This window comes from Aquirufa sp. ROCK2-A2, assembly GCF_054558485.1.
In genome coordinates this window covers 172,512-403,197 of sequence record NZ_JBPXKA010000001.1, presented here as the reverse complement: position 1 = coordinate 403,197, position 230,686 = coordinate 172,512, and the positions used below count along the sequence as shown (strand labels likewise).

General features: G+C 36.7%; 182 protein-coding genes, 3 tRNA genes and 1 riboswitch (2 of these 186 only partly in view). Of the genes, 93 read left to right on the top strand and 92 right to left on the bottom strand.

Going from position 1 to position 230,686, the window contains the following annotated elements; translation table 11 throughout:
* The 4 genes in view from lpcA to V7S76_RS01735 are tightly spaced (at most 20 nt apart) and all read right to left on the bottom strand, a layout consistent with a single transcriptional unit that may run on beyond the window.
* Nucleotides 1–151 carry the start of a D-sedoheptulose 7-phosphate isomerase gene (lpcA, locus tag V7S76_RS01750; protein WP_459508277.1) on the bottom strand. It extends 428 nt beyond the left edge of the window, so 151 of the gene's 579 nt are visible here — the first part of the coding sequence; it begins with the start codon at nucleotides 149–151; its stop codon lies off the left edge, out of view.
* 20 nt (nucleotides 152–171) lie between these two features.
* Nucleotides 172–936: a TPM domain-containing protein gene (locus tag V7S76_RS01745; protein ID WP_459508276.1), complete on the bottom strand. Its 765-nt coding sequence runs from the start codon at nucleotides 934–936 to the stop codon at nucleotides 172–174.
* A 5-nt stretch (nucleotides 937–941) separates the two neighbouring features.
* Complete coding sequence (locus tag V7S76_RS01740) at nucleotides 942–1,367, bottom strand: TPM domain-containing protein (protein ID WP_459508275.1); 426 nt, start codon at nucleotides 1,365–1,367, stop codon at nucleotides 942–944.
* Nucleotides 1,367–1,960, bottom strand: coding sequence for a LemA family protein (locus V7S76_RS01735; protein WP_459508274.1), 594 nt, complete (start codon nucleotides 1,958–1,960; stop codon nucleotides 1,367–1,369). Before V7S76_RS01735 ends, V7S76_RS01740 begins: the two co-directional genes overlap by 1 nt.
* Before the next feature lie 138 nt (nucleotides 1,961–2,098).
* On the opposite strand from V7S76_RS01735, the gene V7S76_RS01730 reads away from it, so the two are divergent.
* Nucleotides 2,099–4,165: a S9 family peptidase gene (locus V7S76_RS01730; RefSeq protein WP_459508273.1), complete on the top strand. Its 2,067-nt coding sequence runs from the start codon at nucleotides 2,099–2,101 to the stop codon at nucleotides 4,163–4,165.
* A gap of 4 nt (nucleotides 4,166–4,169) precedes the next feature.
* Here V7S76_RS01730 and lptC read toward each other — a convergent pair whose 3' ends face one another.
* Together lptC and V7S76_RS01720 are read right to left on the bottom strand one after the other, a co-directional pair.
* Nucleotides 4,170–4,712, bottom strand: coding sequence for an LPS export ABC transporter periplasmic protein LptC (gene lptC, locus V7S76_RS01725; RefSeq protein ID WP_459508272.1), 543 nt, complete (start codon nucleotides 4,710–4,712; stop codon nucleotides 4,170–4,172).
* Nucleotides 4,713–4,720: 8 nt separating this feature from the next.
* Nucleotides 4,721–6,034 carry a hypothetical protein gene (locus tag V7S76_RS01720; RefSeq protein ID WP_459508271.1) on the bottom strand — a complete coding sequence of 438 codons (1,314 nt, stop codon included), beginning with the start codon at nucleotides 6,032–6,034 and terminating at the stop codon, nucleotides 4,721–4,723.
* A gap of 102 nt (nucleotides 6,035–6,136) precedes the next feature.
* Here V7S76_RS01720 and V7S76_RS01715 point away from each other — a divergent pair, with 102 nt between their 5' ends.
* Nucleotides 6,137–7,225: a mechanosensitive ion channel family protein gene (locus tag V7S76_RS01715; protein ID WP_459508270.1), complete on the top strand. Its 1,089-nt coding sequence runs from the start codon at nucleotides 6,137–6,139 to the stop codon at nucleotides 7,223–7,225.
* Between the two features lie 119 nt (nucleotides 7,226–7,344).
* Here the strand turns inward: V7S76_RS01715 and V7S76_RS01710 are convergent, their stop codons facing one another.
* The 9 genes from V7S76_RS01710 to V7S76_RS01670 form a co-directional block, all read right to left on the bottom strand.
* Nucleotides 7,345–8,484 carry a 2-isopropylmalate synthase gene (locus V7S76_RS01710; protein WP_459508269.1) on the bottom strand — a complete coding sequence of 380 codons (1,140 nt, stop codon included), beginning with the start codon at nucleotides 8,482–8,484 and terminating at the stop codon, nucleotides 7,345–7,347.
* A 216-nt stretch (nucleotides 8,485–8,700) separates the two neighbouring features.
* Complete coding sequence (gene ilvA / locus V7S76_RS01705; RefSeq protein ID WP_459508268.1) at nucleotides 8,701–9,705, bottom strand: threonine ammonia-lyase IlvA; 1,005 nt, start codon at nucleotides 9,703–9,705, stop codon at nucleotides 8,701–8,703.
* Between the two features lie 68 nt (nucleotides 9,706–9,773).
* Nucleotides 9,774–10,817 carry a ketol-acid reductoisomerase gene (gene ilvC / locus V7S76_RS01700; protein WP_459508267.1) on the bottom strand — a complete coding sequence of 348 codons (1,044 nt, stop codon included), beginning with the start codon at nucleotides 10,815–10,817 and terminating at the stop codon, nucleotides 9,774–9,776.
* A gap of 56 nt (nucleotides 10,818–10,873) precedes the next feature.
* Nucleotides 10,874–11,407, bottom strand: coding sequence for an acetolactate synthase small subunit (gene ilvN / locus V7S76_RS01695; RefSeq protein ID WP_459508266.1), 534 nt, complete (start codon nucleotides 11,405–11,407; stop codon nucleotides 10,874–10,876).
* A gap of 7 nt (nucleotides 11,408–11,414) precedes the next feature.
* Nucleotides 11,415–13,157: a biosynthetic-type acetolactate synthase large subunit gene (ilvB, locus tag V7S76_RS01690; protein ID WP_459508265.1), complete on the bottom strand. Its 1,743-nt coding sequence runs from the start codon at nucleotides 13,155–13,157 to the stop codon at nucleotides 11,415–11,417.
* A gap of 85 nt (nucleotides 13,158–13,242) precedes the next feature.
* On the bottom strand, nucleotides 13,243–14,919 hold the full coding sequence (ilvD, locus tag V7S76_RS01685; protein WP_459508264.1) for a dihydroxy-acid dehydratase: 1,677 nt from the start codon (nucleotides 14,917–14,919) through the stop codon (nucleotides 13,243–13,245).
* A gap of 132 nt (nucleotides 14,920–15,051) precedes the next feature.
* On the bottom strand, nucleotides 15,052–16,800 hold the full coding sequence (locus V7S76_RS01680) for an ABC transporter ATP-binding protein (RefSeq protein ID WP_459508263.1): 1,749 nt from the start codon (nucleotides 16,798–16,800) through the stop codon (nucleotides 15,052–15,054).
* Between the two features lie 40 nt (nucleotides 16,801–16,840).
* Nucleotides 16,841–18,043, bottom strand: a complete 1,203-nt coding sequence (gene lhgO, locus V7S76_RS01675; protein WP_459508262.1) for an L-2-hydroxyglutarate oxidase — start codon at nucleotides 18,041–18,043, stop codon at nucleotides 16,841–16,843.
* A 107-nt stretch (nucleotides 18,044–18,150) separates the two neighbouring features.
* Nucleotides 18,151–19,743: a carboxylesterase/lipase family protein gene (locus V7S76_RS01670; protein ID WP_459508261.1), complete on the bottom strand. Its 1,593-nt coding sequence runs from the start codon at nucleotides 19,741–19,743 to the stop codon at nucleotides 18,151–18,153.
* A gap of 121 nt (nucleotides 19,744–19,864) precedes the next feature.
* Between V7S76_RS01670 and V7S76_RS01665 the strand changes: the two genes are divergently transcribed.
* From V7S76_RS01665 to V7S76_RS01650, 4 genes are all read left to right on the top strand, one after another.
* Nucleotides 19,865–21,361 (top strand): DUF1593 domain-containing protein, encoded by a 1,497-nt coding sequence (locus tag V7S76_RS01665; protein WP_459508260.1) that lies wholly within the window; start codon nucleotides 19,865–19,867, stop codon nucleotides 21,359–21,361.
* Nucleotides 21,362–21,382: 21 nt separating this feature from the next.
* Nucleotides 21,383–22,579, top strand: coding sequence for an anhydro-N-acetylmuramic acid kinase (locus V7S76_RS01660; protein WP_459508259.1), 1,197 nt, complete (start codon nucleotides 21,383–21,385; stop codon nucleotides 22,577–22,579).
* A 9-nt stretch (nucleotides 22,580–22,588) separates the two neighbouring features.
* Entirely contained in the window at nucleotides 22,589–23,305 is a 717-nt protein-coding gene (locus V7S76_RS01655; RefSeq protein WP_459508258.1) for an RluA family pseudouridine synthase, read from the top strand.
* A gap of 11 nt (nucleotides 23,306–23,316) precedes the next feature.
* A tRNA-Arg gene (locus V7S76_RS01650) sits at nucleotides 23,317–23,388 on the top strand.
* A 15-nt stretch (nucleotides 23,389–23,403) separates the two neighbouring features.
* On the opposite strand, the gene V7S76_RS01645 is transcribed toward V7S76_RS01650, so the two are convergent.
* Nucleotides 23,404–25,119, bottom strand: coding sequence for an InlB B-repeat-containing protein (locus tag V7S76_RS01645; protein WP_459508257.1), 1,716 nt, complete (start codon nucleotides 25,117–25,119; stop codon nucleotides 23,404–23,406).
* 33 nt (nucleotides 25,120–25,152) lie between these two features.
* Nucleotides 25,153–26,001 carry a 3-keto-disaccharide hydrolase gene (locus V7S76_RS01640; protein WP_459508256.1) on the bottom strand — a complete coding sequence of 283 codons (849 nt, stop codon included), beginning with the start codon at nucleotides 25,999–26,001 and terminating at the stop codon, nucleotides 25,153–25,155.
* 384 nt (nucleotides 26,002–26,385) lie between these two features.
* On the opposite strand from V7S76_RS01640, the gene glmS reads away from it, so the two are divergent.
* The 5 genes from glmS to V7S76_RS01615 all read left to right on the top strand — a co-directional run bounded on the left by glmS (nucleotide 26,386) and on the right by V7S76_RS01615 (nucleotide 31,694).
* Complete coding sequence (gene glmS, locus V7S76_RS01635; protein WP_459508255.1) at nucleotides 26,386–28,221, top strand: glutamine--fructose-6-phosphate transaminase (isomerizing); 1,836 nt, start codon at nucleotides 26,386–26,388, stop codon at nucleotides 28,219–28,221.
* A gap of 234 nt (nucleotides 28,222–28,455) precedes the next feature.
* The gene (locus V7S76_RS01630; protein ID WP_459508254.1) at nucleotides 28,456–29,463 is read left to right on the top strand and encodes a glycosyltransferase family 10 domain-containing protein; all 1,008 of its coding nucleotides are present in this window, start codon (nucleotides 28,456–28,458) and stop codon (nucleotides 29,461–29,463) included.
* Between the two features lie 190 nt (nucleotides 29,464–29,653).
* A complete protein-coding gene (locus V7S76_RS01625) occupies nucleotides 29,654–30,703 on the top strand; it encodes an alkane 1-monooxygenase (protein WP_459508253.1) in 1,050 nt (349 codons plus the stop codon).
* A 30-nt stretch (nucleotides 30,704–30,733) separates the two neighbouring features.
* Complete coding sequence (locus V7S76_RS01620; protein WP_459508252.1) at nucleotides 30,734–31,360, top strand: flavin reductase family protein; 627 nt, start codon at nucleotides 30,734–30,736, stop codon at nucleotides 31,358–31,360.
* Between the two features lie 10 nt (nucleotides 31,361–31,370).
* On the top strand, nucleotides 31,371–31,694 hold the full coding sequence (locus V7S76_RS01615; RefSeq protein ID WP_459508251.1) for an MmcQ/YjbR family DNA-binding protein: 324 nt from the start codon (nucleotides 31,371–31,373) through the stop codon (nucleotides 31,692–31,694).
* A 2-nt stretch (nucleotides 31,695–31,696) separates the two neighbouring features.
* Here the strand turns inward: V7S76_RS01615 and V7S76_RS01610 are convergent, their stop codons facing one another.
* On the bottom strand, nucleotides 31,697–32,620 hold the full coding sequence (locus V7S76_RS01610; protein ID WP_459508250.1) for a sugar phosphate isomerase/epimerase family protein: 924 nt from the start codon (nucleotides 32,618–32,620) through the stop codon (nucleotides 31,697–31,699).
* A 104-nt stretch (nucleotides 32,621–32,724) separates the two neighbouring features.
* On the opposite strand from V7S76_RS01610, the gene V7S76_RS01605 reads away from it, so the two are divergent.
* Genes V7S76_RS01605 through V7S76_RS01590 form a run of 4 tightly spaced genes read left to right on the top strand, consistent with a single transcriptional unit; the run spans nucleotide 32,725 to nucleotide 37,305 of the window.
* A complete protein-coding gene (locus V7S76_RS01605) occupies nucleotides 32,725–33,663 on the top strand; it encodes a phytanoyl-CoA dioxygenase family protein (protein ID WP_459508249.1) in 939 nt (312 codons plus the stop codon).
* A gap of 20 nt (nucleotides 33,664–33,683) precedes the next feature.
* Nucleotides 33,684–34,766 (top strand): glycoside hydrolase family 130 protein, encoded by a 1,083-nt coding sequence (locus V7S76_RS01600; protein WP_459508248.1) that lies wholly within the window; start codon nucleotides 33,684–33,686, stop codon nucleotides 34,764–34,766.
* Between the two features lie 5 nt (nucleotides 34,767–34,771).
* Nucleotides 34,772–35,161 (top strand): SMU1112c/YaeR family gloxylase I-like metalloprotein, encoded by a 390-nt coding sequence (gene gloA2, locus V7S76_RS01595; protein WP_459508247.1) that lies wholly within the window; start codon nucleotides 34,772–34,774, stop codon nucleotides 35,159–35,161.
* Nucleotides 35,158–37,305, top strand: a complete 2,148-nt coding sequence (locus V7S76_RS01590) for a DUF4954 family protein (RefSeq protein ID WP_459508246.1) — start codon at nucleotides 35,158–35,160, stop codon at nucleotides 37,303–37,305. Before gloA2 ends, V7S76_RS01590 begins: the two co-directional genes overlap by 4 nt.
* A gap of 331 nt (nucleotides 37,306–37,636) precedes the next feature.
* Here the strand turns inward: V7S76_RS01590 and V7S76_RS01585 are convergent, their stop codons facing one another.
* Nucleotides 37,637–39,238 carry a M28 family peptidase gene (locus V7S76_RS01585; RefSeq protein ID WP_459508245.1) on the bottom strand — a complete coding sequence of 534 codons (1,602 nt, stop codon included), beginning with the start codon at nucleotides 39,236–39,238 and terminating at the stop codon, nucleotides 37,637–37,639.
* A 103-nt stretch (nucleotides 39,239–39,341) separates the two neighbouring features.
* Here V7S76_RS01585 and gcvP point away from each other — a divergent pair, with 103 nt between their 5' ends.
* The 3 genes from gcvP (at nucleotide 39,342) to V7S76_RS01570 (ending at nucleotide 46,069) form a co-directional block, all read left to right on the top strand.
* Nucleotides 39,342–42,218: an aminomethyl-transferring glycine dehydrogenase gene (gene gcvP, locus V7S76_RS01580; protein ID WP_459508244.1), complete on the top strand. Its 2,877-nt coding sequence runs from the start codon at nucleotides 39,342–39,344 to the stop codon at nucleotides 42,216–42,218.
* Between the two features lie 250 nt (nucleotides 42,219–42,468).
* On the top strand, nucleotides 42,469–44,874 hold the full coding sequence (locus V7S76_RS01575) for a 3-hydroxyacyl-CoA dehydrogenase/enoyl-CoA hydratase family protein (protein WP_459508243.1): 2,406 nt from the start codon (nucleotides 42,469–42,471) through the stop codon (nucleotides 44,872–44,874).
* A 19-nt stretch (nucleotides 44,875–44,893) separates the two neighbouring features.
* A complete protein-coding gene (locus tag V7S76_RS01570; protein ID WP_459508242.1) occupies nucleotides 44,894–46,069 on the top strand; it encodes an acetyl-CoA C-acyltransferase in 1,176 nt (391 codons plus the stop codon).
* Nucleotides 46,070–46,163: 94 nt separating this feature from the next.
* On the opposite strand, the gene V7S76_RS01565 is transcribed toward V7S76_RS01570, so the two are convergent.
* The gene (locus V7S76_RS01565; protein ID WP_459508241.1) at nucleotides 46,164–46,622 is read right to left on the bottom strand and encodes an RES family NAD+ phosphorylase; all 459 of its coding nucleotides are present in this window, start codon (nucleotides 46,620–46,622) and stop codon (nucleotides 46,164–46,166) included.
* Nucleotides 46,623–47,111, bottom strand: coding sequence for a type II RES/Xre toxin-antitoxin system antitoxin (gene parS / locus V7S76_RS01560; RefSeq protein WP_459508604.1), 489 nt, complete (start codon nucleotides 47,109–47,111; stop codon nucleotides 46,623–46,625).
* A 164-nt stretch (nucleotides 47,112–47,275) separates the two neighbouring features.
* On the opposite strand from parS, the gene V7S76_RS01555 reads away from it, so the two are divergent.
* From V7S76_RS01555 to V7S76_RS01530, 6 genes are all read left to right on the top strand, one after another.
* Nucleotides 47,276–47,860: a 5-formyltetrahydrofolate cyclo-ligase gene (locus tag V7S76_RS01555; RefSeq protein WP_459508240.1), complete on the top strand. Its 585-nt coding sequence runs from the start codon at nucleotides 47,276–47,278 to the stop codon at nucleotides 47,858–47,860.
* 66 nt (nucleotides 47,861–47,926) lie between these two features.
* A complete protein-coding gene (locus V7S76_RS01550; protein ID WP_459508239.1) occupies nucleotides 47,927–48,433 on the top strand; it encodes a hypothetical protein in 507 nt (168 codons plus the stop codon).
* Between the two features lie 14 nt (nucleotides 48,434–48,447).
* A complete protein-coding gene (locus tag V7S76_RS01545) occupies nucleotides 48,448–49,440 on the top strand; it encodes an aspartate-semialdehyde dehydrogenase (RefSeq protein ID WP_459508238.1) in 993 nt (330 codons plus the stop codon).
* 31 nt (nucleotides 49,441–49,471) lie between these two features.
* Nucleotides 49,472–50,188, top strand: a complete 717-nt coding sequence (locus tag V7S76_RS01540; RefSeq protein WP_459508237.1) for a pyridoxine 5'-phosphate synthase — start codon at nucleotides 49,472–49,474, stop codon at nucleotides 50,186–50,188.
* A gap of 65 nt (nucleotides 50,189–50,253) precedes the next feature.
* Nucleotides 50,254–50,610, top strand: a complete 357-nt coding sequence (locus V7S76_RS01535) for a hypothetical protein (RefSeq protein ID WP_459508236.1) — start codon at nucleotides 50,254–50,256, stop codon at nucleotides 50,608–50,610.
* Nucleotides 50,611–50,677: 67 nt separating this feature from the next.
* Nucleotides 50,678–52,021 carry a hypothetical protein gene (locus tag V7S76_RS01530; protein WP_459508235.1) on the top strand — a complete coding sequence of 448 codons (1,344 nt, stop codon included), beginning with the start codon at nucleotides 50,678–50,680 and terminating at the stop codon, nucleotides 52,019–52,021.
* Nucleotides 52,022–52,026: 5 nt separating this feature from the next.
* On the opposite strand, the gene V7S76_RS01525 is transcribed toward V7S76_RS01530, so the two are convergent.
* The 12 genes from V7S76_RS01525 to V7S76_RS01470 form a co-directional block, all read right to left on the bottom strand.
* Nucleotides 52,027–52,944, bottom strand: a complete 918-nt coding sequence (locus V7S76_RS01525) for a substrate-binding domain-containing protein (RefSeq protein WP_459508234.1) — start codon at nucleotides 52,942–52,944, stop codon at nucleotides 52,027–52,029.
* Nucleotides 52,944–53,894 (bottom strand): ABC transporter permease, encoded by a 951-nt coding sequence (locus tag V7S76_RS01520; protein ID WP_459508233.1) that lies wholly within the window; start codon nucleotides 53,892–53,894, stop codon nucleotides 52,944–52,946. The genes V7S76_RS01525 and V7S76_RS01520 overlap by 1 nt, the downstream gene beginning before the upstream one ends.
* A gap of 1 nt (nucleotide 53,895) precedes the next feature.
* Entirely contained in the window at nucleotides 53,896–55,395 is a 1,500-nt protein-coding gene (locus V7S76_RS01515) for a sugar ABC transporter ATP-binding protein (RefSeq protein ID WP_459508232.1), read from the bottom strand.
* 10 nt (nucleotides 55,396–55,405) lie between these two features.
* Nucleotides 55,406–56,563, bottom strand: coding sequence for a Gfo/Idh/MocA family protein (locus V7S76_RS01510; protein WP_459508231.1), 1,158 nt, complete (start codon nucleotides 56,561–56,563; stop codon nucleotides 55,406–55,408).
* 22 nt (nucleotides 56,564–56,585) lie between these two features.
* Nucleotides 56,586–57,617 (bottom strand): sugar phosphate isomerase/epimerase family protein, encoded by a 1,032-nt coding sequence (locus V7S76_RS01505; protein WP_459508230.1) that lies wholly within the window; start codon nucleotides 57,615–57,617, stop codon nucleotides 56,586–56,588.
* Nucleotides 57,618–57,640: 23 nt separating this feature from the next.
* Nucleotides 57,641–58,849 (bottom strand): class I mannose-6-phosphate isomerase, encoded by a 1,209-nt coding sequence (locus V7S76_RS01500; RefSeq protein ID WP_459508229.1) that lies wholly within the window; start codon nucleotides 58,847–58,849, stop codon nucleotides 57,641–57,643.
* A 12-nt stretch (nucleotides 58,850–58,861) separates the two neighbouring features.
* The gene (locus tag V7S76_RS01495) at nucleotides 58,862–59,929 is read right to left on the bottom strand and encodes an aldose 1-epimerase family protein (protein ID WP_459508228.1); all 1,068 of its coding nucleotides are present in this window, start codon (nucleotides 59,927–59,929) and stop codon (nucleotides 58,862–58,864) included.
* A 24-nt stretch (nucleotides 59,930–59,953) separates the two neighbouring features.
* Nucleotides 59,954–62,683 carry a c-type cytochrome gene (locus V7S76_RS01490; RefSeq protein WP_459508227.1) on the bottom strand — a complete coding sequence of 910 codons (2,730 nt, stop codon included), beginning with the start codon at nucleotides 62,681–62,683 and terminating at the stop codon, nucleotides 59,954–59,956.
* A 19-nt stretch (nucleotides 62,684–62,702) separates the two neighbouring features.
* Nucleotides 62,703–63,485, bottom strand: a complete 783-nt coding sequence (locus V7S76_RS01485; RefSeq protein WP_459508226.1) for a 3-keto-disaccharide hydrolase — start codon at nucleotides 63,483–63,485, stop codon at nucleotides 62,703–62,705.
* A 67-nt stretch (nucleotides 63,486–63,552) separates the two neighbouring features.
* The gene (locus tag V7S76_RS01480) at nucleotides 63,553–64,746 is read right to left on the bottom strand and encodes an FG-GAP repeat domain-containing protein (RefSeq protein WP_459508224.1); all 1,194 of its coding nucleotides are present in this window, start codon (nucleotides 64,744–64,746) and stop codon (nucleotides 63,553–63,555) included.
* A 69-nt stretch (nucleotides 64,747–64,815) separates the two neighbouring features.
* Nucleotides 64,816–66,327: a RagB/SusD family nutrient uptake outer membrane protein gene (locus tag V7S76_RS01475; protein WP_459508223.1), complete on the bottom strand. Its 1,512-nt coding sequence runs from the start codon at nucleotides 66,325–66,327 to the stop codon at nucleotides 64,816–64,818.
* Nucleotides 66,328–66,362: 35 nt separating this feature from the next.
* Nucleotides 66,363–69,467 (bottom strand): SusC/RagA family TonB-linked outer membrane protein, encoded by a 3,105-nt coding sequence (locus tag V7S76_RS01470; protein WP_459508222.1) that lies wholly within the window; start codon nucleotides 69,465–69,467, stop codon nucleotides 66,363–66,365.
* 272 nt (nucleotides 69,468–69,739) lie between these two features.
* Between V7S76_RS01470 and V7S76_RS01465 the strand changes: the two genes are divergently transcribed.
* A complete protein-coding gene (locus V7S76_RS01465; RefSeq protein WP_459508221.1) occupies nucleotides 69,740–70,903 on the top strand; it encodes a CPBP family glutamic-type intramembrane protease in 1,164 nt (387 codons plus the stop codon).
* 147 nt (nucleotides 70,904–71,050) lie between these two features.
* Here the strand turns inward: V7S76_RS01465 and V7S76_RS01460 are convergent, their stop codons facing one another.
* From V7S76_RS01460 to V7S76_RS01440, 5 genes are read right to left on the bottom strand one after another with little or no spacing between them, the layout of a single operon-like run.
* Nucleotides 71,051–72,394: a PhoPQ-activated pathogenicity-related family protein gene (locus V7S76_RS01460; protein ID WP_459508220.1), complete on the bottom strand. Its 1,344-nt coding sequence runs from the start codon at nucleotides 72,392–72,394 to the stop codon at nucleotides 71,051–71,053.
* 3 nt (nucleotides 72,395–72,397) lie between these two features.
* Nucleotides 72,398–73,234, bottom strand: a complete 837-nt coding sequence (locus V7S76_RS01455; protein ID WP_459508219.1) for a sugar phosphate isomerase/epimerase family protein — start codon at nucleotides 73,232–73,234, stop codon at nucleotides 72,398–72,400.
* Between the two features lie 15 nt (nucleotides 73,235–73,249).
* Nucleotides 73,250–74,071, bottom strand: coding sequence for a ThuA domain-containing protein (locus tag V7S76_RS01450; RefSeq protein ID WP_459508603.1), 822 nt, complete (start codon nucleotides 74,069–74,071; stop codon nucleotides 73,250–73,252).
* Nucleotides 74,072–74,128: 57 nt separating this feature from the next.
* Nucleotides 74,129–77,284, bottom strand: coding sequence for a PVC-type heme-binding CxxCH protein (locus V7S76_RS01445; protein WP_459508218.1), 3,156 nt, complete (start codon nucleotides 77,282–77,284; stop codon nucleotides 74,129–74,131).
* Nucleotides 77,285–77,341: 57 nt separating this feature from the next.
* Entirely contained in the window at nucleotides 77,342–80,335 is a 2,994-nt protein-coding gene (locus V7S76_RS01440; RefSeq protein ID WP_459508217.1) for a PVC-type heme-binding CxxCH protein, read from the bottom strand.
* Nucleotides 80,336–80,458: 123 nt separating this feature from the next.
* Between V7S76_RS01440 and V7S76_RS01435 the strand changes: the two genes are divergently transcribed.
* From V7S76_RS01435 to V7S76_RS01420, 4 genes are all read left to right on the top strand, one after another.
* Nucleotides 80,459–81,472, top strand: a complete 1,014-nt coding sequence (locus tag V7S76_RS01435) for a sialidase family protein (protein WP_459508216.1) — start codon at nucleotides 80,459–80,461, stop codon at nucleotides 81,470–81,472.
* Between the two features lies 1 nt (nucleotide 81,473).
* A complete protein-coding gene (locus tag V7S76_RS01430; protein WP_459508215.1) occupies nucleotides 81,474–82,982 on the top strand; it encodes a sodium:solute symporter family protein in 1,509 nt (502 codons plus the stop codon).
* On the top strand, nucleotides 82,983–83,927 hold the full coding sequence (locus V7S76_RS01425) for a dihydrodipicolinate synthase family protein (protein WP_459508214.1): 945 nt from the start codon (nucleotides 82,983–82,985) through the stop codon (nucleotides 83,925–83,927).
* An 85-nt stretch (nucleotides 83,928–84,012) separates the two neighbouring features.
* Nucleotides 84,013–85,263 carry a photosystem II biosynthesis protein gene (locus tag V7S76_RS01420; RefSeq protein WP_459508213.1) on the top strand — a complete coding sequence of 417 codons (1,251 nt, stop codon included), beginning with the start codon at nucleotides 84,013–84,015 and terminating at the stop codon, nucleotides 85,261–85,263.
* Between the two features lie 267 nt (nucleotides 85,264–85,530).
* Here V7S76_RS01420 and V7S76_RS01415 read toward each other — a convergent pair whose 3' ends face one another.
* Complete coding sequence (locus V7S76_RS01415; protein WP_459508212.1) at nucleotides 85,531–86,394, bottom strand: AraC family transcriptional regulator; 864 nt, start codon at nucleotides 86,392–86,394, stop codon at nucleotides 85,531–85,533.
* Nucleotides 86,395–86,556: 162 nt separating this feature from the next.
* Between V7S76_RS01415 and V7S76_RS01410 the strand changes: the two genes are divergently transcribed.
* The 7 genes from V7S76_RS01410 to V7S76_RS01380 all read left to right on the top strand — a co-directional run bounded on the left by V7S76_RS01410 (nucleotide 86,557) and on the right by V7S76_RS01380 (nucleotide 98,353).
* Complete coding sequence (locus V7S76_RS01410; RefSeq protein WP_459508211.1) at nucleotides 86,557–89,952, top strand: SusC/RagA family TonB-linked outer membrane protein; 3,396 nt, start codon at nucleotides 86,557–86,559, stop codon at nucleotides 89,950–89,952.
* Nucleotides 89,953–89,979: 27 nt separating this feature from the next.
* Nucleotides 89,980–91,620: a SusD/RagB family nutrient-binding outer membrane lipoprotein gene (locus V7S76_RS01405; protein WP_459508210.1), complete on the top strand. Its 1,641-nt coding sequence runs from the start codon at nucleotides 89,980–89,982 to the stop codon at nucleotides 91,618–91,620.
* A complete protein-coding gene (locus tag V7S76_RS01400; RefSeq protein WP_459508209.1) occupies nucleotides 91,620–92,891 on the top strand; it encodes a hypothetical protein in 1,272 nt (423 codons plus the stop codon). Before V7S76_RS01405 ends, V7S76_RS01400 begins: the two co-directional genes overlap by 1 nt.
* A gap of 23 nt (nucleotides 92,892–92,914) precedes the next feature.
* On the top strand, nucleotides 92,915–93,997 hold the full coding sequence (locus V7S76_RS01395) for a polysaccharide deacetylase family protein (RefSeq protein WP_459508208.1): 1,083 nt from the start codon (nucleotides 92,915–92,917) through the stop codon (nucleotides 93,995–93,997).
* Complete coding sequence (locus tag V7S76_RS01390; RefSeq protein ID WP_459508207.1) at nucleotides 93,998–95,167, top strand: sialidase family protein; 1,170 nt, start codon at nucleotides 93,998–94,000, stop codon at nucleotides 95,165–95,167.
* Between the two features lie 29 nt (nucleotides 95,168–95,196).
* Nucleotides 95,197–97,434 (top strand): hypothetical protein, encoded by a 2,238-nt coding sequence (locus V7S76_RS01385; protein WP_459508206.1) that lies wholly within the window; start codon nucleotides 95,197–95,199, stop codon nucleotides 97,432–97,434.
* A 127-nt stretch (nucleotides 97,435–97,561) separates the two neighbouring features.
* Nucleotides 97,562–98,353, top strand: coding sequence for a glycerophosphodiester phosphodiesterase (locus V7S76_RS01380; protein ID WP_459508205.1), 792 nt, complete (start codon nucleotides 97,562–97,564; stop codon nucleotides 98,351–98,353).
* A gap of 475 nt (nucleotides 98,354–98,828) precedes the next feature.
* Here V7S76_RS01380 and V7S76_RS01375 read toward each other — a convergent pair whose 3' ends face one another.
* Nucleotides 98,829–99,674 carry a helix-turn-helix transcriptional regulator gene (locus V7S76_RS01375; RefSeq protein ID WP_459508204.1) on the bottom strand — a complete coding sequence of 282 codons (846 nt, stop codon included), beginning with the start codon at nucleotides 99,672–99,674 and terminating at the stop codon, nucleotides 98,829–98,831.
* 173 nt (nucleotides 99,675–99,847) lie between these two features.
* On the opposite strand from V7S76_RS01375, the gene V7S76_RS01370 reads away from it, so the two are divergent.
* Together V7S76_RS01370 and V7S76_RS01365 are read left to right on the top strand one after the other, a co-directional pair.
* Nucleotides 99,848–100,804, top strand: coding sequence for a phytanoyl-CoA dioxygenase family protein (locus V7S76_RS01370; RefSeq protein WP_459508203.1), 957 nt, complete (start codon nucleotides 99,848–99,850; stop codon nucleotides 100,802–100,804).
* Nucleotides 100,805–100,877: 73 nt separating this feature from the next.
* On the top strand, nucleotides 100,878–101,654 hold the full coding sequence (locus V7S76_RS01365) for a 3-keto-disaccharide hydrolase (RefSeq protein ID WP_459508202.1): 777 nt from the start codon (nucleotides 100,878–100,880) through the stop codon (nucleotides 101,652–101,654).
* On the opposite strand, the gene V7S76_RS01360 is transcribed toward V7S76_RS01365, so the two are convergent.
* The 3 genes from V7S76_RS01360 to V7S76_RS01350 all read right to left on the bottom strand — a co-directional run bounded on the left by V7S76_RS01360 (nucleotide 101,655) and on the right by V7S76_RS01350 (nucleotide 105,836).
* Entirely contained in the window at nucleotides 101,655–103,058 is a 1,404-nt protein-coding gene (locus V7S76_RS01360; RefSeq protein WP_459508201.1) for an FG-GAP repeat domain-containing protein, read from the bottom strand.
* A 17-nt stretch (nucleotides 103,059–103,075) separates the two neighbouring features.
* Nucleotides 103,076–104,464: an FG-GAP repeat domain-containing protein gene (locus V7S76_RS01355; RefSeq protein WP_459508200.1), complete on the bottom strand. Its 1,389-nt coding sequence runs from the start codon at nucleotides 104,462–104,464 to the stop codon at nucleotides 103,076–103,078.
* Between the two features lie 535 nt (nucleotides 104,465–104,999).
* A complete protein-coding gene (locus V7S76_RS01350; RefSeq protein ID WP_459508199.1) occupies nucleotides 105,000–105,836 on the bottom strand; it encodes an alpha/beta fold hydrolase in 837 nt (278 codons plus the stop codon).
* Nucleotides 105,837–105,910: 74 nt separating this feature from the next.
* Between V7S76_RS01350 and V7S76_RS01345 the strand changes: the two genes are divergently transcribed.
* Nucleotides 105,911–107,113: a helix-turn-helix domain-containing protein gene (locus V7S76_RS01345; RefSeq protein WP_459508198.1), complete on the top strand. Its 1,203-nt coding sequence runs from the start codon at nucleotides 105,911–105,913 to the stop codon at nucleotides 107,111–107,113.
* Nucleotides 107,114–107,276: 163 nt separating this feature from the next.
* Here the strand turns inward: V7S76_RS01345 and V7S76_RS01340 are convergent, their stop codons facing one another.
* Nucleotides 107,277–107,765, bottom strand: coding sequence for an ester cyclase (locus V7S76_RS01340; RefSeq protein WP_459508197.1), 489 nt, complete (start codon nucleotides 107,763–107,765; stop codon nucleotides 107,277–107,279).
* A gap of 174 nt (nucleotides 107,766–107,939) precedes the next feature.
* Between V7S76_RS01340 and V7S76_RS01335 the strand changes: the two genes are divergently transcribed.
* A complete protein-coding gene (locus tag V7S76_RS01335) occupies nucleotides 107,940–108,848 on the top strand; it encodes a nuclear transport factor 2-like protein (RefSeq protein WP_459508196.1) in 909 nt (302 codons plus the stop codon).
* A gap of 36 nt (nucleotides 108,849–108,884) precedes the next feature.
* Nucleotides 108,885–109,307 (top strand): hypothetical protein, encoded by a 423-nt coding sequence (locus V7S76_RS01330; RefSeq protein WP_459508195.1) that lies wholly within the window; start codon nucleotides 108,885–108,887, stop codon nucleotides 109,305–109,307.
* Nucleotides 109,308–109,484: 177 nt separating this feature from the next.
* Here V7S76_RS01330 and V7S76_RS01325 read toward each other — a convergent pair whose 3' ends face one another.
* On the bottom strand, nucleotides 109,485–110,579 hold the full coding sequence (locus V7S76_RS01325) for a tetratricopeptide repeat protein (RefSeq protein ID WP_459508194.1): 1,095 nt from the start codon (nucleotides 110,577–110,579) through the stop codon (nucleotides 109,485–109,487).
* Nucleotides 110,580–110,672: 93 nt separating this feature from the next.
* Between V7S76_RS01325 and V7S76_RS01320 the strand changes: the two genes are divergently transcribed.
* Genes V7S76_RS01320 through V7S76_RS01295 form a run of 6 tightly spaced genes read left to right on the top strand, consistent with a single transcriptional unit; the run spans nucleotide 110,673 to nucleotide 117,039 of the window.
* Entirely contained in the window at nucleotides 110,673–111,917 is a 1,245-nt protein-coding gene (locus V7S76_RS01320; protein ID WP_459508193.1) for a M16 family metallopeptidase, read from the top strand.
* 24 nt (nucleotides 111,918–111,941) lie between these two features.
* Complete coding sequence (gene ispF, locus V7S76_RS01315; protein ID WP_459508192.1) at nucleotides 111,942–112,421, top strand: 2-C-methyl-D-erythritol 2,4-cyclodiphosphate synthase; 480 nt, start codon at nucleotides 111,942–111,944, stop codon at nucleotides 112,419–112,421.
* A 3-nt stretch (nucleotides 112,422–112,424) separates the two neighbouring features.
* Nucleotides 112,425–114,674 (top strand): RelA/SpoT family protein, encoded by a 2,250-nt coding sequence (locus V7S76_RS01310; protein ID WP_459508191.1) that lies wholly within the window; start codon nucleotides 112,425–112,427, stop codon nucleotides 114,672–114,674.
* Nucleotides 114,675–114,723: 49 nt separating this feature from the next.
* Nucleotides 114,724–115,209, top strand: a complete 486-nt coding sequence (locus V7S76_RS01305; RefSeq protein ID WP_459508190.1) for a Fur family transcriptional regulator — start codon at nucleotides 114,724–114,726, stop codon at nucleotides 115,207–115,209.
* A 20-nt stretch (nucleotides 115,210–115,229) separates the two neighbouring features.
* Nucleotides 115,230–116,513, top strand: a complete 1,284-nt coding sequence (locus V7S76_RS01300) for an adenylosuccinate synthase (RefSeq protein WP_459508189.1) — start codon at nucleotides 115,230–115,232, stop codon at nucleotides 116,511–116,513.
* A gap of 1 nt (nucleotide 116,514) precedes the next feature.
* Nucleotides 116,515–117,039, top strand: a complete 525-nt coding sequence (locus V7S76_RS01295) for a hypothetical protein (RefSeq protein ID WP_459508188.1) — start codon at nucleotides 116,515–116,517, stop codon at nucleotides 117,037–117,039.
* A gap of 264 nt (nucleotides 117,040–117,303) precedes the next feature.
* Here V7S76_RS01295 and V7S76_RS01290 read toward each other — a convergent pair whose 3' ends face one another.
* The gene (locus tag V7S76_RS01290) at nucleotides 117,304–117,903 is read right to left on the bottom strand and encodes an RNA polymerase sigma factor (protein WP_459508602.1); all 600 of its coding nucleotides are present in this window, start codon (nucleotides 117,901–117,903) and stop codon (nucleotides 117,304–117,306) included.
* A gap of 237 nt (nucleotides 117,904–118,140) precedes the next feature.
* Between V7S76_RS01290 and V7S76_RS01285 the strand changes: the two genes are divergently transcribed.
* Nucleotides 118,141–118,761, top strand: coding sequence for a hypothetical protein (locus V7S76_RS01285; RefSeq protein WP_459508187.1), 621 nt, complete (start codon nucleotides 118,141–118,143; stop codon nucleotides 118,759–118,761).
* 66 nt (nucleotides 118,762–118,827) lie between these two features.
* On the opposite strand, the gene V7S76_RS01280 is transcribed toward V7S76_RS01285, so the two are convergent.
* Nucleotides 118,828–120,582, bottom strand: coding sequence for a phospho-sugar mutase (locus tag V7S76_RS01280; protein ID WP_459508186.1), 1,755 nt, complete (start codon nucleotides 120,580–120,582; stop codon nucleotides 118,828–118,830).
* A 177-nt stretch (nucleotides 120,583–120,759) separates the two neighbouring features.
* On the opposite strand from V7S76_RS01280, the gene V7S76_RS01275 reads away from it, so the two are divergent.
* Nucleotides 120,760–121,497, top strand: a complete 738-nt coding sequence (locus tag V7S76_RS01275; protein ID WP_459508185.1) for a class I SAM-dependent methyltransferase — start codon at nucleotides 120,760–120,762, stop codon at nucleotides 121,495–121,497.
* 119 nt (nucleotides 121,498–121,616) lie between these two features.
* Complete coding sequence (locus V7S76_RS01270; protein WP_459508184.1) at nucleotides 121,617–123,323, top strand: hypothetical protein; 1,707 nt, start codon at nucleotides 121,617–121,619, stop codon at nucleotides 123,321–123,323.
* Here the strand turns inward: V7S76_RS01270 and dapF are convergent.
* Both dapF and V7S76_RS01260 read right to left on the bottom strand, forming a co-directional pair.
* Nucleotides 123,310–124,089, bottom strand: coding sequence for a diaminopimelate epimerase (gene dapF / locus V7S76_RS01265; protein ID WP_459508183.1), 780 nt, complete (start codon nucleotides 124,087–124,089; stop codon nucleotides 123,310–123,312). The genes V7S76_RS01270 and dapF overlap by 14 nt on opposite strands.
* 72 nt (nucleotides 124,090–124,161) lie before the next feature.
* Nucleotides 124,162–124,677 carry a DinB family protein gene (locus V7S76_RS01260; protein ID WP_459508182.1) on the bottom strand — a complete coding sequence of 172 codons (516 nt, stop codon included), beginning with the start codon at nucleotides 124,675–124,677 and terminating at the stop codon, nucleotides 124,162–124,164.
* 74 nt (nucleotides 124,678–124,751) lie between these two features.
* Between V7S76_RS01260 and V7S76_RS01255 the strand changes: the two genes are divergently transcribed.
* Nucleotides 124,752–124,828, top strand: a tRNA-Asp gene (locus V7S76_RS01255).
* 291 nt (nucleotides 124,829–125,119) lie between these two features.
* On the opposite strand, the gene V7S76_RS01250 is transcribed toward V7S76_RS01255, so the two are convergent.
* Genes V7S76_RS01250 through V7S76_RS01220 form a run of 7 tightly spaced genes read right to left on the bottom strand, consistent with a single transcriptional unit; the run spans nucleotide 125,120 to nucleotide 131,855 of the window.
* Nucleotides 125,120–126,229, bottom strand: a complete 1,110-nt coding sequence (locus V7S76_RS01250; RefSeq protein ID WP_459508181.1) for an ABC transporter permease — start codon at nucleotides 126,227–126,229, stop codon at nucleotides 125,120–125,122.
* Between the two features lies 1 nt (nucleotide 126,230).
* Nucleotides 126,231–127,328: an ABC transporter permease gene (locus V7S76_RS01245; RefSeq protein ID WP_459508180.1), complete on the bottom strand. Its 1,098-nt coding sequence runs from the start codon at nucleotides 127,326–127,328 to the stop codon at nucleotides 126,231–126,233.
* A gap of 4 nt (nucleotides 127,329–127,332) precedes the next feature.
* Nucleotides 127,333–128,070 (bottom strand): ABC transporter ATP-binding protein, encoded by a 738-nt coding sequence (locus V7S76_RS01240; protein WP_130922354.1) that lies wholly within the window; start codon nucleotides 128,068–128,070, stop codon nucleotides 127,333–127,335.
* Nucleotides 128,054–128,980, bottom strand: coding sequence for an ABC transporter ATP-binding protein (locus tag V7S76_RS01235; protein WP_459508179.1), 927 nt, complete (start codon nucleotides 128,978–128,980; stop codon nucleotides 128,054–128,056). Before V7S76_RS01235 ends, V7S76_RS01240 begins: the two co-directional genes overlap by 17 nt.
* 8 nt (nucleotides 128,981–128,988) lie before the next feature.
* Entirely contained in the window at nucleotides 128,989–129,924 is a 936-nt protein-coding gene (locus V7S76_RS01230) for an HlyD family secretion protein (RefSeq protein WP_459508178.1), read from the bottom strand.
* Nucleotides 129,925–129,933: 9 nt separating this feature from the next.
* On the bottom strand, nucleotides 129,934–131,208 hold the full coding sequence (locus V7S76_RS01225) for a TolC family protein (protein ID WP_459508177.1): 1,275 nt from the start codon (nucleotides 131,206–131,208) through the stop codon (nucleotides 129,934–129,936).
* Between the two features lie 50 nt (nucleotides 131,209–131,258).
* The gene (locus V7S76_RS01220; RefSeq protein WP_130922350.1) at nucleotides 131,259–131,855 is read right to left on the bottom strand and encodes a TetR/AcrR family transcriptional regulator; all 597 of its coding nucleotides are present in this window, start codon (nucleotides 131,853–131,855) and stop codon (nucleotides 131,259–131,261) included.
* 766 nt (nucleotides 131,856–132,621) lie between these two features.
* Between V7S76_RS01220 and V7S76_RS01215 the strand changes: the two genes are divergently transcribed.
* Nucleotides 132,622–133,014 (top strand): GNAT family N-acetyltransferase, encoded by a 393-nt coding sequence (locus tag V7S76_RS01215; RefSeq protein ID WP_459508176.1) that lies wholly within the window; start codon nucleotides 132,622–132,624, stop codon nucleotides 133,012–133,014.
* A gap of 476 nt (nucleotides 133,015–133,490) precedes the next feature.
* Here the strand turns inward: V7S76_RS01215 and V7S76_RS01210 are convergent, their stop codons facing one another.
* Together V7S76_RS01210 and V7S76_RS01205 are read right to left on the bottom strand one after the other, a co-directional pair.
* Nucleotides 133,491–134,474 (bottom strand): aldo/keto reductase, encoded by a 984-nt coding sequence (locus V7S76_RS01210; RefSeq protein WP_459508175.1) that lies wholly within the window; start codon nucleotides 134,472–134,474, stop codon nucleotides 133,491–133,493.
* Nucleotides 134,475–134,485: 11 nt separating this feature from the next.
* Complete coding sequence (locus V7S76_RS01205) at nucleotides 134,486–136,606, bottom strand: carbohydrate binding family 9 domain-containing protein (RefSeq protein ID WP_459508174.1); 2,121 nt, start codon at nucleotides 136,604–136,606, stop codon at nucleotides 134,486–134,488.
* A gap of 286 nt (nucleotides 136,607–136,892) precedes the next feature.
* On the opposite strand from V7S76_RS01205, the gene V7S76_RS01200 reads away from it, so the two are divergent.
* The 7 genes from V7S76_RS01200 (at nucleotide 136,893) to V7S76_RS01170 (ending at nucleotide 145,898) form a co-directional block, all read left to right on the top strand.
* The gene (locus V7S76_RS01200; RefSeq protein WP_459508173.1) at nucleotides 136,893–137,921 is read left to right on the top strand and encodes a sensor histidine kinase; all 1,029 of its coding nucleotides are present in this window, start codon (nucleotides 136,893–136,895) and stop codon (nucleotides 137,919–137,921) included.
* A complete protein-coding gene (locus V7S76_RS01195; RefSeq protein ID WP_459508172.1) occupies nucleotides 137,914–138,594 on the top strand; it encodes a LytR/AlgR family response regulator transcription factor in 681 nt (226 codons plus the stop codon). The genes V7S76_RS01200 and V7S76_RS01195 overlap by 8 nt, the downstream gene beginning before the upstream one ends.
* Before the next feature lie 7 nt (nucleotides 138,595–138,601).
* Nucleotides 138,602–139,057, top strand: coding sequence for a (2Fe-2S)-binding protein (locus tag V7S76_RS01190; protein WP_459508601.1), 456 nt, complete (start codon nucleotides 138,602–138,604; stop codon nucleotides 139,055–139,057).
* Nucleotide 139,058: 1 nt separating this feature from the next.
* Nucleotides 139,059–141,299, top strand: coding sequence for a xanthine dehydrogenase family protein molybdopterin-binding subunit (locus V7S76_RS01185; protein ID WP_459508171.1), 2,241 nt, complete (start codon nucleotides 139,059–139,061; stop codon nucleotides 141,297–141,299).
* Nucleotides 141,300–141,303: 4 nt separating this feature from the next.
* The gene (locus V7S76_RS01180; RefSeq protein WP_459508170.1) at nucleotides 141,304–142,134 is read left to right on the top strand and encodes an SDR family oxidoreductase; all 831 of its coding nucleotides are present in this window, start codon (nucleotides 141,304–141,306) and stop codon (nucleotides 142,132–142,134) included.
* A 128-nt stretch (nucleotides 142,135–142,262) separates the two neighbouring features.
* Nucleotides 142,263–144,356 (top strand): PKD domain-containing protein, encoded by a 2,094-nt coding sequence (locus V7S76_RS01175; protein WP_459508169.1) that lies wholly within the window; start codon nucleotides 142,263–142,265, stop codon nucleotides 144,354–144,356.
* A 21-nt stretch (nucleotides 144,357–144,377) separates the two neighbouring features.
* On the top strand, nucleotides 144,378–145,898 hold the full coding sequence (locus V7S76_RS01170; protein WP_459508168.1) for a glycosyl hydrolase family 79 N-terminal domain-containing protein: 1,521 nt from the start codon (nucleotides 144,378–144,380) through the stop codon (nucleotides 145,896–145,898).
* A 522-nt stretch (nucleotides 145,899–146,420) separates the two neighbouring features.
* On the opposite strand, the gene V7S76_RS01165 is transcribed toward V7S76_RS01170, so the two are convergent.
* A complete protein-coding gene (locus V7S76_RS01165; RefSeq protein ID WP_459508600.1) occupies nucleotides 146,421–146,630 on the bottom strand; it encodes a tyrosine-type recombinase/integrase in 210 nt (69 codons plus the stop codon).
* A gap of 369 nt (nucleotides 146,631–146,999) precedes the next feature.
* Here V7S76_RS01165 and V7S76_RS01160 point away from each other — a divergent pair, with 369 nt between their 5' ends.
* The 8 genes from V7S76_RS01160 (at nucleotide 147,000) to V7S76_RS01125 (ending at nucleotide 160,647) form a co-directional block, all read left to right on the top strand.
* The gene (locus V7S76_RS01160) at nucleotides 147,000–149,705 is read left to right on the top strand and encodes a substrate-binding domain-containing protein (RefSeq protein ID WP_459508167.1); all 2,706 of its coding nucleotides are present in this window, start codon (nucleotides 147,000–147,002) and stop codon (nucleotides 149,703–149,705) included.
* Nucleotides 149,706–149,897: 192 nt separating this feature from the next.
* Nucleotides 149,898–151,214 (top strand): sugar porter family MFS transporter, encoded by a 1,317-nt coding sequence (locus V7S76_RS01155; protein ID WP_459508166.1) that lies wholly within the window; start codon nucleotides 149,898–149,900, stop codon nucleotides 151,212–151,214.
* Nucleotides 151,215–151,218: 4 nt separating this feature from the next.
* Nucleotides 151,219–152,139, top strand: coding sequence for a carbohydrate kinase family protein (locus V7S76_RS01150; RefSeq protein WP_459508165.1), 921 nt, complete (start codon nucleotides 151,219–151,221; stop codon nucleotides 152,137–152,139).
* A gap of 26 nt (nucleotides 152,140–152,165) precedes the next feature.
* Nucleotides 152,166–155,303: a SusC/RagA family TonB-linked outer membrane protein gene (locus tag V7S76_RS01145; RefSeq protein WP_459508164.1), complete on the top strand. Its 3,138-nt coding sequence runs from the start codon at nucleotides 152,166–152,168 to the stop codon at nucleotides 155,301–155,303.
* A 61-nt stretch (nucleotides 155,304–155,364) separates the two neighbouring features.
* Complete coding sequence (locus V7S76_RS01140; RefSeq protein WP_459508163.1) at nucleotides 155,365–157,071, top strand: RagB/SusD family nutrient uptake outer membrane protein; 1,707 nt, start codon at nucleotides 155,365–155,367, stop codon at nucleotides 157,069–157,071.
* A 101-nt stretch (nucleotides 157,072–157,172) separates the two neighbouring features.
* Complete coding sequence (locus V7S76_RS01135; RefSeq protein WP_459508162.1) at nucleotides 157,173–158,630, top strand: glycoside hydrolase family 32 protein; 1,458 nt, start codon at nucleotides 157,173–157,175, stop codon at nucleotides 158,628–158,630.
* Between the two features lie 294 nt (nucleotides 158,631–158,924).
* Nucleotides 158,925–159,074, top strand: a complete 150-nt coding sequence (locus tag V7S76_RS01130; RefSeq protein WP_269007213.1) for a hypothetical protein — start codon at nucleotides 158,925–158,927, stop codon at nucleotides 159,072–159,074.
* 679 nt (nucleotides 159,075–159,753) lie between these two features.
* Complete coding sequence (locus tag V7S76_RS01125) at nucleotides 159,754–160,647, top strand: capsular polysaccharide synthesis protein (RefSeq protein WP_459508161.1); 894 nt, start codon at nucleotides 159,754–159,756, stop codon at nucleotides 160,645–160,647.
* A gap of 208 nt (nucleotides 160,648–160,855) precedes the next feature.
* Here V7S76_RS01125 and V7S76_RS01120 read toward each other — a convergent pair whose 3' ends face one another.
* Nucleotides 160,856–163,033: a B12-binding domain-containing radical SAM protein gene (locus V7S76_RS01120; protein WP_459508599.1), complete on the bottom strand. Its 2,178-nt coding sequence runs from the start codon at nucleotides 163,031–163,033 to the stop codon at nucleotides 160,856–160,858.
* A 338-nt stretch (nucleotides 163,034–163,371) separates the two neighbouring features.
* Here V7S76_RS01120 and V7S76_RS01115 point away from each other — a divergent pair, with 338 nt between their 5' ends.
* On the top strand, nucleotides 163,372–165,708 hold the full coding sequence (locus V7S76_RS01115) for a carboxypeptidase regulatory-like domain-containing protein (RefSeq protein WP_459508160.1): 2,337 nt from the start codon (nucleotides 163,372–163,374) through the stop codon (nucleotides 165,706–165,708).
* Nucleotides 165,709–165,886: 178 nt separating this feature from the next.
* Here V7S76_RS01115 and V7S76_RS01110 read toward each other — a convergent pair whose 3' ends face one another.
* From V7S76_RS01110 to V7S76_RS01070, 9 genes are read right to left on the bottom strand one after another with little or no spacing between them, the layout of a single operon-like run.
* The gene (locus tag V7S76_RS01110; RefSeq protein ID WP_459508159.1) at nucleotides 165,887–166,747 is read right to left on the bottom strand and encodes a hypothetical protein; all 861 of its coding nucleotides are present in this window, start codon (nucleotides 166,745–166,747) and stop codon (nucleotides 165,887–165,889) included.
* On the bottom strand, nucleotides 166,738–168,225 hold the full coding sequence (locus V7S76_RS01105) for a lipopolysaccharide biosynthesis protein (protein WP_459508158.1): 1,488 nt from the start codon (nucleotides 168,223–168,225) through the stop codon (nucleotides 166,738–166,740). The genes V7S76_RS01110 and V7S76_RS01105 overlap by 10 nt, the downstream gene beginning before the upstream one ends.
* A gap of 9 nt (nucleotides 168,226–168,234) precedes the next feature.
* A complete protein-coding gene (locus V7S76_RS01100; protein WP_459508157.1) occupies nucleotides 168,235–168,918 on the bottom strand; it encodes an acylneuraminate cytidylyltransferase family protein in 684 nt (227 codons plus the stop codon).
* Entirely contained in the window at nucleotides 168,915–169,970 is a 1,056-nt protein-coding gene (locus V7S76_RS01095; protein WP_459508156.1) for a nucleotidyltransferase family protein, read from the bottom strand. The genes V7S76_RS01100 and V7S76_RS01095 overlap by 4 nt, the downstream gene beginning before the upstream one ends.
* A 1-nt stretch (nucleotide 169,971) precedes the next feature.
* A complete protein-coding gene (neuC, locus tag V7S76_RS01090; RefSeq protein WP_459508155.1) occupies nucleotides 169,972–171,078 on the bottom strand; it encodes a UDP-N-acetylglucosamine 2-epimerase in 1,107 nt (368 codons plus the stop codon).
* The gene (gene neuB / locus V7S76_RS01085) at nucleotides 171,075–172,091 is read right to left on the bottom strand and encodes an N-acetylneuraminate synthase (RefSeq protein WP_459508153.1); all 1,017 of its coding nucleotides are present in this window, start codon (nucleotides 172,089–172,091) and stop codon (nucleotides 171,075–171,077) included. The genes neuC and neuB overlap by 4 nt, the downstream gene beginning before the upstream one ends.
* Nucleotides 172,092–172,715, bottom strand: coding sequence for an acetyltransferase (locus tag V7S76_RS01080; RefSeq protein ID WP_459508152.1), 624 nt, complete (start codon nucleotides 172,713–172,715; stop codon nucleotides 172,092–172,094).
* Nucleotides 172,716–172,724: 9 nt separating this feature from the next.
* Nucleotides 172,725–173,864 carry a LegC family aminotransferase gene (locus V7S76_RS01075; RefSeq protein WP_459508151.1) on the bottom strand — a complete coding sequence of 380 codons (1,140 nt, stop codon included), beginning with the start codon at nucleotides 173,862–173,864 and terminating at the stop codon, nucleotides 172,725–172,727.
* Nucleotides 173,857–174,855, bottom strand: coding sequence for an NAD-dependent 4,6-dehydratase LegB (locus tag V7S76_RS01070; RefSeq protein WP_459508150.1), 999 nt, complete (start codon nucleotides 174,853–174,855; stop codon nucleotides 173,857–173,859). The genes V7S76_RS01075 and V7S76_RS01070 overlap by 8 nt, the downstream gene beginning before the upstream one ends.
* Nucleotides 174,856–175,013: 158 nt before the next feature.
* On the opposite strand from V7S76_RS01070, the gene V7S76_RS01065 reads away from it, so the two are divergent.
* Genes V7S76_RS01065 through pnuC form a run of 7 tightly spaced genes read left to right on the top strand, consistent with a single transcriptional unit; the run spans nucleotide 175,014 to nucleotide 181,814 of the window.
* Entirely contained in the window at nucleotides 175,014–175,769 is a 756-nt protein-coding gene (locus V7S76_RS01065) for a class I SAM-dependent methyltransferase (RefSeq protein ID WP_459508149.1), read from the top strand.
* Entirely contained in the window at nucleotides 175,766–177,043 is a 1,278-nt protein-coding gene (locus V7S76_RS01060; protein WP_459508148.1) for a glycosyltransferase, read from the top strand. Before V7S76_RS01065 ends, V7S76_RS01060 begins: the two co-directional genes overlap by 4 nt.
* A complete protein-coding gene (locus V7S76_RS01055; protein ID WP_459508147.1) occupies nucleotides 177,036–177,803 on the top strand; it encodes a glycosyltransferase family 2 protein in 768 nt (255 codons plus the stop codon). The genes V7S76_RS01060 and V7S76_RS01055 overlap by 8 nt, the downstream gene beginning before the upstream one ends.
* Before the next feature lie 20 nt (nucleotides 177,804–177,823).
* Entirely contained in the window at nucleotides 177,824–178,591 is a 768-nt protein-coding gene (locus V7S76_RS01050; protein ID WP_459508146.1) for a hypothetical protein, read from the top strand.
* Between the two features lies 1 nt (nucleotide 178,592).
* The gene (locus V7S76_RS01045) at nucleotides 178,593–180,584 is read left to right on the top strand and encodes a TonB-dependent receptor (RefSeq protein WP_459508145.1); all 1,992 of its coding nucleotides are present in this window, start codon (nucleotides 178,593–178,595) and stop codon (nucleotides 180,582–180,584) included.
* 1 nt (nucleotide 180,585) lies between these two features.
* Nucleotides 180,586–181,236, top strand: a complete 651-nt coding sequence (nth, locus tag V7S76_RS01040) for an endonuclease III (RefSeq protein ID WP_459508144.1) — start codon at nucleotides 180,586–180,588, stop codon at nucleotides 181,234–181,236.
* On the top strand, nucleotides 181,233–181,814 hold the full coding sequence (pnuC, locus tag V7S76_RS01035) for a nicotinamide riboside transporter PnuC (RefSeq protein ID WP_459508143.1): 582 nt from the start codon (nucleotides 181,233–181,235) through the stop codon (nucleotides 181,812–181,814). Before nth ends, pnuC begins: the two co-directional genes overlap by 4 nt.
* Nucleotides 181,815–181,973: 159 nt before the next feature.
* Here pnuC and V7S76_RS01030 read toward each other — a convergent pair whose 3' ends face one another.
* The 4 genes from V7S76_RS01030 to prfB all read right to left on the bottom strand — a co-directional run bounded on the left by V7S76_RS01030 (nucleotide 181,974) and on the right by prfB (nucleotide 184,320).
* A complete protein-coding gene (locus V7S76_RS01030; protein ID WP_459508142.1) occupies nucleotides 181,974–182,333 on the bottom strand; it encodes a hypothetical protein in 360 nt (119 codons plus the stop codon).
* Nucleotides 182,326–182,694, bottom strand: coding sequence for a phage holin family protein (locus V7S76_RS01025; protein ID WP_459508141.1), 369 nt, complete (start codon nucleotides 182,692–182,694; stop codon nucleotides 182,326–182,328). The genes V7S76_RS01030 and V7S76_RS01025 overlap by 8 nt, the downstream gene beginning before the upstream one ends.
* Nucleotides 182,695–183,078 carry a TraR/DksA family transcriptional regulator gene (locus V7S76_RS01020; protein WP_459508140.1) on the bottom strand — a complete coding sequence of 128 codons (384 nt, stop codon included), beginning with the start codon at nucleotides 183,076–183,078 and terminating at the stop codon, nucleotides 182,695–182,697.
* Nucleotides 183,079–183,245: 167 nt separating this feature from the next.
* A protein-coding gene (gene prfB / locus V7S76_RS01015) for a peptide chain release factor 2 (RefSeq protein ID WP_459508139.1) occupies nucleotides 183,246–184,320 on the bottom strand; the annotation gives its coding sequence in 2 pieces (ribosomal slippage) (nucleotides 183,246–184,259 and nucleotides 184,261–184,320; 1,074 coding nt in all).
* Between the two features lie 142 nt (nucleotides 184,321–184,462).
* Here prfB and V7S76_RS01010 point away from each other — a divergent pair.
* Both V7S76_RS01010 and lpdA read left to right on the top strand, forming a co-directional pair.
* Nucleotides 184,463–184,822 carry a four helix bundle protein gene (locus tag V7S76_RS01010; protein ID WP_459508138.1) on the top strand — a complete coding sequence of 120 codons (360 nt, stop codon included), beginning with the start codon at nucleotides 184,463–184,465 and terminating at the stop codon, nucleotides 184,820–184,822.
* A 74-nt stretch (nucleotides 184,823–184,896) separates the two neighbouring features.
* Nucleotides 184,897–186,291 (top strand): dihydrolipoyl dehydrogenase, encoded by a 1,395-nt coding sequence (gene lpdA / locus V7S76_RS01005; RefSeq protein WP_459508137.1) that lies wholly within the window; start codon nucleotides 184,897–184,899, stop codon nucleotides 186,289–186,291.
* On the opposite strand, the gene V7S76_RS01000 is transcribed toward lpdA, so the two are convergent.
* Together V7S76_RS01000 and V7S76_RS00995 are read right to left on the bottom strand one after the other, a co-directional pair.
* Nucleotides 186,286–186,912 carry a 3-keto-disaccharide hydrolase gene (locus V7S76_RS01000; RefSeq protein WP_459508136.1) on the bottom strand — a complete coding sequence of 209 codons (627 nt, stop codon included), beginning with the start codon at nucleotides 186,910–186,912 and terminating at the stop codon, nucleotides 186,286–186,288. The two genes, lpdA and V7S76_RS01000, sit on opposite strands and share 6 nt — an antisense overlap.
* 20 nt (nucleotides 186,913–186,932) lie before the next feature.
* A complete protein-coding gene (locus tag V7S76_RS00995; RefSeq protein ID WP_459508135.1) occupies nucleotides 186,933–188,252 on the bottom strand; it encodes a Gfo/Idh/MocA family protein in 1,320 nt (439 codons plus the stop codon).
* 438 nt (nucleotides 188,253–188,690) lie between these two features.
* Here V7S76_RS00995 and V7S76_RS00990 point away from each other — a divergent pair, with 438 nt between their 5' ends.
* Nucleotides 188,691–189,434 carry a hypothetical protein gene (locus tag V7S76_RS00990; protein WP_459508134.1) on the top strand — a complete coding sequence of 248 codons (744 nt, stop codon included), beginning with the start codon at nucleotides 188,691–188,693 and terminating at the stop codon, nucleotides 189,432–189,434.
* Nucleotides 189,435–189,817: 383 nt separating this feature from the next.
* On the opposite strand, the gene V7S76_RS00985 is transcribed toward V7S76_RS00990, so the two are convergent.
* Together V7S76_RS00985 and V7S76_RS00980 are read right to left on the bottom strand one after the other, a co-directional pair.
* Nucleotides 189,818–189,908, bottom strand: a tRNA-Ser gene (locus V7S76_RS00985).
* 170 nt (nucleotides 189,909–190,078) lie between these two features.
* Nucleotides 190,079–191,578, bottom strand: a complete 1,500-nt coding sequence (locus V7S76_RS00980) for a S10 family peptidase (RefSeq protein ID WP_459508133.1) — start codon at nucleotides 191,576–191,578, stop codon at nucleotides 190,079–190,081.
* Nucleotides 191,579–191,691: 113 nt separating this feature from the next.
* Here V7S76_RS00980 and V7S76_RS00975 point away from each other — a divergent pair, with 113 nt between their 5' ends.
* From V7S76_RS00975 to V7S76_RS00965, 3 genes are read left to right on the top strand one after another with little or no spacing between them, the layout of a single operon-like run.
* Nucleotides 191,692–193,782 carry a nitrite reductase gene (locus tag V7S76_RS00975; protein WP_459508132.1) on the top strand — a complete coding sequence of 697 codons (2,091 nt, stop codon included), beginning with the start codon at nucleotides 191,692–191,694 and terminating at the stop codon, nucleotides 193,780–193,782.
* Nucleotide 193,783: 1 nt separating this feature from the next.
* Complete coding sequence (gene cobA, locus V7S76_RS00970) at nucleotides 193,784–194,581, top strand: uroporphyrinogen-III C-methyltransferase (RefSeq protein ID WP_459508131.1); 798 nt, start codon at nucleotides 193,784–193,786, stop codon at nucleotides 194,579–194,581.
* The gene (locus V7S76_RS00965; RefSeq protein ID WP_459508130.1) at nucleotides 194,571–194,957 is read left to right on the top strand and encodes a RidA family protein; all 387 of its coding nucleotides are present in this window, start codon (nucleotides 194,571–194,573) and stop codon (nucleotides 194,955–194,957) included. Before cobA ends, V7S76_RS00965 begins: the two co-directional genes overlap by 11 nt.
* Nucleotides 194,958–194,993: 36 nt before the next feature.
* Here V7S76_RS00965 and V7S76_RS00960 read toward each other — a convergent pair whose 3' ends face one another.
* Both V7S76_RS00960 and moaA read right to left on the bottom strand, forming a co-directional pair.
* Nucleotides 194,994–195,971, bottom strand: a complete 978-nt coding sequence (locus V7S76_RS00960; RefSeq protein WP_459508129.1) for a bifunctional heptose 7-phosphate kinase/heptose 1-phosphate adenyltransferase — start codon at nucleotides 195,969–195,971, stop codon at nucleotides 194,994–194,996.
* A gap of 1 nt (nucleotide 195,972) precedes the next feature.
* On the bottom strand, nucleotides 195,973–196,980 hold the full coding sequence (moaA, locus tag V7S76_RS00955; RefSeq protein ID WP_459508598.1) for a GTP 3',8-cyclase MoaA: 1,008 nt from the start codon (nucleotides 196,978–196,980) through the stop codon (nucleotides 195,973–195,975).
* A gap of 57 nt (nucleotides 196,981–197,037) precedes the next feature.
* Here moaA and V7S76_RS00950 point away from each other — a divergent pair, with 57 nt between their 5' ends.
* From V7S76_RS00950 to V7S76_RS00930, 5 genes are all read left to right on the top strand, one after another.
* The gene (locus V7S76_RS00950) at nucleotides 197,038–197,283 is read left to right on the top strand and encodes a MoaD/ThiS family protein (RefSeq protein WP_459508128.1); all 246 of its coding nucleotides are present in this window, start codon (nucleotides 197,038–197,040) and stop codon (nucleotides 197,281–197,283) included.
* A gap of 66 nt (nucleotides 197,284–197,349) precedes the next feature.
* Nucleotides 197,350–199,242 (top strand): NADH-quinone oxidoreductase subunit 5 family protein, encoded by a 1,893-nt coding sequence (locus V7S76_RS00945; RefSeq protein ID WP_459508127.1) that lies wholly within the window; start codon nucleotides 197,350–197,352, stop codon nucleotides 199,240–199,242.
* A 28-nt stretch (nucleotides 199,243–199,270) separates the two neighbouring features.
* On the top strand, nucleotides 199,271–200,932 hold the full coding sequence (locus V7S76_RS00940; RefSeq protein WP_459508126.1) for a complex I subunit 4 family protein: 1,662 nt from the start codon (nucleotides 199,271–199,273) through the stop codon (nucleotides 200,930–200,932).
* Nucleotides 200,933–200,953: 21 nt separating this feature from the next.
* Entirely contained in the window at nucleotides 200,954–201,850 is an 897-nt protein-coding gene (locus V7S76_RS00935; RefSeq protein WP_459508125.1) for a hydroxypyruvate isomerase family protein, read from the top strand.
* A 157-nt stretch (nucleotides 201,851–202,007) separates the two neighbouring features.
* On the top strand, nucleotides 202,008–208,007 hold the full coding sequence (locus tag V7S76_RS00930) for a T9SS type A sorting domain-containing protein (RefSeq protein WP_459508124.1): 6,000 nt from the start codon (nucleotides 202,008–202,010) through the stop codon (nucleotides 208,005–208,007).
* Between the two features lie 47 nt (nucleotides 208,008–208,054).
* Here the strand turns inward: V7S76_RS00930 and V7S76_RS00925 are convergent, their stop codons facing one another.
* The 8 genes from V7S76_RS00925 to V7S76_RS00890 all read right to left on the bottom strand — a co-directional run bounded on the left by V7S76_RS00925 (nucleotide 208,055) and on the right by V7S76_RS00890 (nucleotide 214,921).
* Nucleotides 208,055–208,828: an SDR family NAD(P)-dependent oxidoreductase gene (locus V7S76_RS00925; protein WP_459508123.1), complete on the bottom strand. Its 774-nt coding sequence runs from the start codon at nucleotides 208,826–208,828 to the stop codon at nucleotides 208,055–208,057.
* Nucleotides 208,829–208,896: 68 nt separating this feature from the next.
* Entirely contained in the window at nucleotides 208,897–210,591 is a 1,695-nt protein-coding gene (locus V7S76_RS00920) for a tetratricopeptide repeat protein (protein WP_459508122.1), read from the bottom strand.
* 149 nt (nucleotides 210,592–210,740) lie between these two features.
* On the bottom strand, nucleotides 210,741–211,679 hold the full coding sequence (locus V7S76_RS00915) for a PstS family phosphate ABC transporter substrate-binding protein (protein WP_459508121.1): 939 nt from the start codon (nucleotides 211,677–211,679) through the stop codon (nucleotides 210,741–210,743).
* Complete coding sequence (locus tag V7S76_RS00910) at nucleotides 211,669–211,932, bottom strand: hypothetical protein (protein ID WP_459508119.1); 264 nt, start codon at nucleotides 211,930–211,932, stop codon at nucleotides 211,669–211,671. The genes V7S76_RS00915 and V7S76_RS00910 overlap by 11 nt, the downstream gene beginning before the upstream one ends.
* 70 nt (nucleotides 211,933–212,002) lie before the next feature.
* On the bottom strand, nucleotides 212,003–212,824 hold the full coding sequence (locus tag V7S76_RS00905) for an energy transducer TonB (protein ID WP_459508118.1): 822 nt from the start codon (nucleotides 212,822–212,824) through the stop codon (nucleotides 212,003–212,005).
* A gap of 41 nt (nucleotides 212,825–212,865) precedes the next feature.
* Nucleotides 212,866–213,384 (bottom strand): ExbD/TolR family protein, encoded by a 519-nt coding sequence (locus V7S76_RS00900; RefSeq protein ID WP_459508117.1) that lies wholly within the window; start codon nucleotides 213,382–213,384, stop codon nucleotides 212,866–212,868.
* A 28-nt stretch (nucleotides 213,385–213,412) separates the two neighbouring features.
* Nucleotides 213,413–214,018, bottom strand: coding sequence for an ExbD/TolR family protein (locus tag V7S76_RS00895; protein WP_459508116.1), 606 nt, complete (start codon nucleotides 214,016–214,018; stop codon nucleotides 213,413–213,415).
* Nucleotides 214,019–214,084: 66 nt separating this feature from the next.
* A complete protein-coding gene (locus V7S76_RS00890; RefSeq protein WP_459508114.1) occupies nucleotides 214,085–214,921 on the bottom strand; it encodes a MotA/TolQ/ExbB proton channel family protein in 837 nt (278 codons plus the stop codon).
* Between the two features lie 352 nt (nucleotides 214,922–215,273).
* On the opposite strand from V7S76_RS00890, the gene V7S76_RS00885 reads away from it, so the two are divergent.
* Nucleotides 215,274–215,603, top strand: a complete 330-nt coding sequence (locus tag V7S76_RS00885; RefSeq protein ID WP_459508113.1) for a DciA family protein — start codon at nucleotides 215,274–215,276, stop codon at nucleotides 215,601–215,603.
* Here V7S76_RS00885 and V7S76_RS00880 read toward each other — a convergent pair whose 3' ends face one another.
* Genes V7S76_RS00880 through V7S76_RS00870 form a run of 3 tightly spaced genes read right to left on the bottom strand, consistent with a single transcriptional unit; the run spans nucleotide 215,604 to nucleotide 218,266 of the window.
* The gene (locus V7S76_RS00880) at nucleotides 215,604–216,758 is read right to left on the bottom strand and encodes a glycosyltransferase family 87 protein (protein ID WP_459508112.1); all 1,155 of its coding nucleotides are present in this window, start codon (nucleotides 216,756–216,758) and stop codon (nucleotides 215,604–215,606) included.
* Nucleotides 216,745–217,533 carry a polysaccharide deacetylase family protein gene (locus V7S76_RS00875; protein ID WP_459508111.1) on the bottom strand — a complete coding sequence of 263 codons (789 nt, stop codon included), beginning with the start codon at nucleotides 217,531–217,533 and terminating at the stop codon, nucleotides 216,745–216,747. The genes V7S76_RS00880 and V7S76_RS00875 overlap by 14 nt, the downstream gene beginning before the upstream one ends.
* A 1-nt stretch (nucleotide 217,534) precedes the next feature.
* Nucleotides 217,535–218,266 carry a glycosyltransferase family 2 protein gene (locus tag V7S76_RS00870; RefSeq protein ID WP_459508110.1) on the bottom strand — a complete coding sequence of 244 codons (732 nt, stop codon included), beginning with the start codon at nucleotides 218,264–218,266 and terminating at the stop codon, nucleotides 217,535–217,537.
* A gap of 102 nt (nucleotides 218,267–218,368) precedes the next feature.
* Between V7S76_RS00870 and V7S76_RS00865 the strand changes: the two genes are divergently transcribed.
* The 4 genes from V7S76_RS00865 (at nucleotide 218,369) to V7S76_RS00850 (ending at nucleotide 222,893) form a co-directional block, all read left to right on the top strand.
* Nucleotides 218,369–219,265, top strand: coding sequence for a S66 peptidase family protein (locus V7S76_RS00865; RefSeq protein WP_459508109.1), 897 nt, complete (start codon nucleotides 218,369–218,371; stop codon nucleotides 219,263–219,265).
* A gap of 44 nt (nucleotides 219,266–219,309) precedes the next feature.
* Nucleotides 219,310–220,848 carry a YifB family Mg chelatase-like AAA ATPase gene (locus tag V7S76_RS00860; protein WP_459508108.1) on the top strand — a complete coding sequence of 513 codons (1,539 nt, stop codon included), beginning with the start codon at nucleotides 219,310–219,312 and terminating at the stop codon, nucleotides 220,846–220,848.
* Nucleotides 220,849–220,872: 24 nt separating this feature from the next.
* On the top strand, nucleotides 220,873–221,886 hold the full coding sequence (locus tag V7S76_RS00855; protein ID WP_459508107.1) for a thioredoxin family protein: 1,014 nt from the start codon (nucleotides 220,873–220,875) through the stop codon (nucleotides 221,884–221,886).
* 113 nt (nucleotides 221,887–221,999) lie between these two features.
* Nucleotides 222,000–222,893, top strand: coding sequence for an AraC family transcriptional regulator (locus V7S76_RS00850; protein WP_459508106.1), 894 nt, complete (start codon nucleotides 222,000–222,002; stop codon nucleotides 222,891–222,893).
* Between the two features lie 5 nt (nucleotides 222,894–222,898).
* On the opposite strand, the gene V7S76_RS00845 is transcribed toward V7S76_RS00850, so the two are convergent.
* The gene (locus tag V7S76_RS00845) at nucleotides 222,899–223,960 is read right to left on the bottom strand and encodes a TerC/Alx family metal homeostasis membrane protein (protein WP_459508105.1); all 1,062 of its coding nucleotides are present in this window, start codon (nucleotides 223,958–223,960) and stop codon (nucleotides 222,899–222,901) included.
* Between the two features lie 58 nt (nucleotides 223,961–224,018).
* Between V7S76_RS00845 and V7S76_RS00840 the strand changes: the two genes are divergently transcribed.
* Nucleotides 224,019–224,756 carry a glycosyltransferase family 2 protein gene (locus V7S76_RS00840; RefSeq protein ID WP_459508104.1) on the top strand — a complete coding sequence of 246 codons (738 nt, stop codon included), beginning with the start codon at nucleotides 224,019–224,021 and terminating at the stop codon, nucleotides 224,754–224,756.
* A gap of 109 nt (nucleotides 224,757–224,865) precedes the next feature.
* Here V7S76_RS00840 and V7S76_RS00835 read toward each other — a convergent pair whose 3' ends face one another.
* Nucleotides 224,866–227,307: a TonB-dependent receptor gene (locus V7S76_RS00835; RefSeq protein ID WP_459508103.1), complete on the bottom strand. Its 2,442-nt coding sequence runs from the start codon at nucleotides 227,305–227,307 to the stop codon at nucleotides 224,866–224,868.
* Nucleotides 227,308–227,399: 92 nt separating this feature from the next.
* Nucleotides 227,400–227,495: riboswitch (TPP riboswitch) on the bottom strand.
* 68 nt (nucleotides 227,496–227,563) lie between these two features.
* On the opposite strand from V7S76_RS00835, the gene mfd reads away from it, so the two are divergent.
* Nucleotides 227,564–230,686: the 5' portion of a transcription-repair coupling factor gene (mfd, locus tag V7S76_RS00830; protein ID WP_459508102.1), read on the top strand. It continues 225 nt past the right edge of the window; only the first 3,123 of its 3,348 coding nucleotides appear in the window; the start codon lies at nucleotides 227,564–227,566; its stop codon lies beyond the right edge, outside the window.

Sequence of the window (230,686 nt, the reverse complement as noted above, 5' to 3'; positions counted from 1 at the left end):
TTCCACAGGAAAAAATTTTATTTCCAGATTTCAATGCATCCACTAAACAATCCGCGGCTAATTCAATTTGTTGAATCTGAACAGGATTAGACAAAAATTCAGCTAATACCTTTTGAGATTCTTCTAAATTTTGTTGAATAATCTGCTTCAAAATATAATATGTTTTGTTAATTAAAAATCTCCCCCAGCACCGCCACCACCAAAACTACCTCCACCAAAACCTCCAAAGGAACTACCTCCACTACCTCCAAAACCGCCGCTAGACGAACCTCCTCCTAAAAAAATCGGAGGAAAAAACATTCCGCCTCCTCCTCTACTTCCAGGGCCACCGCGACCTCTTCCACCTCGATTTTTGAAAGCATTAAAAATGGATAATATGACAAAAAGTAAAAAGAATATTAGGACTGGAGGAATACCCTCTGATTCACCATTGTTTGTTTCATCATTCACAAAACTACCGCTTGCCCTTTGCATCATTTCAGTCGTGGCCAAATCTAAACCCACATAATATTGATCTTGTTGCAAAGCTGGTTTTAAAATTTTATTAATTATTCGTTTACAAATGGCATCCGGTAATACATCTTCAATTCCTCTACCAGTAACAATTCTGATTTTTCGATCTTGTGCCGCTATTAAAATGACAACACCATTATTTTTTTCCTTTTGACCAACACCCCATGTCTTTGCAATTTCCATGGCATAATCATAAGGATCTCTGCCATCCGTGGATGGAACAATCACAATGGCAAATTGCGTAGAAGTACTATCAGCATAACCGCGCAATTTTTGTTCTAATTGACTTTTATCGGCTGCATTTAATTTGGCTGACAAATCCAATACATAGGCATCTGGTTTTGCAGGAATATCTGACTGAGCCTTTAGACTCAATGAACCTAAAAGAAATATGCTAAAAAAAAGAATTTGTATATTTTTCATCCTAATTAAGCGCCAAAGGAAATATCATTTGTCAGCTCATTTATGTCTCCTTTTTGATATGGAAAACTTTCAATCAAAGCCTCTCCCACTCTTTTTACTCCCAAAGCCAAAGCTTTCGAAAAATCATTTTTTCCCAAAATAGGACGCATTTCATCTCGAATGGTTTCCCAAAACTCCAAAGGAACCTTAGCGTCAATTCCCTTATCTCCAATGATAGCAAATTTCCTATCCTTTACGGCTAAATAAAGCAAGATACCATTCTGAAGATCCGTTTTATCCATCTCTAAATGATAAAAGAGCACCTTAGCGCGATCCACTGGGTGCCCTTCACAATGACTCTCTATGTGCACACGAATTTCACCAGAGGTTTTTAATTCCGCTTCTTGAATAGCCAATAAAACTTCCGATTGTTGCTCTTCGCTTAAATGCATTATTTCTTTTCATCAAAATTAACTTCAGGTGCTTTCTCCGATCCAGCTTCCGCTTGGAAAAAACCTTTTTCAGTAAATCCTGAAAATGAAGCAATTAAACTGTTGGGAAAAGTAACTACTTTGGAATTGAAGTCTTTCACCGTGCTGTTAAACACATCTCTTTCCTCTTTAATTCTATTTTCTGTACCTTCTAATTGTGCTTGAAGCTCTGAAAAACTTTCCGTAGCCTTTAATTGAGGGTAATTTTCTGCAACGACCATTAAACGACCTAGAGCGCCACCTAAAGAAGATTGAGCAGCTTGGTATTTATTGACATTTTCTGGACTTAAATCTTTTGCATCTAATTTCATTTGAGTAGCACTTGCACGTGCTTCAATGACAGCTGTAAGCGTTGATTTTTCAAAATTGGCAACTCCTTGTACCGTCTTGACTAAGTTCGGAATTAAATCAGCTCTACGTTGATAGGCACTTTGTACATTCGCCCAAGATGCTTTCACCTCTTGATCACTTGTCGCCATACCATTTCTTGCACCAATGCCCCAGAATATCACCAAAGCAATTACACCTAATACAATCCAAAGTTTTTTGTTCATCGTTTTAATTTTTTAAAATTTTAACATTACAAATGTAGTTATTTCAATGCATGACTTTTGCATTTTTTTATCAAAATGATTTTTGAATGATAAAAGTTCAAATTTAAGGATAAACAATTTTCCTGCTTAAATTGCAGCATGATTCACAACCTTCCCAATCCCCCGAAAGCACAAGAAAAAAATGAATTATTAGAAATTCATCAAGATGTCCGAATGGATCCTTATTATTGGTTAAATAATCCTGAAAACGAAGAGGTCATCCAATATTTGCAAGCAGAAAATACATATACAGAAGAAGTTTTGGCACCCGTGAAAGAACTTCAAGAATCTTTGTTTTTAGAAATGAAAAATAGAATCAAGGAGGATGATTCATCTGTGCCGTATTTCAATGGTAGAGATTGGTATTATAGCAAATATGTAAAAGGAGGTGAATATCCTGTTTATTGTCGGAAGCGTCAACATTTAGAAGCCAATGAAGAAATCTTAATCGATGGTAATACATTAGCGAAAGGGAAAGATTACTTTCATATTGGAGGATTAAATTTAAGTGATGATGATAAAATCCTAGCTTTGGCAACAGATGATGTAAGTAGAAGAAATTATCAAGTTCGTTTTAAAAACCTAGAAACAGGTGAGTTTTACGCAGACATCATTGAAGACACAGAAGGCGGAAGTTATGCTTGGTCAGCGGATGGAAGATATTTTTTTTACCTAAAAAGGGATTCGCAGACCTTGTTAGCATCTAAAGTGTATCGGCATCAATTAGGCACTCCAACAGAAGATGACCAATTAGTTTACGAAGAATCTGACCCGCAGTTCTATATGGGTTTGTATCGATCAAAATCAAAAAAATATATTTTCAGTGTTTCCAGCCAACAAGGTGTGGCTTCTGAATATCGAGTTTTAAATGCGGATCAACCTCTAGAAAATTTCCAAATTTTTCAAGATCGAATTCAAGGATTGGAATATTTTATTGAACATCAAAATGAGCGTTTTGTCATTCGCTGTAACTCGAATGGAGCAAGTAATTTTCAATTACTACAGTGTGCAGAAAACCATCCTTGGGACCTACCCAATTGGAAGCCATTACTTGCACATCAAACGGATATTTTATTGGAAGATTTTGACGTTTTTGAAGATTTCATTGCTATTGAGGAAAAATACAAGGGTCTAAACCAAATTCGAATCCTGTCAAATGCTAACTCCTCTGCTGAACTAATACAAATGCCGGAAGAAGTTTACCAGGTCGGATTGGGCCAAAATGCCTATTTTAAAAGTAAAATCATTCGATACAACTATACAAGTCTGACTAGTCCTAATTCTGTTTTTGATTATGATGTGAATCACAAAACAAGTGTATTACTAAAAGAAGAGATTGTACTAGGAGAATTTAACAAAAGAAATTACCAAAGTGAGCGATTATGGGCAATTGGCCGTGACAATACCCAAATACCCATTTCATTGGTTTATAAAAAGGAATTTAAACCCAATGGAAGGAATCCTTTATTACTGTATGCTTATGGTTCTTATGGGCATAGCATAGACCCTTATTTTTCAAGTAGTCGACTTTCATTATTGGATCGAGGATTTAGTTTCGCAATCGCGCATGTACGAGGTGGTCAAGAAATGGGGCGCCATTGGTATGAGAATGGTAAAATGATGAAAAAGAAAAATACTTTTTATGATTTTATCGACTGTTCTCAATTTTTAATTGATCAAAAATTGGTAGCAAAAGATGCTCTTTTTGCCCAAGGAGGCTCTGCCGGTGGAATGCTGATGGGAGGTATATGCAATATGGCTCCCGAATTATACAAGGGAATCATTGCTGCTGTCCCATTTGTTGATGTTGTAACAACAATGTTAGATGAAAGTATTCCATTGACAACAGGCGAATGGGAAGAATGGGGTAATCCCAAAAATAAGGAACATTATGATTACATGAAATCCTATTCTCCGTATGATAATGTAACAGCAAAGGATTATCCGAATATTTTGGTAACAACCGGCCTGCACGACTCTCAGGTTCAATATTGGGAACCAGCCAAATGGGTTGCCAAGTTAAGAAAGTTGAAAACTGATGAGCATGTTTTGTTATTAGACTGTGACATGAAGGCAGGACACGGCGGAGCTTCTGGCCGATTTAATCGATTCAAAGATATAGCTAAAGAATATGCCTTTTTAATTGGTTTGCAGCAGAATCAATAACATTTTATTGAGGAAGACTTTCGACATTCAGCATCGAATTAGTTACTCTACGCAAGGAATAAGTGGAGAAATCCTGTGCTGCATCCAAACCCACACCGTTAAAAATTTCGGTAGGAGTTTTGATCTGTACAGGCTTTTCAGTGAAAATTCTTTTCTCATCCGGAATCCAAGTAAATTCATCGGTTGTGAGAGTTTCATTTTTTTTAATATTAAAGATTTTCACATGCCCCATCAAACGATACTGATTTTTTTGCCGAAAAAAATGGGCAGAATCGCCTCTGATTTGCGTACTAACATTTCCTAATTTATCATAGAACCACAGTTTCATCTCTTTGGGATAAACTCGATCTTCAGAATATGTAGTAATTTGTGTTTCCGTTACCATTCTTACGACAGATTTAGCAGAATCAGAAAACACCATGTCAATCCCAGTCAGTTCTGACTTAGGACCATTGTAAATAAGATTTTTAGATGCTTTTTCTTCCTGGCAAGAGAAAAAAAATGAAGAAATGATTAACACAAAAATGAGAAACCTGAAATTACTCATTGAACATATTAATTAATTTTTTGCTTGGTAAACCATAAATCACTTAAGGTCAATCCCAGGGTAATTCGATGGTATTGTTCTTCTAAATTATTCTCACTCAAAGTACCTCTTTTACCAAATTGATAGGATACATTCAAATAAGACAAATTTCGTAGTGGTAAAGCAGCTCCTACGCTGAAATTCATATCAACAGCATAAGGTGTCGTTGCAGAAATCGCATAGGGGGTCGTTTGATAACTAAATCCAGCCCGGTAAGTGGTACGTTTCAAATAACTAGATACAGATTCAAAATCGGGTGTATATTCACCACCAATCACCCATTTATTACTAACGGGAAGGGCACGAGCTTGGCCAATGTTGTTTTCCACTTTGGTCCAATCTGTCGAGATATAATCAATACCAATCATCCACTTTGCAATTCGCTCTAGGCTAATTCCGAATTTTTTGGTCACAGGCAAATTTTGAACGAATGGTGTTTTTTTACTTAAAGTATCTGCATTAATAATGTTCAATCCAGTATAATCCAAGATAGCAAATCGCTTAATTTGTGATGCCCCCATGGTTGAATTTAAATCAACGGTTGCACCAACATTCAAATACAAATCTTTTCGGATGGCATGTCGATAGGCAACACCTGCTTTAAAAGTAAAATCAGAATAATCATTTCTATTTTCTAACTGAACTTTGTAGTATTGACCATCGGATAAATTTTGAGTGGATACATTGCGGATAATATTCCCAAATAAATAATCCATTTCTAGTCCAACATACACTTCTTTACTAATTCGAAAACCATTGGAAAAGGATAATTTATTTACATTTCCTACACCTGAAAAGCTATATATCAAACTATCTAAACCCAATAAATTTAAACGACGATACGATTTAGTATCATATTGTACGGAGGAATAAGGACGCAATCCAATGGCAAAAGTCCAACGAGATGAACCAGGTAATGTAATATTAATCGATTGATAATTTCCTCCAAAAACACTTTGTCTTTGACGATAATCTTGTAGATTTTTATATTCTGTATTTACCCCAACCTCAAAACTTGTATATCTATTTCTAGCCAACAAAGCAGGATTTATCACACTCGAATAAATTCCATTGGAATTCGAAACACCAAGACCAGACATCATGATATTACTAGAAGAATGTCCCTCATCCAGCTCGCCCATTCCCACATAGGAATAAGGTGAATTTAAAATGGATTGCGCTTTTAAATCTTGAAGAGAGACCGTAATTGTCACAAAGAAAAGAAATAAAATTCTAGTAAGAACTTTATTGTTTAAACTTGTACTTGGTTGATTGTAAATCATATAAATAATACTTCTCGGAATTCTATTAAGTTTGCAAAGGTCGTAATTTTATTTCACATTCGACTAAGATATTAAGTATATTTGAAGGCAAATCCATCTATTATGCTCAAAGAATCCCTTTCCAATTTATATCTATTAGAAAATTCTGCTTTAGATATTTCAATTTTCTTTATCATCATTCTAATTGGTCTAGCATTTCGAAGATTTTTTTCCAATACATTTTCGAAAATTGTATATCGATTTTTGCCAAATCAGTTAATTCAAATTCAGGATTGCATTCAATTAATTAGAAAACCATTTGAGCTTCTACTGTTCTGGATTTTCTTGTATGTTGCTTCACTTAATTTACATGTTCCCATTCAATGGCACTTTACACCAGTCAAGGATTTTGGATTACTATTTTTAATTAAAAAAATCTATGAAGCATCATTAATCATCACTACAACTTGGGTAATTATACGAATAATGAAGGTCATTATTTTAGTTGCTCAAGAAAAATGGCAGGGTGTTGAGCAAAAATCCAAACAACAATTCATTCCATTTTTAAACGATTTGGCTTTGGTATTTATTATTACAGGAGCTGGATTTGTTTTGTTAGGTAGGATTTTTGAAGTAGATGTGGTGGCTTTAATTACAGGTTTAGGATTGGGAGGATTGGCGTTGGCTTTAGCTGCCCGGGAAACTTTGGAAAATCTTTTTGCTTCTTTTACCATTTTTCTCGACTTGCCTTTTGTTGTTGGCGATAGTATTCAAGTCGGAACCATCACGGGAGATATTGAAAAAATAGGATTTAGAAGTACTAGAATTCGAGGATTAGACGGAAATTTAATATTAATACCTAATCGACTGTTAACATCACAATCGTTGGAAAATCTGAGTGATCGCAATTATCGTCGTGCCAAATATACACTAACATTTGCCTTAAACACCAAGGCAGAGCAAATTGAACAATTATTACCGAGTATTGAACATTTGATTAACCAAGAACCACTTTGTAAGAAAAAACCTGCAAAAATCATTTTCGAAGGTTTTGGAACATATGCCTTCGAAATAAGTATCACCTATTTTGTGCAAACAACCGATTTTGCCAAATTTCAATCGATTAAACAGCAAATCAATCTGGATATCTTGAAATTAATTGAAGCTAATAAGATGAGTTTAGCTAGCAGCGCTACCGCAGTGAATGGATAGAAGAGAGAAAACGGGAAAAGTGGAGAGAGAAAAGAGGAGAGAGAAAAGAGAAAAAACCGACACCCTTACCTATTACCTTTTACCTAATACCTATTACCTAATACCTTTTACCTAAAACCTTACCCCACCAACTCTTTCAAATCCTCATCATGGATCATTTTACGCTCATCGGCCATAATCAAGAAACGAGTATATAAACGATCTAAATCTGGTTTTTCAAACTCAAATCCCAATAAATTCAAACGATGTCTTAAGGCAGCGCGACCTGAACGGGAAGTTAACACGATGGCTGAAGATGAAACACCCACATCCTCCGGATTCATGATTTCATAATTTTGAGCATGCTTTAAAAATCCATCTTGATGAATTCCTGAAGAGTGAGCAAATGCATTTGCTCCCACAATAGCCTTATTGGCTTGCACTGGCATTCCCATCAAATTAGAAACCAAGGTACTTGTTGGATATAAAAATTTAGGATTGATTCCTGTTGAAAAACCCAAATCCTTGTGAACATTCAATATCATTGCAATTTCTTCCAAAGAAGTATTACCAGCTCTTTCCCCAATTCCATTGATGGTAACCTCAACCTGACGTGCGCCTGCTTGAATTCCTGCAATCGTATTGGCAGTGGCTAAGCCCAAATCATTGTGATTGTGCATGGAAATAGTTGCTTGATGAATATTGTCTACATTTTCAAACAAATAAGAAATACGATCATGCATTTGATTAGGCAATAAATAACCCGTTGTATCTGGCAAATTCACTACGGTAGCGCCTGCAGAAATAACCGCTTTGGTTAGTTGTGCCAAAAACGGCAAATCAGCACGACCTGCATCTTCCGCAAAAAACTCAACATCTTCCACAAATGACTTTGCATATTTTACAGCCCAAATCGCTTGTTCAATGATTTGTTCACGGGTGGAATTAAATTTATGTTTAATATGTACATCTGATGCCCCAATTCCGGTATGAATTCTTGGGCGACGAGCAGGCTTCAAAGCTTCCGCAGCTGCATCGATATCTTCTTTCTTAGCACGAGTTAATGCGCAAACGGTTGGTTCTGAAACTGCTTCACAAATGGCTTTCACCGAAGCAAAATCACCTGGTGATGAAATTGGAAAACCTGCCTCAATGATATCGACACCTAATTTTTCAAGTTCCTTTGCAACTTCTACTTTCTCCTCCCTGTTTAATTGACAGCCAGGCACTTGTTCTCCGTCACGTAAAGTTGTATCAAAAATTTGTATACGATTGCTCATTGTTTTGTTTGCTAATTTGAACTGCAAATCTACCTTTTATTACATTATGAAGCAACCAAATGTAAAAAATGAGAAGTTGTAAAATAGATTAATAATCCGCAAATAGAATATTTAATCATTAATTACGAATCAAAAATCTATAATAATTATTAATAATAGAACAAAAATCTAAAATCATCAAAAATGACCGAAAAAAATTTTATCAAATAAATACTATTATTTTTCGTTGAAAGCCCATTTATGTATTTCAGGAAATCGTTTTGAATCAAAATTTCCACCGGATAATACACAAACAATGGTTTTACTCTGTATTTCTTCCTTCAACAATTCCAATCCACAAACACTTAACGCACCTGCCGGTTCTGCCAAAATAGCTTCAAGTTCATATAACCGAAGCATTGTTTGACAAAGATCTTGTTTTTCGACCGTCAAGTGGCGATGAAAATATTTTTGGCATATATCAAATGTCAATTCACCCATTTTTTTAACTGAAGCACCATCCACAAAAGGATCCAATTCGTTTAATTCGGTTACCCTAGAATGCATTAAGCTTAGTTTCATAGAAGGCGCGCCAGCCGGCTCAATACTTATCAAACGAGTCGATGGAGAAACTTCTTTGCTGACCAATGCTGTACCAGCGGCCAATCCACCTCCACCGATTGGCACAAAAATATAGTCGACAAACTGATTCAATTGTTGAAAAATCTCTAAAGCTACAGTAGCTTGACCAGCAATAATATCATAATCATCAAAGGGAGGGATATAGATGGATTGATTTTCTTCACAAAATAATCGGGAAGCTAAAAAAGCTTCATCATAATTATTTCCGATTAATTTTATTCGGACAACTTCTTTTCCAAAAAAGCGAACTGCTTCTACTTTTTGTAGGGGAGTTGATTTAGGCATAAAGATCGTAGCTGAAATACCCAAGGAAGCGCAGGCAAAGGCGACACCTTGAGCATGATTACCTGCAGATGCAGCAACCACCCCTCTTTGTCTAAGTTCCTTTGGAAGATTGGATATTTTATGGTAAGCCCCACGAATTTTATAGGATCGAACCAATTGTAGATCTTCTCGCTTTAGATAAATATTTGCGCCAAATCTTGCTGAAAGTGTTTTAGAAAATTGCAAAGGAGATTCATAAACAATTCCCTTTAATTGTTCCGCGACTAGTTTTATTTGATGAAGATTTGGAATTTCGCTCAGTGTGTTGAATTCCATGCTTCAAAATAACAAAAAAAAAGGCAGTTGCTGAAGTGCAACTGCCTTTGAATTTTTGATTCAAGAAATTAGCTTCTTTCTGGACGAAGGCTACGTACCGCAGCACCAGCTCTCCACATTTCAGATTCACGTAATTCTGTCAATTCCGCTTCTAATTTCACACGGTAATCAGATTGAGAGTTCAAATCAATTGAACGTGCTGCTTCCGCTTGTGTTTTTACTGAGTTATATAATTTTTCAAAAACGGGCTTAGTAGCATCTTTGAAAGGTCTCCACCAATCCAATGCACCACGTTGAGCGGTTGTTGAACAATTTGCATACATCCAATCCATACCATTTTCAGCCACTAATGGCATCAATGATTGTGTTAATTCTTCTACTGTTTCATTGAAAGCTTCAGATGGAGAGTGTCCATTTTCACGCAACACTTCATATTGTGCAGCAAAAATTCCTTGGATAGCACCCATTAAAGTTCCACGCTCACCAGTTAAGTCAGACGTTACTTCTCTGTAGAAATCTGTTTCAAATAAATACCCAGAACCAACACCGATAGCCATAGCGATACATTTTTCACGTGCTTGGCCTGAAGCATCTTGGTAAACGGCAAAAGAAGAGTTCAAACCTTTACCTTCTACGAACAAACGACGAAGAGAAGTACCTGAACCTTTTGGAGCAGCTAGGAAAACGTCAACATCCGCTGGAGGAATGATACCCGTTTTCTCTTTGTAGGTAATACCAAATCCATGTGAGAAATACAATGATTTACCAGCAGTTAAATATTTTTTCACTGTTGGCCACATTTCAATTTGAGCTGCATCTGATAACAAATAGCAAATTATAGTTCCTTTTTCAAGAGCTTCTTCAATTTCAAACAAGTTAACACCTGGTACCCAACCATCAGCGATAGCTTTGTCGAAAGTTTTACCTTTACGTTGTCCAACAATTACATTTAATCCATTGTCTTTCATGTTTAACGCTTGACCTGGACCTTGCACACCATATCCAATAACAGCGATTGTTTGATCTGCTAATACTTGTCTTGCTTTCTCTAATGGAAACTCTTCGCGGGTTACAATATCTTCAACAACCCCTCCGAAATTAATCTTTGCCATATTCTGTTTTTGTTTAATTAATTATTCTTGTTCTTTAATATTTGTATTATACTTATTTAAACGATTTCCCAATTGCCTTCTGGCAAAAATTCAACCAAACCTTTTTCTGTTTTACCAACTGCCACACGACCTGATTTGATATATTCCAAAATTTCCCATTTTTTCAAATATTGATAAAATTCAGAAATTTCAGATTCTGTACCATTTTTTTCCAACACCACATAATCCAAGCCCCAATGGACAATTTTAGCATTCCAATCCAAATTAATGGTTTTTACATCCAGTGGATCTCCACCTAAAGGAGTTGATAACTTAAATAAAGCAATTTCATTGAAAACGATTTCATCATCCAAATAACCAAAAACGGCTAATACATCCGTTATTTTGCGAATTTGACGAACCAATTTTTCAACGAATTCTCTGCTTTCACTTTTGATTACCACTGTAAAACGAGACACACCTCTACGTTCGGTTTCTGAAACGGTTAAACATTCAATATTTATCCTTCTTCGAGTAAATATGATGGTTATTCGATTCAATAAACCTACCGTATTGGTAGTAAAAATAGAAATTGTATAATTTGTTAACATATATATCTTACTGAAGCCTTACTTTGGTTACACAAGCTCCTGCTGGAACCATCGGGAAAACATTTTCTTCTTTTTCACAAATAATCTCCAATAAATAAGGCTCTTCCGAATCCAATAAGGTATTCAAGGAACTACTTAATTCGGCACGATCTTTAACAGTATGACCCTTGATACCAAAACCTTTGGCAATGGTAATAAAATCAGGGTTTTGTAATTCCACAAAAGAATAGCGATTATCAAAAAACAATTGTTGCCATTGACGAACCATACCAAGGAAATTATTATTTAAAATAATAATTTTTACTGGTAATTTACTTTGAGCAATGGTACCCAATTCTTGCAAAGTCATTTGAAAACCTCCATCACCAATAACAGCCACAACCTCTCTTTCCGGAACTGCCACTTTGGCTCCGAATGCTGCAGGTAAGGCAAAACCCATTGTTCCGGCTCCACCACTGGTCACAATCGAATTATTTTTCTTAAATCGATAATATCGGTTGGTGATCATTTGGTGTTGACCAACGTCTGTTACCACAACAGCCTCACCTTTTGTTTTATCCGACAACATCGCAACCGCCTCTCCCATTTTAATAAATGTCCCGTCATGAAACAAATCATTTTTATTGATTGTCTCAAATTCCTCGTCATCGTATTTTTTAAATTCGTTTCTCCATTCTGCATGATTGGCTTCTTTGATTAAAGGAAGCAAAGCTTTCAAAGCCAATTTGGCATCTCCTACTACTGGAGCATCTGCTTTCACATTTTTATCAATTTCGCTCGGATCAACTTCGATATGAACCACTTTTGCTTGTTTGGCATAGGTAGACAAATCACCTGTGATACGGTCATCAAATCGCATACCAATCGCAATAAGTACATCGCAAGAATTGGTTAAAACATTGGCTCCATAGTTACCATGCATGCCTGGCCAACCAACAAAAAGAGGATGATCGGCATCCATGGATGACATTCCTAACAAGGTTGTTGCAACTGGAATACCCGCCTTATTCACTAAATCGTTCAATTCCTTTTCTGCATTGGATATAATAACACCATGCCCTGCTAAAATGTAAGGTCTTTTAGCTGAATTAATCAATTTAGCTGCGGCTTCTAAATGCTCTTTTTTAGGCTCTAATCTTGGTTTATAGGAAATAATCGACGTGCATTTTTCATAAGTAAACGGGATTGTCATGATATCCGTTTGAGCCGTACGAGTAATATCAATTAAAACTGGTCCAGGTCTTCCTGTTTCTGCGATATAAAATGCTTTAGCTATTACCTCCGGAATTTCATTGGCATCTAACACCTGATAATTCCATTTGGTTACTGGCATCGACATACCAATTACATCACATTCTTGAAAGGCATCTGTTCCTAATAAATTTCCTTTTACTTGTCCTACCAGACATACCAAGGGCGTTGAATCCAACATAGCATCGGCAATCGGAGTAATTAAATTAGTAGCTCCCGGACCGGAAGTTACCATACACACACCCGCCTTATTTAACATTCGGGCGTATCCTTGTGCAGCATGACCAGCACCTTGCTCATGACGAACAAGAATGTGCTTTAAACGATCCTGATAATCATATAAAGCATCATAAGTTGGCATAATTGCGCCACCTGGATATCCAAAAATTGTACTTACACCTTGTGCAACCAAAGATTCCATGATTGCTTGCGCACCTGATAAAAACACTTTTTTATCAGCTTGTACAGTTTCTGAAGTGGTGGTTTGGGTCTGTCCCATAAATAATCAAAATTTTTGTTTCAAACTTTAATAAAAGGCTAATTTAAGTTATCCTATTGTAGAAAAAAATCTAAATCTTATTTTTTTACAAATCTGTTACACATCCTAAGTTGGCAGGTCCTACATTTTTGATGTATTTCCTCAACACCCCTGAAGTATGAATAGATGGAATAGGCTTCCAATTTTTACGTCTTTCGGCCAATTCCTCATCCGAAACATGTAAAATTAATTTATTTTCAACGGCATCAATCGTAATCTTGTCTCCATCTTTTACTAAACCAATGGGTCCACCTTCTTGAGCTTCCGGAGTAACGTGACCCACTACGAAACCATGAGATCCTCCTGAAAAACGTCCATCTGTAATCATGGCAACTTTATCTCCTAAACCTGCACCCATCACAGCGGAGGTAGGCTTTAACATCTCGGGCATTCCAGGGCCACCTTTAGGGCCTTCATTGCGAATCACAATCACATGTCCTGGCAAAATTTCACCCTTAGCTATAAAATCGATCACGTCTTCTTCTCTTTCACAAATCTTAGCCGTACCCTCAAAACGCTCCCCTTCTTTACCGGTTATTTTCGCAACCGCTCCATCTGGAGCCAAATTACCATACAACATTTGCAAGTGACCTGTTGCTTTGATCGGATCTGAAAGTGGATGAATGATTTTTTGAGTATTGAAATCTAAATCTGGCGTTCCTGCTAAATTTTCAGCTAAAGTTTTACCAGTGACAGTCATGCAATCGCCATGCATATAGCCTTCTTGTAACAAATATTTCATGACCGCCTGAATGCCACCAATTGCTAAAACATCTTCCATGTAATATTTACCAGAAGGTTTCAAATCAGCTAATAAGGGGGTTCTATCTGAAATATCTTGAATATCCTTCATGGTGAAATCTACGCCTGCTGAATGAGCGATTGCCAAATAATGCAATACCGCGTTGGTTGAACCTCCCAATGCCATCACGATGGTCATAGCATTTTCGAAAGATTTTCTAGTCATGATATCTCTTGGACAAATATTTTTCTCCAAAAGAACTTTCATGGCTGCTCCAATGGCTAAACATTCGGCTTTTTTACCTTCATGTGTAGCTGGATAGGAAGAAGAATTGGGCAAAATTAAACCCATAGCTTCCATAGAAGAAGCCATTGTATTGGCTGTGTACATTCCTCCACATGCACCTGGTCCAGGGATAGAGTTTTGAATTACACCGTCATAATCTTCATCTGAAATAGTACCGGCAAATTTTTGCCCTAAAGCCTCAAATGCCGACACAATATCTAATTTTTTACCTTTGTACTCGCCACTTCGGATGGTACCTCCGTAAACAAGCATGCCCGGTCTATTTAATCTCGCTAATGCCATCATAGCACCAGGCATATTTTTATCGCAACCAACAACGGCAATCACACCGTCATACCATTGTGCTCCTACCACATTTTCAATGGAATCAGCAATGATATCTCTCGAAGGCAATGAATAACTCATCCCATCATTTCCATTGGTCATCCCGTCCGATACTCCAATTGTGTGGAAAATAAGTCCAATCATTCCATTGTCCTGAATTCCCTTTTTCACATGAACGGACAAACCATTCAAGTGCATATTGCAAGGATTTCCTTCGTAACCCGTACTGGCAATACCAATTTGAGGTTTTTGCATATCCTCAGTGGTCAAACCAATGCCATAAAGCATTGCTTTTGCTGCAGGGTTCGTAATTTCTTGCGTTAGGGTTCTGGAAAACTTATTTAAAGCCATAATAAAAAGGTAGAAATTTTTTCAAACAACAAATATACATAATCCTCTTTGTTCAAAACAAAGAATTACCCAATAATCTATGGAAAATCAAGGATTTACAAAATAAAATCCAAGTTTGCCCATATCAGATTTCTAAACATTTTCTCCAACCTGTTGCCTCCACATGGCATAGTATAATCCTTTCTTTTCCAATAAGGTATCATGGGAACCTTGTTCGACAATTCCACCTTTTTCAAGAACGTAAATTCGGGTTGCATGCATGATGGTCGACAAGCGATGGGCAATCAAAATGGAAATATGATCAGATTCATGAGATACCGCACGAATGGTTTCTGATATTTCTTCTTCAGTGAGCGAATCCAATGCCGAAGTGGCTTCATCAAAAACCAATAAATTGGGATTCCTCAAAAGTGCTCTGGCGATACTTAAACGTTGTTTTTCTCCACCTGAAACTTTTACTCCACCCTCCCCAATTAAGGAATCAAGCCCTTTGTCAGCTCTGGCCAACAAGGTTTGGCAAGCGGCTTTTTCCAACACTTCCATGCATTCTGCGTCCGTTGCATTCGGATTCACAAACAATAGATTTTCACGAATAGAACCAGAAAATAATTGAGTATCCTGGGTCACAAAACCAATTTTCTTTCTCAATTGGTCAAAATCAATTTGGTCACCCGCCTCACCATTGTAATACACCTGGCCTTGTTTAGGTCGATATAATCCGACCAATAATTTTACTAAAGTGGATTTACCTGCACCAGAAGGCCCAACAAAAGCAATGGTTTCTCCTCCTTTAACATCAAATGAAATATCATTTAACGCATTTAAATTGGCAGATTGATGTTTAAAGGAAACATGGTCAAATTTCAATTCTTGAATGGATGCTAAAGTCCTAGGATTTTCTGGTTTCTTTTCGGTTGGAATTTCCAAAATTTGTTCAAAATTCTGTAAGGAAACCTCGGCTTCTCGGTAAGTATTCACGACATTCCCAATTTCTTGTAGCGGGTTAAACAAGAAGAAGGAATAAATATTCAAGGAATAAAATTGCCCAATGGTAATCTTACCCTCATAAATTAAATAAATCAACACGACTACCATCAACATGCGCAAAAGATTCACACAAGTCCCTTGAACAAAGGCCATCGAACGAACATACCGAACCTTTTTCAATTCCAACAACAAAATCTTTTCAGTGGTAGCATTTAACTGATTAATTTCTTGCTCAGCCAATCCCAACGATTTCACCAATTCAATATTTCGTAAAGACTCGGTTGTTGATCCAGCCAAACCCGTCGATTCCTTGACAATTTGTATTTGAATCACTTTAATTTTCTTACTCAAAACAGATGATACATAGGCAATCAAAGGTCCTGTTAGCAAAAACAATGGCATGACCATCCAATGCACAGAAAAGGCATAAACAGAAATAAAGACCAAAGCGATGATCGACTGAAATAAAATATTAATCCCAATCGTTATCAACTTTTCAACATCTATTCTTACTTTTTGAAGTTTACCAAGTGTTTCCCCTGATCGTTGATCTTCAAATGTTTCATAAGGCAATTCCAAAGAATGCCTAATTCCATCTGAATATAAATTAGCTCCTACTTTTTGGGTAACCGTATTAATCACATAATCTTGGAAATTTTTGGCTACTCGACTAACAAACGCAACGCCTACCGAGGCTAATGCTAAAGGCCAAATAGCATCAAAAAATTGATCAAATGTATGAGTACCTGCGTGGTAAACACCTGCCACATCATCGATAATTTTCCTGAAAATATAAGGATCCATTAAAGAAAAAATCTGATTGGTGGCAGCTAAGGCTAAAGCTCCAATCACGCGCCAACGATAATGCTTAAGATATTTAAAAAGTATATTCAATTGAATGATGAGTTAAGATTTATAAATGATGAGTTTAGGATTAACTAAATCTAGTTAATGCCATTTCTGAAACTGTTTTACCAATGGATAAAGAGGAAGTAGCAGCAGGGCTAGGTGCATTTAAAATATTGATAATCTTAGCATCTTCAATGATGGAAAAATCGTCTAACAAACCACCACTTCTGTCGCAAGCTTGAGCCCTAACTCCAGCTCCACCTTCTACTAAATCACTGATTTGTATTTCGGGAATCAATTCTTGCAAGGCTTTTGTAAAAGCTTCTTTGGAAAAACTACGATACATTTCTCCTAAACCTGTTTCCCAATATTTGGCAGCTACTTTTTGAAAACCTGGCCAAGTAAGGGTGTTCCAAAGTTCTTTAAAATCGATGGACATCTTTTTGTATCCTTCTTTTCGAAAAGCTAAAACAGCATTTGGACCGGCCTCCACACCTCCTCGCATCATACGAGTAAAGTGAACTCCTAAAAATGGAAAGTTTGGATCAGGTACAGGATAAATCAGATTTTTAACCAAATATTCTTTGTCTGCCCTTAATTTAAAATATTCACCCCTGAAAGGAACAATTCGTACATCCAAAGGTTCTTTTTGCGACATTTGAGCTACTTTATCCGAATACAAACCGGCGCAATTGATGACCAATTTTGTTTCATATACTCCTTTATTCGTTTCAACGATGGAATAGGTTAATCCTTTGGTAATGTTTGTCACTTGTTCACCTAAATGCAATTGGCAACCCTTCGCCTCAATACCAACCGCTAATTTAGCAGCCACTGCACGATAATCCACAATACCTGTTTGAGGAACCCACATCCCCTCTACACCTGTCACATGAGGCTCATGTTCTTTCATTTCTGAAACTGAAAGTTTTTTCAAACCTTCTAAACCATTTTGTTGGCCTCTTTGGTAAAGATTTTCTAATTGGACACGCTGCTCCTGATTAATGGCAACGACAATTTTACCCGTTAATTCGTAAGGAATATTTTGTTCTTGGCAATATTGAATCAATTGATGATATCCTTCGATGCAATTTTTTGCTTTCAAAGAACCTGGCTTATAATAGAGTCCAGAGTGAATGACACCTGAATTATTCCCCGTTTGATGCATGGAAACCATCGTTTCCTTTTCAAACAAAGCAATTTTCAGATCAGGTTTTGATTCTAAAAGTCGATGAGCGGTAGCCAATCCAACAATTCCACCACCTACAATGATTATATCTAAAGCCATACATTTGTGATTAAAATACAAATATACGCTTTCTAAAATTAGTTGTTAGTCATCAGGCAGAAGTATATATTATTTTCAAATCCTGATAACTAACAACAAACAAAGTACTAATTCAAAGAAAATAGTTCTTTATCCAACTGTGGCTTAACAATGCAAGTGGTATCTAAATGCATGGTAGAGGTATTTTTTGCGTTATAAACCGGCCAAGATGGTAATCCTTTATGATTAGGGTTTCCCATTCGAGCAAAATTTATCCATGCTTGACTCATTTTATCAGCTAACACATATGCATCTTTTCCTCCTCCGGTCATTTCTTCGCAACGAGCAATGTTATTAAAACAGAAAGGCAATTCTATGCAATGAACCGCTTTAAATTTACCATCCATTACTGGCGATTGCCAAGTAAATAAGTACATGAATACAGGTGCCGCATTCAAATCTGATTTCAGATTGGCTTGGACCACTGCTCCGGGTCTAAAACGGGTATCGACATCAATTAAATCTGTAGGCCTCGTATCATTGGGATAGGCTTTTTTTACCGCTGCTTTGAAGGCCTCCGCTTTTTCACCATAAGTTCTTTTAATATATGTTTCCACTTCCTCAGCGCTTGCATTTGACATTCCGCCAAACAAGGAAGTCATAAACTCATTTTTAACTGTCCCAATTAATAAAGGAACATCTTTTGACAATTTAAACGCTTCATCTGAAAATAATTGATACGGCAATAAATCACCATCTACGCTAGGTCCCCAACTTAAACCAAATCCTCCAACGGGTTTACCTGCCGCTTTCAATTGAGCTGCTACGGTATTCATGGCTTTTTTCCCAGCAGCTGCCAATTTTTCAAAAGGTACTTTTTGTAAACTATCAATTTGATTGGATGACAGATTTAACTCTTTCAATACTTGGGCAGTAATACTTTGGGTAGTTTCTTTATCCAACATATTAGAGCGAAACGAACCACTTTGGTTAATGGCTTTATGAAAAAGTCCTTTAGCCGAAGGCATTGCCATCAAAGTGTTTACTTTAGCTCCCCCCCCAGATTGTCCGAAAATGGTAACATTAGACGGATCACCTCCGAATTGTGAGATATTTTTTTGAACCCATTCTAAGGCAGATTTCATATCTAGAACCGAATTATTCGCCGAATATTTAAATTTTTCACCATAGGCGGATAAATCTAAATATCCTAAAATATTTAAACGATGATTGATAGATACAACAACTACATCACCCTTTTTTGCCAAATTTTCACCATCATAGGAAGGTAATTCTTGTGAAGAGCCTGAGGTAAAACCTCCTCCGTGAATCCAAAACATAACAGGTCGTTTTTTCCCATCATTGATCCCCGGTGTCCAAACATTCACTCGCATACAATCTTCATTGGTAAAACCCCATGAATGATTAAAAGCAAATTCAGATTCGTCTTGTACTTGGGTTGTAGGATCCAACAAAGGTGCAACTGGACCATAGGTTAATGAACTTCGAACATTGGTCCATGCTTTTGGACGATGCGGTGCTTCAAAACGTGCTGCTTCTGCATAGGGTATTCCTTTGTAAGTAAAAACACCCCCATGAACATATCCTCGTACTTTTCCAGACTCCGTTGCAACCACGGCAACATCTGAACCAGTTGTTATTTGTGCATCTGAAATATTTGCCAAAAAAACCATGGCAAATGCCAATATTAATTTCTTCATTTTGTTAATAGATTTAATTATTGTATAATTTTAATACAATAATAAATTTTTCTTATGAAGTCTCCTAACTATTTTAGAAATTCGGAAATAATTAAAGACCTAAATTGAAATATTCTCTAATATGACCAAATTAATCGTTTTACATCTTTTGATTCTTTTTACCTTTTACCCTTTAATGGCCAAAGAAATTCCAAAGGCAAGAACCATCATTACCACAGATGGGGAAATTGATGATGTGGATACGTTTATCCGTATGTTACTTTATTCAAATGAATTTAAAGTGGAAGGTTTAATTTATTCCAGTTCCATGTGGCATTACAAAGGAGATGATAAAGGCACTTTATTTACTTCTGAAATGGAAATGACGCGCAAAATGTATGGTGCAAAAAAGTCACTAAGATGGCCTGGCGTAGAATGGATTCAAGATTTGTTGAATGCTTATGAAAAAGTATATCCTAATCTAATATTACACGACACAAATTACCCTAGTCCTACCTATTTAAAAAGTTTAGTGAAAGTTGGCAACATCGATTTTGAAGGAGAAATGACCAAAGAAACCGATGGATCTAATTGGATAAAATCCAAATTGATGGATCAAAATAACGAACCCCTATTTTTGCAGGCATGGGGCGGTACAAACACGATAGCTAGGGCCTTGAAGACCATTGAAGAACAATATCAAAATGAGACAAATTGGCCAAAAATAAAAGATCAAATTTCAAAAAAAGCTATTATTTACACGGTCATGGACCAAGATGCGACCTACCTAACATACATTGGGGCACATTGGCCAAATATTAGGGTATTTTATAACTCCACTCAATTCGGCAGTTTTGCTTATCCTTGGAAACGTATTATGCCGCGAAGTGCCCAGCCATTATTCGAAGGCAAATACATGAAGGATCATATAATTTTACAACATGGCCCATTATTAAAAAAGTATTATTCATATGGAGATGGACAAAAACAAGAAGGAGATGATGAACACATTCATGGAGACCCAAACCGATTAACAAATGCTCAATGGGGAAATTTTGAACCCTATGATTTTATTTCGGAAGGGGATTCTCCCGCATTTTTACATTTGGTTGACGTAGGACTTGACAACCTAAATCATCCATCTTATGGTGGATGGGGAGGGCGATTTGTTTCATCTAAAGAAAATCCATTACGTTTTGAGGACGGAGTTGAATCAGCAGATTTTAATCCAGAAATAGGTAAAATGGATATTAATTATGCCCAAACTAGATGGTTAACCGCTTTACAAAGAGATTTTTCCGCACGAGCCGATTGGTGTGTAAAATCCTACTCAAAATCCAATCATGCTCCAGAAATCCAACTAAAAGAAGGAAATCGAATTCAAATGAAATCGGGAACAAAAAAAATAATTCACCCGCTTTATTTAGATCCAGATCATCAAAAAGTTGATATTCACGCATGGGCATATGCGGAACCTGGTAATGGAAAAGCATTAGTTAAAATGATCAAAAATAGCGTTGAAATAAAAATTCCTAAAGAAGCAAAAAAAGGAGAATTATACCATGTTATCCTTGAGGGAACAGATCATGGCATTCCAGCTTTAACAAGATATCGAAGGATTATCATTTCCATCATATAAATAAAAAAGATATATTCGCGAATGAATCCACAGATCGAGAAGCTTTACCAAATTGCTAACAAAGAATCCAAATTGATACTTGGATTAATGTCAGGTACCTCTTTGGATGGATTGGATTTAGCCTTGTGTCGATTTTCTGGATTTGGATCACAGACTAATTTTCAAATAATCCGTCATACCACGGTAGATTATCCTGCAGAAATCAAACAGCAAATCCGTGAAATCTTTGCGAAAGAAACCATACATTTCCCTTCCTTAAGCACATTAAATGCACAAATCGGCATTTTACACGCTGAACTTATTCTCGCCGCATTGGAATCTTGGGGAGTTAATCCGACAGAGGTTGATGCCATTGCCTCTCATGGACAAACGGTCATGCATCGACCAATGCGAGATGGAAGTTTACCCAATTCTACTTTACAAATTGGAGATGGGGACCATATTGCCCATTTAACAGGGATTATGTGTATTTCAGATTTTCGGCAAAAGCATGTAGCAGGTGGCGGTGAGGGAGCCCCTTTGGCCCTTTATGGCGACTATTTTTTGTTTTCAAAAATAGGTCAAAATCGAATTTTATTAAACATCGGGGGTATTGGTAATTTTACATTTTTGCCTGGCAGTGGGGATCCAAAGCAACTCTTCGTGACGGATACTGGGCCAGGAAATACGCTGATTGACGCAGCTGTGAGAAAATATTTCCCAGGATTTTATTATGACAAAGATGCGCGATTAGCCAAACAAGGGGTATTGCATCAAGCGCTTTTAGCTGATTTGTTGGAGTTGTCGTTTTTTTCGGAGTCTTTTCCCAAAAGTACGGGACCAGAATACTTTCATTTAGCGAAAATAGAAAGCCTTATTGAAAGAAATAATTATTCACTTACACCGGTTGATATTCTACGAACATTAAGTGAATTCACAGCAAGGAGTATTGCCAATGCCATTCAAACCTATATTCCTTTTCCGATTTCAGATAACACGCAATTAATCGTCAGTGGTGGTGGAAGTAAAAATCCCTACATCATGGAAAGGATGAGTGAATTGCTTGCCACGATGGAAATTTTGGAAAGCGATGCGTTAGGAGTACCATCTTCCGCCAAAGAAGCTTTGTTATTTGCTGTCTTAGCGAATGAAACATTAAGTGATCCATCTGTTTCCAAAACACGTAGATTAGGCGACTCGCCTTGGCTAACTTTAGGAAAAATTAGCTTTTCGAACTAAATTTGATCCATGAAATGGAAAATTGAGGATCATATCCTTTTTGAAAATAACGATTATTTTGTCATCAATAAACCGTCGGGTATTTCAACCTTAGATGAGCGAAAAGATGAATTTGCTAGTAGCATTTTGCGAATGGCCAAGGAATACTCAAGTGATGCACAAGTGGGTCATCGCTTAGATAAGGAAACAACTGGTGCATTGGTCATTGCGAAAAATCCAGAAGCCTACCGACATATTTCCATGCAATTTGAACACAGAGAAACGGCCAAAAGATACCATGCCGTGGTAGAAGGCATGTTCGATTGGGATGGAATTCTAGTGAATTTACCCATTTTACCTTTGAAGGATGGAAAAGTGGTGATTGACCGTGCAGCAGGAAAACATGCTGAAACGTGGTTTAGAACCTTGCAAGTCTATAAAAATTACACCTTGGTAGAGTGTGTTCCCATTACAGGAAGAATGCATCAAATCAGAATTCACTTATGTTGTTTAAAAGCTCCGATTGTTGCAGATGCGATGTATGGTGCGAAAGACCTTTATTTATCGGATTTGAAAAAGAATTTTCATCTCAAAAAAGAGACCGAAGAGCTCCCATTGATTAAAAGAGTAGCGTTACATGCCCACAGTTTGACATTTAATTTAATGAATGGAAATCCGATCACCGTGGAGGCGCCTTATCCAAAAGATTTCAATGTGCTGGTCAAACAGTTAGAAAAATATTCGTAATTTTAAATTCTGGCCCCATAGTTCAATGGATAGAATGTAGGTTTCCGGTACCTAATATTCAGGTTCGATTCCTGATGGGGCTACAAAAATTTCAAGTATTACTTCGCCAAATACGGAGTAGAATTCTTGAAAAAGTTGGCATCCAGGGCTGTATTCCATTTTTTGGCCGCTTCTTCCAAGCCGGTATAGTTTAAATGAATGGTATCCCAGCGGTACTGTTCACCTTGTAAATCGTTGACAAATCCTCCCCAATTGGTATAAGGAATTTCATTGACCATTCGAGTTTGAGAGTTTAGCACTTTTTGGTACCAAGAAAAAACACTTGGATTTCCACAGCGACAAATCGAAAATTGCAATTTGGAATAATCTAATTTTTTTCGTGTAAAATTAATGTATCTCTGAGCATTCAACACAATTTCATCTTCCGTGTAATCTCTGTCATTTTCACCATGCATGACCAATATACCACGCACTCCACTCTTGGGAATGTATTTGAAAAAACGCTCTTCAAAAATCGAATAAGGATATCTTTTTTTCCAATCAAAAAAAGCATGTTCAAAAAACAATCCTTCACTAGAAAGACCCCATTGAACCGTTGTGGAGCCACCTATACCTGTATTGTAAATTAACACAGGAACATTCAATTTGGTGGCCAATAATTCACCCAATCGACCCCAAAAACTTACATTGGTACTCCAAGGCCAAGTAATCACTGTACTTTTTACTTTATCGTAATTCTTTAAATCATAAGGATCTTGTCCTTCTGCCAGCGAGTGCCCAATGACTCCAAAAATCTCACCCACTTTAAACGAATTCAAAAGTGTATCCAACACAATGGCATTTCCATTATTTAGAACCAAATTAGCTGAATAAACACCGGAGCTAAGTTCGATTTTTGATCCAAATTTCAATGAATCGGTCTTTGTTAAAAAAATCCAATCCGTTTCTTTCCCACCAAATATAGGTTTGAATTTTATGATGGCAGTTGCAAAACTCTTATTTGCCAGAAAATAAATCGGCAAATTTCCTTTATCTGTATTATTTCGTTGGACAAAATCAACTGTTTTGGATGTATCCAATTGTATACGAACTTTCTCTTTAAAACTCAGATTTAAGGAATAATTCTTGTCCATTGGAACCGCCAGGGTTTTTTCATTGGATTGTAAATCGCCCTCCCATTTCTCGAAAATAGAATTTGGTTCACTTGATGCGGTTAACAAAACCTTATTAACACCTGATGATGTTTGAATAGATTCTTTGTAAGTACCCCGTCCAGTCACTTTCACGTTAATTTTGAATGGATTTGTAATGAAATTGGCCGCCAAATCAATTTTCTTTTTTACAAAAAGCTGAATGCTGTTTTGATTGGAAGTCGTATCCCCTGACCAATTCACAAAGTACCATTTTTCCAATGGTTCTGCGGTCAATTTAATCAATGTCCCAGAAGGAAATATCGAATTATTGGCAATTTTGATGACTTCTTCTTTGACAGTACCTTGCCCATTGATGCTCACGTTTAGAGGATATGATTTTTTTTCAAAATTTCCGGTAATTGATTTATCGGCATCCATTACTAAATTAATGGGATTTTCGGTACTCGTAACAGCTCCCGACCAAGATTTGAATAGATATTCTGCATTGGGGGTAGCGAGCACGTTGATGGATTGTCCATTTTCAATCATACTATTTTCCGGACTAATTTTTCCACCGGTTAATGGATTGGCATTCACTACCAACTTCCGCTCAATTATTTCTTTTTGGCAGGAACTAAAAATCAGGATGAAAATAATAGAACTAAAAAATAATCGAATCATATTAAACGTTGAGAGAGATAATTATACTTGTATTTAAAACTTGCACAGTTCAGGTTTAGAATGGATAAAATACGATTGATAATTTTTTGCCTGAGGGTTCATACAGCCCTCTAAATTCAATACTTGAATATCTTTGAATTCGACAGGATGGCTTTCGCTTTGCAAGGAAAAATATCCTGATTTTAATAATTGACCAGATTGACCAAAGATTTTATCTTGTCCACTGACATTACCACCACCAATTTGAGGTTTTTGATAAGATAAAACCATTTGACCATTGGCAAAATGTTGAATCAATGAATCACCTAAAACCACCACCTCTGCTTGTACCCATTGGTCTCCGTGGTAAGTCTCCGATGTAGAATTAATACAATGAGGGGTAAATAATTTTCCATTCATTTCCACATTGGTGCCTGGTGTACATAAATTACAAGTTGTCCTTTTGTCCTTACCGTTTCCTCCCAACAATTGAACTTCGATGGAAACCGGAAAATCTTGCTTCAAACCCATGGATTCTGGCGACTGCCCATGCACCATGATTCCGCTATTTCTAGTCGCCCAACCTGGACCATTGATTGCCTGTTCGCCCACAAACCGATAATTCAATCGGATTTTATAATAGGAATAAGGCGATTTGTAAAACAAATGTCCAAATCGCTCATCAAAGGAGCCGTAGGCATCATATGCCACCGTAATTTTACCATCCTTCACTCGAAATGTATTACCAAAATTTTCTCCAGCTGGATAGTTTCGAATTTTAGGCATCCAACCATCTAAGTTCTTACCATTAAAAATATTTTCCCATTTTTCTTGATTCGCTTTTTGAGCAAAAGTTGGAAATGCGAAGAAGAGACTCAAAAAAAGCACTTTGCTCATTTTCATTGTGTGTAGGTTTAGTTGATATGTTCTATTTTCTAAGCGGTTTTAGCTTACATGGGCAAGAGTTTCTCAAAAGGCTTTTTTATGCACATTCCATACATACTTGACCTCGACCTTTTGTTCACTATTTTTCAATATAGATATTGGAATTGAAATAAAATTACACATTTTTCTAAGGAACTGAAAAATTCTATTCTGATATCCATTTACCCAATTTGAACTTCAAATAATATTTCTTGAAAAAATACAATATTCTAGTCGCAAAATATCAGCAATTTATTACATATTAACTTGTAAAAAAGTCATAATTTAAAGATATTTGCAATTATTTAGATTTCTTACCAAATCTAGCTTTAAAGCAAAAGTTCAAATTAAACTATTATATATATGTGTGGAATTGTCGCTTACATTGGATCTCAATCAGCTTATCCCATTATTTTAAAAGGATTAAAAAGACTTGAATATCGAGGTTACGACAGTTCAGGCATCGCCTTATTTGGAGATAGCGTTGTTACTTATAAGAAAAAAGGGCGAGTTAGCGAGTTAGAAACTTGGAAAGAATCCATCACAAAAACAGCGCATGTAGGCATTGGCCATACCCGTTGGGCTACCCATGGTGAACCATCCGATACCAATGCACACCCACATAAATCCAATAGCGGCAAGATAACCTTGGTGCATAATGGTATCATTGAAAATTACGCATCACTGAAACAAGAACTGATTCAAAAAGGCTATCAATTTGAAAGTCAAACCGACACCGAAGTCCTAGTTAATTTCATTGAAGACATCCAAATCAATAATCAATCAAGTTTAGAGGAAGCCATGCGCATCGCTCTAAAAAGAGTTGTAGGTGCGTATGTGATTATTGTCATGGAAGAAGGTTTTCCTGACCGATTAATTGCTGCTAGAAAAGGAAGTCCATTGGTCATTGGTGTAGGAGACGGAGAACATTTTCTTGCATCTGATGCCTCCCCTATCATTGAATACACCAAACGTGTTATTTATGTAAATGACTATGAATTGGCCATTATTTCAAAAGACGAAATTCAATTAAAGAACTTGGGCAATGAGACTATCACTCCCTACATTCAACAATTGGATATGGAATTAGCTCAAATTGAAAAGGGCGGATTCGACCATTTTATGTTGAAGGAAATCTTTGATCAACCAGAAAGTTTAAAGGATTGTTTGAGAGGTCGTTTGGATTCAAAAAACAAAACATTAACCTTGGCAGGAGTTGAGCAGCATTTATCCGCTTTTTCTCAAGCAAAACGCATTGTGATCGTTGCTTGCGGGACCAGTTGGCATGCAGGCTTGGTAGCCGAATATATGATTGAAACATTGTGCCGAATTCCGGTGGAAGTAGAATATGCATCTGAATTCAGGTATCGAAATCCAGTCATTGGACCAGGAGATGTCATCATTGCTATTTCCCAAAGCGGTGAAACCGCTGATACATTGGTAGCTATTGAAAAGGCCAAAGAACAAGGAGCCTTTATTTTTGGAGTGGTCAATGCAGTTGGATCATCCATTGCCAGACTTTCCCATGCAGGAGCCTATACTCACGCAGGACCTGAAATTGGGGTTGCGAGTACCAAAGCTTTTACAGCACAATTGACTGTATTAGCCATGATGGCTATTAAAATTGGTTTTGAGAAGAAAACCATTTCAGTTAGCGAATATGAACATTATTTGGAAGAACTTGCTTTGATTCCTGAAAAAGTCAAGATAGCCTTATCTACACATGAGTCGATTAAGGAAGTGGCTAAACACTATGCAGAAGCAAGAGATTTCTTGTTTTTAGGTAGAGGATACAATTTCCCTGTGGCACTTGAAGGAGCACTTAAATTAAAGGAAATATCCTACATACATGCGGAAGGTTACCCTGCCGCCGAAATGAAACATGGCCCAATTGCCTTGGTAGATGAAAATTTACCGGTATTGTTCATCGCAACGAAAGACGCTTACTATGAAAAAATTGTTAGTAATATTCAAGAAATAAAAGCACGAAAAGGCAAAGTAATTGCAGTCATCAATTCATCCGATGAGATCATTCGTACCATGGCAGACCATGTGATGGAGGTTCCAGAAACAGATGAATTATTAGCGCCTTTGGTCAGTGTGATACCAACACAATTAATCTCATATTATATCGGTGTACTTAGAGGACTAGATGTGGACAAACCTAGAAATTTAGCAAAATCAGTGACGGTGGAATAATCAAGTGCGGATTTTGGCTTACTAAATCTGGTGATTTAGCCTATATTTTCAACAGTGTAAATGCACATTATTTTTGTATGAGCCGGTATAGTTACGCTATTTATCGTAATTTCGTGTACTGCGCATTTTGAATTAAAATAAAGGTGATTCAATTCTCAATCGACCGTTATTGACAACATTTCTATGTGTTATTAATTTTTTAGCCAGGCAATTGTTCTAAATTTATTTACCTGCATGAAAAAAATAAAAGTCAATATTCTCACATCGTGGGGAGGTCAAATATTTATGAGGCAAATGCCTCCTCAAAACCAATTAGGCTTGTTTGAATTTTTCGAAAATTGCTACGATGATATCATTTGGGATATTGTTGTTGTACAAGAAAGGTTAACTATTGAAACTACCATTAAATGTAAAAAAAATGGATTGATTTTTATTGCAGGAGAACCTCCATTTAGCAAAAGATATTCAAGTCCATTCTTACAACAATTTTCTCATGTAATTTCTTCCCACACTAATATAAGTCATCCTTCACATCATCCATATCAACAATCATTAAATTGGCATTTTGGAGTAAATTCGCTAAATATCGCTTCGTATGACTTTGAAAGACTTTCTAACTTAGAAGAACCCATCAAAAACAAAAAAATTTCTATCATATCGTCAGGAAAAACACATTTCCCTGGTCATATAAAAAGATTTCGTTTTTTTGAAAAGTTACATAAGGAATTCGAAAATGAAATAGACTTTTTTGGGAAAAATATTAATCCAATAGAGGATAAGGCAGAAGGACTATTAAATTACAAGTTTAGTATAGCCATTGAAAATTCACATATTTATAATTATTGGACAGAGAAAATTGCTGATTGTTATCTTGCCTACACAGTTCCAATTTATCACGGATGTAAAAATATAGATACTTATTTCAACCCAAATTCCTATATTGAATTAGACATCAATAAGCCCCAAAAAGCATTTAAAGAAATCGAACATATTTTAGAAAATTCAGATCAACTATACAATGAAAAAAGAGATTCTTTAAAAGAAGCAAGAAGTAAACTCATGAATGAGTATAATATTTTTACCAGTATAATAGCTTTTTATTATTCTCACATCAATAATTTTACCAACGAAGCAAATACATTTAATTTAATGCCTTCTGAATTCTATATAGATCACCATATAAAAAATTCATACCTAAGGTTAAATAGATTTTTAATCAAAAAATATTATCATTTTTTTTAAATTTTACCCTTTTCATTTGCCAATTGGACAAATACAGTTCCAATTCATTCCAAAATGAAGGCTGCAATAGAACTTACAGCAAGTAATCTCACGATTCTAGGATGCTACTATGATATACAACTAATAATTCCACAAATTGAGATAATAAAAAAAGGTACGTCGCGGAATGGTTTTTTTTATATATTTGCCCATGTCTATTTTTCTTCAAAGCCTAAAATACATTACCCCGTTTATCTTGTATGTATGGAGCTATCTGGCATTTACAAACAATGGGCTTTTCTGTTGGATTCCACTTTTTTTCATCTTTTTTCTTGTCCCTATTCTAGAATTATTCATTCAGCCTGATACGAAAAACTTAAATGAAGCGGAGGAACAATTGGCCAAAAACAACCCAATATTTGACCTTATCATTTGGTTAACGGTGCCTGTCCAATTGTTTTCTTTGTACCTATTTTTGCAAAGTTTACAAGGTGAAATTAGCACATTAGACAAAATGGGAAGAATCGTCTCAATGGGATTGATATGCGGAATATTCGGCATTAATGCAGGACATGAATTAGGTCATAGAAAACACCCATTTGAACAACTTTTAGCCAAGGTTCTGTTGTTAACGAGCCTTTACATGCACTTTTTTATTGAACATAATAAAGGACACCACAAAGATGTCGCCACTCCCAATGACCCAAGCACGGCAAAGTTTAAGCAAAATGTTTACGCATTTTGGATTCAAACATTCAAAGGCTCCTACCTTGGTGCATGGCGAATTGCCATCGATGAATCCAAAAAGAAAAACCAAAAATTGCCTTGGCTGAACAATGAAATGTTCTTTTTCGAAATTATTCAATTGATGTTTGTAATCGGTATTTTTTATTTCTTCGGCTTTGCTACTATGATATGTTTTTTAGCCGCCGCATTGATTGGAGCAACGCTATTGGAAACAGTGAATTACATTGAACACTATGGCCTAAATCGAGAAAAAAAGAAAAGCGAATTGTATGAGCGAGTAAAACCTGAACATAGCTGGAATAGCAACCATGTTATAGGCCGATTAATGCTCTTTGAGCTTAGTCGCCACAGCGACCACCATTTTTTAGCTTCCAGAAAATACCAAATATTGAGGCATATGGACACTGCACCCCAAATGCCAACGGGTTATCCGGGCATGATCTTGCTTGCATTGGTTCCTCCACTTTGGTTCAAGGTCATGCATCAAAGAATGGATGCAATTGGCTTTTTATAAATTTATTTTTTCAAAAGTTCATTCAACATAATGCATTTAACAAACGAATCCATAGCGCTTTTAGACAAAAACTACCGAACCAATTTAATTAATGGAATTTCGGGGGCTAAACCTGCTTGTTTGATTGGAACACAAAATGAAAACGGAATCCATAATTTGGCGCTTTTTTCCAACATTGTTCATATTGGAGCCAATCCTGCTTTGATGGGAGTGATATTCCGCCCTATCGGCGAGGAAAGTCATACCTATCATAACATTCAAAAAAGTGGCTATTTCACCATTAATCATATCACAACCGATTTTTATAAAAAAGCGCATTATACCTCGGCGAGGTTCCCCATGGAAATTTCCGAGTTTGATGTATGCCAGCTACATTCAGAATTTTTAGCCAACTTTTCTGCTCCATTTGTTCAAGAAGCATCCATTAAAATAGGTTTAAAATGGAAAGAGGAACTTCCTATTCAATCAAATGGTACAATACTTCTGGTTGGACAAATTGAGGAGTTATTTATACCTGACCATGGTATCGATGCCAACGGAAATATTCAAATGGAAAACATGAATGGTATAAGTGTTAGTGGCTTAGATACTTATTACCAATTGAAGGAAATTGAAAAACTACCATACGCAAAAAAAGACCAATTACCCGAATTTTAATATCCACACTATGTACCTTGATGAAATAGTAGAATTTGCTTTAAGTTTACCAAATGCAGAAGAAACGATGCCTTTTGGTCCGAATCATTTAGTAATGAAAGTGAACAATAAAATGTTGTTATTGCTGGATTTGGAAAGTATGCCCATTCAATTTAATGTCAAATGCCAACCTGAAAAAGCCATTGAATTAAGAGAAGATTTCCCCGAATCCATATTCCCAGGCTGGCACATGAATAAAAAACATTGGAACACGATTTTGGTCAATGCTCAATTAAGTCAACAACAAATCAAAGATTTTATTCTACATTCTTACCAATTGGTCAAGAAAAAATAAACTTATTTCATGGCCTTCCGGAGCAGTTCCACACTTTTTCGCACTCCGATTTTTGGATCTTCTTTTCCTTCAAATTCAATGGAAATGTAGCCTTGATAATTGACTTTTTGAAGGATATCAATGATTCTCGGATAATCTAAATCCAAGGAATACCATTCACCTCCTCCATAATAGGTTTTCGCTTGAACAAAACTTGCCTTTGAAGCAATTTTTTCCAATTTACTGTAAGGATTTTCTAAAAAATTCCCCGTGTCCATCAATAATCCCAACCAAGGAGAATTCACGGTATCATGTATTTTCAACATTCCCTCCGGGGTTGAACCTAGCCCCCAATGGTTTTCCAAGGCCAACAAAACTCCACATTCTTCCGCTTTCGCCAAACATTGTTGAATACCATCTACACACCATTTGTAACCATCCTCTTCCGTGTAACCAGGCAAAATGGGTTCAATTCCTCGATTGGCCATCAATTCATCAAACGATTTAATGGTATTCCACCTTCCTGTATTCAATCGCAAACAAGGAATTCCCATTTTATAGGCTAATTCGATACAATGAAGCGTATGATCTACGTGTTTTTTCAATTCCGCTTTGTCTGGAGTAACAAATCCTTGGTGAATAGACAGACAAGTCAGGGCAATGCCATTTAAAAATGCATGCTTTTTAATTTTTTGTAAATACGCATTTTCTTCACTTTCCATTTGGCGATGCAAGACATCAATTCCTTCTAAACCTAAAGAAGCAGCCTCATCAATGACTTTTTCAATGGGGAATTTATCTCCTTTAAAATGCCAATAGGAGTAGCTAGATACACTTAATTTGATTTTAGGTTGAATTTCTGATTTAGAAATAACCGTATTAGATGCAGGCAATTGACTTGAAAAGGCGCCCAACATGGTACTTTGAATAAAATCTCTTCTTTCCATTTGATAAATAGGTTAAAAACATTGGTAAGTTATCAATAAATTAAATACAAGAAATTGATTAATTTTAAGTTTGAAATAAATACCTCCGAAATATGTTACATTCAATGAATTTACCTTGGGTCGAATCACCTTTCTTTCAACAAATACTTCAATCAAAAAAATTAAGTGCTGAACAAGAACAATTTGCAAAAGATTATTACGAAAACGGATACGTAGTCATTGAAAAAGCATTCACCTCAGAACAAATTGATGCAGTCATTGAAGAGGTAAAAAACAAAGGATTTAATGCAAATTTCCCGATGGATACCCATCGAGATAATCGAAGAGTACAGGATCTTTGGCAATATTCTGAACCAGTACGTGAAATGGCTTGTGATGATCGTATTTTGGAGAAATTGGAATTCTTGTATGAAAAAAAAGTAGTCCCCTTTCAAACCTTGAATTTTTTGGTAGGATCGGAACAAAAAGCACATTCTGATACCTTGCATTTTAGTTCCTTACCTGCTCGGTATATGTGCGGCGTTTGGGTAGCATTGGAAGATATCACAGAAGATAATGGGCCTTTGTACTATTATCCAAAATCGCATCGAACACCAGAATTCAACTTCGCAGACTTTAAAAATACTACGGAAGACACATCTTACGACAATTATGCCGAATATGAAAATTTCATGGAAGCCTACATGGAAGCATCTCCCTTTGAAAAGAAAAAATTCTATGCCAAAAAAGGAGATGCACTAATTTGGTCATCCAATATTATTCATGGTGGTAGTCCGGTGAATGATCCTAATAGTACCAGGCTTTCGCAAGTGACGCATTATTATTTTGAAGATTGCATATATTACACTCCTATGCTTTCCAATATGGTCACCCACGAATTGTTCATACGCCGATTCATCAAAAATATGAAAACAGGCGAAATTCCAAAGCAATCTTTCAATGGCCAAAAAGCTGACTTTTTAAGAACAAGAGGAAATTTATACGTCATCAACAATCACATTAAACTTCCCAAAGCCTTGAGGTATTTAGCTAGTAAGTTATAATAGCTCTTAAACACATCCCCATGATCCTTCGCCAATTAGTTAATCTCTCATTCTGCTGTCTACTCTTGTTCAGTCAATCTACTTATGCACAAAAAGCAAAGCAAGATTGGACCATGATGGATTTCCAAAAATTGGACAGTCAAAATCCTATTTTAAATCCCACACTCACACAAGTTTTTGATTGTCCTATCCAAGGCAAAAAAGTCGCATGGGAAAATAAAAATGTATTGAATCCAACAGCCCTTATCAAAGACGGAAAAGTGCATTTGATCTATCGAGCTCAAGATTCTTTGGGAACTTCCCGGATAGGTCTTGCCATTAGCGAAGATGGAATACATTTCAAAAAAGAAGCAAAACCCATTCTTTTTCCGGAAAATGATGCATTCAAAAAATATGAATGGCCAGGTGGAATAGAGGACCCAAGAGTGGTGGTGACTCAAGAAGGCAACTATTTATTAACCTACACTTCCTATGATGGAAAAACAGCACGTTTATGTTCAGCGATTTCAAGTGATTTGAAAAACTGGACAAAAATGGGCCCTATGCTAAAAGATCCCAAATACATCGACCTTTGGTCGAAATCGGGAGCCATAGTTGTCAAGGAATCCAATCAACAAATGATTGCCACCAAGATCCAAGGAAAATATTGGATGTATTATGGCGATACAAATCTATTTTTGGCAACATCGGACGATTTAATAAATTGGACCGTTTGTGAGGATGGCGAAAACAAAACAGCCATTTCCGTCTTACATCCCAGAAAAGGGCATTTTGATAGTCGCTTGGTTGAACCTGGACCCTATGCCTTGATAAAACCTCAAGGAATTTTGTTGATTTACAATAGTAGCAATTCTGCCAATTATAATGAAAAAAGATTCCCTAAGTTTACTTATAGCGCAGGGGAAGCTCTATTTGATAAAAATATGCCTTATAAATTATTGGACAGAACCCTTCAACCGTTCATTTGGCCAAACAAAATTTATGAACAAATTGGTGAAGTCAATGAGGTTTGTTTTGTAGAAGGATTAGTCCATTTTAACAATAAATGGTTTTTGTATTACGGCACCGCCGACTCAAAAATTGCCGTTGCTATTAAAAAATAATGCCAATGCGTCTACTTTCAGGTGTTCATCACATCGCCATTATTTGTTCTAATTATGAATCATCGAAAAGATTTTATACCCAAATATTGGGACTAGAGATCATTCAAGAGGTGTATCGAAAAGAACGAGATTCCTATAAATTGGATTTGGCTTGCGACGGAAATTACATCATTGAACTCTTTTCATTTCCTAATCCACCCGAAAGAACCAGTCGACCAGAAGCCTGTGGTTTACGACATTTGGCATTTAAGGTAGTTGACATCGAAAAAACAATTGAATACTTATCAAAAAAAGGAGTTGTATGTGAACCTATCAGGATAGATGAATTCACTAATAAACGATTCACTTTTACAGAAGATCCCGATAGTTTACCTATCGAGTTATACGAAATATGAATAGAATTGAAAAAAAGCCCCTCTCTCAATTAGGGTTTGGATTTGTAGGCTCTGCCTACTTACAAGAAGGTCAAACCGAGTTTGATCATCGAAATAAGAACTTGGAATTAGCTGATTACAGACCTTTACAGGAAAGAGAAATCAATATTTTAGAAGCTAATTTAAACGAGGCAGAAAACTGGAAAGATGTTTGGGTAAAAAATGGCTTTAATCCTTATTTGGTTAAAAATTGTCGATTTTTTGGTATTAACCGAATCGGAATTTTAGAAAGTTGTTACTTAGAATTTAAGAATCTACGAATGCCAGTAGGGCTTTACAACAGTACCATTATAAGTTGTGATTTTGGCAATAATGTCGCCATCGATCGGGTTAATTTATTATCTCATTACCAAATAGGTCATGAGGTGATGATTTTGCAAGTGAATGAGTTAGCTACAACCCCTACGGCGAAATTCGGAAATGGAATAGTCAAGGAAGGAGAAGAAGAGCGCATTCGTATATGGATGGAATTGGGCAATGAAAACGGCGGCCGAAAGGTGGTCCCTTTTCAAAATATGTATTTAGCAGATGCGTATTTATGGACGCAAAATAGAGATGATCAAGAGCTGCAAAAGCGATTTTTCCAAATGACTCAAAAGGAATTTTCGAAAGAAAGAGGATTTTATGGCCAAATTGGTGATCGGACAGTCATCAAAAATACGGGGATTATCAAGGATGTCAACATGGGCTCCGACACCTATATCAAAGGTGCGAATAAATTAAAAAACCTTACCATATTTTCCAATGAGGTTTCCTCTACACAAATTGGTGAAGGATGTGAAATTGTCAATGGTATCATCCACGAAGGATGCCGCATTTTTTATGGAGTCAAAGCTGTCCGATTCATATTGGAATCTCATTCTCAATTAAAATATGGCGCGAGGTTGATCAATTCCTATTTGGGCAATAATTCAACGATTTCATGTTGTGAGGTATTAAATGCATTGATTTTTCCTGCTCATGAGCAACATCACAACAACTCGTTTTTGTGTGCAGCGATCATCAAAGGTCAAAGCAACATGGCGGCTGGCGCAACCTTGGGTTCTAATCACAATAGTCGGGGTGCAGATGGTGAACTACAAACAGGAAGAGGCTTTTGGCCTGGACTGTCAGTCAGTCTGAAACACAATTCAAAATTTGCTAGCTTTAATTTGATATCAAAAGGTAATTATCCTGCTGAAATTCATAATCCTCTACCCTTTTCCTTGTTGGGAAATGATGAAAAAACAGGTGGATTATTGATTATTGCGGCTTATTGGTTTCAATACAATTTATATGCTTTAGCCAGAAATGCTTGGAAATTTGGAAATAGAGATCAAAGAATCAAGAAAAACATGCTTTTGGAGTATGATTTTTTGGCACCGGATACTATTTTAGAAATTGTCAATAGCCTTGAATTACTTTGTTATTGGGTGGGTAGCTCTTTGAATGATTCAACAGAAAAATCCAAAAGTCAATTGATGGAATTAGGAAAATCTTGGTTAGAAAATCCAGCCAATGAATATGTTGCTTTGGATGTTTGGGCAAGTGGAATTGAAAATACCAAGCGAAAAACCCGAATTGCCAAAAGTTACAAAGCTTATCATATTTTCAAGGATTTAATCTATTATCATGCCGCCAAAGAATGGATCAAATCTCCCAAAAATAGTCTTTCCATGGAAGAATCTCATTTAAGTGAATGGGATAATTTGGGTGGTCAATTGGTTCAAAAATCAGCCATTGAACAATTAAAATTAGACATCAAGTCGGGCAAAATCCAACATTGGAATCAAGTACACGACTGGTACGAATTACAAGCGAAAAATTACCCTCAAGAGAAATTTGATCAAGCCATGTTGGCGTTACAATTGGTGTCTGGTCAAGCCATAGATACTCCAACATTCAAACAAATTTGGCTTCAAAAAGCAGAAGAGGTTTCCTTGTTTATATGTCAAGGCATTCAAAATTCACGGGCCAAAGATTATGAAGATCCTTTCCGTTTAGCCATGTTTGGAAATGAAGCTGAAATGAATGCTGTTATAGGCGATTGGAATGATAACGAGTTTATCTTGGAAGCTAAAAAAGCTCATGAGGAGTTTTTGAATGAGGTAAGAGATAAGAGGTAATAGGTAATAGGTAAAAGGTAATAGGTAATAGGTAATAGGTAATAGGTAATAAAATTAAGGGTTGAAATTTCCAATTATTAATCTCTTACCTTACCGCTTTTGGCTTTGATACTTCGGCAAGCTCAATAACCTAGATCAGCCTAATAAAAAAAAGTACCAACAAATCGAATTGTTGTAGTGAAAAAGGGAAAGCAAAGGTGATTTATATCTTATTCTTTTTTTTCAAGATGGAATCCTTGATTCGAATTATTGGGTAATAGATAAAAGGTGAAAATATAAAAACCTATTACCTTTTACCTTTTACCTATTACCTTTTACCTATTACCTAAAATTACGGTTTATTCGAATCAACTTTCAAGCGTTGTTCTCTATTGGAAATTTCCCAAGCCATATAAAATACCAAACGAGCGACGCGTTGGCATTGGTCAAATTCAATTTTTTCTACATCATCTGTAGGTTGGTGATAATCGGCGTGAACACCATTGAAAAAGAAAGCCACCGGAATGCCATGCTTAGCGAAATTATAATGGTCTGAACGATAGTAAAAACGATTAGGATCGTTTGGATCATTGAATTTGAAATCCAAATCTAAGCCCACATGTTTTTCATTTTGATCTACCAATACTTGACGCAATTCAGAAGACAATTTATCTGAACCAATTTCATAGATATAATCGGGCTTACCAATGTGATCATCATCTTCACGTCCAGTCATATCAATGTTCAAATCACAAACCGTATTGGCCAAAGGAAATAATGGGTGATTCGAATAATATTCGGAACCTAAAAGTCCTTTTTCTTCACCTGTTACTGTCATAAACAAAATACTTCTTCTTGGCTTATGACCCTCTGAAGCCGCTTTTCCAAAGGCCTCAGCCAATTCTAACACCGTTACTGTTCCAGAACCGTCATCATTGGCTCCGTTATTTATTTGACCATCAATGGAAATTCCAATGTGATCATAGTGAGCGGTAATTACGACTACTTCTTCTTTTTTATCTGTACCTTCCAAATAACCTACTACATTATACGTGTCAACAGGTTTTTCCGTTCTTTCAATGGTCAGATTGACTGAATTGGTTTTAAAAGTCGATTTGATGGATTTTTTTTCCGTACCCAAAGAATTTTTGAAAGCTAATAAATTTTCTTTGGTGGTATTCAATAATTGTGCCGCCATTTCAGTAGAAATCAATAAAACAGGTGATTCACCACTCGGGCTGGTCGTTTCGTCTTTTTGCACCATCCGTTCATTTCCAAATCGCTGCATCATCACCTGGCGTTGACGAACCTGATTACCAAAGGCCACTTCGTCTTTATCCGTAATTAAAATTAAGCCTTTGGAACCCGCAGCTTTCGCTAATTTCAATTTTTCTTTCCAACCATCTCCTTTGCCAAACACGGAAGGATCTTTTGTCCCGGAAAGCACATAATTACCTTGGCTATCTTTCGCTTCTCCTTCAAAGGCTAACACGTATTCACCTTTTAATTTCAATTTATCAAAATCAGAATAAGCGCCTTTTTGAACTCCATAACCAGCAAATACTATATTGGCCTTTGTTCCAGCTGCAACAGGAGCCAATGCCGTCGCTAAAAAATCTTTTAGGTAATCGTATTTCTTACCCTTAATTTCCAAAGAGATGTTGGTCCATGAGCGATTAACTAAATCCACTTTTTGAAAATAACTACCCTGAACTGGAGCTAATCCAAATTTCTTAAAATGATCAGCAATGTATTTGGCCGCTACTAATTGCTCAGCAGAACCTGTATTACGGCCTTTTAAACTATCCGAAGCAATAAAGGTTAAATGTTTTTTTAAATCTTCTGCTTTAATTGTGTAGGCATAAGTCACAGGATTCACTTGTGAAAAAGCCCCAAAAGGAATCAGTTTTACAGCCAAAAAAAGCCCTAAACTGTAGATTGTTTTTAGTTTCATTTTTGTCGAGGAAAATATTTAAGCAACGAAGATAAGAATTGAAAAATAAATCCCATAAAAAGATTATTTTTGTAGCGTTTTTTCAATCATCAACCCTGCCTATATGATTCCTAATTTCAAGTATCGCGAAGATTTTTCATTACGTCATAATAATTCAGATCCGACCGATATTTCAGAAATGTTGAAAACCATTGGTGTCGATAGCTTAGAGACATTAATTCAACAAACTGTTCCAGCCAAAATTCGCCTAAAAAACCCTTTACGCTTACCAAATCCAAAAACGGAGTTTGAGTTTTTGAGAGATTTCAAAGCAATAATGGGCCAAAATAAAATCTTTAAAAGTCATATTGGTTTAGGATATTACGATACCATCGTACCATCGGTCATTTTAAGAAATATCCTAGAAAACCCAGCATGGTACACAGCTTATACGCCCTATCAAGCGGAAATCGCCCAAGGTCGTTTAGAAATGTTGTTGAATTATCAAACATTGATCATCGAATTGACCGGCATGGAATTAGCCAATGCTTCTTTATTGGATGAAGGTACAGCAGCGGCAGAAGCTATGACCATGTTGTACGGTCAGCGTCCTGCTTCCAAATCAAAAGCGGAAGCTTTGTTTGTTTCTGAATTATGCTTACCCCAAACCATTGATGTTTTAAAAACAAGAGCAGAACCTATCGGTATCGAAATAGTAGTGGGGAATCATGAGCTTTTTGATGTTAATGACGAAAAATTCTATGGCTTATTGTTGCAATACCCAGCCAGCAATGGTGAAGTATTTAATTACCAAGCACTCATCTCAAGCGCAAAAGAAAAAGATTTACAAGTCGTAGTGGCCGCAGATTTAATGGCTTTAACGATTCTAACTCCTCCAGGTGAAATGGGAGCTGATGTAGTCGTAGGTTGTTCACAGCGATTTGGAGTTCCGATGGGATTTGGTGGACCACATGCAGCCTTTTTCGCTACCAAAGAAAAATACAAAAGGAATATTCCAGGTCGTATTATCGGTGTATCGGTTGACGCTGAAGGAAATAGAGCCTTGAGAATGGCCCTACAAACTCGTGAACAACATATTCGTAGAGAAAAAGCTACTTCGAATATTTGTACAGCTCAAGTATTGCTTTCCATCATGGCAGCTGCTTATGCCGTTTATCATGGACCAGAAGGTTTGAAAAAAATTGCGACAAAAATTTATGGCTTAACTGAATTGTTAGCCGCTGGATTAAGAAAATTAGATTTTGAGACTGAAAATACCCATCACTTTGATACCCTAACAGTTAAAACAGGGGAATTCACCGATGATATCAGAGAATTTGCCGAAGATGCTGAACGTAATTTTAGGTATTTCAAAAATGATCCTAGTAAATTAAGTATTGCTTTGGATGAAACTAGCAATGAGGAAGATGTGATTGAGATTTTGGCCTTTTTCCAAAGAGCCAAAGGCCAATCCATCGGTGGAGAAGAAATTGAAGTTTCGTGGAAATTACCAAAAGAATTAGTACGTAGCTCTTCTTTCATGACACATCCTGTTTTTCACAAATACCATTCGGAGCATGGGATGTTGCGTTATCTTAAATCCCTGGAAAACAAAGATTTATCCATGGTTCACTCCATGATTTCATTGGGATCTTGCACCATGAAATTGAATGCAACATCAGAAATGATTCCTGTGACTTGGCCAGAATTAGGAAAAATCCACCCATTTGCACCAGGTTTTCAAACCAAAGGTTACCAACGTTTGATCATGGAATTAAATGATTGGCTTTGTGAAGTTACTGGGTTTGCTGCCATGTCAATGCAACCTAATTCGGGTGCGCAAGGAGAATATGCCGGATTGATGGTGATTCGTGCCTATCATGAAAGCCGTGGTGACGCACATAGAAATATTGCTTTGATTCCATCATCCGCACATGGAACAAATCCAGCATCCGCTGTTATGGCCGGTATGAAAGTGGTGGTCTCGCCTTGCGATGCCAATGGAAATATAGATGTAGCTGATTTAAGGGCAAAAGCAGAACAATACAAAGATAACTTGGCTTGTTTGATGGTCACTTATCCAAGTACACATGGAGTATTTGAGGAGTCCATTCAAGAGGTTTGTGCTATGATTCATGAATTTGGTGGACAAGTTTACATGGATGGCGCAAACATGAATGCGCAGGTTGGCTTAACATCCCCAGCAAGGATTGGTGCAGACGTTTGCCATTTGAACTTGCATAAAACTTTCTGTATACCTCACGGTGGTGGTGGCCCTGGCATGGGTCCTATCGGAGTAGCGAAACAATTAGTTCCTTTCTTGCCTGGTCACGTGATGACCGATTCTGTTGCGGCAGATAAACATGGTGCCGTTTCAGCTGCACCCGTAGGTTCGGCTAGTATTTTAGCTATTTCCTACGCTTACATTGCTATGATGGGCGGTGAAGGATTAACCAAAGCGACCGAAACAGCTATTTTAAATGCCAACTATATCAAAGCTCGTTTGGAGAAAGAATTTCCAATCTTATACACAGGTTCAGAAGGAAGATGTGCACATGAGATGATTGTCGATTGCCGTCCATTTAAAATTAGTGCTGGCGTAGAAGCTGAAGATATAGCCAAACGTTTAATGGATTATGGATTCCATGCTCCTACCCTTTCTTTCCCAGTGGCAGGAACCTTGATGATTGAACCTACTGAATCAGAAAATAAAGAGGAATTAGATCGATTTATTGATGCACTTTTGAGCATTCGTGAAGAAATCAGAGAAATCGAAAATGGAGCAGCTGACAAAACTAGTAATGTTTTAAAACATGCCCCACATACACAATCCATTGTTTTATTAGGTGAATGGACTCGACCATACAGTCGAGAAAAAGCAGTATTCCCTTTACCTTATGTAAAAGCCAATAAATTCTGGCCTACCGTTTCTCGTATCGACTCCGCTTATGGAGATCGGAATTTGGTTTGCGCCTGTGAGCCGATAGAAAGCTACGTTTAGAAGAGAGAAGATAGAAGAGAGAAGATAGAAGATAGAAGAGAGAAGAGAGAAGAGAGAAGAGAGGAGAGAGAAGAGAGAAGAGAGGAGAGAGAAGAGAGAAAAGAGGGATGAAAAACATTACATTTTGGATCCATTTTCTCTTTTCTCTCTTCTCTTTTCTCTTTTCTGCGAAAAATAAATATAGTATGCTTGCATAACATTTTATTTTTTAACTAAATTAGCACCTCAATAAAACCTAAACTACCATTCAATGAATCGTTCCGTCAAAAAAGTAGCTATTTTAGGCTCTGGAATCATGGGTTCACGAATAGCTTGCCATTTTGCCAACATAGGCGTGAAGGTATTGCTATTAGATATTGCACCGAAAGAACTTTTACCTGAAGAACAAGCGAAAGGCTTGTCGTTGGATCATCCCCAGGTAAAAAATAGAATCGTCAATTACGCATTTCAACAAACGATAAAGGCAAAGCCTGCTTCTCTCTATTTGAGCAGCTTTGCCGAAAACATTACACTTGGTAATTTTGATGATAACTTAAAAGATATTCAGTCGGTCGACTGGATTATTGAAGTGATTGTCGAAAATTTGGAGATCAAAAAATCATTGTATGACAAAGTTGATCAACTAAGAACTCCAGGTACATTAATCAGTTCAAATACCTCTGGCATTCCCATTCATTTGATGTCGGAGGGTAGAAGTGAGGATTTTCAAAAACATTTTTGCGGTACGCACTTTTTCAATCCGCCTAGGTATTTAAAATTATTAGAAATCATCCCAACTGCTCAAACAGACGCATCGGTGATTGATTTTATTTCACATTATGGGGAAACCTTGTTAGGTAAAACAACCGTTATCTGTAAAGACACACCTGCCTTCATTGCCAATCGTATAGGCGTTTATTCCATGATGCAAACCATGAAAGTGGTGGAAGAATTAGGCCTAACTGTTGAACAGGTAGATAAGTTAACCTCTAAGGTTGTGGGTAGACCAAAATCTGGGACTTTCCGATTGTCAGATGTTGTTGGTTTAGATACAACCGTACATGTGGCTAACAATTTGCAAAAAACCTTACAAAACGACGAAAGCAAAGATATTTTCAAGTTGCCAAGCATGCTCCAAAAATTAATGGAGAACAAATGGTTGGGTGATAAAACAGGTCAGGGTTTTTATAAAAAAGTCAAAGGAGCCAGTGGTAAAAGTGAAATTTTGGCATTGGATCTTCAAACATTTGAATATCGTCCTTCTCAAAAGGTTTCATTTGAAACTTTGGAAAGAACCAAAGCCATCGATTCTTTAAGCAAACGTTTTGATTATTTATTAGCAGGCAAAGACCTTGCTGGTGAATTTTACCGCAAAACATTTTTGGATGGTTTCCAATATGCGTCCAATCGTGTGCCCGAAATCGCTGACGAATTTTACAAAATTGATCAAGCCATTTGTGCAGGATTTGGATGGGAAATGGGGATTTTTGAAACTTGGGATGCTATCGGCGTTCAAAAAGGAATCGATTTAATGCGAGAGAATGGTTTTGAACCAGCTGCATGGGTGTCCGAAATGGTGTCAGGAGGTTCTTCAAGTTTTTACCAGACATCTGGTGGAGTTCGTCAATTTTATGATTTAGGCACAAAAACCTATCAAACAATTCCAGGATCAGAAAAGACCATTGCATTAGCCACATTTAAACCGGATAAAGTAGTTTATCAAAATGATGATGCAACCATCGTAGACATTGGGGATGATATTCTTTGTTTAGAATTTCATTCCAAAATGAACACCATGGGTCAAGGAGTTTTGGAGGGGATTCAAAAAGCCATCGATTTAGCAGAAAAGAATTACCGTGGATTGGTTATTGGTAATGAAGGCATAGAAGCTTTCTCAGCTGGTGCCAATTTAGGAATGCTGTTCATGTATGCTGCCAATCAAGAGTTTGATGAGGTCAATCAAATGATTGCTATTTTCCAAAATACGATGATGCGTGTTCGTTATTCATCTATTCCAGTGGTGGTAGCTCCTCATACACTCGCCTTAGGTGGAGGTTGTGAGATTTGTTTGCACTCAGATAAATTAGTGGCACATGCCGAAACTTACATGGGTTTAGTAGAGGTAGGCGTTGGATTAATTCCAGCCGGTGGTGGAACCAAAGAAATGGCTTTACGAATGGGCGATGCACGTCAAACGGGAGACATCGAATTGAATCGCTTGCAAAATGCCTTCATGAATATTGCCACGGCGAAAGTGAGTACCTCCGCGCATGAAGCAAGGGAAATGAACTACCTAAGATCTTTCGATCGCATCGTTTTGAATAGAAGTCAGGTAATCGCAGAAGCAAAAAAAGAAGCTTTGGCATTAGCAGATGCAGGATATGTTCAAAAACAGCCAAGATCAAATGTTTGGGTGGAAGGAAAACAAGGATTAGCCTTGTTCAAAGCAGGTATTTATGGAATGAAATTAGGAAATTACATTTCAGAGCATGATGCTTTAATCGCGAATAAATTAGCTTATGCTATCTGTGGTGGCGATTTAGATGCCCCTCAATTGGTGTCAGAACAATATTTATTGGATCTAGAAAGAGAAGCATTTTTATCACTTTCAGGTGAGAAAAAGACTTTGGAGAGAATCGGAAGCTTATTAGGTGGTGGAAAACCATTAAGAAATTAATCCTTATAACATTTGACATATGAATGCATACATCATAGCAGGATATAGAACAGCGGTTGCCAAAGCCAACAAAGGTGGTTTTCGTACCATGCGACCTGATACATTAGCGGCAGAAGTAATTAAACATTTGGTTGCCCAAGTTCCTAGTTTAGACCCTAGTCGAGTTGATGACCTCATCGTCGGAAATGCGATTCCAGAAGCAGAACAAGGCATGCAAATGGCCAGATATATTTCATTGCTTTCTTTACCTAAAAATGTTCCAGGATTCATCATTAATCGTTATTGCGGTTCAGGTTTGGAAGCCATAGCTCTGGCTTCGGCAAAAATTGGATCAGGAATGGCGGATTGCATCATTGCTGGAGGGACCGAATCGATGTCGATGTTACCGATGATGGGCCATAAAACCGTATTAAATTACGACATCGCTGCTGAACATCCTGATTATTACATCGGAATGGGATTAACGGCCGAAGAAGTAAGTAAAAAATATGAAATTGGAAGAACGGCACAAGATGAATTTGCTTTTGCTTCCCATCAAAAAGCTTTAGCCGCACAAGCCGCAGGAAAATTTGAAGATGAAATTGTTCCAATCAAAGTTTCGGAGAATTATTTTGATGCAGCTTCAGGGAAGAAAAAATCCAGAGAATATATTATTTCAAAAGATGAAGGACCAAGAGCTGATACAACTTTAGAAGCATTGGGTAAATTAAGACCCGTATTTTCCATGGGTGGAACAGTTACTGCTGGAAATGCTTCACAAACTTCTGATGGGGCAGCCTTTGTATTGGTTGTTTCTGAAAAGTTCTTGAAAGAATTAAATGTTCAACCCATTGCCAGAATGGCTAGTTATGCCACAGCCGGAGTTGAACCTAGTTTAATGGGAATTGGCCCTGTAGAAGCGATTCCGATTGCTTTGAAAAAAGCAGGTTTGGTATTAAATGACATTCAACAAATTGAATTAAACGAAGCCTTCGCAGCACAGTCATTGGCGGTAATTAAAACCTTGGGAATCGATCCAAGTATTGTCAATGTGAATGGAGGAGCAATTGCTTTAGGACATCCACTCGGATGTTCAGGTGCAAAATTATCCATCCAATTGTTCAATGAGATGAAACGTAGAAACCAAAAGTACGGAATGGTGACAGCTTGTGTAGGCGGTGGTCAAGGTGTAGCTGGAATTTACGAATTATTATAGAATACACTTAATCAATAAATAGATGGAAGGCTGCCCGAAAGGGCAGCTTTTTTTGATGTAAATGAAAGAACATTTTTCAATCGTTTGATTTTTTTCAATCAAAAATCCGTTTATCGAACGGGAATTTTTCAATATTAACAATGGTAATTTTGGTAAAATCTGGATGATTCGGATTAATGAGTAGATTAAAATCCCCCTTTACCACAACTGAAGGTAGTTTTAAAACAGCATATGTATTTTGAAAAACAAAGTCGCTTCCAATTTTTTGAGTAGATCTTGGAAAAGGAAATTCTTTCCAATCTTTTGGTAAATCTGATTCCAATAATTGTTGAATACCAATCTCATCGGGTATATCTATGGTCATAATCACAAAATCTTCTGGCAAGGTGGCAAGAGTTAAATGTACGGCAATTTCTGCCATCGCGAGTGACCTATTTTCAGCAGTATAAATCAATTCTGTACCTTTTTGATTCCAACGTGCGCCGTATAGTGCTGCACCTTTTCCTGAAAAAGGAGTAGCAAACTTTTCTCTTGATAGTCTAAATACTTCCATTTATACCAAAATACCATAATTGATCCGTGTTAATTCGCTCATAACTAGCTCCTTTCCATAAGAGTCCTTTAGTAATTCAAGAGGTTTTAAATTTCCTAATGCAAAATTGGGCGTATTTAGCCATAATTTGAATTTATCTATATGACCGAATACATCCAAACCGATTTTGGTTACTTCAGCCATTTCAATTATTTTCTCCGTGTGTATTGGCTTAAAGTGATGGTCAGAGGCTACTCTATATCGTTGTAAAGATTTTGACGAAATGTCCAGAAAATTAGCCCAATCATTTTCAGAAAAAGGTGTATTACTTTGAATCAAATCAAATAGAGAATATGGAATTCCAGCTCTAATAGCAATGATAATCAACATCTTATCCTCTAAAAATTCCTCATAGCTTATCTGTTTACTCATATTAATGTTACTTGATTTAAAAAAAGCAGTTATTTCCTTATCAAGCGGACTTTCATATTTTTCAATTATAGTTGCCATATTTTTCACATTTAGGACATTTGTCTACAAATATAAGACATTTGTACTAGTATTCTAAAACAAACAAATTTACCTACTACCAACCAGAATAGATGATTAAAAACTCAAATTAAAAACCTACTACTTGATAATTTTCATAACCATCTTTTACGTAATTTCGTAACATGCTTAAAGTTGACCTACGAAAACTATTTTTTGAAAAACGAAAAGAATTGACCGAATTTCAATTTCAAGAATTGAACAATTGTCTTTGTAGTAAAGTATCCATCTTTATCCAAAATCTACCAACTAATCAAAAAATAGGCTCTTTTTTACCCATCGCTTCCAAGCATGAGATAGATACCGCTCCTATTCACCAAATAATTCAGGATTTGCATCTAGGTCACCAGCTTTTTTTTCCACGCGTACAAAATGAAAATGAGATGCAATTTTATTGCATAGAATCGGAAAATGACCTAGAAATATCGAAATGGGGTATTCCAGAACCTTTGAAAATAGATGCCCATTCCATCCATCCAACAGAAATCCAAATCATGTTCATTCCATTGTTGGCGTTTGACAAAAATGGTCACCGAGTAGGTTATGGAAAGGGTTTTTATGATCAATATTTAGTCCAATGTTCTTCCAAAATGATTAAAATTGGTCTTTCTCTTTTTGAAGAACCAAGTATCATCGACGATGTAGAATCGACCGATATTGCTTTGGACATCATTATCACTCCCAATCGGATCATCCAAAGGGCGAATTAATAAAAATTTTCCTTTCTACTTCAAACTTTAAGCCCTAATTTTGCAGGCTATCAACCAAAATGAGTTGTGAGAATCAAACAATTAGTGATTATTTTGTTGAGTTTTATTTCTTTTCTGACAAAAGGTCAAGATGATAGTAAGACAAAAATATATCCGATTGAAGAGGTTCGATCCATTTTTGATAGTAGATACGTTTATAAACGTCAAATCATTGATTCCCCGTCTGCCTTGCAAATTCCCTTATTGGATGCCAAGGATCCGGAAGTTAGTTATGAATTTTTGACATTTAAAAAACAAAGAAAAACCATGGGATGGGTGTCTGGCATTTCAACTGCCGTAGCATTGTATTCCTTTTTGAACAAAGACAAAGTCTCTGATGGATTTTACTGGTCTGTATTTGGCGGCACGGCATTATTCAATATTTATTTAGGCACTGCTAGTATGAAACACTTTAACAAGGCCTTAAACCGTTACAATGAATTAGCTAAAACTAATCAACAAGTAACATTAAAAATAAATCCCATTGGTCCTTTGGGTCCGAATTTGGGATTAGCTTGGAATTATCAATTTTAATAGAAGTATAAAAAATGAAAGTTGCAGTAGTTGGCGCCACAGGATTAGTAGGCGGTGAAATTTTAAAAGTATTGGCGGAAAGAAATTTCCCAGTAACTGAATTAATTCCGGTAGCTTCGGAAAGATCCATTGGTAAAAAGGTAAGCTTTAAAGGCAAGGATTACGAGGTGGTTGGATTCGATACAGCCATAGCAATGAAACCCAATGTAGCTATTTTTTCAGCTGGCGGTGGGACTTCTTTAGAAATTGCACCCAAATTTGCAGCGGCTGGAATTACGGTGGTTGATAATTCATCTGCATGGAGAATGGATCCTACTAAAAAATTGGTTGTTCCTGAAATCAATGCGAACACGCTAACAGAAGACGATAAAATCATTGCCAATCCCAATTGCTCTACCATTCAAATGGTCGTGGTAATGAATCCTTTGCACAAAAAATACAAAATTAAACGTGTAGTTGTTTCTACATACCAATCAGTAACAGGAACTGGTAAAGCAGCGGTTGACCAATTATTCGACGAGAGAGCTGGAAAAACGGATTATAACAAAGTTTATCCGCATAAAATCGACTTAAACGTACTTCCACACATTGATGTATTCATGGAAAATGGATATACGAAGGAAGAAATGAAAATGATTTTGGAAACAAAAAAAATCATGATGGACGATAATATTGCTGTAACAGCTACTACCGTTCGTATTCCTACGATTGGTGGACACTCTGAAGCAGTCAACATTGAATTCGAAAATGAATTTGATTTAGCTGAGGTACGTGCCATTTTAGAAGCAGAAGAAGGAATCATCGTTCAAGATGATCCTAAGAATTTTGTCTACCCAATGCCGATCACAGCACATGGGAAAGATGAAGTTTTTGTGGGTAGAATTCGAAGAGATGAAACACAAGCAAAAACCTTAAACTTATGGATTGTCGCCGATAATTTACGCAAAGGAGCAGCTACCAATGCTGTTCAAATTGCTGAATATTTGGCCAATAATAACTTAATTTAATAATCAGGCCGGTTTAACCGGCCTTTTTTATATGACTAGACTAAGTGTAAATATCAACAAAATTGCCACTTTAAGAAATTCCAGAGGAGGCAACAATCCAGATTTAATCACATTTGCTTTGGATTGCGAACGATTTGGAGCAGAAGGAATCACCGTACATCCAAGACCCGATGAACGACATATTCGGTATGCGGATGTTTTTGCATTGAAAGAAAGAATTTCAACAGAGTTTAACATCGAAGGAAACCCTTTGGAAGATAAATTCGTTGAATTGGTTTTGGCGGTAAAGCCAGAACAAGTTACATTGGTCCCTGACGCTTTAGGACAAATTACTTCCAATCATGGTTGGAACACGATCGAGCATCAAGAATTATTGAAAAAATTAATTGCTCCTTTTAAAGAAGCGGGTATTCGAACTTCCATTTTTGTGGATCCTCTATTGGAAATGATTGAGGCAGCGGCAACTACGGGCGCAGATCGAATTGAGTTGTATACAGAACCTTTTGCTGAACTATTTCCAATAGATCCAGTCAAATCGGTTGCTAATTACCGAAAAGCTGCTTTTAGAGCACATCAATTAGGACTTGGTATTAATGCTGGCCACGATTTAAGTTTAGAGAATTTAGCTTATTTCAAATCGCAAGTAAATCCCTTGGATGAAGTTTCTATTGGTCATGCTTTAATGTGTGATGCCTTGTATTATGGAATAGAAAATACGATTCAATTGTATAAAAGACAGTTGATGTAAAGAAGAGAGGAGAGAAGAGAGAAGAAAATAAAAGAGAAGAGAGGTAAAAGTTTAGGAATTAATCTATGAAGTTTTGTGTCAAACACTTTTTGAAAATTCTTTTGATACTAAGTTTAGGGCTTGGGTTAAATGGTATTGCCAAAAGTTCAAAAACTTACACAAAAAATCAGAAATTCCTCCATACAACCTCTGGATCAGCACAAAATCAATTCCTATTGGATATTGAGGAGGAAGAAATCGAAGAGGAGGTTGACCCAAATAAATCTACCCCATCCAATATCATACGTGAGGCATCTACCATTACAAGTAGTGTCACATTGGCATATTCCGAAGATCAATTTGCTAATTACCCGTTTGGCTTTGATATCATTAAAGCAGATAAAATTTCACACTTTTTAGCCTTCCAAAATCTACGTCTGTAGAAAATTTTTCCTTGCATTTTATTTATTTTCTTTTCAAAAGGCATTCAAAGCCAAAATACAACACGCAATGAAAAAATTGATATATATTATTCTATTCCTAAGTATTTCAAGTACCATTTTTGGACAAGCAGACAATGAAGTCTTAAAAATTAAATTAAATGAAAGTGGAAGTCATTATTTCCAAACAACATTTTTAAATCAGGTTTGGGTTCGGGGAACCGAAAATAATCCAGGAACCACCGTTGAAGGAAATCCTGAATCCAGCAGCTTTGATATTGGCTTAAGAAGAACCCGAATTCAGATGTATGGACAATTGACTGACCGCGCATTTATCTATTTTCAATTTGGTCAAAATAATTTTAACGCCCAATACAACTCTACAGGCAATCGGAAAATTGCACCCTTTTTTCATGATGCGTTGGGGGAATACCGTGTTTCAGAAAAAAACCAATTGAAGATTGGAGGAGGTTTAAGCATTATTTCAGGATTATCCAGATTTTCTCAACCGAGTATTGGAACGATAACTAGCATGGATGTTCCTGTTTTTGCCCAAACGACCGTGGATCAAATCGATCAGTTTTCTAGAAAATTAAGCATTTATGCAAGGGGGCAAATTGGACATTGGGATTACCGTTTTATTCTGAGTGACCCCTTCCCTATCAGTTCCAATGGACAAACGCCGCCTGCTCTTTCTAACTTTGCTAATTTTAGTACAAAAGGACGTTCTTTGCAACAACAAGTGTATTTGATTTATCAGTTTTTTGATCACGAAAATCATACAACTCCTTATATGACAGGATCTTATTTAGGCACTAAAAAAATAGTCAATATTGCGGGAGGATTTATTCACCAATCCGATGCCATGTGGTCTAAAACAGCTTTAGGCGATACTTCCTACCAACAAATGATGCATTGGGCGATTGAGAGTTTCGTGGATATTCCTTTAAATAAAGCAACTCACTCTGCCATAAATGCCTATTTAGGTTATTTCAACACCAATTACGGCAACAACTATTTAAGGTACAATGGTGCCATGAATCCAGGAAATGGAACAAATTTAACTTCCACAAATTCCATCACAGGACAAGGACCTACGTATGGAAATTCGTATCCCATGTTTGGAACAGGTCATGTCATATATTCTCAAATTGGCTATTTATTACCTTCTAAAAATGCTAGCATGTCGAATCGATGGATGCCTTACGCTTCAGCTAGTTTAGCATCGTATGATCGCATCAATGGACTATCCGTGAATACGTACAATGTAGGGCTTAATTATTATTTACAAGGAAATAAAGCGAAATTAAGTTTAGATCTACAAAACAGGCCTAGCTATTTCGTGAAAGATAATGAAGTAAAGTCGGGAGAAAGGTTAAATAGCGTAACCTTGCAATTTCAGTTGTTTATATAATCGATTTATTTCCCAATATACACCTGAAAGGGAATCTGAATCGATTTCTCTTTCAGGTTCTTTTTTTGAATCAATTGAATCGCTAATTCCATGGCTTTTTTACCTTGATTTTCAGCATCTTGTATGATCGTAGCATCCAATTTTTTTGCTTTAACTGCCTTCATCGCATCTCCAATACCATCCACACTTACGACCACCACTTTATCCTTCATTTTGGCATCTATCAAAGCCTGCATTGCCCCTAAACCCATTTCATCATTTTGAGCAAAAACGGCGTTGATTTGAGTTCCGTAAGACTGAATCCAGTTTTCCATTAAGGCCATCGATTTCGCTCTATCCCACTCGCCAGTTTGACTCGTCATTAATTTCAAACCAGGATAATTTTTCAATGCCGCCATAGCACCCGCCTCACGATCAATTTGTGCCGCCTGACCCATGTACCCTTGTATCATCAATAAATTCCCTTTCCCATTTAATTTCTTCGCAATGAAATCTATGGCCATTTTCGCCGACTCTTTATCATCCGAACCCACCCAAGCGTCTGGATTTTCTTTGGTGGAAGAATTGACATTCACAATGGGAATGCCAGCTTGTTTCGCTTTTAACACCGCCGGTGAAGATGCGTCAAATTCACATGGGTTCAAAATAATGGCATCCACTTGCTGGCTAATAAAATTTTCCACCTGTTCCACTTGCTTTAAAGCAGATCTTTCAGCGTCAATCACGATTAATTCTACTTGATTCGCCTCCGCATTTTTTTCTAAGGATTGGGCGACTTTTTGAATAAATTCATTTTGCATGCTCAACATAGAAACACCTATGATGAATTTCTTTTTACCCTCCTTTTCCTTTTTTCCACAAGCAAAAGCAAATATTAACGCAGTAACAAGTACTAAGACAAATTTCAAATCCTTTTTCATCATTATTTTTTCATATTTTGGTAAAAGCGATCAATAACAACCGCTAATATAATAATTCCACCCATCACAACTTGTTGCCAATAGGCTGAAACATTCATTAAATCCAATCCATTATTGATTACACCAATAAACAATACACCTAAAAGTGTCCCAATGATACTTCCCTTCCCTCCTCTGGTACTAGTACCTCCAATGATCACCGCTGCAATGGCATCTAATTCAAAACCTAAACCTGCATTCGGCTGACCGGTATTGATTCGAGCAGCCAAGAGAATTCCTCCAATCGCAGCAAAAATACCGCTTAAGGTATACACCCAACATTTAATTCGATCCACTGGAATTCCAGCCACATAGGAGGCGGTTTCATTTCCACCAATTGCTTTGACATAGCGCCCAAAAACGGTCTTATTCAACAAAATGGCGCAAAAGACGAAGGTGATTAATAAGAAAATAATAGGAATTGGAATCGACAAAAAAGAATCATTTCCAATAAAATTAAAAGATTCGGACAAATCGGAAACAGGCCGGCCATCACTGATGATCAAAGCTAAACCTCTGGCTATCGTCATACTACCTAAAGTAACAATAAATGGTGGAACTTTGGACAATACTATAATCCAACCATTAACAGCGCCCATCATGGCTCCAGTCAATAATGCCAAAGGTATCGAAATCCACAAATTTCCTGAATCCGATTTAGCAAACAAAGCCGCCACTACGCCAGCAACTGCTAACATAGAGCCCAATGACAAGTCTATCCCACCAGAAATAATGACAAATGTGACACCAAATGCTAAAATCGCATTTACTGAAACCTGATTAAATATCACCATTAAATTGGTCTCTGTTAAAAATCGAGAAGTTTGTGTACTGATTAAAAAACAAATCACCAATAAGGCTAGGAATATTCCGCCAGATTGACTCTTAAATATGATTTCTTTCCATTTATTCATTTTATTTCATCGCATTTTTCATGATTTCATCGGCTTTTATTTGATCTTTCTCTAACATGGCCGTTTGTTTTCCTTTGGAAATAACCACCACCCGATCGCTTAAATGAATCAGTTCTGGCAAATCAGAAGATATCAAAATAATGGATTTTCCTTCTGAAACCAACTGATTCATCAAAGAATATATTTCAAATTTAGCCTGAACATCGATACCACGTGTTGGTTCATCCAGAATGAAAATATTCGGTTGATGTTGAAGTACTTTTGCAAAAACAACTTTTTGTTGATTTCCGCCACTTAAATTTTCTACTTTTTGTTGTTTATTCAAATGTTTGATGGATAATTGTCGGACATGATTGATGGAAACCTCCTCCTCGTAAGATTCATCAATAAAACCTCCTTTTTGCATGGATTTAATGGAAGACAAACTAATATTTTGGGCAATCGTAAACTCAGGCACAAAACCCATTTCCTTGCGATCCTCACTCACGTAACCAATTCCTGCATGAATGGCGTCTTTGGGTTTTGTGAAGTTCACTTTTTGACCATTCAGCCGAATTTCACCAGCATTTATACGTAATAAACCAGCAATGGCTTTCCCAATTTCGGTTCTTCCTGCTCCTACCAATCCACCAATTCCCACAATTTCGCCTTGGTGAAGATCAAAATGTATGTTCGAAAAATATCCTTGACTTCCCAATTGATCCACTTCCAAAACGACAGGACCGAGTGTACTGGTTCGATTCGGAAAAAACTGATTCATTTCCCTTCCTACCATTTGGAATACCAACTCCTTTTCTGAAAGATCATTTTTCAAATGACTTCCCATTAAATGACCATCTCGCAATATTGAAATTCGATCTGCAAATTTGAATATCTCCTCCATTTTATGGGAAGTAAACAAAATACTCACCCCTTCCTTTTTTAATTTCTGAATCAACTGTTGGAAAATCAGCACTTCTTTGTCGCTCAATGAAGAAGTTGGTTCGTCCATTAAAATCAATTTAGCCTTTTGAGAGATAGCTCGTAAAATTTCCACCAATTGTTGATCAGCAATGGATAAATTTTTAACCTTTTCAGCGGGATTTAAATTAATCTGACAGTCGTTTAGAAGAAGATTCACCTTTGACCTTAGGTTCTTTTTTTGTTCCCAAGGAAAAACTCCCAATTCATTTTCTCGACCTAAATAGATATTTTCTTCCACACTCAGCTCCGGAACGAGCATAATTTCTTGGTGTATCATGGAAATTCCAGATTCCATGATTTGTCGAAGGCCTTGATTAGCTCTTTTTTGACCAAAAAAAATCACCTCTCCAACATTTGGAGAGATGATTCCTAACATCATTTTCATCAAAGTTGATTTCCCTGCACCATTTTCACCGACCAGCGCATGAATTTCACCAGGAAACAATGATAAATCTATATGTTGAAGCACATTTATCCCAGAAAAGCCAACAGAAACGCTTTTTAATTCAAGGATAGGGTTGTCTTCTTTTACTTTCATTCATTAATTCTTAGCAAGGCCAAACTACATTTGTATCCTTCCATTGACGATCTCTTCCTGATTCAATCACTGCTTCACATACCTTTTGAGTTTGTAAGGCTTCTTTGAATGTGGGAGAACAAGGTTCATTTTTCTCAAGCGACAATAAAAAGTCGGCAGCTTGATGAACAAAACTATGTTCATAACCAATGATTAAACCTGGCACCCACCATTTATCCATGTATGGCTGATCTCCATCCGTAACCAAAATCGATTTCCAACCACGAACAATGGAATCATCCGAATGATCAAACATTTCTAAACGATTCAAATCATGTAAATCCCAACGCAAAGAAGCGTGTTCTCCATTGATTTCAAAAGTATAAAGAGCTTTGTGTCCTCGTGCATAACGTGTCGATTCGAACAAACCTAAGGAACCATTATCAAAATGGCAATGGAACAAACACGCGTCATCAATTCCAACTTTTTGTACTTGACCCGTTCCTGAATGAACGCGTTCTTTGACAAACGTTTCCGTCAAAGCTGAAACATCATTGATGCCTCCATTTAACCAAAGTGCGGTATCAATACAGTGGGCTAATAAATCGCCAGTAACTCCAGAACCTGCAGCTTCTACGTCCAAACGCCAAGTTCCCGCGCCTCCTTGTGGCACATCTGGACTAATGGTCCAATCTTGCAAGAAATTAGCTCTATAATGAAAAATACGCCCTAATTTACCTGAATCAATGATTTTCTTAGCTAAAGAAACAGCCGGCAAACGACGGTAGTTATACCAAACCGTATTACGAACTCCTGTTTCTTCAATCACTTTTACCATTTCTTCTCCTTCTGCCAAGGTTCTAGACAAAGGTTTTTCACAAAGGATCATTTTCCCGGCTTTTGCAGCAGCGATGGCAATTTCGGCATGTGTATCATTGGGAGTACAAATATCTACCGCATCAATATCATCTCGAGCGATTAATTTTCTCCAATCCGTTTCATATGATGCATAACCCCACTGAGCAGCAAAAGCCTTCACATTGGCTTCATTTCTAGAGCAAACGGCCTGCATAACAGGCTCATAAGCTAAATTGGGGAAAAAGTTTTTTATTCTATTAAAACCATTTGAATGGGTTCTTCCCATAAATCCGGTTCCGATCAATCCTATTCTTAATTTTTTCTTTTCCATTTCAATCATCATTTACCAATTCCTAAGACCAGCCATGAGCTTCTCTTACTCGAATCATTGTTGCTAAAATATCATTCCACGTTTTTTGTTGAAGCATAACTTCATTAGAGAACATACAACCATCCCAACAAATATGTTTAAAAGCTTGTGTCAATTCACCTTTGGCATCTCTTAACCAATATCCAGCATCTTCCGCTACCACTAATTTCCCATTGGGATCCGTGGCTTGACAGTGACGGCCCGTTTTGTCGTGACTACCAGTCCCGTGAACAGTACCATCATTTTGTGCTACGTGAAAATCAATGGTCCAAGGACGTAAAGCAGCACTAATTTTCTTCAAAGCATCCTTCAGCACTTCGCGATCTTGCCAATCATAATTATCTGGCAAAATACGATGCTCAGGTGCATTGTAACCCATGGTATAAAGAAGAGTATGTGACATATCCGCTTGGAAACCAATATTTTTACGATCAACCGCTTCCAAAGTCTCCACCATGTGTTTCCAAGAATGCATTCCACCCCAACAAATTTCTCCTTCTGCAGCCAAACGCTCACCATAATCCGCCGCTACGTCACAAGCACGTTGAAACGTTTCAACAATCTTTTTAGAATTACCAACGGGATCTTTTGCCCAATCAGAAACACCACTTGCCGAATCAATACGAATGATACCATTCGGACGAATGCCCAATTCACGTAATGTTTGACCTACTTCACAAGATTTGCGAACCATGTCTACAAAATGATCTTGGTCATCTTTACTTCCAATAGCTGGTCCACCCCAAATAGGTGCCACCAAACTTCCAATTTCTAAACCATGTGCTGCAACTTGATCTGCTAATCTTTGTGCTCCGTCCTTTCCTGACTCGATATCATAATGTGGCCCTAAAAGTCCAATATCTACGCCATCAAATTTCGTACCGTTTACCTCTGCGGCAGCAGTCATTTCAAGCATTTGATCAAGGGAAATAATCGGTTCCGAATCTGGACCTTTACCAACAATTCCTGGCCAAGTTGCATTGTGCAATTTTGGATATATATTATCTGGTTTCATATGTATAGGTTTTTAAAATAAACTTAAAATTTCAAATCTGGATTTTTAGGACCAAAATGTTTCAGCATGACGATTGGATCCGTTGAAGAATGATTGGTAATGGTTACGCCTTCATTGGCAGCAGATTCTGTTACAAAGAATTCGTCATTTGTCAATTGTCCATAACGGATTAAAGCTGGCGTTTCTATGTTCCAAACACCCATTTTACCATGACCTTGCATCATGATTAAACCATATGCCGCCGCATCTGTAATTGTTACTGTTTGACCTGGGAAAATGGTTAATTCTTTGGCACTAAAAGCATCTGAACGATAGCAAATCCATTTTTCAGAATAGCCCTTAGCTTCCATTTCCTTTTCATCAGAAACTGGAATAGGTTGCATGAAACGAGTTTCCAATAAATTTGGATTGGTATTTAAATCCCAATCGATTACTTCCATCAATTGATCATAATTTCCTATTTCTTCTTTCGGAGTACCATTCCACAATAACTCTTCTGGAATCACTGCTTCATTCACCAATGATTGGTACATCGCAAAAACATCTGAAGCTTTTTGAGGTTCATAGGTACACATACTACCTGGGGCGTGCAACATTCCCGGAGGAACATCCCATCCTGTACCTGGAATTAATGGAAACGCTTGAGAAAACATCGTAATTTTATTATCACCTTTGGTGAAATTCATCAAACATTCTTTGATTTGCTCTTTGGTAGTACCAGGAGCTATTCCAAAAAACGTATAAGGAAAATCGCCACCATGATTATTCAATTGAGGAGGAAAATAGTAGGCTTCTGGCTTACCCAATTGTCCGATTTTAGCCGCATGTTCATCATTATGGTGAATATGATGAGGCAATGGGCCCATATTATCAAAAAATTTCGAATACATTGGCCATGATTTGTATTCATTCCAAAGGCGATCTCCAATAATTTGAGCTCCTAATTCTTGAATAACATCTACCAATAGCACCTGCTCCTCTTTATCTCCCTCTTGGTAAACCACAGCGCTTAATCCTTCATTCTCACCTGTTAATGGACCATTTTTAGCTGGTGTGGTGGAAGATAACCAACGCTCATCGATCCCGCCACGAACTCCACCTAGCACATAATAATCATCCGGATGTAATTTGATTCTTCGGCCTGGGACACAAAAAGAACGAGGAACCCAAGTAGGTGCCAACCTTAATATTCCTTTCCCTTGCTCAAGGGCTTTTGCTGCTTTATTTTTCATTTCAATATAGGCTTATATATGTTGTAAAAATTCTGTTAATTCTTTGTTGTTTTTTTGTTGATCTAACACATCCAATGTGATATCAAATTTCTTGGATTCATTTGGTGCTAAATAAATCAAACTTCCGTCTTCTCTAGCTGCTTTTTGACCGATGGGTGGATGAGTTCCAGGCTCCACACCGGTTACATATTCATTGACACCAAAATGTTGCCAATTGGTTAAACTAGGCAAAGAACGTTTATCATATACCATGCGAACTCCCAAACCGATTGTCGAATTATACAATCCACAAACTACTCGATGATTAGCATCTTCTTCTGCATCAATAAATGCCACTTCCTCTCCATTCCCCAAATGAATATCCAGTGGGTCAGGACATTTCTTATAATCATTTCCCTTTTTAAAAATCAAAGGTTCATTGATTCCTTCGAAACGATATTTCCACTTTCCCTTCGCTACAATATCCGTTCCAGCATCTATCAAAGGCCATCCAAAATTAAAATGGTATAGCAACATCAATGGTGCTGGGGTATTTCCCTCATTCAACACTTCATCTTGAATCTGAATGAACGGTTCACCTAATCGACCAGAAATGGTTCTTTTTAATGTCAGACAAGGACCAAAAATAACATGTTGGCGAATAATGCCTGTGATACTCATATCCAAATTTCCGGAACGAATGTCAGGTTGAATAATGGATACAATTTCAGCCATTTGATTGCTGATTTTTCCATGCACACCTCGAGAACCAAATTCATCCTCTTCAGGCCCACCCACATGATCCAAACCACAAGTTGTTAAAAGTCCACCCCCAAAAGTTCGTAACCAATGAATTCCTTGGTCAGCAAATGGTTGTGGACTCGTAACTCCCGCATGGCTTATCCATGCTAAACTTTTTTCTTGATAAAAGGCTTCCGCAATATCCATTGCTCGATCAAGAACAATTTTATAGCGCAAACCTGAACCTGTATCCATCCAAGCAACTCGGACTCCCTTGCCCGCACCGTTGTCTAAAACAGAGGTTTCAATTCCTCCGAGTTGCTTGTGATTAGAGATTTTATTTTCCCAAGGATACTTCATTTTATTTCATTAATGATGATTCAATTATTTAGCAGCTTGTTTGGTAAACATGGCATTAGCTTCATTTCCACCCGACATTAAATAAGCCATTAAATCTTTCAATTCTTCTGCACTTAAGCTATTGATTAAGTTAGCAAGCATCGGAGAAACACCTGAGTATTTCACTGAAGTTACATTTTTCTTCAATACTTTTTCAACTTGATCAGGCGCGTATGGATTTTGTGAAACATAGAAGGCCACTTTATCTTGATTAGTAATACGGCCCACCACCGATGTTCCATTTCTCAACATCAATTGGGAAGCAGCATACTGATCGGAAACCACTTTATTTGGATTGATAATTGCTTCTAAGATATCCTTTTTAGAAAAACGAGTTCCTAAATTGGTTAAATCTGGACCTACGTTACCACCACCATCAGAACCAATGGCATGGCAATTTCGACAAGTAGTAGCAGCAAACCAAGATTTACCGTTGGCAAAATTACGATTTGTCAAAGGCTCGTCAAGAAGTGCAACGGCTTCTTCCAATTTCCAGTTTTTACCTGGACCTTTTGGATAATCTAATTTCACTAAATCATTTCCGTTGGCCGTTAATAATTCGGCGCCAGACATTTTATCATATTTAGCTCTTTGTGATTCCGCCACATTTTTTAATGCTAATTTACGAGCACGATCGATGAAACCTACGTAACTACGTCCACCATTGAAATTAAATCCATTGCGGAACCAAGCGAAATAACGATCATGCAAATCAGGAGTCCAATTATTTTTAGCAGCACTTAACATGGTACCTAAATAAGTTGATTGAGCTGGTGGAATTTTTTCCAACATACGTGCAATATCCGTGCCATATTGAGGATTACGTAAAATTAAATCAGCAGAAGAAGTAGCTGTTTCTACACGATAGGCAGCTACAGAAGCTGTATCTTTAGTCTCCATTAATTTCAAGGTTCTAGGTATAATGCCTGGAGCCTCCAATGTAATCAAAATACGGCTTAACGAACGAGTTAAGTTCATTTGTCTTGCTGGGTACATGGCATCAAACTTCGACACAATGGCAGAAGATTGAGACGCATCAGGTAATCCATTGCGCAAAATATTCAATTCAAAAGCACGAATATAATCGATTTGTAAAGCTTCATTAAAAGCCTTATTGTCAATTTTCAATAATGCAGCATTGATGGCAGCTTTATTTTCTGGCTTATCGGCACGAATTAAACCAATTAATGCATTGATAGCAGTCACTGGATCTTTTTCGTTCAATGCTTTTTCTTTCCAAGAATCCACTGGATTATGCTCCAATGCCATTCGCGCTGCATAACGAACAAAACGATCAGGATTATTCAATTCAGGCCAAGCTGTTGCAACAGCAGCTGGATTTGGACCTTGGTGGAATTGTTCCAATTTGCGACGTAATTCATTTAATGGATTAATCGATGCAGCAGGTGCCTTTGCAACTGCCTCCTCAGGACCTGCATAATAAACACGATACATATCCGATTCTAAACGACGACCGCCAATCATGAAATATAATGCACCATCTGGACCCACAACACCATCAGTCAATGGAAGTGGAATTCCTGATAAAAATTCTTCTCTATCCGCTGTATAGGTAGACCCTTGAGGCTTCAATTTAATTAAGTGAGCAATACCAAATGTCCAGTCGAATGCTAATAATGATTTTTTGTATTTGGCAGGGAATTTAGCATCTCGTAAAGACAATAAACTGGTCGGTGAACCTTGTCCAATGTTTAACACTGGAGGTAAATTATCCGGTAAAGAAGGTGACCATTTGCTGTTACCTGTTCTCCATCCAAATTCTGAACCCGAAGTTACGTGACAAATACGGGTTGGACGATACCAAGGCAAACCGAAATCCCACTCCATATCAGCATCATAAGCAAATAAATCGCCTGATTCATTGAAAGCAATATCAAATGCATTACGATAACCCGCACTGATTAATTCAAATTTCTTACCCTCTGGATCAAAATTCAAGACATAGCCTCCTGGTGCATAACGATCATTGGCATGTCCGCGAGGATCTTTGATTAATGGGAATAAATTATCTTCATGCCAATTTTTTGGTAAACGATATGCATCCAAAGCAGGAACATCCGTATGGTTACCATTGATTAAAAACAAGGATTTTTTATCTGGCGAAAGAATAATGGAGTGAGGTCCATGTTCACCTTCTCCTTTGAATTCTTTCATCAGAGTGATTTTATCATATTGATCATCACCATCTAAATCTTGAACACGGTATAAACCACTTCCTCTTGGCGCATAACCTTGAGAAAAACCATTTCTTCCAGTGGCAGCTGGTTGAGGGTTAGCAGGAGTCGCACGTGCATTAACCAATACATATAAACTGTTAAATGCATATAACAAGCCGTGTGCATTACCAATTCCTAAGGTATCAACGCCTTTTCCGAATTTCAATTTTTCAATTTGAGGAGTAACATCTTTTGAACCTATTGCTGGAACTTTCAAACGAAATAATCCACCATATTGATCGGAAGCAATGATTCTTCCTTTGTCATCGAAACACATGGCAACCCATGATCCAATTTTAGCATCAGAAGGGCTATAAATATGTTCAATTTTAAATCCGGGTTGAAGACGGATGTTATCTATTTTGGGATTGGCACCCTCCACGACGGCAGGGCTTACTCGGAAAAGCGAATTGAAATTCGCACTTACCAAAGTAAAAATCGCCCCAAAAACGACGGCAATTTTTAATACTGTTTTCATTTTCAATTTGTTTATAGGTTTATTTTAATTTTTTCAATCGAATGTTTTTGTACTCTACTTTCATGGGTGGTCCCACATGTACTTGCATACCTAACCAACCTGATTTTTTTCCATTGACTGCATCTAAATCGGTTACATCGCTCATCAATACCCCATTTACGAAATGTTGTAAACGATTTCCCTTTGCAATGATATGAATTTCATTCCAATCTTCTGACTTGATGTGTGTTTTAAGTGAATCCGCTGAACCCAAAGAACCCGTTACTTTACGAGCTGTCCAGTTATTTCTTTGAGAATACGTTTTTAAATTATTTTTCAACTCAGGATCCGTTTGCTCGTTGATGGTTGAAATTTCACCACGATAGGCCAAGGTTGTACGCGCTCTTTCTTCGTAATTTTGTCCAGTATATCGGTTAGCTCCATCAATATCAGCTTGATATCCTTTTAACGCGAAAGGCAAATCTGGAGTTAATTCTTCTGAGCGATAATTGACGCCCGTATTTCCCGCTTTGGCAATTTTAAATTCCGCTTTGAATTCAAAATCAGCGGGTTGTTCAGCACGATAAATGAGAAATTGATTTCTTTTCAAAGTTGTTTCTGGAGTAATTTCTCCAACGATGCAACCATTTTCTACTCTCCAATAGGTCGGATCACCGTCCCAATTTTTCAGTGATTTACCATCAAAAATTTGTTTGAAACCCTTTTCACTCGATTTTTTTGATTCTTGTGAATCTTTCTGTTTGAAAGAATTTATCGAGAAGAGTAGACATACTAATCCCAAATAAACTACTACTTTTTTCATGTTAATAGGTTTTAAGTTTAAAATTTAAGTAAAAAAGAATAGAAAAAAAATATTTTATCCGTTCAGTTTACGATTTCTTTTGAAGAAAAACGAAAACGCCTTTTTTATTGGAGATGACGATATCTTTTTTACCATCTTTATTCATATCGATGATTTCAGAATGTATTCCAGCACCTGATTGATCATCTATTTCATGTTTCACCCAAGTTGGATTTTTTCCTGGCATACATTCGAACCAAAGTAATTTTGCTGCTTCCAATTCACCCGGATCTTTTCCATTGTGGGCCATGTATCTTTTACCAACCACAAAATCCAAGACCTTATCATTGGAAAAATCAAAAGCCGCTAGTGAATGAGTTTGAGAAACTTGTTTATCAATCAAAACCGTTTCTACCTTGTTTCCATTTTCGCTCAACAAATGATACCAAATTCCATAGTCATGAGCCGATGAACTAAGCAAATCCATTTGGCCATCAAGATTCACATCTTGCACCAAAATTTGTGCGGAGTCAAACTGCAAATTCAAAGGATGAAAAATCCAATTTTCTTGTTTTACATCTTTGGGAGATTCCCACCAACCATCTTTGATGATCACATCTTTTCGTCCGTCTTTGTTTAAATCGCCAAAGCCTAAACCGTGGGTATATTTATGTACTCCGACATTGGGATTGTTGCTGATGGTGTGTGCTACCCAAACGGTATCATTTTTGATGTGAGGGGCCTCTAGCCAAACAACTTTTTTATTTTTGGAATCGTTACCAATTAAATCTTTTTTTCCATCAAAATTAATATCTTCAAATAAGGGAGATTCATTTCCTAAGGAATTAGTCAACAAATGTGCTTTCCATAAACCAGCTTTATTTTTTGGATTTTCGAACCAAAAAACGGCTTCACCTGGCAAACCAATTTTGATGATATCCACCCAACCATCTGAGTTAACATCTTGTGAAAAATTCAAAAAAGAATTACTGTAACCCTCATCGACTTTGAAAACATGATCAGAAGGGAAAGGCTTTAAACTTCGATCATATCGAATATCACTTGAAAACTGATGTTTTTCCCATTTGGGACCTTGAAACCAAAAGGCTCCAGCGATAACATCTAATTGTCCATCTTTGTTGATATCAGCAACGCTAACTCCTTCAGACAAAAAGACATTGGATAAAATAGTTTTTTGAAAAGGGATGGGCTTCTTTGCTTCCATTACATGAATGAGAACAAATTGCAATAAAAACAAACATAGAACAGGTAGCGTTTTCATGGCAGATGGAGAATTAAATAGCCGTCCCTACATATTGGAACGGCTATTTGTAACACAAAAAAACAATTATTACTTAATATTTGGATTCAAAGCAGCTTCATCAGCAGGCATTGGATAATATTTTTCAATGACTGTAAATGAATTACTTCGTAAAGTGTACCCTTTTTGATAGTAATAAGAGAAAGGATTTGCCTTAATTTCAGCACCACGAGCCGTGATAACCGCTTTGTAGGTGTCAGTACGAACTAAGTCATGCCAACGCTTATTTTCAAAAGCTAATTCTACACGGCGTTCTTTCATTAATGCCTCCCTGAAAGAAGCTTGATCAGTAGCAGTTGTCTCAGCTAACCCTGCACGTTTGCGGACTGCATTCATAAACGCTGCTGCTTCAGCTGTTTTACCTTGCTCATTTAAAGCTTCAGCTAAAAACAATAAAACCTCAGAATAACGATATACTGGCCAATTCATACCATGATTACCATTCAAAGAGTGAGTTTTCATGAATTTCTTGATGATAGGATATGTTTTCCCTTCCCATAAAGTAGAAGAACAAGTAATGTATCCAACTGAAGCATTTTTACGTAAGTCGCCATCTTCATAAGCAGCAATTACATTAGGTGTAGGAATGTTATTTCCTTCTCCCGTTTGTGGCTGTGGATTCGAAGTTCCTGAAAGTGTCTTTAATTCCGACTCTAACATAGGACGTGGTAAGAAGTTGTACATAAATGTTCCATTGTAACCGTTAGAACCTTCTTGAAATTGAACTTCAAAAACGCTTTCAGCATTATTTTTGTTAGCTGTACTTGTAGAGAATACGTTGTTGTAATCAGGAATTAATGAATAACTTCCTTCAGCAACTACTTCTTTCAACAACTTTTCAGCACTTGCCCAATCCTTCTTGATGATGTACAAATTTGCAAGAACTGTTTTAGCTGCACCAGAGGTAGCACGTCCTGCTTCTTGAGTTGCTTTGCTTTTCAATGAACCAGCAGCTCCAGTTAAATCACCGATAATGATTTTTTCCAAATCTGCTGCTGTTCCAAGCGGTGCGGCCGCAGCTTCACGAGCGGTTACCGGAGTTAATTGCAAAGGAGCTTTGTTGAAATAACGATATAATTCAAAATAAGCAAAGCCTCTCATAAATTGAGCTTGACCTTTTAAATTCCCTTTAACCGTCGCATCAATATCTGCTTTGTCAATTAAAGCTAAAATTTGATTGGCACGAGCAATGATTAAGAAATCTTGACGATACTGATTCAATACGTGCGTATTGGTAGTCAAACCATTCGAAACGGGAATAGAGAAATCTGCCAAATCCTCTTGTTGCTCCGTAGCACCAAAAGCTGTATTACGAGCATAATAAGTATTATCCGAGTGCATTTCAGATAATAACCAAGAACGATCGTTGTAGATAGTTCTTAAAGGAACGTAGCAAGCATTGACCGCTTGTTCAAAATCCGATTGTGTTTTAAAGAACGTCACCGAACTTAAATTGGTTTCTGGTGTGATATCCAAGAAACTTTCTGTGCAACCCGCTAAACCCAGGGCTAACAAACAGCTTAATATGATTTTATTTTTCATTGTATCTATCTATATATGTTATATATCTGGCCTAATTAAAAGTTAAAGTTCGCCCCAAGCGTGATAGTACGTGGAACAGGATAACTTGAGAAGTCAATACCTTGACTCAAGTTTCCACCGTCACCTTGTCCATTTCCTTGAGAACTAACCTCTGGATTTTGTCCACCCCAGTAATTAGTAAAGGTATAAGCTTGTTGACATGATGCATACACACGAAGTGACTTATACACTTTTGAAGGTTTAGAGAATGTATATCCTAAAGTAATATTACGAATCGTGAAATAAGAAGCATCTGCAATGAAACGAGAGTTTATCCAGTCACGCTCAATACCCGTTACGTTACCACCACCTACAGTTGTACCATATTTGCCATCACCTGGCTGAGATTCTGATCTCCAACGATTAGCTACTTCTTCCAATAAGTTGAAAGGACCATCTAAGTTAGCAGTAGAGTAAATATGACGAACCAACAATTGGTTTCCATAAGAACCTGAACCAATGATGTTGAAATCCCAATTTTTATAGGTCACGTTGTTGGTGATACCGTAAATAAAATCAGGAAAAGGATTACCCATGATCACACGGTCATCATTGTTACCACCGTTGGTGATAACTCCATCTCCATTAGCATCCCATAATTTAATGGTACCTGGGAAAGAACGACCTGGTACTTTTGGACTGGCATCCACATCCGCTTGATTTTTGTACATCCCTTGAGAGATAAAACCATAGAACTGACCAAATGGTTGACCCACTTTGGTGATATGGAAGGTACCATATACACGGTCAATACCAGGAGCTAAAGCAACCACTACGTTACGGTTGAAAGAAATATTCGCATTGGTTGTCCATTTCACAGCACCTGTGGTATTTTTCGTATTTACTGCAAATTCATGACCCCAGAATTTAATTTCCCCAATGTTGTCATTGAAGTTACCAAAACCTGACTCTTGAGCAATTTGAACAGAATACAATAAATTCGTTGTGTTCTTCAAGTAATAATCATAAGTGAAATTCACACGATCATTCCAAAGATTTAAATCCAAACCTAAGTCAATTTGACGTGTTTTCTCCCATCCTAAATTTGGATTCGCTAATGTTGATACTGCAGCTCCTGGAGCAACTGTATTTCCAAATACACCATTAACTGTATTGTTAATCAAAGCATATTGTGTGTAGTTACCGATGTTATTATTACCAATTTCTCCAATACTACCTCTAATTTTCATGAAAGAAACAGCTGGAATATCTTGCATAAATGGCTCATCCGAAACTACCCAACCTGCACCAATGGATGGGAAAGTTCCCCAACGGTTATTGGCTCCAAAACGAGAAGAACCATCACGACGAATTGCTGCATTTACTAAATACTTACCCTTGTAATTATAAGTAGCACGTGCTAAAAAGGAAGTCAATGCCCATTCTTGAACCCCACTATTGGAAGATCCACGGTTGATATTGATGGCTCCTTGAATAGTTGGTAGACGATCATCCGAATAAGTATCCGCTTGAATCTGAGTGGATTCTTGACGGAAATATTGATTGGTATAACCTCCCAATAATTCCAATTTATGATCATCGTTAAACGTTCTGTTGTAAGTAACAGTATTTTCATTCAACCAAGACAAGTTTTCAAAATTCTGACGAATGGAAACAGCAGTAGTAGGAGTTGGCGTATTTAAAGCTACTGTTGCTGAAGATGGATTAAAGAAGAAAAATTTCGTTCTTAAAATCTCACCATTCATACTTGTTTTGAATTTCAAACCTTTAATCGGCTCGTATTCCATATAACCGTTAGTTAACAAGTTAGTTGTTGTCGTTTCGTTGGTAATCTCACTTGCCGAACGAACCCAGTTCGCATAGGTCCAAATATTACCCGTACTTGCAGGGAATTTATTGAATTTCGTTAATGTAGTTCCATCTGCTTCATATATTGGCATGATTGGCCACGTATGTATAGCATTGAACAAGATACCATTAGAACGATCACCGTCTGTTCTTGGAGTATTGTCATACGTCAATTGAGGAGCAACATTGAAACCAATGGTTACTTTATCCGAAATATCATATGCTGAATTTAAACGCAATGAATATCTTTTATAGTCGGTGTTTAATACAACACCTTTTTGATCTAAAACACCTGCTACCAAAGAAGTTCTTGATTTTTCTTTGTTGGAAGTAATTGACAAATTATAACTAGTGATAGGAGCATTTTTTTGAATCAAAGCATCATACCAGTCGTTGTTTTTACCTTCATATTGAGAAGGATTTTGGAATTCAACAGGTACAGGTTGTTTTGCGTCTTCGTAAAATTCTTTTTTGAATTGAGCAAATTGAACGGCGTTCATCATTTTGATACGTCCTTTCATAGGTACTTGTTGGATACCTGTATAAACGTTAAACGCCACATTGGTTCCACTACCTTTACCTTTTTTTGTTGTTACTAACACAACCCCATTAGCAGCACGAGAACCGTAAAGAGAAGTCGAAGCCGCATCTTTTAACACTGAAATATCTTCAATTTCATCTGGGTTCATCGCTCCAATGGATCCAGTGATTGGAAAACCATCCACTACATACAATGGCTCAGAACCAGCAGAAACAGATAATTGACCACGAATACGAATACTCATCCCCTTACCAGGTTGTCCAGTTGTTTGGTTAATTTGAACACCCGCCAATTGACCTTGTAATTTTTGGCCAATTTGTGTAACCGGTAAATCTTTTAATTCTTTGTAGCCAATGGTTTGTACAGCTCCTGTAATTTCCTTTTTCGATTGAGAACCGTAACCCACAACGACAACTTCGTTCAAAGTTTGGTCGTCAGAAACCAAAGAAACATTCAAAGGCGATTGACCTGTATATGCCACATTCTTAGCAGCATAACCTACCATACTAAAACGAAGATTATCTCCTGATTTAGCATCAATTTTAAAATTACCCGCAGCATCTGTAGATGCACCACGTGTGGTACCTACAATAGAAATGGTTGCACCGATTAGCGGCTCACCCGTTGAACTGCTAACTTTTCCTCGTACACTTTGTTGTGCAAAGGCTGCCGAGGTAAAAAAGAAAACCATGACTATCAGCATAGCGACAATCCGATTTCCCTTTTGGAAATAGTCAAATTTGTTTTTCATAGAAATAGGTTTAAAAGTTATCAATATTTGATAGGTGTCAAGAATTTCTCCTCCTTTCCACGATGTAATTTTATCAAAGGCTTGCAAGTAAACTATCCTTAAATAACATAGGATAGTTAAAGTTTTTCTAAAAAAAATGAAATAGATAATCGTATGGATTTAATTTCAGGATAATCCACGACAGATTTCATAATCAACATAAAATTGTTTTAATTGGAAAATATTCTGGTAAGAATGATGCTGTAATACGTTTAAAACCTATTTAAATAGCCATGAAAACAACTATTTTCCAGTTGAAATACCAACTGATTTTCACCTTATTTATCTTACTTTTCTTTATTTCTGTTAACCTGAAGATAGAATGGCAAGAATTGCTTTTTTCGAGTTTGTATGTAATTATTTTTTTTGGAATCACCTTTCTTGTCGGAGAAGAAATAATCATTCAACGAATACAAAACTTATCCGAAATCAAAAAAGAACGATATCTCATTTTCCCCATTTTCATTCTCTTACTTTTTTATGGGTATTTTTTTCTTCATGGTCAAACTCCTTTTAAAGGCAGCTCAGGTTTACATCTATTTTTATACCTATTTCCTTGTCTTTATTTTTTAGCATTTCCGAAAAAGGAAATTCGTTGGTCGGATTTATGGATGGTTTTCCTTATTTTAATTCCTTCTACTATCATCAAATTTGAAGGAAATTCCAGCTTGCCCTTTGAGGGTTCCGGATTTAGTTCAGTTCAAAAATTCACATTGATCATTGGTACCGTTTACTCCTATCTTTATATTCGAAAACTAAAAGACATAGGATTTCAACTAGTGGGTAATCTTTCCTACCTGAAAACATCTTTGCTTTCTTGGCTCCTATTTGTCGGATTCGTTTATGTCATAGGATTTATCTATGATTTTAATTTATCACAACCATTTGCGCCATTAAGTCTTAGTTTACTCTTTATTTCGATACAGGAATTGGTTCGGATATATTTTGGAACGGCTTTAGTAGAAGAATTATTTTTTAGAGGTTTGATTCAAAATATCTTATTTCAAAAAATGGAATTCGAAAAAACCTGGAAAATTTATTGGAAAATAGGTTTTGGCTTATTTTTAATCATTAGCTTAATAGCAGGATATGCCCTTCAACCCTCCCTATTTTGGTTTCCGGCCATCATTTGTATCTTGTTATTTATGGCAGCCTTTTATGTTGAGCAACGAAATATTGCGCCTGCAGGAACATACACCGCATTGGCCATCACAAGTATTTTCTTTGGTTTAGTGCATTTTCATGCCGGATCCATATTGTTTGTTGGATTAGCAAGTGTAGCAGGTTGGGCTTACGGATATACCTATTTGAAAACCAAAAATGTTTTTTATTCGGCCTTGGTCCACTGCTTAGTCAATGCAAGTGAATTTCTATTTGCTTTGGATCAATTGAAATAAAGAAAAGATATAAGAGAGAAGAGAGAAGAGAGAAGAGAGAAAATAGGAAGAGAGAAAATAGGAAGAGAGAAAACGGGAAAAGAATTAAAGACACCTATTACCTTTTACCTATTACCTTTTACCTATTACCTAAAACCTATTACCTAATTAAAGTACCTTCTCTTTATCCAAAACATAAATTCTTGTAGCAGTTGAATAAACTCCACCGCTCGGATCTTTGTATTTTAAATCCAAATAAAAGGCAGCATATCCTTTTTTAGGATAGTTTTGTTCAATTTTGATTTGGGATAAATCCGTCACCTTAACTTTGTCGCTTAGCCATAAATTATTTCTAAAATCACGATCAGCCGAAGTGGTGTACCATAAAGTAGCTTCGATAAAATCTTGATTTACTCCTTTTACTGATAGTTCAGCAGCATTTTTATTGGCCGCTATGGTCCAAACAGGAAGTGGCATTTCTCTTCCTTGAACAACGTTGGCAAAAAATCCACTCAAGGCTTCAATCGCTTGTTTACCTCCTCCTAAATCATGACCTGCATTGGGAACATAATGAATTAAATTTTGGCCCGGAATTTCATTGTAATAATGCTTGGTTGCATCCACTGTCCAATAAGGATCGTTTGTGCCAATAAAAATCATTTTTGGAATGTTGTATTTAGTGCGATAAGAATAAGGATCAATCATCGTGGTAATTGCTTGGCCATCAGGAGTTCCGGTCCCTTGAGGAATGCCTAATTTAACGTAATCCTCAATTTCAATGCTATATTCTCCATAAGTGGTATATTGATAATTCAATGTAGCAGGCATATTCAACATATCAATCACCATCGGTGCAATGGCTTTCACCCGCTTATCGTCAATGGCAGCAGACAACCAAGTTGTCCAGCCTCTTTTGGAAGCACCCGCCACCACAAAATTATTGACAGAATAAGCGAATTTTCTCTTAGCAAAATCTTGAACCGCATCCATACCTCTAACAGCGGATTTGACCATTGGAAATAACAATGGCCAGGTCACATCCTTATCTTCTTTGTATTTATGTAAAGTAAATGATATGATTTCATCTTCCACCCGGCCATCAAACAAAGGCTGATTGGGAACTTGTTTGATCAAAGAAACAATGGCTTTGTTTTTGGCTGCCAATGCAGACAATGCTGGCCACAAACCATCTTTATTACTCCAATTGGGTTGTTCGTCTTTATTCGAACCACCGGTAATAAAAAACAAAGCATCTTGATATTTACGATCTTTGGGAACAAAAACGGTCAATTGATGTCGCCAAGTAATTCCATGCCATTTTTGAGAAGTTAACAGCAATTGATATGCCATCACATTACCCATCGCTGTTGAATCCTTTACCTCGTATTGAAAATTACTATCACCATTATTGATATAATCTTTTAAGGCTGACTCGGGAGTGCTTTTGGATTTTTGGCCAAATGCAATTAGCCCAATGAAAAGAAAGGATATCGTAAATAATCGAAATTTCATGCTCTATTTATTTAAATGCTTTTGTATATGTTGATAGCTTTTTAAAACCAATTCTGCTTCTGTGGTATAATTTTTTCTCCAAATACATGCTGCCGGCAACAAAGGCGTAAATGCCTCCACAACTAACCAACCTTTATAATCCATTCGCTTCAATCCTTCAAAAACATTGTCCCAGTGTACTTGTCCTTCTCCCAAAGTGGCTCTCGTACTTTCTGACAATTGTATATGCCCCACTTCATCCGCAATTCTTACCATCGCATCTCCTGTATTGAACTCTTCAATATGCGCGTGAAAGGTATCAAACATGATTTTCACATTAGGATGATTGATGGCTTTCACTAAACTATGTAATTGATCCGCTGAACTTACCACGTAATTTTCAAATCGATTCAAATACTCCAAACCCAAAATCACATTTTTTTCTTGGGCATGTGCCGCAACAGCCAACATACTTTCTTTGGACCAATCCAATTCTTGTTGTGTCGGAGCCGCACCTGAAAATACACCCAAAGCAGAGTGATAAGGACCCGATAACCAAGTAGCACCTAAATAGGCTGTCACATCAACCGCTTTTTTCAAAAAGTCAATTCCATTCTGACGAATGGCCGGATCAGCTGAAATGGTATTCATATCTGCACCTAAAAAAGTGACAGTAAAAACAGCTAATCCCAAACGATCAATTTCCTCTTTCCAAGGTTTCCAATAGGCTAAATCTGTGTTAAAAATAGGAATTTCCACTCCTTCATACCCCACTTCTTTGATGTAGGCCAAATGTTGAATAATGGATTCATTCATGTCTGGTCCATAAACCAGGGTATTCATTGCAATCTGATATTTCATGGTATTCGTTTTAATCTATTTTTTTGAACTAACCATTCCTCTGTAAGGAACAATGATATCTAATTTACCGGACCATTTTTGAGGTACTTTCACACCTAATTCCCAATGAATAGCATTGACAACCAATCGCTGAAAAGGTTCAACTGAAAAATCTTCTGGATGTCCCATGGTCGTAAAAAACACTTTGCCTTTGTACTCATTTTCCCAAGTCCAGGCAATGGGTTGATCCTGTGCTGCTTTATCTGGATTCACCGCTTTACCCATGATTAACCAATCGCTGCCTTTTTTGGGATAATCGGGTAAAACACGATACAACCACGAGCGAACATGAAAAGTAGGATCCACTCCTGTCAAAATCGGATGTTTCGATTTTTCAGGGATAATGGTTGCATCTGTACTTGCATTGTGCCCATAATGGGTATGTTGGGCAACACCTCCCCATCCTGGAGGCGCACCAAATGCTCTTTCAGCGAAACCATTGTAAGATTCCAATGGATCTCCTTTAGGATAATTAAACGAGTGGGTACTTGTTCGAAAGCCCATGATAGGTTTACCTGATTTCAAATATGCCTCAATATGTGCCACTTGGTCTGCAGGTAATAATCTCCAGCGTAAAAAGAAAACAGCTAAATCTGCGTCTTTTAAAGATTCTAAACCTGGAATATCCTTTTCTGCATTTTGATCTGGAAAGGATTTTAAAATTTTTGTTCTAAATCCATATTGAGATTCCAATGTCTTGGCCAAAAGTGGCAAGGTCTCCTCACCGCTGTATTCATGGTCTCCGCAAACAAACACAATCAATGGTTTTTTATTGGATTTCTTTTGCGAAAAACCCATTTGAACAAAGACAAAAACCAAACAAAAACTCAACAGTAATCGACAACTATTTTTCATTTATTTTTCTAAGGGATGTAGTTCTAAAATTTCTGAAACATTATAAAAATCTTTTTTGGCCGCAATGGATGCTCTCACTGCTTTTACTTTTTCAGGCTTAATGACGGAGGCTTTATTCCCAAATGCATTACGAACATAAGTCAAAACCGCAGCAATTTCTTTATCGTTCATCAATCCACCATATGGAGTCATCGGTACTTGACCTGGATATTTAACCCCAGATACTTCAATAGGCCCCATCAATCCTTTTAATACTAATTTTATTAATCGATCCTCATTTCCAGTTACCCAATTAGATCCTGCCAAAGGAGGAAAACCAGAAGAGACCAAACCTTTTCCATTGGTTTGGTGACAGGTATTACAATATCCATCTTTGGCGAATAATTTTTGACCTTCTTTGAACATGGCTAAATCATTCCCCAATAAATCCGATTCTACTTTGGCTTCTTTTTTCTTCGCCACGTTTAGACCTGAAGCATGGGCCACCGCAATTTCATGCGGATCTTTCATCCAATCATCCAAAGGATGTTTTTTGGCCAAGGCCAAAATGGGCAAAGCTTTTTCTTTGGGCAACCAAGAAGCGGCAACAAATGACTCCATACGTACTCGGCCATGTTCATCTTCTGCTGCTTTGGCCAATAAATCGGCTTGATTAGCCACTTGATGCCCTGTATATCTCAATACTCGGACAGCTGCAGCTCTAACATGATAATCTTTCGATTTCAATAATTGATTTAACAATGTTTGATCCACTTTGTTCAAGCCCCAGGAAACCCAAAGGCCTTCCAACACATGATGTTCATAATTAGGATCTGATTTATCCAAATTTGCTACCCAAGTCTTTATTTTTGGCAGAACATCCGAGGCATTTCTTCCGCGTAATTCTCTCCTAACTCGGTACCTAGTACGATATTCGGGTAATTTTAAATTATCCAATAATTCGTCTATCGAAGCACCAAAAACCTTAGCTGGTTTTACCAAAGGGCGGGATGGATAGGTAATGCGGTAAACTCTACCATGGGTATGATCTCTTAATGGATCCCTTGCGTTGTGTTGCATGTGTCCAATTAAAATATTGTGCCAATCAATGACAAACAAAGATCCATCGGGTGCAAATTCCATATCTACCGGTCGGAAATTACGATCTTCTCCAACGATTAAATCTTGGCGGTGCTTCGATTTATAACCGGTCCCCTCATCTGTCAGAATATGTTGTTTCATACCCAAAAATCCAATGGTATTATTGATTAAAAAATCGCCTTGAACTTCTTCTGGAAAATGTCTGCTGTAAACAAATTCTAAACCAGATGTTGGACGAACCAAGTGTTTTTCTTCGACCAAGGTAAATGATTTATGACCGGTTTGCCCATACCTATTTTTGGTCGATCCTGGCATCATCCAACGAACATCGGGACCTGATGTTTCGGCAAAGAAGTTTTGCCCCCATTTGTCAAATGCAATTCCCCAAGGATTTGGAATAGACAATTGAGCCACTCTTTCCAAGTGCTTTCTAGCAGGATTATAGCGCATAAATCCTCCATTAGTAGCCCGAACGGTGCCATAAGGAGTTTCCACATTGGTATGTAAAAAGACACCTTCACCCATGTAAATGGCACCTGATTCATCTGTCACAAAGGCCGATATTTCATGATGCGTATCGTGATCATCAAAACCACTTAAAATGACTTCCTTTTTATCTGCATGATCATCACCATTGGTATCTTGTAAGAACACCAAATTGGTTCCTTGAGAAACATAAACTCCATTATGAGCAATTTCCATTCCTACCGGCACGTGTAAACCATCGGCAAAAACAGTTTCCTTATCTGCCTTTCCATCATTATTGATATCTTCCAAAATAATGATTTTATCATTGGGTTTAGCATCACCGGGTTTATAATGTGGATAAGAAGGCATACAAACCACCCATAAACGACCTTTATTATCAAATGTCATTTGAACGGGCTTAGCTAAATCAGGAAACTCTGCTTCCGAAGCAAACAATTCAATTTTATATCCTGGAGCTACTTTTATAGCTTTTAAGGCTTCTTGACCGTACAAATACGTTAAACTTCCATTTTTATCCGGATTAAAATTGGTTTTTACGGGTTCCAATTTTCTTGTTTTGGCATCTGCCGCGACAAGATCAAATGGTTTTCCGTGCAAGGCTGCTTGGATAGCCTTTTCTCTATTATCCGTCATCTGACGAATTTTCTCAATTTCAGCCGGGTAATTATCTGGTCCAAATGGATTGTACCTTCGTCCATACACGTGAACCCCATTGGGTATTTTGAAATCGGTATGCCACATCCAGTTTTTCTCCGCTACCGCAGTGTAAACTGAATTTCTCAAGTTCTCTAATGTCGTATTTCTCTTTCCAAATACTTGGTCCGCTAAGAATAAGGATAATTTTTGATACCCTTTATCATTCAACTGAAATCCGTCGATGGTTAAAGGTTCATCTGATTCTGAGTACCATTTTTGAGAAGCCGTAAAAGCATCTAAGAATAAAACGCCTTCTTTTGCACAAACCTCTTTCATCGCTTGACTATACAATTGAAGATTCACATTTTGGGTTTTCCCATTCGGTAAATCATACAAAGCTGTTAAATCTTCGAAAGCAATTGGAGAAACCAATGCCAAGTTAGGAGCAGAAACTCCATTGTATTTTTGAGCTAAGGTGTGTTGAATAAAAGCCGTTAATTCTGCTTTATAGCTTGCCAATTTTGCTTTGCCTTCGTAGGATTCGCTGTAACCAAAAAATCCAATGACGATATCCGTTTTTAAGCGGGACAACCATTCATCGTGTGTTTCTAAATGACCTTCACTGCCAGAAGGATTGGCGAATTCATCTTGGAATTTACCTGCTCCAGGAAAGGCCCAAGGTTGATTTCTGGCGGAATGTGGACGAAAACCCGGTGTATCACCACCATCACATAAATTACGAACTTGGAGATTATTATCTGGATAACGTAAATGTAACTCCGTTTCAAAATGATCATAATTAATCATTCTAGATCCTAAATTACCTCCTACCAAAGAAATGTGAGCATTCAGTGAGATCGGTAAAAATTTGGGGGAAGCTGGCTGAAAAAAGCTAAGTGAACCCAGTGCTACAACGACACAAACAAAGCCTAGCGTTATTTTATTAAACATTTTAAATAATTTTTATAATTAAATAGGTTTTTGAAAACACAAATTAGCAAGAAAAAATCATTTGCCTTTCATAAAAGCGACTAAATCTGCCATGTCTTGCAATTTTATATTAGCCTCCAATCCATTTGGCATGGCTGAAAGTTTTGCCGAAACACGCGATTTGATTCGATACTTTTCAATGACGGATACAATGCCCCCCATTTGTTTCAAACTAATGGAGTTTTCATTTTCAGAAGTAATGATTCCTGACAATTTATTGCCATCTGTTAATACCAATTCCCAATTGCCATATTTATCCGCAATGGAATTGTTCGGATTAATGATTTCGGTAATAATAGACAAAGCATTTCTACTTTTTAAAGTAGACAAATCGGGGCCAAAAGAAATACCACCTACACCCTGAATTTGGTGGCAAACCGTACAATTGGTTTTGAAAATCTCCTTCCCTCTGGTGGCACTTCCTACCATGTCTGCAGCAGGTAAATAATTTTGCAAAATAGCCTTTCTATCCTCGCTAATTGCTAAAACCTCTCTTGCTAACTTTCGAACAACTGCATCATCGGAATTCATTAATTCCACAATTTGAGGCCATGCCAAATCTGCACGTGGAATATTTTTATTGGCAACTTCCTTCAACAAGGTGGTCATGTAATTCAAATGCACTACCAAATAGTTGATCCAGCCTTTTCTTGAAGGCATTTTCATTTGTTGATAAACTTGATTGATTTGTTTGATTTCTTGATTAGTCAAATGGTCTGGCAAAGCTTTGATACTAGCCATTTGAATGGATTCACTCGGAGCCTTAACGATAAAAGTAACCAATTTTGAGGTGAATGCAGGATCCTTTCGAAGCGTCATTAATGCCAATGCATCTTCTTGAAAAAGAGGATCTTTACTGGCAGTAAACTGAATATCAATTTGTTTGAAAAATAAGGGATCAGTTGGTAGGCCAATTGCTCGAAAAGTGGCTATAATGGACTTACGCATTTTGGTGGAAGGGGAAATCAAAAACGATTTGGCCATCGTACTTTTTTGAATTTCGCTCAAAGAAATTTTCTTTTCGGCATAGTCAGCATAACTGGATAAGCCCTTCAATAAGGCAGCTTGCCACCAATCATTTGAGGTATTAGTATCATTGACAAAAGCCAGAAAATTCAGATCATTTTTTTTCAATAATGCGGCAGCTACATAGGTAAAGAAATTTTCTTTCCCTTCACTTGGCTTTGTACCAAAATTCTGAATAGCACTTTTTAATAAATCCAATTCTGTACCAGAAGAAGCTGCTATGGATGCAACCCCTACCCAATGATCATCGATATCTCTTTTCACAATTTGACTCCTCAAATTCGCTACTTGAGGAAAATGGAAAAAAGCAGAAGAGCAAAGCCATTGGAAACGGACGCGAGCCGAAGGATCATTGGCCGCTTCCATGAGTATTTTAATTAAATTTTGATTTTGCGCTATTTTGGGTTCATTCATCAATAAGTCCGCGGCCTTTAAGGCATTTTCACGAACACCTTCCTGTTTATTTTCAAGCGCATTGGATAAGTCCTTGGCGTTTAATTGATTAAAATCTTTCAAAAGCCAAAGCGCAGGAATACTGGCTTCAGCTTCTTTTTCTTCCAACATTTGGTGTAAAGAATTCGCCACTGTAACATCCTTTCTTTGGTATAATAAACGCTGTGCTGTCTTCCTATACCAGCCATTGTCGGAACGTAAAAGTTCCACCAATTTCTCGGATTTTTCGGAAGAAAGTTTCAATTCATTCATCCAATCAAAACCTTTCGCTCCTTTTTTAGTAATTCGATAGATCCGTCCTTTGGTTTTTCCATTGTATAAGGCTCCACTTTTGTTGACCTCATCCGACATCCATTCAGGATGCTCAATTAATTGACGATAATAATCGACCACATATAAGGCTCCGTCTGGCCCTACATAAAAATTCACTGGCCTAAACCAAGGATCTTTGGAAGCTAAAAATTCCTTTTTTTCAAGTAATCGAGAACCCCTGAAGGTAGCACCATGAGGATTAATCATATCGGCATGTACCAAGTTATGAACCGGTTCTCCCACGAAAGTCACTTGAGAAAAATCCTTTCCAAACGCTCCTCCATCGTACCAAGTAATTCCACAAGAAGAAGTGACAACCCCCACATCTGTCAATAATTGATGATTAGGATTTTCTGAAATCGGATACACCTCACAAGCATCTCCATGATCCGGAATTTTCTCCATTGCCTCAGGTATCACTAAATTAGGATTCATGGTGGTATAACGAGCATCGATCACCTCATGAAAAAGATGATCTGCATTGTCTGTGTAAAAATGATGCCCCCAAGGATCAAAGGTATGGCCATATTGCGTTTCACCCGACATGGATTCCAAACCAAACACATCTGGTTTGAATCTCACATTTCGGCCATTGCCATTTTTGGACAAAAAAGGTGCTTTTTTATTGCTAGGATAGCGAATATCACTTCCTTTATCCCCAAATAAATACTCATAAGCGAAGGAATTAATAGATCCTGAATGCCCAAGGTAAATCCAATTGTCTAAACCGAATTTGGGCGTATTCATGTTATGCTGTGGATTTGACAAAGAAAAACCGGTTAAAACCACTTCCCTTTTGTCTGCCTTATTATCCCCATTCGTATCTTCAAAATAAAGGATATTCGGTGCATCGGCTACGATAATCCCCTTTTTCCATTTCATGATACCCATTGGGAGAGTCAAACTATCGACAAACACAATGGATTGATCCGGCAAACCATCTTTATTGGTATCTATCAATTTACGAACTTGTCCGGTTTTGCTTAAATCCAATGGATAGCCAGGCATTTCTAAGACAAACCAATTTCCATCTTCATCAATTTCCATGGCAACTGGATCTGCAATTAGAGGTTCAGCCGCCACCATTTCGATATCGAAACCTTCCATGATTTGAAAGTCAGACAATGCTTTTTGATGTTCTGTCGAAAGATGAATGGAATTCTTTTTTTCGGGTGTACAGGCATACACAATGAAGAACACTATGACGATTAGATAGCGCATTTTCAGAAGTTTAATAGGTTTATAAAGTGCAAGTTATAAGAAATTTTATCAAATCTTTTTTTCACCAAATAAAAAAAGTCCAACAAAAACACTAAATTGAGCAAATTTTGAACCTATTAAACAATGAAAATACTCTACATACTAGCACTTATGGTGTTGGCAAATGGCGCGTTAGCGCAAATTGAAAAATCCGAATTTATTTATGAAACGGCGCCTTTCCCGTCTTGTCATGCTTCAACCATTGAAGAAACTCCCAGAGGTTTAGTGGCGGCTTGGTTTGGTGGTACCGAAGAAAGAAACAAAGATGTGGGTATTTGGGTGAGTCGATTAGAAAACGGAAAATGGACAGCGCCAATCGAAGTTGCGAATGGTGTTCAAAACAAGGACATTCGTTATCCAACCTGGAATCCGGTATTATTTCAAATGCCACAAGGAGGTGAATTGCTTTTATTTTATAAGGTTGGACCCACGCCGAGAGATTGGTGGGGAATGATGCGCCGTTCCAACGACGGAGGAATAACCTGGTCCAATGCGGAGGTGTTACCCGAAGGAATTTTGGGTCCTATCAAAAATAAACCCGTCATGTTAAAAGATGGAACATTATTATGTCCTACTAGTTCAGAGGATAATGGTTGGAGAGTCCATTTTGAAATGACTAAAGATGGTGGTCGAACTTGGACAAGAACAGAGGCTATCAATGATGGAAAAGAGTTCTCCGCCATTCAACCCAGTGTATTATTTTTAAAAGATGGTCGATTACAAATTCTATGTAGAAGCAAAAATGGAAATGTACTAGAAGCATTTTCAAGTGATCAAGGAAAAACATGGACATCCTTAAAAGCAACTACCTTGCCTAATCCCAATTCTGGAACAGACGCCGTGACTTTAAAAGATGGTCGTCAAGTATTGGTTTATAATCACGTAACCAAAGAATCTAGAGAATGGGGAGGTAATCGTTCTCCTCTGAATGTAGTTATTTCAGAGGATGGTCAAACTTGGAAAGAAATTGCTGTGTTGGAAAATACCCCCAAGGCTGAGTTTTCCTATCCAGCTGTGATTCAAACCAAAGATGGTAAGCTTCACATTACTTATACTTGGAAAAGAGAAAAAATCAAGCACGTTGTAATCAAATTATAAAATGGAATTACCCATCATTGACCTAAGTATCATCGTTATTTACCTAGCTTGTATGATAGGCATAGGTGTGTATTTCTCCAAAAGAAATAGCAGCTCCGAACAATTCACAACGGCCTCTGGACAAATTCCTGGTTGGGCCTTAGGACTTAGCTTTTACGCCACATTTTTGAGTGCCATTACCTTTTTAGGGGATCCGGGTAAATCCTTTGGAAGCAATTGGAATCCATTTGCATTTAGTTTGTCTATTCCTTTTGCAGCTTGGGTTTCGACCAAATATTTTGTTCCATTTTATCGAAACAATGGCGAAATAAGTGCCTATACCCATTTAGAAAAAAGATTTGGCTCTTGGGCAAGAACCTATGCCATGGTTTGTTTCATTATGACCCAATTGGCTAGAATGGGGACGATATTTTATGGGATTGCACTTACCATCAATGCATTAACGGGTATTGACATGCGTCTTATTATCATTGTATCAGGACTTTGTATCATATTTTACACCGTTTTAGGTGGTATGGAAGCGGTTATTTGGACAGAGGTTATTCAGGCCATTTTAAAAACCTGTGGAGCATTGATGATTATTGGAATCATCCTTTATCAAACAGGAATTTCCAAGGTCATTGAAATTGGCATCCGAGATGACAAATTTAGTTTAGGCAGTTTTCAACCTAATTTTAGTATAAGCTCGGTTTGGGTGGTTTTGTTATATGGTTTTTTCATTAACCTCACCAATTTTGGAATTGACCAAAATTACATTCAACGCTATCATACCGCTCAAGATGCAAAAGCTGCCTCCAAAAGTATTTGGTTATGTGTAATGTATTTTGTGCCCGTTTCCTTTTTGTTTTTCTTCATTGGAACAGCCCTTTATACCTTTTACATGGAAAATCCAGCCCTGATATTGGATTTAAAACAACAAGTTGCAACAGAAAAAAATATGGCATTGGATTCGTTAAAACCTTCCGATTATGGGGATAGAGTCTTACCATTTTTCATGAAAACTCAAATTCCAAAGGGATTTTTAGGATTATTAATGGCTGCCTTATTATCGGCTGCCATGAGTACCATGAGTAGTGGAATGAATAGTTCTGCCACTGTTTTTTTGAAAGATATTTATTTACGATATGTCCAAAAGGACTTAGCCGCCGACAAGCAATTAAAGGTCTTACATATAGCCACTATCGTGATGGGGATATTAGGAATCACGTTTGGCATTTGTATGATTGGTGTGAAAAGCTTATTAGATGTTTGGTGGAAGCTGTCGGGAATTTTCGCAGGAGGAATGTTGGGAATATTCTTGATGGGATTTTTAGCCAAAAATGTCGAAAATCTAGCTGCCAAAATTGCTGCCCTATTTGGAGTAGCCATTATCGCTTGGATTTCCTTTAAGGATAGTCTTCCTGAAAATCTACAAAGTCCATTTGATTCCAAAATGACGGTTGTAATTGGAACGATTTCCATCGTCAGCATCGGAATTCTAGTTCAAAAACTCATCAAAAAAACTCGTTAAATGATGCAACAAAAATTACCAAAAGGATTTGTTCCCGTGATGATTAGTTCTTTCCATGAAGATTTATCGTTGGATTTAGAAGGAATTGCCAGATTAACTGAAATGTATATTCAAGCGGGTGCGGTAGGCTTATTCGCCAATTGTTTATCCAGTGAAATGTATGAGTTGAGCCGTGAAGAACGCATAAGTTTAATCGATACTGTTGTAAAAACTGCCAATGGAAGAGTACCCGTAGTGGCAACAGGCACATTGGAGGGCAGTATCGAAGAAATGGCTCAATTTTCGAAAGAAATTTACGCTTTAGGCATTCAAGCTGTGATTATTCTTAATAATCAAATGGTCAAAGAAAATGAATCAGATGCCTTATTTTTAGAGCATATGCATAAGTATATGGATCTAACTCCAGGCATACCTTTTGGCATTTACGAATGTCCCGCGCCTTATAAAAGATTGATTAGTCCAGAGGTTTTAGAAGATTTACTACCTTCCGGCCGCTTGGTTTACCACAAAGATACTTCCTTGGATTTCACCAAAGTTGCTAATCGGATTCGAATGGCACAAGGTTATAATTTCGGACTATATGATGCCTATATGGGACATGCCGTGGCAGTTTTGAAAGCAGGAGCTATGGGATTATCTTGTATTCAAGGCAATTATTTTCCGGAATTGATTGTTTGGTTGTGTGAAAATTTCAATAAAGTTGGCAAGGAGAAGCAAGTTGAAGAAATTCAAAAATTCTTCAATGACAACATGGATGTTATGCATGACGTCTATCCTACCAGTGCTAAATATGCCCTTCAAAAAAGAGGTTTCCAAATAAATTTAGCCACCCGAAGGGCGGTTGGAAAATTAACGGAAAAACAAACCAACAACATTGATCAGCTATTATTGGATTATGAGAAGTTGTCGATGGTTAAGAGTTTGAAAATAGAAGAGAGAAAATGAGAAAAGAGAAAATCGGGGTGTGTTCGCTAAACTGTGTCATTTTTTTCTCTCCTCTCTACGATCTTCTCTTTAAAATACAATAACGATGAATATCAGAGCAATACTTCTTGTTGGAATGTCCTTGGCTACTGCATGGGCCGTTAGGGGACAGTTTGGTCATGAACACGGTGCTGCGTGGGCGGGATCTATTGGTTCAATTTGTATTTTATTGTTGGCTAATCGGAAAGATTGGACTGCAAAAGCCTTTCAAATAATTTTGGCGGGGGCATTAGGCTGGGGAATTGGAGGAGTCATGAGTTATGGTTTAGTGGTAGGTTACGGCCGTTCAACTGATTTTGTCAATGTCTATTATGGATTAGTTTCATTATTTGTCATAGGTGGATTATATGGATTCATGGGTGGAGGCTTATTTGGTTTAGCCATAGGTCATTCAAGTAAAACCCCGGTAAAATGGTCGAAATTGATCGTGGAAATGGTTGTCGGTGCATTAATCTTTTATTTCTTCATCATTCAGCAATTTGAATTTTTGATGACACCACCTAGAGACGAATCTTGGGCGGGAGTATTTGGAATGGTTGCAGCATTAATTTGGTTTATGTTTCGAACCAAAAACGTGCAAGCCTTACGAGTGGCCTTATTTGCAGGATTAGGTGGAGGTTTCGGTTTTGCTTTTGGAAATTTTTTGCAAGTATTAGGAACGGTATCTGCAATCAAATTTAATTTTTGGAATGTCATGGAATATTCCTTGGGGTTTTTCGGTGGAATAGGAATGGCCTATGGAACGTTTACCTCCAAATGGGAAGAATCAAGCAATGATAAAGCTCCGAATCAATGGCCAGCCATTCTAATGCTTACCTTAATAATTCCAGTCATCATGTGGCAACAAAATTTTCGCATGGAACGCTTAACGGAAACAGTAAATAAATTGAATTTTATTGATGCAGAAGCCATTATTTTATCCATTCGTTGGGATAGTTTATTTCTTATTTTAGGAGCAAGTATTTTTTGGATGTACACCTATTCTAAATCTAATAAGATTGAATATCCAACACTGAAACGATTTTTCATTGCCCATTTTGGACTTTATATACTATTAAGTTTATTGATAACTTCGGCTATATTGAGCACCTATCGGATTGAGCAATACCTTTATATCGTCAATTTTGGCATTATCCTATACCTACAAAAAAATACGAAAGTTGAATTTCTTACCAGGGATTTATCTTGGAATAAATATGCCAAGAATCTGATCCTATTATTTTTGATCATTGCCGTTTTAGCATTTATTGCTAGTCATTCCCATGGGGAATTGAAAGGGGCACATAATCGATTTTAAGAAGAAGAGAAGAAAAGAGGAGAGAGAAGATAGGAAAGAATCGTGAAAAGTTGAATACCTTTAAGAAAATCAGATTATTGATAGGAAATATAAGTTTCTAGTTTATAAATCTGATTTACTTTTTTTATGGGGTAATGGGTCCCCTTACCCCCTGCAATTTAGGTGTAATAAAGTTCAGTTGTTTGATAATTTTGAATAGAAAGAAAAAATCCCTCGTTTCTCTTTTCTCTTTTTTCTTTTCTCTTTTTTCTTTTCTCTTTTCTCTTCCTAATTGAATTCCTTCGCAAATTGAAAGGGAGTTTTTTGCGTTACCTTTTTAAAGGCTTTATTGAAATTGGTGAAATTATTAAATCCCGATTCGTAACAGATTTGAGTAACCAATAATTGATTTTCTTTGATCAACTTACAAGCAAATTCCACTCGTATTTCATTCAGAAAATTGGCATAATTTTTACGGGTTTTACTTTTAAAATATCGACAAAAAGAAAGTGGACTAAGATTGACTACTTCTGCGATTTCATCAATAGTGATTTTTCTCCTGAAATTTTTCACAGAATAATTGTAAATCAAATTTAATCGACTCGTTTCTTTTTCATTTGTGGTGGTTTCTAGTAATCCGCTGGATAAAAATTCTTTTTCCTGACTAATGGACAATATATTTAATATTTGAAATAATTGAAGTACTTGATTGTCGTTCTCTTGTTCCAATATCATTTTCATTCTACCAATTATTTGCTGTTTGGTTTGACCGTGAATTTGAATTCCCTTTTTCGACTCTTCCATTAAATTCGCCACAAACCGATTTTCATGTAAATTCATAAATACTTCTCCAAATAATTCTGGACTAAAATGAATCACCAATGCAGATGCCTTCAAATCTTCTTGTCCCTGAAAATAAATATCATCACTTCGCAAATAATGTGGACAATTTGACCCAATAAACAATAAATCACCATCTTCAAAATGCTGAATACTATCACCTACAAATTGAGTACCTGTTCCTTTTTCAATTAATAACAATTCGTTCTCAGGATGGTAATGATACTTGTTAAAAAAGTAACTAACTATGTCACGTCGAACACTAAATGATCGCAATGGTTGATTGGAAACTTTTAGTAATTGAGCCTTCATTGAATTATATAAGTTTTTTTAAAGAAGCGAACACACAAGTATGCCAGAATAGTTATGCTATTTGGTGAATTTATTTAACTTTTCAATTATAAAAATGTATTTTTTTGTTAAGAATTTGAAAGACTATCTAAAAATGTCATTTGTTAACCTAATTTATATAAAATGAGAATACCTTTTTACACAAAAATGCTTCGGCATTGCCTAGTTACGGTTGCATTGATAGTAGGATGCTATTCAGCAACACTCGCTCAGTCTCGACTGATCACTGGAAAGGTCACTTCCAGTTCTGATGGCTCCGAATTACCTGGTGTCAGCATTACCATTAAAGGAACGAACAAAGGAACTTCGAGCAACATTTCTGGCTCTTATTCCATTGAAGTTTCAGGTACAAATCCTGTGCTTGTTTTCTCATTTGTCGGATTTGACAAAAAAGAAGTGAACGTAGGAAATCGCACAGTTCTGGATGTAGCTTTAACAACCAATTCCTCCGAATTGAATGAAGTTGTTGTTACTGCTTTAGGTATCAAACGGGAAGAAAAATCCTTGGGTTATTCCGTAGGAAAAGTTGCCGGAAAAGATCTTAGCCGTGTTGTCAATGAAAACGTATTAAACTCATTAGCAGGTAAAGTGGCTGGGGTTAGTATCAATGCCACAGGTACTACAGGTTCATCTGTTAGTATGATTATTCGTGGTGCCAAGTCTTTGAGCAACGATAATCAACCATTATTTGTGATTGACGGTGTTCCAGTGATCAACTCATTGAACAACGTGAGTCAAATTGGTAATGATAACCGTGTGGATTACGGTAATGCCATTTCAGATTTGAATCCAGAAAACGTAGAAAGTGTTTCTGTCTTAAAAGGACCAAGTGCAGCGGCATTATATGGATCAAGAGCGGGTAATGGTGTTGTTTTGATTACAACTAAAAATGGAGCAAAAGCAAAGAAAATGACGGTTAACATCACATCAAATACGGTGTTTGATAATCCTTACAAATTCTTAAAAATGCACTCCAAATTTGCAACAGGGGTATTACCATTTACTCCTGACAACAATCCTTATCCTGGAGGAATTTTATCCATTGAAGAGGGTTCAGCTGGAGGTATTGGGCCTGAATTGGACAAGGGATATACCGCTATTCAGTGGAATAGTCCAAAAGATGCCAATGGAAAGCCAATTCCTTCAGAATTAAAATCCTATGCAGATAATGTGAAAAACTTTGTAAGAACAGGTATCACGACCACCAATGGCATTTCAGTATCCAATGGCAATGATGTGGCCAATTATCGCTTGACTTATTCCAATATGACTAGTCGCGGTATCGTACCAAATTCCGATTTATTCAAAAACTCTCTATCCATTGCTTCTTCTTTCAAATTGTCGAACAAATTGAAATTGAGCACTAATTTGGATGTAAGTAGAAATAGCTCCAATAACCGTCCAGCAAGTGAAAGGGGATCTAACCCGTTGCAATGGGCTTATGCAGTTTCTCCTCACATTAATATCATGGACTTAAAAAACTACTGGGTTCCAGGCCAAGAAGGTTTACAACAAAAATCTCAAGCTATTGGTAGTTATAATAACCCATGGTTCTTAGCGTATGAGGTAAATAACTCATTTGTGCGTGATCGCGGATTTGGTAATGTAAAATTAGATTATCAATTAACTCCAGAATTGAGTTTGATGGCCCGTTATTCATTAGATACGTATGGAGAAACAAGAGAAACAAAAATTGCAAAATCTTATACCGGTGAAAAAAATGGTGCGTATGGTATCATTAATTTAGACCGCTATGAACGCAACATCGATTTCTTAGCTACATGGGCTAAACCTGTTGGTGATTATTCTTTATCTTTTTCAGTTGGAGGAAACGCCAGAAACTCTAGAACATCGGATGTCAGTAATTCATCAAAAGGTGGTACAGGATTAATTATTCCAGGTCTTTATACTTTACAAAATATTGCCAATACCAATATTAACTACTCAAGTTATCAAACTCAAAAAGTGGTTTATTCAGGTTATGGTATGGCGAATTTAGGTTATAAGGATATGGTTTATTTGGATTTAACAGCACGTAATGATTGGTCAAGTACTTTGCCTGTTGAAAATAGATCTTACTTCTATCCCTCCGCTTCCTTAAGTGTTTTATTGAATGAAATGTTCCAAATCTCAAATCAAAAAATTGATTTACTAAAAATTAGAGCAGGTGTTGCTCAAGTAGGTAATGACACGAACCCGTATGCGTTAATCAATACATTAGGAATTGCTGAAGCATGGGGATCCATTACTCGTTTAGGAAAAAATGGCAACATATTATTACCTGATTTGAAACCAGAAATTTCTACCTCTGTAGACTTAGGAGCAGATTTAACGATGTACAAAAATCGTTTAAGATTTTCAGGAACATATTATACCGTAGAAAACCGAAATCAAATCATTCCAACAACCCTTCCATCTTCGTCAGGTTTTACCTCGAAGAACATCAATGCAGGCTTATTGGTTAGTAAAGGGATCGAGTTAACTTTAGGTGGTACCCCAATAGATAACAATGGTTGGAAATTAGATTTAACCGCTAACTTCTACAAAAACGAAACGACGATTAAAGAATTATCAAGTGGATTAAATTCTTACACACTTTGGACAGATGCCAAAGGAGGAGCTTGGACTTATGTAGGAGATAAGATTGGAGACATTTACGATGCTGAAATTGTCACCGTAAAAGATCAAAATTCGAAATATTTTGGTTACCCAATATTAGATTCTGACGGTTCTTGGCAATCTATTTCTGCGAGTAACACCAGAAACAAAATAGGTAATTTTAATCCAGATTTTATTTTAGGTTTACAAACCTCTTTGAGCTATAAAAACTTTAGTTTGAACATGACCTTTGATTGGAGAAATGGAGGAGATTTTGTTTCACAAACCTATCGTTACAGTGAATCCGATTTGAAATCTCAACGTTTCTTGGATAATTTGATTAATCCAAATGGCTTGACAGGTGATGCCTTACGTAATTACTTGGTAGCCAATCAAGATAAAATGATCCGCATCAATCAAAATGGATACTTCCCAATAGTTGGTGGACCTACCAAGGAATATGGTGGATATCCATTTGAATATGGCGGAAAAGTTTATCCAAATGGCGTATTTAATCCAGGTGTAATCGCTATCTATGATGACAAAGGAAATGTAACAGGTTACGAAGAAAACTTAGGTGGGCCTAATACAAGGATTTTACCATATGGCGACAACTATCCATGGAGCTTTACACGTGCAGCAACGTTTGATGCATCATTCGTAAAATTAAGAGAAATCTCTTTAGGCTATGAATTCCCAAGTGCTTTCGTTAAGAAAATGGGATTACAAGGCGCCAACTTCTCTGTGTATAGTCGTAACATCATTTTATGGACTGCTTCAAAAATTGGTATTGATCCTGAAACTGCTTTCCAACCACAAGCTGGAGCGCAAGCGGGTACTCAGTTCAAACAAGGAATTGAAAGATACAATGTTACACCTTGGGTGATCCCTGTCGGTTTTAAATTAGGTTTAACTTTTTAATCAACAGCACCTTAAAACATTAAAATCATGAAAATTAGACTTATAAAAATCGTCACTTTCACTTTGTTATCAGGAGCTTTTTTCTCTTGTGAAGATTTAACAACCGTGAATATCAATCCCAATGGGGTTCAACCAGATGTGGTTAATCCTAATTTAGTTTTACCAACTGTACTTACAGAAATGTCTAAATCCTATGTCAATTTAGGATATCAAGACATCGCTGGAGTAGTTCAACATACCCAAAAAGATGCTTGGTCATCGGGACATAACGACTATGATTGGGGTGGTTCTCAGAGCTGGTCAGGTTATTATGATATTTTGCGTAACAACGATTTATTGTATAAACGAGCTGTAGATTTAAATTTGGAATTTCATCAAGGAGTCGCTTTGGTAAATAGAGCATTTATGTTTGGTTTAATTACAGATCTGTGGGGTGATGCGCCGTATACCAGTGCCTTGAAAGGGGAGACCGGTGGAGCTGAAAACATCCTACCTGCTTATGACTCACAAGAAGTGATTTATGCAGGTATTATCGCTGATTTAGACAAAGCCAACAAATTACTTTCCAAACAAAAATCAGATTATTCAAGTATTGTGGATAATGTAGATGTTATTTATGGTGGTGATCCAACTAAATGGAGAAAAATGGCCAATTCATTAGCTTTACGTTATTTCATGCGTATTTCGAATAAAAAACCAGATGTAGCGAAAGCGGGAATTGAAAATATTGTAAAAAATGCAGCCAATTATCCCATCATTACTTCTAATCCAGATGATGCAACTATGGGTTTTCCAGGAACAAGTGATGGTACTTCTTGGCCAGCAAATGCGGTGTATGATGTTAGTGGTAGTAATTACCGTCGTATCAAAATGGCAGCCACGTTTGTCAAATATCTTCAAGCAGTGAAAGACCCTCGTTTAGGTGTTTGGGCATCTAAAGTGGAAATCCCTTTGGTAGTGGATGAAACTTTGCCATCTAAAACAGATAAAATAATAGATGGCAAAAGATACTTGTCGCCAGACATCGTGGGTAAATCGATGGTAGATACAAACCCTGATTATGTAGGATTACCCACATCATTTTCACAATTGCCTTCAGCGTATAATATGAATCCAACACCTGGGCAAACATCTTTCAACCCTCACGTATCATTTCTTGCACCTATGTACAAAAATGCTACTGGGGCAATGCTAAAAGCACGATTGATCTCCGCATCAGAGGTAAACTTCATCTTAGCTGAAGCTGCTTTAAAAGGTTGGGCTGTAGGTGATGCGAAAACTTTCTACGAAAATGGTGTTAAAGCATCCTTATCTACTTGGGGTAAAAGTGGAGATGCGTCTAGCTACTTAGCCAATGATGGTGTTTCTTACAAAGGAACAGTTCAACAAGTCATTGAGCAAAAATGGATTGCTAGCTGGACAGCTGCAACAGAAGCTTGGTTCGACTTCCGTCGTACTGGTTTCCCTGAATTAAAAGCAGGTCCTGCAGGAAAACGTCAGGCTTTACCTTTACGATTCTATTACATGCAAGATGAAATTAGAATCAATGCTAAAAATGCATCTTCTGCGATTGATAAATTAGAAGTATCTAATTATTCCCAAGCAGATGGCAAAAATAGTCCATGGTCAAAACCTTGGTTGATACAAGGCACTAATAAACCTTATTAATGAAATTACTTCTAAACCTATTCATACTAGTATTTTGTTTTTTAACTCAAACTGCTGCCCAAGACCTAAAAGTCGGGGCAGCGGTGCGAGTAATTACCCCCAATCCTTTACTTCCTGTTTCAGGAGGCATTGGAAAACCTAAACCCAGTTTAGAGAAAAAAGGTGAACTTTTTGCCCGTGCGATGGTAGTAGAACAAGGCAAAACTCGTTTTGCTATTGTAAACGTAGATAATTTGGGTTGGACTTCCGTTTTAGGAAATAGATCTAGAGCCTTAATCAAAGGAATACCTCCAGAAAACATTTTGATTGGAGCCACACATACCCATAGTGCGCCTGATGCTTACGGTTTTCCAGATGAAACCGGAAAAAACTATGCTGATTTAAAGTATCTCGACTTTTGTGTACAACAAATTGCAGATGCGGTCAATGAGGCCATTAAAAATTTAGAACCTGCCTCTATCAAAATTAATGTCCAAGAAGTCAAAGGGAAAATAGCCTATAACTATTATGCCCCAGCGCTTTATGACCCGAGATGTGGCGTCATTCAAGCCATCTCTGCCAAAGGAAATACCATTGCAACCTTGGTTAATTATGCCGTACATCCTGAAGTTTTAGGAAGTGAACGAGGAATCCTGAGTCCAGACATGATTGGGCCTTTGTACCAAAGAATTGAAGAAAAAGCTGGAGGTATAGCCCTATTTATGAATGGAGCCCAAGGAGGGATGGTGACAGCTGATACTAGACTCGAATATGGCAAAGAGGGCCAAGGTCAAAAAGAAGCCAACACCTGGGAAGAATGCATCCGAATAGGTACACTTCTTGCTGATGAAGCCTTAAGAATTATCAACTCCGCTACTGTTCTAATTAATCCATCGGTATTTTGTACGTCAAAGACCATCGACTTCCCTGTCGACTCGGAAATGATGCGCTATATTTTGTATAATTCCCCTTTGAAATACGAATCTAAAAAACCGAACATAGTGAGCACAAAAATTAATTTGATTAATATTGGACCTGCTCAAATTTTAACCATTCCAGGAGAGGCATTACCCAATGTGGGATATTACCTAAAACGAAATATGCCAACCAAAATGCCTTTCCTTTTTGGCTTAACCAATGACGCTTTCGGGTACATGCTCGCCAAAGTAGATTTCAACAGCTTTAAAAGGTATGAATACGTGAGTCGTACCAGTTTGGGTGAAATGACAGCAGAAATTTACATGGAACAAGCATTGCAGTTAGTTAATTCAAGTCCCAAACCAACCAAATAATTTAATTTAAAGCCTTTTGTAGCATGAAAACTCATCCATTCTTCTTGATTACCCTCTATTTTTTAATTTCGCTAACTTCCACTTTTGCCCAACAATTGGATAAAACCTATGCTGAAAAGCTAGGATTCCCAAAAGGGAAAAAAGTGGTTATTTTTCATGTCGACGATTGTGGAATGTCCTATTCCTCCAACCAAGGAGCCTATAAATCCATAGAAAAAGGAGTGGCAACCTCCTGCAGTATCATGATGCCCTGCCCTTGGGCAGCCAGCTTTGTCCATTATATCCAAAAAAATATTCCAAATTTAGATGCAGGCTTACACCTGACATTAACATCTGAGTGGAATGATTACCGTTGGCCGGCTTTATCAGGTTTTCAACAAGTACCAGGTTTAACAGATGGAGATGCCTGTATGTACCACAGTGTAGAACAAGTAATCAAAAACGCGAGTCCGGACGAAATAGAAAAAGAAATCAGGGCGCAAATTGCCCGCTCGGAAAAATTAGGCTGGAAACCCACTCACTTAGATTCCCACATGGGGACCTTATTTGCCTACCCTCCTTTTTTGGAACGATACATTAAAGTGGGTATTGAAAAAGGAATCCCAGTGATGTTCCCTGGCGGAAATAATAAAATGCTCTTCGAATCTATGAACCTCCCATTGATCAAAAAATTAAAAGCCGAGGGTAAATACGTAGAAGGAATGAAACTGCCTGCTGTGAAATACGGCTTAACAGATATGGGACCAGAAGCGATTAAAATTGGCGAAAAATTATGGGATGCAGGCCTACCGGTGTTGGACGATTTACATACCTACAGTGGCGATTGGAAACCTGAAGGTAGCAATGTTAGCTCTGCAGATTGGGGGAAATACAAAGCGGATCAATGGATTTCAACGCTTGAAAACATGAATCCTGGAGTCGCCATGCTGATTGTTCATAGCAGTGATATTACGGAAGAATTTAAGTTCATTAGCGGATCAGGCGGTTCCCGCTTAGCCGATATGAATTCCATGATGCATCCAGATTTAAAGGCTTATATCGAAAAAGAAGGAATCATTTTAACCACTTTTCGTGAATTATTGGAACGCCGCAAGAAGATCAAATAAATGAAAAAATTACTTGTTGTTCTATTTTTCACATCTTTTTCAAGTTTTGCACAAAATCCTGCGATTCTTGAATCTAGTTTAATTTTCCCAGAACAAAATCTACATGTTCATGGAAATAGTCACGTCCTTTTACCCAATGGCGATTATTTAGCTGTTTGGTTTTATGGCAGTGGAGAAAGAACGGCGGATGATGTTAAATTAATGGGCGCTCGATTAAAAAAAGGAGAAAAAAAATGGTCGGAACCTTTTTTAATGGCTGATACCCCTAACCTCCCCGATTGCAATCCTGTTCTCTTTTTAAACAAAGAAAATAAACTGTTTTTGGTATGGATAGCAGTACAAGCCAATCAATGGGAACAATCCATTTTACGAGTTCGAACGACCAAAAATTATCAAAATTCTGGTGCGCCCATTTGGGAATGGCAAGATAATATATTGTTAAAACCGAACGATAATTTTGCCAAAGAAGTATCCTCTAAATTAAAACAATTACCCGAGCACCCTATTGGTTGGGCGGGCTATGCCCCCAAATATGATCAATTAATTAATAAAGCCAGTGAAGATGCCGTCAAAAGAAGTATCGGATGGATGACCAGAATAAAACCACTTATTTCAGAAACTGGAAGAATTATTTTACCACTTTATTCCGATGGGTATAATTTATCGTTGATGGCCATCTCTGATGACGATGGCAATTCATGGCGACCAAGTTTACCTTTGGTAGGTAGAGGGCCTATACAGCCTGCGATCGTCCAATTAAAAAATGGTAAAATTTTGGCCTATTGTCGAGATAGTGGTGATAATCCTCCAAGAGTGCACATCAGTGAATCATTGGATAATGGTGAAACTTGGACCGCTTCCCTCAAATCTGATATTCCTAATACGGCTAGTGTGGAACTACTACTTTTACAGGATGGTCGGCTTGCTTTTGTTGGAAATGATATCGAGGATGGTCGTTATCAATTAAGTCTTTTTTTATCGAATGATGAAGGGAAAACTTGGAAATGGAAAACGTTTATCGAAAAAGTAGAGCCCAACAAAGGCAGCTTTTCTTATCCATGTTTAAGTCAAAGTCCCAATGGATTATTGCACCTATCTTATTCTTCCCATGTAGGACCCAATCAAAAATCAATCAAATATGTTGTGATTGATCCCAACAAAATAAAATAACATTTAGCTATTTATATTCCAATCTACCTATGAAAACGATTCAACTTTATCTATTTCTATGCCTAGGATTATTGTCCTTTTTTCACCCATCCATGGGACAAAAAAGCCAACAACCTGTTTATCAAGATAAACCCTATTGGCAAGATTATAGTATCAAATATTACTTAAATAAAGATGAATCAAATGTTCTGATAAATGCGGAATCTGACAGAAATGGCAATATTATTTTAATGGGATCCAACGGCACTTTATTGCCACATGATGGCGAATTTTTATTTCCAGGCACATTACTCAAAGACCAAAAGTATAGAACCAGTGCTCCAAAAAGAATCGCTGCGCTTACGAAGTACCAAAACCAATTTATTTTATTGGATGATAAAGCTATTTTAAGTCATGCTTTTGCGGGAAGTATCTACTCGCACCACGAACTGCCCACAGCCAAGCAAGTAGTTGGGGGCAAAGATTTCAGCTTTTTACTAACAGATGGTCACCAAGTTCAACTCAACCAACAGTCAAAAACGCTTTTAACCCTTTCCATTCAAGATGATATGATTCTTGATATGATTTACCAAGCCTCAAGTGATCAATTTTTCCTACTGGGTCGTCAATCCATTTATTGTCTTTCCCCTTCTCAAAAAAGCCTTAAAAAATGTTTTTCGGGCGGCCCTTTTACCGCATTTGACATCGCTGAAAATTCGAACAAATTATATATAGGAACCCCCAATGGTTATTTCATTTTTGACACAAAAACACAAAAACAGTCGGGTGAGATTCAACAAAAATTACCTTGGACAGACATTACGTCGATAAAATCCATTGGAGATAAAATCTGGTTTGGAACGAATAAAGGTGCCTTTGCCATGAAATCGAATGGCAAATTTGATTATTACAATGGAGAAAGATGGTTACCCAGTAACGAAGTGAAACATATCGCTGAAGGTCCCAATCATTCTGTTTTAATTACGACAACTACAGGTTTGGGACAAATTTGTTTCAAAAAAATGACCTTGCATGAAAAGGCTGTTTTTTACGATCAACAAGTCCGTAAAAGGCATATTCGAAATGGATTCAATGCCAATTTGGATCATATTCAAAAAGGAAATGTAAACACGGGTTATTTAGCCGATTCAGATAACGATGGCCTCTGGACTTCCATGTATTTAGGTGGAGAAATTTTCCGATATGCAGTCACAAAGGACCCTGAAGCTTTACAAAATTGTCGAGAATCCTTGGACGCGATGGAACGTTTGTATAAGCTGACTCCTGTTCCTGGATTTCCTGCTCGCTCCTTTGAACGGAGAGGTTTTATTTCTAGTTTATCCGATCCAGAAAGATGGCAACATTCACCAGATCCTGAATGGGATTTTAAATCGACAACCAGCAGTGATGAGGTTATTGGACATATTTTTGCTTTTGGTGCCATGGCAGAATTGGTGGATGATGCCGATTTAAAGAAGCGCTCCATTGTATTGATCGACACCTTGATGTCGCATATTTTAAAAAACAATATGTATTTAATCGATTTTGATGGCAAACCAACCATGTGGGGAAAATGGCATCCGGATTATGTAAATTCCTTTCCAATAAATGTAGGCGACCGAAAACTAAATTCATCTAACATCACCGCGATGTTGCAAACGGCTTATCATTTCACCAAAAAAGAAAAATACAAACAAAAAGCTTTCGAGTTGTTAACCAAATACGGCTACTATGAAAATTTAATGCGTCCATTCAGTATTTTAGGTCAAGCTGATCCTAATGCAGACGAACATGCCAAAAACATGTCAGATAGCTGGAATCATTCGGACGACGAAATGTATTATGTGGGTTACTGGGGGCTTTACCGATATGCGTTTAATGACACCTTGAAAGCAAGTTTCAAAAAATCCATTCTAGATCACTGGCAAATTGAACGACCTGAAAAAGAAGGAGCTTGGAACATTTTTACTGCTTTAACGAAAACAAATCAATTCGATTTGGAGGAAGCCGCTTGGTATTTAAGAGAACATCCGTTGGATTTGATCGATTGGAATATTCAAAATAGTCATAGAAAAGACATTGTCACCATACCTGATAATTTCCGTAAACAAACCACCAAAGAGGTCTTGCCTCCTGATGAAAGACAAGTGCAAAGACATAATGCCAATATGTTCAATTTGGATCGAAATGGCGGAAATGGCCGTTCTGAATATAGTGCAGGCGACATTTGGTTATTGCCTTATTGGATGGGTAGATATTTGGGGGTTATTTCAGCACCGAGGAATTAGGTTATAGGTAAAAGGTAATAGGTAATAGTAGAGTCGACCCTTGCGGTCGACTTAGGTTATTGGTAAAAGCGACCGATACCTGAGTAGAGTCGACCCTTGCGGTAATTCTATGAAATAATTTAAACAAATGAAATACACTTGGATTAATTATTGTTGGATCATTCTTTTAAGCATATCCAGCATTGGTTTTGCACAATCGAACATCCAAATTTCTGCGCACAGAGGAAATTCGGGAGAAGCACCAGAAAATACCTTGGCGACGTTCCAAAAAGTGTTGGAATTGGGAGTAGATTTCATAGAAATCGATGTGAGAACTTCAAAAGATAATCAATTAGTCATTTTACATGATGGGACTTTGAACCGGACAAGCAATGGAATAGGTCCGATAGCTCAGTTGACCTTGTCAGAGATAAAAAAATTAAAGGCCAACAAAGGTTGGGAGCAAGCCTTTCCTGAGGAGCAAATACCAAGCTTAGAAGAAACTGCCCAATTGATCTACCATTGGAATAAAAACCATTCCAAAAAAACCTATATCTATGTAGATTGCAAACAAGTGGCACCTAAGCCTTTGGTTGAAATACTAAAAAAATATGATTTAGCTAATCAGTCCGTTTTTTATGGTTCAGATGATTTTTTGTCGCTGTTGAAACAGGTCTATCCTGCTTCAAAACGGATGCCAAGCTTGGATGCTGAATCAGAAATAAATGCTAAAATTGAACATCTACAACCCTATGCCTTTGATGTATCTTGGTTAATCTTAAATGAACATTTGGTTCAAAAAATCCATGATAAAAAGATAAAAGTATTCACTGATGTATTAGGTCCGCTGGATAATCCAACTAATTACCAAAAAGCGCAAGATTGGAAAATTGATTTGATTCAAACGGATCATGCTAATTTGGTTAGAGGTAATAGGTAATCATGCGAATTAAGGGTTGATATTTCCAATGATTAATCTCTTTCTTTACCGTTTTGGAATTCGATACTTCGACAGGCTCAACAACCGCGTACATCCACTGTTCGTAATCACAAAAACCTTTGTTCTTAAAGCTAATTATATCTCGTTACTTACGGTTAATCCGACGAAAGATTTGAACGAAGCGGTAGGCGGAGCTTTGACAACGCGCATGGGGTATGTGCGTCAGGGTCAAAGAAAATAGCCGAAAGCGTAGTGAAAATCGGTCAGCTTGCTGATTCGTCTTGGATTAACTTGCGACTAATAAGTTTTTTTGTTTCTTTTTTTCTAAAAAAAGAAATGCCTTGGAAAAAGAATTAGCCAATAAATGGCATTTTTAGGTAATAGGTATTAGGTAAAAGGTATTAGGTAATAGGTAATAGGTAAAAGGTAATAGGTATTAGGTAATAGGTATTAGGTAATTCTTAATTCTACATGCTCAAATCTTAATACTTACTTCATACCTCGAAGGCACCTCCCCTGTCCATTTCTTAAATACGCGATTAAAATACGATAAACTTTCAAAGCCAGATGTGAAGCATGTTTCCGTAACTGTTTTATGCTGTAACAATAGCTTTTTGGCATAATTAACACGGTATTGATTGACAAAATCCGTATATGTTAGATGGGTGCTTTTTTTAAAATACCGACAAAATGCGGGAACACTTAAACTAACTTCATCCGATATGGATTGAATATCAATCGGGTTTTGAAAATTTTTCTCGACAAATTGGTAAATGCGATGTGTTCGTTCTTGTTGTTTCAAGACGCTTTGATGGGCAATGGGTCGAACGTTTAATTCTACATATTCATCGCTATCCGCCAAAAATTGAAAAATACTCATTAATTCCATAAACTGATAAAACCGATCCAAACTTTGCATTTTCTTTAAACGTTCACCAGCCATTCGCTTGGTCTCTCCAAAAAACGCTAAACCAGATTTGGCTCTTTCCATCAAATCAAGTACTCGATTTAATTCAGGTATGGCCGATAAGCCTTTTTCAAAATAATGTTCTGGAAATTGAATCACGACAGTTTCTGCCACAGTTTTGACACCAAAATCAAAATTCAAATGAGGAATATGTGGCCCAATTAAAGCTAAATCGCTACCGTAATAAGTAGAAATATGATCACCAATATGTCGTATGCCTTTTTCTGCCTCCACATAGACCAATTCAATTTCAGGATGAAAATGCCAATAGAAAACTTCATTCAATTTCGGAGTTAATAAGATCCGAAATGAACTATTTTCATCCCTTTGAATTTGTTCTAAATTTAATTTCATTGACTAAATATCTAAAAATTATAGATTTTTATCAAATTAAATATCAATGCAGTTCAAATATTCGTCAATATAGAGAAAAATAAGGATAGAAATTCTGTGGAAATTTGTCCCAACAAAAACAAAGAAATTCTTATAAAATTAATATATTAGAAAACCTTCATACAATTTGGACTATGTCAAAAGAAACAATGCTACCCAATAACGCCCATTACGATATTCCCGGAAATCCATCCACTGCCAAAAGTAGTACACTACAATTAAACGATCGTTCCAATGGTGCCCCTCTTCGAGTATTAAGCGAAGATGATTGGGATTTCTGGAAATACAATGGCTACATCATCATCAAAAATGCCGTACCACGGGAACAAGCATTAGCTACAGCCGGTTTTCTTTGGGAATTTGAGGAAAAAAATCCCAATGACCCTACTACTTGGTACACCGCACCAAGGGCTGAGATGAAAATGAAAGAATTGGCCAACACCGGCATGGTGGAATGTTACAACAATCAACATTTGTGGAATAATCGTCAAATGCAACGTGTTTACGATGCCTTTGTAGATATTTGGGGAACGGAAAAATTATGGGTCACCATTGATCGTGCGAATTTGAATTTCCCTATTCGTCCCGGACATGAATACAAAGCCTTTATTCACTGGGATTATGATCCAGAAACCAAACCGGTAAATGTGCAAGGGGTATTGGCATTGGCGGATCAGTTAGATGAAAATATGGGCGGATTTCAATGCATTCCTGAACTTTTCAGAAACTATGACACTTGGAAACTAAGTCAGCCAGCAGACAGAGATCGCTTCAAGCCAGATACAACCGATTTCACTCCCACAAAAGTAAAATTAGAAGCTGGCGATTTATTGATTTTCAATAGCACCCAGCCGCATGGTATTCGAGCAAATAACAGCGATAAGGTACGTTGTGCACAATATATTTCCATGATGCCTGCGGAAGAAGATAATGAAGAATTACGTAATTGGCGCATTAACTCCTGGAAAAACCGCATCGCTCCAGAGGGTTACGCCTTCCCTGGTGACCCAAGAAACTGGGAACAAAGTAAGTATGAAACAGCCGAATTGAATGAGCTAGGAGAGAAAATTTTGGGATTGAAAAAATGGTGAGTTGAAAAATAGACTCAGATTTCTTTTTTAACATAATTATTTTCTAATTTACTGCAATTAAAAAACCTATTACATGAAAAAGATTCTGATTATCACCTTCTTAACATGCTCATTTTTGGCAAATGCCAAACCCAAAAAAGAAAAATGGATTCCATTATTCAATGGGAAAAGTTTAAAAAACTGGACGGTCAAAATCCATCATCATGAAGTTGGTGATAATTTCGGAAATACCTTTCGAGCAGAAGATGGGATGATCAAAGTTCGTTATGATCAATATGACAAATTCAACGAACGTTATGGGCATTTATATTTCAATCAACCTTTTTCGCACTACATTTTACGTTTACAATATCGCTTTACTGGAGTCTGGAGAAAAGACGCACCGAGCTACACCGAAAGAAATTCAGGTGTCATGTTTCACTCGCAAGACCCCAACACCATGCCCAAAGAACAAGACTGGCCGATTTCAGTTGAAATGCAATTCTTAGGAGTGTTGGCAGATGGTAAACCTAGACCCACCGGAAACATGTGCTCTCCAGGAACAGATGTCGTTTATCAAGGCAAAATCGACCCAAGACATTGCATCAATTCCACTTCACCAACCTTTGACAATGAACAATGGATTACGGCGGAATTAATCGTACGTGGCGATTCCTTGGTAACCCATAAAATCAATGGTCAAACCGTTTTGGAATACACCAACCCGCAAATGGGTGGTGGCGTGGCTAATCGTTATAATCCCGCTTTGAAAATTGACGGACAATTATTGAAAAGCGGTTTCATTGCCCTTCAAAGCGAAGGACAAGAAATCGATTTTAGAAATATTGAATTGCTGGATTTATCGAAATAATTATAATTTAAAATTACTGATATCAATCACTTTGAACTGATACCTCCCGGCATCGAGTAAAAAATCATATTGACCGGTAACACCCACAATTTTGAATTTTCCGTTCGACATCATACCTCTAATTTGATGGGTAATATTGGACTTTTCAGCAGGATTTATGACCAAATCTTTGTCGTAAAAGGCAAATGATTTGTTCTTATTATTTAACCAAAAACTATTTTTCAAATTGTAAGATGCCCCCATCCAACCACCAATGAAAATATCTTGCCAGCCATCACCATTAATATCAACGACATCAAAATACCGCTCTCCAACGGCGGTATTGGAAAATATATATTGTGGTCCTGCCGCAAAATTACCTTTGCCATCATTCCACCAAATTTGAATGCCTCCACCTGGATCTCCTTCAAATTCTAGGGCTAAATCCAATAATCCGTCATTGTTAAAATCCACGATTCGGGTTTCAATAGGACTTCTATTTTTCGATTTATCCAAAACAAAAAATCCTGAATCGAACTTCGTTTTCACATATTGAAATTTCTGAATTTGAGCGTTCCACGCAAATATGGCTATTCCTAAAAAGGGTCCGCTTAAAATGATTTCGGGTCGTGCATCGCCTAACACATTACCTACTCCAATGGAAGTCGCTTCCTCCATGTTTGGATAGGTCCCATCTAGGCCAGGGTCAGAAATAATTGTTCGATCCTCCGTAAAACTGCCATCCTTATTTTGAGAATAAAAATACATCCCTACTACACCAGAGTATCTTCCATTTTGACCTCCTAAGCGAGTGGCCACATTATCTTCCAAACCATCACCTGTTAAATCACCTTTGGCACTTGAATAAAAAGTATGATCTTCCGTTCCACTGGCCTTTGTAACCTTTAAGGTCATATTATCTTCTACCTGAATTTTTACACTCGGACCGCCAGGTAAGTTATTGGACCCGTAGGCTTCTGAACCAAATTCAGATAGGAAATAATTCCCCTCTGAACCCATATCGGATGAAACAGGACTGGAAAAATTGGTCAAAGGACCATCATAAATTTTATCCATTTCCCAAATCCCTGATTTATTGACTAAATGAATCAAGGGTACTTTGTTGACCGAAGTGGGATTTAAGACCAAGTGTTCAACACCTTTAAAGTTAAAAACCTTATAATGACAATGATCCAGTCCACCCGACAAACTTCCAATTTGAATCCAAGCATTATTGAATTGCACATCAGGCATTTTGGGATATGAGTTGCTTAGGTCAAAACGATAAGCCACGTATTTAAAAACACTGTCATTTTTAACCACTACAGGAGGTTGAACAAGAGGTGAGTTAGAGGGGCTTAATTCTTCTTTGGAACAAGAGAAAATTAGTAATAGGGTGATGATCAGAATTGAAAATAATTTCATGTAACGCATGGTTTAGATTAAAGTTGAATGCTTATATCAAGAAGTTTAAATCGATTTTCGGTTGGGCTGTTTATGTGCATATCTTCAAATCCGATATAATGGAGTTTGCCTTCCAACATGGCCCCTTTCATAAAACCAGGCTGAATTTTAGGAATTGAAATCGATTTCGAATAGGTTTTATAGGTTCCACTTTCATTCACTAAAATACAATTTTGTAATTGAATGCCTAAACCTGGATCATTACCAACAGTATTAGGTCTAAACAATTTACCATTTTGAAATGGATTCAAGAGAATATCCAAATCGCCATCATTATCTATATCAACTGTTTCAAATTCTCGAAATTGCAATACATCATGGGTGAATTCGATGTTCTGAGAAGGCTTAAAAGTTCCCTTACCATCATTGATCCAAATTTGAACTCCATTATAATTGAACCCTTCTGAAGCGATAGCCAAATCGAAATCTCCATCCTTATCAACATCCACTGGTTTGATGGAAGTTGCACCACGATCTGGATTCTCAAAAACCCCTAATTCGGCGGTAGACTTATAATCGTAAACTTTGGTGTTTGGATTGTAGGCCAAAATCAAAATAGAATGCCGTTTTTCATTTTTAATAGCACCATAAGTCGCTCGAATAATCTCCGACCGACCATCTTTATCTAGATCAAAAAGTAAAACTGCTCCGGCACTAACACTAAAATCCTTCCAACCCGAATACGTTATTAAATTTCTAGCTTCTGAAAAAGTCTTATCAGCATTTTGAGTATAGGCATGTAGATTATTATACCATTGCACTTCCGGCTTTTCTCCCATATTCAAACCCACCACATCAAATAAACCGTCGCCCGTTAAGTCGCCAACACCCACAGAATGATAAAAATTTTTCGATTTGGATACCTTGGTCCATTCTAATTTGTCTCCTTTTGTTTTAACCACAAACAAATCACCAAAAGGACGAGGAACATCCGTTTCATTTCCATGGTTGGCGATGGCATAAGTGCCATTATTATCAACCGCCACATAATTTCGAAACAAATCCATGGCCGCTTCGGGATAATAACCTTCCAAAACCCAAGTTCCCGATTTGTTCATAAAATGTAATGGTGGTGTAGGCGTCAAATCACTGGGATTTGAAATAATATGCTGAGTCCCATTTAAACTATACAAAATGGTACTACTAGTTGCTTGCGACAACTCTGACCCAAAACCATAAGGACTTGTCTTAACATTGGGTATGGTAAAATTAAATTCGGTGATTTGCAATGTATAATTATCCGCATTCACAGGAGTAGGATTAATCACAACTGGATTATTGCTAGCAGGAGTAGAATTAGGTGTAATTTCCTCCTTGTAACAAGAAGCAAATAGAAAAAGGAAAGAGATTAGGTATAAACTACGCACCAATATAATTTTAGAAACTAATTTACAAAAGTATAAAAATTATATTTATAATTTAAAAAGAACAATTTCTACCTATTACCTACCTTATACTTAATAATACGAATTAAGGGTTGAAATTTCCAATTATTAATTCTCTCAACATACCGCTTTTGGCTTCGACTCAGATCGATGGACGCTATTTATTCTTTTTTAGGACTTATAAATGAATTTACGGTTAATCCGACGAAAGATTTGAGCGAAGCGGTAGGCGGAGCTTTGACAATGCGCATGGGCGATGTGCGTCAGGGTCAAAGAAAATAGCCGAGAGCGGAGTGAAAATCAGTCAGCTTGCTGATTCGTCTTGGATTAACTGGCAGCAAATGAGTTTTTTTGTTTCTTTTTTTCTAAAAAAAAGAAATGCCTTAGAAAATGAATTAGCCAATAAATGGCAATGCTATATGGAATGTTGAGTTATTAATGAATATTTTAACCCTTAATTCGCATTAATACCTTTTATCTATTACCTTTTACCTATTACCTTTTACCTTTTAACCTATTACCTTAACTTATCTGCCTTTTCAATAATTCGATAAGGTTGTTTAAAAAAACGAGATACGGTTTGATTAAAAATATCTTTGTAAAAAATAGGTGTCGAATGTCCCGAATTAGGCAAAATCCACAAATAGGATTTGCGGATATTCTCCGCTATTTCCAAGGTGTGTTTGGCCAAAATAACATCATAATCTCCTCCAATGACCAAAGTGGGACATTGAATTTTTGCTAACTCTTCATGACTAATATGCGGCTGGAAATAAAGTAGATTTTGCAATTTTAACGACCGCTTAACGTCCAAACTCTGCGGTAAAACGCTTAAACTATCCATCGTTTTTTTAACATCTTGAACAACCCAAGCGTCAATAGCAATTTCAGCATCTGGAATTAAATTAGCTCCTGTCACAGCTAATTTCTTCACTTTCTTAGGATGTCGACTAGCTAACAACAAACCATTGATTCCACCATCACTCCAACCGATCACATAGGCTGAGTCCAATTTTAAATGATCTAATAAAGATGCAAAATCATCTGCCATCATCTCATATGACAAGGAATCTTGATCATCCAAAGATTTTCCTTGAGCCCGACTATCTGCAACAATGACTTGGTATTTTTGACTAAAAAATGGGATTTGATATTTAAAATTCTCGATGGATCCGCCATTTCCATGTATGATCAAAAGAGGCTCTCCCTTTCCATAAATTTCATAATACAAGTTACACCCACGAATGTTCACATACTTTCCTACCGACTTATTATTTCCATAAGGAATGGGGGAAGTTGATTTTTGAGCAAAAAGAAGAGGAACACAAAAAAAGAAGATAAATAAGATTTTCATACAATCGTTATGGAATAAGAGATGATTAATTAATGCAAGTTAAAGGTGAGAAAAAAAACTAATTTTCTTATATTGTGAGCAAATTATATCACAGTTTGGAAATATTAGCGCCGGTTTTTGGCATTTTTACATCGTTTATATTATTGTATTACCTAAGTTCATTAAATCGATCTAATATATTTTTAGCTCTATTTTTCTTATGTTGCAATCTGGTTGTCTTGGTCTATTTTGGACTACATTACAGTAAATTAGAATTCTGGGAAGGCATTTGTTTTGTACATTTCTTGCCGCTTTCATTTTTGTTGGGTCCGCTTCTATTTCTTTACATCAAACATACCGTTTCGAGTAAAAAAAACTTTCAAATCATTGATAGCATCCATTTATTACCCGCTCTTTTTGTGGCCATCGCCTGTTTACCTTTCACTACATTACCCTTGGATGTAAAGACAAAAATGGCACATGAAATCGTCAACATTACAGAAGACTACCGCTTAAATTTCTATTGGGTTACTTTTGAACAATTACTTTATGCGCGTTCACTGCATGTCATTATTTACGCAATAATTTCATTGATTTACTTTTTCGTTAATAAACGTATACTACTAAATCAGTTTGGTATTTTACCAAACAATCACGTCATCATTCAACGCTGGTTTTTCACGTTGATCTTTCTACAAGTCCTCATTGCAAGCACAAGTTTGGGACATATGATTACCTTGTATTTTGAGCCCTTCCCTATTTTAGGTATTTCCTCGATAGAACTTTTTAGCGAAGAACATTTTTTTAGAATTTGCGGTGGTGGATTTTTTATTCAAAACTTCTTCCTGTTTCTATTTCCAAAAATTTTGTACGGTAATATTTCCTATACACTAACAAACGATGAAGAAACTACCTTCCAGAAAATCAAATCAAGTTTTGCCAAACAAATAAAAAACAATTTTGAATCCGAAAAACTAGGTCCAATAATTGATGCTTATTTAATCGATGAACCATTTATTAAAAAAGAGTTTACCCTCTCGCAAATGTCATTTGATTTAAAAATACCTGAAAGAGCCTTATCAAACTATTTCAACAAAGAACTGAACAAAACCTTTGGAGAATGGAAAAATGATTTAAGAATCAATTATGCTTGTCAACTAATCGACAAAGGTGCAGCTAAAAAAATTACCATTGAAGCCATTTCATCGGAAGTCGGTTTTGTTTCCCGATCCAAATTCATAGATGCGTTTAAATCGAGAAAAGGAGTCACTCCCTCAGCATATATCAAAGAAAAATAAGAGAGAAAATAGGTAAAAGGTAATAGATAAAAGGTATTAGTGTTTAGTTATTAGTTGTTAGTAAAATAATTAGTCTAAATATTTCAGGACAAGACACCTATTACCTATTACCTTTTAACTATTACCTTTTACCTATTACCTATTACCTTTTACCTAAGTTATATTAGTTTCTTGGTATCAAACCCAATTGTTGCATAAATTCTAGGTTATCCATAAAATCTTGCTCCTCAGCAATTTTACCATCTTTCATCTTAGCAATGGTGCAACCAACAACATTGACTGTCTTACCCGTGGCAGGAATGCCAAAAAATGGACCTGTATGTTTCCCTTTGAATTGCCAGTATTTAACCAATTTATCCCCATCTGCAAAAATCTCCTTTACTGTAAATTCGCGTTCCGAAAAACCAGTCACATAATTTTCATAATAAGCTTTCGCATTTGCCTTGCCTTTAACTTCTGGAATCGTGTGCAAAACAGCATCATCCACATAGGCTGAATCCAAAATATTGGTACGACCTTCGTTGATCGCCACTTCCCAAACACGTGAATAATATGCGATATTTTCTTTTCCCAATTTCGCCTGTTGATCAGCTTCATTGCTACATGAAAACAATGAACTAGCCATCAAAACCATCAATAGTAATTTTTTCATAGATAAATATTTTTTGTGAATCCAAATCTATTCAATCCGCACCCCCTAAAGCAAAAAAGGCAAATCACCTTGTACCCAAAAACGTAAATCGGAACAATTTGATTTTCAAATAATAAATTCCAAGCTACCATCTTTCTTACTTGCATCTGTTATATCATTCAATAAAAATCACTCATGAAAAAAATGACCATTTGTCTTGCACTTATCGCAGGATCATTTTCCCTTTCAGCTCAAACAGCTGGAAAAATATTTCAAAAGGAAGATAAAGGAAAAGGCTTTCAATTAGGTTCCGAAAAAAGCGCGAACATCATTTTGGAATCTGTAAAAGCCTACAACTCCAATAGCTCAGAAGCAGAAGCCGTTTTCTATTCAGACGAAATGCAAAAATCGGGCGGCGATTATAATCGCAAATGGCATAAGATGATGAAATCATTGAACAATGTTCCTCTATCCATTTTACCCATTAAAGTTCAAGGCTCAACTGATGAAATTGTCATGTTGCAATCGACAGAAGAACGCGTATTCAATAATGGCTCCAAACAAAAGGTTAACTTATTTGAATTATTCAAATTAAACAAGGAAGGTAAAATCATTGATTTCAATCAATATGTGAATATTCCTGCCGATAATGAATTTGGTAAAACATCTGGTGGAAAATACATCGCCAACAAACCGAACGTAGAGGTAGATGGAAGACCATTTCAATTTTCGAATAGAGGAGAGGTTGCTTCGATGGAAAAATTCGTGAAAGCATACAATGCCATGGATGCAAAAACGGCTGCGGAGGTGATGGCAGATGAAGTAATTATCGAAGATTTTGATGGGAATAAAAGCATCTTGAAAAAAGATATGCTTCCAGCCATGTTTGCTGAATTTAAATCCTTGGATTGGAAACCTTACATGATTCTTCCTTTCAAATTAAAAGATACCGATCCTGTTTCCGGAGCCATGGTATATGCTACTGAAAAACGAGTTCTCAAAGATGGAACCGTTTGGGAGAAAAATTTAGTCGAATTTTTCCGTTTCAATTTGGATGGTAAAATCGATTCAGTTGAACAATTTTCTAGAGGATTAAAAAAGTAATTATAATCAATTTTCACACAATTTAAACTTACAACTATGAAAAAAACAACCCAACTTTGCTTGTTCCTTTTTGCATTATTAGCATTCTCATTTGCTTCAAATGCCCAAACATCTAAAAAAGGATCATTAATTGGTCTTCACTCAGGTACATTAAAATTAGCCCCTAATGTAACCATGAAACAATATGTTGATTTCTTCCACAACTCACTTCAACCACAATTGGAGAAAGAATTTCAGTGCAAACTGATTTTGGTTCAAGGGGTACGTGGTAAAGGTCAAAATCAAATTGGATTTATTTGGCTTTTTGAATCAGATGCGGCAAGAAACAAAGTATACAAATCAGAAGGTGTTTATACCCCATTTGGTCAAAATGCGATGAATAAAGTCCAAAAAACATTAGATGCTTGGAATAAACTAGGCACATCAGAAACTACTTATACAGATTGGTCGGTATTGTAATTTAGTCCAATTATAAGTCTAAAGAATCACCATCTCAAAGGAGAAAATCTAGACTTTCAGGATGCGCGGTCGGTCAATGTGTTTGTAGTATTATATGTTCTAAATAATTTAAGTAAACCTTAAGCTCTTGTGTTAATTCATTTAACACAGGGCTAAGGTTTATAAGAAATTCATACATCAATTCAATTCCTCCAAAGAATTTTTGTATTCCACCACTTCTTTGGCTAATCGTTGGTAATATTTCATTTTCTGATGTTGTCCCCTTTTTTTAGCAATTCTCGCTAATCCTAAATAAGCTAAACCACGAATATCTTTGGTAAATCTTTCCTCAAAAGGGTATTGAAGTGATTTTAGATAATGACCTTCCGCAGCGATCAAATTGTTTTTTTTGTGCTCTTCTTTCCATCCATAAAAAACCGAAGCGGCTCCCAGGTAATAAGGTATTTTGGTGTTTTCCAGTAATTGAATATACTTTTCAGCTTCTTCAAAATTCCCTGTCAATGTTAAAATTTCGGCTCTTTGAAGAATATACCAATGATTATTAGGATGCTTCTGAATTAATATCGTATTGTAAGGAAGGGCTTTAGCTGGTGTACCTTCATACTTATTGTAGATGTACCCCAAATAGAATAAAGATTCATTTTTCACAAATAGTGTTTTCTTAGTGGCCATTTCCAAATAGTTCAATCCTAGTTTTTTATCCCCATCTTGAAAGAAAAACATGAATGGTTTGATGACAGGATGTAAATCGGGATAAGAGATTCTGTAATAATTGTAAATCCCCGAAGAATACAAGAATTCATATTGCTTATCGGTATTTTTTAATCCAATTTTCATGAAGCTATATGCTTTTTTGGCATAATTAACAGCTGCAAAAAACTTTTGATTATCAGCTTCATAGGCGGCTAAGAAGCCCAAGGATGCAGAGCAAAAAAAGGCCGCTTCTAAATCATTGTTATTTTTATCAAAAGCACTTTGTGCCAATTGGTAACACTTTTCCAAATAAGCCAAATAGTTTTTACTTTGAACGGGATGATCTTTTAAAGGGAAATACTGTTGTTCCCACTGCATGGCCAGTAGAAGATAAGGTGCAGGGCTGTTTGGGTATTTATTTTTTACTAGAAGAAAATTTTCGGTACTTTCCTTGAAATCATAATTATACAAATGAATCAAGCCTTCACTGATGAATGTTTTTGTCAAAGGGTCTTGCAATGCTTGTCCAAAACTTAAACTTGGACAGATAAATAAAAATATCAGTAAAAATGGACGCATTCAAGTGTTTTTGAAATGCAAATGTAAGTATTACTGTGGTTTTTGAACCTAATTTTTTACTTTTGTTATAGATCTTTTTTCAAATAATAATACATGATATCTTATCAACAATTTACCCTTTCAAATGGTCTTCAAGTCATTGTTCACGAAGATCATAGTACAACTTTAGCGGTGATGGATGTCATTTATGATGTTGGTAGCAGAGATGAAAATGAAAATCGTACCGGATTTGCCCATCTATTTGAACACTTGATGTTCGGAGGTTCTGAAAACATCCCCGATTATGATACTCCTTTACAAATGGTGGGAGGTGAAAATAATGCCTTTACGACACCGGATTTAACGAATTATTACATATCAGTCCCTTTCCAAAATTTAGAAACCGCTTTTTGGTTGGAATCAGACCGAATGAAACAATTGGCATTTAATCCACAATCTTTGGAGGTTCAAAGAAAGGTGGTCATTGAAGAGTTTAAACAACGTTATTTAAATCAGCCTTATGGAGATATTTGGTTGAAATTTCGTCCTTTCATTTACGAACATCACCCTTACCGTTGGGCAACCATCGGTGCTGATATCAAACACATTGAGGAAGCTACTTTGGAAGATGTAAAAGCATTTTTTGAAAAATATTATGTGCCGAAAAATGCTGTTTTGGTGGTGGCAGGAAGAGTAACCTTGGAACAAGTAAAAACATTGGCTCAAAAATGGTTTGAGCCCATTCCAAGTGGCGAAAAACCCCTTAGAAGTTTACCTCAGGAACCACCCTTCCCTTCTAATAAAAAAATGGAAATAGAAGGAAATGTGCCTTCGAATCGAATTTATAAGGTTTACCAAGTAGTTGGCCGTTATGATGATGGCTATCATGCCATTGATTTATTGTCGGATTTACTTGGCAGAGGCGATTCTTCCTTTTTGTATGAATATTTAGTCCATAATGAACGCATTTTTGATCAAATACAATCCTATTTAATGGGTTCCACCGATCCTGGTTTATTGGTCATTCAAGGTCAAGTTTGCGAAGGAGTTCCTGTGGAACAGGCTGATGCAGCAATAGAAAGAGTCATCAAACAATTCGCTGAAAATGGCATTACTGAAATGGCTTTGCAAAAAGTGAAAAACCAGGCTGAATCAAGTTTAGTTTTCTCAGAAGTAGAAGTGTTGAATAGAGCGATGAATTTGGCCATGGCCGCAAATGCAGGCAATGTGGATTGGGTCAATCAAGAAACAGATAAAATTTTTGCTGTTCAACAATCAGATTTAGAATTTTGGGCTAAAAAATTGTTTTTACAGGATTCTTCTTGCACCTTGTGGTACAAGAAAAGTTCAAATGAATAGAACTACGTTAATTTATATCATTCTATGAAAATAAGGGTAGGACAAGGCTATGATGTACACCAATGGAAAGAAGGCCGTCCATGTTTGTTGGGAGGAATTCTAATTCCATCGGAAAAAGGACCTTGGGGACATTCAGATGCTGATGTTGTTTGCCATGTTTTGTGTGATGCCCTTTTAGGAGCAGCCAATATGCGAAATATCGGGTTTCACTTTTCCGACAAAGATCCTCAGTGGAAAGGTGTTGCCTCTACTTTGTTATTGAATAAAGTCATGGAAATGATTCGTGAAGCAGGATGGGAATTAGGTAATGTGGATGTTACCATTATTTTGGATCAACCAAAATTGAATGCATTTATACCTTCTATGAAAGAAAATTTAAGTCAAGTAATGAAGGTGGATGTAGATCAAATTTCCATCAAAGCAACCACTTCAGAAGGAATGGGCTTTGTTGGAAGAGGAGAAGGAATTGCTGCGATAGCTGTCGCTTTAATACAAAAAGATTAGGAGATGCAAGTAGATTTGGAGAAAGAGCGTTTAGAGATTTTAAAAAGATACCGTAAATTATTGCGGACAGCCAAACCTTTTTTAAAAGATGATGATGCCAAACAAATCAAAATGGCATTTTTATTGTCTGCCGAAGCGCACAAAGATATGCGTCGTAAATCTGGGGAGCCCTATATTTATCATCCATTGGCAGTTGCTCAGATTTGCGTGGAAGAAATCGGTTTGGGAACAACTTCCATCATTTCTGCCTTGTTACATGATGTAGTGGAGGATACCAATTTTACATTGATAGATATCGAGAAAAGATTCGGTAAAAAAATCGCTTCTATCATCGATGGATTAACGAAAATTGCCGGAACCTTTGAATATGGTACTTCTCAGCAAGCAGAAAATTTCCGTAAAATGCTGTTGACCTTATCAGACGATATTCGAGTGATTTTGATTAAGTTGGCTGACCGTTTGCACAACATGCGCACTTTGACCAGCATGGCCAAGGAGAAGCAGTTGAAGATCGCTTCTGAAACGATATATTTGTATGCACCTTTGGCGCATCGATTGGGTTTAAATGCCATTAAAACCGAATTAGAAGATTTAGGTCTCAAGTTTACAGAACCCGAAGCGTATAAAGAAATCTCCAATAAGTTGATGGAAAACAAACGAAACAGAGAAAGTTTCGTGGAACATTTTATCAAACCAATTAAAAAGTCGTTGGATGATTTGACTTTTAATTACACCATAAAAGGTCGACCCAAATCGATTTACTCTATTTATAATAAAATCAAAAAAGGGAATACTGCTTTTGAGAAAATATACGATTTATTTGCCGTTCGAGTGGTTTTGGATGTTCCTTTGGAAAGAGAAAAAGCAGATTGTTGGGAGGTTTATAGTATTGTCACTGATCATTATCGACCCAATCCTAGTCGATTAAAAGACTGGGTTTCTACGCCTAAATCCAACGGATATGAGTCCTTGCATACCACCGTAATGAGCATGCCTTTTGGTATGGATAAAGAAGGTCGTTGGGTGGAGGTACAAATTCGTACCAAGCGAATGGATGAAATCGCTGAAAAAGGAGTTGCAGCGCATTTCAAGTACAAAGGAACGGATACAAGAACAAGTCAGGCATTTGAATCTTGGTTAAGTCAAGTTCGCGAGGCTTTAGAGTCGAATGATAAAAGTCAGTCAGCTGTTGAGTTAGTGGATGATATCAAAAATTCCTTGTACAGTGAGGAGGTTTTTGTGTTTACTCCCAAAGGAAAATTGGTAGTGATGCAATATGGGGCAACTGCCTTGGATTTTGCATTTGAGATTCATACGGAAGTGGGTGCCAAATGCATTGGTGCCAAAGTAGGTGGAAAACTGGTTCCATTGTCGCATAAATTAGTCAATGGAGATCAGATTGAAATTCTAACATCGAACAAACAAAAACCATCGGAAGATTGGCTTCGAATTGTTATTACCACCAAGGCAAAGGCTAGAATCAAAGATTGCATCAAAGAAGAAAACAAATCTCACTTAATCAAAGGGCGCGACATGATTGAGCATCGCCTCAAGATTTTGGGATATCCAGTTCTAACCTTAGAAATCACAAATCAATTGCGGGCTTATTACAATGCCAAAGATGCAAACGATTTATTTTACCGATTTGGGAAAGGATATATTGCGATTGAGCAATTGAAGCATTGGAAATCAGATAAGGAAATGCATGAAAGGAAGCAGGCAGAAAAAGCCATTAAAGCTCCTATTGTTGATAGCAAAACCTTCCGAAAGGAAATGCAAAGTATTCAGAATGATCGAAAAAATTCCGATACATTGTTAATTGGAGAAGACATGGACAAAGTGGATTATACATTAGCTAAATGTTGTAATCCAATTTCTGGAGATGAGGTATTTGGTTTTGTTACGATTAATGAAGGAATAAAAATTCATCGAAGCGCTTGTCCCAACTCTCCTGAATTATTATCACGGCATGGAGACCGGGTGATTAAGGCACAGTGGACGAGTCAAATAGCCATGTCATTTGTGGTTCATTTAGTTATTAGAGGTATAGATCGAGTTGGTTTGATCAATGATGTGACACGTGTTGTATCGGGAGAATTAAAAGTAAATATTACAGGTTTATCCATTGGGGTAAAAGAAGGATTATTTGAAGGTCAATTATCTTTGATGATTCAGGATACGAATCATTTAGATGCTTTGGTTACAGAACTAGAGCTAGTACCTGGAGTAATTGAAGTTGCGAGAGAAGAATAGTAGCTTTTTTCAGATATTTTGCCTTATTTTACGTCGATTTTTCAGTTAAATGTCCGCAAATTTAGATAAGTTCGATTCGGTTAAAAAGATTTTCACAGCCTATTTGGAAAACAAAGGACTGAGGAAAACTCCAGAGAGGTTCGCCATCCTGGAAGAGATCTATCTACGCGATGATCATTTTGATGTGGAGGAGTTATACATCTCCATGAAAAACAAAAAATATCAAGTTTCTCGTGCTACAGTGTACAATACTTTGGATGTATTGGTCGAATGTGATTTGGTCGCTAAGCATCAGTTTGGTAGAAATCAAGCGCAGTTCGAAAAATCGTATGGGCGAAGACAACATGATCATTTAATTTGTACAGATTGTCACAAAGTAACCGAATTTTGTGACCCACGTGTTCAAACAATACAAAGTTTAGTCGGTGAAATGTTACAGTTTAATGTAATGCACCACTCTTTAATATTTTATGGCTCTTGTACGAGAAAGAATTGCGAGCATCGTGCTCAGTTTCAATCGCGTGATCAAGAGTAAAATTTCAAACAATATATTTTATGGCTGTTGATGTATTATTAGGCTTACAATGGGGAGATGAGGGAAAAGGAAAAATTGTGGATGTTTTAGCTCCTCGCTATCAAGTAGTTGCTCGTTTTCAAGGTGGCCCAAATGCTGGCCATACGCTTGAATTTGATGGATTTAAGCACGTTTTACATCAGATTCCATCAGGAATATTTAGACAAGATGTTCAAAATATCATTGGAAACGGAGTGGTTTTGGATCCCATCATTTTCAAAAAAGAAATTGATGGATTAGCGAAATTCAATTTGGATTTGCGAAAAAATTTAGAAATTTCTAAAAAAGCTTCCATTATTTTACCATCTCACCGATTATTGGATGCTTGTTATGAAAAGTCGAAAGGCGATGCTAAAATTGGTTCAACTTTAAAAGGTATTGGACCGACCTATACGGATAAAATATCCCGCCAAGGTTTGCGTGTTGGGGATATGATTTCTCCAGATTTCAAATCGAAATATGATGCATTGGTTGCACGCCATAAAGCAATTTTAGATGTCTATCAATTTGAATATGATTTAGCGGAGGCAGAAAAAGAATTTTTTGCTGCTGTTGAATTCATGAAAGAATTCGCTTTGGTGGATTCAGAATATTCGGTTAACAAAGCCATTACGTTAGGAAAAACCATTTTAGCGGAAGGCGCTCAAGGGTCTTTATTGGACGTTGATTTTGGCTCTTATCCTTTTGTAACTTCCTCCAATACCATTACCGCCGGTGCTTGTACTGGATTAGGTGTAGCTCCAAAAAATATTGGCGAGGTTTTTGGAATTTTCAAGGCTTATGCTACTCGTGTAGGTTCTGGACCCTTTCCGACTGAATTAGAAGATGAGGTTGGAGAAGCGATGCGTCAAGAGGGCCGTGAATTTGGTTCTACGACTGGTCGTCCACGCCGTTGTGGTTGGATTGACCTTCCAGCATTGAAATATGCTATGATGATCAATGGGGTAACTCAATTGATTATGATGAAAGCAGATGTATTGAATATTTTCGATGAAATTCAAGTATGCACTGCCTATCAAATGCCGGATGGATCCATTACGGATCAAATTCCATTTGAGATTACAGATATTAAAGTCACACCAATTTATGAAACATTAAAAGGTTGGCATTGTTCATTGGAAGGTATGAGAAAGTTTGAACAATTACCTGCTGAATTAACGGCGTACATAGCGTTTTTGGAAAAACATTTGGAATTACCTATCAATTTTATTTCAACAGGCCCTGATCGCGAGGCTTGTGTATTAAGAGGTTATTTAGCTGAATAAAATGTCTTTAGGACAAATAAATTTATCGGAGTTATATAAGTTCGATGAACTGTACTGGATTCCAAGTGATAAAGCTGAATCAATGGCTAATCATTTGGAAATCAAAGAGGTATTACCTAAAAACGACATTGAAGTTACCGCCCCAATGGCTGCTGCTGTCGAAATTAATTACCCGGCTATTGCTACTCCTTGGGTAGTGTTAGGGCATATAACTGATCAGGAAAAGCAGATATTGAAACTAGCATTTTCTGCTTCTCCACTTGGATTAACAGATACGGATTGGTCGGTTGTTGATATACAAGAAATTCCTGAAACCTTAACGGACTTTATAGAAAAAACGGAAGCCAAAAAATACGTTTTTTTGGGAAAATTTAATGATCAAGTAAACAGTAAACTACCCAAAGTTGAAATTTTGGTAGTCGCAGATTCTAAGGTACTTATTTTCCCTCGACTTATTTCCAGTTTAAATGATTCCGAAAAGCATTTGAAATTAGCTTTTTGGAATCATTTAAAGGCACTTGTTTAGTAAGAGGGGAATTAGGTAAAAGGTAATAGGTAAAAGGTAATAGGTAATAGGTCTTCTCTTTTCTCTCTTCTCTCTTTTCTCTTTTCTCTTTTCTCTCACCTCCGTGCGTAATTCAAAACTTTTTGAATGGAATTTTCAGAAGGCTCCAAATAGGCTTGATCGAGTTGTTGTTTTAATTCTTCGAAGGAAACAAATTCTGATTGTTCTTCGGTATTTAGACTTTTGTTAAAGCTAATTTTAGGTTCATACAAATTTTTAACAAGGTCATTTGGGGTAGAGTTTTGCGTCATAGGCTAATTCTTGTTTTTGCATCATTTTCCTTAGATTGATTAATGCATATCGCATTCTTCCTAAGGCCGTGTTTATACTTACATTTGTTAATTCTGAAATTTCTTGGAAACTTAATTCCTCATAATGCCTCATCACCAACACTTCTCGTTGCTCATCAGGCAGCTTTTTTATTAATTCACGTATATTAACGATCTGATCTTGTTTTAATTGTATGTCCTCCATAGATTCTTCTGAAAAGTCGAAACTATTGAAAACCTTAGACCCATCTTCAAGAACAATCGTTGGGTATCGTTTGTCTTTTCTGAAATAATCGATCGCTAAATTATGCGCAATACGAATAATCCATGGCATAAATTTACCTTCCTCATTGTATCTCCCACCTTTTAATACATCAATCGCTTTGATATATGTTTCTTGTAAAAGATCTTCCGCTATATAACGATCCTTGACTATTAAATAAATAGTGGTGTAAACTTTCGACTTTGATTTTTTGACAAGCATTTCAAACGCCTTGTCGTCGCCTTGGATGTACGCTGAGATTAACGTTGCATCGTTAACTGGATTTTTAATTATCATAAAAATACAAAATGGTTAACGTAGAGGTTTATCTCATATAATTTCTCCTATAAAGATTTAGGTTGGCGAATTGATTTCGCTTCAAAAGTATAAAAAACTTTTTAGAATCAAAATTCTCCTCTAATTTTTATAAAAAAATTGATAAATATTTTAAACTTTTAATGACAATCTTCTGTTTATTCACTGAAAAATAAATTAGATTTGTCTCATTCTTTCAATTAAACTATGTCCAAAATGAAAAAATTACGTATTGCAGGTGTGTCGATCATGATGATGGTGGCGGGTGCATTTGGAGTTTTTGCTCAAAGTTCTTCCGTTTCAGATTATGCTGGAACTTATCAATTACAAGAAAATCCTTATGTTAAATCAGTTAAATTAACAGTCAATGCTGGCAAATTAGTGATGGCGGCAGAAGGTTTTCCGGATGCAGAATTAGCTGCAGGTAAGCAAGTTGATGAATTTGTATTAGAAAGCATGAACGCAGTGGTTTCCTTTTCAAGAGAAGCCGGTAAAGTAAAATCCATTAAAATTGAAGCGCAAGGTCAAGAATTAAAAGGTGATTTAGTTGCTTCTAAAGCAGGTTTAGATCAATATGTTGGAAGCTTTAAAATGGCAGAAAATGAATATGTGAAGAAATTAATGGTTTCCGTAAAAGAGGGCAAATTAGTCTTAACCTCTGATGCCAATCCAGCCGAAGGTTCTGAATTATCAACTTCTAATGAATCAGATACTTTTAGCGCTAATATCCAAGGTTATTCAGCGGATATTATTTTTTCACGCAATTCAGGAAAAGTTGCTACCATCAAAGTATCCGTTGGTGGTGGTGCGGTTGTATTGACTGGCGAGAGAGAGTAATTTTTTAGTTATTAGTTATTAGACTTGTCCAGTAAAACCTAATAACTAATAACTTATACCTAATATCTATTTCAGTCCCAAATCGTTTTGGATTTCTTTGACTTTAGCTTTCAAAGATTCAAACGTTGTATCGAAATCTTCAGCTGATTTCAAAGGAGTGTTGACTGACACATAAAATTTAATTTTAGGTTCTGTACCTGAAGGTCTTGCAGATACCTTAGAACCATCCGCCAAGATTAATTGAATCACATTGGATGCTTCAATTCCCCTTCCAACAGCTATCGGTGTTGATTTACCAGTAAGTAAATCAGTTTCCACCAATCCTTCATAATCCAATACCTTCAAAGGTTTACTTCCAGCTACCGTAGATGGTACATTAGATCGAAGATTTACCATCATTTGTTGAATTTCTTCTGCGCCAGCTTTTCCCTTTTTTGTTAAGGAAATCAGACCTTCGTAATAGAAATTGTTTTCCACATACATTTCTGCTAGGAAATCAAACAATGATTTGCCTTGGTCTTTGGCATAAGCTGTTAATTCCGCAATCATGGCACAAGAAGCAACAGCATCTTTATCTCTCACCGCATCTCCAATCAAATACCCGTAAGATTCTTCCCCTCCTCCTATAAACTTTTCTTTGCCTTCCAACTCGCGGATTACCTGTGCAATGTATTTGAAACCTGTTAAAGTGTTGTAGCAAGGAACACCTTGTTTGGCGCACATTTTGTCAATTAAATCTGTTGTGACAATGGTTTTTGCTACAAATTCTTTACCGCTTAATCGTCCTAATTTTTTATCAATGTTTAATAAATAATACAAAATCAAACTTGCCATTTGATTACCATTCAATAATTCCCATTCGCCATTCGGACTTTTTACCGCCGCACCCACACGGTCTGCATCTGGATCAGTCGCAATAACTAAATCAGCATCGATGGCCTTAGCTTTATTAAGAGCTAAAGTCATGGCTTCTTTTTCTTCCGGATTTGGATAAACCACCGTTGGAAAATTACCGTTGGGTTCAGCTTGTTCTTCGACAATATGGACAGCTTCAAATCCCAATTTAGCAAGCGCTTGGGGAACTAAAGTAATTCCTGTTCCATGAATAGGAGAGAAAACAATTTTTAAATCTTTTTGACGGGCAATTACTTCAGGTTGACGACAATTATCAGTAATGGTCTCTAAATAAGCTTGATCAATGGATTCATCTAACAAATGCAAAAGCGAATCATTTCCTTTGAATTTAATATCTGCTACAGATTGAATGGCATTAACTTCATTGACGATATTTTTATCATGAGGCGCTACCACTTGAGATCCATCCGACCAGTAGGCTTTGTATCCGTTATATTCCTTTGGATTATGAGAAGCTGTAATGACAAGTCCGGCTTGACATCCTAAATGTCTAACAGTAAAAGATAATTGAGGGGTTGGTCTTAGTGCTGGGAAAAGATACACCTCGATACCATTGGCCGTAAAAATATCCGCTGCAATACGGCAAAATTCAGGGGAATTATTCCTAGAATCGTGGGCAATGGCAACCTTTATGGTTTGATTGGGAAGGCATTTGTTTAAATAGTTAGCAAAACCTTGTGTAGCTGCTCCAACGGTGTATTGGTTCATTCGATTGGAACCAACTCCCATCTCGCCTCGCATCCCTCCTGTTCCAAATTCCAATGACTTATAGAATGAGTCCGTCAATAAGGTATTTTCACCTTTATCTATTAAATCTTGAATACTTTTTTTTGTAGCAGTATCATACTCACCATTTAACCACTTTGTAATATTACTTAGTGCAATAGGGTCCGAAATTCCGATCATCTTTCTTCTGTTTAAATACCCCTAAAGTTAGTAAAATACTCAAATTATTTAATTTAAAATGTGTTGTTTTTAAATTAAATCAGAATAAAAAGGTTTGTAAATTAAATTGTAAATTATTGTCTATTATTAACTAATTTTAGAGAATTTTTTTTCTGCCACAATAAATTTATAATCTCAATGGATAAAGTTTATTATAAATATTATTTTGAATTGGAGCGTAATCATTGGTGGTTTCAGGCTCGTAATAAGATTATTCATTCTCAAATTAATGAAATTTATCAAATTGAAAAAAGGCCACTAAAAATATTAAATGTTGGGGTAGCCACTGGGGCGACTAGCCAATTGTTGAATAATTTCGGTCAAGTGACCTCCATAGAATATGATCAGGATTGCATTGATTTTGTTTCATCAAAAATTAATTTACCTATTGTACAGGGCGATATTTGTGCTTTAGATTTCCCTGATAATAGTTTCGACTTGGTTTGTGCCTTGGATGTTATAGAGCATGTAGAAAATGATCAATTAGCAGCAGATGAATTAACAAGGGTTTGTAGAATTGGGGGAGCCATGGTTATTACTGTTCCTACTTTCAAAAGTTTGTGGGGAGAACACGATGTGATCAACCACCATTTTAGGCGATATCGTTCATCAGAATTGCTTACTTTATTCAAGAAAAACACCCAATTACTGTATAATTCCTACTTTAATTTTTGGTTATTTCTTCCAATTTGGTTCGTTAGAAATTTACCTTTTAAAGTAAGTCGGAAAAATTCAGGTTCAGATTTTGATTTGTTTAAATTCCAATGGATGAATGACTTGTGTTATTACATTTTTGCCTCTGAAATTGTATTTACCTCTTTAAAAATCCGCTTGCCATTTGGGGTTTCTGCTCTAGGGGTATGGATTAAGAAATAAAGTTATATTTACTTTTTACTTGTACATAGAAAAATAATGCTCATATGTTTTTGTCCTATCAGAAAAACAAATTCTTACTTTTAGCTCTAATCCCGGCGCTGATTTTTTACCTATTTTTTTTGAATTTTGGAGTTAATGCCCCCTATGCAGATGATATTAGCGCGGTAAATGCATTGGTCATTAGAATTATTTATAGTGAAGATACGATTTGGAACAAGTTTTTTGTATTGTTTACTCAATGTAATGAGCATCGATTATTTTATTTAGGAGTAATTACGATTCTTCAATTTTATTTGACGGGTGAAATCAATTTTATACTGTTGGATTTTGTCGGGGGATTGGCTACTCTGGGAATTCTGTTTATTTTTTACCGAATTATGGTCAGTTATCAATTCCCCAAGTGGTTGATAATACCGGTTTCCTTGTTGCTATTTAATTTGTCGTATTTCCAAAATATTTTTTGGACAGTTTGTGCTTTACAACACAACTCATTACCATTTTTTGTATTATTGCTGATTTGGGTGTTAAGTTTACCTGCCCATTTTACTAGGTATGTCATAGCACTACTCATTGCACTTTTAGCCGTATTCACCTCTGGGAATGGATTTTTAGTCTTTGTGGCTGTCGTTCCATTATTATTGAAATACGATCGAAAATATCTGTTTTTCTGGCTTTTTACAGGTTTAGCTTGTTTTCTTCTTTACATGACCAATTACGAGCATCCATTTCAAAGAGGTAGCTTATTCGATAATATATTCAAAATTAAAGAGATTTTATTTACATTTTTTGTGTATTTAGGATCATTTTCTTCCGTATTTTTCTTCAACATTACGCCATTCAGAATTTATTTCAGTTTCATGTTAGGGATTATATCCTTTTCAGGTATTTTGTTTATTTATTGGAAAAATAGAACCCAATTATTAAAACAAGAAAATCATTATTTAACCTTTTCAGCCATCTTTTTATTCCTCTTCGCCACGATGGGTTTGTATTCATTGGCTAGGGCAAATGAAGCGATTGAGAGTGTGTTTGAGAGTCGATATGGCATCAATTCAACTCTATACCTAATTACTTTCATACTATTAATTCTGCATCATTCTTCCCTCAAAGGACTGAAAAAATCATTCATTCTCATTTCTTGTACATTGTTTTTCATCAGTTCGTATTTGACAAAATTGGTGGCAGTGGCCAATTTTTCCAATGAGCTAACTTCCGGTGTTTTGACGAATAAAAATTTAAAAAGAGGATATTATTTTTACTTAGATTCAGCAGGCAAGAAAGTAGATTTAACAAAACCAACTGTCAAAAAACTATCCGATTTACCCACTCCTATTGTCAATATTACGGCACTATTACCTGCTTCGGTCAAATATTTCAATGACGTCATTTATTTGTCCAATACATATGAAGGTTTTCAGCCTTTTAACCAACGATTATTGACCATCTATTCGGCTCTGGATTCAACTAAAATGGTAAAGAGGAATACCGAAGAAAAGGTGAACGTATTAAAAATCTGGTCGGAGAAGAATGGTTTTCGATATTCTGGCAATAACATTTCGGCCCGAATAAGTAATGGAGAAGATGGTGTTTATGCTGTTTTGGTAGATACAAGCAACCGAAAATGGGTATTTAATTTGTTCTGGAAGGAGTTAAATCGAAGAAAACAGCTGACAAATTGGGATGCGATTTATGTGAGAAATTTGGATGGAATGATTCCATTCAAATATTTACCCGATGGCAAGTATTTGTTGAAAATCATTCAAATACAAGGTAAAAAAATTCAATTAATTGGTGAGCAGAATAATTTGCTAGTTAAAGGGATATAAGGATTTTCCCTTCGAAAACTCTTTTTGCCGGACCTATCAAGAATATGTCATGAAAGCCCTTTTCTAAGGATCCTTCAAATTGTACAGAAAGCTGTCCGCCCAAGGTTTCGATATAAACAGGACTGGTGTTTCCATGTTTTACATGGCTGACCAATGCCGCAGCAGTAACGCCTGTTCCACAAGAATAGGTTTCATCTTCGACACCCCTTTCATAGGTACGGACAAAAATTTTATGTTCTTCCATGGGTTCCACAAAATTCACATTCGTGCCATTTTGATGTACGAAATCAGCTGAATAGCGTATTTTTGAACCCATTTCTCGCACATTCACTTCTGCAATATGTTGGCAAAATTGAACATAATGCGGAGAACCTGTATGGGTGTAATAATCGTTAGAAAGTTGTTGAATTTCCTTCACATCTTGCATTTGTAAGGAGATTTTTGTTTCATCAATAAAGGCTAAATGGGGGCCATCGACAGCGATGAAAAAAGCTTTTTCTTTTACCAATTCTAAGTCTGCCGCAAAACGAACCAAGCATCTACCACCGTTTCCACACATGGTACCCTCGGTTCCATCCGAATTATAATAGACCATTCGGAAATCATAACCTTCGGCATTTTGCAAAAGCATGAGTCCATCAGCGCCTATTCCAAATCGTCTGTGGCAAAGGTGAGCAATTTCTTTTTGTCCTAAGTGAAACGTATTTTGTCTGTCGTCAAAAATAATAAAATCATTTCCTGTGCCTTGGTATTTGTAGAAATTCATGTGAATGGGATGTAAAGCTTAAAATTAGGGAAATTTTGTGGAATTGGTGGAATTTCATTTAATCGCTATCGATTATTGATATCTTTCTTTTAGGATGTTTAAATGATGTCTTTCGTGGCCAGCAATCATCCAAGCCAGAGCACGAGTACTTACTGGATGGTTGTTTGACAGTCCCATTTTATCCCATTGTTCTTGTGTAAATGATTGAAAAAGGCAAATACTAGCTTGGCGAGTAGCAGCATATTGTTGCAAAAGTTGTTCTGGTTGTTGGCCATCAAATTGGGCTTCTGATAGGTATTCATTTTCGTCAAATCCAAGGAGTGATTGTTTTTCACCCCTACTAATGGCGAGTGCACGATATGAGAAAATCCGCTCTGTATCGATCATGTGTCCAAGTAATTCTTTACGGGTCCATTTTCCTACTTGATAAGCATAATCCCATTGATCTGAAGTCAATGATTCATAAAGTGCTAGTAATTCCTCTGTATTTTTTTTTAGGACATCGAGGAGCTTATCTGTCGGCATAAAATTCAGATATTCAGCGAAATAGCGTGATTTGGGATATTCATGTGGTAAGGGAGGTCTCATTATTTTATTATTTTTTTTAACAAAGGTATTGCAAAGATGGATAAAATGCCTAATTTTGTGCCACAATAAGGCACGGTCCGGTAGTTCAGTTGGTTAGAATACATGCCTGTCACGCATGGGGTCGCGGGTTCGAGTCCCGTCCGGACCGCCAACTACAAATTAAGTCTCTGATTTTCAGGGACTTTTTTTATGCCCGGCGGAAAATGGAGTGTAATAAATTGGATTTCAAGGATTCTCATCCCAAAATACTATTTCCAATTTCTAACATTTCGTCAATATCAAAATCACTTTTTATGTATTTTTGGAGCGTCGACAACTTCTTGTTTCCTATTTTAAATCGTCAAAAAGATCCAATGAATTTTAATAAAAAATATCTTTTTAGATCAACAACTTGTGTACTGGTGAATTAAAGAATTAGAGATTGGAAATAGGTAAATTGTTGTTAGTTAGTCTTCTTAAATCGCCATATCGCTAGAGCGTTTATTCCTATCCCATAAATGAACATTTTGAGGATAAACGGATAAATTTCCGCGAATCCACTTCCTTTTAGAAGTATTAGTCGATTTACTTCAACAAAATATTTCAGAGGATTCAATTGGTTTACCCATTGAGCCCAATCTGGCATCGTTTCAACGGGAGTAAATAATCCACACATCAGAATGAACAGGATGATAAAAAAGAAGGAGGTAAATAAGGCCTGTTGCTGAGTTTCAACCGCAGTTGAAATAAACAATCCCATTCCAAGCGGGACAAAAAGGAATATAGCTAAGAATAACTCGAGTAATCCCAGGCTTCCCACCATTGGGATTTGAAAAATCAGTCGACCGAGGGCAATTCCAGCCCAAAAAATAAAATGTCCGATAAACCAAAAGGGAATTAATTTACCAAGGATAAATTCGTGTTTCTTCAAGGGGGTTACATTGAGTTGTTCAATAGTTCCAATTTCCCTTTCTCGCACCACATTCAACGCACAAATTAAGATAATAATTAAGGTCATTACTTCGGCAACGATACCCGGAAGCATAATGGTTTTATAATTTAAGGTAGGGTTGTACCAAAAATTCGTCACTGGGATAATTTTAGCGCTTCCAGGGACATTTGTATTAGCACGTAATTCACTCATGAAATCTTGAGTTATTGCATTAGCGTAATTTTGCATGATTCCCGCTTTCGAATTATTTAATGCGTTAATTTGAAATTGAACTGCGGGTGGGGAGTTTTGTATTTTACTGTTTTTTTCAAAGTCTTTTGGAATCACTAATACAAGATCAATGGCATCTCGCATGAGTAGATCGTCAGCCTTTTTTTGATTGTCAATTAAGTCGGTTGCTTGAAAGAAATTAGCGCCTGTGAATTTATGAACGAGTTGGGAAGAGCTTGTACTCTGGTCTAAATCCCAAATTCCCAATCGCAAATTTTTGATTTCATAATTTGCTGCAAACGTGAGCAAGATCACCTGAATTACAGGCAAAACGGTCATGAATGGCAGTAATTGCCTATTTCTAAAGATTTGTAAAAACTCCTTTCGGACTAAAACTAGAATATTGCGCATATTATTTGTTTCGTTTCAAGCTTTGGATACTCACTAAAATAAAAACAGCGGTCATTGCAATTAATATGAAAAATGGTTTCCAAATAAGTGTTATGCCTGCCCCTTTAATCATGATGCTTTTAATCAAAACAATAAAGTGAGTGGCTGGTATAATGTTAGAAATTAGTTGTAGTGGTAATGGTAAACTTTCGATGGGAAAAATGAACCCAGAAAGGAGCATTGTGGGCATCATAAGTGACACTAAACTTGCAAACATGGCAGCTTGTTGCGTTTCTACGCGCGTAGAAATGAGAATTCCAAGTGACAACGAGGCTATTGTATAAACAAAGCAAGCTAAAACTAATAAAGCTACTGATCCTACCATGGGTAGTCCGAAAACAAATATTCCCAATAGAATGATTAGAAAACTGTTTAGTAGGGAAAGTATCAAATAAGGAATTACTTTTCCAATGATTATCATGTAGGGACTAATTGGAGAAATGGATAGCAACTCTAAGGTTCCTGTTTCTTTTTCTCGCGCTAAGGTTACCGAGGTTAATAGGGCTGAAATAATCAAAAGAATTAAAGCGATTACCCCAGGAATAAATAAGTAGACGGAGAGTAATCGTTGATTGAATATCATCCGTGTGCTTAATTGGATTCCGCCACTGTTTTCGCGCCCATTTTCGTTATTAAATTCTCCAATGATACCAGATAAATAACTAGTGGTATTGATCGCAGTATTAATATCGCTCGCATCTGCAATTAATTGCACTTGAGCTTTTTTTGCATGATATAAATCCTGCTGAAAGCTCGTTGGGAAAAATAATACAAGTTTGACTATACCTGATTTAAATGCTTTGGGGATGTCTTGAGGTTTTTCTAAGGTTTGTTCTACCACAAAATAGCCGGAACCAATAATCCGATGAATCAGCTTTTCAGAAGTTTGATCTTTCGATTGATTTAAGATTCCGATAGGAATATTTTTAAAATCGTTATTTAGCGCATATCCAAAGATGATGACAAGTGCGATAGGTAAGGCAAAGAGAATCATCATAGTCCGTGTATCGCGGAAAATATGATAGAACTCTTTTTGAACGAAGGCATAGAATTTTTTCATCAAATTATATTTTGTTTGCCGTTCCGCGGGCGAGAAGTTGAAACACTGCATCCATACTATCCACTTGAAAAGAGGTTTTCAATTCGCTAGGAGTTCCTAATGCTTTTATGAGGCCATCTACCATGATGGACACTCGGTCGCAATATTCCGCTTCATCCATGTAGTGCGTCGTAATAAAAATGGTCACCCCATCGTTAGCCGCTTCATAAATTAAGTCCCAAAACTGGCGACGTGTGATAGGGTCGACTCCTCCAGTGGGTTCATCTAAGAAAACCACTTTGGGCTTGTGTATAAGGGCTAAGGCGAACGCTAATTTCTGTTTCCATCCCAACGGAATTGTTTTCACTAATTTGTGAATGACAGACTCTAACTGAAACTTGGAAACGATGCCTTTGGATCGATCCTTTATTTCTTGTCGGCTTAACCCATAAATCCCACCATAAAAATCAATATTTTCTTGAATGGTCAAATCCTCGTAAAGGGAGAATTTTTGACTCATATAGCCTATGTTTTGTTTGACAAGTTCTGCTTGTGTGGCTACATCAAAACCGGCGACACTCGCCTCTCCTGACGTTGGGGTTAAGAGGCCACTAAGCATACGCATTGCGGTGGTTTTTCCAGCACCGTTCGCCCCTAGAAACCCAAAAATTTCACCCTTTTTTACCTCAAAGCTGATGGCATTTGTGGCAATAAAGGAACCAAATTTCTTCGTAAGTTGATCTACTTTAACGACTGTTTCCATTCTCCATGAGGTATATAAATGTGTCTTCTATTGTCGGAGGAATGTTCATTATTTCTGCATCTGAAATGGAACCTGCCAACAAATATTTTTTTATCTCGTTCATTTGAATAGCATTTTCTGAAAAGGCTATATGGAGGTATTCTCCAAAAGCATAACAATAGCTTACCTTTTCCCAGGATCTTAGCCATTCGGTTAATGCATATTTCTTCTGACTTTTAATCGCAAATAGTTGCCATGGAAATTGGCCTGTTATTTTACTTGGCGTATCAATGGATAGTATTTTTCCTCCTTGTAAAAACGCAATTCGGTCGCATAAATTTGCCTCATCCATATAAGGGGTAGATACTAAAATGGTGATTCCCTGTGATTTTATTTCGTGAAGCATTTGCCAAAATTCTTTCCGAGAAACAGCATCCACGCCGGTGGTAGGTTCGTCAAGAATTAAGACTTTTGGTCGATGGATCAGCGCACAACACAAGGCTAATTTCTGTTTCATTCCTCCAGAAAGTGCTCCTGATTTTCGATCTTTAAACGGCTTTAGTTGGTCATAGATCGATTGTATTAAGGAGTAATTTTCCTCAATTGTGGTGTCAAAAGCCCTGGCAAAAAAGGACAAGTTTTCTTCTACACTTAAGTCAGGATACAGGGAAAAACGCCCAGGCATATAACCTATAATTTTTCGAATAGATGCTTTTGAATCATTCGTATCCATTCCCAGTATACTGGCTTTCCCGTCTTCAGCACTAAAAAGGGTGACCAAGATCTTAATCAACGTCGTTTTTCCAGCACCATCTGGCCCTATCAATCCAAATAATTCCCCCTCTTCTACGTCTAAACTTATTTGATCTAAAGCTTGGACTTCAGCATATCTTTTGGATATCGATTCTATATGTATTGCGCTCTTTTTCAATCTGATGCTTAGTTTAAAATAACTTCTGCAGGCATCCCCATTTTTAACCCACCGTCATTCACTACTTTGATCTTAACGGCATAGACAAAATTGACGCGGTCTTGTTTTGTTTGAATAATTTTTGGGGTGAATTCTGATTTTGGACTTACCCACATGACCTTTCCCGTGTACGTTTTGTATGCTCCTGCTGCCTCATCAATACGGACCTTAACGCTCTGATTAAGTTTAACTTGGCTTAATTGATCTCCGGAGAAATAGGCACGTAAAATTAGGTTGGATAAATCTGCGATTTTGTACAATGGTTTACCATAGGATACGATTTCGTTTGCCTCTACAAATTTGGCTGTAACGGTACCATTGATTGGATTTAACACCTTGGATTGATCTAATTGAAGCTGAATTTGGTTGATTTGTTCCTTCAGACCAGCTGCTTCATTGTTAATGGTTTTTGCTTGACTTTTTAAGGCAATTTCTTGGGCTTTCAGTTGGCTTTTTTGCGTGATAATTTGCTTATCTAATTGCGTGATTTGCGCTTGGATATCATCCACCTGCTTAGGTGTTGCAGCTCCATTTGCCAGTAAATTTGAAACTCTGTTTAGTTCATAAGCAAAGGTTTTTCGTTGACTTTCAGAGCTAGCGATTTGATTTTGCAATACGTTTAATTGAGCTTCAATGGCAGGGGATTTGCTTTTGACTGTTCGGATATTTGCCTCAACAATATTTTTTTGTTGAGCTAAAATAGAGGGGTCAATTTCTGCAACGAGTGTGCCCGCTGAAATGACATCTCCCTCCGAAAGTAAGATGGATTTAATTTTGCCATTTGCCTCGGCAGAAACGATCGTTTCTGTAGCTTCAAAATTGCCATAAGCGTCGGCTTCTTTTGTTTGATTGCAGCTTACTAATGAAGCGCAAATTAGAAGGGATAAGTAAATAGATGATTTCATATGATTGATTTATAATGAAGAATTTGAGTCAAATAATAACGTAGCGTCTTGAAGGAAAGCTAGTTTCTGAATTTGGTGTAATAGATAGGATTGTTTAGCTAATTTTTCTGCATTTTTTTCTGTTACGAATTGTGTTGCTGTGATTGTACCCAGATCTAATTCTGAGGCAGCTGTAACGCTGATGCGTTCCCGAATGCTTATCATGGCTTGGTCCATTTCAATCAACTTTTCATAGCGTTTCACTTCCTCTGACATTTTCGTGTATTGCATTGAAAGTTGACGTTCTAAATCGCTTTGGTGTTGAAGAATTAGTTCTTTTTGTAATTGGGAGCTTTTTTGGTTCAGGCGTTTCGTGTAGAAAGAGGAAAGGTCCCAATTTAGTCGTACACCCATCAAATAATAGGACTGAAATTCATTTTTCAACATATTTAAAGCCGGATTTCCATAGCCACCTTGTCCGAATAGGAAGGCTTTAGGGCGTAGCTTCGATTGATTCAGCTCTTCGGTTGTCGCAATTAAAGATTGCTGATTTTGAAGCAGTTTCATTTCATAGGTTTCATAGGAAAGCGGTGTGATCTTTTGAATGTTAGCCGGGATTAGGAATGAGGCTAGGTTGTTTAGTTTCATGCCGGTTAATAGGTTTAACAATTCAACGGCAATCGTTTTTGCAGCACTGATATCTGTGATTTGCTGTTCAATTTTAAGCAATTCAACAGATAAAATATCAAGTTGATTTTTCGTGCGCGCACCAAAGCGAATACCCGTCTCTAATACGCTTTTTCTTGCTAAAATTTCTTCTTTGGCGGTTTCCCAAATCTGCCGATTTTCTTGAGCCAATAAAGCACTAAAATATATTTTTTGTGTTTCTTGAAGGAGATTTCGATTCGCTAACTGAATCCGAGTGAGTGAGTTTTTTGAGCTAAGGTCTTGAAGCATTGTTCTTGTCTTGCTTGCACCTCCATCGTAGATTAATTGATTGATATCAATAAAAGTTTTGTATTGATCTTTATTGATCGGGGTCATACGAAGGTTAGGTATTTCAATGGCTAACCCTGTAACATCTGATTGATAAGTTGTTTGCCCGTTGAGTGACATTTGCGGTAACCATCCTGCTTGAATGACACGCGCGTTTAGCTTACCTAGTTCTTGCTCAATTTCTTTTTGTTTGGTACTGGTCGCTGTTTTTTGAGTCGCTTCTAAGCACATAGCAAGCGTCACATTTTGACCTAGCAAGGGTTTTCCAATGAGTAGAATCGCCCAAAGTGTGTAAATTTTTATTTTCATCGTTTTGACTTTTGTGTCTGACAATATTGTCAGTTTTTAGGTAAATTTTTTTAAGGTTTGATGCTTCTTAAAATTAAGCGAGTGACTTCTGTCTTACGCGTTTCTAAAAGGTCTTTAAATTCTTTTTCATTCGTCTGAGTTACTAACATGATCATTGGTTTAGCCAAAACAGGGAATGCACAAAGTGAAATGATGTGCATAAATAATTGGATGGGCTCAATGGGGGTAATCCGGCCAGCCTTGATTTCGGTATTTACTTGTGTGAGAAATGGTTCAATAGTTGGCTTATCTCCATCGAGTAAATTTTCGACAAATTTTATCCCAAGGCTGTTTAACTCATTAATGATGAACAGGGGCATAAATGGATTTTTCAATCCTAGTTCAATGTAATTTTTAACAAATGATGCTATTTTGTCCTCAAAAGCCAGATCGCTATTCAAGATTTTTAACATCTGCGGAAGAGCTTGACGCATCAATGTTTTAGCAATTTGATGGTAAAGCAGTTTTTTGGATCTGAAATAGTAGTTTAAAACCGTACGCTTAATACCTGCCCGCTCGGCAATTTCTTGCATCGTAGCGTTTTCAAAGCCTTTTTCGACAAAGACTTGAAAGGCTGATACTAAGATTTCTTCTTCTGGGCTTTCCATGCTGACAACTACGTTTGACACAAATGTCAGAAATTGTTTTTATTATTCATAATTTTTCATTTCAACAATCCATTTCCTACAGCTAACATCCCATCTACATCAGCTTCACATTTAATATATTTTTAAAGAGTCGTCAATTTCTTATGACAAGTGATTTTAATGACTTGATGATAGGGAAGACCAGCATCAAAAAGTAATGTTTCCAAAGTTCTTCTTGCAGTTTGAATTACAATCATTTGGTATTTCTTTTTATATTCTCTGATTTTTTACACCCTTTGGTTGACTTCTTTTCTACCGTAATATTCATAGAGGGTATTAATTGACAGATATTTTTAATTTCCTCTAAAATTATTGTTTCACTATATGGTTCAGGGAATATATAGTTGTACTTTTCTCACAATCTTCTTAGTGTATCAAATGCAGGTATTTCACAAATTTCACCTGTTTTATCAGCTCTAAACGAGTAAAGTTGGTCGTTCGATTAATTATGCCATTCATATTTTTGTTACTTTGGAGATGTTTTTTTTACTTTTCACACATTTGTTGAATCTATTTTTAGAATAAACTTAAAAGCAATTTTACTATGGGATTTTTTGACCTAAACAGAGAAAATATTACAAGCCTTAATCCAATAAATTTAAATAATGGAATCCTTGAAATTCATCCTTACAGAGAATCAGAACTTCATAGAGATGATGACGTAGTTAATTACCTTTATGAAATATTTGGAGATATTTAACAAATTCCATTTAACAAAGAAAAATTTGTGGATGATAAAAAGAAAATTTTTACATATTTAGACGTTCTAAATTATGATTTGAAAATACAATTCAATCATTTTATATCAAATATTAAATCAAAAAAAATTATAGGTAAAATTATTATTTGGCCTCTTGTAGAAGAATATATACAATTCGATAGTACGCTCAAAAATACGTGGATAATTGAATTCTATTTGAATAAAAAATTTTGGAACAAAGGAATTATGTCAGGAATTATACCTGCTGTAGCTAGAGATATGCAAAAGCAAGGAATAAATAAGATTGGAGCTGTTGTTGATAAATTAAATTTTGGGTCTATTCGAATTCTCGAAAAGTCAGGATTAAAACGAATAAAGCAATTTGATGATTTGAAAGACTTGTACGTAAGTACAACATAATTTGTCAAAAATTTGATCAATAAAATGGGGGAAAATATAATATTTTTGTTCTACCATTTGTTATTACAAATTTATGTAACTAATTGATTATCAGATAATTTTCGAGTCCCGTCCGGACCGCCAACTACAAATTAAGTCTCTGATTTTCAGGGACTTTTTTTATGCCCGGTGCTAAATGGGGTGCTACAAAAGGGATTTCAACAAAATCACTAGAAGTATAAAATAATGTAGAAGTTAATAGATTTGATAACTCTATCGAACCTATCACCACTAACACAAACAAACATCATTTGATTAACATAGAGCTAATTTGATACCCTTGTTTGGAACTGCCAAAGATCGAACTTCATTTAAAATAAAACGATGTAAATCATAACTCTAATTTACGTCAATGGTATGATGTTTAGGCTGCAAGAACAATTTCATCTTGACCCCAATGAAAATAGAATTATTGAAAGATCACCCAAAGACCTAACCTATTTCCCTACTCTATCTTGCAATTGTTGTGGATAACGTGCACCTTGAACTGTCACTTGTGCTAATATTTTCTCTATTTTTGACAAATCATTCACAGATAAATCAATCGTTGACGCGGTTATATTTTCCTCTAGTCTGTGTAATTTAGTTGTACCCGGAATCGGAACAATCCAAGGCTTTTGAGCGAGCACCCAAGCCAAGGCAATTTGGGCGTTGCTTACTCCTCTTTCTATGGCAAGTGTGTGAATAAGCTGAATTAATGTCTGATTTGCTTCCCGGTTTTCTGTACTAAATCGAGGAACTACATTTCGGAAATCGCTTGGATCAAAAGTGGTATTTGTGTCGATTGCACCAGTTAAATATCCTTTTCCTAATGGACTGAAAGGGACAAATCCTATGCCTAACTCCTCTAGCAATGGGAAAATTACAAGCTCAGGTTCTCGCCACCACAAGGAATATTCGCTCTGCAAAACCGATAAAGGTTGAACTGCATGAGCCTTTCGAATGCTCTCTGCTCCTGCCTCGCTCATTCCAAAATACTTTACTTTGCCAGCTTGAATAAGTTCTTTTACCGTACCTGCTACCTCTTCGATAGGGACTTGTGGATCTACTCGGTGTTGATATAATACATCAATGTATTCCGTTTTAATAAGGCGTAAAGACTGATCTACTACTTGACGTATACGCTCTGGACGACTATCTAGGCCCTTGGTGGCGTCTCCCTCTTTGAACCCAAATTTCGTTGCAATCTGAACCTCAGATCGGAAATCCCGAACAGCTTTACCTACTAGCTCCTCATTAATTCCTTGGCTGTAGGCCTCTGCAGAATCGAAAAATGTTACACCTAGTTCAAATGCGTGACGAATTAAACGAATTGCCTCACGCTCCTCTGTCGCTGGTCCATACCCGAAGGTTAATCCCATACAACCTAATCCCATTTCGGATACTTCTAAACCTAGGTTTCCTAGCTGTCGCTTTTTCATTTTTCAGTATTTTATAAATTTAACCAATATGTTAATTTCAAATTTATCGACCGATATGTTGGCCCAAATTCTTTCGTATAATAATTGTCATTATATACTATGTACAAATCTGATAAGGGAGCAAAGCGGTATTGTAAGCGTGAATTAATACCTAAGTTATTTGTCTGATTGTTAAACTGAATTAATGTCGACCAAAATAGTGATTTAGAAAAGGTTAAATCTACTTTGGGGCTTACTAAAACAATATGTGTCGTCGGATAGGGATGCGGTAATTCAATATAATCATAATTCGTAATCAATGAAATGAGCGCTTTCGGCATAATTCGAACATTGGTTATTCCGCTTAAAGAGACATTGTGGCCATTGAAAAACTGTCCCGCTGTCAAAGTGCCTGTAAAGGTCACTAAGCTTGAATTTTTGGAAGTATAAGCCACATATCCTTGTTGGTAAGTATAGTCCTGATTCCCTGGCAAAGGTTTAGCTCCTGAACGCGTTGGGTCAAAATTTGTGGTTAAATATGTATAATTCCAAATATAACGAAATGATAGTAGGGACTGGTTTTTAAATTCAATATCAGTATTCAGCCAAATTAATTGATCCGTTTTCTTGTAGTCAGCAGAAGGTTTAAAGAACATTAAATTAATCACTCTTGGGGTTACTTTATTAATCACACTACCCTGAGAATAAAAGGTACGAGAAATGCCATTTCCGGATTTAAAAATGTCTGTTCTCGGAATAAAACCCAAATCCGATCGAAAATCCTTATCCACATATACCCAGTCAGTTACAATATTGAAAAATCGAGTATTATAATTGAGAACTCCTTGTGATGACAAATTCCTGCTAAAATCGCCTGGTTGAAAGGATTTATGTAGGTAAAACTTCCCTGTCCAAGTATTATTCGCGGAAGCTAAATTATAATCAAAACCTATCACTCGGTTATATAGACTATTGGGATTTTGGAATTCATATTTACCCAATGTTTCGCGATTCAAAAGAAAAACACCAATATTTGAACGGCTAAATACCTTTCTTTGCAATACAAACATAGCATTATTATTGGATACTACTCGATTCACTATATCCTCTGCCGTTTGTAAATTCAATAATCCAATACGCCAATTCTGATCAAGTTTTCCACTTAAACGAACGCCTCCCAGTATTCGATTTTCGATGTTACGTCCCAAGGTGTCACGTACAATTCCAATGCGACGCGAGAAGAATGGTTTTGCATCATTATACGTACTTCCAAAACTTCCAAATAAGTCATTATTGTCGATGAAAAACTGACGTTTTTCTGGTAAGGATACCTCAAATCTCGTGATATTGGTCACCATGTTATCCACTTCTACATTAGAGAAATCTGGATTAATGGTCACGTCCAGGTTCATACCATTGCCTATCGCAATTTTTGCATCTACACCCAACCCCAAACTTGATGCTTCTGATTGATTAGAAAAATTTCTTCCCGACAATGCGTTTAAATAAGGGATCAAATAAATCGGGGCACGATTTTTTCGCAAAGGTTTTTCAAAAACCATTTCACCTAGAAATGCAAGATTGATTAGTAGTTGATTTTGTGGCACATTTGACCATGCGCTTTGTTCATTAGTTTGTAAATCCCACCGGTAGGTTTGAAACCGCCAACTTTGATCTCCTTCCCTAAATTTCAATGAACTAAAAGGTATAGCTATTTCTAATATATATTCATTACCAATTACTTTACCCTCAGACTGCCATTTAACGTCCCAAGTTGGATTTAATGCGTCTGCTGGGTTACTTCCTCCGCCTGAAATCAAAGCTTCTCTTTGAACGCCAAATGGATTCACACTAAAAAGGTAAGCAGTCGTCCCATCCTTGAACGTATCAAAAATCAATGACACATTATCATTTGTTGAACCACTAAAATCCCTACGAAGAGAGTTAATGATAAAATTTCCTTGTTTACTTTGTGCTCTAATTCCGATATATAAGTGTGAATCGTTATAGAGCAACTTAACTTCAGTTGGATTTTTGGATTTGATAGAATCTGTTGGGAAAAATTGCCAAAAGGATTCAGCCTTGTTAGCATGTCCCCAAATTCCCTCAGACAAAACCCCGTCTAAATCGATTCTCTCTGTTGTGTACTTCACGAAAATAGTGCGAGGATTTGTATCTCTAGGTGCTGAAATGATTGTAAATTGAACGAAGAAAAGAACTAGAAAAACGAAGTATTTATACATTAATTAGGCAGTTGGAATTCACAAAAGTAAGAGCCTATCCCTTTGACATTTTCTTTTTTCGCCGAATTCACTCTTTTTTAGATGAACAACGCTTGTGCTGTAGTTCGTCGAAAAAATGTGCTCTTGGTCGAAGGATAATTACTTTACCTGAAGTCAGTCTATAATTTATGTATATTTGAGAGTTACTTTTTTCTTTATGAATCAAAGAACTAGCGTTGTAAGTTTTAATATTATTTTTTGGAGCGCCCTCTTTTTTTATAAGTGGATAGGTTTTGGCGCACTTACTGAAGAATACACTAAACAATTTGCTTACTCCATTGTCAACATTCCTGTTGCTTTCTTGACTGCTTATGTCAGTATGCATGTGGTCTTTGATCGCATGAACCAAGCCAGCGTAAAATGGCCTTCTTATGCATATTTAGTAGGTATTGGGGTGATTGGAATCTTAATTAAACGACTTTTCAGCCACTATTATTTAGAACCTCATTATCTCAAAGATTTACATCATGGAAGCCTATTTACATTACCCAAAGTCTTGTACGAGCTAGTTAGTCTTTACCTGATGGTAGGTATGTACGGGATGTTTTATTTTATTCGTCGCTGGTATGAACAAAAACAAGTACTCGAGTCATTAAAACAAGAAAAAGTCAAATCTGAACTCGAATTATTAAAATCTCAAGTTCATCCTCATTTTCTGTTCAACATGTTGAACAATATTTATTCTGGGGCCTTAAGCAAAAGCCCTGAGACAGCACAGCAGATTTTGCAGTTATCCAATTTCATAGAATACAATCTATATCATTCGCAAAAGGAATGGGTTCCACTTAATGAAGAATTGGAATATCTAGGTAATTATATCGCACTCCACCAGATTCGTTTAGGAGAAAAACTACAGGTTGAGAAAACCATTTCTGACCATGTTAATCAAGTACAAATTCCGCCTCTTTTGCTTTTGCCATTAATTGAAAACGCGATCAAACATGGGGCGAATAACTCAATTCGAGTAGCTTGGCTTAAGGTTCAAGTAAATGTCGATGCAATAACGAATTCCTGTTTAATTATTATTTCCAATAGTTTTGAACAGGCGGTTTCATCTGAAAATGGAGGAGTAGGACTCTCAAATATCAGACAAAGATTAAAATTCCTATATCCGGACAAACACTTGTTAAACATTGTGGAAAATCCAGGAATTTACGAAGTACACCTTAATTTGATTTATGGTTAAGTGCGTTATTATTGATGATGAATTGCCGGCTCGGTCTTTGCTTGCCAATTTTGTGCAACAATTACCTGATTTTGAGGTCGTTGCCTCCAAGGATAATGCCTTGGATGGATTTGTTTATTTGCAACAAAACAACGTCGATTTGCTATTCTTAGATGTTCAAATGCCGCAAATGACAGGGCTCGAACTAGTGAAATCTTTAAGTAAAAAGCCGCATATTATTTTGACAACGGCTTTTCGAGAATATGCTGTGGATGGATTCGATTTAGGGGTTTTTGATTATTTAGTGAAGCCAATAAGTCAAGAACGATTTCTGAAGTCGGTCGACCGATTTCTCCAACAAAAAGAGGGATATAATGGAGTGCTAGAACCAGTATTGTTGAAAATAGGAAAAGAGACAAGGAAATTTAAGCTAGAAAGCATCTATTATTTCGAAGGTCTTAAAGACTATATCAAGGTATACAGTAAGGAAGGTGTTTTTGTGATATATGAGCGCATGGGAGCCATGGAAATGATGTTACCTTCAGACCATTTCTGCAGGATACACAAATCCTATATTGTGTCTAAACATCACATTACGCATCGTGGGACAAATTATGTGACAATCCAGGGTTTGCACATTCCGATTGGGAGGACCTATCGACAAGAATTTATGGATAAAATCTTAAAAAACTAATGCTATGATTAAAAAGTATTCTTTGCGCATTAATAAAAAAGTCCACCAAGTAGAGGCGGACGAAAACATGCCCCTATTATGGGTGCTACGAGATATTCTCGGCATGGAAGGTACTAAATACGGTTGTGGCGTGGGCTCCTGCGGGGCTTGTACGGTGCATTTAAATGGAAGTGCGGTTCGATCTTGTCAATTGCCGATTTCGGCATTAGCGGGGATGGAAGTCACGACTATCGAAGGCTTATCCGCGAAGGGGGATCACCCGGTACAGAAAGCGTGGATTGCAGAGGACGTTGCACAATGCGGGTATTGTCAATCTGGCCAAATCATGAGCGCAGCTGCACTTTTGAAAAGTACACCAAACCCTACGGAGGAAGATATTGAGAATTTCATGGCTGGCAACATTTGCCGTTGTGGAACCTATACGCGTATCAAAAAAGCCATCCAATTAGTCGCTACGAAATAAGATGAAAAAGACAGACTCAAATCTCAGCAGACGTTCGTTTTTGAAAGTATCATCGCTATCCGGAGGAGGCATGATGCTCGGTATTTCTTGGTTCGCGAGTGCAAAACCCGTGGAATCGCTAGGCGAATTGAACATCGAACCCGTATGGCAAGAGGTGACTAGTTTCATCAAAATTGCTTCGGATAATTCGATTAAAATATTCTCTCCTAACCCAGAATTTGGCCAAAACGTGATGACCTCCTTGCCGATGTTAATCGCAGAGGAATTAGATGTGGATTGGAAGCAAGTCGAGGTGGAACAAGGGAATTACGATCCCAAAGCTTTTCCACGCCAATTTACCGGCGGTAGCCAAGGCATTCGCATGGCTTGGAAGCAATTACGGACGGTGGGTTCGGCAGCGCGTCAAATGATTTTGACGGCGGCAAGCCAGGCCTGGAATTTGCCAGTAACAGAATTGACCACCGCTAACGGAATGGTCACACATGCATTCAGTGGCAAGTCAGAAACCTATGGAGCTTTTGCAGCTGCGGCTGCGAAACTACCGGTGCCTAAGGATATCGTTTTAAAAGGAAACCAATCGTTCCGCTTAATTGGTACTCCACAGAAGAATGTGGTAGCCCCTAAAATCGTACAAGGAAAACCCTTATTTGGGATGGACTACCGCGAAGCAGGCATGTTGTATGCGATGACGGAACGTCCACCGGCTTTTGGGATGCAATTAAAATCCTTTGATGCGACTGCGGCGAAAAAGATGCCAGGTATCGTGGATATTTTCCCGATTAAAGTATATAATGATGACCACAAATTTGCGGGATTTGATACACGTGCTTTTAACGAAGTAATTGCTATTGTTGGCAAATCTACCTGGGATGTGATGAATGCGCGCAAGAAGTTGAAAGCGGTTTGGGAAGTAGCGCCAGAGAAAAAGGAGTTGGGTCAAAATGGCCAAGAAAGAACAATTCCAGCGGGTTTAGAAAGCACGAAAAAGCATTATGCTCAAATGCTCGAAATGGATAAAAAACCAGGCAAAATTGAGCGTAGAGACGGGGATCCAGAAAAGGCTTTTACAGAGGCGAAACACGTCATTGAAAGAACCTATACGGCACCCTTTTTGGCTCATAATATTATGGAACCTACGAATACCTTTGCCCATTTTGTAGGGAACAAAGTGCGATTCGTGGCACCTATTCAGATCCCAGATTTTATGGTTCCATCGATGGTGGCACGTTTAGGCATTCCGAAGGAAAATATTTCGATTGAATTAGCTCGTATGGGTGGCGGTTTCGGTCGTCGTGCTTACGGTCATTATATGATTGAGGCGGCCTTGATTTCGAAGCAAGCTAACGCCCCAATTAAACTAATTTATACGCGTGAGGACGATGTGAGCGGTGGTACTTATCGCCCATTGTATCAATTGACGTATCGCGCGGCATTTGATGAGAATAAGAAGCTGATTGCTTTTCATGCCAAAGGTGGAGGAGTTCCTGAATCTCCTCTGCATGCGAATCGTTTTCCAGCGGGAGCGATTGATAATTACTTAGCCGAAAGCTGGGTGATCCCATCTAACATTACCATTGCAGCTTTCCGCGCACCGCGGTCTAATTTTAATGCAGCTGCGGAACAATCGTTCTTGGATGAGATTTCAGAATACATGGGTAAGGATCCGATTGCCTTCCGTTTGGAATTATTACAACGGGCAAAAGACAATCCGGTAGGAAAAACAAACGATTACGACGCGAGCCGTTACATGGGCGTGTTGGAACTAGTTCGAGAGAAATCGGGCTGGGGGAAACCGGAAAATGCGGGAAAAAAGCGCGGAGTTTCAGCGTATTTCTGCCACAATTCGTATGCAGCGCAGGTCATTGATTTACGCGTGAAAGGCGATCAAGTAACGGTCGACCAAGTAACTACTGCCCTAGATTGCGGCGTAGTTGTGAATCCAGAAGGAGCTAAAAACATGGCGGAAGGTGCGGCAATTGACGGAATCGGAAATGCCTTGTTTGGTCAATTAACGTTAACAGATGGTAAAACAGATCAAAAGAATTTCGATACCTACCGCATGATTCGCCATAATGAGGCACCGAAGAAAATCGACGTACATTTTGTGAAGAATGAGATTGATCCTACGGGATTAGGCGAGCCGCCGTTCCCTCCAGTTTTTGGGGCGGTTGCGAATGCATTGTATCAGGCGACGGGGAAGCGTTTTTACCAACAACCTTTTCAACCTCAATTAAAAGGGTAAAAAAATGATGAAATCGGATGTTTTAGTTGTTATTGGTGTAGGGGGAATTGGGATGGCGATCGCAAGACGTGAGGCCGCTGGTAAAATAGTATTGTTAGCAGATATTGATAAGAAAAAATTAGAAGAAGAGGCTCTTGGATTACGAGCGATGGGTTATGAAGTGGAGACTATTCAAACTGATGTTTCATCCATTGATTCAGTAAATAAATTAGTAGAGAAAGCGGTTTCGTTGGGTAATGTATTGCAATTAGTTAATACAGCTGGCTTGTCCCCTAATATGGCACCTGTTGATAAATTAATTAAAGTTGATTTGTTGGGTACTGCTTATGTATTGGAAGCCTTTGGCAAAGTAATTTCTAGAAATGGATCCGGCATACACATTTCAAGTATGGCCGGTCACATGATTCCTGATTTAGGTTTGGAGGCAAATAAAGCCTTAGCTACTTTGCCAGTTGAAGAATTGAGTGGTTTGCCTATGTTGCAACCAGAAAACATCCCTTCTACTTCTTATGCATATTGCCTATCTAAAAGAGCGAATCAGCTCAGAGTTCAAGCCGAAAGTTTATCTTGGGCTAAAAGGGGCGCAAGGGTAAACTCAATCAGCCCAGGTATTATTTTAACGGCTTTAGCCCAACATGAATTTGATTCCCCTGTAGGCGATACCTATCGAAAAATGATTGAACTTTCCGCTGCCAAAAGAGTAGGAACGGTGGATGAGGTCGCTAATTTGGCTCATTATTTACTCAATCAAGAATCCGGTTTTACGACTGGCAGTGATATGCTTATGGATGGAGGAGTAATTGCGTCTATCAAGCTTGGGTTGATTACATTTTAGTCAAAAGCTCTAGGTTTACCATTATCTAATGCTCAATTGTTTATCTAAGGTCAAATGAGAATCGGTAGTTTTATGCTTTACTAGTAGCTAATTAGTTATTTTTTGAAACGAGTATATTTAAAACCCTCATGAAAACAAGATTAAATACCCTTCTATTTCTAATACTTTTTTTCTCTGTTGCAAAAGCACAAACCTATCCGGCTCTAAGTCAACAATCCGCATCTCATTATGTTATTAAAGACACGTTGTTTAAAGTTCCATTTATTGATATAGACGAGTGGAGAGACAAACCGGTGAGACACCGATATGTTCACGGAGGATTTGAAGGAACCACTGCTCGATTTTCATTTTATTTTCCTCAAAAGGAGCAGTATCAAGGGCGCTTTTTTCAGTATATAACGCCAGTTCCTGATAATGAAAATTTATCACAAGGGGCAAAAGGCGAAGAAGATAAGATAGGTTTTTCGATTGCCAGTGGAGCCTATTTTGTTGAAACGAATGGAGGAGGAAATGGCGTATATGGTAAGAATGTCAATGTAAATGCGTTTCGTGCTAATGCGGCTGCGGCTGCGTTTTCAAAAGTTGTCGCCCAACAAATTTTTGGGGCTCATCGGACCTATGGATATTGTTTTGGAGGAAGTGGTGGTGCTTATCGGACTATTGGTGGTTTTGAAAATTCAGATGTTTGGGATGGAGCTGTACCTTATGTAGTGGGCTCTCCAGTAGCCATACCTAATGTGTTCTCAATAAGAATGCATGCCATGCGTATTTTAAAGGATAAATTTCCAAGCATCATTGATGCGATGGATACGGGTGGAAGTGGTGATCCCTATGCTGGGTTGAATTTGGAAGAAAAAGAGGCCTTATTGGAGGTAACGAAAATGGGATTCCCTCCACAGTCTTGGTTTGGCTATAAATCCATGGGAATTCATGGATTCGCTGCACTTTATCAAGGAATGATGATGGCAGATAGAAATTACTTTACGGACTTTTGGGTTAAGCCTGGTTACTTAGGAAGCAACCCTACGCCATCATTATTACGTGCAAGAATTCAGCATCCGGCAAAAATAAAACGAGCAATTTCTGTCAAAGAAGCCATTTCATTAGGTTTAAGTGTGTGGGCTCAAACGGACCAAAACAGAGGTACGGCAGACGCAGCTTGGCAAAGACTTTTGGAAAAAGAGGATAATTTACCTGTTGCTTTTGAATTAGACCAAACCTTACCCGCTATTGATTTCCTAGGGGGAGACTTATTCATTAAATCTGGAAATGGGAAAGGAAAAAACTTATTTGTATCTCAAATCAAAGGGGACATTGTCATATTCGCTGGAGGCGATGCTAACTTAATTAGAAGTATTCAAATAGGAGATGATGTTCAGGTAGATAATTCCAATTTTTTAGCTGCCCAAACCTACCACAGGCATCAAGTTCCAGGCAAAGGTTATACGGTTTGGAATCAGTTTCTAGATAAAGAGGGCAAGCCTATATATCCTCAAAGACCGATGCAATTAGGACCCTTGTTCACTCGTGGCGCTTCGGGTATTTTGCCTACAGGGAAATTTAAAGGAAAGATGATTTTGCTAGAATCGCTTTACGATCGGGAGGCCTATCCTTGGCAAGCGGATTGGTATGTTTCTCGTGCAAAAGAATTTTTAGGAGATAGCCTTGATAAGAACTTTAGAGTTTGGTACACAGATAAGGCCTTGCACGGGGATGTTTCAGAACAAGAATTCCCTACTAGATCGGTTAGTTACCTAGGGGTTTTGCAACAAGCATTGCGTGATGTAAGTCAATGGGCAGAAAAAGGGGTGGCTCCTCCTACGAGTACTTCATACACCATAGCAGATGGTCAAGTAGTAGTACCTTCAGATGCAACAATTCGAAAAGGAATTCAGGCAAGTGTTCAATTAACGATAACAGGAAAGAAGAAAATAGAGACTAAAAGAGGTCAAATTTTTGTTATGAAAGTAGCTACTCAATTGCCACCAAATGCCGGGAAAATTGTTTCTGTCGAGTGGGATTTAGATGGCTCAGGGAAATTTGCTACGAAAGAAAATAAAGTTGCATTGAACAAAAATGGAGTATTTCAAATAAGCCATTCCTACTCAAAACCAGGTGTATATTTCCCTACTGTTCGTATCGCTTCTGAACGCAATGGTGACGCAAACACTCCGTTTGCGCGTATTCAAAATTTAGATCGCGTACGAGTAATTGTAAAATAAAAAGATCAATTAACTATAGAAATGAACAACTTAAAATGCACGGTTTTTTCTTTCTTCTTTTTAGCGATTAGCCTTCAGGTATTCTCCCAAGAATTACCTGTGGGGAAGCCCATTAATTCTTTGAACCTAACTCAATTGAAAAAATTAGGCCAAGTAGATGAGCGCTATCAATCTTTTAATATTGAAATGTGTGAAGTGATTGGTGGCGACTTTTGGATCCCTTATCATTTAATTGATTCCGTCAGAAAAACCTCTAAAAAAACAGGATTTGCGGCACTTAAATGGACGATTGAGCCGATTAATTTGTACAATAAGAAACTTAGAAATTTAGCCGCAGCGTTGGGCCCATACTATCTTCGCGTGAGTGGAACTTGGGCTAATGCGGTTTATTTTCAAGATAATGACGAGGCTAAAATGACAGCGCCACCAGCTGGGTATAAAAACATTTTGACAAGAAACCAATGGAAGGGAGTGGTGGACTTCAGTAAATCTGTTAATGGCAAAGTTGTTAGCTCCTTTCCAATTAGCGAAGGTATCCGAGATGAAAAAGGCCAATGGACAAGCAAAGCACTGAAACCAATAATGGATTATACCCATTCCTTAGGTGGAGAGATTGTGGCTGCCGAGATGTTTAATGAACCTTCGCATTCATCACATGGAGATGCGCCTAAAGGATATAACGCAGCTAATTTTGCAGCCGACTTTTCCCTATTTAAGGAGGTAGTGAAAAAAGAATATCCCCAACTTACCATTTTAGGACCAGGTTCTACAGGTGAAGGTGGAATCATCCCTTCACAAGATATTTTCGTGGATAATCTTTTATCCGCTCCGCCTAAACCGGTATTTGATGTTTTTACTTATCACTTTTATGGAACGGTATCCAAGAGGTGTGGAGGAAATCAGACTGTTGAAAAAGCCTTAAGTGCAGAATGGTTAAGCAAAACGGAAAAGGGATTGGATTTTTACAAACAAGCTAGAGATAAGTATATGCCGAATGTTCCTATTTGGAACACAGAAACGGCGGAGTCTGCCTGTGGTGGAAATCCGCTCGCTACTACCTATGTAGATACGTTTAGATACTTAGAGCAATTAGGTAGATTAGCCAAAAAAGGTGTTCAGGTTGTCATGCACAATACGCTTGCGAGAAGCGAATATGCCATTTTGGAACAAGATACCTATACTCCAAGACCCAATTATTGGGCTGCACTATTATGGAATAAATTGATGGGAACGCAAGTGTTTGAATCGCCAAAATTAAGTCCAGGAGTAGATGTATTTGTACACGATTTAAAGGGTTCTAATAAAGGAAAAACAGTCCTAGTGCTAAATACTACCTCAGCTGAAACAGAAATTGAAATCCCACAATCAGGAAAAATTTATGTGCTTTCTTCAGATCAATTGACTTCAAAAAACATGAAATGTAACGGGGTCGAACTGAAGCTAAATGCCGATGATACGGTTCCTGAAATTCGTGGTGAGAAACTAAATAAAGGAGTTTTGAAATTAGCGAGCCATAGTATTGCGTTCATTACGTTGAAGTAAAATTAGGTATTGGTTCAGCCGCAATATTGGATGCCAAATTCCAACTATTATGGGTGCACAAATCAAAAAGAGGTGGTAATTTACTTCCTACAATTTAAACGAAGTTTAGATTTTAGAATTTGTGCAGCATTTGTATAGCAAAACACCCAAAAACCACTATTTTGCTTTACAAAAAGACTCAAATATGGTCTTTAAATCAAATAAAGACCTGATTTGTGATAATGTAGGTTTCCGGTACCTGATATGATGGTTCTATTAAATCAAAGACTAAAATAAAACAGGATAGGGGCGGTGCTACAACCGAAGCAGAACGACCTAATTTGATACAATTTCGATACAATTAGATTAACTAATATAATACCTACACTATTATATTTTGACGTTTTTGTCCGATTTGAGTTCAGTCAGAGTTGTTTCATTCCCACCGTCCGGACCGCCAACTTTAAATTAAGTCTCTGATTTTCAGGGACTTTTTTATGCCTGGTGCTAAATGGGGTGCTGCAAAAGGGATTTCAAGGATTCTCATCCCAAAATACTGTTTCCAATTTCTAACATATCGTCAATATCAAAATCACTTTTGATGTATTTTTGGAGCGTCGACAACTTCTTGTGTCCGGTAATTTTCATAATCTTGTGGTACTCCATACCCCTATCAGCAAGTAGCGTTGCCAAAGTTCTTCTTGCGGTATGAATGACAATCATTTGATATTTCTTCGAATACTTTGAGGCAATGTATCTCGCTTCGACCTCATAATCATTTTCCCAATAGGACTTTAGTCGAGTAAGTCTATTATACCTAATATCATCGTTTGGATTTCTAATCTAAAGATGATGAACGTATTCATGAATGATTGTGTCACATAGTTCTTCTATTGAGCTATGTATTAGTACAAAGATTGTTATCCTCTTATTATAATACTGATTATTCCCTGAGTAATTGGTTTTTGCTCAGCTTGAGTTAAGTCAGATTTGTTTCATTCCCATCGTCTCCACCTCCAACTATAATTTAAGACTCCTGATTAAATATACTTTGTAACATTATTCATAGTATTTGTCTATTTTTCGTAAGTATATTTAGGAAGGATTCCCCAATTTTATTGAATGAAGACTTTTATTAATTCGCTTCTTTTAGCTTTTATTATACTGCTTGCTAATTCATGTTCCTTCAAAAAAGAATACAAATACCGTATTGTTTTTTTACAATGCTGCCACGATGATTGGCGAAATGTGATGAATAGTGAAATGAGAAGGGAGTTGGCATTTCATCCAGATATTAAGTTTGAAATCATTGAATCGTATAGTGATACTAAAAAGCAATTAGAACAGATTAAGGAAATTGATAAGCAAAAAATTGACTTATTAATTATTTCTCCCAACGAATCCAAGTCCTTTTCCACCGTTATCGATGAAATATATAAGTCGGGGATTCCTGTAATTTATGTTGATCGAAAAACTGATTCCGAACAATATTCTGCTTTCATTGGAGCAGATAACTATGAAATAGGAAAAACGGCAGGCAAGTTTATCGCTAGTCAGTTTAAAGGTCGAGGGAATGTCATTGAATTAGAATTGGAAATGACCTCTTCACCTGCCATCGAAAGAAATCGTGGATTTAATGAGGCTTTTAACCTTTATCCTGAAATGAATAAAGTGGCGACTCTCGAAGTCAAAAATATCGAATTAGACATAAATAAGAAATTAGCAGGTATATTAAAAAATCACCCTGAAACGAATATTATTTTCGCGCACACTGATTTTTTAGCATTATCTGCCTATCGGACGGCCCAAAAATTAGGGAAAGCAAAAGACTTATTCTTTGTTGGAATTGATGCAATTCCAGTAATAAATGGTATGCAATTGGTTAAAAATGGTACATTAAATGCCACTTTATTGTATCCTACGGGTGGCGCTGAGGTAATCCAAACCGCTGTTAAAATTCTAAATAAACAGGCCTATAATAAAGAAACGAAGCTTTTGACAAATGTGATAACATCGGATAATGTCAATATTATGTTATCCCAAATCCAGAAAATAAAAGAACAACAAGTTGAAATTGAGCGGGAAACATTAAAAATTAATGATTTGAATAAAACCTACTCAACCCAAGGAAACCTTTTATATTTTATAACTGCTTTGCTTACGGTTATGGTTGTTTTAGGGGTTTTTCTATATTTTCTTTTAAATGAAAAACAGCAGTCTAATCGAATTTTAGAAGAGCAGAATTTGGCAATTCTCGAACAAAAAAATGAAATAGAAAAAGTGTCTCTTTTAGCAAAAAAAGCAACAGAAGACAAAATGAGGTTTTACTCCTATATTTCACATGAATTCAAAACACCTTTGAGCCTGATCCTTACTCCGACCGAGGATTTGTTGCAAAGAAAAAGTACCGACTTAAAGGAAATACAATCAACTCTAAAATTGATCAATAAAAATGCCTATCGCCTACTACGCCTCGTTGATCAATTTTTAGAGATGAGAAAGTTGGATGCCGGGAAAATGGAATTGGAAATTGGGCAAAATGATTTAGTTGCTTTCATCAAAGATATAGTACAAGATTTTAATTTAAAGGCAAAACAAAAACAGATTGATCTTCAATTTATTAGTCCTTTTAAAGAGATTCAATTTGGATTTGATCCTGAAAAATTAGATAAGGTCTTATTCAATCTCATTTCTAATGCTTTCAAATACACACCAGATGGGGGTTTGATTCACGTGTCAATTTTAAGAAATATAGATAAAATTGAAATAAACATTGCCGATAATGGGGTCGGTATGACCCCCGAAGAAAAAGCTAATGCTTTTGATTTGTTTTACAGAGGAAACAAAAACATTTCTTTAGGAACGGGTTTAGGCTTGGCTCTTTCACAAGAGTTTGTTGCCTTGCATAAGGGAGAAATCACGATAAATTCAGAAAAAGGCAAAGGGACCACCTTCAGAATTGTACTTCCTATCATGGAGATAAAGTCCCTTTTGTTAGAAAATCCAGTAATAGTTTCTTCTAAGAATATCACTGAATTTGAGGAGGATAGTGCTCTGATGATAGAAAATAATACGCAACTCACGTTTGAGAATACGATAATCTTGATTGAAGACAATCATGATTTGAACCAATTTCTAACCCGAAAATTAGGAAAAAACTATACAGTAGTTGCTACGGATAACGCAGAAGATGGTTGGCAAGAAATTTTAACCTGTATTCCTGACATGATTATTTGTGATGTGATGTTGCCCGGTATGGATGGCTTCGCTTTGACACAGAGGGTAAAATCTGATTTCAGAACCTCTCACATTCCGGTAATTTTATTGACTGCTAAAAGTCAAATTGAAAGTCAAATTGAAGGGACAAAAGCTGGGGCTGATGATTATATTTTAAAACCGTTCAACCAGCAATTATTAGAGGAAAAATTGAAAGGTTTGGTTGAAAATCGAGAACGTATGAGACGCAGATTCTCAACTGAAGTTATTCATCCCAATCAAGTTCAGAAAGGAGAAAGAAGATTTTTAATTGAATTTGAAGCATTAATCGAAAAGAATATTCAAGACAGTTCACTATCAGTCGAGAAATTAAGTCAAGAGTTAGGAATGTCCAGAGTTCAGTTATTTAGAAAAATATCAGCCTTGACAAACCGAAATGTGGCGGATTACATTGCTGATTATAAATTGCGAAAAGCAAAGATTCTCTTAAATGATCATGAAAAAAACATTTCTGAGATTGCTTACGAGTTAGGCTTCAGTACCCCAAGTTATTTTACGACCTTCTTCAAACAAAAGACAGATAAGACGCCAAGTGATTGGCGGAATAGTTAAATGTATCAATTTTGGTATTTCGTGTTACAATCCTTGTATTATGAGATTGATCTCTGTTTAAATATTATATAAAGTGCTGACAATAAAGTACTTAAAAATTGTTACAGAACTGTAAGTATTTGAAAGAATTCTAATATCCTACCCTAAAGTATTGCTCTAATTTTGATTCATTAAAAACGTAACAAGTTTGTAATGAATCAAAATATTAAAATATTTTTCTGGTCGCTCTCAGCTTCTTTGGGCGGTTTTCTTTTTGGCTTCGATACGGCCGTAATTTCTGGTGTTGAACAAACACTTCAAAAACTTTGGGAACTCAATTCCTTAGAACACGGAGTGACCGTTTCCATTGCTTTAATAGGTACTGTTGTAGGCTCTCTAATTGGTGGTATTCTTGCCGATAAATTTGGCAGAAAAAAATCGCTTTTCATTATAGGCATTCTTTATTTGCTTTCTTCTTTAGGTACCGCTTATGCTTTCGATTGGTCGGTATTTTTAATATTCAGATTTATGGGTGGTCTAGGCGTTGGTGTTTCTTCGGTCGTTGCTCCCTTGTATATATCCGAAATCGCTCCAGCTCACAAGCGCGGACGTTTGGTAGCGATGTTTCAGTTCAATATCGTTTTAGGGATTTTAATGGCCTACCTGTCAAATTACTTTTTATCTGGTATAGGTGAAAATGAGTGGCGTTGGATGTTAGGAGTACAAGCCTTCCCTTCACTTATTTTTACCATTACGGTTATGTTAATTCCTGAAAGCCCACGCTGGTTGATTCTTCAAAGAGGAGATGTTTCCGCCGCACGAACTATTCTTCATTCCATTGACAAAGATGCTGCTGAGCAGATCATCGTCTCAATTCAGAAAAATACCACTAAAGTGAAAGTAGTTTTGTTCCAAAAAGCCTATAATCGTCCAATCTTGTTAGCAGTATTATTTGCGGTATTTAACCAAGTTTCTGGTATCAATGCCATTATATATTTCGCTCCTCGCATTTTTGAAATGGGAGGTATTGGTAAAGATTCGGCTTTATTGTCTTCAGCGGGAATTGGGCTAATGAACCTCATTTCTACATTGTTAGGTATTTCGATGATTGATCATTTTGGACGTCGAACCTTAATGAAGGTGGGCTCCGTCGGACTTATTCTTACACTTATTTTGGTTTCTCAGGCATTATTTAGCCAACAACTGAGTTTAAATGTTCCTTTTTATCTTTTCGCGTATATCTCTTTCTTTGGTTTCTCTCAAGGAGCAGTTATTTGGGTGTTTATCTCGGAAATCTATCCTAATGAAGTCCGAGCTAATGGACAAGCCTTAGGCAGTTTTACACATTGGCTAATGGCGAGTTTCATCACTTTTACCTTCCCTTATTTTGCTGAAACCTTTGGGGGTGGGATGGTCTTCGCCTTTTTTGCTTCTATGATGGTTTTACAATTGCTTTTTGTATGGAAACTCATGCCTGAAACTAAAGGAAAGTCACTTGAAAACATGGATAACATAATAATTACGCACTAGAAATATGCAGAGTCATAAAAACAAGATCATTTGCTTTGGCGAAATGCTTTGGGATATGCTTCCTACAGGAAAAATGCCTGGTGGAGCCCCCATGAATGTTGCTATTCAATTGAAAAATATGGGTAATAATGCTGTAATCATTAGTAGAGTTGGAACAGATGATTTAGGGAATGAATTGCTCAGATTTATAAAAGATAATGGGCTATCAACTCAATTTATCCAACACGGGAAAACGCACCTAACCGGTGTTGTGAAAGTGAATATTGAAGATAAAAATAATGTTAGCTATAAAATTGTCAAACCCGTAGCTTGGGATTATATCGGAGTAGAAAATGATGCATTGGAAGCAGTTAAACATTCTGATTGTTTCGTCTTTGGAAGTCTATCAGCCAGGTCAAAGGAAACCTTTAATACACTTAAAAAACTCTTGGAGGTAGCAAAGTTTAAAGTGTTGGACATTAATTTACGCCCACCTTATTATAACAAAGAAACTATCACGTTTTTACTGAAAAAAACAGATTTCCTCAAACTTAATCACATTGAATTAGATGAAATATCAGGCTGGTTTTTTACCAGAGGGACAATTCAAGAAAACCTAAACCATTTGTCCGAATTATTTAACATCGATACGATTTGTGTAACACAGGGTGAAGATGGAGCAATGCTTTTACATCAAAAGGAGTTTTTCCACAGTTCGGGATTTGCGGTTGATGTAGTGGATACAATTGGCAGCGGTGATTCTTTTTTAGCCTCCTTTATCTCGAATTTCTTAAAAAACGTCACCCTAGAAAATGCCCTGATCGAAGCATGTGCAGTGGGAGCTTGTGTGGCCACCCACCATGGAGCTTCTCCTCTTATTTCCAAAGAACAAATTCAGCTTTTAATAAATAATCATTCAGTACGAGTTCCTTTTAGTAAAGTTTAATACATACAATTAAAACAATTCAAATTATGAAAAAAACCCTATTATCTTTTATTGTGATGTTTTTAACATTACAAGCGGCTTATGCCCAACGCCAGGTGACTGGCACGGTCCGAGAAGGCGACAACAATGTGCCTCTCATCGGTGCAAGTGTACTAGTGACTGGTACAAAAATTGGTGCAATCACCGATGTAAATGGCAAGTTTTCAGTTTCAGTTTCTGAAACTGCTTCTACTATTCAAGTAAGTTTTATTGGGTATGAAAAACAGGACGTATCCATTAAGGGAGTCAGCGATGTACAAATTACCTTAGCTTCTGGAAAAGAATTGAGCGAAGTAGTAGTAGTAGGTTACACGTCTCAAAGAAAACAAGACTTGACTGGATCAGTGGTGGTGGTTGATTTGAAACCCATCAAAAATATCAGCTCAGGTAACCCGATGCAATCTTTGCAGGGGCGTGTACCTGGTTTGTACATTGAAAAAGATGGTTCCCCAAATGGTAGTAACTCTCGAATTTTGATTCGTGGAGCCAATACGTTGGGGAATAATGACCCATTGTATATCATTGATGGAATTCCAACGACTCGTCCTGAAGTTTTCCAAAACATGAATCCGTCAAATATTGAATCAGTTCAGGTCTTAAAAGATGCCTCTGCTGCATCTATCTACGGAGCAAGAGCCTCGAATGGGGTTATTATTGTCACCACAAGAAATGGGGCTAATTCAGATGGAAAGATTGAATTTCAATTCAATAGCAGTATTTCTGCGCAATCAGAAAAATCCATGCGTTTTAATATGTTGAACTCTTTGGATAGAGGAAAAGCCTTGTGGCAAGCCTCCGTCAATGATGGACAAGACCCTGCTGCTGGTTATGGTGATATATATTCTTTTGACTGGAATAATAATTTACAAAGTCCAAAATTAAATGGCGTTACCCTTAAACCTTACGTAGGTGGAGACGCCAATACACCAGTAGGTGATACCAATTGGCAAGATGTCATGTACAAAACAGGTATCGTGACAAAAAATGATTTCACTGCATCTTATGGAAATAAAAATTCTTCGTTAGAAATCAATATTGGGCAATTGAAAAATACGGGGATGTTGCGATTTACGAACTACGACCGTTTGAGCGGAAGCATCAACGCTATGACGCGTGCATACAATGACAAATTGAAGTTTGGTGTTAATTTACGCATTGCAAATTCGAATGAAACACTTACTGCAAGAGATTTAGGAGGTGCTTCAACTACTTTTTTAGCTACTACGCTAGTCCCTACCATTCCTGTTTTTCAGAAAGACGGCAAAACCTATGCGGGTGCATCAGGTGGAGGCTATTCGGATAGAAATAACCCATTGCACATGCAAGAACTTGCGAAATGGAACAATGCAAATCGTTTGAGTTCATTTGGAAATATTTTCGTAGAAATTCAGCCGATCAAAAATCTCTTTTTTAAATCGAATTTGGGCGTTGATAACGCGACATACTTAAATAAGGTGATAACGCCTACATTTTCGGAAGGTGCTTTTAACCGTACGACAAATAGCTTAGCTTTTGACCAAAATCATTACATCAGTACTACTTGGTCAAATACATTGCGTTATAATTGGGATTTGAATGCGAAGAATCAGTTCAAATTTTTAGTTGGTACTGAATATATCAAAACAGATTTGGATTTTCAATTCACGAAGAAAGAAGGATTTGCTCTTCAATCAGAAGATTATTTTACGCTAAATGCTGGAACAGGAAACACCACTGTTTCAGGAGGTTCTACAGGAAGTCGTTTATTCTCTCAATTTGCTCGTGTTGATTATAATTTTTCAGATAAATATTTAGCTGCGGTTACAATTCGTCGTGATGGTTCATCTCGTTTTGGTTCAGATAATCAATATGGAATTTTCCCTGCAGCCTCTTTAGGTTGGAGAATTGACCAAGAGAATTTCATGAAGAGTAATAAAATTTTCTCTGAACTCAAGGCAAGAGTCGGCGTAGGTCGTGTAGGTAATCAACAAATTGGTGATTTAGCTCGTTTTGGTTTATTTGATACAAGATACGGAACAACTCAGGCTCAATTAGTGGGTGGTTTTTGGGAACAATATATGAACATCGGTACAGCTTATTCTTTGTCAGGAGCTAATACCGGGACATTGCCTTCAGGATTCGTTCAAACACAAGCGGCCAATTCGGGATTAAAGTGGGAAACTACAGATGAAATTAACGTAGGTCTAGATTATGCTATTTTGAACAATAAAATTTTCGGATCATTTGATTATTTCACGCGTAATACTTCCGGCATTTTGATTACGCCACCAGTAGCGGCAACGCTTGGTGAGGGACAATCAAAAGCAGTTAATGGTGCATCAAAATCAAATAAAGGCTGGGAATTTGTATTAGGATACCGTGGATCAGTAGGAAATGATTTGAAATTCAATCTTGTTTCAAACTTTGCACATTTCAGAGATGAAATTACCGAATTGCCAGAAAATGTTCGTCCAGCTTATGCAGGGAACTTGGTAAATACCATTATTGGACATTCACAATTTGATATTTTCGGTTACAAGACCAATGGACTTTTCCAATCGCAAGCTGAAGTAGATGCGGCTCCTAAACAAATAGGTGCTGGCCCAGGAAGAATTCGATATGTGGATATTAACGGAGATAATAGAATTGATGATTTGGACAGAACTTGGATTGGTACCACTTTACCAGCACTTGAATATGGATTACGATTGGATTTGACCTATAAAAAATTCGATGCCTCTATTTTCGGTTCAGGTGTAGCGGGTAGAGAAGGTTTTGATGTGTATACCGTTTTCAATAATTTAATGAGAAGTAGAGAAAATGTTGGTCCCGGTGTATTTAACGCATGGACACCCCAAAACACAAATACCAATGTGCCTGCTCTAACATTGAAGGATAACAATGGGGAAGGTCGTACATCTGACTATTTCATCGTCAATACTTCGTATTTCAAAATGCGAAACATACAAGTAGGTTATACCCTCACTCCTAAATCTGTATTTTCAAGAATTCGTTTTTATGGAATGGCTGAAAACCTATTTTGGTTAAAAAGCAAGAATTACTTGAGCCCAGATCCAGAGCGTATTGACCTTGACCCTGTGCCGATTCCAAAAACCTTCACTTTCGGAATTAACGCATCTTTTTAAACCTAAATCGAATTAATGAATGACCTCCAAGGGGGTAATAAAACTTAAATTTTTAAAAAAAATGAAAAACATAATAGTTTCAACTATAATCGTTTCGAGCCTATTTTTATTCGGCTCCTGCCAGGATGAACTAAATTATACACCCACAGGTGTATTGTCTTCATCTGATTTGACCTCTCCAGCGGCCATTGATGGTTTGGTGACATCTGCTTATGCGGCCATTGGAAATGGTGATATGATTGGACCCATCTATAGTGACTGGGTATACGGAAGTGTTCGTTCTGACGATGCCTACAAAGGTGGGGGTGGTACGGGTGACGTTGGAGAAATAGATGCCCTAGAACACTATAATCTGACTACTCCCACGCTTGGTGCCTTTGTAACTCGTTCTTGGCAAAACCTTTTCAAGTCAATTTCTAGATGTAATGTCGCCCTTCGTGCCGTAAATACTCTAGATGAAGCCAAATATCCATCTAAAAAAATACGTTTAGCTGAATTGCGTTTTTTAAGAGGGCATAGCTACTTTGTTATGAAAAGATTGTACAAAAACATTCCTATTTTCGATGAAACTATTTCTGATGAAGAGATTCTAAAAGTTTCTAATACGATAACTAATGATGAATCTTGGAATAAAATTGCGGCTGATTTTCAATTTGCTATTGATAATTTACCAACTACACAACAAGAGGTAGCTCGTGCAAATAAGTTAGCAGCTCAAGCTTATTTAGCCAAGGTGCGGTTGTACCAGGCTTATGAGCAAGATGCAACTCATAAAGTTGTAAATATCAATAAAACAAGATTGCAAGAGGTTGTTTCCCTTACACAAGCAGTTATTTCTTCCGGGAAATATAGATTAAGCTCGGACATTGCAGATAATTTCTTGCAGGAAACGGAGAATGGTCCAGAATCCATCTTTGCTATCCAATTTACTGTAAATGATGGAACGACCGCAGGACGTATGAGCTACGAAGATGGATTGAATTATCCGCATGGTGCTCCACAATATGGATGTTGTGGATTTCATGCAGCTAGTCAAAACTTAGTGAATGCACATACAACGGATATTGACGGTTTGCCAAATTTTGAAACATTCAATGAAAGCAATGCAAATCTAAATACTCAAACCGTTGATCCACGCCTTGACCACACCGTTGGAATCGATGGACACCCATATAAATATGATAATTCAAAACCTTTCAACAATAGTTGGGTACGTGATGCAGGTGTATATGGCAATTTTCATACCATGCGTTTTCAACAATTGGCCTCTAGTGGTTCATATTTCAAACTTGGACCATTTATGGGAACTGCAAAAAATTATGATATTCTACGCTTCGATGATGTCTTGTTAATGCAAGCCGAAGCTTACATTCAATTAGGACAACAAGAGAAAGCCTTAGACATCATTAATCAAATCAGAAATAGAGCAGCGGCAAGTACGGGAAGACTAAAAAAAGCAGACGGAACATTTGCTTCCAAGTATAATGTAAAGCCTTATTCATCTACAACCTGGACACAGAATTTTGCTTGGAAAGCATTAATGTGGGAGCGTAGAATTGAATTTGCTACAGAAGGCTCACGTTTTTTTGACTTAGTTCGTTGGGGTATTGCTGAACAAACTCTTAATGGATACATTTCAAAAGAGAAAGTTAGAAGACCGTATTTAGCTACAGCGAAATTTACAGCTGGAAGGGATGAATATCTACCAATTCCACAAGCGGAAATCACTTTTACGAATGGTTTATACAAGCAAAATCCAGGCTTCTAAAACATCTAACAATTTTAGTAGAGGTTAAGAATGATTCAAATGGTAGTAGTTTTTTACTACTACCATTTTTTTCTAATTCATCAATTATAAACTCAAAATCAATGCAAAAATTAGTCACTTTTTTGGCTGTTGTATGCCTGTTAAATGCTTGCATCCCATCTGCAACTTACCGTCCCGCTTACCATTACACTCCGGAGAAAAATTGGGTGAACGACCCCAATGGATTAGTCTATTTGGATGGCGAGTACCATCTTTTTTATCAGTATAATCCAGCGGGAGATAAATGGGGGCACATGAGTTGGGGGCATGCAGTGAGCAAAAACCTTAAAACTTGGGAAGAACTACCGCTTGCCATTCCTGAAACGATGAACGCGGATGGTTCAACTAACATGGTATTTTCAGGAGCGGCCGTTGTGGATAGTCTAAATACGTCGGGCTTTTTTGAGAAAGGTTTTACCAAAGGTATGGTGGCCATATATACTTCTCACTTAAATAAAAATGGAGAAGGTATGGCACAGAGTCAAAGTTTGGCTTATAGTTCTGACAAAGGAAGAACATGGAAATTCTATGATAAGAACCCTGTCTTAGCTATCGGTTTGAAGGATTTCAGAGACCCCAATGTGTTCATGCAGGAAGGAAAGTGGAAAATGATTGTTGCAAAACCACTGGAATTTATGGTGCAGATCTATGAATCTACAAATCTGAAAGAGTGGACATTATTGAGTGAGTTTGGCAAAATGGGTGATGTAGCAAAGATTTGGGAATGTCCATCTCTATTTAAGGTTCCTGTCGAAAATTCAGATAATTCCAAATGGGTAATGCTGGTTTCGAGCGCAGCGGAGGCCACAGAATTTACTGGGATGCAATATTTCGTAGGGGAATTTGATGGAAAATCATTCGTGTCAGACAAACAAGAAGGGGTTTTAAGATTGGATCGAGGGAAAGATTTTTATGCTGCAATCCCCTTTCAAAACCTCCCTTCAAAAGACAAAAATCCAATCATTATGGGTTGGGGTAGCAACTGGAGCTATGCAGGAGATATTCCTTCAGAAGGTAGGAGAGGGATGTTTTCTATGCCACGAAAATTATCTTTGGTCAAAGAAAATGGGCAATTTCGTTTAGTTCAAAAGCCAATCTATTCCAATCGTATCCACTCCAAAGAGTTAATACTGAAAGCGAGTGAATTGACAAAACCGAAAACTTGGGAAATGAAAAATAATTCCTACAAACTAGGCTTAGTTATTGACTTAGGAAATTCCAATGGTTTTGCAATGGAATTGCTAAAAAATGAGGAAGAGAAATGTGTGCTAACTTATAATGCAATGACTCAAAAATTGTTTTTTGACAGAACCAAGTCTGGAAAAATTGACTTTAACAAAAATTTCACAAGTATCGAAACTATGCAGGTGGTTCCCCAAAATGGCGTCCTGAAACTGGATATTTTTGTAGATAATTCAATTGTTGAAGTATTCGCCAATGAAGGTGAAGCCGTATTGACTGATTTGGTTTTCCCCCAAAAAAATGGAGGGAAAATAATCCTTTCTTTGTTAAAAGATTAACAAGGCACCAAGTTTAATTTATTCCATTTGGTTTAATTATTCATTAATTGTTCCCAAATATTCGAATTATTAATTTTCGATTAAAAAGTAATAAAAAAGAATATTCAGGAAAGAATTATTCCCAGTTCGTACCTTAAAAAAATCTGTAGGTTGTTTTGAAATGGTAAATACGGTTCCTTTTTATTTTTTATATAAATGGTTGATCCCGCCTTATGAGGCTACTGGAACTATCATTTATTTTAAAAGGGTTGTCAAATTTTTGAGATCATTTTTATTACTTTAAGGCATTTAATTATGGAAACATTTGCTGCAATTAAACTTGGTCCTAAGCTAAATAAAATTGGTGGTACCCCAAATGAAAGACGTGGTATAAAACCAAAAAGCAAACCCAAGCACCCAACATTGAAACCTCGTATTCATAAATCTGGAGATTCTAAAAAGTAGGTTAGCGTGGTGCTAAAACCGAAGCAGAACGACCTGATTTGATACAATTTCGATACAATTAGACTAACCAATATAATACCAATACTATTATATTTTGACGTTTTTGTCCGATTTGAGTTCAGTCAGATTTGTTTCATTCCCACCGTCCGGACCGCCAAATATAAATTAAGTCTCTGATTTTCAGGGACTTTTTTTATGCCCGGCGGAAAATGGAGTGTAATAAATTGGATTTCCTTGGTATTTCTATAAATACAAAACCACCTAATCATCAATCCCAAAACAAATCGGTTATTATCGATGCTGCGTTCAATGGATTATTTATATTGTTAAATTAACGAATAAAATTACGGGTGAAAAGCTAACTTACCTTCGACATTGGTGTTGGAGGCACTCCATCAGAAATATACTTTATCGCCTAATTTTGCTACCGTTTTACTCATGGATTCCTTCAAAATCCAACAACTTCTGGCGCCTAAATTGGGTTTAAAGAGATGATTTTCGAGAAAGAAACCGAATTTTAAGGGAAATTTTAATACAAAGGAGATTGATCTAAGTGATTATCAAAACAGCCAAAGATTGCACAGAAACAAAAGAATAGGTAAATTAAAACAAAGATCAAACACTCATTTAGGAAAAGTCCTATTCAGTTTAACGATTACAGTAATTTTACTTTAAAAAAATGAAGTCATTAAATAAGAGAATCTGGATGTTTTGGGATAAGGGACAAACTTATTTTCCCAATTTGACTTCTATCGTATTTGAAACTTGGACAAAGCACAATCCCACCTGGGATATAACAGTATTGACATTAGACAACATAGGAAATTATTTGCCTGAACAAAAAAGTTTAATTCTTAACAAGAATATTAAGGTTCAAGCAAAAAGTGATATTATTCGATTGAATATATTAAATAATTTTGGAGGTGTTTGGGTAGATGCAACACTTCTATGTTTTCAACCTTTAGATTCATGGATTACAGATGAGATATTAAGGTCGGGGACTTGGATGTATCATGGTCATGGAGCAAAAATGTGTGGGTTATATGGACCAGCAAGTTGGTTCATCATATCAGTGGAAAAGTCATATATCATAGAAAGATGGACTGATGAATGCAATAGGTTTATTGAAGAGAATGATACGAATTATTCATATTTTTGGATGGACGAATGCTTTAAAAAAATTTATAAGACAGATAAGAAATTCAGCAATCTTTGGAATAATACACAATTTTTATATGCTGATGCTTTTGGACAAAGTCATGGTCTTTGTTATAATGGTGGCATGTTGGGAAAATCCAAAGCATTCGTTAAAAAAATAAAAACACAACCACCTTATGTTTTGAAGATGTGGTCTTCATGGGATGAGAATGTCAAAGAGAAAACTAATACAAATGGGGATTTTGCCATAAATATTGCATTAAATAATGAAGAATTATTTCGCCATAAGTATCAATATTTTAGATTTAATGTTAGGATGCTTCTGCCTTATTATTTCAAATTCAATATAATTAGTAGGTTAATTAATAAATTCATGAATAAGCCCTTAAAAATGTGGACGAAATTAAGATATTAGTTTTCTCAACATTCGGTTTCGTATTGCAATTGATAGGGTAATTTGATTTCTGGGGTATTTCTTTTTTTATAAAAAAAGAAACTTAAATGAATGATGAGATGAGATGTTATTTCAGGCATGGACATACCTCTTACCTAAGTCAACCGCAAGGGTAAACTCTACTTACCTCTTACCTAAGTCAACCGCAAGGGTAAACTCTACTTACCTCCTACACCACCAACAATCCCATCTCCCTCAATTCCTGTACCATTTCCCCTTGCCAAAATAGCTTAAAATCGCCTAATCCGGACTGTGTATACGCTTTTTGGAATTCATCAAAGGTCCATGTTTTATGTGGCCCTACGGATATTTGTTCCAGAATTTTCACCATCCAAGCACCTAATTTCTCAGGAACCGGTAAATTTTCATCTTCCCTACTCGTACTCATTTGTAAAACCATTTTCCCGCGCGAAGCCTTGGCTAAGCTAGGAATCGGTCCAATCCAACAAATTTTCGCATTCGGTTTAGGCATTTGTTCTTCTTTGCCAGCTAATATACGAGCAATGTAGTTTTTGGGAATTTGGGTACGCGGAATTTTGAAATCAAACCATTCTTGCAAGGGCATGTCCAATCCTATACCATGCATGTAATTGAATAAAGATTTCTTGAGCCCCTCACTAAATGCAACATGATCCGTTCCTCTTGGATCCTCATGCTCTAAATCGTTGTTCGCAAATGTTCCTGGTTCAGGATTTAAAATTTGGATGTGGTAAGCATCTGGATTAAGGCCTACCGGACTATGCGCAGTCAAAGCAAATTGATGCCAAAAACCTGAATGCATGACTCCATTCTCCACCAGCTGTCGTACTACTTCAAGCGAATCCACCGTCTCCTGAGCGGTCTGCGTTGGAAATCCATACATCAAATAAGCATGAACCAAGATGCCTACTTGCGTAAAATGATCAGCCACTTGTGCCACTTGGGCCACCGTGACTCCCTTATCAATTAATTCCAACAATCGATCCGAAGCAACTTCCAATCCGCCCGAAACCGCTATGCAGCCTGAGCGAACCAACAGTTGGCATAAATCTTTGGTAAAACTTTTTTCAAAACGAATATTCGTCCACCAAACCACCGTCAAATCTCTTCGGATAATCTCCAATGCTACATCACGCATCAAAGCTGGTGGCGCTGCCTCATCCACAAAATGAAATCCATTATTGCCCGTTTGTTCAATCATCGCTTCTATGCGATCCACTAGCATAGGTGCTGTGGTGAATTCGTAGTTTTTGATGTAGTCCAACGAAATATCGCAGAACGTACATTTACCCCAATAACAACCATGTGCGAGCGTCAATTTGTTCCAGCGCCCATCACTCCACAATCGATGCATCGGATTTGCAATCTCAATGACTGATAAGTAGCTATCCAATGGTAAATCGGAGTAATCTGGAATCCCGACATCCTTTTGCTTCACATCAGGGTCTTTAGATCCGTTTAAATAGGTGACTGTTCCATGGATGCAACAAAAAGTCCGTTTAAGATCCTTTAATTCCCTGTCTCCACTTAAATATTCCAACAAATTTAATAAGGGCGTTTCCCCATCATCCAATGTGATAAAATCCACAAATTCAAATACTCGGGATTCTTGCAGGGAGCGTAATTCGGTATTGGCATATCCTCCACCAAATGCTACTTTAATACCAGGATGGTGTTTTTTGATCCACTGTCCACAACGCAAGGCACTGTATAAATTGCCTGGAAAGGGTGCTGTGATAGCAACCAAATCCGGCATTTCTTTTTCAATTTTGGTCTTTAATAATGCTACTAAAATATCATCTACATAAGTGGAAGGTGCATGCAAGGCCTGATTGAGATCTTGGAAACTGGAGGCCGATCTACCTAGCCTTTCCGCATACCGACTAAAACCAAAATGAGGGTCAACTGCTTCTATGATTAAATCAGAAATGTCTTCCAAGTACAATGTAGCTAAATGCCTGGCTTTATCTCGTACACCCATGCTACCAAAGGCCCATTCCAAATCACTTACTTGTTGAAAACGGGATGCCTCTGGTAGGTAATTTTGTTCGGCTATGATGTGCGCAAGTGTTGGATTTTTATCATGCAGAAAGGAAATAACGGGTTCGATTGTGCGTAGATAGGACTGTTTTAGTCGAAGCATTCGTGCTCCATTGTCAGTCAATTTTTGCCCAGATGCTTCAATGTGCTCAAATAATTGCTTAAGACCTACTTTTGAAAATAGCTGAAGGATAACTTCCAATCCCAAGTCTGCTTGATAAGATTCCAGACCTTGGGTATTCAAAAATCCCTTTAAATAGGCCGTCGCTGGATAGGGCGTATTTAATTGGGTAAAAGGCGGGGTGATAAAAAACACCTTCGGTTTCATTGCGCTCATGTCGCTCAAAAGTACTTGAAAATCGCTAAAAAGAAAAGGCCATCTATTGATAGCCTGCTTTCTTTTTTTCTCTCTTTTCTTCTTTTTTCTCTTTGGGAGTTTTGGTCGGTTCTTTCTTTTCCGCCTTCTTGGAATTCATGCCTTTGGCCATATTTTTGTTTTTTAGATGAGCAAGAACGGGAAAAAAATTGACAAAAATAAAATTCGGCCATTTTTCTCCTTGCTAGACTAATTAAAATTCAACACCTTTCATTATTCCTACAGACAGATTTCATTTGGCATCTATTTTTTATTAATATTGGCATTGCTGCGTTCAGCGTAATTCTTGTATGTCACGAAAATTTCCATTTCTTTCCAAGGTAATTTTTTTTTGTTGGGTTATCGCATTCTTAGGTATTTCACAAGAGGTGCATGCACAGCAATTTTACCAAACCATTCGTGGCCGGATTACAGATAAAGAAACGCTTCAAGTATTATCTAACGTTAGTGTTCGCTTAGTGCCGGGGAATAAAGTAGTTTATTCAGATTCATTAGGTCGTTTTTCCTTTCCAAAATCACCCATCGCTCGTTATCAATTGCAATTTACCCGTTTAGGTTATCTGCCTTTTGAAATTCCATTATTGGAAATCAACAGCGGGAAAGAGGCCATTTTAGATATTCAATTGGAAGAAAAAGCGGTCTTTCTCAATGAAGTGAAGATAATTGCAGAAAAATCAAAAGATCAATCTTTCAACGAATCAGCTTTGGTAAGTACTCGTCAATTTTCACTGAATGAAGCAAATCGTTATGCGGGAGGATTTCAAGATCCAGCACGAATGACACTTAATTTTGCGGGTGTCACTAATGCGGGTTCTGATCAAAATAATGAAATTATCATTCGAGGGAATTCACCCAAAGGTTTATTATGGCGAATGGAAGGAATTGAAATTCCTAATCCCAACCATTTTGGAGATGGACAAGGTTCTACGAGTGGAATTATATCGATGATCAATTCGACTAGCTTGGCAAATTCAGACTTCATGACCAGCGCCTTTCCAGCCGAATATGGAAATGCCTCCTCTGGTGTATTCGATTTGCGTTTTCGGAGAGGAAATAATGAAAAAAGAGAATGGATGGCTCAATTGTCCGTGGTGGGTTTAGACCTTGCTGCCGAGGGTCCATTGGGCAAAAAAGGTGGGTCCTATCGGGCAGGTGCCAGGTATTCCACTTTGGAATTATTGTTAAAATCAGGCTTAATCAATATTAATTCCGGGAATTTCAAACCTGCTTATCGAGATTTTAATTATACCCTTGAAGTACCTTTGAAAAATGGAGGTACCCTAAGCTTATGGGGTATCATGGGTGCCAATGATACAGAAGATGAAAAACTGACTTCCAAAGATTACAGCAAGGGATTGATGGGTGCGTTTGGTTTGGGCTATAAAAAACCAATGAAACATGGACATTTTTCTAGCAATTTGGCTTTTACCATAGAATCCGCTGAACAGACTAAATATGAAATCATCACGAATGCATGGCAAAACACACGGGATCAATCCTATCAATATCCGAATTGGCGCTTAAATTCCAATTATCTACATAAATTTTCCAGTATCACCTCTTTGAAAATGGGTCTTGTAATAAGTCGATTAGGATTTGATGTTAGAGAAAATCGATGGGATGGAAAAAAGTTAGTGAATTATTTACAAAACTCAGATGGTGCATATTATACCCAACAATTTGCTCAATTGATACAAAAATGGACACCACATCTTCAAAGTACATTGGGCATTCACACCTATCAATTTAGTTTGAATAATGCGCAATCTTGGGAGCCTAGAATGGCCATTTCCGTTCAAAATAATAGCGGTGGCCGTTTTGCTTTGGGTCTAGGCTGGCATTCGCGGTTAGAGCCTATTTCCGTATATTTATACAAAAAATATACGTCTACAGGAATATATTTTCAGCCCAATAAATCCATTTTACCTTCTCGTGCTTTTCATCAAGTACTATCATTTGACCAACTTTTGGGGGATCATACTCGGATAAAATTGGAAGCTTATTGGCAAGATATCCAACAAGTTCCCGTGGATTCTAGTCGGAATGGCACTTTTTCAATGCTTAATTATAGTTCAGGAATTCCTACTCAAGTATTGGAAAATGTAGGCAATGGTATCAATAAAGGTGTTGAATTAACACTAGAGCGATTTTTTGCCAAGGATGTTTATTATTTATTAACCGCCTCTCTTTTCGATTCAAAATATCAAAACAAGGACAGGATTTGGAGGAATACCCAATTCAATAATGTATTTGCCGGAAATATATTGGTGGGAAAAGATTTTCAATTGAAAAACCAAAAAACATTTTCCATTAATATTCGATATTTATTGAGAGGAGGTAATCGATATACACCGATTAATTTATCAGAATCCATTAAAAGAAATACGACAATTTTACAATCGGGTAAAAATATGGAAGCCCAATACCCGAATTTTCAACGGTTTGATTTATCCATTGCCTATAAAATCAATCGAAAAGGACTGGCATGGTCCATAAGGGCTGATATTCAAAATATATTGAATACGAACAATGTCATTGAAGAGCGATTCGATTCCGGTATAAAAAATTATGCTTATCGGTATGCTTTACCTTTGATACCTATTATAAGTTCTCGATGGGAGTTTTAAGGTAATAGGTAAAAGGTAAAAGGTAATAATGCGAAATAAGGGATTTGTTTTTAACACAAAAGACTCAAAGATTATTCAACCCGACTTCCATGGATTATGGGATAGTGTCGTTTAGTGAAAGTTTCCTATTACCTTTTACCTTTTACCTATTACCTTTTATCTATTACCTATTACCTTATCAACCATCAATCTTCCCTCTTTCGTACACATCAATGTTGCTATGATTGCTTATATTGACTATCCTGACACCTCGTTCTTTGGCGATAGCTGCATTTTTTTGATGACCCAAAAATACCTTGTGCAAGGATAAAAACTGAAGGGCTAATTGTGACTCGACAAATGATTTCTTTGCAAACCGAGTACTCAAGTTTATGTCTTTGGCCCCATAAAAATGCGTATCATTTAGAATCAATGCATTATCAATATCCGATACTTTCATATTTTCATGCCAAGTATGATCCGCACCGGTGATCATTATATTTTTAAAACCTATGTGCAAAGCCTGAAAAATAGCGCAAACCAAAATATTTTGCGATTGAATCATTCCCCATCCTTTGTGAAATAAAAATTGGTTTAGCGACTCAAAGCCATTGACAATGGTATAATTGAAAAAATAAACCTGAATATGTGGATTACTACTTAAATGTTGAATTAGCTGGGTTGATTTTTTAAAATCTTGGGGCATATAGATTATTAAAGGCCAAGATGTTTTTTGTATAATTTGTTGAATCAATTTTTGTCCCAATTCATAATGGGGATCCTTAAAAAGTGGATCCAACAACATATACATCTTGGGTTGTAAAATCTCATATTTATCGGTTGATCCAAAATGGTTCACACAAATGGTAAACATGTTTTTTGCCTTTTCTAAGTGTTTTTCAATGGTTTCATTGACAGAAGGTCCATTCCCTAAAATCAAACAAGTTTCTTCGTTCAAATGTAATTTCTCCAATGAAAAATCCGTTTGAAACAATACTTTCAAAATCGATAAAAAAGAAGCGTAGGATTTAGCAAGAAACGTAATGATTATTAAAGCCATTTAGACAGTTTTTGAATTCCCAAATTAATAAATGAATTGAAATCAGGTACCGATTTTGATAGGTAAATTAACAAAGAAAACAGCATAGTTACCAAGATAGATTTGTAGCATATGCTCAAGAATTTCAATTCCAAATCGGGCAATTGGAAACCTATCCATAAAATACCCATAAAAATAAGGGTTGAAATCAATTGCTCCCAACCAAATGGATGCAATTGAAAATATTTCCAAATTAAAATGGTCCTTGCAAGATTATAGTAAACCACGGAAATCAATGCTGAAAAGGCTGCACCATTGATGCCATACAAAGGAATTAACCATTTATTCAGAAGAAAAAGGACTAAAACAAAACTGATAATTAATAAGGAATCTAGTTTATAATATTTCGAATTAGACAGAATTAATCCATTGATACCGTTCAATAAATCAAAAAGTTTACTAAATCCAATAATTATCAGAGCGGTCTTTCCAACCACGTATTCAGGCTTAACTAAACCAAATAATTGATCAATATTGATCCAAGTACAGAGCAAAGTCAACAATCCAAAAGCATACAGATTCACACTACTTTTCTTATAAATCACCGATACAATACCCAATTCATTCTCATCCATGGCATTGATCACAACGGCTGAGGAAGCTTTAATAACAGATAAATAACCCATTCCCATCACACTGGCAAATAATAAACAAGTACTGTAAATTCCAGTACTGCTTAAACCCAAATAGGAATTGACCATTATTTTATCCAACTGTAAAATAATCATAGAAGATAAACCTGTAAGGACGCTGAAACCGGCAAAAACGGTAAAATCTTTCTTAATCGTGGATTGAAAAAAGGCAGGATTGGCTTGAAAAGTCATATTCCCCAATTGATACGACGTATAAATCATCATGATCGTGGGTAAAGCTAAGCCCAAAACCCAGATGTACATAAACATATCAAAATCTACCCAATTGAAGGCATAAAGTGCGGCTGAAAGGAGGGTAAATAGTCGCTGAAAAAACTGACTATATAAATTTCCAGCTACCGTATTCGACAAACCTTTGGCATAATTATCAAATAAATTGAACAACATTGTTGACAAGGTTATCGGAAAAATAAGCAGGAAAAATCGATCCAATAAGGCTTTATCTTGGATACTTTGATTAGAAATAATTTGATCCTTAAATACCCATAACAATAATAGACTAATCAAAAATCCTAGGGTCTGAGTTTTGATACCCAAATTTAAATAGCCCAAGTTTTTCGGCTTCGAGTTTCTAAAAAAGGAAAAATATTTCGTCCCTGCATGATTAAAACCCAAACTAGCAAATTGAGCAATCAGGTACATCCAACTTAATAAAATCGCCATTAAACCAATTTGATTGGTTTCAAAATAATTGGGTAATATAAAACCTTGGGTAAGCAATCCTAAGCCTACTCCTAAATAGGAATAAAGCGTACTCAACAAGGATTGCTTTTTAATGCTTGTCATAATATTGACCTATGATCTTTTTTGTAAAATAGTTTCGGCAACTAACCAATCCAATTCCGTATCAATGTCATGTGAACTTAGTTCGTCCATTACATATTTTTTGATTCGTTGAAATGACGAAATGGGGCCATTTTTCAGAGATTGTACATTCATGACATAAATAGCACCATTTAATTCAAATACGGCCGGTGCATCTTGTCTTCTAGTAAATTTTCCTATTTTCGACTTCTCCAAAAAACCTTCCTCATTTTCCTCCATCAATACAAAATAAGGATTCGATTTGGTTTCTTTCACAGATATAACCATGTCCAAGGAGTCATCGTACAAGTCCATGGCCTCTTGTATCTGATTTCCACTTCTAAAAGGAGAAGTTGCTTGTAATAAAATCAGACAATCAGGAAAATAACCCGTAGATTCAACCCATTCAATGGCATGTAACAATACTTCATAGGTTCCAGAATTATCTTGCGACAAATGATCCGGACGTAAAAAAGGAATCTTCAATCCGGTTTGTTCAACTACTTGTTTAATTTCTTCACCGTCCGTCGAAACAAGAATTTGATCATCCGAAAATAAGGTTCTCGCAGCTTCTATGGTATAATGAATCAATGGCTTAGAACCCAATAATTTAATATTTTTCAAAGGAACACCTTTACTTCCTGACCTTGCGGGTATAACTACTAAAGGTTTCATAATTTAATATGTTTAATATCCTCCTGCGCCTTTAAATAATCATCATGCTTTCCAATATCCAACCAATACCCCATCATAGGAAAGGAGACCACCTTTTTGCCTGCATCGATTAGCTGTTGCATTAAATCGGTCGCATTAAAGAATTGATCTTGAGGAATGGATTGAGCCCATTCTTTTTTCATCAAATAAATACCGGCATTCGTAAAATGTGTGTAAGAGGGCTTTTCTTTAAAACCTTTGATTTGAAAATTTTCTGTTTCTACCACCGCATAAGGAACATTTACTTGGTAAGAAATACATGCGACCGCTAAATCTGCCTCTTGCTCTTGAAAAAACAAATAAAATTCCTCAAAATTTATATTCGTTAACAAATCAGAATTCATCAATAAAATGGTGTCATGCGAAAATCCTTGAATCAACGATAATGCTCCTGCAGTACCCAAAAATTTCGATTCGTCCACATATTGCAGGTTCAAGGATTTATCTCTACCATCTTTAAAACGGTCTTTAATTTGATCCCCTAAATAGTTAACACTTATCCAAACATCGGTAATACCAAAATCCTTTAAACGATCTAGATTATATTCTATGATTGGTTTATTTGCAATGGGCAATAATGGTTTGGGCGTAGAATCTGTTAAAGGTTTCAATCTTTCTCCCCTTCCACCAGCCATGATAACGGCATCAATCGGCAAGAATGATTTATGATGTTTCAAATTGAGTACCTGAACAACGTGATGCTTTTCGTCCAAAACCGGCACAATCATGATGTCCTTCTTTCGAAATTCAACAATTTGTGCAATGGCATTTTCACCTTCACGGATGAATTTTGGACTCGTAAAAATAAAGTCATTCAAAGGATTTTCTAAGCTCAATCCTTTGATGAAACCTCTACGTAAATCACCATCTGTTATGGAACCCAACAAAGTACATTCTTTATCAACCACAAACAAAACAGCATCTGAGGCTAATTTATCCAACATTTGAAGTGCCGTATGAACAGATGCTTCATGTTGAATCAAATAACGCTTATATTCTTCCTTTGTTTCCATCCTAAATCTCTTTCAAAACTTCTATAATTCGATCAGCAGCACCGCCTTGATCATAAATATTACCATTTGTCCAAACAGGCATAGCTTTTATTTCACGAACTTTTGCGATAATTTGGTCATAGTTAAAAGGAACATGAAAAACATTTTCGCCCGCTTCTCGCCCTTTTTGTCGATCCCCTAAATCAATCACATATTTATCAAAAGTAGCCGCTTCGATAATCCCGCTTGATGTATTTCCCAGTAACATCACACAATGTTGCATGGCTGAAAAATAACCTCTGGAACCTAAATTTTCAACTATATTAACTCGTTGCAAAGACGAAAAGTGGCTAAGCAAAGTCCTTCGTATCTCCATGCTATGCATATCTGCATTAGGCAAGGTAATTAAAAATTGGTAATCCGTTAATTGCTCAATGGCTAAAATCAACTGAATACAATTTTCGTAATTATTACTAGTCCCAGCCGTCTCTGGATGGACTGTGCACAATATGGTTTTTTTAGACAAATCGATGTCAAATTCGTCTTTAAATTCTTGGATCGAAAAAACTTCAAAATCCCTGATATTATCTAAGCTCAAGGCGCCCACGCAATGAATGCCTTCTTCAGTTCCCAAAATTCCACTCAGACGTTTGACGTTAGATGATGTGGCAGCAAAATGGTATTTGGATGCTAGGCTAATCGAGTGCCGAAAAATATTATCAATAGCTCCTAAAGTAGTTTCACCTCCATGCAAATGCGCAAATGGAATCTGGTAGGGAATTCCAGCCAAAACGGCTGCATACATTTCATAACGGTCTCCCAAACAAAAAACCAAATCGAATTTATTATGGTTCTTTTCCCAAAATTCAGTAAACAACAAGGTTGTTAAACCCATTGAATGGGTTACCTCAAAAATAGAATCACCATCTGGAGCCGTTTCGATTTTATAATTCACTTTAAACCCATGTCGTTTGATATCATCAAGGGTATATCCATGATCCTCCGACAAATGCGTTCCAAATGCAACGATTTCAAATTGAAAAAATGAATCTTTTTCCAATTTTCGCAACAGAGGTAAATAAATACCAAAATCGGCCCGAGAACTAGTTAGTATAAGAATTTTCATCATAAAAGATCATCTAAAGTTAATTGATGACCTGCAAGTAAATCTTTGGCAAAAAATTTCCCAATAAGTTCATCCATCCGCATCGGTGAAATTCCATTACCCGGCCTTAACATATCTAAATCATGTTCTGTTAGAACTTCCCCCTTATTCTTATCTCTTTTTAAATGAATACTTTTTCTAGCGATATATATGTTTTTCAGCTCGGAATCCGAAGGTTTTTTAATGCCAGAACCTAAAGCTAATTCAATATTTCGAATGGCTGAAACCATGGCTTTTAATTCGGTAGGCTCTAAAGACGCTTGGTGGTCTGGCCCCTCCATATTTCTATCCAAGGTAAAATGCTTTTCGATAACTTTGGCACCTAAAGCGACTGCCGCAATGGGAATTTCAATCCCTAATGTATGATCCGAATAGCCAACCTTCACTTGAAATTTATTACCAATTTCATTCATGGCCAATAAATGAACATCCTTCATAGGGGTAGGATATTCGGTATTACAATGTAAAACAGTGATGTTTTCTTGTAAAATTCCACCCGCTGTCAAAACCTGAATGGCCTCTTCAATTTCCTCTAAAGTACACATACCTGTGGAAAAAATGACTTCTTTTGCCAATTCTGCCACTTTTCTCAAATACGGTAAATTCGTGATTTCACCGGAAGGTATTTTATATAATTGAAAACCTAATTCACTTAATAAATCTAAACTTGCTAAATCAAAAGCTGTGGAAAAAAATTGAATATTCTTTGCTTGGCAATAGTTAATCAGTTCCAAATGATCTTCCCAACTTAATTCCAACTTCTTCAACATCTCAAATTGAGATTCCTCTTTTTGAGCATTGACTTTTTGATAGTCGGCTTTTTGTGCCGATTTACTAACCAACAAATGGGCATTAAAGGTTTGAAATTTTACATAATCGACCCCAGCCTCCACAGCAGCATCGATCAGTTTTTTTGCCAAAACTAGACTTCCATTGTGATTAACCCCTGCTTCTGCTATAATGATTGTGTGATTCATTTATCTTGATTTAGCCGGATTACCAAAAACTACCTGATTGGCCGCCACATGGTTCAGCACAATCGATCCCATTCCAATCAATGCGGAAGAACCTACCTCTATACCCTGTTTTAATACCGCCCCACTTCCAACAAAAACACCTTGACCAATCTGCACATTTCCATTAACAATGCTACCCGTAGAAATGTGGGAATGGTCACCTATTCGACTCTCATGTTCGATTAAAGCGTGATTATTAATGATGCAATTTACGCCGATATGGGCATCTGCTTGAATGCTTACTCCATGAAAGATTATACTTCCTTCACCAATAGAAGCGTATGAAGAAATGTGGGCATGGGGAGAAACAATGGTTGCCAATTTTGCACCTAAATTCTTCAAGTGCTGATACATTTTTTGGCGGATTTCAGACGATTGGGTATGCCCAATACAAATCAAAAATTGATTCCCTTGTATATAATCGGGGATCACTTCATCGTTACCCAAATATGGAATACCGAATTTATCATCTAAACAAGGTGTAAGATCGATATATCCCAAGATATTGTATTGCGCGGTAGAACGAATAATATCGATGCAAGATTTTGCATGACCACCACCTCCAATAAGTATGAGATTCTCCATATTCAAAAATTAAGGTCGATAACTACTTGGAATATTGATAATACGTTCTTCTAAAAAATGGGCATTGATTTGTTCATCTCTTTGGCAATCTTGGTACATCGGCAATCGGTGCATCAACTGCCAAATAGGTCGTGTCATTACGCCATTGGAATTTGTTTCATTTAAAAACACATCCCTTTCTGCTTTATTTTCTAATTCAAGACACATCAACCAATAATTCGCTTTGGTATTCGGCAATTCGGTTCTAAAACAAATCCCCTGCTCATCAAAAAAGCTTTTGTATTGATTGGCTAATACTCTTTTATTAGCCAAAATTTGAGGTAGCAATTCCAATTGAGCGCAAGCTAATGCCGCGTTTAAATTAGGCATTCTAAAATTATAACCCAATTCATCATGAAAAAACTCAAAAGGATGTGCTTTTTTAGCTGTGGTAGTCAAATGTTTGGCACAAATTCCCAAAGTGATATCATTTGTCACAATGGCACCTCCCCCACCACTGGTAATGGTTTTATTTCCATTAAATGAAAAAGTACCCATCTGACCAAAAGACCCAGTCATTTTACCATGATACTCCGAACCAATGGATTCAGCTGCATCTTCAACGATAGGGATTTTCCATTCATGACAAATTTGAATGAGTTCGTTCAAATGAACAGGAAAACCAAATGTATGCATAGGCAAACAGGCCGCTATTTTCTTTCCCGTTTTTTTATTGAAGCAATGTTCATATCTGATTTCTGCATGACCTTCTAGAAATTCCTTCACTGCCTTGGGCGATAAGCCCATCGTATCTAAATCAACATCTAAAAATATGGGTTCCGCACCATTGTAAGCGATGGCATTGGCTGTGGCGACAAAGGTCAAGGACTGCGTTATCACCTCATCACCTGATTGAACACCCACTAAACGCAAAGCAACTTGCAATGCAGAAGTACCGTTTACCACCGCAATCGCTTTTTGGGTTTGAGTAAACTCTTGTAAATTCTGTTCAAATTGATCAACAAATGGTCCTACAGACGAAACAAACGTTGAATCAATCGTCTCTAACAGATATTTTTTTTCATTTCCCAAAAAAATGGGTTCATGCAAAGGGATGAAATCCACCTGAGAAAATTGCTCTTTGATAAATTTTATCTCTTGATTAAACATTATAAATATCTGTTTTATACTGTTTCAAATTCTCCTCTTGACTAAACCATTGAATGGTTTCTTTCAAAGAATCTTCAAACGAATAAAGCTGTTTCCAGTTCGTATGCGACTTAATTTTCTCATTGGATCCAAAAAGCCGTTCAACTTCGCTTTTTTCTGGTCGTAATCGAATATCATCACTAATGATTTCCGCCTTTGGATTAATCAAATCAATGAGTTTCAAAGCTAAATCGCCAACGGTTATTTCGGATTGAGTGGCAATATTCACTTCATGTCCAATTAGGCTATCAGATTTGGCAATTTCAACAAAACCGTTCACCGTATCTTTCACAAAAACCAAATCTCTGGTAGGGTGCAAAGAGCCTAATTTAATTTCCGTTTTTCCTGCCAATAATTGAGTAATGATGGTGGGAATGACAGCCCTAGCAGATTGCCTAGGACCAAATGTATTAAATGGCCGAACAATCGTTAATGGCAAATTGAAAGATCGATAAAATGAATCAGCGATATGATCAGCCCCAATTTTGGTAGCTGAATAGGGTGATTGACCTTGTTTTGGATGTTTTTCATCGATAGGAACATAAAGTGCTGTTCCGTAAACTTCCGAAGTAGAGGTAACCAATACTTTTTCAATGCCTAATTCTTTGGCCGCTTGAATGATGTGTAAAGTGCCTTTAATATTGGTATCCACATAGGAATCGGGTGAATGGTAACTATAGGGAATCGCAATTAATGCCGCTAAATGAAAAACGACATCGCAGCCCTTCATGGCTTCTTTTACCCCATAAGGGTCACGGACATCCCCAGCAAAAATTTCTATTTGATTTAATTTCTCCTTGGGAAAAGTATCTAACCATCCCCAAGAATTAAAAGAATTGTAATACACAAATGCTTTCACTTTAGCACCTTCTTCTAATAATCGTTCCACTAAATGACTACCAATAAATCCATCCGCACCCGTGACTAATACTTTTTTATCCTTGATGATCATACAAAAATGAATGAGCTAAATAAATGAAAACTAAACTATAAAGTTACAATTTACCATTCATAAATTACAATCTATCCACTTAAATCTACTTTCTAAAACAAATTCAAATGTGTAAATTGCCTTTTCAAATAAATTAACTCTTTCAAATTCCCATTCTAATGGCCGAAAAGTCTCTAACTGATTATCAATTTTGGAAAAACTATTGGCTAAGTAAGGATCATTTGATTTTCAAAATCCCCAACAATTATCCTTTTACCAAAGAATTAAGATCAATTATTCGAGAAAATAAGAGTCAAAATTTAATTGAAATTGGTGGTTTTCCTGGATACTATTCAGTTTGGGCAAGCAAGGAATTGAATCTTAGTGCTACACTCTTGGACTTTGTCATCCTTCCAGAATTGGTAGATCAATTAAAAGTGGCCAATAATTGCACAGGCAATGTCTCTATTCTCGAAAAAGACCTTTTCTCCAATGAAAATAACTTACATAACTCATTTGATATAGCCATCTCAAATGGCTTGATTGAGCATTTTGAAGACACGAAAGATATCATCAAAAGACACATCGATTTTTTAAAACCAAACGGAACTTTATTTATTAGTTTACCCAATTTCAAAGGCTTAAATGGTTGGTTTCAAAAAACATTTGACCTTGACAATTACAACAAACATTACATTCCTTGCATGGAAATAGGTTTTTTAGAAAATATTTGCCGCGAATTAGATTTAGTTCATATAAACGTAGAATATACCGGCGGTTTTATGCTTTGGCTTGAAAATGAAAACAAACAACCTCTTTGGGTTAAATTATTCAAAAAAGCATGTTGGTTACCACTGAAAATATTCTTCAAAATCATCCCCATTGAATCCCAATTATTTTCACCGTTCATTTTAATTACTGCACAGAAAAAATGATCCAAGAAAGTCTAAAAATCGTTTTACTTTCTTACCACAATCAAAATGGGGGTGCGGGTATTGCCTGTGGTCGACTTTATAAAGCACTTAAACATGCCGGTCATGAGGTGCATTATTTGGTTCAAGAGAAAACAGGAGAAGATGAATCCATTGCCTTGAGTCATTCGGTTTGGAGCAAATTGTTAGCTTTTATACGATTTGTCGGCGAACGACTTTATTTTCGATTTTTTGAAAAGGATAAATCCATTCGATTTCTATTCAATCCAGGCATTTTTGGATCGGATATTTCACAACATCCATTGATTCAACAAGCCGATATTATTCATTTGCATTGGGTAAATTTTGGATTTTTATCCATTCAAAATATTCGACAATTAACAGAACTTGGCAAGCCCGTTTTTTGGACGCTGCATGATATGTGGGCATTTACCGGAGGTTGCCACCATAGTGGAGAATGTGATCATTACAAAGAGTTTTGTGGTCAATGTAAATTTGTCAAACAACCTAGTTTCCATGATTTATCTCATCGATTATGGAGAGAAAAAGTGTTCGCATTTGAATCGGAGCAGTTACGATTTATTACCTGTAGTCAATGGTTAGCCAATAAAGCCAAAGAAAGCAGCCTTTTGATGCAACATGAAGTTCATGCCATTCCAAATGCGATCAATTTATCGATTTTCAAAAATTCCGATAAAAGAATGTCCCGCGAGAAGTTGGGATTAGCCGTAGATAAATCCTATTTACTTTTTGTTGCCATGCGTGTTTCAGCTCCCAACAAAGGATTTGAATACCTAAAAGATGCGATTGAAATTTGGAAGAAAAATTATCCCAATAAGTCAGAAAATACCGAAGTTTTGGTCATTGGTGAACTTACCCATTCAAATTTGATGGACGATATTCCTTTGAAAGTACACGTGCTTGGTAGAATATCAAATGATTCCCAAATGGTTGATATCTATAACGCAGCCGATGTTTTCATAACACCTTCATTGGAAGAAAATCTGCCCAATACCATCATGGAAGCACTTTCCTGCGGAACAAGTTGTGTGGGATTTAACGTCGGAGGGATTCCTGAAATGATCAACCACCAAGTCAACGGCTACATTGCTGAATTCAAAAACAAAGAAGATTTAGCCCATGGAATACATGTTTGTTTAGAAAATTCGGTGAAATTTGGCGAGAAAGCTCGCGAGAAAGCTGAAAATCATTATTCAGAAAAATACATTGCCGAACTTCATACTCAATATTATTTAAACAGTTTGAATAATGTCTAAATTACTGAGCATCATAACGATTACTTATCAGGCAGAAAAGTTCATTCAACAAACCTTGGATAGCATCCATGAACAACATTTTCTGGATGAAATAGAATATATCATTGTAGATGGTGCATCCAAAGATGATACTTTGAAAATCATTGAAAATCATCCCATCAAAGTTGACCAACTTATTTCTGAAAAAGATCATGGAATCTACGATGCCATGAACAAGGGGATTCAAGCTTCTAGTGGAAAATACCTGCTTTTTATGAATGCTGGTGATACATTTGCAGATAAATCCAACTTAGAGAATATACAAAATAATCTAAGAAAAAATCCAGACGTATTGTACGGAGAAAGCATTTTTGTCAATTTGGAAGGTGAAAAGATAGGTTTACGAAGTGAAGTAACTCCTCACCTTTTACCAAAACAGATGAAATGGCAAGATTTTAAATTCGGCATGCCTGTTTGCCACCAATCGTTCATTGTTAAAAAAGAAATTGCGCCGCTCTATTCAATGGAATACAGATTAAGTTCGGACTTCGATTGGGTCATTAAGTGTTTAAAAAGGAGTCGCAGCAGTATAAATATAAACTCCCCGATAAGTCTATATTTAATTGGTGGGGCATCGGTCCAAAATTTAAAAAAATCTTGGATGGAAAGATTTACCATTTCCGCCAATCATTTTGGAACTATTCCAACCTTATTTTATCATTTGATTATCATCATCAGAGGAATTATCTTTGGAATCAAGCGAAAAGGAAAATATTGGTAAATAATAGACCGAACAGCCTCATGAAAAAAAAATACAACTGTTTTTTATTTCTTATCTTTTTTGTTCCATTGATATCATTCGGACAAAAATTCAAATTAGAAACTGGGATCGGCGGAAGTCAAATTTCTTGGTACGAAAAACAATTTACCTTGAATTTCAAAACCAAGATCAACTTTCAAAAGCCAGGATCCAGTAAATTATTTTTTCTAGAATTAAACACTTTAGGCAACATTGATCATTCCTTGGTGGATAAAACAACCTATACCTTTATAGTTCCTGATAATTACACAAATACCTTAGAAGGGGATTTATTTTCATCTTACCGAGGAGGAATGGCGGAATTTGGGATACAATTCAATCAAAAATTAGGCCAAAAACGCCCCTATTTATACCCATTACTTAGTCTTTACAGCAAATCGATTGCACGTAAAATTTCAGCTAATAAAACTGAATACGTAGAAGAAGAAAAAACATCCTTACATGGTATAACAGCAGGATTGGGCTTGCAAATTCCTGGAAAAATAGGCATTACCTTCGAAGGTCAATTATTTCAACCTTTGATTGGAAATATTATATTATATGGCCGATTTGTTGGCATACCTTACGAAACAACCCATCAAAAAAATGACCTGAGCTACCGTGCAAAATTCAATGCCAAGCATAACAAATTTGGATTTAGTCTTGTTTATGAACTATTAAACCTAGGTGCTGCCGTTAACAATAAATCCAAAAGTATCAACGCATCTCAAGCCGGTTTTTTGTCAACCTATTTAAGTTATTATTTTTAACATGAAAACGATAAAATTCAGTGTTCTAGTTATATTATTGAGTATTGGATTTTTCGCAAAAGGTCAAAACCTTGACAGTCTTTATTCCAGAGAACTTAAAACGGTCGTTGTCAAAGCTTTCGAAAAAAATCGAACTTGGTTGAACTCACCAGATGCCATTGCGATTATAGACTCCAATATCATCAAAATCGGCAATACCAATAGCTTTTTGCCAGCATTAAATTCACAAGCTGGCATCCGAATGGAAGAAAGGTCACCGGGCAGTTTTAGAATTGCTGTGAGAGGCAGCTCGTTACGTGCCCCTTTTGGAGTACGAAACGTCAAAGTATATTGGAACCAAATTCCATTTACAGATGCAGGTAACAACAGCTACTTTTCGATTCTCGATCCCGATTTATTTCAAAACATTGTTGTATCAAAAGGACCTTCCGGTGGATTATATGGAGCAGGAACAGGTGGTGTAATCTTGTTAAATAGCCAAAATTCCGACAAAAATTCCATTCAACATCAATCCATGTACCATTCTTTAGGTGGATTCAAACAAACATGGGACATTAACCTCGCTAGTAAATCCGTACAACAAAAATTATATACATCTTTTTGGCAACAAGAAGGTTATAGAGATCAATCAGCCTTAAAAAAACAATTAGTTAATTATCAATTCAATTATCAATTTGGCACGAGTGGCCAAGTTAATGTAATCGCCTACTATGCAGATTTGGCTTATCAAACGCCTGGAGGTCTGACCTTGAAACAATTTACTGAAAATCCCAAACAGGCTAGACCTGCTGCTGGTGCGTTCAAAAGCGCCGCTGACCAAATGGCCACTTTTCATATCAAAACGTTTGGAATAGGGACAAATATAGGTAATCAATGGAATGGAAATTGGAGTTGGAATTTCATTAACGCTTTTCAGAATAATCAAGTTATTAACCCAACCATTCGGAATTACGAAATTAGAAGTGAACCTAATTTTAGTTCAAGAACTGTGATCCATTTCAAAAAAGAGGGTTTTAGTCTGGACGCTGGATATGAATATCAAATGGGGAAATTCGACAGTCAAACCTTTGGGAACATAAAAGGGAGAAAAGATACCTTACAATTTACTCAAAACACCAGCATTCAACAATTAAGTAGTTTCTTTCAATCAGAATATGCTGGACTGGAAAATTGGAATTTCCTATTATCAGGAAGTTTGAATCATTATTGGACCGAATATCAAAATAATGAGGCCATTTTTTCACCAAGATTATCTATAATTAGATATTTAAACAAAAATCAAAATATATCCTTTAAAATTGCTAATGGATTCTCTCCACCAAGTATTGCAGAGTTAAGACCATCCACAGGCACCATCAATTATAAGTTAAAGGCTGAAAAAGGTTGGAATTATGAGCTTTCCTATCGGGGGCAAACAAATGATAAACGATTTCATTGGGAATTAAATGCTTACCAATTTGAATTAAATGAAACAATTGCCTTAAGGAGAACCGCAGATGGAGCTGATTATTATGTAAATGTTGGACAAACCAGTCAAAAAGGACTCGAACTAAGCCTAAACTACCTTGCCTCCTCTCATTTACAGTTTTTCACAGCCAGCAGTTTTCAAAATTATCGATTCAAAGATTATACGAGTTTAACAAAATCTTACACAGGCAACTTTTTAACAGGTACAAGTCCTTTTAGTCAATCATTTCTTGTCCTTTGGTCACCATTACCGAATATAAATTGGAGCAATCAATATTTATTTACAGATTATCTATATTTAAATGATGCAAATACGGATATATTGCCTGCTAGCCGAATTTGGAATTCAAAAATCACCTATTCGCATCAAACAGGAAAATTACCCTATCGTTTATGGATGAGTGTTGATAATCTTCTCAATGAAAATTATTCAGCGGGTCCTGACCTAAATGCAATAGGTTTAAGGTATTACAATGCATCTCCTTTAAGAAATTTCTCCATTGGCTTGCAAGTTCAATTGAATTAAAATGACAAGAAAAGAACGATACGATGCCTTTGTAAATCATTTTACACTCAATTTTCCGGAAGCGGAAACAGAACTACATTATTCCAATCCTTATGAATTATTGGTTGCCGTGGTATTATCCGCCCAATGTACAGATAAACGGATCAACCAAGTTACCCCTAAATTATTTTCCAGATATCCAAATGCACTCGAATTAGCTAATTCATCCGTCGAGGAAATATTTTCCTACATTCGATCCGTTTCCTATCCCAACAATAAAGCCAAACATTTATTGGGATTGGGTCAAAAAATAGTAGATCAATTTGAAGGAGAAATTCCAACTACTTTAGAAGATCTTCAATCATTACCCGGAGTAGGTAGAAAAACAGCAAATGTCATTGTTTCTGTTATCTACAATCAGCCTGCAATGGCAGTAGATACTCACGTTTTCCGGGTGTCGCATCGACTAGGTTTGGTGCCCTCAACAGCAAAAACTCCTTTTGCCGTCGAAAAACATTTAGTCAAAAATTTACCAACTGAAGTAATTGCAAAGGCTCATCATTGGCTCATATTGCATGGAAGATATGTTTGTGTAGCGAGAAATCCTCAATGCGACCAATGTAATATCACCCAATTTTGTCAGTTTTATCATAAAAAACTTTCATCTAAATGAACTTGATTTCCTATTTTTCAAGCAATTGGATTGAATTAAGTGGAATTGGTTCTTCCCTATTGGGTGTCTATTTTTCTATTCAACAAAAAGCTATTGCATGGCTTTGGAATATATTGGCTTCCATTTTATACGCCATATTATTTTATCAAAGTCGCTTATATTCCGATATGGAACTTCAAGGTTTTTTCGTTTTGATGGCCATATTTGGTTTATATAATTGGCAAAAAAATGAAAAAAAATGGATTCCTGAAAAATCTAATTGGAAAGGAATAATCATTGGAGTTTGCTTTGTTGGAGTATTTGGAATTATCTCTGGTTTCCTTCACGATTCCTTCACACAAAATGCTTCATTCCCCTATTTCGATTCAATGCTTACCGCATTAAGTATTTGGGGAACATGGCTGGCAGCCAACAAAAAAATAGAAAATTGGTATGTTTGGATTTTGGCAGATGTCTTATATACGGCGATGTATTTCCAAAAAGACCTTTATTTGACAGGTATTTTATATGTGCTATTTGTGATTTTAGCTATTCAAGGACTGATTAGTTGGAGAAAAAAGATGGGAAAGGAATTATGAATTATGAGTTATGAATTATGAGTTATGAATTATGAGTTATGAATTAAGAGTTATGAGAACTAAGAATTCACTAATTCGCATTATTTCCTATTACCTTACCCTATTACCTATTACCTTTTACCTATTACCTTTTACCTATTACCTATTACCTTTTACCCATTACCTATTACCTAAAACTTCAACCTCCTCCTTCGTTTCTTCCTGTTTTTCTAGACTATTGAGATATTCCATTAATTTATCTTTTGCCAAAGACAAAGCGAATGCGATGGCATAAGAGGTAATTGCGGAACCGATAAATGAAGATTCCTTTTCAGTGGAATCTTTTTTAGGTTTTGATTCTTTACCAGAAAAAAGTGAATACAGTAAATACGAACCTGCGAGAATTCCACCCACCATCAAGATTTGTCCTCCTCTTACTTTTGCTGTTTCTTTCAATTCCTCTACTTTATCAGATAGCTCTTGCTGATATGCATGCGCCTGGGCTTCCAATTGATCCCTTTTCTCTTTTGTATTACTCATCTTTTAGGTGTTCAGAAAAATCTTCCTTAGTATTTAACTCTTCATTTTCAGAAGTTTCCTCTATGTGTTTAGTAGATTTTTTTATGGTCAGCAGTAAAAGGACCGAAGCAACAAATGCGATTCCTGCTACGATAAAAAAACCTAAAAAGGTACTTTGTAAATAATCATTTAACCAAGCCGCTAAGCCCATCAAAACAAACAAGAAAGTTATTCCTATGGATAAAGCAGCTAAAAAATAATTGAAAATCCGAATCAACAACTCTTCGATTTTATCTTGAATATCTATCTTAATTATCTCAAATTGAGTTTTAAGATAGTTAGTCAAAAGATTCAAAATTCCACTGTTGTCGAAAATTCCCATTTATCGTTGTTTTAATTTAGCTTCAATAGAATGTTGTGTATGTGGTACCAAACGCAAACGTTCTTTTGAAATCAATTTACCCGTATCTACACAAACACCATACGTTCCATTTTTGATTCGAACGAGTGCCTTCTCTAAATTATTAGCGAATTTTTGTTGACGACCCGCTAATTGATTTAAATTTTCTTTTTCAGCTGTGTCAGCACCATCCTCCATTACTTTGGAATTACTTGCTGTCGAATCGGTTCCTGAATCATTTTTTTTACTCAATGTTTCCATCAAATAACTTAATTCAGATTTCGTTTCTTCTAATTTCTTTAGAATAATTTCTTCAAACTCCTTTAATTCTTCGGCAGAGTATCTAACTTTTTCTTCGTTTGCCATGTCTAAAACAATTAAATTTAATATGTCTAATTAATGCAATTAATTATCTGATTATCAATAATTTATTAAGTTTTCGTGGCAGGTAAATACAAAGATAAAAATTGTTACTAAATTTTCTGAATTTATTATTTTAAATGATCATTATCATAATTTATCAGACTCATTTGCTAATTCTCCATCAAATAGGCTTTAATAAATTCGTTAATCTCACCATCTAACACAGCATCGGTATTGGAGGTTTGATGGTTGGTTCGGTGATCCTTGACCCTTCTGTCGTCTAAAACGTAACTTCTGATTTGGGAACCCCACTCGATTTTCTTTTTGCCCGCCTCCACTTCTGCCCTGGCCGCATTTCGCTTATCAATCTCAATTTGGTATAATTTCGATTTCAATAATCGCAAGGCTACTTCCTTGTTCATTAGTTGGGAACGTTCCTGCTGACATGCAATAATGATCCCTGAAGGCCTATGGGTTAATCTAACTGCTGTTTCCACCTTATTGACATTTTGTCCACCTGCACCGCCCGAACGAAAAGTATCCCAGTCGATGTCCGCTGGATTCACATCGATTTGAATGGAATCATCCGCTAAGGGACAAACATATACGGATGCAAAGGATGTATGTCTTCTGGCATTGGAATCAAAAGGAGAAATTCGAACCAAACGATGTACCCCATTTTCAGATTTCAAATTACCATAGGCAAATTCTCCATCTACTTCTATGGTCACCGACTTAATTCCGGCCACATCACCATCATTTGAATCGACCAATTTGATTTTGAAATTATTTTTATCAGCCCACATTTTGTACATCCTTAAGAGCATGTTGGCCCAATCTTGAGATTCCGTTCCACCTGCGCCGGCATTGATTTCCAATACAGCACTCATGCTATCACCCTCATCCGACATCATTTTCCTGAATTCCAATGATTCCAAAAAATGTTCGAGCTTTTCTCCTTCCGAATCCACTTCGGCTTCCGTCGCTTCGCCCATTTCATAGAACTCCCAAATCGTCTCTAAATCACCTAAATTAGTTGATAATTGATCAAATCCTTCGGTCCAAAAACGTAAACTTCGTAATTCTTTTAAGGTCGATTCTGCCTTTTCTGGTCTATTCCAAAATTCTGGATCGGATGTCACCGTTTCCAATTCGGAAATTAAATATTTTTTCTGATCGTAGTCAAAGATACCTCCTCAAAGCCTCTATTCTGGCTTTCAGGTCATTAAACCTGTCTTTTGTCATTATATAAATTATGAGTTATGAATTATGAATTATGAGTTATACATTATTAGAAAGTTGATAATTAAATGATTTTGACTTTCAATATCAGTCATTCATATATTCGGTAACAAAGATAAACCTTAAATTAAGAAAAAGATAAAAAATGAAACCTAACCTAATCAGAGAAAAATCGATAGAATTTGCAATTAAAACATATGAATTATGCGAATTTATAGAAAAAAGAAAATTATATGAAATATCAAAACAGCTAAAAAGATCCGGCACAAGTATTGGTGCTCAAATATTTGAGTCAGAAAATGCTGAATCAAAGGCCGATTTTATCCATAAATTAAGTATTTCCCCAAAAGAGGCTAATGAAACCTTGTATTGGATTGAATTACTTAAAAGGCTTTTGATTGATGTTCCAATTATACTTAATGAGTATGAAGAAAAAGCCACTGACATAAAAAAAATATTAACAAGTATTTTAAAAAATTTAAAATCGACACAAAATAATCCATAACCCATAATTCATAATTCATAATTCCACTGTTTTATCGTAAATTGCGAGCTAAAATTAAATAGCAAGCAAAAAAAATGGCGCAACAATACGATTTAATCGTCGTTGGCTCAGGACCAGGTGGTTATGTAGCCGCAATACGAGCTTCTCAATTAGGATTAAAATGTGCAGTAGTGGAAAAAGAATCTTTAGGGGGTATATGCCTTAACTGGGGTTGTATTCCAACGAAAGCATTATTAAAATCTGCACAAGTTTTTGAATACATCAAACATGCTTCTGATTACGGAATCAAGGTTTCAGGAGCCGAAGCAGATTTCTCAGCTGTTATTTCTCGCTCTCGTGGTGTAGCCGATAGCATGAGCAAAGGTGTGCAATTCTTGATGAAAAAAAATAAAATTGATGTTATCATGGGTACAGGTAAGATTTTGCCTGGAAAAAAAGTCCAAGTAACGGATGCTGAAGGAAAAGTATCCGTATATGATGGAAAAAACATCATGATTGCAACAGGAGCAAGAGCTCGTGCATTACCAAACATTCCAATTGACGGAGAAAAAGTTATCGAATACCGCAAAGCAATGAGCCTTGCTAAAAGACCAGATTCGATGGTAATTATTGGTTCTGGTGCCATTGGTGTAGAATTTGCTTATGTTTATGCAGCCATGGGAACGAAAGTGACCATCGTTGAATTTTTGCCAAACATCGTACCAGTTGAGGACGAAGATGTATCAAAGGAATTGGCGAAACAATATAAGAAAATGGGAATTGACATCTTGACTAACTCAAGTGTTGAATCCGTTGATACCAAAGGTAAAGGTTGCAAAGTGAGTATTAAAACTCCAAATGGAAACCAAGAAATCAATTGCGATATTGTTCTTTCTGCCGCTGGTGTTATTTCTAATTTAGAAAATATCGGCTTAGAAGAGGTGGGTATCATCGTGGATAAAGGTAAAATTCCTGTAAACGCTTGGTATGAAACCAATATTCCAGGTTACTTCGCCATAGGTGATGTAACTCCAGGACCAGCTTTAGCCCACGTGGCAAGTGCCGAAGGAATTATTTGCGTAGAAAAAATCGCTGGACATAAAACAGAAGCCTTAGATTATTCGAACATTCCAGGATGTACGTATTGCACACCTGAAATTGCTTCTGTCGGTATGACTGAGAAAAAAGCAATTGAAGCTGGATATGATATTAAAGTTGGCAAATTCCCATTCGTAGCTTCTGGAAAAGCGACAGCGGCAGGTGCTCGTGATGGATTTGTAAAAGTAATTTATGATGCCAAATATGGTGAACTTTTAGGAGCTCACATGATTGGTTACAATGTTACTGAATTGATTGCTGAGGCTGTTGTGGTTCGTAAACTTGAAAGTACTGCTTACGAAATCATGAAATCTGTTCATCCTCACCCAACCATTTCGGAAGCCTTTAAAGGGGCTACCGAAGCGGCATATGGTGAAGCAGTCGACTTATAAAACTCTTACTTGTACACTTTTGTACATAATTTTACTCTTGGGATCATGTGCTTGTATAGCGATGGTCCCATTTTTTATTAATCTCATTTCTTGACCTTTATTTCTCAAAGGTTTTTCTGGCTGAGTGTAATCCACTACCGTAACTCCATTTAATTTAGTAACAATATGATTCCCCTTAACGGTGATAATCATTTCATACCACTCATTGTCCTTCACATATACCTCAGCACAGTCAACAATGTTGTATAAACTAGCTGATCTCCGCCAATCAGTGTGTGAGTTATTTACCTGAATTTCATAACCTTGCTTTGGCCATTCGTTTGGCAAAAATTCCGTATGTACATAAACTCCCGAATTGGCACCTGGAAAAGTCATAATTTGAGCTTTCACTTCGAAATCCTTAAAATCATGTTGGTTAAAATCACCATCATAAAACAAATGAGCTCTAGGTCCTTCTACAATTAATTTTCCGTCTTCTACGCGGAACGACTGCGGACTTTCGCTAACTTTCCACCCATCCAAATTTTTACCATTAAATAACTCAACCCATTTCCCCTTTTGGGCAAATGCTACTTGACTCATGATCGCTAATAAGGCGATAAGCACAACTTTTTTGTTCATAATTATAGGTTTTAAATTGATTAAACTTTCCATTCTTTATTCATTTTTCTGCCCAATAGCGCATTTGCTTCCGAATCTTTATCGAAAACCTCTTTCTTCGGATCCCAACGTAAATTGCGATTCAAGGCATAGGCGATATTCCCTAAATTACACACACTTGCCGTTCGATGCCCAATCTCAACATCACAAATCGGTTTATTTCTATTTTTGATAGCATCTAAAAAGTCATGGTAATGATTTTCGCTTTTATAAACATGCTTTTCATTCGTTCCAATTAATTTATCTTTCAAGCTTGCATTGGAGGTTTCTAATTTCTTACGTGCAATGCGCAAGGTGCCTTCGGTTCCCACAAACTCAACACCATTGTTCCATTCCCAATTTTGATGCGTCATGGTAATCCCATTTTCATAGGTATAGGTTAAATAAGGAACATCCTTACCATTGGGAACATCGATTTTTACAGGTCCAGAATGATCCATATCCAAGGCCCATTGAACAATGTCAAACATATGTGCACCCCAATCGGTCATACCCCCTCCGCCAAATTCTTTGTATTTTCTCCAATTCGGAAAAACATCTTTACTGATGGGTGGCGCTAATTCGGAATTAAAGCCAACGGCCTCATTGGGTCCAAGCCATTTAGCAAAATCCAATCCGGCAGGAATTTCTTCGGTAGGTAAATTGTATTTCTCAGGTGCAGGACCCACATTCACTTTAATACTTTTCACTTCTCCAATATATCCATTTCGAATTAATTCAACCGCCTGTCTAAATTCTGGCCATGAACGTTGCATACTTCCCGTTTGAAAAACACGATTGTGTTTTCTCGTGGCATTTACCATGGATCGACCTTCTTTGACCGTCAGGGAAAGCGGCTTTTCACAATAAATATCTTTACCAGCTTCTGCTGCACGCACCGCCATAGCTGCATGCCAATGATCTGGACTTGCAATCACAACTGCATCGATACTTTTGTTTGATAATAATTCCCGAAAATCAAGGTGATTTTTTAATTCTGGAACTGCACCCCATTTTTCATTTTTGGAATACAATTCTTTTACTCGATTAGTAAATAATTCAGCTTTAGCTTGATAAACTTCGCTGATACCAGCCAAATGGATTCGCTCAGTAGATAAAAAAGAATTCACCAATCCTCTTCCTTGCTTACCTGTACCAATAAAACCTAAATTGATTTTATCACTGGGAGCTAAATAACTAACTCCACTTGCGCTTTTGCCACCCAACACGTGTCGAGGCAAAATAATAATAGAACCGAGTGCTAAACCAGCTTTGGACAAAAATGCCCTTCTGCTAGCTTGCTCAGAAGCTTTTGTTTTCATTTTTTAATAGGTTTAAGAATTGTAAATGTAAATATTTCTGGGAATAATTATACCCTTTTGATGGAAAATTTGAGGTAAAATATAATAGGCAAGAAGTACGAGATTAGCATATGATGTACCCTTTCTTCTTCAAAAAATGAATAATAGCAAGTAAGGTGAACCATTATTTGTCAGCTTATGGTGTAAAATACACTTTCAAGGGAAGTGAATTTTAAAAATTTCGATATAGAGATTAGAATTTGGCTGAAATTTTAAAGAAAACAAACCTAATTTACCTAAACCATTTCTTTTGCCTTTAAAGAATTTTTTGGTTACCTTTTAGATCAGGACAAAAGAAATGCATATGAACTAATAATTTGCCAATTAATCATTCACTTTAGATAAAAATTCTTCCATCCAAATGAGGTTTGAATTATGACAATTTTTAAAAAATAGCAGATGAAAAATTTAGTCATTGCGGCCGTTGGAGATGACTCATGTCATACCTATTGGCTAAATAAAAAATCTAATTTTGATTTAGCATTGATTTATTTTGGGAATGATAAGCAGAAAGCTTTGGAGTATAGCCAGGATGCCGAATTTTTTATAAAAGCTAAGGGAAATAAATTTAAACTAATTTATCAATTTTATAAGGATTTTGAAAAAATCATTTCAGAGAATTATCGGTTTATTTGGATGCCAGATGATGATATAATTATTTCAGGTAGTGAAATCGATCGGCTATTTAAAATTACGGAAAAGGAAGGATTGATTCTTTCTCAGCCAGCCATGAAAGGTTATTTTTCTCACAGAATTACAAAGCCTAAATTTTTATCTTACTTGCGATACACAAACTTTGTTGAGGTACTTGCCCCTTTAATGGAAATTTCAGTTTTCGAAAATCTTTCGAGTACTTTCTGTTTAAATGAGTCTAGTTGGGGATATGAATTTTTGTGGGTTAAAATGTTAGGAAATCCCAAAGATAAAATCGGCATAATAGATTCAGTTGTCATTTTTCATACTAGACCTATTGGAAAAAATTATTCTAGATTCTCTGTCCACCCTTTTGAAGAACTAAAAGATTTGAATAGACAATTCCAATTGGATCTTAATTTGAATCATTTCAGGAGAAACTTAATCACCTATAAAACAGTATATAAAACATTTTACCCTTTCAAAAAACACGAAACGGATTTACACTAATTTTGATGTTTTTGACAACGATAAATTCAGTAAAATAATCACCTTGATTTGATGTAATCATTGAAAATACAATCTAAGTATATCTGATAATTAATTAGGCGAATCAGTCAGCTGACTGAGCGATTTTCACTCCGCATGCAGCTATTTTCTTTGACACTGACGCACATGCCCAAGCGCATTGTTAAAACTACGACTATCGCTGCTTTCAAATCTTACGTCGGTTTATCCGCAAGTTCATTTATATGCTATAAAATAAATAGTGATGGCTGAGGTAGCCAAAAGCGACAAGAAGCGAAGTGTAAATTGGATATTTCAACTCTTGATGGGCACTAGTGAGTAAGAGATACTCTTTTATCTTGTCCCTATCTTCGTTTTTTGAAAAATGGTAGAGGGGAAGGGATTCGAACCCTCGGTAAGCTTGAGACCTACACACGCTTTCCAAGCGTGCTCCTTAAACCACTCGGACACCCCTCTAAATTGAGTTTGCAAAGCTAATGATATTTTTGAGATGAGAAAAGAGAAGAGTGAAAAAGATGTATGAAGTAAAAGGTAATAGGTAAAAGGTAATAGGTAATAGAGGTAATTCTCAATTTATCTCTCCTATCTTCTCTCTCCTATCTTCTATCTTCTAATAACTAATCTTACTATTTAAATGAATCAAAAAATCCATCTATATCTTTTTTGAATTTCACTAAAGATGGTTGATGAATGTAATACATGTGCCCAGATTCATACATGCTAATTGAAATTCGATTACGTTGTTCAGGACGTAAAAACATGTGTTCAATATCATACAAAGCTGTAAAATAGGGCGTAGCGAAATCATAGTAACCACAGCCTAAATAGACTTTCAAATGTGGATTTTTAGCCATTGCATCGCGTAAACTTTCTGCGACATTTAAATATTTATTTTGAACATTGTTATAATTCCAAGGATAAACATCACCAAAAACTTGATAGGTCTTATCTTCTTTCCACTTTAAATCCTTTTGCAAATAATCATTAATCGTTGCAGTGAATGGTCCATCAATATTCGTAAAAGAAGGATCAAAATCCACATATTCGCCAGCATCATCTAAATTACGACCCGTAAAACGTGCGTCTAATCGACCAATAGATAAGCCATCAGCTCTCCTTAATGATTTATAAAATCGATTTTCATCCACACGTAAATTTGCTTGCAAGCATAATTCCTTACTTAAGCCTGTCCAATATGACATTTTTTCTGCTATTCTACTTTTTTCCTCATCAGACATCCACCCACCTTTTATCAAGGCTGTCGCATATTCACCTATGGCAAATTTTTCTGATTCCTTTAACACTTCTGGAAGTGGTTTGGACAACAAGTCCTGACTCAATTTTTTATGATACCAAGCTGCTGCCGTATAGGAAGGTATGTATAAAGCTCTAGGCAAATCATTTCCAACAGCATAATCATTTGTTCCAAAATTAAGAACTGCAGAAATTAAAATAACTCCATTGATATAAATACGATGACGATCCTGCAATTGCTTAGCTAAACCTGCTGCACGTGTGGTTCCATAACTTTCTCCCGCCAAAAATTTGGGTGATGCCCAACGTTCATATTTACTTAAAAATTGCTCAACAAAATTTCCGATGGATTCGACATCTTCCACAAATCCATGAAACTTACTAGGATTTTCCCCTTTCCCAGGTCTGGAAAAACCTGTTGAAACCGGATCGATAAAGACCAAGTCCGTTTTATCCAACCAAGAATATTCATTCGATATATATTGATAAGGAGCAGGAATTGCAGTTCCATCATCTTTCAAAAAGACTCGTTTAGGACCGACGCCACCCATGTGTAACCACAAGGAAGCAGAGCCTGGACCTCCATTGAAGGTAAATGTAATGGGCCTAGAAATCGAAGGATCATTTTCCTTTTGATAATAAGTGAAGAAAATTTTACTTACAACCTTTCCCGTATCTGATTTAATGGATAAATAACCCGTAAATGCGTTATAAACAATGTTTTTACCCGCAATACTAATACTATGCTTGGTTTTCACTACTTGCTGATTCAACAAATCAAAATCTTCGATTTTTAATTCCGAAATAGTTTTTTGTCCGAAAGCAAATTGACCCACTAGTAAAAAAAAGAAGACAGTATAGAATTTATTCATCCTGAAAATTATTTTAAAAACGAATATAAATATTCTTTGTCAATAAAATGTATTTTAGTAATTTTGGATAAAATCTATATATTATATAGACTAATAGTACTAAATATTGTAATATGCAAAGTTTTCGTTCAGAGATAGAAAATCCCATTGTTGAAAAAGACATCATTGATTTAGCGAATAAAATAGCGCAATTCCGAGCAGGGGAAATTCATGAAGAAAAATTCAGAAGTTTACGTCTTGCTCGTGGTGTTTATGGACAACGTCAACAGGGAGTTCAAATGGTGCGTATCAAGCTTCCTTATGGTAAAATAACCTTTAATCAATGGAAGAGAATTGCCGATATTTCAGATGAATATTCTATTGGAAATTTACACTTGACAACTCGCCAAGATGTCCAAATACACTTCGTTTCTTTGGATCGCACCCCTGAACTGTGGGCAGAACTAGAAAAAGATGACATTACTTTACGCGAAGCCTGCGGAAATACAGTAAGAAACATTACCGCCTCTCCTACTTCAGGTATAGATCCCAAGGAAGTTTTTGACGTGAGTCCTCACGCAGATGCGGCATTTAGGTATTTCTTGCGTAATCCGATTTGCCAAGAAATGGGCAGAAAAATTAAAATGTCTTTTTCAAATACCGAAGAAGATACTTCTTTAGCTTACCTACATGACGTTGGATTTATTCCAAAAATCCAAGACGGCAAAAAAGGCTTTAGAGTTGTAGTAGGTGGCGGATTAGGTGCACAGCCAATGTTAGCGAAAGTTGCTTTTGAGTTTCTTGAAGAAAATAAGATCATTCCATACATTGAATCAATTTTAAGAGTCTTTGATCGACATGGAGAAAGAAATTCTCGCCACAAGGCAAGAATGAAATTTTTGATTCAAAAAATCGGCTTTGAAGAGTTTGTCAATTTGGTAGAAGCTGAGGTTAAAGCATTGAAGGTACATACTTTTGAAATTGACGATGCAGCTAAATGGGAGGTGGAAATTCCTAACCATCTTTCCAATGTACCAGCGGATGATTCGAAAGAATATCAAACTTGGCTATCAACCAATACATTTGAACAAAAACAAGCAGGTTTACATGCTGTCTATGTTCGAATTTTGAATGGCAATATTTCAAGCAATACGTCTAGAAGTTTAATCGAAAAATTACAAGGATATATTGGAAATGATATTCGCATCACCATCAATCAAGGTATGATGCTAAAACATATTCCAATGCAGAATTTACCCTATGTATATGAGGTATTGAAATCTCATAATTTAGCCTCTCCGGGAGCTAATTCTGTAGCAAATATTACAGCATGCCCAGGAACAGATACCTGTAACTTAGCGATTTCTGATTCCACCAATATTACTTCCAAATTGGAAGAAGTTATTTCACAAGATTTTCCGGATTTGATTTTCGATAATGAAATCAAAATCAAAATTTCAGGCTGCATGAATTCTTGTGGGCAACATGGAATGGCATCCATCGGTTTTCACGGTTCATCCCTAAAAGCACCAGATAAAAGGGTTTTACCTGCCTTGCAAGTACTATTGGGCGGTGCAACTTTAGGTAACGGCGAAGGTAAAATTGCCGATAAAGTGATTAAAGTTCCTTCCAAAAGAGGTCCAGAGGTTTTACGGGTAATACTGAATAATTTTGAAGAAAATTCAACCGAAGGAGAATATTTCCATGAGTATTATGACCGTCAAGGTGAAAAATATTTTTATAATTTATTGAAACCCATCGCTGATTTACAAAACCTAAAAGAGGAAGAATTTATCGACTGGGGTGCTGCAGATGCATTTTATACAGAAATTGGTGTAGGGGAATGTGCTGGAGTAATGATTGACTTAGTGGCAACTTTGTTATTTGAATCGGAAGAAAAATATACTTGGTGTCAAGGTGCGTTGGATGATAAACGTTGGGCAGATGCTATTTACCATGCATACAGTGTTTTTGTTTCATCTGCCAAAGCACTATTGTTGGATAAAAGCGTGAGCGTTTCCAATCAAATGGCGGTAATCAACCGATTTGATGAAAACTTTGTACAAACTGGAGAATTTGCTATATCCAAAAACACGTTTTCTGAATTAGTTTTACAAATTAATCAATTTGAGCCAAGTGAAGAGTTTGCTGTTGCATACTCAAAAGAAGCGTTTGATTTTTTACAAAATGCAATTCTATTTAGACAACAAATAGCTGCGAATTAAGATGATTGATAATTTAAGTAGATTTAAGGGATTAGAACCTCAGCCACGATTAACTGTTGTGGGTGCAGGGCCTGGCGACCCTGAATTGATAACCTTGAAAGCAGTAAAAGCACTTCAAACTGCTCATGTCATTTTGTACGATGCATTGGTTGACATTTCTTTATTAGACCACTGCAAACCTACTGCTGAAAAAATATATGTAGGAAAACGTCCGGGAGAAAGTCATTCTCAAGATAAGATTAATCAATTGATTGTTGAAAAAGCCTATTCCTTAGGTCATGTAGTGAGGCTCAAAGGAGGAGACCCATTTGTGTTTGGTAGAGGACAAGAAGAAATTGAATTTGCTCAACAATTCGGCATCATAACAGGTTACATTCCAGGAATTAGTTCCTCTTATGCGGCTGCAGGAAGCGCAGAAATCCCATTGACCATGCGTGGAATTAACGAAAGTTTTTGGGTCATGACAGGCACCAAATCAGATGGAAGTTTAAGCAATGATTTGTCTTTAGCACTACAATCGAGTGCAACCATTGTCATTTTAATGGGTATGCATCGTTTATCGGAAATTGCACAAATTTGCAAGGATATTGGCAAAGGTGATATTTCAGCAGCCATTGTACAAAATGGAACCATGTCGAACCAAAAAATCGGAATTGGTTTTGCTTCTGAACTTGATAAAATCGCTCAAAAAAACGAACTTAGCAATCCTGCAGTGATTGTAATCGGGGAAGTCGTTAAAAAAGCGAAACCTGAATTGTGGGAAAAAATAAATAATTATCAAAAAAATAATGACAGATAGATTAAACATTTCAAGTGGTTCGCCATTTGAAGATACCTTCGGATATTGCCGAGCTGTAAAAACAGGAAATTTATTGGAAATTTCGGGAACAGTAGCCCTAATAGATGGTGAAAAAGTAGGTGCTGATGATTTTTATGCACAAACATATAACATCATTGAACGAATTGCGGTGGTGTTGGAAGAAGCAGGATCATCCATTCATGACGTAGTAAGAACACGCATTTTCACAACAGATATTTCGAAAAATTTGGACATCGCAAAAGCGCATGCCCACTTTTTTGGACAAGTAAAACCAACAACAGGTATTTATGAAATATCTGCCTTGATTGCTCCTCAATACAAGGTGGAAATTGAATTTACTGCTTGGGTAAAATAATAGTAACCCATTAAAAGGGGAATTGAATTTCCCCTTTTACAATTTTTCAGCCTCTTTCTTCAGCAAGGATTTTTGAATAGGTACAACACCCAACGATTCGCAAACTAATCCGCCTCCTAAATTCGCTATTCCAGCTATTTCTGTTGGACTTAAACCCAAAGCTAAGGCACAAGCTGCTATCGATATAACGGTATCTCCTGCTCCCGATACATCTGCAATTTGACGGATATGGGCAGGTATTTGAACTTGCTCTTCTGCAAAATCCATAAAAACTCCTCTCTCGGAGAGCGTAACAAATAATCCTTTGAATTTCTGACTATTTTTAAAATCACGCACCGTTTTTGCCAAATTATCCCCTTCAAAATCCTCAGAGGATAGACCTAGCCCATCCCTCAATTCATGTAAATTAGGTTTAAATAAAGTGGCGCCTTGGTATGAAAAGAAATTTTTCTTTTTAGGATCGACAACCGTCGGAATATTTAGTTCATTCGCCAGTACAATGATGGATTGTATTAATTGACCACTCAATACGCCTTTATCATAATCTTCAAAAATAATGACGTCAATTGATGGTAAAACCTCTTTGACTTTATTCAACAAAACCTCCGAAGTTTGACTACTGATGGCCTTATCTGTTTCGGTGTCTATTCTCAACAATTGCTGTGAACCAGCAATTATTCTTTCTTTCACCGTCGTAGAACGTCCACTTTCTACCTGTAAACCATTCACAGAAAGCCCTTCCTTTTCGAAAAGTTGTACTAATTCCTTCCCTGCATCATCATCACCTAACACAGAAATCATATAAGGTTTGGCACCTAAACTAGCGATATTCATGACCACATTTCCAGCACCACCCAATCGAGATTCTCGTTTAATGGCATTTACAACTGGAACAGGTGCTTCAGGTGAAATTCGACTAACTTTTCCCCATGTGTAGGCGTCAATCATCAAGTCACCGATCACTAAGACTTTTAAATCATCAATTTTCTCAAAAAAGTTCGTAATTCTATTCATATTAACCTCCAATAGTTGTCATTGATTCTTGAATGACATTCTTTCTATTTTTTTCAGCCTCAAAACCATCCAATGGCCTTTTGGTATTCAATGCAATAATTGTATTTTTAATTTCCTCATCTGAGGCATTTTGCCGAAGTAAATTCTTCAAATCATAGACGCCATCATCATACAAACAAGTCTTCACCTCCCCTTTGGCAGTAATTCTTAATCGATTACAAGTTCCACAAAAGGTACGGCTAAAAGCAGCAATGACTCCAATATTTCCAGCAAAACCGGGTATCTGATAATTCATGGCAGTATCACCATATTTATTATCCAAGCGTGCCAAATTTGGAAATTTCTCTTTTATATGTTCAATAATTTGGATAAAATCCCATTTCAAGGTTGTGGCGGATTGGCCTAAACCATTGAAAGGCATTTCTTCAATAAAACGAACCGAGACAGGATTATTTTCAGTAAATGTAGCCAAAGAATGTATGTCTTTATCATTTTTTCCATCCATGACAACAGCATTGATTTTCACTTTCATCTTGGCTTCTATGAGCGTCTGTAAGCTACGGAAAACCGCATCAAAATCATCCCTACGAGTAATTTGCTTGAATCGTACTTTGTCCAAAGAATCCATACTTAAATTGATGGATTGAACGCCCAATCGCAATAATTCAGGAATATGCTTTTCCAATAATACACCGTTGGATGTCAAGCAAATTTCTAAATTTTGAATTTTAGCAATTTCTTCCAAAAACTCCATCAAACCATTCCGTACAAATGGTTCTCCACCAGTTATTCGAATTTTACGTATGCCTAATTGATGTAAAAGGTGAACCACTCGGATCATTTCTTCCCAGGAGAGTAAATGCTTTTCAGGCATATATTTAACTCCTTCCTCAGGCATACAATAGAAACATCGCAAATTACAACGATCCGTTACAGCCAATCGCAAATAATTAATCATTCGACCGTGATTGTCGAAAAGTTGAGAAGGCTGTAGGTTAGCGTTTTGAATAATATCCAATATATTTGCGAAACAAGAAAACAAAGGTACAAAATTGCCTTCAATCAAATGCCTACTTATAAAATTCTCCTTTTCGGTATTACACGTGATTTACTCAAGCAAAAGGAAATTGAGTATTCCTGTGAACAAAAAATGAAGGCAGGCGAATTGCTGCAAGCCTTAAAAACCGATTTCCCCGAATTGAGGGAACTTCCATCCTTAAGAATTGCGGTGGAACAACATTTTCCTGAAAATGATTTCGTCGTGGAAGAAAGAATGGAAATTGCCTTGATTCCTCCTGTTAGCGGTGGCTAAAACAAGCCATCTATTCGATTTTCTACGATATATCCCTTATATTTGTCAATTAAATCGAGCAACCCTATGGGATTACCTTTCTTATTTTCTATGCTTATCCTAAGTCCCTGGATTTCAGCACTGATCATAGGATTTTTTCCCAAAAAACTTCAACGATACACTTCCGTATTTTCCATTTTTCTTTCCGGCATTAGTTTCATTTTAGGCATAAGTTTAGTGCTTTTGTTAAAAGGACAAATAGCCAGGGCGAGTTTCCCTTGGTTCACAGTGGGAAAACACTTGTATAAAGCTAGCTTTTTCATCGATTCTCCCGCTCAAATAATGGTCGTTCTCGTGACCTTGGTGGCATTTTTTGTACAAATCTTTTCAAAATCCTACTTAAAAAGTGAGCTTAAAATAGGACGATACTATACCTATTTACACTTATTTGTAGGTGCCATGTTAGCCTTGGTTTTAACCGATCAAATTTGGATTTTTTATGGTTCATGGGAATTAGTTGGCGCATGTTCATTTCTACTTATTGGATTTTGGCACCAAAAAGAACGAGCTAATAAGGCTGCCAAAAAAGCCTTTTTGTTAAATAGATTAGGCGACATAGGTTTACTCATTGGCTTTTTTGCCCTATTTATGCATTTCAAAAGTGACCGTTTTTCCGACATGGACGTGAGTCTTTTTGGAACTGCCCCCTTCTACATTGGATTGGCCCTATTAGCTGGTGGTATTGGAAAATCGGCCCAATTCCCCTTAATGTCCTGGTTGCCAGATGCCATGGAAGGACCAACACCGGCTTCCGCTTTAATTCATGCCGCGACCATGGTTACCGCAGGCGTATTTTTAGGAATTCGAATATTTCCAATTGTTGGAGAAGAAACACACTTAATGATGGCCGTCATTGGAGCCATTTCATTGCTAGCAGGTGCTATTTTTGCTCTTTTTCAAAATGATATCAAAAAAACACTTGCCTATTCAACTATTTCACAAATTGGTTTGATGTGGATGGGAATGGGAAGTGGAGTTTCCCTATTGCATTTGGTGGTTCACGGGATATTTAAAGCAGGGTTATTTTTATCCGCTGGGTATGTCATTCACTATATCCATCACCAAGAATCTAGTAAAAATCTTGATGCGCAAAGTTTAGATCAAATGGGTGGATTAAAGAAATTCATGCCAATCAATACGGTCGCTTATTTCATTTTTGGACTTGGATTGATTGGTATTCCATTTACTTCCGGATTTATTTCCAAGGAAAATTTAGCTGGATATTTGATTGAATACAGTACTCAAAGTGTTTATTCAGGCATTTATATAGCTTTGTTGATTTCTCTTGGATTGGGCATGCTTTTAAGTTCCTTTTATATTTCAAGGCAATTTTATCTCATATTTTTAGGGGAAAACAGGAAAGGTTTGAGCTTCCAAAATACCCCAACGAATTGCCTTCAAATAATTCCTATTATAGTTTTGGCTTGCTTAAGTTTATCTATTTGGATACATTGGAATCCACTCGATGCATCAAATTCAAGTTTATTGCGGCATTTTCAACTAAATATTTACCATGCTCCCGATTATTGGCTGTACATTTCAGCGTTCACATGGATTGGAGGCATAGCCTTTACTTATTTGACAAGAAATTGGATTCCAAGCAATAATTACCAATTTATGCCCAAATTTTGGCCAAACCTGTTTACCATTGTATTTTACAAAAGTAGGATCGCCAATTTGGTTGAAATTAAATTATTCGACAAATCAATCAATGGTATTTATCAATCGCAAGTGGTCATCGCACATCTTTCTGCTTGGTTCGACTCGAAAGTTATTGATGGAATATTGGTTAAATTGACAGCTCAGCTTAGCCAATCAATGGGGATGTATTTTAGTCGATGGCAATCTGGAAAGGTTCGATCATATTGGATCCTTATTTTTATTACGTTTGGACTATTTTTACTTTATTTTTTGATGTAATTTTTACCGAATTAATCGGAATACAAATATGCAAGCATTCTCTATTTTATCCCTCTTAATCATCATACCGCTCATAGGTTCGTTCCTGATTGCTAGCGGAAAATTAGGATCAATCGTTCCAAAGATTGCCAGCCTATTTTCTGGTATTCAATTAGTGTTAATTGCTTATATCTATTTTCTGTTTGATTTCAACACTCCCAATTTTCAACTGGAAGAATCATTCCAATGGATTAATCTGAATTTAGGAAGCTTGGGAGAATTTCATGTGAATTATAACTTAGGTATTGATGGATTAAGTTTAGGTTTGGTCATTTTAACTGGTTTGATCAGTTTTATCGCCATCTTAAATTCTTCAGTCATTAAAGAAAAATTAAATGGGTATTTTTCATTGATATTGCTTTTAAATGCATCCATCATTGGCTGTTTTTTGGCCAAAGACCTTTTTTTGTTTTACATCTTTTTTGAATTCATGCTTTTGCCTATGTATTTCCTCATTGGCATTTGGGGGGGACCAAGAAAAAACTATGCATCCTTAAAATTCTTCATTTATACCTTAGTGGGCTCTTTATTTATTCTAATTGTTATGTTGGGAATGGGAATTGCATATGTAGACCCTTATGAAACGGCTATTAATATTGGACTAATTACAGAAGGCCAAAATTTTGGAATGGAAGGACTACAAGCCATTCAAAATGCAATAGCTAATCAAGAAATTCCTACCAATCAAATAATACACAGTTTTGATATCCAGGCGTTAACGGACCCAAGGAATTGCCAAATTGGAAGTATTCTTCATAGTAATTCTGGCTGGTTATTATCCGGCTATTCGGCTAGATTTTGGGCATTTTGGTTACTATTTATCGGATTTGCGATCAAATTACCTTTAGTTCCTTTACATACTTGGTTACCCGATGCACACGTAGAAGCTCCGACTCCAATTTCGGTTATTTTAGCAGGTGTTTTATTGAAAATTGGAGCCTATGGTTGGTTAAGAATATGCTTTCCATTTTTCAGTGTAGAAGCCGTTCAAAATGCCAATATTTTATCGGCATTAGGAGCCATTTCAATCATTTACGGTGCATATAATGCCTTAGCTATGAGCGATTTGAAAAAATTAGTTGCATACTCCTCCATTTCTCACATGGGATTTGTATTAATCGGAATTGCCTCATTGAATGCCGAAGGAGTTCAAGGCGCCATTTTTCAATCTATATCGCATGGCATTTTATCTTCCATGCTATTTTTGATGGTGGGCGTCATATACGATCGAACTGGAAATCGAAACATCGATAGCTATGCCGGACTAGCTAATCTGATGCCCAAATTTACTGCCATTTCAGGAATAGCGATTTTTGCATCACTAGGCTTGCCAGGATTTTCAGGATTTATAGGTGAATTTTTCAGTTTAATGGGCGGATTTACCAGTATTCATTCACATGCCATTTGGGCAATTTTAGGTTCAATAGGAATTTTATTAGGAGCAGGGTATTTATTATGGACATTCCAAAAAATCTACTTGGGTAAGGTCTATTTAAAAAATGAAAATTGGGTAATGCCAGATTTAACATATTTAGAAACCTTTAGTTTATATTCGTTAGGAATTTTAAGTATCTTGTTTGGAATTTTTCCAAACTTGATTTTTAAAACAAGTCAAATTTTTACTAATAATTTTATAAACCTATTTCAATAAAACATTTAAAACCTAGGCAACATGAAAAGTAATTTCTCAAGAAGAGATATTTTAAAAAATTCGTTGGGATTAGCATCCGTTGGCATGTTAAATACCAATATGGAAAAAAGGTTTCAAGAATCTGACCGTCAAGTTGGTGCAGATTTGAAAGGAAAAGTAAACCACTCAGCATGCAGATGGTGTTATGATAAAATACCATTTGAGGAACTAGTAGTCAATGCCAAGAAAATAGGCTTACAATCGATTGAGTTAACAGGACCTGATGAATGGGATATTTTAAAAAAATATGACATGACAGCAGCCATTGGATGGGGGAAATATCCTGAAGGGATGGGCTTACCCAATTTCTTTAATAAAGTTAAAAACCATGATTTATTGGTTCAATTTTATGAAGATTTAATCCCAAAAGCGGCAAAGGCAGGCGTGAAAAATTTGATCACATTTTCAGGAAATCGAAATGGTTTGAGTGATGAGCAAGGATTAATCAACTGTAAAATGGGTTTACAAAGAATCATGAAAACAGCTGAAAAATATGATGTAACCATTTCTATGGAATTATTGAATTCAAAAGTTAATCACAAAGACTATCAAGCAGATCATACGGAATGGGGTGCTGTTTTGTGTGAAATGGTTGGATCTGATAAATTCAAACTTTTATATGATATTTACCATATGCAAATCATGGAAGGGGACGTAATCGCTACCATTAAAAAGAATTATCAATATATTTCTCATTATCATACAGGCGGTGTTCCAGGTAGAAATGAAATCGATGAAACGCAAGAGTTAAATTATTCAGCTATCATCAAAGCAATTTATGATACAGGTTATAAAGGATTTATAGGACAAGAATTTATTCCTGCAAAAGCCGATAAAATGGCCTCTCTCGAACAAGCTGTTAAAATATGTGACATCTAAATAGAGAAATTGATAATTTTACAATCAAATGATTATCAATCAGTTACCTCTTTAAATTATCACTTTACTTATATTAAATCAAAAAGCCATTTTAATGGCTTTTTTGATTTAAAAACAATGTATTATTTCGGGCAAATATTAAACATACCTGCCCATTATGAAATCTTATACAATCCTATACCTGACCATTTTATGTTTTTGCTTGTCCATTTATACCTCAAATGCACAATGCCCAGAAATCACCAAACAGCCAATTAGTCAAACAGACTGCGAAGGCAATAGTATCCGAATGCTAGTAGAAAGCAATGGAGCCAAATTTCAATGGGAAAAGAAAAGACCCAACGATACTGATTTTAAATCTATTGCTGGTGCTACTAGCTCCAATTATCAAATTTATCCAACTGGCGGAATTGAACATCCGACTGGAACACAGTATCGAGTTAAAGTCTCGTTAAATAATTGTGAAATTATCTCTAATGATGCCCAAATTACCTTGAATACCATTGAATCCATCCTAAATCCATTAATTTGTGAGCGCTCGAATGGCGTTTTGAAAGTTAATATTCCAAGTCAAATTCAAGCAAATGTAAAAAATTACCAATGGACTAGATCCATCAATGGAGGCCCTTTCCAAGATATGGTTGATGATGGGATATTTTCAGGAACAAAAAATTCGGAATTAATTATTAATCAAGCCTCTAGCCAAATTGATGCACATAAAATAAAAATTCGTGTTGAATTCCAGGTAAGTAATAACAATGATAATGAAGGTTCATTAATCAATTTGAATCAAACAGAAACATGCCCTAGAACAAGCAATGAAGTCAGTATCCAAATTAAAACATCTCCTATACCAACACATAGTAGCTCTTTGTTTAAAGGTTGCATAAATAGTCCAATATCTGTGACTTCCAATGGTTGTTCACCCCATACAACTTTTTGGTACAATTCGAATAATGAAAAATTTTCCGAAGGAGCAAAATTTTCATTTGTATCAAGTGATTTAAATCCAGCCACATTCAAAGCAACATGTTTTAAAAATGGTTGCGAGAGTCTACCTAGTAAAGGTACCACTGCACAATCATACATGCCACCCGCTGCTCCTCAAAATGCAGGAACTCCGTTGATTATAAAAAGCGGTTCAAATATTACTTTCAAAGCAAGTGGAGGAACGAATAATATTTGGTATTTAAACGAAGGAGATATGGATTACCTAAGTACTGCAAGCACAATTACGGTAAAAAATATAGTGAATACGGAATCAAATGATCTTATTTTAAGTAGATGGGTTTCCCAAAAAGTAAATGAATGTGAAGGCCCAAGATCAAAATTGGATGTTTTAGTTCCTGCTAAATTAATTGCGAACGCAGGACAAAATACAAAACTCAAAGGAAATGAAAGATATAATACCGCTAACATAGTTACGGCTCAAAAAGGACTAGCCCCTTACCAATATTTTTGGTCAGCATCAGCACCGATCGAGAATCCAAATTCGTCGAATCCAATCATAGGCCCATTTAATTCAACTGGTTTCGTTAAAGTAATTGTTATAGATAGTCAAAATTCGAGTGAAGAACATACCATCGAAATTCAATGGGAAAAAGAAGAGCAGGTAAAACCGATAGAAACCCCATTAGTAACACAAACTCCAATAGCAATAGATACAACTATAAAGGTACAAATACCACCTATAGTTGCTGAAAGTAAACCTGAAATATCTAATCCAGCGACAGTTTCAGCCGCCAATACAACCGAAACAACCATAAATAACAACGTTACAGAAATTGAAAAACAACCTACAGTTGCAAACAATCAGCCGATCGCAGAATCAAAACCAACTCCTTCGACTCCGATTACAGAACCTGAGGTCGTAGTTGTTAATCCTCCTATTAACGAAGCTACCTCAAGCATACCGGTTGCTCTAATTTCTGAACCAGTAGTCATTGCAACTCCAACTGCACCAGTCATCGATTCAGTCGTGGTTGTGAAGCAACCTATCGAGGAACCCGAGGTCATAGTAGTTAATCCGCCTATTAGCGAAGCTACCCCAAGTACACCGGTTGCGCCAATTTCCGTACCAGTGGCAATTGCTGCTCCAACTGCGCCAACCATCGATTCTGTCGCAGTAGTGAAACAGCCGATCGTGGAACCTGAAGTTGAAGTGGTTGTTAATCCACCCGTAATAGAGACAACACCGAGTTCACCCCTTGCCCCAATTTCGGAACCAGTGGCTATTACTACTCCAACTGCACCGGTCATCGATTCTGTCGTGGTTGTGAAACAACCAACCGTAGAACCTGAGGTCGTAGTGGTTGTTAATCCACCTATTAACGAAGCTACTCCAAGCACACCGGTTGCCCCAATTTCAGAGCCAGTGGTCATTGCAACTACACCTGCACCAGTCATCGATTCAGTCGTAGTTGTGAAGCAACCTATCGTGGAACCCGAGGTCGTAGTTGTTAATCCACCTAATAACGAAGCTACCCCAAGCACACCCCTTGCTCCAATTTCTGAATCAGTAGTCATTGCTGCTCCAACTGCTCCAGTCATAGATTCTGTCGTAGTAGTTAAACAACCTATCGTGGAACCCGAGGTCGTAGTTGTTAATCCACCTATTAGCGAAGCTACCCCAAGCACACCGGTTGCGTCAATTTCGGAGCCAGTAGCCATTGCAACTACACCTGCTCCGGTCATCGATTCAGTCGTAGTAGTGAAACAACCAACCGTAGAACCTAAGGTCGTAGTTGTTAATCCACCTATTAGCGAAGCTACCCCAAGCACACCGGTTGCCCCAATTTCAGAGCCGGTAGTCATTACAACTCCGCATGCTCCAGCCATCGATTCAGTCGTGGTTGTGAAACAGCCTACCATAGAACCTGAGGTCGTAGTGGTTGTTAATCCAGCCGTTATAGAGACAACACCGAGTGCACCCCTTGCCCCAATTTCAGAGCCAGTGGTCATTGCCACTCCAACTGCTCCGGCCATCGATTCAGTCGCATTAGTGAAACAGCCTACCGTAGAACCCGAAGTCGTAGTAGTTAATCCGCCTATTAACGAAGCTACTCAAAGCACACCGGTTACTCCAATTTCTGAACCAGTGGTCATTGCAACTCCGCCTGCTCTAGCCATCGATTCAGTCGCATTAGTGAAACAGCCTACCGTAGAACCCGAAGTTGAAGTGGTTAATCCACCTATTAACGAACCTAGTCCAAGTACTCCGGTAGCCCCAATTTCTGAACCAGTGGCTATTACTATTCCAACTGCACCGGTCATCGATTCTGTCGTGGTTGTGAAGCAACCTATCGTGGAACCTGAGGTCGTAGTGGTTGTTAATCCAGCCGTTAAAGAGACAACACCGAGTGCACCCCTTGCCCCAATTTCTGAACCAGTGGTCATTGCAACTCCACCTGCTCCAGCCATCGATTCAGTCGTGGTAGTGAAACAGCCGATCGTGGAACCTGAGGTCTTAGTGGTTGTTAATCCAGCCGTTATAGAGACAACACCGAGTTCACCCCTTGCCCCAATTTCGGAACCAGTGGCTATTACTACTCCAACTGCTCCGGTCATCGATTCTGTAGTGGTTGTGAAGCAACCTATCGTGGAACCTGAGGTCTTAGTGGTTGTTAATCCAGCCGTTATAGAGACAACACCGAGTGCACCCCTTGCCCCAATTTCTGAACCAGTGGTCATTGCAACTACACCTGCACCGGTCATCGATTCAGTCGTGGTAGTGAAACAGCCGATCGTGGAACCTGAGGTCTTAGTGGTTGTTAATCCAGCCGTTATAGAGACAACACCGAGTTCACCCCTTGCCCCAATTTCGGAACCAGTGGTCATTGCAACTACACCTACACCGGCCATCGATTCAGTCGTGGTAGTGAAACAGCCTATCGTGGAACCTGAGGTCGTAGTTGTTAATCCACCTATTAGCGAAGCTACTCCAAGTACTCCGGTAGCCCCGATTTCTGAACCAGTAGTCATTGCTGCTCCAACTGCTCCGGTCATCGATTCAGTCGTGGTAGTGAAACAACCAACCATAGAGCCTGAGGTCGCTGTTATTGTTAATCCACCTATTAGCGAAGCTACTCCAAGCACACCGGTTACTCCAATTTCTGAACCAGTGGTCATTGCAACTACACCTGCACCGGTCATCGATTCAGTCGTGGTAGTGAAACAGCCTACCATAGAACCTGAGGTCTTAGTGGTTGTTAATCCAGCCGTTATAGAGACAACACCGAGTTCACCCCTTGCCCCAATTTCGGAACCAGTGGTCATTGCAACTACACCTGCACCGGTCATCGACTCAGTCCTGGTAGTGAAACAACCAACCGTAGAACCCGAGGTCGTAGTTGTTAATCCACCTATTAGCGAAGCTACTCCAAGTACTCCGGTAGCCCCGATTTCTGAACCAGTAGTCATTGCTGCTCCAACTGCTCCGGTCATCGATTCAGTCGTGGTAGTGAAACAACCAACCATAGAGCCTGAGGTCGCTGTTATTGTTAATCCACCTATTAGCGAAGCTACTCCAAGCACACCGGTTACTCCAATTTCTGAACCAGTGGTCATTGCAACTACACCTGCACCGGTCATCGATTCAGTCGTGGTAGTGAAACAGCCTACCATAGAACCTGAGGTCTTAGTGGTTGTTAATCCAGCCGTTATAGAGACAACACCGAGTTCACCCCTTGCCCCAATTTCGGAACCAGTGGTCATTGCAACTACACCTGCACCGGTCATCGACTCAGTCCTGGTAGTGAAACAACCAACCGTAGAACCCGAGGTCGTAGTGGTTATTAATCCACCTATTAACGAAGCTACTCCAAGTACTCCAGTAGCCCCGATTTCTGAACCAGTGGTAATAATTAAACCTGTTCCAGAGGAAATTATTGAACCAATAAATCCAATATCTGAAGGGATTATGAAGAAATTAACGTTTGAAATAGAAACGAATTGCGATAGCTCTTTCTATCTAATAAAACTTAAAGGATGCGAAAATATTCAAAATGAAAACTATTTTTCTAGCTTAATTCGTAAAGATATAGATGAATTCGAATTAATATTGCAGGGCGATTCAAATAGAGTGGTGCAATTATCTTGCTTGGATTTCAACAAAAAATTTGATTCATTTTATCTTCCTGAAATCAAAAAGCCTATCATTACCATATCTAAAAATTTCGGTGATTTCATATGTTCAAATTCCCCGATAACATTAAAAAGTTATGGCTCTGAACATGCCAACTTTCTCTATTGGGAAAAAGACGGGCATACATATGCAGTAACAGAAAGTTTAAATTCAACGATTGAAAATGGTATGTATCAGGCCGTTTATAAAAAAAATAGTTGCATTTACCGCTCTGAACTAGTAATTATTGAAAGATTCCCAACCATTCAGAAACCGATCATTCAAATCCCTAAATCCGATGTGTGTTTGAAAGAAATGATTGCTTTGACTAGCAAAGAACGGTATTCGTTTTACCAATGGAGCGACTCGAGCAATACTGATAATCTAAAATTTCAACAATTAAAAAATGGGAGATACCCGGTTCAACTTAGAATTAGTAACAATGGAATTTGCTGGTCTGATTGGTCAGAAACAAGGTATATTAATGTTATCAATGCTCCCGCAAAACCAGTAGTCAATTCACAAATCATTGAATTCATACCTAATGATTCAGCAAAAATTAGTGTCAATGAAGTTGGACTAAAATATGAGTGGACAAATGGAAAAACAAGTCCGACCATTTATTCTTCAAAAGAAGAAAATCTCCAATATAGACTTCAAAATATGAATGGTTGTTGGTCGGAATTTAGCGAACCAATAAAAATACGACCGAATCCATCCATCAAAAAACCGGTTACTCTAAATACGCAAGATGAAAAAAATAATGAACAATATTTGACGGTGAAAATTGACAATATTTCAATTTACCCAAATCCAAACAACGGAGAAATAGTAAATATAAACTCAGAAGAAATGTTAATTAATCCAGAAATAAACGTGTATAATCTTAGCGGAGAATTAATATTTGCGAAAAAATATTTAGAAAATTACACCAAAATAAAATTAGAAAACCTAGAATTTAAGAATGGAATTTATGTTATTCAAATAAAAACAAATAATCAAAATAATGTCAAAAGAATCGTTATCATAAAGTAAAAAATAGAAAGGGTTTAGCAATTGCTAAACCCTTTCTATTTTTCTCATTATTCATAAATACCCTTAGCCACTTTCTCACTAATTGACTTAGGTGCAATCCATGCTAGAAATGCCCCTAATTTATTAATAAAACCAGTAATAACTTCTGGTTTTTTAGCAAACATTCCCTCAATTGCCAATTTTGCTACAGCCTCTGGTGTCATAGTAACTTTTTCAGCAGCCTTACGTGCTTTTTCCTGCAAATTCGCGCGATCATTAAAAGAAGTGCTTGTTGCACCTGGACTAACTGCTGTAACTGAAATTCCTCTAGACTTCCATTCATGATGCAAGCCACGCGAAAAATTCAATACAAACACTTTGGTAGCTGCATATAAACTCATTAAAGGAATTGCTTGGTAGGCAGTCGAACTAGCTATATTCAAAATGTAAGTCTGACCTTTACCCTCTAAGATTGGATAGAATCGATAACATAATTCTACCACAGCATTCATATTTACCTGCATCATTTTTTGATGATCAGACAAACTGTATTTTTCAAATGCTCCAACTAAACCATAGCCAGCATTATTAACTAATATCCTAACGTCAACATTCTTTTCAATCACCCATTCATACAGTCTATCAATGGCATCCATTTGAGATAAATCCGCAACTAGAAATTCAACTTCTAAATTAAATTTCTTTTTGATTTCATCTTTGACCATTTGCAATTCATAAGAATTACGAGCAACAATCAATAAATTATATCCTCTTGAAGCTAATTCCAAAGCAATTTCTTTTCCTATTCCTTTACTTCCTCCGGTTATTACAGCGTATGACATACATTAAATTTTAAACAAAGTTAGCACATAAAAAAAGGCTACCATTTCTGATAGCCTTTTTATTTCAATTATTTTTTGGGTGCTACTGCAGGTTCTGGATTAAAATATGCCTTGATATCTGGATCATCAGCTTTAATCTCTTGTGCCTTAGTAAATAGTTCCTTTGCTTTAGCTTCATCTTTAGTTACAGATAAATGATATCCCCCTAAATATTTATAAGCTTCGAAAAGTTGATTTTTATCTTCCTTATATTGAGATGCTTTATCAGCTTTTTGTGTATCCACAGCAGTCAAAAACTTCTCGTAATTTTCACGGCCCAACCATCTTGTTCCATTAAAATCAACAAAGTTATTTGCACGAGCCTTGTTTATATAAAATGGAGGCCACTTGTCATTAATTTCAATCGCTTTGGCAAACATTGAATCAGCTCTCATCGCCATGGCAGGTCGTGCAATGGTATCAGCTTTATTAATATAAGCAGCTGTCAAATACAAATCCATTGCGACTTTGAAGTAATCACCTGAACCTACAGTTTGATTTTTCTTCTTTTTCCAATTGATACTATTCAAACCTGCTGCAGAAGCGTCTAAATATCTCTTTTGTTTATAACGTATATCATGAATCATGGAATAAACATTGTTATTGGTATCTAAAGGTGCAGCTTTTTCGAAATAAGCAATTGCCAATGAATCCTTGCCTAAACCTTGATAACCTTTTCCAAAATAAATGTCATCTTGGTAAAAAGGCTTAACGCCACGTTTCACCATTCCATCTAAGTTATCAATTCCTTGTTGAAAGTTACCCATCTCAACATTTGAATATCCACGCATTCTAAAGATATCATTATCCTTCACACCCTTTGATTCAGCCTCACCAGTGTATTTCATTGCTCCTTCATAATCCTTTGACAAGAACAATAATTTAGCGGTTTCTAATGTAACTTCTGGAGTAGCTTCAGCTTTCTCTAAATATTTTCTAAAATAACGGGAAGCATTTTTATATTGATTACCTACGATTAAATACTCACCATAACGCTTAATACCCGGGGCATAGTTCGAATCCAAATCTAAAGCCTCCTTGTATCTTGATTGCGTTTCCTTGTAATTTTTACCACGTAAATAAACTACACCAATTTTAATTTTGGCCTTGACATTTTTAGGGTCTTGTAAAATAGCCTGCTCATAAGCAGTTACCGCATTACCTCCGTCATTCTTGATTAAATATGCGTCACCTTTAACAATATACTGCTCCGGAGTCGGCAATTTCTTAGTTTTTTCTTGAATCAAATCAATCAAGCGAATCGCTTCAGCTGGATCATTATTAGATGCATTGAAACTATCTTCTTTACCTAAAATGTAATACATTTCATATGCCTCAGCGATACGATATAAAATTTCAGGATTTTTCGATTTAGTTTCAGCTAAAATACGATCAAACTCAACCTTTGCTGCATTTACATTATTTTGGCCCACTAAAATGGAAGCTAAACCTACCTGATTTAAATAATTTTTAGGATCAGCCGCCTTTCCTTTTTCAAAAGCATCCTTGGCAGCATTCCAATCACGTCTGTGTAAAAAATAATACCCTAGATAAAAATAATTTTCACCTGTTGGAGCCGAAGCCACTAACGATTCAAACACTTGTTTGGCTCTATTGGGTTGATGACGGTCTATGAAATTGACACCATCTTGTACAGTTTGACCAAAAGCGATATTGGATACGATTAGACCCAATCCCAAAATCCACGATTTCATTTTCTTCATTGTAAATAAAAATTAAAAGCTTTAATGTTATATTCTTAGGCTTGCATTGAAAAAATTCAACTAAATACCGAAAAAGTTAAATTAACAATAGGTTACAAAAATAATTATAAATCTTTGAATAATTTCAAAAATGGTCTATAAAAGTTTTTTTATTGGCTAATTTGATACTGTCTAATCGTGATAGGTCGGGTCAGAGGAATTAAGCCTTCCTTCAAAACAATTAATTGTCCCATATCTCCGCAAACATAATTAACAAAGCCTGTACCTAATCCTAAATACGACTCCTTCAGTACTATTTTAATCTCCCTCCGTAAGGGATATTTTTTTAAGGCTAAATTATAGCCAAAAGGTTGATAGTATGCTGCCCCTTCATTTTCTGAAATAGAAACAACATTAACAGAACGAATAAATCCCAAAGAAGTTGGATTATCTCCATCACTTATCCAATTAGAACCAACAATTCCAATGGAATTTCGATGATTCTTGACATATTCAATTACCTCCTTGTTTGATCCAGCAGCGAAAACATGCAATGGATCGGAAGAACGAAGCCCAAACTTATCCATTAAAAACTTGATATTACTGGAATTAGCCTTATCGACAACTAAAGTAATCTCCCCTTTCGACTTTTTAGAACCAATGGATTCCCAAGTACTATTTTTACCTGCTAAAATATTCTTTAACTGTGGCAGACTCAACAAAGTATCTGTATTTTCCTTGGAAACCAATAACGCAATTCCATCGGCACCAAATCGGAAACTACGATAAGTAATTTTTTCTCGTGTAAAAACTTCTTTTTCTGACTCGGTCAAATCACGTGAAACCACAGCAGCACGAACCTTATCATTCAATAAATCAGCAATAGCTTGATTTTCAACACTAAATTGTAAATTAATTTTGGCAAAATGATAATTATCCTCAAAGGCTGTTTTTTCAGCTTCCAACACATGTTGGAACGATTCATCAACAGCTATAGTAATATTACCAGTAGCAGGCCCATCTTTTACTTTTTCATCAACTTTCTTAGAACAAAAACTCAAAGAAAGAGAAAATACAATAACGCAAAAGAATTTAATTTTACGATTCATATTTACCATATTCATCATTTGCATCTTCTTCATTTATATGATCGTTTTCTTTAAAATAAATAAAAGCTCTAACTAAACGAAATGCTCCATAAATCATAAAAAGCACGCCTAACAGATAAACTGTTGGAATGCCCATCATGAACCCAAGTTGGTACTCTGAAAAAAAAGCCACATAGTATCCTAATCCAGCATAGGCAAATGATACAAGAACTCTAAAAAAAATATTAATCCAGATAGCAATTGGTTTTTTCATACAACTCTTTTAAATAAACAGACCTGCCAAAAAACACTTTAGCAGGTCTGAAATAAATCTAGTTTAAATTTTACTCAGACAATTGGAAAGTAATTGGCTGTGTAAATCTTGAACGTACAGCACGTCCAGCTTGCTTACCAGGATTCCATTTAGGACCTGATTTAATTACACGAATGGCTTCTTCATCGCATCCAAAACCGACAGATTTAATAACCTGAACATCTTGAATAGAACCATCCGTATTAACAACGAACTGAACATATACTTTACCTCCAACGTTTGCTCTTTGAGCAGCTGATGGATATTTCAAACTTCTTTGTAAATATCTACCAAAAGCAGCAGGTCCACCTGGGAATTCTGCATTTTGCTCAACAGCAGTAAAGATTTCATCCTCAGCTGGCTTAGGTGGCTCAACTGGTTCCTCTTTACCTCTAGCATCTGGATCAACCGGTGGTTCATAATTTTCCGTTTCTCCTTTTACTGTTTCAGAAGCTGTATTGCCTTTTACTTCCTCTGGTGGAGGTTCTGGCTTAGTTACTTCTTCATCATGCTTAATCTCAGGAGGTAAGAACTTGGTAGTCGTTACCTTAGGGATTTCTTTTGGTGGTGGCGGTGGTGGCGGAGGAGGCAATTCCACTTTCTTTGCAGGTGGTGGAGTGTCCAACTTCATTACTTCGGCAGTCACCTCTTGTTTCTCTTGAATATTAGCTGTCAACTGTTTCCAGAATGCCGCCAATAATAAAGCTCCAACAAAAAGTGCCGAACCTAGTAATACCGACCGCTTGATTACTTTTGGATAAGTTGTCCTTAAAACAAAAGCCCCAAACTCGCGGTTCTTATCTTTAAAGATAATGTCATCCAACGTAGCATCATTGCTTATTACTTGTGACATATTTGATTCTATTTAAAAATTAATTAAAAGGGATAAACCCATTATTTACCTGAACGTTTTATTAAATCCTCAGAAGCTGGATCAATTTCTAATAAAGCATAACGCTTATTATTCGTGATCGCACATTCATCAAGCATATCTACCATGTTACGGTACTTCGCTTTCTTCGTCGGCTTAATTACTAAGGTAAAGTTACCACCGATTTTCGCTTTCAAATCCGCAATTACTTTACGAATTCCTGTGGCTGAATAATCGGTAACCTCCAATACTGTAGCTGACTCAGTTGGAATACCTTGGTAGTAATACACCTTGTTCTCATCTGGAATAACCGTTAAGGTTTCCGATAATTTAACTGGTGATGTTTCCTTCGTATCCGTTTTGTCAGGCATGTTTAATTGCATGGTTACAGGCTTTGCCAACGTAGTCGTCAACATGAAGAAAGTAATCAATAAAAAGCCTAAGTCCACCATAGGTGTCATGTCAATTTTGGTTGACATTTTTTTACTTCGCTTTTTACCTCCGCCTTTCTTGCCTCCACCGGAGCTATCTATTTCTGCCATTTCTTATTCTAATTAAAAATGTAAACTTTTATTTTGGTCTATTCTCTGGTGAAGTAACCAATTGGAAGATATTGATATTTTGCGCTTGCAATGTACCAATTACATCAGCAAATACTTTGTAGTTACTGTTTTGATCTCCCTTGATCGCTATCTTCAACTCAGGATTTGATAATTTGGCATATCCTACCCAATATGATAATTCATTATTGGTTGAGTCAATTGGGACTCCTTTCAGAAAACCTTTATCCTTTGCTTCAGAAGGTTTCATACCTAACACTTGACGCATTGCACCAGCTGGATAACCCACAATTTCAGAAGCTAAATAATTCTTCTTCATTGTAGCTGTTAAAGCAACTCCATAGCGATTAGCCATACGCTCTAACATAAATTCTCTTGCTGCACGATCGTCAGTTGCCAAATATACTCCTCCTTCATTCGAAACGCTGATGGTCAACAAACCATCCTTTACATTCAAAGGTTTCTCCGAAATAGATGACGGTGGTACTATCGTAACTGCCTCTTCAGGACGAAACTTCGCTGTTAACATGAAGAACGTCAATAAAAGGAAAGCCACGTCACACATCGCTGTCATATCGAGTGAAACACTTTGTCGTTTGGCTTTAACTTTTGGCATAACAATTTAAATTTGAACTGTGAAAAAATAATATACACGCAGATACAATCTGCTAGGGTTCAAATATTAATTATGATGCGTAGCATAGTTTTGGTTTACGCTCAAACCAATCTCATCAATGCTATAAGTTAATTCATCAATTCTAGATGTAAATAAGTTATAAGCAATGATACAGATAGCTGAAGTACCAATACCTAATGCTGTATTTACAAGTGCCTCAGAAATACCATTTGCTAAAGCAGTTGAATCAGTAGATCCTCCTGAGTTACCTAATGCAGAGAACGCTTTGATCATACCGATTACAGTTCCTAACAAACCGATCAAAGTAGATACTGACGCTAAAGTTGCAATGATAGTCAAGTTTTTCTCCAACATTGGCAATTCTAAAGAAGTTGCTTCTTCTACTTCTTTGCTCAATGCAGCTAATTTTTGCTCTTTATCTAAAGAACCATCAGTCGTAAGTTGTTTGTATTTTTTGATTGCAGAAAGGGTAACATTTCCTACTGATCCTTTTTGCTTGTCGCAAGCTTTGATTGCAGACTCAACATCATCTTTATCTAAAGATGCTTGAATTGAACGAACAAATGCATTTACATCACCTGTACCTTTTGCTTTTCCAATTGTAATTAAACGCTCAATTGAGAATGTTAATGCAGTTAAAAAACAAGTCATTAAAACTGGTACGATAACACCACCTTTATAAACGATACCAAAGTAATCGCCTGGAAGTGGGTGTCCTTCACTTGTACCACCTTCAAAGTGAGAACCATCACCCATTACAAAATTGTAAATACCAAGGGCAATGACAAATAAAATGATAAGAATTAATCCTGCAGAAATACCGCCTGATTTTTTTGGTGCTGCAGCTGGCTTAGCAGCTGGCTTTGGTTGTTGTGTACTCATTAGTTTGTAATTTGGGGGTTAAAGAATTATTTGTTAAACAACACTTTTGGAAAAACAACTACCACGTAGTTTTCATAGTTTTCGCTTCCGATGTTTTCCTCTAAAGGCAAAAGTAATGCAATTCTAATTTAATTTTAATAACCTACAAAGCCCTCATAACGGAAATTAATTGCCATTTTTTTTTAGCCGTTGTACTATCTTTATATTTTGACCAAAAATACTAGCTTTATAGAGTACTTTTTTGAGAATTAAGAAATTGAAAAAAAATTAAAAAAAAATTAAATTTCGTCGCAAAGTTGAAATTTTCAGCTGTTTTTTGAATTAACTTTGAATATATCATACAAAATCTCCCATGGACTCTCCTTTCATTCCGAAAATACCAAGAGCTTCAAATCGAAAAAATGAAAGTCATACCTTGAAAGAAGCCATCGAATCTTTGCTCAAAATCTATCAACTTCAAAATAAATTTGATGAAACTTATGTTGAGGCAAATTGGGAACAAATTATGGGAAAACCCATCGCAGCTCGTACCATTTCCGTAAATGTAAAAAACGAAAAATTATACCTTAAACTGGATTCTGCCCCCCTCAAAAAAGAATTAATGATGGCCAAAAACAAAATGATTGAATTAATCAATAAATCGGCCCAAAATGAAATTATTAAAGAAGTGATTTTTCTATAATTACTTACTCGCTTCAAATCGTAATTGATAGCCCAAGTGAATCCAAACAAGCAATAAAGGCAAAATCATTAATCCATAAGCATTTATATACTGATCTCGAAGAAATCTAGGAAACAAATCAGTAGGAGAAAAGCTGGATACCAATAAAGTGAAGACCAATAAAATCCAATGCCATTTATTTTTCTCACTCAAAACAAACCATAGTCCGACACCAGGAAAAGCCATGATTAAGGTTGGGGATTCTGTACCAGTACTAGATAGCATTAAGTAAATCAACATAAATGCCAAAATCCGTAATTGAAAAGTTGGATTTCCCCATTTCTTCGGCTGAAAATACACCCATAAATTGATTACCATCGAAGGAATTAAAAACCACAAATTCGATAAATCTCCGTTTCTAGTTAATCTTCTCAACATGCCCATCACACATACATCAGTCCTTGTATTGGTTAAATCAATATTGATTTCATTCTTGTGTGTCAATACATTTTTCCAATCTACATAGCATTGAATTCCATAATCCCAACCTCCAATCAGAATGGGTAGTCCGACAATCACAAGTATCCAAAACAATAAATATTTAACAAATTGGCCTTTATTGGGAGTAAAAAAGAAGAAAGCTAGACCAATAATTCCGTATAATTTGATAAATATGCCAAGAACGATGAATAATGTCGCCCAAAAGGTTTTATCCCATTTGACAAAAATATAACTCCAAATAATCATGGATACACATAGTGCGTGAAATTGAGTATTCAGTAAAGCGGTTATCAAAGAATTAAAAATAATCCACAAAATTCCAGCTCGCTTATCCAAGCCTAAAGGTAAATTCCAAATCGCCCAAAATAAAGCTAGACTATTCAAGGTATTCCAAAGAATCAATGAGATGCTGGTAGGTAGAAAAGAAAAAGGTGCAATTAAAGTCGGGAAAATTGGACCATATAGATATAAATCGAAATATTCCTTCGGATACAACTCGTACAAATTTACTTTTTGTACAAAGTGACCAAAACTAGAAATAAAAATGATAAAATTATTAATATGGGAATTGATTTCCCCTAACGAATATTGCTTAATTGCCGATACAATTCCAGCCAAAGTCCATAGAATCAATAAAATCTTAAAATTCGAATACCATTTTTTACTTTGATTCATTGCTCAATGATTTTACAAAATTTGAAATTGTCGAAAACTCGCCTAGTTGCTCTTTTTTTAACCAATGGATCAATTCCGTCAATTTGTTCAACAATTCACCTTGTGAACCTTTACTTACATGTTTAGGTAAAGGATACTTTGTCAAATCTGTAAACTCCCAAGGATGAAAATAGATGTTTAAAAAGCCATGCTGTCTAATTGTATCTCTAACGAGCTTTTTATAAAAAGTCAGTGGAAAATTTTTAAACGCCAGCCAAAATAAAGGAATGCGTAAATTTGGACTTACCGAGGCAGGTATATTCCAAAGTTCATGTTCAAAAAAAGGCAATTTTGACGCTTTTAAATGATTGTATCTACCAGGAATCCATGTTGGGTTTAAGGAAGAATGGTAGAAATATCCTGCTTTTTTAATTTCAAATTCATCCACATATTGCATCCTAGCCATTCGAAAGCCTATAACCTCTTTTCCACTTAGTGTTTCTAAGACTATTTTGGAAGACAATAAGTCTGTTTTTGCATCAAAATTCCCATGAAAATACCCATGCGATGCCAATTCATGCCTATCATGCAAAGACCTAATCCAATCAGGATTATTTTCAGCATAAACGCCGGTACAAAAAATTGTTGTGGGAATATTTTCTGTATCCATCAACTTCATGAAATGGGCGATCCCTTTTCTAGAAATATCTAATTGTTCGCTTAATGGAATGTCACAACCATATTCAGTAGGAACATCACACTCTTCAACATCGATGGTGATTAATATCTTGTGCATCTTATTTAAACATTCCACGAATTAAAATCGAAGAAAAATTAAGTAACTCCGTAAGAATTGTTTTTGCCTTCATGGTAGAAAAAATCACGCCCTCTCTCACTTGAACATAAATCCAATCCACTCGAATATTTTTTGTTTTGGACGCTAAGACTAAAAATTCCATATCAAATAAGAAAGCGGGTATTTTCGTTTTCAAGAAAATTTCTTTCCCTAATTGATTAAATCCTTTTAAACCGGATTGGGTATCTTTGACTTTCAATTTTGGGAAAAATACATAATTCATTACTTTCAATGACAATGAAAAAATCTTTCGCATCAATGGAAGTTGATCATAGTATTGCTCGTCTCGAACCCCGACAACAATATCGGCCTTGTTGGCTAATAATCGATTCAACATCTCTGTTGCATTTTCAATTAAATATGGATAATCAGCATCTGTATAAATAACAATATCGCCTTTTGTTTGTCTTACCGCTTCTCTCAGTGCACCACCCTTTCCTTGATTTTGTGCTAAAGAGATAAAATAAAAGTTAGGAATGGAGTTTTGTAGCAATTGAATATCCTCTGGTAAAATACCTTGCTTGCTACCATCATTCACCACATAAACAGAAATGTCTATCTCGGAAGGAATATCACTAGAAAATAAGTTGAAATAATGTAACAAATCCTTCGCCCATCCAGCATGTGGGTTGTAAACTGGATGAACCATATCAAGGGAGTTAGTGACTTTCAAAAGGGTGATTTTTTACAAAATTACAAAATTTACCATAATTGAGCTTCACATCAGAATTGTTTAACCACAATTTCAAATTAATTTGCACAAAAAATCCAAATTATGATAATCCCGGCGCTATTAAATGAAGGTGATGAAGTGATGATCATCTCTCCTGCTTCTCCCCCAAGCAATGAAAATTGGAAAGAAGGCGTTAAAATATTGGAAAAATGGGGATTAAAAGTGCTCTTTTCACCCAACTTTTTGGCGAGCAATTATGGATTTGCTGGAACAGATGAAGAAAGATTAGCTGATTTACAGTTAGCCATTAATCATCCTTCTATCAAGGCAATTTTACCATTAAGAGGCGGATATGGTTGTAGTAGATTAATTGATCAATTGGATTTCTCTCCATTAATCCAACAGCCCAAATGGATGGTTGGCTTCTCCGATATTACGGCGATTTTATTGCATCTTGATTCAATGGGTATAGCTAGTATTCATGGCCCGATGCCTCATAATTATCTACAAAAAAACGGAGAAATTGCCCTATTAAAGTTAAATGAACTACTTTTTGAAGGCAAAACAGGGATTGAATTAGATTCGAATTCATCGAATAAAACAGGAAATGCATTTGGAGAAATCATTGGTGGAAACTTATCATTATTGGTTCATTTAATTGGGAGTAAAAGCTTTGGTGATTTTGAAGGCAAAATTTTGGTCATTGAAGAAATTGGCGAGAGACTTTATCATGTGGATCGAATGTTGGTCCAACTAAAAAGAGCAGGTGTTTTTTCGCAATTAGCAGGATTATTGATTGGTGGATTTACAAACTGTGAAGAAGCATCTTTAAAAATGGGAAAAACGATCGAAGAATTAGTTTTAGAACACACGAAAGAATACAATTACCCAATTGCCTTTGATTTTCCAAGTGGGCATATTCCTGATAATTATCCCCTGGTTTTTGGAAAAAAAATCAACTTATTGGTAAATTCTGATAAAGTCCAATTAACTGATTAAACCATAAAGAAATTGCAATTATCTTGCTTGCATAAATCAGATATATGTTAGCAAAAACCTATGGAAGCGCTGTTTTTGGTGTTTCCGCCTACCTAATCACCATCGAAACAAGTGTAGACCAAGGCACGAAGTGTTATTTAGTTGGTTTACCCGACTCCACCATCAAGGAATCTGTTCAACGAGTAGAATCAGCCATCAAACATATTGGATTCTTTTTTCCGCGAAGGAAGGTCGTCGTAAATTTAGCTCCTGCTGATGTTCGAAAAGAAGGATCAGCTTATGATCTGCCTATTGCATTATCCATATTACATGCTTCGGAACAAGTTCACCTGAATCAATTGGAGGATTATGTCATTATGGGCGAATTATCTTTGGATGGAATTTTAAGACCCATAAAAGGTGCCCTGCCCATCGCAATGGAGGCACAAAAAAGAGGAATCAAACGAATCATTTTGCCAAAAGAAAATGCCATAGAAGCTGCTGTGGTAAAGGAGGTCGAGGTTTTTGGCATGGAAACCCTTTATGATACCATACAATTTTTAAAGGGCAAACAATATCATCCTAGAATAGAGATCGATTCACAACATCTGTTTTTTGATCGCATGCAAACATTTGATGTAGATTTTTCAAATGTTCAGGGACAAGAAAATGCCAAAAGGGCATTTGAAATTGCCGCAGCTGGTGGACACAATTTAATCATGGTCGGGCCTCCAGGGGCAGGAAAAACGATGTTGGCAAAAAGAATTCCTAGCATTTTACCTCCATTGACCTTAAAGGAGGCTTTGGAAACGACCAAAATACATTCTGTAGCAGGAAAACTTATTGGAAAGTCTTCTTTGGTTTCGACAAGACCTTATCGAAACCCTCATCATACCATTTCAACCGCGGCATTGGTCGGTGGAGGATCTAGTCCACAACCGGGAGAAATCTCATTGGCCCATAATGGGGTATTGTTCTTGGATGAATTACCTGAATTCAATCGGAATTCACTGGAAGTGATGCGCCAACCATTAGAGGATCGAAAAGTACTTATTTCAAGGGCAAAATGGGCGGTTGAGTTTCCTTCGAATTTCATGTTAATTGCCAGCATGAACCCTTGTCCATGTGGTTACTACAATCATCCCATAAAAGATTGCGTATGCGGACCTGGTATTGTCCAACGATATTTAAATAAAATTTCTGGACCATTGTTAGACAGAATTGACATGCACATTGAAATAACACCCGTTAATTTTGAAGAAATGACATCTCAACGCATAGCAGAATCAAGTGAAAATATCAGAAAACGAGTGATGGAAGCTAGAAATGTCCAAATACAACGTTTTCAAGGCAATTCACAGATACATTGCAATGCTATGATGAGTTCGGAATTGGTGAAAAAAGTTTGTCAATTAAATGAGTCAGGCCAACAGATTCTCAAAAATGCCATGGAAAAACTTCAACTTTCAGCAAGAGCCTACGATCGGATTCTGAAAGTTTCAAGAACCATCGCGGATTTAGAGTGGGCAGAAAATATCGAAACACATCATATTGCAGAAGCGATTACCTATCGAAATTTAGATAGGGAAAATTGGGCAGGATAATGTAAATTTGAAAAAAAGAATTTTATGAAGAGAATCGTTTTTCTAACAGTTATTTTACTTTGTTGCTTAATCAATCTTAATGCTCAAAAATCATCTAATCCTTCATTTCGAAAATTAACTAATCTAGATGACGTATTTACCCTCGCAAAAAAAGAAAACAAACCTGTCTTTTTAGAAGCTTATTTGCCAACTTGCCACCATTGCATGGCCTATGAAGCCACCCTTAAACAACCAGAAATTAAGAATTATTTAAGTAAGAATTTCCATGCTTATCAATTGGATCTAAGTCAAAAAGAGGCCAATATGTTTCTACGCAAAAATAAAATCTACGTAGCCACCACCCCTACATTTTTGGTTTTTTCTCCTGAAGGGAAACTTTGGAATATACAAGCGGCTGGAGAAGAAACCAATAATGTGAAAGACATCATTAAAATATTAAACCTTTCCAAAGACCCTCTTCAAAGACAAGAAGCCTTATTAGACAAATTCAACCAAGGAATTCGAACCTATGAAGATATGATTTCGGTGGCCTCTTACACTCGTTTAAAATTAGATACCACAAAAAATATTGAAGTTGTAAACGCATTGGTAAAATCCATGAATCCAAGTTCATATGGAAATAATATGAGTTTTCTGATTATTCAAAAGGTAATGATGGATGAGGAAAACCCCTTATTTGACCACATGATCAATAACCTCGAAAACTATTCGAAGAAACATGATACACTTTTGGTCAAACAAGCTGTTGAAAATACCATAATGACTAGTTTATACAACAAAAATGCTAGCACGTATTCGGTTGAAAGATTCCAAAAAATGAAAGATGCACTTTCCAAAATAGGTGTACCTGAAAAGCAAATTGCTACAAGATTTATTTACATCGAAGTAATGAAGGATTTGAGAAATAAAATGGTCGACAATGCGATTTTAAAAATCAAAACCTATTATGGACCCATTGAGATACCAATCAAAGAGAAAGAATTTTGGTGTAAAACTATCCTGAAATTCATGCCTGAGAACTCAAATTGCCCCTTCTAAAAAATCTTTAGAACAAAAAACCAGACGAAATCAGCTATTTAAACACAAAAATAATGCAATTTTACCATTAGCATTATTCAAATGCAGTGGATAAGTTATTTTTAAATAGTTTTATGAAACCATCTTTGGAAAGTTTGGATCAAAATAAAATTCAATTATTTACCTTTAAAGAGATTCGACAAGATCGCTTTGATGCACCTTATCATTTTCATGATGAATTAGAACTAACATTAATTATTTCTGGAGAAGGAAAACGATTTGTCGGAAATCAGATCGCTGATTTTGGTCCTGGTGATTTGGTATTAATAGGTTCAAATTTGCCCCATTGTTGGCAGAATCATCGATCAGATTGGTTAAACAATGAAGAAAATTTCTTGAGATCTCAAGCTTTGGTTATCCATTTTGATAAAAACTTTTTGGGAGAAACTTTTATGAACCAAGAAGAATGCCAAAGTATAAAAAATTTGCTTGAGAGGGCGAAAAAAGGTTTTAATATTCAGGGACCTACCCAAGATAAAATTGCCAGAGATATGTTACAATTAAACAATTTGGCACCATTCCCACGTTTAGTTTCCTTCTTACAAATGCTTTATCATTTAAGCATTGCCACAGCAGATTTACAAACCATCGAAACACAAGAAAGTATTTATGCCATCTCAAAGATTGATTTGGAAAGAATTAATCGGGTTTATGCCTATGTTATTGCGAATTACACACAAGAGGTCCATTTGGATGAAGTTGCACATTTAGCGAACATGACCGAAACTGCTTTTTGTCGATATTTTAAAAAAGTGACACAGAAAACCTTTGTGGAACTAGTCACAGAATTTAGAATCAAACATGCTTGCCAATTATTGAGAACAAGCCCTAAATCAATGGTTGAAATTTGTTTTGAAAGCGGTTTTGGGAACCTTTCTCATTTTAACAAACAATTCAAAGACTGGATGAAAGTCCCACCACTACAATATCGAAAACTAACCAAAGAGTGGCAAGACCTGAAAATTTAACTTGTCTATGCTTGCTTCATCTTGTCCTTTTCAGGGAAAAGCATACTTAGAATGATGCTTATGGAAAGTATTCCAATAATTACTCCGAGGGAAGACAATGTGCCAAAACCGATTTTTTCTAAAAATGAATGTGCCAACATTTTTACTCCTACGAAACTAAGTAAAACACCTAATCCAATCGGTAAAAATCTAAACAATCCCATCAAATTAGATAGAAAGAAAAACAGCGATCTTAAACCCATAACGGCAAAAACATTCGAAAAGAATACGATATATGGATCTTTAGAGATAGAAAAAATAGCTGGAATTGAATCCACGGCGAATAAAATATCTGTAAAAGCAATAACCACCACCACGACAAATATGGGTGTCACAAAGATTTTACCCGTTTTTTTGAAACGCACAAAAAAACGACCAGTGACATTACGTTTATACACATTGAAAAAACGGGACAATAATTTTACCACGGGATGATTTCCGGGTTCGATGTGTTCTTCGCTTTCTTGACTAAATAAAATTTTAACACCCGTATAAACCAAAAAGGCTCCAAAAACATAGATAATCCAATCAAATTGTTTCAACAAAGCCGCTCCCAAAAAGATAAAGATCAACCTCAAAACAATTGCCCCTAAAACACCCCAAACAAGAATTTTTTTATAATATCTCGCTTGAACGCCGAAAGAATTGAAAATCAAGATAAAAACAAAAACATTATCCGCCGATAAAGAATATTCAACCAAATAGCCTGTAATAAACTCCAAGGACATATTATTTTGAAAAACTGCCAATTGGTCCGCAAATGATCCAGTTCCTAAATTTATCTGTTTAGCAAACTCTTGTTGAACAGCAGTTAGTGAGCTTATATCTGATATCCCGTGAACCAAAGCACCATTGAATTTCAAAAATACATAAAACAAAACAGCTAATAAAACCCAAATGGCGCTCCAAAATCCAGCCTCTTTAAAGGTGACATCTTTGTCGGGACCCGACTTAAATATTCCCAAGTCAATTAACATAATTAGAATTACTGCTACTGAAAAGACAAGAAAAAATAGAGATTCACTCATAAATAATTAATTTTGCTGTTTAATCAGACAAAGTTCGTAAATCTTTGGCTTATATCTTATGTACGAAGGAAAAAAGGTGATTGTTGTAATGCCTGCCTATAAAGCAGCTTTAACGTTGGAAAAAACATATAATGAAATTCCGCACGATTGGGTGGATGAAGTTATTTTAGTGGATGATTACAGTCCGGATAATACCGTTGAAGTGGCTAAAAACATCGGAATTCAACACATCATTCGTCATGATAAAAACAAAGGTTATGGAGGAAATCAAAAATCTTGTTATTCCAAAGCCTTGGAATTAGATGGTGATATTGTCATTATGCTTCATCCTGATTATCAATACACACCTTTATTATTAAAATCCATGATTTCCATCATCGGAAATGGCCTATATCCTGTGGTTTTTGCATCTCGTATTTTGGGAAAAGGGGCTTTAAAAGGTGGCATGCCTATTTACAAATACATCGCTAATCGATTGTTAACCTTGTTCCAAAATATCTTAATCGATCAAAAATTATCTGAATACCATACCGGTTACCGCGCTTTCTCCAAAGAAGTTTTACAAGCAGTCAATTTCACCAAATGTGATGACGATTTCATTTTTGATAATCAAATGGTCCTACAAATCTTTTGGAAAGGATTTGAAATTGGTGAGGTAACTTGTCCAACAAAGTACTTTGAAGAAGCCTCCTCCATCAACTTTAAAAGAAGTTCAATTTACGGGCTCGGGGTTATTTGGTGGTCAATCAGATACCGATTGGCCAAATGGGGTTTAAGCTGGGATTTAATGAAATAATTACTCAGGCTTCGCTGAGTGCGGACTATGTTTTGAACATGTAGTTCGTTAAAATAACATGTTTGACAAAAAGTCCACACTCGGCACAGCCCAGCATGTTGAAAGAGGATTATATCCTGATCACTAAACCAAGTAAAAAATTAAATCCTGCTTGTGGATAATAAAAGTTTTCAGATGTAATTTTCTGATCATAAGCATAGCTGTATGTATATCCATTGGAGGAGTAAAAAGAATGAAATACGTTATTCAACAAAACATTTGCTTGCACATTTTTTGCCCATTTCGATGAAAAGGTATAATTGAATCGAATATCTTGTGTGAAATATGCAGCTATTTTTTTCGATTCATTCGAAGTATTATCTAAATATTGCTTTCCAACATATTTGGTCAATAAAGATGCTTGCAAGCCACCTAGTGTATAGGTAAATTGATTACCCAAAATTACATTGGGCGAATAAGCAATATCCGTATCAACATGTTTAACCACCACTTCTCCAGATGTATCATAATCCGGAATACTTTCATCAAATTCTGCTATTTTATTCCGACTCAATGTTCCGTTAACTTGCCAATTGAACTTAGATGAAATGGCATAATTAAAACTAGCCTCCACTCCCATTCGAACACTGGAACCAACATTCTTTCGAATCGCTTCGCCAACATTATTAACTGCTCCTGTTAAAACCAATTGATCCTTATAATTCATTGAATAAGCATTCAATTGAAAACCATACTGAGAACTTTGTCTCGTATATCCAAATTCAAAATCGGATAAATATTCTGGTTTTGGCGTTTTGCCTAAATTGTCAATAAAATCTTGTCGACTAGGTTCTTTACTTCCAACGCTCCAAGAAGCAAAAATTTTACTTTTTTCATCAATGATATAAGTTAGCCCAAACTTTGGATTAAAAAATTGATAATTCCAATCTTGACTAATATCCTGACGCTTATCTGCAATCCCTTTCATATCATAGTCAACCAATCGAAGCTGCAAATCAGCATAAGCCAACCATCGATCGTTTAAACTGATGTTAAGTTTACTATAAACATTAAAATCCGATTTATGCGACTTGCTTTCATACCAACGATGACCCAAATAATTAATAGGTAATTGATCTCCTCCTACTACCTCCCCAAAATGCCGACCTACATAATTATTCCAAGCGCCTCCAAAAGTCCATTTTATTGCCTTTTCACCTACATAATTCAAAGCAAAAGTGGTCCCATAAAAGTCATTATCCAACCATTTTCGTCTAACCAAATCTACCGTTTCAATGAAATCGCCATTTAATTCATAGGACTGAAGGTCATATTTGGCCAAATCTGCACTGGGCTTAAATTCTTCATAATAACCTCGTCCATAAGTATAATGCAGATTAACATCCGCGTCCCATTGCTTTGATAAAGTATGGTGCGTCAGAAACTGATAATGATCCTGGGCATAATTATCTGTTTGATTTGCGTAGGTATAATAATTGTAAGTCCTACCGCTATTCAATAAATTAGTAGCCTCAGCTTCACTTAGCCAATTACGTTCAATATAAGCTTGCATGCCTGCTACATCATTATTCACTCGACTTTCAGGAGTTCCATACCATGATTGAAAAGTTTTTTCTTTCCCCGTAAAATAATTGAATCGTATAAATGATTTTTTGCCGAAATAAGCTCCCGAGAAATAGGCCGATTTCAAATCAGAGCTGGCACGGTCAATGTATCCATTAGATACAATTTTTGAAAGACGACCGTCTAAAGTGAATTTTCCTTTCATTAATCCTGTCCCGAACTTCAAGGTCGTTTTCAAGGTACTAAATGAACCCCCTGACGCATTTACTTCGGAATAGGAATCTTTTTCAAATTGGTTGGTTTGCATATTGACCGAGCCTCCGAATGCGCCTGACCCATTGGTACTCGTTCCTACACCTCTTTGGATTTGAACCGAACTAACAGAACTTGCAAAATCAGGCATGTTTACCCAATAGCTACCTTGTGATTCAGAATCATTGACAGGTATACCATTAATGGTCACATTCACTCTTGTAGCATCAGAGCCTCGAATACGAATACCCGTATACCCTATTCCAGCACCGGCATCAGATGTCATCACAACGGAAGGAGTAAATTGCAACAAAACTGGCATGTCTTGGCCCAAATTACTTTTGGCTAATTCTTTTGAACCTAAATTGGAAAATGCCATTCCTGAATTTTCATCCGCTCGAGTAGCTTTAACAAAAACCTCATCGTTCAAAAAAGAGGATTTCTTTAAATTTACGCGTAAAAACTGATCCGTAACCTTGACGCTCTGTTCTTCATAACCAACAAATCGGAATACCAATTCTTGGTCTTTGTATAAGCCAGAAATAACAAAGTGTCCTTTTGAATCCGTTGAAACACCTTTTTGAGTCGACTTCAATAAAACAGAAGCTCCCCATAAAGGCGTAGAAGTTTCTTGATCAATGACCAATCCTTCCATTCGAATTTTCTGCCCATATAAGGAGGCTGAAAAAATCAACATGCTGATAAATAAATAAACGATTGTCGTTACCTTTTTCATTTTTGAAAAGTTTAACAACAGGTAAAGGAGTCAAATCCTGTCTGATTTAACACAACACCCTTAACATCGATGATTTTTTTGAGTTTTCAGCGCTAAAAACTCGACAAAATCCCTTCGACGGCATTACCCGTATCAGGTTCAATGGGTATAATCTCAGCCCTTTTTATCGGGCACCCCTTTTTGTGGATGCACAAAGATACAAAATTTCCTACCTTTGCAAGCCCGAACGAAAAAATCTTGCCTAGTAGAGGAAAATATGATAGTAAAAGATTTTATTTCACAGTACAAATCAGACGGAATTATTCAAACGATTTCCGAGCAATTGCATTCAGCAAATGTAGGTTCAAGATTCCATATAAAAGGAATTTGTGGTTCCCTCGATGCCGTATTAATGGCAAGCCTGGAAAATAAAAATCCCTATTTCATCATTTGCCAAGACAAAGAGGAAGCACATTATTTAGTGAATGATTTACAAGCATTAGTTGGAGATTCTTCGGTTTTGCTTTTTCCCATGTCGCATAAAAAACCATACGAATGGGAAGAGGTAGATAATGCCAATGTTTTGATGAGAGCCGAAGTATTGAATGTATTGAGCAATTATCACCAACAAGCACTTTGGCTAGTTAGCTATCCAGAAGCATTGACCGAAAAAGTTATCAATCGGAAATCATTGGTAAAAAATACCCTATCCATTCGAGTGGGAGATAAAATCGATATCAATTTTGTCGCAGAAACGTTGAATGAATACGATTTTGAAAGAAGCGATTTTGTTTACGAAGCAGGACAATATTCCGTCAGAGGGGGCATTTTAGATGTTTTTTCATATGCTGCTGAATATCCCTACCGTTTAGATTTTTTTGGAAATGAAGTAGAAAGCATTCGGACGTTTCACCCCGAAACTCAATTGTCGATTACTTCTGTTTCTGCCATGCATTTAATCCCCGATGTACAGACCAAACTAATTCAAGAAAGCAGAGAAAGTTTTTTTTCATTTTTACCCAAAAACACGTGTATTTGGTTAAAAGATCAAGAATCTTTAGTAGACATTGCCGATAAAATTTTCGAAAAAGCACATGCCGATTTTGAGGAAATCAAAGCCAACAGCGGCGACATCCAAGTGATTCATGAACCTAAGGAGCGTTGGGATACCAAAAAAGATGTCCAACAGGCATTAAAACAATTCACAATCATTGAATTTGGAAAAAGAGCCCATGGAAAAAATGTGGAATTGATTCAATATCCTTCCAAAAATCCAGGTTCATTTCAAAAAGATTTTGAACGATTAGCCCATACCTTATTGGATAATCAAACGATTGGATACCAAAATATCATCTGCTCTGAATCGCCCAGACAATTGGAACGATTAGAAGTTATTTTTAATGAAATAAATACCAGTATTCAATTTAAACCTCTTTTAATTTCGCTCCGAGAAGGTTTTATTGATGAACATCAAAAAATAGCTTGTTATCCAGATCATCAATTGTTTGAAAGGTTTCATCGTTTCAAAGAGAAAAATAAATTTTCTAAAAATAAAGCACTGACCTTAAAAGAACTGAGAAGTCTACAGGTTGGTGATTTTGTTACTCATATAGATTATGGTATCGGCCGATTTGCTGGATTAAATTTAATTGACACAGCCAATGGTGAACAAGAAGTCATCCGATTGATTTACCGTGATGATGACGTTTTATCCGTTTCAATCCATTCATTGCATAAAATTTCCAAATATTCCGGAAAAGAAGGTGCGCCTCCTAGCATGTCCAAATTGGGATCGCCCGAGTGGGAAAATAAAAAATCTAGGGTAAAAAAGCAGGTAAAAGATATTGCAAAGGAACTAATTGCTCTTTATGCCAAACGAAAATCTGCTCCTGGCTTTTCCTTTTCACCAGATACCTATTTGCAAGCAGAATTGGAATCTTCCTTCATTTACGAAGATACCCCTGATCAAGCCAAAGCAACTGTCGATGTGAAAGCAGATATGGAAAAACCGCATCCAATGGACCGGTTAGTTTGTGGTGATGTGGGTTTTGGGAAGACAGAAATTGCCATCCGTGCCGCATTCAAAGCAGTGGCAGATTCCAAACAGGTGGCCATATTGGTCCCAACGACGGTTTTGGCCATGCAACATTTTAGAACTTTTCATGACCGACTTGCTGCATTTCCTTGCAAAGTAGAATACATCAATCGGTTTAAATCGGATAAACAAATCAAAGAAACCCTTGCTAGGGTGGCGAGTGGTGTAACCGATATTCTGATTGGAACGCACCGATTGGTCAACAAAGATGTCAGCTTTAAGAACCTTGGATTGATGATCATCGATGAGGAGCAAAAGTTTGGTGTAAAAGTAAAAGACCGACTTAAAGAAATGAGGGTCGATGTGGATGTACTTACCTTGACAGCTACGCCTATTCCAAGAACCCTGCATTTTTCGCTCATGGGCGCCAGAGATTTATCCATCATTGCTACTCCGCCACCGAATCGTCAACCGGTAGAAACGAAACTGGTTGTTTTAAGTGATGAGATTTTGCGTGATGCTGTTAGGGAAGAATTATTAAGAGGAGGACAAGTTTTTGTGGTCCATAATCGAATTGGAGAATTAGAAAGTACGGCGAACCGAATTCTACGATTAGTTCCAGATGCAAAAATTGGGGTTGCTCATGGACAAATGGACGGAGATAAATTAGAGAAAGTCATGATGAACTTTATTGAAGGACATTATGATGTTTTAGTAGCGACCAATATCATTGAATCAGGTTTGGATATACCCAATGCTAATACCATTTTTATCATCAATGCCAATCATTTTGGACTTTCTGATTTACACCAAATGCGTGGTAGAGTAGGTCGATCCAACAAAAAAGCTTATTGTTATTTGGTCACGCCATCGCTTTCTAATTTGTCAAGCGATGCACGAAAAAGATTGAGTGCTTTAGAGGAATTTTCTGATTTAGGAGATGGAATTAAGGTTGCTATGCGTGATTTGGATATTCGAGGAGCGGGTAATTTATTGGGTGCTGAGCAAAGTGGATTCATCAATGATTTGGGCTATGATATGTACCATAAAATTTTGGATGAAGCCGTTCAAGAATTAAAAGAAAATGAGTTTAGGGCATTGTTTGAAACAGATTTAAATCAAGTTGCGGAAACGTTGAAAGTAGATTGCCAAATAGAAACCGATTTACGCGTGTTAATTCCAGAAACGTATATTCAAAGTATTTCGGAAAGATTGGCTTTGTATACGCGATTAGATGAACTTGAGGATGAAAAAAGTTTACATGAATTTGTTACAGAAATTCAAGATCGTTTTGGAATTATGCCTGAAGAAGTGAAAGATTTGACTGAATTAGTAAAAATTCGATGGAAGGCACAGGTCTTAGGA

Excerpts from the sequence above, each read along its gene's own strand:
- V7S76_RS01745 (WP_459508276.1), bottom strand. The coding sequence starts at position 936 with ATGAAAAATATACAAATTCTTTTTTTTAGCATATTTCTTTTAGGTTCA.
- V7S76_RS01740 (WP_459508275.1), bottom strand. The coding sequence starts at position 1,367 with ATGCATTTAAGCGAAGAGCAACAATCGGAAGTTTTATTGGCTATTCAA.
- V7S76_RS01735 (WP_459508274.1), bottom strand. The coding sequence starts at position 1,960 with ATGAACAAAAAACTTTGGATTGTATTAGGTGTAATTGCTTTGGTGATA.
- V7S76_RS01730 (WP_459508273.1), top strand. The coding sequence starts at position 2,099 with ATGATTCACAACCTTCCCAATCCCCCGAAAGCACAAGAAAAAAATGAA.
- lptC (WP_459508272.1), bottom strand. The coding sequence starts at position 4,712 with ATGAGTAATTTCAGGTTTCTCATTTTTGTGTTAATCATTTCTTCATTT.
- V7S76_RS01720 (WP_459508271.1), bottom strand. The coding sequence starts at position 6,034 with ATGATTTACAATCAACCAAGTACAAGTTTAAACAATAAAGTTCTTACT.
- V7S76_RS01715 (WP_459508270.1), top strand. The coding sequence starts at position 6,137 with ATGCTCAAAGAATCCCTTTCCAATTTATATCTATTAGAAAATTCTGCT.
- V7S76_RS01710 (WP_459508269.1), bottom strand. The coding sequence starts at position 8,484 with ATGAGCAATCGTATACAAATTTTTGATACAACTTTACGTGACGGAGAA.
- ilvA (WP_459508268.1), bottom strand. The coding sequence starts at position 9,705 with ATGGAATTCAACACACTGAGCGAAATTCCAAATCTTCATCAAATAAAA.
- ilvC (WP_459508267.1), bottom strand. The coding sequence starts at position 10,817 with ATGGCAAAGATTAATTTCGGAGGGGTTGTTGAAGATATTGTAACCCGC.
- ilvN (WP_459508266.1), bottom strand. The coding sequence starts at position 11,407 with ATGTTAACAAATTATACAATTTCTATTTTTACTACCAATACGGTAGGT.
- ilvB (WP_459508265.1), bottom strand. The coding sequence starts at position 13,157 with ATGGGACAGACCCAAACCACCACTTCAGAAACTGTACAAGCTGATAAA.
- ilvD (WP_459508264.1), bottom strand. The coding sequence starts at position 14,919 with ATGGCTTTAAATAAGTTTTCCAGAACCCTAACGCAAGAAATTACGAAC.
- lhgO (WP_459508262.1), bottom strand. The coding sequence starts at position 18,043 with ATGGCTTTAGATATAATCATTGTAGGTGGTGGAATTGTTGGATTGGCT.
- V7S76_RS01670 (WP_459508261.1), bottom strand. The coding sequence starts at position 19,743 with ATGAAGAAATTAATATTGGCATTTGCCATGGTTTTTTTGGCAAATATT.
- V7S76_RS01665 (WP_459508260.1), top strand. The coding sequence starts at position 19,865 with ATGACCAAATTAATCGTTTTACATCTTTTGATTCTTTTTACCTTTTAC.
- V7S76_RS01660 (WP_459508259.1), top strand. The coding sequence starts at position 21,383 with ATGAATCCACAGATCGAGAAGCTTTACCAAATTGCTAACAAAGAATCC.
- V7S76_RS01655 (WP_459508258.1), top strand. The coding sequence starts at position 22,589 with ATGAAATGGAAAATTGAGGATCATATCCTTTTTGAAAATAACGATTAT.
- V7S76_RS01645 (WP_459508257.1), bottom strand. The coding sequence starts at position 25,119 with ATGATTCGATTATTTTTTAGTTCTATTATTTTCATCCTGATTTTTAGT.
- V7S76_RS01640 (WP_459508256.1), bottom strand. The coding sequence starts at position 26,001 with ATGAAAATGAGCAAAGTGCTTTTTTTGAGTCTCTTCTTCGCATTTCCA.
- glmS (WP_459508255.1), top strand. The coding sequence starts at position 26,386 with ATGTGTGGAATTGTCGCTTACATTGGATCTCAATCAGCTTATCCCATT.
- V7S76_RS01630 (WP_459508254.1), top strand. The coding sequence starts at position 28,456 with ATGAAAAAAATAAAAGTCAATATTCTCACATCGTGGGGAGGTCAAATA.
- V7S76_RS01625 (WP_459508253.1), top strand. The coding sequence starts at position 29,654 with ATGTCTATTTTTCTTCAAAGCCTAAAATACATTACCCCGTTTATCTTG.
- V7S76_RS01620 (WP_459508252.1), top strand. The coding sequence starts at position 30,734 with ATGCATTTAACAAACGAATCCATAGCGCTTTTAGACAAAAACTACCGA.
- V7S76_RS01615 (WP_459508251.1), top strand. The coding sequence starts at position 31,371 with ATGTACCTTGATGAAATAGTAGAATTTGCTTTAAGTTTACCAAATGCA.
- V7S76_RS01610 (WP_459508250.1), bottom strand. The coding sequence starts at position 32,620 with ATGGAAAGAAGAGATTTTATTCAAAGTACCATGTTGGGCGCCTTTTCA.
- V7S76_RS01605 (WP_459508249.1), top strand. The coding sequence starts at position 32,725 with ATGAATTTACCTTGGGTCGAATCACCTTTCTTTCAACAAATACTTCAA.
- V7S76_RS01600 (WP_459508248.1), top strand. The coding sequence starts at position 33,684 with ATGATCCTTCGCCAATTAGTTAATCTCTCATTCTGCTGTCTACTCTTG.
- gloA2 (WP_459508247.1), top strand. The coding sequence starts at position 34,772 with ATGCGTCTACTTTCAGGTGTTCATCACATCGCCATTATTTGTTCTAAT.
- V7S76_RS01590 (WP_459508246.1), top strand. The coding sequence starts at position 35,158 with ATGAATAGAATTGAAAAAAAGCCCCTCTCTCAATTAGGGTTTGGATTT.
- V7S76_RS01585 (WP_459508245.1), bottom strand. The coding sequence starts at position 39,238 with ATGAAACTAAAAACAATCTACAGTTTAGGGCTTTTTTTGGCTGTAAAA.
- gcvP (WP_459508244.1), top strand. The coding sequence starts at position 39,342 with ATGATTCCTAATTTCAAGTATCGCGAAGATTTTTCATTACGTCATAAT.
- V7S76_RS01575 (WP_459508243.1), top strand. The coding sequence starts at position 42,469 with ATGAATCGTTCCGTCAAAAAAGTAGCTATTTTAGGCTCTGGAATCATG.
- V7S76_RS01570 (WP_459508242.1), top strand. The coding sequence starts at position 44,894 with ATGAATGCATACATCATAGCAGGATATAGAACAGCGGTTGCCAAAGCC.
- V7S76_RS01565 (WP_459508241.1), bottom strand. The coding sequence starts at position 46,622 with ATGGAAGTATTTAGACTATCAAGAGAAAAGTTTGCTACTCCTTTTTCA.
- parS (WP_459508604.1), bottom strand. The coding sequence starts at position 47,111 with ATGGCAACTATAATTGAAAAATATGAAAGTCCGCTTGATAAGGAAATA.
- V7S76_RS01555 (WP_459508240.1), top strand. The coding sequence starts at position 47,276 with ATGCTTAAAGTTGACCTACGAAAACTATTTTTTGAAAAACGAAAAGAA.
- V7S76_RS01545 (WP_459508238.1), top strand. The coding sequence starts at position 48,448 with ATGAAAGTTGCAGTAGTTGGCGCCACAGGATTAGTAGGCGGTGAAATT.
- V7S76_RS01540 (WP_459508237.1), top strand. The coding sequence starts at position 49,472 with ATGACTAGACTAAGTGTAAATATCAACAAAATTGCCACTTTAAGAAAT.
- V7S76_RS01535 (WP_459508236.1), top strand. The coding sequence starts at position 50,254 with ATGAAGTTTTGTGTCAAACACTTTTTGAAAATTCTTTTGATACTAAGT.
- V7S76_RS01530 (WP_459508235.1), top strand. The coding sequence starts at position 50,678 with ATGAAAAAATTGATATATATTATTCTATTCCTAAGTATTTCAAGTACC.
- V7S76_RS01525 (WP_459508234.1), bottom strand. The coding sequence starts at position 52,944 with ATGATGAAAAAGGATTTGAAATTTGTCTTAGTACTTGTTACTGCGTTA.
- V7S76_RS01520 (WP_459508233.1), bottom strand. The coding sequence starts at position 53,894 with ATGAATAAATGGAAAGAAATCATATTTAAGAGTCAATCTGGCGGAATA.
- V7S76_RS01515 (WP_459508232.1), bottom strand. The coding sequence starts at position 55,395 with ATGAAAGTAAAAGAAGACAACCCTATCCTTGAATTAAAAAGCGTTTCT.
- V7S76_RS01510 (WP_459508231.1), bottom strand. The coding sequence starts at position 56,563 with ATGGAAAAGAAAAAATTAAGAATAGGATTGATCGGAACCGGATTTATG.
- V7S76_RS01505 (WP_459508230.1), bottom strand. The coding sequence starts at position 57,617 with ATGAAACCAGATAATATATATCCAAAATTGCACAATGCAACTTGGCCA.
- V7S76_RS01500 (WP_459508229.1), bottom strand. The coding sequence starts at position 58,849 with ATGAAAAATAAAGCAGCAAAAGCCCTTGAGCAAGGGAAAGGAATATTA.
- V7S76_RS01495 (WP_459508228.1), bottom strand. The coding sequence starts at position 59,929 with ATGAAGTATCCTTGGGAAAATAAAATCTCTAATCACAAGCAACTCGGA.
- V7S76_RS01490 (WP_459508227.1), bottom strand. The coding sequence starts at position 62,683 with ATGAAAACAGTATTAAAAATTGCCGTCGTTTTTGGGGCGATTTTTACT.
- V7S76_RS01485 (WP_459508226.1), bottom strand. The coding sequence starts at position 63,485 with ATGAAAAAAGTAGTAGTTTATTTGGGATTAGTATGTCTACTCTTCTCG.
- V7S76_RS01480 (WP_459508224.1), bottom strand. The coding sequence starts at position 64,746 with ATGAAAACGCTACCTGTTCTATGTTTGTTTTTATTGCAATTTGTTCTC.
- V7S76_RS01475 (WP_459508223.1), bottom strand. The coding sequence starts at position 66,327 with ATGAAAAATAAAATCATATTAAGCTGTTTGTTAGCCCTGGGTTTAGCG.
- V7S76_RS01470 (WP_459508222.1), bottom strand. The coding sequence starts at position 69,467 with ATGAAAAACAAATTTGACTATTTCCAAAAGGGAAATCGGATTGTCGCT.
- V7S76_RS01465 (WP_459508221.1), top strand. The coding sequence starts at position 69,740 with ATGAAAACAACTATTTTCCAGTTGAAATACCAACTGATTTTCACCTTA.
- V7S76_RS01460 (WP_459508220.1), bottom strand. The coding sequence starts at position 72,394 with ATGAAATTTCGATTATTTACGATATCCTTTCTTTTCATTGGGCTAATT.
- V7S76_RS01455 (WP_459508219.1), bottom strand. The coding sequence starts at position 73,234 with ATGAAATATCAGATTGCAATGAATACCCTGGTTTATGGACCAGACATG.
- V7S76_RS01450 (WP_459508603.1), bottom strand. The coding sequence starts at position 74,071 with ATGGGTTTTTCGCAAAAGAAATCCAATAAAAAACCATTGATTGTGTTT.
- V7S76_RS01445 (WP_459508218.1), bottom strand. The coding sequence starts at position 77,284 with ATGTTTAATAAAATAACGCTAGGCTTTGTTTGTGTCGTTGTAGCACTG.
- V7S76_RS01440 (WP_459508217.1), bottom strand. The coding sequence starts at position 80,335 with ATGCGCTATCTAATCGTCATAGTGTTCTTCATTGTGTATGCCTGTACA.
- V7S76_RS01435 (WP_459508216.1), top strand. The coding sequence starts at position 80,459 with ATGAAAATACTCTACATACTAGCACTTATGGTGTTGGCAAATGGCGCG.
- V7S76_RS01430 (WP_459508215.1), top strand. The coding sequence starts at position 81,474 with ATGGAATTACCCATCATTGACCTAAGTATCATCGTTATTTACCTAGCT.
- V7S76_RS01425 (WP_459508214.1), top strand. The coding sequence starts at position 82,983 with ATGATGCAACAAAAATTACCAAAAGGATTTGTTCCCGTGATGATTAGT.
- V7S76_RS01420 (WP_459508213.1), top strand. The coding sequence starts at position 84,013 with ATGAATATCAGAGCAATACTTCTTGTTGGAATGTCCTTGGCTACTGCA.
- V7S76_RS01415 (WP_459508212.1), bottom strand. The coding sequence starts at position 86,394 with ATGAAGGCTCAATTACTAAAAGTTTCCAATCAACCATTGCGATCATTT.
- V7S76_RS01410 (WP_459508211.1), top strand. The coding sequence starts at position 86,557 with ATGAGAATACCTTTTTACACAAAAATGCTTCGGCATTGCCTAGTTACG.
- V7S76_RS01405 (WP_459508210.1), top strand. The coding sequence starts at position 89,980 with ATGAAAATTAGACTTATAAAAATCGTCACTTTCACTTTGTTATCAGGA.
- V7S76_RS01400 (WP_459508209.1), top strand. The coding sequence starts at position 91,620 with ATGAAATTACTTCTAAACCTATTCATACTAGTATTTTGTTTTTTAACT.
- V7S76_RS01395 (WP_459508208.1), top strand. The coding sequence starts at position 92,915 with ATGAAAACTCATCCATTCTTCTTGATTACCCTCTATTTTTTAATTTCG.
- V7S76_RS01390 (WP_459508207.1), top strand. The coding sequence starts at position 93,998 with ATGAAAAAATTACTTGTTGTTCTATTTTTCACATCTTTTTCAAGTTTT.
- V7S76_RS01385 (WP_459508206.1), top strand. The coding sequence starts at position 95,197 with ATGAAAACGATTCAACTTTATCTATTTCTATGCCTAGGATTATTGTCC.
- V7S76_RS01380 (WP_459508205.1), top strand. The coding sequence starts at position 97,562 with ATGAAATACACTTGGATTAATTATTGTTGGATCATTCTTTTAAGCATA.
- V7S76_RS01375 (WP_459508204.1), bottom strand. The coding sequence starts at position 99,674 with ATGAAATTAAATTTAGAACAAATTCAAAGGGATGAAAATAGTTCATTT.
- V7S76_RS01370 (WP_459508203.1), top strand. The coding sequence starts at position 99,848 with ATGTCAAAAGAAACAATGCTACCCAATAACGCCCATTACGATATTCCC.
- V7S76_RS01365 (WP_459508202.1), top strand. The coding sequence starts at position 100,878 with ATGAAAAAGATTCTGATTATCACCTTCTTAACATGCTCATTTTTGGCA.
- V7S76_RS01360 (WP_459508201.1), bottom strand. The coding sequence starts at position 103,058 with ATGAAATTATTTTCAATTCTGATCATCACCCTATTACTAATTTTCTCT.
- V7S76_RS01350 (WP_459508199.1), bottom strand. The coding sequence starts at position 105,836 with ATGAAAATCTTATTTATCTTCTTTTTTTGTGTTCCTCTTCTTTTTGCT.
- V7S76_RS01340 (WP_459508197.1), bottom strand. The coding sequence starts at position 107,765 with ATGAAAAAATTACTATTGATGGTTTTGATGGCTAGTTCATTGTTTTCA.
- V7S76_RS01335 (WP_459508196.1), top strand. The coding sequence starts at position 107,940 with ATGAAAAAAATGACCATTTGTCTTGCACTTATCGCAGGATCATTTTCC.
- V7S76_RS01330 (WP_459508195.1), top strand. The coding sequence starts at position 108,885 with ATGAAAAAAACAACCCAACTTTGCTTGTTCCTTTTTGCATTATTAGCA.
- V7S76_RS01325 (WP_459508194.1), bottom strand. The coding sequence starts at position 110,579 with ATGCGTCCATTTTTACTGATATTTTTATTTATCTGTCCAAGTTTAAGT.
- V7S76_RS01320 (WP_459508193.1), top strand. The coding sequence starts at position 110,673 with ATGATATCTTATCAACAATTTACCCTTTCAAATGGTCTTCAAGTCATT.
- ispF (WP_459508192.1), top strand. The coding sequence starts at position 111,942 with ATGAAAATAAGGGTAGGACAAGGCTATGATGTACACCAATGGAAAGAA.
- V7S76_RS01310 (WP_459508191.1), top strand. The coding sequence starts at position 112,425 with ATGCAAGTAGATTTGGAGAAAGAGCGTTTAGAGATTTTAAAAAGATAC.
- V7S76_RS01305 (WP_459508190.1), top strand. The coding sequence starts at position 114,724 with ATGTCCGCAAATTTAGATAAGTTCGATTCGGTTAAAAAGATTTTCACA.
- V7S76_RS01300 (WP_459508189.1), top strand. The coding sequence starts at position 115,230 with ATGGCTGTTGATGTATTATTAGGCTTACAATGGGGAGATGAGGGAAAA.
- V7S76_RS01295 (WP_459508188.1), top strand. The coding sequence starts at position 116,515 with ATGTCTTTAGGACAAATAAATTTATCGGAGTTATATAAGTTCGATGAA.
- V7S76_RS01285 (WP_459508187.1), top strand. The coding sequence starts at position 118,141 with ATGAAAAAATTACGTATTGCAGGTGTGTCGATCATGATGATGGTGGCG.
- V7S76_RS01280 (WP_459508186.1), bottom strand. The coding sequence starts at position 120,582 with ATGATCGGAATTTCGGACCCTATTGCACTAAGTAATATTACAAAGTGG.
- V7S76_RS01275 (WP_459508185.1), top strand. The coding sequence starts at position 120,760 with ATGGATAAAGTTTATTATAAATATTATTTTGAATTGGAGCGTAATCAT.
- dapF (WP_459508183.1), bottom strand. The coding sequence starts at position 124,089 with ATGAATTTCTACAAATACCAAGGCACAGGAAATGATTTTATTATTTTT.
- V7S76_RS01260 (WP_459508182.1), bottom strand. The coding sequence starts at position 124,677 with ATGAGACCTCCCTTACCACATGAATATCCCAAATCACGCTATTTCGCT.
- V7S76_RS01250 (WP_459508181.1), bottom strand. The coding sequence starts at position 126,229 with ATGCGCAATATTCTAGTTTTAGTCCGAAAGGAGTTTTTACAAATCTTT.
- V7S76_RS01245 (WP_459508180.1), bottom strand. The coding sequence starts at position 127,328 with ATGAAAAAATTCTATGCCTTCGTTCAAAAAGAGTTCTATCATATTTTC.
- V7S76_RS01240 (WP_130922354.1), bottom strand. The coding sequence starts at position 128,070 with ATGGAAACAGTCGTTAAAGTAGATCAACTTACGAAGAAATTTGGTTCC.
- V7S76_RS01230 (WP_459508178.1), bottom strand. The coding sequence starts at position 129,924 with ATGAAATCATCTATTTACTTATCCCTTCTAATTTGCGCTTCATTAGTA.
- V7S76_RS01225 (WP_459508177.1), bottom strand. The coding sequence starts at position 131,208 with ATGAAAATAAAAATTTACACACTTTGGGCGATTCTACTCATTGGAAAA.
- V7S76_RS01220 (WP_130922350.1), bottom strand. The coding sequence starts at position 131,855 with ATGGAAAGCCCAGAAGAAGAAATCTTAGTATCAGCCTTTCAAGTCTTT.
- V7S76_RS01210 (WP_459508175.1), bottom strand. The coding sequence starts at position 134,474 with ATGAAAAAGCGACAGCTAGGAAACCTAGGTTTAGAAGTATCCGAAATG.
- V7S76_RS01200 (WP_459508173.1), top strand. The coding sequence starts at position 136,893 with ATGAATCAAAGAACTAGCGTTGTAAGTTTTAATATTATTTTTTGGAGC.
- V7S76_RS01195 (WP_459508172.1), top strand. The coding sequence starts at position 137,914 with ATGGTTAAGTGCGTTATTATTGATGATGAATTGCCGGCTCGGTCTTTG.
- V7S76_RS01185 (WP_459508171.1), top strand. The coding sequence starts at position 139,059 with ATGAAAAAGACAGACTCAAATCTCAGCAGACGTTCGTTTTTGAAAGTA.
- V7S76_RS01180 (WP_459508170.1), top strand. The coding sequence starts at position 141,304 with ATGATGAAATCGGATGTTTTAGTTGTTATTGGTGTAGGGGGAATTGGG.
- V7S76_RS01175 (WP_459508169.1), top strand. The coding sequence starts at position 142,263 with ATGAAAACAAGATTAAATACCCTTCTATTTCTAATACTTTTTTTCTCT.
- V7S76_RS01170 (WP_459508168.1), top strand. The coding sequence starts at position 144,378 with ATGAACAACTTAAAATGCACGGTTTTTTCTTTCTTCTTTTTAGCGATT.
- V7S76_RS01160 (WP_459508167.1), top strand. The coding sequence starts at position 147,000 with ATGAAGACTTTTATTAATTCGCTTCTTTTAGCTTTTATTATACTGCTT.
- V7S76_RS01155 (WP_459508166.1), top strand. The coding sequence starts at position 149,898 with ATGAATCAAAATATTAAAATATTTTTCTGGTCGCTCTCAGCTTCTTTG.
- V7S76_RS01150 (WP_459508165.1), top strand. The coding sequence starts at position 151,219 with ATGCAGAGTCATAAAAACAAGATCATTTGCTTTGGCGAAATGCTTTGG.
- V7S76_RS01145 (WP_459508164.1), top strand. The coding sequence starts at position 152,166 with ATGAAAAAAACCCTATTATCTTTTATTGTGATGTTTTTAACATTACAA.
- V7S76_RS01140 (WP_459508163.1), top strand. The coding sequence starts at position 155,365 with ATGAAAAACATAATAGTTTCAACTATAATCGTTTCGAGCCTATTTTTA.
- V7S76_RS01135 (WP_459508162.1), top strand. The coding sequence starts at position 157,173 with ATGCAAAAATTAGTCACTTTTTTGGCTGTTGTATGCCTGTTAAATGCT.
- V7S76_RS01130 (WP_269007213.1), top strand. The coding sequence starts at position 158,925 with ATGGAAACATTTGCTGCAATTAAACTTGGTCCTAAGCTAAATAAAATT.
- V7S76_RS01125 (WP_459508161.1), top strand. The coding sequence starts at position 159,754 with ATGAAGTCATTAAATAAGAGAATCTGGATGTTTTGGGATAAGGGACAA.
- V7S76_RS01120 (WP_459508599.1), bottom strand. The coding sequence starts at position 163,033 with ATGAAACCGAAGGTGTTTTTTATCACCCCGCCTTTTACCCAATTAAAT.
- V7S76_RS01115 (WP_459508160.1), top strand. The coding sequence starts at position 163,372 with ATGTCACGAAAATTTCCATTTCTTTCCAAGGTAATTTTTTTTTGTTGG.
- V7S76_RS01110 (WP_459508159.1), bottom strand. The coding sequence starts at position 166,747 with ATGGCTTTAATAATCATTACGTTTCTTGCTAAATCCTACGCTTCTTTT.
- V7S76_RS01105 (WP_459508158.1), bottom strand. The coding sequence starts at position 168,225 with ATGACAAGCATTAAAAAGCAATCCTTGTTGAGTACGCTTTATTCCTAT.
- V7S76_RS01100 (WP_459508157.1), bottom strand. The coding sequence starts at position 168,918 with ATGAAACCTTTAGTAGTTATACCCGCAAGGTCAGGAAGTAAAGGTGTT.
- V7S76_RS01095 (WP_459508156.1), bottom strand. The coding sequence starts at position 169,970 with ATGGAAACAAAGGAAGAATATAAGCGTTATTTGATTCAACATGAAGCA.
- neuC (WP_459508155.1), bottom strand. The coding sequence starts at position 171,078 with ATGATGAAAATTCTTATACTAACTAGTTCTCGGGCCGATTTTGGTATT.
- neuB (WP_459508153.1), bottom strand. The coding sequence starts at position 172,091 with ATGAATCACACAATCATTATAGCAGAAGCAGGGGTTAATCACAATGGA.
- V7S76_RS01080 (WP_459508152.1), bottom strand. The coding sequence starts at position 172,715 with ATGGAGAATCTCATACTTATTGGAGGTGGTGGTCATGCAAAATCTTGC.
- V7S76_RS01075 (WP_459508151.1), bottom strand. The coding sequence starts at position 173,864 with ATGTTTAATCAAGAGATAAAATTTATCAAAGAGCAATTTTCTCAGGTG.
- V7S76_RS01070 (WP_459508150.1), bottom strand. The coding sequence starts at position 174,855 with ATGATCATCAAGGATAAAAAAGTATTAGTCACGGGTGCGGATGGATTT.
- V7S76_RS01065 (WP_459508149.1), top strand. The coding sequence starts at position 175,014 with ATGGCCGAAAAGTCTCTAACTGATTATCAATTTTGGAAAAACTATTGG.
- V7S76_RS01060 (WP_459508148.1), top strand. The coding sequence starts at position 175,766 with ATGATCCAAGAAAGTCTAAAAATCGTTTTACTTTCTTACCACAATCAA.
- V7S76_RS01055 (WP_459508147.1), top strand. The coding sequence starts at position 177,036 with ATGTCTAAATTACTGAGCATCATAACGATTACTTATCAGGCAGAAAAG.
- V7S76_RS01050 (WP_459508146.1), top strand. The coding sequence starts at position 177,824 with ATGAAAAAAAAATACAACTGTTTTTTATTTCTTATCTTTTTTGTTCCA.
- V7S76_RS01045 (WP_459508145.1), top strand. The coding sequence starts at position 178,593 with ATGAAAACGATAAAATTCAGTGTTCTAGTTATATTATTGAGTATTGGA.
- nth (WP_459508144.1), top strand. The coding sequence starts at position 180,586 with ATGACAAGAAAAGAACGATACGATGCCTTTGTAAATCATTTTACACTC.
- pnuC (WP_459508143.1), top strand. The coding sequence starts at position 181,233 with ATGAACTTGATTTCCTATTTTTCAAGCAATTGGATTGAATTAAGTGGA.
- V7S76_RS01030 (WP_459508142.1), bottom strand. The coding sequence starts at position 182,333 with ATGAGTAATACAAAAGAGAAAAGGGATCAATTGGAAGCCCAGGCGCAT.
- V7S76_RS01025 (WP_459508141.1), bottom strand. The coding sequence starts at position 182,694 with ATGGGAATTTTCGACAACAGTGGAATTTTGAATCTTTTGACTAACTAT.
- V7S76_RS01020 (WP_459508140.1), bottom strand. The coding sequence starts at position 183,078 with ATGGCAAACGAAGAAAAAGTTAGATACTCTGCCGAAGAATTAAAGGAG.
- V7S76_RS01010 (WP_459508138.1), top strand. The coding sequence starts at position 184,463 with ATGAAACCTAACCTAATCAGAGAAAAATCGATAGAATTTGCAATTAAA.
- lpdA (WP_459508137.1), top strand. The coding sequence starts at position 184,897 with ATGGCGCAACAATACGATTTAATCGTCGTTGGCTCAGGACCAGGTGGT.
- V7S76_RS01000 (WP_459508136.1), bottom strand. The coding sequence starts at position 186,912 with ATGAACAAAAAAGTTGTGCTTATCGCCTTATTAGCGATCATGAGTCAA.
- V7S76_RS00995 (WP_459508135.1), bottom strand. The coding sequence starts at position 188,252 with ATGAAAACAAAAGCTTCTGAGCAAGCTAGCAGAAGGGCATTTTTGTCC.
- V7S76_RS00990 (WP_459508134.1), top strand. The coding sequence starts at position 188,691 with ATGAAAAATTTAGTCATTGCGGCCGTTGGAGATGACTCATGTCATACC.
- V7S76_RS00980 (WP_459508133.1), bottom strand. The coding sequence starts at position 191,578 with ATGAATAAATTCTATACTGTCTTCTTTTTTTTACTAGTGGGTCAATTT.
- V7S76_RS00975 (WP_459508132.1), top strand. The coding sequence starts at position 191,692 with ATGCAAAGTTTTCGTTCAGAGATAGAAAATCCCATTGTTGAAAAAGAC.
- cobA (WP_459508131.1), top strand. The coding sequence starts at position 193,784 with ATGATTGATAATTTAAGTAGATTTAAGGGATTAGAACCTCAGCCACGA.
- V7S76_RS00965 (WP_459508130.1), top strand. The coding sequence starts at position 194,571 with ATGACAGATAGATTAAACATTTCAAGTGGTTCGCCATTTGAAGATACC.
- V7S76_RS00960 (WP_459508129.1), bottom strand. The coding sequence starts at position 195,971 with ATGAATAGAATTACGAACTTTTTTGAGAAAATTGATGATTTAAAAGTC.
- V7S76_RS00950 (WP_459508128.1), top strand. The coding sequence starts at position 197,038 with ATGCCTACTTATAAAATTCTCCTTTTCGGTATTACACGTGATTTACTC.
- V7S76_RS00945 (WP_459508127.1), top strand. The coding sequence starts at position 197,350 with ATGGGATTACCTTTCTTATTTTCTATGCTTATCCTAAGTCCCTGGATT.
- V7S76_RS00940 (WP_459508126.1), top strand. The coding sequence starts at position 199,271 with ATGCAAGCATTCTCTATTTTATCCCTCTTAATCATCATACCGCTCATA.
- V7S76_RS00935 (WP_459508125.1), top strand. The coding sequence starts at position 200,954 with ATGAAAAGTAATTTCTCAAGAAGAGATATTTTAAAAAATTCGTTGGGA.
- V7S76_RS00930 (WP_459508124.1), top strand. The coding sequence starts at position 202,008 with ATGAAATCTTATACAATCCTATACCTGACCATTTTATGTTTTTGCTTG.
- V7S76_RS00925 (WP_459508123.1), bottom strand. The coding sequence starts at position 208,828 with ATGTCATACGCTGTAATAACCGGAGGAAGTAAAGGAATAGGAAAAGAA.
- V7S76_RS00920 (WP_459508122.1), bottom strand. The coding sequence starts at position 210,591 with ATGAAGAAAATGAAATCGTGGATTTTGGGATTGGGTCTAATCGTATCC.
- V7S76_RS00915 (WP_459508121.1), bottom strand. The coding sequence starts at position 211,679 with ATGAATCGTAAAATTAAATTCTTTTGCGTTATTGTATTTTCTCTTTCT.
- V7S76_RS00910 (WP_459508119.1), bottom strand. The coding sequence starts at position 211,932 with ATGAAAAAACCAATTGCTATCTGGATTAATATTTTTTTTAGAGTTCTT.
- V7S76_RS00905 (WP_459508118.1), bottom strand. The coding sequence starts at position 212,824 with ATGTCACAAGTAATAAGCAATGATGCTACGTTGGATGACATTATCTTT.
- V7S76_RS00900 (WP_459508117.1), bottom strand. The coding sequence starts at position 213,384 with ATGGCAGAAATAGATAGCTCCGGTGGAGGCAAGAAAGGCGGAGGTAAA.
- V7S76_RS00895 (WP_459508116.1), bottom strand. The coding sequence starts at position 214,018 with ATGCCAAAAGTTAAAGCCAAACGACAAAGTGTTTCACTCGATATGACA.
- V7S76_RS00890 (WP_459508114.1), bottom strand. The coding sequence starts at position 214,921 with ATGAGTACACAACAACCAAAGCCAGCTGCTAAGCCAGCTGCAGCACCA.
- V7S76_RS00885 (WP_459508113.1), top strand. The coding sequence starts at position 215,274 with ATGGACTCTCCTTTCATTCCGAAAATACCAAGAGCTTCAAATCGAAAA.
- V7S76_RS00880 (WP_459508112.1), bottom strand. The coding sequence starts at position 216,758 with ATGAATCAAAGTAAAAAATGGTATTCGAATTTTAAGATTTTATTGATT.
- V7S76_RS00875 (WP_459508111.1), bottom strand. The coding sequence starts at position 217,533 with ATGCACAAGATATTAATCACCATCGATGTTGAAGAGTGTGATGTTCCT.
- V7S76_RS00865 (WP_459508109.1), top strand. The coding sequence starts at position 218,369 with ATGATAATCCCGGCGCTATTAAATGAAGGTGATGAAGTGATGATCATC.
- V7S76_RS00860 (WP_459508108.1), top strand. The coding sequence starts at position 219,310 with ATGTTAGCAAAAACCTATGGAAGCGCTGTTTTTGGTGTTTCCGCCTAC.
- V7S76_RS00855 (WP_459508107.1), top strand. The coding sequence starts at position 220,873 with ATGAAGAGAATCGTTTTTCTAACAGTTATTTTACTTTGTTGCTTAATC.
- V7S76_RS00850 (WP_459508106.1), top strand. The coding sequence starts at position 222,000 with ATGAAACCATCTTTGGAAAGTTTGGATCAAAATAAAATTCAATTATTT.
- V7S76_RS00845 (WP_459508105.1), bottom strand. The coding sequence starts at position 223,960 with ATGAGTGAATCTCTATTTTTTCTTGTCTTTTCAGTAGCAGTAATTCTA.
- V7S76_RS00840 (WP_459508104.1), top strand. The coding sequence starts at position 224,019 with ATGTACGAAGGAAAAAAGGTGATTGTTGTAATGCCTGCCTATAAAGCA.
- V7S76_RS00835 (WP_459508103.1), bottom strand. The coding sequence starts at position 227,307 with ATGAAAAAGGTAACGACAATCGTTTATTTATTTATCAGCATGTTGATT.